Origin of the sequence: Micromonospora sp. HUAS YX12 (assembly GCF_040215685.1) — a bacterium.
Lineage (GTDB): Bacteria > Actinomycetota > Actinomycetes > Mycobacteriales > Micromonosporaceae > Micromonospora > Micromonospora tulbaghiae.
Genome location: NZ_CP157974.1, coordinates 4757811 through 4982260, shown reverse-complemented (window position 1 = coordinate 4982260; position 224450 = coordinate 4757811). Strand labels below are relative to the sequence as shown.

Annotated in this window: 228 protein-coding genes, 1 tRNA gene, 1 pseudogene and 2 riboswitches (2 of these 232 cut by a window edge); of the genes and pseudogenes, 106 read left to right on the top strand and 124 right to left on the bottom strand. The window is 73.8% G+C overall.

What is annotated here, in order from left to right; genetic code table 11:
* The 3 genes from ABIH81_RS23805 to ABIH81_RS23795 form a co-directional block, all read left to right on the top strand.
* Positions 1-598 carry the 3' portion of an MBL fold metallo-hydrolase gene (locus ABIH81_RS23805; RefSeq protein ID WP_349877103.1) on the top strand. It extends 260 nt beyond the left edge of the window, so only the last 598 of its 858 coding nucleotides appear in the window; its start codon lies beyond the left edge, outside the window; the stop codon is at positions 596-598.
* 779 nt (positions 599-1377) lie between these two features.
* A complete protein-coding gene (locus ABIH81_RS23800) occupies positions 1378-1851 on the top strand; it encodes a haloacid dehalogenase-like hydrolase (protein WP_349877102.1) in 474 nt (157 codons plus the stop codon).
* Positions 1852-1927: 76 nt separating this feature from the next.
* A complete protein-coding gene (locus ABIH81_RS23795) occupies positions 1928-2656 on the top strand; it encodes a transposase family protein (RefSeq protein WP_349877101.1) in 729 nt (242 codons plus the stop codon).
* A gap of 55 nt (positions 2657-2711) precedes the next feature.
* On the opposite strand, the gene ABIH81_RS23790 is transcribed toward ABIH81_RS23795, so the two are convergent.
* On the bottom strand, positions 2712-3281 hold the full coding sequence (locus tag ABIH81_RS23790) for a recombinase family protein (protein WP_349877100.1): 570 nt from the start codon (positions 3279-3281) through the stop codon (positions 2712-2714).
* 79 nt (positions 3282-3360) lie between these two features.
* Here ABIH81_RS23790 and ABIH81_RS23785 point away from each other — a divergent pair, with 79 nt between their 5' ends.
* Positions 3361-3912, top strand: a complete 552-nt coding sequence (locus ABIH81_RS23785; protein WP_349877099.1) for a sigma-70 family RNA polymerase sigma factor — start codon at positions 3361-3363, stop codon at positions 3910-3912.
* A gap of 1 nt (position 3913) precedes the next feature.
* Entirely contained in the window at positions 3914-4948 is a 1035-nt protein-coding gene (locus ABIH81_RS23780; protein WP_349877098.1) for a CU044_5270 family protein, read from the top strand.
* A gap of 75 nt (positions 4949-5023) precedes the next feature.
* Here the strand turns inward: ABIH81_RS23780 and ABIH81_RS23775 are convergent, their stop codons facing one another.
* Together ABIH81_RS23775 and ABIH81_RS23770 are read right to left on the bottom strand one after the other, a co-directional pair.
* Positions 5024-5284 carry a peptidase inhibitor family I36 protein gene (locus tag ABIH81_RS23775; protein ID WP_349877097.1) on the bottom strand — a complete coding sequence of 87 codons (261 nt, stop codon included), beginning with the start codon at positions 5282-5284 and terminating at the stop codon, positions 5024-5026.
* A gap of 93 nt (positions 5285-5377) precedes the next feature.
* Complete coding sequence (locus ABIH81_RS23770) at positions 5378-5983, bottom strand: TetR/AcrR family transcriptional regulator (protein ID WP_349877096.1); 606 nt, start codon at positions 5981-5983, stop codon at positions 5378-5380.
* A 107-nt stretch (positions 5984-6090) separates the two neighbouring features.
* On the opposite strand from ABIH81_RS23770, the gene ABIH81_RS23765 reads away from it, so the two are divergent.
* Entirely contained in the window at positions 6091-7305 is a 1215-nt protein-coding gene (locus ABIH81_RS23765; RefSeq protein ID WP_349877095.1) for a macrolide family glycosyltransferase, read from the top strand.
* A gap of 43 nt (positions 7306-7348) precedes the next feature.
* Here the strand turns inward: ABIH81_RS23765 and ABIH81_RS23760 are convergent, their stop codons facing one another.
* From ABIH81_RS23760 to ABIH81_RS23745, 4 genes are all read right to left on the bottom strand, one after another.
* A complete protein-coding gene (locus ABIH81_RS23760; protein ID WP_349877094.1) occupies positions 7349-7885 on the bottom strand; it encodes a DUF1062 domain-containing protein in 537 nt (178 codons plus the stop codon).
* A gap of 356 nt (positions 7886-8241) precedes the next feature.
* On the bottom strand, positions 8242-8550 hold the full coding sequence (locus ABIH81_RS23755; RefSeq protein ID WP_349877093.1) for a hypothetical protein: 309 nt from the start codon (positions 8548-8550) through the stop codon (positions 8242-8244).
* A gap of 149 nt (positions 8551-8699) precedes the next feature.
* Positions 8700-9518 (bottom strand): TIGR04222 domain-containing membrane protein, encoded by an 819-nt coding sequence (locus tag ABIH81_RS23750; protein WP_349877092.1) that lies wholly within the window; start codon positions 9516-9518, stop codon positions 8700-8702.
* Between the two features lie 13 nt (positions 9519-9531).
* Complete coding sequence (locus ABIH81_RS23745; RefSeq protein WP_349877091.1) at positions 9532-11073, bottom strand: glycosyltransferase family 39 protein; 1542 nt, start codon at positions 11071-11073, stop codon at positions 9532-9534.
* 108 nt (positions 11074-11181) lie between these two features.
* Here ABIH81_RS23745 and ABIH81_RS23740 point away from each other — a divergent pair, with 108 nt between their 5' ends.
* From ABIH81_RS23740 to ABIH81_RS23715, 6 genes are all read left to right on the top strand, one after another.
* Positions 11182-11670 carry a GNAT family N-acetyltransferase gene (locus ABIH81_RS23740; RefSeq protein ID WP_349877090.1) on the top strand — a complete coding sequence of 163 codons (489 nt, stop codon included), beginning with the start codon at positions 11182-11184 and terminating at the stop codon, positions 11668-11670.
* Positions 11671-11764: 94 nt separating this feature from the next.
* Positions 11765-12292, top strand: a complete 528-nt coding sequence (locus ABIH81_RS23735) for a DUF2087 domain-containing protein (protein ID WP_349877089.1) — start codon at positions 11765-11767, stop codon at positions 12290-12292.
* Complete coding sequence (locus ABIH81_RS23730; RefSeq protein ID WP_349877088.1) at positions 12289-12798, top strand: GNAT family N-acetyltransferase; 510 nt, start codon at positions 12289-12291, stop codon at positions 12796-12798. The genes ABIH81_RS23735 and ABIH81_RS23730 overlap by 4 nt, the downstream gene beginning before the upstream one ends.
* 73 nt (positions 12799-12871) lie before the next feature.
* Positions 12872-13306, top strand: coding sequence for an Hsp20/alpha crystallin family protein (locus ABIH81_RS23725; RefSeq protein ID WP_013286325.1), 435 nt, complete (start codon positions 12872-12874; stop codon positions 13304-13306).
* 115 nt (positions 13307-13421) lie between these two features.
* Positions 13422-14411: a tyrosine-type recombinase/integrase gene (locus ABIH81_RS23720; RefSeq protein WP_349877087.1), complete on the top strand. Its 990-nt coding sequence runs from the start codon at positions 13422-13424 to the stop codon at positions 14409-14411.
* A 30-nt stretch (positions 14412-14441) separates the two neighbouring features.
* Entirely contained in the window at positions 14442-15287 is an 846-nt protein-coding gene (locus tag ABIH81_RS23715; RefSeq protein ID WP_349877086.1) for an LLM class flavin-dependent oxidoreductase, read from the top strand.
* A 4-nt stretch (positions 15288-15291) separates the two neighbouring features.
* On the opposite strand, the gene ABIH81_RS23710 is transcribed toward ABIH81_RS23715, so the two are convergent.
* Positions 15292-15663 (bottom strand): VOC family protein, encoded by a 372-nt coding sequence (locus ABIH81_RS23710; RefSeq protein ID WP_349877085.1) that lies wholly within the window; start codon positions 15661-15663, stop codon positions 15292-15294.
* A gap of 99 nt (positions 15664-15762) precedes the next feature.
* On the opposite strand from ABIH81_RS23710, the gene ABIH81_RS23705 reads away from it, so the two are divergent.
* Positions 15763-16221 (top strand): hypothetical protein, encoded by a 459-nt coding sequence (locus ABIH81_RS23705; protein WP_349881185.1) that lies wholly within the window; start codon positions 15763-15765, stop codon positions 16219-16221.
* Positions 16222-16224: 3 nt separating this feature from the next.
* On the opposite strand, the gene ABIH81_RS23700 is transcribed toward ABIH81_RS23705, so the two are convergent.
* From ABIH81_RS23700 to ABIH81_RS23690, 3 genes are all read right to left on the bottom strand, one after another.
* The gene (locus ABIH81_RS23700) at positions 16225-16899 is read right to left on the bottom strand and encodes a thymidine kinase (protein ID WP_349881184.1); all 675 of its coding nucleotides are present in this window, start codon (positions 16897-16899) and stop codon (positions 16225-16227) included.
* Between the two features lie 107 nt (positions 16900-17006).
* Positions 17007-18398: an MFS transporter gene (locus ABIH81_RS23695; protein ID WP_349877084.1), complete on the bottom strand. Its 1392-nt coding sequence runs from the start codon at positions 18396-18398 to the stop codon at positions 17007-17009.
* A 20-nt stretch (positions 18399-18418) separates the two neighbouring features.
* Positions 18419-19186, bottom strand: coding sequence for a glycerophosphodiester phosphodiesterase (locus tag ABIH81_RS23690; RefSeq protein WP_349877083.1), 768 nt, complete (start codon positions 19184-19186; stop codon positions 18419-18421).
* A gap of 88 nt (positions 19187-19274) precedes the next feature.
* Here ABIH81_RS23690 and ABIH81_RS23685 point away from each other — a divergent pair, with 88 nt between their 5' ends.
* Together ABIH81_RS23685 and ABIH81_RS23680 are read left to right on the top strand one after the other, a co-directional pair.
* A complete protein-coding gene (locus tag ABIH81_RS23685) occupies positions 19275-19724 on the top strand; it encodes a helix-turn-helix domain-containing protein (RefSeq protein ID WP_349877082.1) in 450 nt (149 codons plus the stop codon).
* Positions 19717-20085 carry a DUF4180 domain-containing protein gene (locus ABIH81_RS23680; protein WP_349877081.1) on the top strand — a complete coding sequence of 123 codons (369 nt, stop codon included), beginning with the start codon at positions 19717-19719 and terminating at the stop codon, positions 20083-20085. The genes ABIH81_RS23685 and ABIH81_RS23680 overlap by 8 nt, the downstream gene beginning before the upstream one ends.
* A 181-nt stretch (positions 20086-20266) precedes the next feature.
* On the opposite strand, the gene ABIH81_RS23675 is transcribed toward ABIH81_RS23680, so the two are convergent.
* Both ABIH81_RS23675 and ABIH81_RS23670 read right to left on the bottom strand, forming a co-directional pair.
* Positions 20267-20899, bottom strand: coding sequence for an NAD(P)H-dependent oxidoreductase (locus ABIH81_RS23675; RefSeq protein WP_349877080.1), 633 nt, complete (start codon positions 20897-20899; stop codon positions 20267-20269).
* A 62-nt stretch (positions 20900-20961) separates the two neighbouring features.
* Positions 20962-21729 (bottom strand): lysophospholipid acyltransferase family protein, encoded by a 768-nt coding sequence (locus ABIH81_RS23670; protein ID WP_349877079.1) that lies wholly within the window; start codon positions 21727-21729, stop codon positions 20962-20964.
* Between the two features lie 175 nt (positions 21730-21904).
* Here ABIH81_RS23670 and ABIH81_RS23665 point away from each other — a divergent pair, with 175 nt between their 5' ends.
* On the top strand, positions 21905-23317 hold the full coding sequence (locus ABIH81_RS23665; protein ID WP_349877078.1) for a cytochrome ubiquinol oxidase subunit I: 1413 nt from the start codon (positions 21905-21907) through the stop codon (positions 23315-23317).
* A 17-nt stretch (positions 23318-23334) separates the two neighbouring features.
* A complete protein-coding gene (cydB, locus tag ABIH81_RS23660; RefSeq protein ID WP_349877077.1) occupies positions 23335-24333 on the top strand; it encodes a cytochrome d ubiquinol oxidase subunit II in 999 nt (332 codons plus the stop codon).
* Positions 24334-24402: 69 nt separating this feature from the next.
* Here the strand turns inward: cydB and ABIH81_RS23655 are convergent, their stop codons facing one another.
* From ABIH81_RS23655 to ABIH81_RS23645, 3 genes are all read right to left on the bottom strand, one after another.
* Complete coding sequence (locus ABIH81_RS23655) at positions 24403-25092, bottom strand: hypothetical protein (protein WP_349877076.1); 690 nt, start codon at positions 25090-25092, stop codon at positions 24403-24405.
* Positions 25093-25157: 65 nt separating this feature from the next.
* Positions 25158-25622 (bottom strand): peroxiredoxin, encoded by a 465-nt coding sequence (locus ABIH81_RS23650; RefSeq protein ID WP_349877075.1) that lies wholly within the window; start codon positions 25620-25622, stop codon positions 25158-25160.
* Positions 25623-25678: 56 nt separating this feature from the next.
* Positions 25679-26512 carry a patatin-like phospholipase family protein gene (locus tag ABIH81_RS23645; protein WP_349877074.1) on the bottom strand — a complete coding sequence of 278 codons (834 nt, stop codon included), beginning with the start codon at positions 26510-26512 and terminating at the stop codon, positions 25679-25681.
* A gap of 75 nt (positions 26513-26587) precedes the next feature.
* Between ABIH81_RS23645 and ABIH81_RS23640 the strand changes: the two genes are divergently transcribed.
* Positions 26588-27316 (top strand): SDR family oxidoreductase, encoded by a 729-nt coding sequence (locus tag ABIH81_RS23640; protein WP_349877073.1) that lies wholly within the window; start codon positions 26588-26590, stop codon positions 27314-27316.
* A gap of 50 nt (positions 27317-27366) precedes the next feature.
* Here the strand turns inward: ABIH81_RS23640 and ABIH81_RS23635 are convergent, their stop codons facing one another.
* Together ABIH81_RS23635 and ABIH81_RS23630 are read right to left on the bottom strand one after the other, a co-directional pair.
* Positions 27367-27492, bottom strand: a complete 126-nt coding sequence (locus tag ABIH81_RS23635; RefSeq protein ID WP_256451507.1) for a hypothetical protein — start codon at positions 27490-27492, stop codon at positions 27367-27369.
* Positions 27489-28904, bottom strand: coding sequence for an OFA family MFS transporter (locus tag ABIH81_RS23630; RefSeq protein WP_349877072.1), 1416 nt, complete (start codon positions 28902-28904; stop codon positions 27489-27491). The genes ABIH81_RS23635 and ABIH81_RS23630 overlap by 4 nt, the downstream gene beginning before the upstream one ends.
* Positions 28905-29083: 179 nt before the next feature.
* On the opposite strand from ABIH81_RS23630, the gene pdxY reads away from it, so the two are divergent.
* The 5 genes from pdxY (at position 29084) to ABIH81_RS23605 (ending at position 33785) form a co-directional block, all read left to right on the top strand.
* Entirely contained in the window at positions 29084-29935 is an 852-nt protein-coding gene (gene pdxY, locus ABIH81_RS23625; protein ID WP_349877071.1) for a pyridoxal kinase PdxY, read from the top strand.
* A gap of 109 nt (positions 29936-30044) precedes the next feature.
* A complete protein-coding gene (locus ABIH81_RS23620) occupies positions 30045-30509 on the top strand; it encodes a helix-turn-helix transcriptional regulator (RefSeq protein WP_349877070.1) in 465 nt (154 codons plus the stop codon).
* A 5-nt stretch (positions 30510-30514) separates the two neighbouring features.
* The gene (locus ABIH81_RS23615; RefSeq protein WP_091043719.1) at positions 30515-30925 is read left to right on the top strand and encodes a VOC family protein; all 411 of its coding nucleotides are present in this window, start codon (positions 30515-30517) and stop codon (positions 30923-30925) included.
* Between the two features lie 8 nt (positions 30926-30933).
* Positions 30934-31383, top strand: a complete 450-nt coding sequence (locus ABIH81_RS23610) for a pyridoxamine 5'-phosphate oxidase family protein (protein WP_349877069.1) — start codon at positions 30934-30936, stop codon at positions 31381-31383.
* A gap of 26 nt (positions 31384-31409) precedes the next feature.
* Positions 31410-33785, top strand: a complete 2376-nt coding sequence (locus tag ABIH81_RS23605; protein WP_349877068.1) for an excinuclease ABC subunit UvrA — start codon at positions 31410-31412, stop codon at positions 33783-33785.
* A 39-nt stretch (positions 33786-33824) separates the two neighbouring features.
* Here the strand turns inward: ABIH81_RS23605 and ABIH81_RS23600 are convergent, their stop codons facing one another.
* The 3 genes from ABIH81_RS23600 to ABIH81_RS23590 form a co-directional block, all read right to left on the bottom strand.
* Positions 33825-34532, bottom strand: coding sequence for a response regulator transcription factor (locus ABIH81_RS23600; RefSeq protein WP_349877067.1), 708 nt, complete (start codon positions 34530-34532; stop codon positions 33825-33827).
* A 98-nt stretch (positions 34533-34630) separates the two neighbouring features.
* A complete protein-coding gene (locus ABIH81_RS23595) occupies positions 34631-35878 on the bottom strand; it encodes a histidine kinase (RefSeq protein WP_349877066.1) in 1248 nt (415 codons plus the stop codon).
* Positions 35879-35885: 7 nt separating this feature from the next.
* The gene (locus ABIH81_RS23590) at positions 35886-36455 is read right to left on the bottom strand and encodes a hypothetical protein (RefSeq protein WP_349877065.1); all 570 of its coding nucleotides are present in this window, start codon (positions 36453-36455) and stop codon (positions 35886-35888) included.
* A 287-nt stretch (positions 36456-36742) separates the two neighbouring features.
* Here ABIH81_RS23590 and lanKC point away from each other — a divergent pair, with 287 nt between their 5' ends.
* From lanKC to ABIH81_RS23560, 6 genes are all read left to right on the top strand, one after another.
* Positions 36743-39376, top strand: coding sequence for a class III lanthionine synthetase LanKC (gene lanKC, locus ABIH81_RS23585; RefSeq protein WP_349877064.1), 2634 nt, complete (start codon positions 36743-36745; stop codon positions 39374-39376).
* 355 nt (positions 39377-39731) lie between these two features.
* A complete protein-coding gene (locus ABIH81_RS23580) occupies positions 39732-40997 on the top strand; it encodes an MFS transporter (RefSeq protein WP_349877063.1) in 1266 nt (421 codons plus the stop codon).
* A 154-nt stretch (positions 40998-41151) separates the two neighbouring features.
* Positions 41152-41892 (top strand): hypothetical protein, encoded by a 741-nt coding sequence (locus ABIH81_RS23575; protein WP_349877062.1) that lies wholly within the window; start codon positions 41152-41154, stop codon positions 41890-41892.
* A 480-nt stretch (positions 41893-42372) separates the two neighbouring features.
* Positions 42373-43371 (top strand): tyrosine-type recombinase/integrase, encoded by a 999-nt coding sequence (locus ABIH81_RS23570; protein WP_349877061.1) that lies wholly within the window; start codon positions 42373-42375, stop codon positions 43369-43371.
* 40 nt (positions 43372-43411) lie between these two features.
* Positions 43412-44431 carry a hypothetical protein gene (locus ABIH81_RS23565; RefSeq protein ID WP_349877060.1) on the top strand — a complete coding sequence of 340 codons (1020 nt, stop codon included), beginning with the start codon at positions 43412-43414 and terminating at the stop codon, positions 44429-44431.
* Between the two features lie 93 nt (positions 44432-44524).
* Positions 44525-45391 (top strand): tetrahydrofolate dehydrogenase/cyclohydrolase catalytic domain-containing protein, encoded by an 867-nt coding sequence (locus tag ABIH81_RS23560; protein ID WP_349877059.1) that lies wholly within the window; start codon positions 44525-44527, stop codon positions 45389-45391.
* A 3-nt stretch (positions 45392-45394) separates the two neighbouring features.
* Here the strand turns inward: ABIH81_RS23560 and ABIH81_RS23555 are convergent, their stop codons facing one another.
* On the bottom strand, positions 45395-46174 hold the full coding sequence (locus ABIH81_RS23555; protein ID WP_349877058.1) for an endonuclease/exonuclease/phosphatase family protein: 780 nt from the start codon (positions 46172-46174) through the stop codon (positions 45395-45397).
* Positions 46175-46402: 228 nt separating this feature from the next.
* On the opposite strand from ABIH81_RS23555, the gene ABIH81_RS23550 reads away from it, so the two are divergent.
* Positions 46403-47122, top strand: coding sequence for a TSUP family transporter (locus ABIH81_RS23550; RefSeq protein WP_349881183.1), 720 nt, complete (start codon positions 46403-46405; stop codon positions 47120-47122).
* Positions 47107-47910, top strand: a complete 804-nt coding sequence (locus ABIH81_RS23545) for a GNAT family N-acetyltransferase (RefSeq protein ID WP_349877057.1) — start codon at positions 47107-47109, stop codon at positions 47908-47910. Before ABIH81_RS23550 ends, ABIH81_RS23545 begins: the two co-directional genes overlap by 16 nt.
* Here the strand turns inward: ABIH81_RS23545 and def are convergent.
* Complete coding sequence (gene def / locus ABIH81_RS23540; protein ID WP_349877056.1) at positions 47890-48399, bottom strand: peptide deformylase; 510 nt, start codon at positions 48397-48399, stop codon at positions 47890-47892. The two genes, ABIH81_RS23545 and def, sit on opposite strands and share 21 nt — an antisense overlap.
* Before the next feature lie 99 nt (positions 48400-48498).
* Here def and pip point away from each other — a divergent pair, with 99 nt between their 5' ends.
* Complete coding sequence (pip, locus tag ABIH81_RS23535) at positions 48499-49449, top strand: prolyl aminopeptidase (RefSeq protein WP_349877055.1); 951 nt, start codon at positions 48499-48501, stop codon at positions 49447-49449.
* A 61-nt stretch (positions 49450-49510) separates the two neighbouring features.
* On the opposite strand, the gene ABIH81_RS23530 is transcribed toward pip, so the two are convergent.
* Entirely contained in the window at positions 49511-50704 is a 1194-nt protein-coding gene (locus ABIH81_RS23530; RefSeq protein ID WP_349877054.1) for a chorismate-binding protein, read from the bottom strand.
* Positions 50705-50827: 123 nt separating this feature from the next.
* Here ABIH81_RS23530 and ABIH81_RS23525 point away from each other — a divergent pair, with 123 nt between their 5' ends.
* Positions 50828-51028 (top strand): DUF5999 family protein, encoded by a 201-nt coding sequence (locus tag ABIH81_RS23525; RefSeq protein ID WP_013286363.1) that lies wholly within the window; start codon positions 50828-50830, stop codon positions 51026-51028.
* Between the two features lie 94 nt (positions 51029-51122).
* Here the strand turns inward: ABIH81_RS23525 and gcvP are convergent, their stop codons facing one another.
* Positions 51123-53945, bottom strand: a complete 2823-nt coding sequence (gene gcvP / locus ABIH81_RS23520; protein WP_349877053.1) for an aminomethyl-transferring glycine dehydrogenase — start codon at positions 53943-53945, stop codon at positions 51123-51125.
* A gap of 73 nt (positions 53946-54018) precedes the next feature.
* Positions 54019-54109: riboswitch (glycine riboswitch) on the bottom strand.
* A gap of 57 nt (positions 54110-54166) precedes the next feature.
* Entirely contained in the window at positions 54167-55009 is an 843-nt protein-coding gene (locus ABIH81_RS23515) for an NAD-dependent protein deacetylase (protein ID WP_349877052.1), read from the bottom strand.
* Between the two features lie 177 nt (positions 55010-55186).
* On the opposite strand from ABIH81_RS23515, the gene ABIH81_RS23510 reads away from it, so the two are divergent.
* Positions 55187-55843, top strand: coding sequence for an NAD(P)H-binding protein (locus ABIH81_RS23510; RefSeq protein WP_349877051.1), 657 nt, complete (start codon positions 55187-55189; stop codon positions 55841-55843).
* 48 nt (positions 55844-55891) lie between these two features.
* Here ABIH81_RS23510 and ABIH81_RS23505 read toward each other — a convergent pair whose 3' ends face one another.
* The 15 genes from ABIH81_RS23505 to ABIH81_RS23435 form a co-directional block, all read right to left on the bottom strand.
* Complete coding sequence (locus tag ABIH81_RS23505) at positions 55892-56572, bottom strand: DivIVA domain-containing protein (RefSeq protein WP_349877050.1); 681 nt, start codon at positions 56570-56572, stop codon at positions 55892-55894.
* 55 nt (positions 56573-56627) lie between these two features.
* Positions 56628-57794, bottom strand: a complete 1167-nt coding sequence (locus ABIH81_RS23500; protein ID WP_349877049.1) for a globin domain-containing protein — start codon at positions 57792-57794, stop codon at positions 56628-56630.
* Between the two features lie 2 nt (positions 57795-57796).
* Entirely contained in the window at positions 57797-58186 is a 390-nt protein-coding gene (locus ABIH81_RS23495) for a group 1 truncated hemoglobin (RefSeq protein ID WP_349877048.1), read from the bottom strand.
* A 436-nt stretch (positions 58187-58622) separates the two neighbouring features.
* Positions 58623-59210 (bottom strand): MerR family transcriptional regulator, encoded by a 588-nt coding sequence (locus ABIH81_RS23490; RefSeq protein ID WP_349877047.1) that lies wholly within the window; start codon positions 59208-59210, stop codon positions 58623-58625.
* Between the two features lie 167 nt (positions 59211-59377).
* On the bottom strand, positions 59378-59842 hold the full coding sequence (locus ABIH81_RS23485; RefSeq protein WP_174527870.1) for a bifunctional nuclease family protein: 465 nt from the start codon (positions 59840-59842) through the stop codon (positions 59378-59380).
* Between the two features lie 208 nt (positions 59843-60050).
* Entirely contained in the window at positions 60051-60752 is a 702-nt protein-coding gene (locus ABIH81_RS23480; protein WP_349877046.1) for a MerR family transcriptional regulator, read from the bottom strand.
* A gap of 50 nt (positions 60753-60802) precedes the next feature.
* Positions 60803-61255 carry an FHA domain-containing protein gene (locus ABIH81_RS23475; RefSeq protein WP_007071101.1) on the bottom strand — a complete coding sequence of 151 codons (453 nt, stop codon included), beginning with the start codon at positions 61253-61255 and terminating at the stop codon, positions 60803-60805.
* A gap of 216 nt (positions 61256-61471) precedes the next feature.
* Positions 61472-61852, bottom strand: a complete 381-nt coding sequence (gene gcvH, locus ABIH81_RS23470) for a glycine cleavage system protein GcvH (RefSeq protein WP_013286373.1) — start codon at positions 61850-61852, stop codon at positions 61472-61474.
* Between the two features lie 54 nt (positions 61853-61906).
* Complete coding sequence (locus ABIH81_RS23465; RefSeq protein ID WP_349877045.1) at positions 61907-62845, bottom strand: DUF881 domain-containing protein; 939 nt, start codon at positions 62843-62845, stop codon at positions 61907-61909.
* A 10-nt stretch (positions 62846-62855) separates the two neighbouring features.
* Positions 62856-63188: a small basic family protein gene (locus tag ABIH81_RS23460; protein ID WP_091426880.1), complete on the bottom strand. Its 333-nt coding sequence runs from the start codon at positions 63186-63188 to the stop codon at positions 62856-62858.
* Positions 63185-64144, bottom strand: a complete 960-nt coding sequence (locus tag ABIH81_RS23455) for a DUF881 domain-containing protein (protein ID WP_349877044.1) — start codon at positions 64142-64144, stop codon at positions 63185-63187. The genes ABIH81_RS23460 and ABIH81_RS23455 overlap by 4 nt, the downstream gene beginning before the upstream one ends.
* Positions 64141-64728, bottom strand: a complete 588-nt coding sequence (locus ABIH81_RS23450) for a CDP-alcohol phosphatidyltransferase family protein (RefSeq protein ID WP_349877043.1) — start codon at positions 64726-64728, stop codon at positions 64141-64143. The genes ABIH81_RS23455 and ABIH81_RS23450 overlap by 4 nt, the downstream gene beginning before the upstream one ends.
* A gap of 361 nt (positions 64729-65089) precedes the next feature.
* Positions 65090-65560 carry a MarR family transcriptional regulator gene (locus ABIH81_RS23445; protein WP_349877042.1) on the bottom strand — a complete coding sequence of 157 codons (471 nt, stop codon included), beginning with the start codon at positions 65558-65560 and terminating at the stop codon, positions 65090-65092.
* A 48-nt stretch (positions 65561-65608) separates the two neighbouring features.
* Positions 65609-66796, bottom strand: coding sequence for a GAF domain-containing SpoIIE family protein phosphatase (locus ABIH81_RS23440; protein WP_349877041.1), 1188 nt, complete (start codon positions 66794-66796; stop codon positions 65609-65611).
* Positions 66797-66894: 98 nt separating this feature from the next.
* Positions 66895-67641, bottom strand: a complete 747-nt coding sequence (locus ABIH81_RS23435; RefSeq protein WP_349877040.1) for an SAM-dependent methyltransferase — start codon at positions 67639-67641, stop codon at positions 66895-66897.
* Positions 67642-67769: 128 nt separating this feature from the next.
* On the opposite strand from ABIH81_RS23435, the gene ABIH81_RS23430 reads away from it, so the two are divergent.
* The 3 genes from ABIH81_RS23430 (at position 67770) to ABIH81_RS23420 (ending at position 69451) form a co-directional block, all read left to right on the top strand.
* Positions 67770-68615 (top strand): universal stress protein, encoded by an 846-nt coding sequence (locus ABIH81_RS23430; RefSeq protein ID WP_349877039.1) that lies wholly within the window; start codon positions 67770-67772, stop codon positions 68613-68615.
* 156 nt (positions 68616-68771) lie between these two features.
* Positions 68772-68981, top strand: a complete 210-nt coding sequence (locus tag ABIH81_RS23425; protein ID WP_120569853.1) for a phosphatidylethanolamine-binding protein — start codon at positions 68772-68774, stop codon at positions 68979-68981.
* Positions 68978-69451 carry a hypothetical protein gene (locus ABIH81_RS23420; protein WP_349877038.1) on the top strand — a complete coding sequence of 158 codons (474 nt, stop codon included), beginning with the start codon at positions 68978-68980 and terminating at the stop codon, positions 69449-69451. The genes ABIH81_RS23425 and ABIH81_RS23420 overlap by 4 nt, the downstream gene beginning before the upstream one ends.
* Here ABIH81_RS23420 and ABIH81_RS23415 read toward each other — a convergent pair.
* Positions 69448-69654 (bottom strand): hypothetical protein, encoded by a 207-nt coding sequence (locus ABIH81_RS23415; RefSeq protein WP_349877037.1) that lies wholly within the window; start codon positions 69652-69654, stop codon positions 69448-69450. The genes ABIH81_RS23420 and ABIH81_RS23415 overlap by 4 nt on opposite strands.
* 127 nt (positions 69655-69781) lie before the next feature.
* On the opposite strand from ABIH81_RS23415, the gene ABIH81_RS23410 reads away from it, so the two are divergent.
* Positions 69782-70438 (top strand): hypothetical protein, encoded by a 657-nt coding sequence (locus tag ABIH81_RS23410; protein WP_349877036.1) that lies wholly within the window; start codon positions 69782-69784, stop codon positions 70436-70438.
* Between the two features lie 9 nt (positions 70439-70447).
* On the opposite strand, the gene ABIH81_RS23405 is transcribed toward ABIH81_RS23410, so the two are convergent.
* The 10 genes from ABIH81_RS23405 to ABIH81_RS23360 form a co-directional block, all read right to left on the bottom strand.
* The gene (locus ABIH81_RS23405; protein ID WP_349881280.1) at positions 70448-70630 is read right to left on the bottom strand and encodes a hypothetical protein; all 183 of its coding nucleotides are present in this window, start codon (positions 70628-70630) and stop codon (positions 70448-70450) included.
* 67 nt (positions 70631-70697) lie between these two features.
* The gene (locus tag ABIH81_RS23400; RefSeq protein ID WP_349877035.1) at positions 70698-71975 is read right to left on the bottom strand and encodes a hemolysin family protein; all 1278 of its coding nucleotides are present in this window, start codon (positions 71973-71975) and stop codon (positions 70698-70700) included.
* Entirely contained in the window at positions 71975-72172 is a 198-nt protein-coding gene (locus tag ABIH81_RS23395; RefSeq protein ID WP_013286387.1) for a hypothetical protein, read from the bottom strand. The genes ABIH81_RS23400 and ABIH81_RS23395 overlap by 1 nt, the downstream gene beginning before the upstream one ends.
* Positions 72173-72217: 45 nt before the next feature.
* Positions 72218-73981, bottom strand: a complete 1764-nt coding sequence (gene selB / locus ABIH81_RS23390) for a selenocysteine-specific translation elongation factor (RefSeq protein WP_349877034.1) — start codon at positions 73979-73981, stop codon at positions 72218-72220.
* A 5-nt stretch (positions 73982-73986) separates the two neighbouring features.
* On the bottom strand, positions 73987-75279 hold the full coding sequence (gene selA / locus ABIH81_RS23385; RefSeq protein WP_349877033.1) for an L-seryl-tRNA(Sec) selenium transferase: 1293 nt from the start codon (positions 75277-75279) through the stop codon (positions 73987-73989).
* Positions 75280-75301: 22 nt separating this feature from the next.
* Positions 75302-75397 (bottom strand) — tRNA-Sec (locus tag ABIH81_RS23380).
* 44 nt (positions 75398-75441) lie between these two features.
* The gene (gene nrfD / locus ABIH81_RS23375; protein ID WP_349877032.1) at positions 75442-76644 is read right to left on the bottom strand and encodes an NrfD/PsrC family molybdoenzyme membrane anchor subunit; all 1203 of its coding nucleotides are present in this window, start codon (positions 76642-76644) and stop codon (positions 75442-75444) included.
* A complete protein-coding gene (locus ABIH81_RS23370; RefSeq protein WP_349877031.1) occupies positions 76641-77684 on the bottom strand; it encodes a 4Fe-4S dicluster domain-containing protein in 1044 nt (347 codons plus the stop codon). The genes nrfD and ABIH81_RS23370 overlap by 4 nt, the downstream gene beginning before the upstream one ends.
* A complete protein-coding gene (gene fdh / locus ABIH81_RS23365; protein WP_349877030.1) occupies positions 77677-81000 on the bottom strand; it encodes a formate dehydrogenase in 3324 nt (1107 codons plus the stop codon). Before fdh ends, ABIH81_RS23370 begins: the two co-directional genes overlap by 8 nt.
* Positions 81001-81299: 299 nt before the next feature.
* A complete protein-coding gene (locus ABIH81_RS23360; protein ID WP_349877029.1) occupies positions 81300-81887 on the bottom strand; it encodes a hypothetical protein in 588 nt (195 codons plus the stop codon).
* Between the two features lie 730 nt (positions 81888-82617).
* Here ABIH81_RS23360 and ABIH81_RS23355 point away from each other — a divergent pair.
* On the top strand, positions 82618-82944 hold the full coding sequence (locus ABIH81_RS23355; RefSeq protein ID WP_349877028.1) for a hypothetical protein: 327 nt from the start codon (positions 82618-82620) through the stop codon (positions 82942-82944).
* A complete protein-coding gene (locus ABIH81_RS23350; protein WP_013286395.1) occupies positions 82941-83591 on the top strand; it encodes a nucleotidyl transferase AbiEii/AbiGii toxin family protein in 651 nt (216 codons plus the stop codon). The genes ABIH81_RS23355 and ABIH81_RS23350 overlap by 4 nt, the downstream gene beginning before the upstream one ends.
* 85 nt (positions 83592-83676) lie before the next feature.
* Here the strand turns inward: ABIH81_RS23350 and ABIH81_RS23345 are convergent, their stop codons facing one another.
* Complete coding sequence (locus ABIH81_RS23345; protein WP_349877027.1) at positions 83677-84579, bottom strand: SDR family oxidoreductase; 903 nt, start codon at positions 84577-84579, stop codon at positions 83677-83679.
* Between the two features lie 151 nt (positions 84580-84730).
* On the opposite strand from ABIH81_RS23345, the gene ABIH81_RS23340 reads away from it, so the two are divergent.
* Positions 84731-86521 carry a 5'-nucleotidase C-terminal domain-containing protein gene (locus ABIH81_RS23340; protein WP_349877026.1) on the top strand — a complete coding sequence of 597 codons (1791 nt, stop codon included), beginning with the start codon at positions 84731-84733 and terminating at the stop codon, positions 86519-86521.
* A 39-nt stretch (positions 86522-86560) separates the two neighbouring features.
* On the opposite strand, the gene ABIH81_RS23335 is transcribed toward ABIH81_RS23340, so the two are convergent.
* Positions 86561-86746, bottom strand: a complete 186-nt coding sequence (locus tag ABIH81_RS23335) for a hypothetical protein (protein ID WP_128137017.1) — start codon at positions 86744-86746, stop codon at positions 86561-86563.
* A 95-nt stretch (positions 86747-86841) separates the two neighbouring features.
* Between ABIH81_RS23335 and ABIH81_RS23330 the strand changes: the two genes are divergently transcribed.
* A complete protein-coding gene (locus tag ABIH81_RS23330) occupies positions 86842-87876 on the top strand; it encodes an NAD(P)-dependent alcohol dehydrogenase (RefSeq protein ID WP_349877025.1) in 1035 nt (344 codons plus the stop codon).
* Here the strand turns inward: ABIH81_RS23330 and ABIH81_RS23325 are convergent.
* A complete protein-coding gene (locus ABIH81_RS23325; RefSeq protein ID WP_349881182.1) occupies positions 87863-88990 on the bottom strand; it encodes a geranylgeranyl reductase family protein in 1128 nt (375 codons plus the stop codon). The two genes, ABIH81_RS23330 and ABIH81_RS23325, sit on opposite strands and share 14 nt — an antisense overlap.
* Before the next feature lie 145 nt (positions 88991-89135).
* Here ABIH81_RS23325 and ABIH81_RS23320 point away from each other — a divergent pair, with 145 nt between their 5' ends.
* Together ABIH81_RS23320 and ABIH81_RS23315 are read left to right on the top strand one after the other, a co-directional pair.
* Positions 89136-89372 carry a hypothetical protein gene (locus ABIH81_RS23320; protein ID WP_349877024.1) on the top strand — a complete coding sequence of 79 codons (237 nt, stop codon included), beginning with the start codon at positions 89136-89138 and terminating at the stop codon, positions 89370-89372.
* 70 nt (positions 89373-89442) lie between these two features.
* Positions 89443-90897 carry an MFS transporter gene (locus ABIH81_RS23315; protein ID WP_349877023.1) on the top strand — a complete coding sequence of 485 codons (1455 nt, stop codon included), beginning with the start codon at positions 89443-89445 and terminating at the stop codon, positions 90895-90897.
* Here the strand turns inward: ABIH81_RS23315 and ABIH81_RS23310 are convergent.
* Complete coding sequence (locus tag ABIH81_RS23310; RefSeq protein ID WP_349877022.1) at positions 90870-91427, bottom strand: helix-turn-helix domain-containing protein; 558 nt, start codon at positions 91425-91427, stop codon at positions 90870-90872. The genes ABIH81_RS23315 and ABIH81_RS23310 overlap by 28 nt on opposite strands.
* Before the next feature lie 71 nt (positions 91428-91498).
* Between ABIH81_RS23310 and ABIH81_RS23305 the strand changes: the two genes are divergently transcribed.
* Complete coding sequence (locus tag ABIH81_RS23305; RefSeq protein WP_349877021.1) at positions 91499-91840, top strand: hypothetical protein; 342 nt, start codon at positions 91499-91501, stop codon at positions 91838-91840.
* Complete coding sequence (locus ABIH81_RS23300) at positions 91837-92754, top strand: alpha/beta fold hydrolase (protein WP_349877020.1); 918 nt, start codon at positions 91837-91839, stop codon at positions 92752-92754. Before ABIH81_RS23305 ends, ABIH81_RS23300 begins: the two co-directional genes overlap by 4 nt.
* Before the next feature lie 51 nt (positions 92755-92805).
* Here ABIH81_RS23300 and ABIH81_RS23295 read toward each other — a convergent pair whose 3' ends face one another.
* The 5 genes from ABIH81_RS23295 to ABIH81_RS23275 form a co-directional block, all read right to left on the bottom strand.
* The gene (locus ABIH81_RS23295; protein ID WP_349877019.1) at positions 92806-93357 is read right to left on the bottom strand and encodes a hypothetical protein; all 552 of its coding nucleotides are present in this window, start codon (positions 93355-93357) and stop codon (positions 92806-92808) included.
* A 395-nt stretch (positions 93358-93752) separates the two neighbouring features.
* On the bottom strand, positions 93753-94481 hold the full coding sequence (locus ABIH81_RS23290; RefSeq protein WP_349877018.1) for a hypothetical protein: 729 nt from the start codon (positions 94479-94481) through the stop codon (positions 93753-93755).
* 210 nt (positions 94482-94691) lie between these two features.
* A complete protein-coding gene (locus tag ABIH81_RS23285) occupies positions 94692-95780 on the bottom strand; it encodes a DUF3626 domain-containing protein (protein ID WP_349877017.1) in 1089 nt (362 codons plus the stop codon).
* A gap of 107 nt (positions 95781-95887) precedes the next feature.
* Positions 95888-96517, bottom strand: coding sequence for an MBL fold metallo-hydrolase (locus ABIH81_RS23280; RefSeq protein ID WP_349877016.1), 630 nt, complete (start codon positions 96515-96517; stop codon positions 95888-95890).
* Complete coding sequence (locus ABIH81_RS23275) at positions 96514-97602, bottom strand: S-(hydroxymethyl)mycothiol dehydrogenase (RefSeq protein WP_349877015.1); 1089 nt, start codon at positions 97600-97602, stop codon at positions 96514-96516. The genes ABIH81_RS23280 and ABIH81_RS23275 overlap by 4 nt, the downstream gene beginning before the upstream one ends.
* 138 nt (positions 97603-97740) lie before the next feature.
* On the opposite strand from ABIH81_RS23275, the gene ABIH81_RS23270 reads away from it, so the two are divergent.
* Positions 97741-98154, top strand: a complete 414-nt coding sequence (locus tag ABIH81_RS23270) for a hypothetical protein (RefSeq protein ID WP_349877014.1) — start codon at positions 97741-97743, stop codon at positions 98152-98154.
* Between the two features lie 38 nt (positions 98155-98192).
* Here ABIH81_RS23270 and ABIH81_RS23265 read toward each other — a convergent pair whose 3' ends face one another.
* From ABIH81_RS23265 to ABIH81_RS23250, 4 genes are all read right to left on the bottom strand, one after another.
* A complete protein-coding gene (locus tag ABIH81_RS23265; protein ID WP_349877013.1) occupies positions 98193-99476 on the bottom strand; it encodes an MFS transporter in 1284 nt (427 codons plus the stop codon).
* A complete protein-coding gene (locus ABIH81_RS23260; protein ID WP_349877012.1) occupies positions 99473-100123 on the bottom strand; it encodes a GntR family transcriptional regulator in 651 nt (216 codons plus the stop codon). The genes ABIH81_RS23265 and ABIH81_RS23260 overlap by 4 nt, the downstream gene beginning before the upstream one ends.
* Before the next feature lie 152 nt (positions 100124-100275).
* A complete protein-coding gene (locus tag ABIH81_RS23255) occupies positions 100276-101187 on the bottom strand; it encodes an SDR family NAD(P)-dependent oxidoreductase (RefSeq protein ID WP_349877011.1) in 912 nt (303 codons plus the stop codon).
* Positions 101180-102685, bottom strand: a complete 1506-nt coding sequence (locus tag ABIH81_RS23250) for an NAD(P)/FAD-dependent oxidoreductase (RefSeq protein ID WP_349877010.1) — start codon at positions 102683-102685, stop codon at positions 101180-101182. The genes ABIH81_RS23255 and ABIH81_RS23250 overlap by 8 nt, the downstream gene beginning before the upstream one ends.
* Before the next feature lie 114 nt (positions 102686-102799).
* Here ABIH81_RS23250 and ABIH81_RS23245 point away from each other — a divergent pair, with 114 nt between their 5' ends.
* Complete coding sequence (locus ABIH81_RS23245; protein WP_349877009.1) at positions 102800-103480, top strand: TetR/AcrR family transcriptional regulator; 681 nt, start codon at positions 102800-102802, stop codon at positions 103478-103480.
* On the opposite strand, the gene ABIH81_RS23240 is transcribed toward ABIH81_RS23245, so the two are convergent.
* Both ABIH81_RS23240 and ABIH81_RS23235 read right to left on the bottom strand, forming a co-directional pair.
* Positions 103455-103688, bottom strand: coding sequence for a hypothetical protein (locus ABIH81_RS23240; protein WP_349877008.1), 234 nt, complete (start codon positions 103686-103688; stop codon positions 103455-103457). The two genes, ABIH81_RS23245 and ABIH81_RS23240, sit on opposite strands and share 26 nt — an antisense overlap.
* A gap of 211 nt (positions 103689-103899) precedes the next feature.
* On the bottom strand, positions 103900-104376 hold the full coding sequence (locus ABIH81_RS23235) for a hypothetical protein (RefSeq protein WP_349877007.1): 477 nt from the start codon (positions 104374-104376) through the stop codon (positions 103900-103902).
* Between the two features lie 44 nt (positions 104377-104420).
* On the opposite strand from ABIH81_RS23235, the gene ABIH81_RS23230 reads away from it, so the two are divergent.
* On the top strand, positions 104421-105431 hold the full coding sequence (locus ABIH81_RS23230) for a transcriptional regulator (protein ID WP_349877006.1): 1011 nt from the start codon (positions 104421-104423) through the stop codon (positions 105429-105431).
* 51 nt (positions 105432-105482) lie between these two features.
* On the opposite strand, the gene ABIH81_RS23225 is transcribed toward ABIH81_RS23230, so the two are convergent.
* Positions 105483-106961, bottom strand: coding sequence for a PLP-dependent aminotransferase family protein (locus ABIH81_RS23225; RefSeq protein ID WP_349877005.1), 1479 nt, complete (start codon positions 106959-106961; stop codon positions 105483-105485).
* Between the two features lie 29 nt (positions 106962-106990).
* Here ABIH81_RS23225 and ABIH81_RS23220 point away from each other — a divergent pair, with 29 nt between their 5' ends.
* Together ABIH81_RS23220 and ABIH81_RS23215 are read left to right on the top strand one after the other, a co-directional pair.
* The gene (locus ABIH81_RS23220) at positions 106991-107599 is read left to right on the top strand and encodes a LysE family translocator (protein ID WP_349877004.1); all 609 of its coding nucleotides are present in this window, start codon (positions 106991-106993) and stop codon (positions 107597-107599) included.
* 30 nt (positions 107600-107629) lie between these two features.
* The gene (locus ABIH81_RS23215) at positions 107630-108337 is read left to right on the top strand and encodes a phenylalanine--tRNA ligase beta subunit-related protein (RefSeq protein WP_349877003.1); all 708 of its coding nucleotides are present in this window, start codon (positions 107630-107632) and stop codon (positions 108335-108337) included.
* Positions 108338-108408: 71 nt separating this feature from the next.
* Here ABIH81_RS23215 and ABIH81_RS23210 read toward each other — a convergent pair whose 3' ends face one another.
* The gene (locus tag ABIH81_RS23210) at positions 108409-108798 is read right to left on the bottom strand and encodes a hypothetical protein (protein ID WP_349877002.1); all 390 of its coding nucleotides are present in this window, start codon (positions 108796-108798) and stop codon (positions 108409-108411) included.
* Between the two features lie 93 nt (positions 108799-108891).
* Here ABIH81_RS23210 and ABIH81_RS23205 point away from each other — a divergent pair, with 93 nt between their 5' ends.
* Positions 108892-109698, top strand: a complete 807-nt coding sequence (locus ABIH81_RS23205) for an SDR family oxidoreductase (protein WP_349877001.1) — start codon at positions 108892-108894, stop codon at positions 109696-109698.
* Positions 109699-109758: 60 nt separating this feature from the next.
* Positions 109759-110328: a GNAT family protein gene (locus ABIH81_RS23200; RefSeq protein ID WP_349877000.1), complete on the top strand. Its 570-nt coding sequence runs from the start codon at positions 109759-109761 to the stop codon at positions 110326-110328.
* 18 nt (positions 110329-110346) lie between these two features.
* Here ABIH81_RS23200 and ABIH81_RS23195 read toward each other — a convergent pair whose 3' ends face one another.
* From ABIH81_RS23195 to ABIH81_RS23175, 5 genes are all read right to left on the bottom strand, one after another.
* On the bottom strand, positions 110347-111426 hold the full coding sequence (locus ABIH81_RS23195; protein ID WP_349876999.1) for a dipeptide ABC transporter ATP-binding protein: 1080 nt from the start codon (positions 111424-111426) through the stop codon (positions 110347-110349).
* Positions 111423-112487: an ABC transporter ATP-binding protein gene (locus ABIH81_RS23190; protein WP_349876998.1), complete on the bottom strand. Its 1065-nt coding sequence runs from the start codon at positions 112485-112487 to the stop codon at positions 111423-111425. Before ABIH81_RS23190 ends, ABIH81_RS23195 begins: the two co-directional genes overlap by 4 nt.
* Positions 112488-112502: 15 nt before the next feature.
* Positions 112503-113492, bottom strand: coding sequence for an ABC transporter permease (locus tag ABIH81_RS23185; RefSeq protein ID WP_349876997.1), 990 nt, complete (start codon positions 113490-113492; stop codon positions 112503-112505).
* Between the two features lie 63 nt (positions 113493-113555).
* Positions 113556-115301 (bottom strand): ABC transporter substrate-binding protein, encoded by a 1746-nt coding sequence (locus ABIH81_RS23180; protein WP_349876996.1) that lies wholly within the window; start codon positions 115299-115301, stop codon positions 113556-113558.
* A gap of 57 nt (positions 115302-115358) precedes the next feature.
* The gene (locus ABIH81_RS23175) at positions 115359-116366 is read right to left on the bottom strand and encodes an ABC transporter permease (protein ID WP_349876995.1); all 1008 of its coding nucleotides are present in this window, start codon (positions 116364-116366) and stop codon (positions 115359-115361) included.
* A gap of 407 nt (positions 116367-116773) precedes the next feature.
* On the opposite strand from ABIH81_RS23175, the gene ABIH81_RS23170 reads away from it, so the two are divergent.
* The 4 genes from ABIH81_RS23170 (at position 116774) to ABIH81_RS23155 (ending at position 119317) form a co-directional block, all read left to right on the top strand.
* Positions 116774-117175 (top strand): SSI family serine proteinase inhibitor, encoded by a 402-nt coding sequence (locus ABIH81_RS23170; RefSeq protein WP_349876994.1) that lies wholly within the window; start codon positions 116774-116776, stop codon positions 117173-117175.
* A 166-nt stretch (positions 117176-117341) separates the two neighbouring features.
* A complete protein-coding gene (locus tag ABIH81_RS23165) occupies positions 117342-118199 on the top strand; it encodes a pentapeptide repeat-containing protein (RefSeq protein WP_349881181.1) in 858 nt (285 codons plus the stop codon).
* 439 nt (positions 118200-118638) lie between these two features.
* Positions 118639-118893, top strand: a complete 255-nt coding sequence (locus tag ABIH81_RS23160; RefSeq protein ID WP_349876993.1) for a preprotein translocase YidC — start codon at positions 118639-118641, stop codon at positions 118891-118893.
* Positions 118894-119056: 163 nt separating this feature from the next.
* Entirely contained in the window at positions 119057-119317 is a 261-nt protein-coding gene (locus tag ABIH81_RS23155; RefSeq protein ID WP_091418334.1) for a hypothetical protein, read from the top strand.
* Here ABIH81_RS23155 and rnhA read toward each other — a convergent pair.
* The gene (gene rnhA / locus ABIH81_RS23150) at positions 119236-119799 is read right to left on the bottom strand and encodes a ribonuclease HI (RefSeq protein WP_349876992.1); all 564 of its coding nucleotides are present in this window, start codon (positions 119797-119799) and stop codon (positions 119236-119238) included. The two genes, ABIH81_RS23155 and rnhA, sit on opposite strands and share 82 nt — an antisense overlap.
* A gap of 70 nt (positions 119800-119869) precedes the next feature.
* Between rnhA and ABIH81_RS23145 the strand changes: the two genes are divergently transcribed.
* A complete protein-coding gene (locus tag ABIH81_RS23145) occupies positions 119870-120658 on the top strand; it encodes a tyrosine-protein phosphatase (RefSeq protein WP_349876991.1) in 789 nt (262 codons plus the stop codon).
* A 75-nt stretch (positions 120659-120733) separates the two neighbouring features.
* Here the strand turns inward: ABIH81_RS23145 and ABIH81_RS23140 are convergent, their stop codons facing one another.
* The 5 genes from ABIH81_RS23140 to ABIH81_RS23120 all read right to left on the bottom strand — a co-directional run bounded on the left by ABIH81_RS23140 (position 120734) and on the right by ABIH81_RS23120 (position 125440).
* Positions 120734-121918, bottom strand: a complete 1185-nt coding sequence (locus ABIH81_RS23140; protein ID WP_349876990.1) for a lycopene cyclase family protein — start codon at positions 121916-121918, stop codon at positions 120734-120736.
* Positions 121919-121966: 48 nt separating this feature from the next.
* Entirely contained in the window at positions 121967-123214 is a 1248-nt protein-coding gene (locus ABIH81_RS23135; RefSeq protein WP_349876989.1) for an MFS transporter, read from the bottom strand.
* Between the two features lie 43 nt (positions 123215-123257).
* On the bottom strand, positions 123258-124400 hold the full coding sequence (locus tag ABIH81_RS23130; RefSeq protein ID WP_349881180.1) for a DUF6596 domain-containing protein: 1143 nt from the start codon (positions 124398-124400) through the stop codon (positions 123258-123260).
* 8 nt (positions 124401-124408) lie between these two features.
* Positions 124409-124816: a YciI family protein gene (locus ABIH81_RS23125; protein ID WP_349876988.1), complete on the bottom strand. Its 408-nt coding sequence runs from the start codon at positions 124814-124816 to the stop codon at positions 124409-124411.
* A 207-nt stretch (positions 124817-125023) separates the two neighbouring features.
* The gene (locus tag ABIH81_RS23120; protein ID WP_349876987.1) at positions 125024-125440 is read right to left on the bottom strand and encodes a DUF6069 family protein; all 417 of its coding nucleotides are present in this window, start codon (positions 125438-125440) and stop codon (positions 125024-125026) included.
* 169 nt (positions 125441-125609) lie between these two features.
* Here ABIH81_RS23120 and ABIH81_RS23115 point away from each other — a divergent pair, with 169 nt between their 5' ends.
* The 4 genes from ABIH81_RS23115 (at position 125610) to ABIH81_RS23100 (ending at position 128836) form a co-directional block, all read left to right on the top strand.
* Positions 125610-126713, top strand: a complete 1104-nt coding sequence (locus ABIH81_RS23115) for a histidine kinase (RefSeq protein WP_349876986.1) — start codon at positions 125610-125612, stop codon at positions 126711-126713.
* Positions 126710-127378, top strand: coding sequence for a response regulator transcription factor (locus tag ABIH81_RS23110; RefSeq protein WP_349876985.1), 669 nt, complete (start codon positions 126710-126712; stop codon positions 127376-127378). Before ABIH81_RS23115 ends, ABIH81_RS23110 begins: the two co-directional genes overlap by 4 nt.
* A gap of 260 nt (positions 127379-127638) precedes the next feature.
* Entirely contained in the window at positions 127639-128121 is a 483-nt protein-coding gene (locus ABIH81_RS23105) for a hypothetical protein (protein ID WP_073829387.1), read from the top strand.
* A 73-nt stretch (positions 128122-128194) separates the two neighbouring features.
* Positions 128195-128836: a class F sortase gene (locus ABIH81_RS23100; protein ID WP_349876984.1), complete on the top strand. Its 642-nt coding sequence runs from the start codon at positions 128195-128197 to the stop codon at positions 128834-128836.
* 3 nt (positions 128837-128839) lie between these two features.
* On the opposite strand, the gene ABIH81_RS23095 is transcribed toward ABIH81_RS23100, so the two are convergent.
* Positions 128840-129841 carry an aminoglycoside phosphotransferase family protein gene (locus tag ABIH81_RS23095; RefSeq protein ID WP_349876983.1) on the bottom strand — a complete coding sequence of 334 codons (1002 nt, stop codon included), beginning with the start codon at positions 129839-129841 and terminating at the stop codon, positions 128840-128842.
* A 110-nt stretch (positions 129842-129951) separates the two neighbouring features.
* Between ABIH81_RS23095 and ABIH81_RS23090 the strand changes: the two genes are divergently transcribed.
* Complete coding sequence (locus ABIH81_RS23090; protein WP_349876982.1) at positions 129952-130350, top strand: YchJ family metal-binding protein; 399 nt, start codon at positions 129952-129954, stop codon at positions 130348-130350.
* A gap of 89 nt (positions 130351-130439) precedes the next feature.
* On the opposite strand, the gene ABIH81_RS23085 is transcribed toward ABIH81_RS23090, so the two are convergent.
* From ABIH81_RS23085 to ABIH81_RS23045, 9 genes and pseudogenes are all read right to left on the bottom strand, one after another.
* Complete coding sequence (locus ABIH81_RS23085; RefSeq protein ID WP_349876981.1) at positions 130440-130829, bottom strand: DUF2267 domain-containing protein; 390 nt, start codon at positions 130827-130829, stop codon at positions 130440-130442.
* Positions 130830-130890: 61 nt separating this feature from the next.
* Entirely contained in the window at positions 130891-132753 is a 1863-nt protein-coding gene (locus ABIH81_RS23080) for a transketolase (RefSeq protein WP_349876980.1), read from the bottom strand.
* Between the two features lie 79 nt (positions 132754-132832).
* Positions 132833-134056 carry an MFS transporter gene (locus tag ABIH81_RS23075; protein ID WP_349876979.1) on the bottom strand — a complete coding sequence of 408 codons (1224 nt, stop codon included), beginning with the start codon at positions 134054-134056 and terminating at the stop codon, positions 132833-132835.
* A 501-nt stretch (positions 134057-134557) separates the two neighbouring features.
* Positions 134558-135280: pseudogene (locus tag ABIH81_RS23070) on the bottom strand (hypothetical protein); the annotation flags it as partial.
* A 74-nt stretch (positions 135281-135354) separates the two neighbouring features.
* The gene (locus ABIH81_RS23065; RefSeq protein WP_349876978.1) at positions 135355-136557 is read right to left on the bottom strand and encodes a hypothetical protein; all 1203 of its coding nucleotides are present in this window, start codon (positions 136555-136557) and stop codon (positions 135355-135357) included.
* A 54-nt stretch (positions 136558-136611) separates the two neighbouring features.
* Positions 136612-138261 carry a serine/threonine-protein kinase gene (locus ABIH81_RS23060; RefSeq protein ID WP_349876977.1) on the bottom strand — a complete coding sequence of 550 codons (1650 nt, stop codon included), beginning with the start codon at positions 138259-138261 and terminating at the stop codon, positions 136612-136614.
* A 203-nt stretch (positions 138262-138464) separates the two neighbouring features.
* Complete coding sequence (locus tag ABIH81_RS23055) at positions 138465-140252, bottom strand: hypothetical protein (protein WP_349876976.1); 1788 nt, start codon at positions 140250-140252, stop codon at positions 138465-138467.
* 41 nt (positions 140253-140293) lie between these two features.
* Positions 140294-140734: a DUF4395 domain-containing protein gene (locus tag ABIH81_RS23050; RefSeq protein ID WP_349876975.1), complete on the bottom strand. Its 441-nt coding sequence runs from the start codon at positions 140732-140734 to the stop codon at positions 140294-140296.
* Positions 140735-140848: 114 nt separating this feature from the next.
* Complete coding sequence (locus ABIH81_RS23045) at positions 140849-141295, bottom strand: thioredoxin family protein (protein ID WP_349876974.1); 447 nt, start codon at positions 141293-141295, stop codon at positions 140849-140851.
* Between the two features lie 223 nt (positions 141296-141518).
* Between ABIH81_RS23045 and ABIH81_RS23040 the strand changes: the two genes are divergently transcribed.
* From ABIH81_RS23040 to ABIH81_RS23015, 6 genes are all read left to right on the top strand, one after another.
* Positions 141519-142652 (top strand): N-acetylmuramoyl-L-alanine amidase, encoded by a 1134-nt coding sequence (locus ABIH81_RS23040; RefSeq protein WP_349876973.1) that lies wholly within the window; start codon positions 141519-141521, stop codon positions 142650-142652.
* A gap of 258 nt (positions 142653-142910) precedes the next feature.
* Entirely contained in the window at positions 142911-146096 is a 3186-nt protein-coding gene (locus tag ABIH81_RS23035) for a penicillin acylase family protein (protein ID WP_349876972.1), read from the top strand.
* A 97-nt stretch (positions 146097-146193) separates the two neighbouring features.
* Positions 146194-147381 carry a DNA polymerase IV gene (gene dinB, locus ABIH81_RS23030; protein ID WP_349876971.1) on the top strand — a complete coding sequence of 396 codons (1188 nt, stop codon included), beginning with the start codon at positions 146194-146196 and terminating at the stop codon, positions 147379-147381.
* Positions 147382-147486: 105 nt separating this feature from the next.
* The gene (locus tag ABIH81_RS23025) at positions 147487-148419 is read left to right on the top strand and encodes a hypothetical protein (RefSeq protein WP_349876970.1); all 933 of its coding nucleotides are present in this window, start codon (positions 147487-147489) and stop codon (positions 148417-148419) included.
* Positions 148420-148524: 105 nt separating this feature from the next.
* Positions 148525-149742 carry a histidine kinase gene (locus ABIH81_RS23020; RefSeq protein ID WP_349876969.1) on the top strand — a complete coding sequence of 406 codons (1218 nt, stop codon included), beginning with the start codon at positions 148525-148527 and terminating at the stop codon, positions 149740-149742.
* Positions 149739-150365, top strand: a complete 627-nt coding sequence (locus tag ABIH81_RS23015) for a response regulator transcription factor (RefSeq protein ID WP_349876968.1) — start codon at positions 149739-149741, stop codon at positions 150363-150365. Before ABIH81_RS23020 ends, ABIH81_RS23015 begins: the two co-directional genes overlap by 4 nt.
* A 5-nt stretch (positions 150366-150370) precedes the next feature.
* Here the strand turns inward: ABIH81_RS23015 and ABIH81_RS23010 are convergent, their stop codons facing one another.
* From ABIH81_RS23010 to ABIH81_RS22995, 4 genes are all read right to left on the bottom strand, one after another.
* A complete protein-coding gene (locus tag ABIH81_RS23010) occupies positions 150371-151084 on the bottom strand; it encodes an RraA family protein (RefSeq protein ID WP_349876967.1) in 714 nt (237 codons plus the stop codon).
* Positions 151085-151186: 102 nt separating this feature from the next.
* On the bottom strand, positions 151187-151726 hold the full coding sequence (locus ABIH81_RS23005) for a hypothetical protein (RefSeq protein WP_349876966.1): 540 nt from the start codon (positions 151724-151726) through the stop codon (positions 151187-151189).
* Between the two features lie 75 nt (positions 151727-151801).
* Positions 151802-152479 carry an FUSC family protein gene (locus ABIH81_RS23000; protein ID WP_349876965.1) on the bottom strand — a complete coding sequence of 226 codons (678 nt, stop codon included), beginning with the start codon at positions 152477-152479 and terminating at the stop codon, positions 151802-151804.
* A 64-nt stretch (positions 152480-152543) separates the two neighbouring features.
* Positions 152544-153296, bottom strand: a complete 753-nt coding sequence (locus ABIH81_RS22995) for a dienelactone hydrolase family protein (protein ID WP_349876964.1) — start codon at positions 153294-153296, stop codon at positions 152544-152546.
* Positions 153297-153431: 135 nt separating this feature from the next.
* Between ABIH81_RS22995 and ABIH81_RS22990 the strand changes: the two genes are divergently transcribed.
* A complete protein-coding gene (locus ABIH81_RS22990; RefSeq protein WP_349876963.1) occupies positions 153432-153830 on the top strand; it encodes a DUF2267 domain-containing protein in 399 nt (132 codons plus the stop codon).
* Between the two features lie 10 nt (positions 153831-153840).
* Positions 153841-154101, top strand: a complete 261-nt coding sequence (locus ABIH81_RS22985; RefSeq protein WP_349876962.1) for a hypothetical protein — start codon at positions 153841-153843, stop codon at positions 154099-154101.
* 4 nt (positions 154102-154105) lie between these two features.
* On the opposite strand, the gene ABIH81_RS22980 is transcribed toward ABIH81_RS22985, so the two are convergent.
* Positions 154106-155035 carry a diacylglycerol kinase family protein gene (locus ABIH81_RS22980; RefSeq protein WP_349876961.1) on the bottom strand — a complete coding sequence of 310 codons (930 nt, stop codon included), beginning with the start codon at positions 155033-155035 and terminating at the stop codon, positions 154106-154108.
* Positions 155036-155219: 184 nt separating this feature from the next.
* On the opposite strand from ABIH81_RS22980, the gene ABIH81_RS22975 reads away from it, so the two are divergent.
* From ABIH81_RS22975 to ABIH81_RS22965, 3 genes are all read left to right on the top strand, one after another.
* Complete coding sequence (locus ABIH81_RS22975; protein ID WP_349876960.1) at positions 155220-155771, top strand: hypothetical protein; 552 nt, start codon at positions 155220-155222, stop codon at positions 155769-155771.
* 10 nt (positions 155772-155781) lie between these two features.
* The gene (locus ABIH81_RS22970; protein WP_349876959.1) at positions 155782-156327 is read left to right on the top strand and encodes a hypothetical protein; all 546 of its coding nucleotides are present in this window, start codon (positions 155782-155784) and stop codon (positions 156325-156327) included.
* Positions 156328-156504: 177 nt separating this feature from the next.
* The gene (locus ABIH81_RS22965; protein WP_349876958.1) at positions 156505-159246 is read left to right on the top strand and encodes an AAA family ATPase; all 2742 of its coding nucleotides are present in this window, start codon (positions 156505-156507) and stop codon (positions 159244-159246) included.
* Positions 159247-159250: 4 nt separating this feature from the next.
* On the opposite strand, the gene ABIH81_RS22960 is transcribed toward ABIH81_RS22965, so the two are convergent.
* Positions 159251-159829 carry a TetR family transcriptional regulator C-terminal domain-containing protein gene (locus tag ABIH81_RS22960; RefSeq protein ID WP_349876957.1) on the bottom strand — a complete coding sequence of 193 codons (579 nt, stop codon included), beginning with the start codon at positions 159827-159829 and terminating at the stop codon, positions 159251-159253.
* A gap of 73 nt (positions 159830-159902) precedes the next feature.
* Between ABIH81_RS22960 and ABIH81_RS22955 the strand changes: the two genes are divergently transcribed.
* Positions 159903-160448 carry a hypothetical protein gene (locus tag ABIH81_RS22955; RefSeq protein ID WP_349876956.1) on the top strand — a complete coding sequence of 182 codons (546 nt, stop codon included), beginning with the start codon at positions 159903-159905 and terminating at the stop codon, positions 160446-160448.
* Between the two features lie 8 nt (positions 160449-160456).
* Here ABIH81_RS22955 and ABIH81_RS22950 read toward each other — a convergent pair whose 3' ends face one another.
* The 3 genes from ABIH81_RS22950 to ABIH81_RS22940 form a co-directional block, all read right to left on the bottom strand.
* Positions 160457-161284: an NAD-dependent deacylase gene (locus ABIH81_RS22950; RefSeq protein WP_349876955.1), complete on the bottom strand. Its 828-nt coding sequence runs from the start codon at positions 161282-161284 to the stop codon at positions 160457-160459.
* Entirely contained in the window at positions 161281-161568 is a 288-nt protein-coding gene (locus tag ABIH81_RS22945; protein ID WP_013286479.1) for a DUF1905 domain-containing protein, read from the bottom strand. Before ABIH81_RS22945 ends, ABIH81_RS22950 begins: the two co-directional genes overlap by 4 nt.
* A 90-nt stretch (positions 161569-161658) precedes the next feature.
* Positions 161659-162081: an acyl-CoA thioesterase gene (locus ABIH81_RS22940; RefSeq protein ID WP_047892492.1), complete on the bottom strand. Its 423-nt coding sequence runs from the start codon at positions 162079-162081 to the stop codon at positions 161659-161661.
* Positions 162082-162152: 71 nt separating this feature from the next.
* Here ABIH81_RS22940 and ABIH81_RS22935 point away from each other — a divergent pair, with 71 nt between their 5' ends.
* Complete coding sequence (locus tag ABIH81_RS22935; protein ID WP_349876954.1) at positions 162153-162896, top strand: N-acetyltransferase; 744 nt, start codon at positions 162153-162155, stop codon at positions 162894-162896.
* Between the two features lie 4 nt (positions 162897-162900).
* Here ABIH81_RS22935 and ABIH81_RS22930 read toward each other — a convergent pair whose 3' ends face one another.
* Positions 162901-163206, bottom strand: coding sequence for a DUF1330 domain-containing protein (locus ABIH81_RS22930; protein WP_349876953.1), 306 nt, complete (start codon positions 163204-163206; stop codon positions 162901-162903).
* A gap of 165 nt (positions 163207-163371) precedes the next feature.
* On the opposite strand from ABIH81_RS22930, the gene ABIH81_RS22925 reads away from it, so the two are divergent.
* The 3 genes from ABIH81_RS22925 (at position 163372) to ABIH81_RS22915 (ending at position 165169) form a co-directional block, all read left to right on the top strand.
* The gene (locus ABIH81_RS22925) at positions 163372-164334 is read left to right on the top strand and encodes a hypothetical protein (RefSeq protein ID WP_349876951.1); all 963 of its coding nucleotides are present in this window, start codon (positions 163372-163374) and stop codon (positions 164332-164334) included.
* Between the two features lie 39 nt (positions 164335-164373).
* Positions 164374-164706 carry a putative quinol monooxygenase gene (locus ABIH81_RS22920; protein WP_349876949.1) on the top strand — a complete coding sequence of 111 codons (333 nt, stop codon included), beginning with the start codon at positions 164374-164376 and terminating at the stop codon, positions 164704-164706.
* A 103-nt stretch (positions 164707-164809) separates the two neighbouring features.
* Positions 164810-165169 carry a hypothetical protein gene (locus tag ABIH81_RS22915; protein ID WP_349876947.1) on the top strand — a complete coding sequence of 120 codons (360 nt, stop codon included), beginning with the start codon at positions 164810-164812 and terminating at the stop codon, positions 165167-165169.
* A gap of 43 nt (positions 165170-165212) precedes the next feature.
* Here ABIH81_RS22915 and ABIH81_RS22910 read toward each other — a convergent pair whose 3' ends face one another.
* Entirely contained in the window at positions 165213-166055 is an 843-nt protein-coding gene (locus ABIH81_RS22910) for a S1 family peptidase (protein ID WP_349876946.1), read from the bottom strand.
* 384 nt (positions 166056-166439) lie between these two features.
* Here ABIH81_RS22910 and ABIH81_RS22905 point away from each other — a divergent pair, with 384 nt between their 5' ends.
* Together ABIH81_RS22905 and ABIH81_RS22900 are read left to right on the top strand one after the other, a co-directional pair.
* On the top strand, positions 166440-167885 hold the full coding sequence (locus ABIH81_RS22905; protein WP_349876944.1) for an endo-1,4-beta-xylanase: 1446 nt from the start codon (positions 166440-166442) through the stop codon (positions 167883-167885).
* 115 nt (positions 167886-168000) lie between these two features.
* Positions 168001-168933, top strand: coding sequence for a superoxide dismutase (locus ABIH81_RS22900; protein WP_349876943.1), 933 nt, complete (start codon positions 168001-168003; stop codon positions 168931-168933).
* A 42-nt stretch (positions 168934-168975) separates the two neighbouring features.
* Here the strand turns inward: ABIH81_RS22900 and ABIH81_RS22895 are convergent, their stop codons facing one another.
* Together ABIH81_RS22895 and ABIH81_RS22890 are read right to left on the bottom strand one after the other, a co-directional pair.
* Complete coding sequence (locus ABIH81_RS22895) at positions 168976-170550, bottom strand: Na+/H+ antiporter (protein WP_349876941.1); 1575 nt, start codon at positions 170548-170550, stop codon at positions 168976-168978.
* 76 nt (positions 170551-170626) lie between these two features.
* Positions 170627-171247, bottom strand: a complete 621-nt coding sequence (locus ABIH81_RS22890) for an L-threonylcarbamoyladenylate synthase (protein WP_349876940.1) — start codon at positions 171245-171247, stop codon at positions 170627-170629.
* A gap of 96 nt (positions 171248-171343) precedes the next feature.
* On the opposite strand from ABIH81_RS22890, the gene ABIH81_RS22885 reads away from it, so the two are divergent.
* Together ABIH81_RS22885 and ABIH81_RS22880 are read left to right on the top strand one after the other, a co-directional pair.
* Entirely contained in the window at positions 171344-171676 is a 333-nt protein-coding gene (locus ABIH81_RS22885) for a hypothetical protein (RefSeq protein WP_349876939.1), read from the top strand.
* Between the two features lie 261 nt (positions 171677-171937).
* Positions 171938-174925, top strand: a complete 2988-nt coding sequence (locus tag ABIH81_RS22880; RefSeq protein WP_349876937.1) for a glycosyl hydrolase — start codon at positions 171938-171940, stop codon at positions 174923-174925.
* A 54-nt stretch (positions 174926-174979) separates the two neighbouring features.
* On the opposite strand, the gene ABIH81_RS22875 is transcribed toward ABIH81_RS22880, so the two are convergent.
* Genes ABIH81_RS22875 through ABIH81_RS22860 form a run of 4 tightly spaced genes read right to left on the bottom strand, consistent with a single transcriptional unit; the run spans position 174980 to position 179974 of the window.
* Positions 174980-175360, bottom strand: coding sequence for a VOC family protein (locus ABIH81_RS22875; RefSeq protein WP_349876936.1), 381 nt, complete (start codon positions 175358-175360; stop codon positions 174980-174982).
* Positions 175361-175393: 33 nt separating this feature from the next.
* The gene (locus ABIH81_RS22870; protein ID WP_349876935.1) at positions 175394-178186 is read right to left on the bottom strand and encodes an FAD-binding and (Fe-S)-binding domain-containing protein; all 2793 of its coding nucleotides are present in this window, start codon (positions 178184-178186) and stop codon (positions 175394-175396) included.
* 46 nt (positions 178187-178232) lie between these two features.
* A complete protein-coding gene (locus tag ABIH81_RS22865; RefSeq protein ID WP_349876933.1) occupies positions 178233-179003 on the bottom strand; it encodes a nucleotidyltransferase domain-containing protein in 771 nt (256 codons plus the stop codon).
* Between the two features lie 29 nt (positions 179004-179032).
* The gene (locus ABIH81_RS22860) at positions 179033-179974 is read right to left on the bottom strand and encodes a diacylglycerol kinase family protein (RefSeq protein ID WP_349876932.1); all 942 of its coding nucleotides are present in this window, start codon (positions 179972-179974) and stop codon (positions 179033-179035) included.
* Positions 179975-180127: 153 nt separating this feature from the next.
* Here ABIH81_RS22860 and ABIH81_RS22855 point away from each other — a divergent pair, with 153 nt between their 5' ends.
* The 4 genes from ABIH81_RS22855 to ABIH81_RS22840 all read left to right on the top strand — a co-directional run bounded on the left by ABIH81_RS22855 (position 180128) and on the right by ABIH81_RS22840 (position 187058).
* Positions 180128-181324 (top strand): hypothetical protein, encoded by a 1197-nt coding sequence (locus ABIH81_RS22855; RefSeq protein ID WP_349876931.1) that lies wholly within the window; start codon positions 180128-180130, stop codon positions 181322-181324.
* A 139-nt stretch (positions 181325-181463) separates the two neighbouring features.
* Positions 181464-182123, top strand: a complete 660-nt coding sequence (locus tag ABIH81_RS22850; RefSeq protein ID WP_349876930.1) for a hypothetical protein — start codon at positions 181464-181466, stop codon at positions 182121-182123.
* Positions 182124-182269: 146 nt separating this feature from the next.
* On the top strand, positions 182270-184582 hold the full coding sequence (locus ABIH81_RS22845; protein ID WP_349876929.1) for a transglycosylase domain-containing protein: 2313 nt from the start codon (positions 182270-182272) through the stop codon (positions 184580-184582).
* 412 nt (positions 184583-184994) lie between these two features.
* Positions 184995-187058, top strand: a complete 2064-nt coding sequence (locus ABIH81_RS22840; protein ID WP_349876928.1) for a M4 family metallopeptidase — start codon at positions 184995-184997, stop codon at positions 187056-187058.
* A 106-nt stretch (positions 187059-187164) separates the two neighbouring features.
* Here the strand turns inward: ABIH81_RS22840 and ABIH81_RS22835 are convergent, their stop codons facing one another.
* Both ABIH81_RS22835 and ABIH81_RS22830 read right to left on the bottom strand, forming a co-directional pair.
* The gene (locus ABIH81_RS22835; RefSeq protein WP_349876927.1) at positions 187165-187614 is read right to left on the bottom strand and encodes a YbaB/EbfC family nucleoid-associated protein; all 450 of its coding nucleotides are present in this window, start codon (positions 187612-187614) and stop codon (positions 187165-187167) included.
* A gap of 183 nt (positions 187615-187797) precedes the next feature.
* Entirely contained in the window at positions 187798-188448 is a 651-nt protein-coding gene (locus tag ABIH81_RS22830) for a transglycosylase family protein (protein ID WP_349876926.1), read from the bottom strand.
* A riboswitch (cyclic di-AMP (ydaO/yuaA leader) is annotated at positions 188447-188592 on the bottom strand. It overlaps the preceding gene by 2 nt.
* A gap of 171 nt (positions 188593-188763) precedes the next feature.
* Here ABIH81_RS22830 and ABIH81_RS22825 point away from each other — a divergent pair.
* The 3 genes from ABIH81_RS22825 to ABIH81_RS22815 are packed head-to-tail and all read left to right on the top strand — an operon-like array spanning position 188764 to position 191582.
* A complete protein-coding gene (locus ABIH81_RS22825; protein ID WP_349876925.1) occupies positions 188764-190326 on the top strand; it encodes an LLM class flavin-dependent oxidoreductase in 1563 nt (520 codons plus the stop codon).
* A gap of 47 nt (positions 190327-190373) precedes the next feature.
* Entirely contained in the window at positions 190374-190850 is a 477-nt protein-coding gene (locus ABIH81_RS22820) for a helix-turn-helix domain-containing protein (RefSeq protein WP_349876924.1), read from the top strand.
* 33 nt (positions 190851-190883) lie between these two features.
* Positions 190884-191582, top strand: a complete 699-nt coding sequence (locus tag ABIH81_RS22815; RefSeq protein ID WP_349876923.1) for an SDR family oxidoreductase — start codon at positions 190884-190886, stop codon at positions 191580-191582.
* Between the two features lie 66 nt (positions 191583-191648).
* Here ABIH81_RS22815 and htpG read toward each other — a convergent pair whose 3' ends face one another.
* The gene (gene htpG / locus ABIH81_RS22810; RefSeq protein WP_349881179.1) at positions 191649-193481 is read right to left on the bottom strand and encodes a molecular chaperone HtpG; all 1833 of its coding nucleotides are present in this window, start codon (positions 193479-193481) and stop codon (positions 191649-191651) included.
* A gap of 194 nt (positions 193482-193675) precedes the next feature.
* On the opposite strand from htpG, the gene ABIH81_RS22805 reads away from it, so the two are divergent.
* Genes ABIH81_RS22805 through ABIH81_RS22785 form a run of 5 tightly spaced genes read left to right on the top strand, consistent with a single transcriptional unit; the run spans position 193676 to position 196954 of the window.
* Positions 193676-194404, top strand: a complete 729-nt coding sequence (locus ABIH81_RS22805; protein ID WP_349876922.1) for a GntR family transcriptional regulator — start codon at positions 193676-193678, stop codon at positions 194402-194404.
* Entirely contained in the window at positions 194401-195228 is an 828-nt protein-coding gene (locus ABIH81_RS22800) for a sterol desaturase family protein (RefSeq protein WP_349876921.1), read from the top strand. Before ABIH81_RS22805 ends, ABIH81_RS22800 begins: the two co-directional genes overlap by 4 nt.
* Positions 195225-195899, top strand: coding sequence for a lysoplasmalogenase (locus ABIH81_RS22795; protein WP_349876920.1), 675 nt, complete (start codon positions 195225-195227; stop codon positions 195897-195899). The genes ABIH81_RS22800 and ABIH81_RS22795 overlap by 4 nt, the downstream gene beginning before the upstream one ends.
* On the top strand, positions 195872-196363 hold the full coding sequence (smpB, locus tag ABIH81_RS22790; protein WP_349876919.1) for an SsrA-binding protein SmpB: 492 nt from the start codon (positions 195872-195874) through the stop codon (positions 196361-196363). Before ABIH81_RS22795 ends, smpB begins: the two co-directional genes overlap by 28 nt.
* 42 nt (positions 196364-196405) lie before the next feature.
* A complete protein-coding gene (locus ABIH81_RS22785) occupies positions 196406-196954 on the top strand; it encodes a DinB family protein (protein WP_349876918.1) in 549 nt (182 codons plus the stop codon).
* Positions 196955-196958: 4 nt separating this feature from the next.
* Here ABIH81_RS22785 and ABIH81_RS22780 read toward each other — a convergent pair whose 3' ends face one another.
* Positions 196959-199199: an excinuclease ABC subunit UvrA gene (locus ABIH81_RS22780; RefSeq protein ID WP_349876917.1), complete on the bottom strand. Its 2241-nt coding sequence runs from the start codon at positions 199197-199199 to the stop codon at positions 196959-196961.
* A 61-nt stretch (positions 199200-199260) separates the two neighbouring features.
* On the opposite strand from ABIH81_RS22780, the gene ABIH81_RS22775 reads away from it, so the two are divergent.
* The 5 genes from ABIH81_RS22775 to ABIH81_RS22755 all read left to right on the top strand — a co-directional run bounded on the left by ABIH81_RS22775 (position 199261) and on the right by ABIH81_RS22755 (position 204403).
* Positions 199261-200220, top strand: a complete 960-nt coding sequence (locus ABIH81_RS22775; RefSeq protein WP_349876916.1) for a YafY family protein — start codon at positions 199261-199263, stop codon at positions 200218-200220.
* Positions 200221-200267: 47 nt separating this feature from the next.
* Complete coding sequence (locus ABIH81_RS22770; protein WP_349876915.1) at positions 200268-200843, top strand: helix-turn-helix domain-containing protein; 576 nt, start codon at positions 200268-200270, stop codon at positions 200841-200843.
* Positions 200840-202120 (top strand): MFS transporter, encoded by a 1281-nt coding sequence (locus tag ABIH81_RS22765; RefSeq protein WP_349876914.1) that lies wholly within the window; start codon positions 200840-200842, stop codon positions 202118-202120. Before ABIH81_RS22770 ends, ABIH81_RS22765 begins: the two co-directional genes overlap by 4 nt.
* Positions 202121-202234: 114 nt before the next feature.
* Entirely contained in the window at positions 202235-203470 is a 1236-nt protein-coding gene (locus ABIH81_RS22760) for a family 16 glycosylhydrolase (RefSeq protein WP_349876913.1), read from the top strand.
* A 246-nt stretch (positions 203471-203716) separates the two neighbouring features.
* Positions 203717-204403, top strand: a complete 687-nt coding sequence (locus ABIH81_RS22755) for a GNAT family N-acetyltransferase (protein WP_349876912.1) — start codon at positions 203717-203719, stop codon at positions 204401-204403.
* A gap of 41 nt (positions 204404-204444) precedes the next feature.
* Here the strand turns inward: ABIH81_RS22755 and ABIH81_RS22750 are convergent, their stop codons facing one another.
* Positions 204445-210219, bottom strand: coding sequence for a TIR domain-containing protein (locus ABIH81_RS22750; protein WP_349876911.1), 5775 nt, complete (start codon positions 210217-210219; stop codon positions 204445-204447).
* A gap of 108 nt (positions 210220-210327) precedes the next feature.
* Between ABIH81_RS22750 and ABIH81_RS22745 the strand changes: the two genes are divergently transcribed.
* The 3 genes from ABIH81_RS22745 to ABIH81_RS22735 are packed head-to-tail and all read left to right on the top strand — an operon-like array spanning position 210328 to position 212850.
* Positions 210328-211560, top strand: a complete 1233-nt coding sequence (locus ABIH81_RS22745) for an SLC13 family permease (protein ID WP_349876910.1) — start codon at positions 210328-210330, stop codon at positions 211558-211560.
* Between the two features lie 10 nt (positions 211561-211570).
* Positions 211571-211894 carry a nuclear transport factor 2 family protein gene (locus ABIH81_RS22740; protein WP_349876909.1) on the top strand — a complete coding sequence of 108 codons (324 nt, stop codon included), beginning with the start codon at positions 211571-211573 and terminating at the stop codon, positions 211892-211894.
* A 56-nt stretch (positions 211895-211950) separates the two neighbouring features.
* Positions 211951-212850 (top strand): GNAT family N-acetyltransferase, encoded by a 900-nt coding sequence (locus ABIH81_RS22735; protein WP_349876908.1) that lies wholly within the window; start codon positions 211951-211953, stop codon positions 212848-212850.
* Here ABIH81_RS22735 and sigJ read toward each other — a convergent pair.
* Positions 212756-213739, bottom strand: a complete 984-nt coding sequence (gene sigJ, locus ABIH81_RS22730) for an RNA polymerase sigma factor SigJ (protein WP_349876907.1) — start codon at positions 213737-213739, stop codon at positions 212756-212758. The genes ABIH81_RS22735 and sigJ overlap by 95 nt on opposite strands.
* Positions 213740-213874: 135 nt before the next feature.
* On the opposite strand from sigJ, the gene ABIH81_RS22725 reads away from it, so the two are divergent.
* Entirely contained in the window at positions 213875-214651 is a 777-nt protein-coding gene (locus tag ABIH81_RS22725; RefSeq protein WP_349876906.1) for an SDR family oxidoreductase, read from the top strand.
* Between the two features lie 57 nt (positions 214652-214708).
* Here ABIH81_RS22725 and ABIH81_RS22720 read toward each other — a convergent pair whose 3' ends face one another.
* From ABIH81_RS22720 to ABIH81_RS22680, 9 genes are all read right to left on the bottom strand, one after another.
* Positions 214709-215050, bottom strand: coding sequence for a hypothetical protein (locus ABIH81_RS22720; RefSeq protein WP_349876904.1), 342 nt, complete (start codon positions 215048-215050; stop codon positions 214709-214711).
* The gene (locus ABIH81_RS22715) at positions 215050-215493 is read right to left on the bottom strand and encodes a hypothetical protein (protein WP_349876903.1); all 444 of its coding nucleotides are present in this window, start codon (positions 215491-215493) and stop codon (positions 215050-215052) included. The genes ABIH81_RS22720 and ABIH81_RS22715 overlap by 1 nt, the downstream gene beginning before the upstream one ends.
* Positions 215477-216520, bottom strand: a complete 1044-nt coding sequence (locus ABIH81_RS22710) for a hypothetical protein (protein WP_349876902.1) — start codon at positions 216518-216520, stop codon at positions 215477-215479. The genes ABIH81_RS22715 and ABIH81_RS22710 overlap by 17 nt, the downstream gene beginning before the upstream one ends.
* A gap of 260 nt (positions 216521-216780) precedes the next feature.
* Positions 216781-217683: an inositol monophosphatase family protein gene (locus tag ABIH81_RS22705; protein WP_349876901.1), complete on the bottom strand. Its 903-nt coding sequence runs from the start codon at positions 217681-217683 to the stop codon at positions 216781-216783.
* A gap of 15 nt (positions 217684-217698) precedes the next feature.
* A complete protein-coding gene (locus tag ABIH81_RS22700; RefSeq protein ID WP_302906365.1) occupies positions 217699-218352 on the bottom strand; it encodes a hypothetical protein in 654 nt (217 codons plus the stop codon).
* Positions 218349-219350, bottom strand: a complete 1002-nt coding sequence (locus ABIH81_RS22695) for a hypothetical protein (RefSeq protein ID WP_349876900.1) — start codon at positions 219348-219350, stop codon at positions 218349-218351. Before ABIH81_RS22695 ends, ABIH81_RS22700 begins: the two co-directional genes overlap by 4 nt.
* A 55-nt stretch (positions 219351-219405) precedes the next feature.
* On the bottom strand, positions 219406-220182 hold the full coding sequence (locus ABIH81_RS22690) for a class I SAM-dependent methyltransferase (protein ID WP_349876899.1): 777 nt from the start codon (positions 220180-220182) through the stop codon (positions 219406-219408).
* Between the two features lie 140 nt (positions 220183-220322).
* Complete coding sequence (locus ABIH81_RS22685; RefSeq protein WP_349876898.1) at positions 220323-221255, bottom strand: hypothetical protein; 933 nt, start codon at positions 221253-221255, stop codon at positions 220323-220325.
* The gene (locus ABIH81_RS22680) at positions 221252-222208 is read right to left on the bottom strand and encodes an LpqB family beta-propeller domain-containing protein (protein ID WP_349876897.1); all 957 of its coding nucleotides are present in this window, start codon (positions 222206-222208) and stop codon (positions 221252-221254) included. Before ABIH81_RS22680 ends, ABIH81_RS22685 begins: the two co-directional genes overlap by 4 nt.
* A 148-nt stretch (positions 222209-222356) precedes the next feature.
* On the opposite strand from ABIH81_RS22680, the gene ABIH81_RS22675 reads away from it, so the two are divergent.
* Together ABIH81_RS22675 and ABIH81_RS22670 are read left to right on the top strand one after the other, a co-directional pair.
* Positions 222357-222950: an HD domain-containing protein gene (locus ABIH81_RS22675; RefSeq protein WP_349876896.1), complete on the top strand. Its 594-nt coding sequence runs from the start codon at positions 222357-222359 to the stop codon at positions 222948-222950.
* Between the two features lie 93 nt (positions 222951-223043).
* Positions 223044-223685, top strand: a complete 642-nt coding sequence (locus tag ABIH81_RS22670) for a dihydrofolate reductase family protein (protein ID WP_349876895.1) — start codon at positions 223044-223046, stop codon at positions 223683-223685.
* Positions 223686-223697: 12 nt separating this feature from the next.
* Here the strand turns inward: ABIH81_RS22670 and ABIH81_RS22665 are convergent, their stop codons facing one another.
* Together ABIH81_RS22665 and ABIH81_RS22660 are read right to left on the bottom strand one after the other, a co-directional pair.
* On the bottom strand, positions 223698-224210 hold the full coding sequence (locus tag ABIH81_RS22665) for a hypothetical protein (RefSeq protein WP_121685243.1): 513 nt from the start codon (positions 224208-224210) through the stop codon (positions 223698-223700).
* Positions 224211-224221: 11 nt separating this feature from the next.
* Positions 224222-224450, bottom strand: partial view of an ABC transporter permease gene (locus tag ABIH81_RS22660; protein ID WP_349876894.1) — the end only. It continues 575 nt past the right edge of the window; only the last 229 of its 804 coding nucleotides appear in the window; the start codon falls outside the window, past its right edge — the gene reads right to left on this strand; it ends in the stop codon at positions 224222-224224.

The window sequence follows — 224450 nt, the reverse complement described above, 5'->3', positions numbered from 1 at the left end:
CCTCGGGGGACGACTGTTCGGCTCCGAGTCGACTCTCCACGTGGGGCGCGGAGCGGGTCTCGGCGAGGAGTCGATGACGCGGATCGCCGACGGCGGCGAGCACACGGTCGGCGCGTTCACCGTGCGCGTGCTCGCCGGCATGCACAGCCCGGACAACAGGTTTCCGGGCACGATCGAGGAGCCGCTGGTGCCGCCGGTCAGGGCGAGCAGTTACCGCGACGGCGGATGCTTCTCCTTCTTCATCACCCACCCCGGCGGCTCGCTGCTGATCCATCCGAGTGCCAACTTCGTACCGGGCCGGTTCGACGGACTCGACGTCGACGTCCTGTATCTCGCCGTAGGCGCCCTCGGGGTGCAGCCGCAGCGGTTCCAGAGCGACTACTGGCGGCACGTGGTGGAAGCGACCCGGCCGAGCCTCATCGTGCCGATCCACTGGGACGACTTCTTCGTGTCGCTGGACCGCAGGCTGCGCCCGCTGCCGGCCGTCTTCGACAGGTTCGCCGTGACGAAGGCGTACCTCGACCGCAAGAGCGCGGAGAGCGGCATCCCGGTGCGGTTCCAGGACGCCTTCGAGGTGATCAGGCCGTTCGCGCGTTAGGACGCGCTCTGCTCACACACCGCGCCTACCGACAACCGCGCAACGGCTTCCCGTCCCTGGGAGCGGATCACGAGTGGCACGCACGCCGGAACCGCCACCCAGGTGCCGCCGGTGAAGACCGACCATGCGGACGGCGACCCGGCGGCGGGGCACGCCTCGACCTGCACCGTGTTCACCGGTTCCGCGCCCGCGCCCCAGCCGATTCGGGCTCGGCCCTCCCATCCGGGTGACACCTGAACCTCGGCGGGCGCTCCGACCCGTACGAGGAGGCCCCACTTGGCGAAGAGCCGAGTCGGCCCCGGGTCATCAGATGACGCAGCGGGTTGCAGGACTTCCGACGACACCGCGACGGTGTCCGCCACCACGCGGTACGACTCGCCCGGATCCGCCACGGTGGCAACGGAGTCGTCGCACGACAGGCGCTGCCCGCCCTGGGGCAGCGGTGACAGCAGTGGGCCTTGCGAGCCGGTGCTCGTGGAAGCGGCGGCTCCAGGTCGTGCCGGGCCGTTTCCGGTCGTGCAGCCGGTCGCCGCCAGCAACAAGCAGGCGGCCACGGCGAGAGGTTCCCGTCTCCATCGGTCGGCCGGCACCCCTCGATCCTGCCAAACGTCGATACGGAAGCAACCCGAGCCCGCGAGTGAGTTATCGGAATACCGGTAGCGATAATCCGTTAATCCATCCGGCCAAATCGGACGAAACGGTGCTGCACCATAATGACAGTTATGTGCGCGTGGTGACGTGGAAGTGGGAGCCGACGCCTGACGGGTATTGTCGCGGCCATGATCCGCGGAGCGGTGTTCTTTGATGTCGATGGAACGCTGACGCCGACCAGCAGCGGCCAGCACCTCGCCGAGCTCGTCGGCAATGCCGAGGAGATCGCACAGATACAAGCCGGCTACGGGGCCGGCACCTTGAGCAGTGACGAGGCGTGCGTGCTCGAAGCTCGGGGGTGGGCAGGCAGGGCACCCGCTGGAGCACAGGCGTTTCTGGAGTCGTTGCCGCTGGTGGACGGCATAGTGGAGACGGTTTCGTGGTGCCGGGCTCACTCACTCGTGCCTGTACTGGCCACGCTGGCCTGGGACTTCGTCGGCACCTACCTGTGCAGCCGCTTCGGCTTCGACCGAACGTGCGGACCACGCCTGCAGATAGTCGATGGTCGCTACAGCGGTGAGGTAGCGGAACAGTTCGACGAGCAGGCCAAGCGGGATTTCGCCGTCAGGGTGGCCGCCGATTTACGACTTGGTGCGCGATAGCTGACTGACCCGCTTCGATCATGGAAACGGCCGTGCGGGACGATCATGATTGTGACGTCAAGGGGCCCGCACGGCCTTGTCCCATCGTATCTGTACCGGCATCCCTGGGCGCAGGCTGGGCAAGCTGATCGCTGAACTGGCCGACCCGTGGACAGGCCAGCAGGAATCCCGGCTGCGCGAACGTCGCGGCGGTGACCGGGTCCGCGCGCCCGGCGCCGGCCCGGGCCACGACCTGACCTTCACCGATCGGGTCATCACGACCCTGGTGGTGTTGCGTTTCCAACTTCCGCACGCCGCGTTGGCCCTGTTCTACAACGTCGACCGGGCCACCATCACCCGCGCCGTGGGTGAGATCCGGCCACTGCTGGCCGCGCGAGGCTTCGCCGTACCCGGCAAGCCGGAACTGCGGCTGCGCACCCTGGCAGATGTGTTCGCCTACGCCGCCGCCGAGGGTGTCGAACTGCGCATCGACGGCACCGAGGTTCAGGTCCGCCGGCCCAAGGCCAACCGGCCCGGCCGACGAGCGTTCGTGTCAGGCAAGAAGAAACAAAACACCATCAAACCCACCGTGATCAGCGACGGCGAAGGCCGGTTGCTGTGGTGCGGGGCCACCCGACCGGGGCGGATGCACGACGTCACCGCGCTGCGCACCGAGGGCATTGAGGACCTGCTGCGGCAGTATCCGAACGTGCGCGCCAAGGTCGACTCCGGCTACCAGGGCCTGGCCCGCGACATCCCCGACCAGGTCACCGCGCCGCCGAAGAAACCACCAAAAGACGCCACCGAAGCTCAACTCGCCGAATAGGGGTGTCAGTAAGAAACGTGTTACCAGCCGCAAACGCGGGTGATCTCAGTACTGCTCACGGGGTGGCGCCGGTGGGGAGTTGGTGGCGGGCTCGGCCGGCGGCGCGCAGCTCACGCAGGTCGGGGATGTGGTTGTAGAGAGTGCCGGGACTGACGCCGAGTAGCCGGGCGATGGCGGTGACGCTGGCGTCGGGGTTGGGCAGCATGTCTCGGGCGGCGCGGATGATCTCGGGTGTGATGACGCTGGGGCGCCCGCCGACCCGTCCGCGGGCGCGGGCGGCGGCCAGGCCCTCGCGGGTACCGGCGACGATCAGCTCGCGGATGAACTCGGCGAGGGCTGCGAAGACGTGGAAGACCAGTCTGCCGCCGGGCGTGGTGGTGTCGAGGTTCTCGTGCAGCGAGGTGAACCCGATGCCGCGGCGGCGCAGGTCCCCGACCGTGGCGATCAGGTCTTGCAAGGAGCGAGACAGCCGGTCCAGGGATGGCACGACGAGGGTGTCGCCGGGGTGCATGAAGTCCAGACAGGCGACGAGCTCGGGCCGGTCGGTGTCGCGGCCGGACTGCTTCTCGGGAGGACGCAGCCGCAGGGCGGGGGCCGGCCGGGTCGGTGGCAACGACCGAGGCATCTGACGCTCTTGGGCGATTCCTTCGTTGCTGGTTGTGATGTCGCGGCTGGTGCCGGACATAAGCACAGTAGGAGGTGCCATGGACGGCAGCGAAGACCGATTCACCGAGTTGTACGAGCGCCATCACGGTGACGTATGGCGATATGCCGCTCGGCGGGTCGTCGAGTCTGACGTCGGCGACGTGGTTGCCGAAGTCTTCCTCGTTGCGTGGCGCCGCCTGCGTGATGTTCCTGCGGAGTCCGCCCTGCCGTGGTTGTACGGGGTGGCTCGGCTGGTGTTGGCCAACGAGGCCAGGAGCCGTCGACGGTGGCGGGAGTTGACGCTGCGCGTTGCGGCGGAGCCGGATCAGTCGGTGGTGGCGGATCACGCGGACGAGGTGATCAGCCAGCGTGACGTCGCGGTGGCGTTTGATCAGGTCCCGGACGGCGACCGGGAAGTTCTTCGGCTGGTTGTCTGGGAGCGCCTGACCGCTGCCGAGGCGGCGGTCGTTCTCGGGTGCTCGCGGGCGACGTTCGCGATGCGGCTGATGCGCGCCAGGCGCCGGCTTCGGTCGCAGCTGGGTGTGGTCGGTGTCGAGGTGGCGGGGCGGACGTCGCAGACGGCGCCGTCGATGTCGAATTGGGGTGGATGAGGTGAAGGCCATCGATGAGGTGCGTCAACTGTTGGGCGGCCTGGATCCCGCACGGGACAGCCAGCCCGAGGACGAGGAGCGTCGCGCGCGGGACCTGGCGCGCATTCTTGCCTCCGACCGCGCCGACCGCCCGGCCAGACGGGCGGTGCCGCGACGTCGTCTCGTGCTGGCGGCCGGCGGAGTGGTCCTGGCGGTGGCTGCTGGTGGGGTAGCGCTGGAGACGGCTCGGGAGCCGCAGCCGGCGTACGCGGCCACTCCCGCGATCCTCATCTACGGCCCGCCGGCGAGCACGGAATCGGCCAGTATCCGGTTGCGGCGCCTGGCCGAGGTGGCGGCGCGGCAGCCGGATCCGGCGCGGCCACCCGGGACGGTGGAGCACCTGGAATCGGCGAATTGGTTCCTGAACTCCTCGATCACGGGCGGGCGGACGACGTCTGCTGTCGTGCCGGAGCAGTGGCGGTCCTGGCGGACCGACGACAACGCCGGTCGGATGATCAAGAAGGCGCTGCCACCGACGTTCCGCTCCGACGCCGACCGTAGGGAGTGGCAGCGGCGGGGTGGCCGGGTCGACTCGTCGCAGGAGGTGAACGATTACGTGGCTGGCCAATTCACCCCCCGCTGGCAGGGTGCGGTGCCGACGGACGTCAATGCGCTGCGCGAGTGGCTCACCGCAGGGGGGTCGCCGCCTGAGGCGCCGGTGCAGTACCTGGAGGACGTCGCCGAGCTCGCCGGTGTGCGGCTGCTGAACCCCGCGCAGCGCGCGACGACGCTCAGGCTGTTGGCTGACCTTCCGGGCATCACGGTGACCGGGACCGTCACCGACCGGGCTGGGCGCGCTGGGGAGGCGTTCTCGATCACGTCCGATGCCCACGGGCTGCCTGCCCAGTACACAGTGATCATCAATCCTCGGTCCGGTGCCCTGCTCGGGTACGAGGAGGTGCTGACCACGACCGCCGGCATGTTGCACGTGACAATCCCCGCGGTGATCACGTATCGCTCGTACCTGGTCGCTGAATACGCCGCGATGCCTCGCTGATACGAGGTCGGGTGGGTGGCGTCGTGGAGACGTCACCCACCCGACGGTCGAGGTGGTGCTGCTCAGGTCAGGGCATCAGCCGTGGATGTCCTCGGCCCTGTCGTTGTAGCTGCCGATGTTGGATGACGCAGTGCAATCGCCCATGTGGAAGTTGTTGCCGGCGCCGTCGCCGAGGGTGCCGCTGTCGCTGCCCGAGCACCCCCAGGGATCGCCACCCTGGTTGTTAACGAACGACGTCGTCTTGTCTTGGAACGCCCAGTTGTCCAGGTCGTGCCAGTACTCGTCGCTGAACTGGAGCTTCTTGCCCCCGAAGTTCTGGTGCTCGTAGATGCACAACCAGTTGTTGTCACACCCGTGCCAAGCGAGGGTGCCAATGGGGCCGGCGGCTCCCCGCGACGCGGCGGTCGCATCCGAGAGGGGGCCGATGCATCAGTCGCTCGCTGGGCGTGGAGTGCTCGTTGACGGGGTGACGGCGGCGACGACCAGGTCGACGATGCCGTCGGCGTACTCGCCGGTCAGTGGGCCGTTGCGCAGCAGCCAGCGGTGGTAGAGCGGGCCGAACAGCAGCTCCACCACTTGGTCCAGCGCGGCGTCGGGGCGGACCTGGCCGGCCTCGCGGGCGGCCTCCAGGCGTACGCGGACCGCGTTCAGCTGGGGGCGGAGCAGCCGGTCGCGTGCCTGGCCGGCCAGATCCTCGTCGGCGAGGGTCTCGATGGTGATGGCGCGGGTGGTGGCGGACAGCCGTGGATCGGCGAACTCTGCGACGGTGGCCCGGAGAACCTGGCGCAGGTCGGCCCGCAGGTCGCCGGTGTCGGGCAGGGCGATGACCTCCGGCATGGCGTCGGCGAGCGCGTCCAGGATGACCGCGCCCTTGCCGCGCCACCAGCGGTAGATGGTCTGCTTGCCGACCCCGGCGCGGGCGGCGATCGCCTCGACGGTCAGGGCCTGGTAGCCGGTCTCGGTCAACAGTTCCAGCGCGGCGGCGAGGATCGCGCGGCGGGACCGCTCGTTGCGGCGGGTGGGCTGCGGTGTCACCCCGAGAGGCTACAACGAGACGAGACGTATCGTCTTGACGGGGCAGCGGGGCTGTGATCTTCTCAACGAGACGCAACGTCTCGTCTCAGTAAGGGTCAGGAGAGCACTTGCCGCACATCGCCATGGTCAGCATCCCGTTCCACGGCCACGTCAACCCGAGCTTGGAGATCATCCGTACGCTCGTGCAGCGCGGCCACCGGGTCACCTATGCCAACGATCCCGCCTTCGCGGAGGTCATCCAGCGCACCGGCGCGGAGCTGAAGCCGTACGCCTCGACGCTGCCCGGCGACGGCGGCGCCGGAATCGACGATCCGATCGACCAGCTCACGCTCTTCCTCGACGATGCCGTCGCCATGCTGCCGCAACTGCGGGCCGCCTACGCCGACGACCGGCCCGATCTGTTCCTCTACGACATCGCCGGCGCGCCGGCGCGGCTACTCGGGGAGCAGTGGGGGATTCCGGCCGTCCAACTCTCCTCCACGTTCGTCGCCTGGGACGGCTACGAGCAGGAGATGGCTCCCGTCGTGGAGGCGATGCGGGCCGATCCGCGCGGCGCCGCCTACCACCAGCGGTTCACGGCGTGGCTGACCGCGGAGGGTTCGTCGGTCACCGACAGCATGGCGTTCCAAGGGCGGCCGGTCCGCAGCCTCGTCCTGCCGCCGGAGGCGCTCCAGCCGAACGCCGACCGGGTGGACCGGTCGGTCTACAGCTTCGTCGGCCCGGTCCTGGGCGACCGCTCCGACCAGGGATCATGGGTACGACCGGAGCACGCCGAGAAGGTGCTGCTCGTCTCGCTCGGCTCCGCCTTCACCCGGCAGCCCGAGTTCTACCGCCGCTGCGTCGCCGCGTTCGGTGACCTGCCCGGCTGGCACACCGTCCTGCAGATCGGCGAGCACGTCGATCCCGCCGAACTCGGTCCCGTCCCGGACAGCGTCGAGGTCCACCGGTGGGTGCCGCAGCTGGCCGTACTGGAGCAGGCGGATGCCTTCGTCACCCACGCCGGCATGGGCGGCAGCAGCGAAGGTCTCCACTGCGGGACGCCGATGATCGCCGTACCGCAGGCGGCCGACCAGTTCGCGAACGCCGAGCAGCTGGCCGCCCTCGGCGTCGCCCGGGTCGTCGACTCGGCCACCGTCACCGCCGCGGAGCTCCGCGAGACGTTGCTCGCCCTCACCTCGGACCCCGCCGTGGTGGCCCGCAGCGCCGAGCTGAAGCGGCAGGCCCGCGCCGCCGGTGGCGCCGGCCGGGCCGCCGACCTGATCGAGGCCGAGCTCACCGCGGCGCGCGGCGCTGCCGGGCGGCGCGCCGCGAGCGGCGGGTGAAGCGTGGTCGCGGCGGCCGGGTACCGCCGCGACCACGCCCCGGTCAGTCCTCCGCCAGTACGGTGAAGGTGAAGGCGGAGCTGGTCGGACGCTTCAGCGGGATGTCGCACTTGACCCGGCGCAGCACCTCGGGCCGGGTGAGGGCGAACCTGCGCGCGATGAGCCGGTCCGGGCGTACCGGCACCGGATCGTCGAAGGTGACGTCCACCTGGACCGGCCACCCGTCCAGCGGCACCGTGGGCGCGTCAAGCGTCCACGCGTCCGTCCAGTCCAGGGTGAAGCGGCAGCGCCGGGCGAACCACGGGTCGAGCAGCGTGGCCGCCACCAGGCCGGGATCGTTGAGGTGGTGGCCGTGCAGCCGGGCGGGATCGAGTGACTTGACTGTCGCTCGTTCGTGGACGGTGAGCTTGATGGTGCGGTTGCAGGACACGCAGCGGACCAGCAACCAGACGTCGAGCAGCTTGCCGTTGGCGTTGACGCGGAACCTGCCGTCGCCGGCGGTGGCCGACTCCGCCCCGCAGCTCCCGCAGCGCAGCGTCAGTAGGGGAAGGCGGGTCCGGCGGACGAGCCAGGACAGCACGATATGCGGTTGGGAAGACATGAGACCTGATCTCTGAAGACCTGACGCGAGGCCGATTAGGCGCGGCCTCGGACGCTGTGGCCGGGCGCGCGAGGGCAGCCCGGCGAGCCGGCGCAGGCACCGGCTACAGGCGTGGGGAACGTGTCAGGTTCTAGAGAGCAGGAGGGGTCACGCGGAATCGTCCTTCGTCGCTGCGACAGGGGTGCAGGGAACGTACGGCAAGGCCGAAACCACTCTCAACCCGTTTTCCGGCGTCAGAAGTGGAGGCGGCGGCCGCCGCCGGCCCGCACTGACCCGTCCGATCGAGCATGGGGCCGCCCCCGGTACTCCCGGGGGCGGTTCCTTCGTGCGTACGGTCAGCGTTCGGTGCGGTCGTTGATCTCGGTACCGGACTCGCCGGGCATGGCGCCGATCGCCTCCTCGGCGGCCCGGCCGCCGGTGCTCTCGTCGCCCTGCGTCAGCGAGCTACGGGGCAGCCCGGCCAGGTGAGCCGGATCCTCGATCGGCTGGGGCGGCCACTGGTCCTGCGTACCGTCGCTCACCCCGGCGCGGCGCAACGCCTCGACCAGTTGGTCCGGCGGCAGACGGTCGACCTCCTGTATGCCGGCCCCGCGCGCAATCGCCTGCAGTGTCTTCAGGTCTTCGCTCACGAATGTCTCGGCCATGCCCGAGCCTTCCCGGCGCCCAAGACAAGGAAACCGGCGGCCTGCCCACCCAGCCGTCGATCATGAAGTTGTACCGGGCAAAACGGACGCCAGACACCGTCAAGTTCATGATCGACGCGGGCCGGGCCGGGTGGGTCTGGGGGGTTCGGTCAGTGGCGGGCGGGTTTGCGGTCGGGGCGGGGGCGGTCGCGTTCCGGGTCGACGCCCACCTGCACGGCGAAGGCCGGGTCCACGGCGAGCAGCGGCCGGGGGCCGAACAGCGCCATCCCGGTCAGCAGCGTGCCGGTGTCGCGGCCCTGCCAGACCGGGCGGCGCTCCGGGTCCAGGGCGGCGTGCTCGCGGCGCAGCCGCCGCAGCAGCCGGCGGGCGGCGGCGCCGGTCTCCGGCACCTCGGTCAGCCACCAGGCGCCCAGCGCGGTGGCCAGGCAGCACAGCAGCAGCCCGGCGACCGAGGCCGGACTGCCGGCGGAACGCCCCTCGACCGCGCTGTCCACGAGCCGGGTCAGCCCGACCGCGGCGACCGCGAACAGCGGCACCGTGCCCAGCGCGATCCGCCGCCGCTGCGCGCGGGTGAGCAGCCAGCCGTCGCGGACCAGCCGCCCGACCGTACGGCGCAGCGCCCGGCCCACGGCCGGGTCGGCGAGCACCGCCGCCCAGGTCTGCGGGCGGCGCAGCGCGGTGTGCAGGGCGCGCACCAGCGCGGGCGAGCCGGGCGGGGGCGGCCCCTGCGCGTGCAGGGTGGCGAGTTCGCCGACGTCGATCCCGCCCGCGCGGCGCAGCGCGGCCACCCCGACCTGGCAGGCCAGCAGCGCCCGGTCGGTCAGGTACGCCAGCTCGACCCGGTCGGGTGTGGCACCCCGGGTACGGCGGCCGGTCAGTTCGCGTACCGCCAGGGCGATCACGACGGCCACGGCGACCGCGCCGAGGTAGTCGAGGAGGAAGATCGGCCCGCTGACTCCCCAGAGCATGGCGGCAAGTATCTCAGGAGCCGTGGCGTACCTCGGTGTCCCAGATCTGTGACCACGGACGCCGCAGGCCCCGCGCGACGAGGATCGGCTCGCCGTTCTCGTCGTTGTCGACGTCGACCCGCTGGTCGACCCGGCCCGCCTCGGTGACCTCGGTGAACCAGGCGCGCAGCGGCTCCGGCCGGGACCAGCCGACGACGATCACCACGTCGGCGTCGTCGGGCGGCCGGCCGAACGTGGCCATGCTGTTGTGCCCGGAGTACGCGCGGGGCAGTCCCCGGGCCGGCCCGTAGCGGGCCAGCGCGCCGGCCTCGCCGTAGTTGCCGGTCAGCACCACCGCCCGGTCGCGCTCGGCCGGGGGCAGCGCGCGGTGCACGGCGGCCACCGAGTCGGCGAACTCGGGCCAGCCGATGGTCTCGCCCGCGTCGTAGTTGACCGCGACCACGAACCCGGGCAGCCGGTCGGCCGGCAGCGTGGGTAGCAGCAGCACCGCGCTGCTCGCGGCCATCAGCACGGCGGCGGTGACCAGCAGCGCCTGCCGGACCCGGGCCGCACCCCGCCGCGCCCACTCGACGGCCGGCACCACCCCGGCGGCGGTGAGCACCAGCAGCAGCGGCGCGTCGTAGTAGCCCTTGCCGCCGGCCACCACCACGATCGCGACCACCACCAGCCACGCCCAGGCCAGCGACCGGTACGCCGCCCAGGACGGCCGGCGCAGCAGCGCGACCAGCCCGGCGATCCACACCGGAACCGCGAACGGGCTGGTGATCAGGAACTGGAGCACCACCGCGTCGGCCCGGCCGCTGTAGGAGCTGTCGCCGCCGGCGATCGACGCGGCGACGTCGAACTGCGGGAAGCCGTGCGCGGCCTGCCACGCCGCGTACGGCACGGCGAGCAGCACGGCGACGCCCGCTCCGGCGAGCACCCACCGGTCCCGCAGCAGCCGGCGCGGCCCGGCGATCAGCAGACCGGCGACCAGGCCCACGCCGAGCAGGGCGGGCAGCGGCTTGTTGAGCAGGCCGGCGCCGAGCGCGAGCCCGGCGCCGAGCGCCCACCGGGTGTCGCCGGTGCGCAGCATCCGTACCACGCAGAGCGCGGCGGCCAGCCACACCAGCAGGTCGACGCTCGTGGTGCTGAGCAGGTGGCCGCCGGCCAGGACGATGCCCGAGGCGGCGGCGAGCACCGCCGCGGCCGTCTGGGCGACGCGGCCGGCGCCGAACTGCCGGGCGATCGCGGCGACCAGGACCACCGCCGCGCCGCCGATCAACGCCGACGGGGTACGCAGCACCACCCTGTTGCCCGGCGCGATCGTGTCGGCCAGCCGCGCCAGGGCCGGCACGAGCGGCCCCTGGTCGACGTAGCCCCAGTCGAGGTGCCGTCCGCACAGCAGGAAGTACAGCTCGTCGCGGTGGTAGCCGTAGCGGCCGGCGAGCGACAGCAGCACGGCGGTGAGGACCGCGCCGACCGCCAGGGGCGCGACGGTACGCGGACCGGCGGGCGGCGGGCCGGCGGGCGCGGCGGCCTCGCTCCGATCGATGTCGGCGACTGATTCGGCCACCTGCCCATGATGGCCCCGCCCGGTGGTTCGCCGATGCCCCGCCGCCCTCGGCCGGGTGGACGGAAACCGGTGGCCGGACGGCCGGGGCGGCGGCTAGCGTGCGCGCCGATGCTCATTCGTGACTACACCGGCGCCGACTGGGACCAGGTCTGGCCGATCCTCGCCGACGTCGTCACCGCCGCCGACACGTTCGCGTACGACCCGGACTGGCCGCCGGAGACGGCGCGCGAGGTGTGGGTGGAGCGTCCGCCGGGGCGTACCTCGGTCGCGGTGGACCACGACGGCGCGGTGCGCGGCACCGCGAAGATGGGCCCGAACCGGCCCGGGCCGGGATCGCACGTGGCGACGGCGAGTTTCATGGTCGCGGCGGACGCCCGCGGCCGGGGTGTGGGCCGGGCGCTGTGCGAGGAGGCGCTGGACTGGGCCCGCCGGCAGGGTTTCGCCGCGATGCAGTTCAACGCCGTGGTGGAGGCCAACACGGCGGCCGTGGCGCTGTACCGGCGGCTCGGCTTCACCGTGATCGGCACCGTGCCGGAGTCGTTCGCCCACCCGACGCTGGGACGGGTGGGGCTGCACGTCATGCACCGGCGGCTGTGAGCGCGGGCCGGAACCGCCGGGGGCCGGGGCTCGGGGCAGCGGCGGCACGAAAACGCCTCGCCGGATCCGGCGGGTTGGTGACAGGCTGCCCGCCATGACCGCTCATGCCCTCGCCGGGGCGCTCGCCGACGAGCGCCGCCGGACCGTGTTCGCCGCGATCGTGCTCGGCGCCCGCGACGTGCCGGCCGTGGTGGCCCGCACCGGCCTGCCCGCCCGCGACGCCGCCGTGGCCGTCCACCGTCTCACCGACGCCGGGGTGCTCGCCGACGACGGGGGCGGGCTGCGGGTCGACGCCGAGCGGCTGCGCGAGTTCGCCCGGGCGGGGGCGGCGGCACCGGCGGTCCCGGCCGCGAACCCGCGCGAGACGATCCTGCGCACGTTCCTGCGCGACGGCGCGCTGACCCGGCTGCCCGCGCAGCGGGGGCGCCGCCGCGTGCTGCTGGAGCACATCACCGAACGCACCTTCGAGCCCGGGCGGCGCTATCCGGAGCGGGAGGTGGACGACGCGCTGCGCCGGTGGTGCGAGGGCGGCGAGGCCGACCACGTGACGCTGCGCCGCTACCTGATCGACGACATGCTGCTGACCCGCGAGCAGGGCGTCTATTGGCGGACCGGGCCGTGACCGGCTGGAGCACGCACGTCGCGCGCCCGGACGGGCCGGACGCGATGGTCCTGTTGCGCGAGTACATGGCGGAGATGGTGCGCCGCTGGTACGGCCGCCCGGAGCGGCCGGGCGAGGTGGACGCCGCGCTGGCCGAGCACCCGAGCGACGACCTGGCCCCGCCGGCCGGTCTGCTGGTGCTGGCCCGCCGTGACGGGTCGCTCGCCGGCTGCGCCGGCCTGAGGTGGCAGCCGGGCTGGGCCGAGCTGACCCGGGTGTACGTGCGCCCGGAGCACCGGGGCGCCGGAGGCGGGGCGGCGCTGATCGCGGCGATCGAGGCGTACGCGGCCGGCGGCGGGGCGACGCGGATCCGGCTGGACACCCGCTCCGACCTGGTCGAGGCGCGTGCCCTGTACGCCCGGCACGGCTACCGGGAGATCCCCGCCTTCACCAGCGGCCCGTACGCGCAGCACTGGTTCGAGAAGGCGCTCGCGACCCGAGTTGACGACGACGCTGAGGCGCGCTAAAACAGAACAGGAACTTGAGTCACCCGGACTCAACTTGAGACCTTGGGCCAGGAGAACCGAGGAGGCAAGAGCCATGTTGATGCGTACCGACCCGTTCCGCGAGATCGACCGGATCGCCGAGCAGTTCTTCGGCACCACCGCCCGGCCCGCCGTGATGCACCTGGACGCGTACCGCGACGGTGACCACTTCTACGCGGCGTTCGACCTGCCCGGCGTGGACCCGGACAGCATCGACTGCACGGTCGAGCGCAACGTGCTGACCGTCCGCGCCGAGCGCCGCCGTCCCACCGGCGAGAACGTCGAGCTGGTCGCCGCCGAGCGTCCGATGGGCACGTTCACCCGGCAGCTGTTCCTGGGCGACACGCTCGACACCGACCGGCTGGAGGCCGGCTACGACAACGGGGTGCTGACGCTGCGCATCCCGATCGCCGAGCGCGCCAAGCCGCGCCGGATCACGGTGAGCACGCCCGCCGAGAGCAACGGCCACCGCCAGCTCACCACCGCCTGAGCACGTCACGCCGACGCGCGGGGGAGGCCGGGGCACCGGCCGACCCCGCTTCGTCGTACCGTCGGGTCAGCGCGCCTCGTCGCCAAACCCCCCGTCGGCTGAGAACCTTTCTCACATGCTTCGCCCCGAGGTGCTGCCCCGCGCCCGCCCCGCCGCCCTGCCCGCCGGCCCGGCCGACGTCACCGAGGCGTGGCTGCGCAACCGGCGGCTGTCCGAGCACACCCGCGACGCGTACCGCCGCGACGTCACCGGCTGGCTGACCTGGTGCGCCGAGCACGCCGTCGACCCGCTGCGGGCCACCTTCCTCGACGTCAACACCTACGGCCGCGAACTGGAGTCCACGCCCCGCGGCCGGGCCGGCCGCCCGCTCACCCCGGCAACCGTCGCGCGGCGGCTGTCCGCGCTGTCGAGCTGGTACGACTTCCTCGTCAAGCTGGGCGCCGTGCCCGCCAACCCGGTGTCGGCGGCGGACCGGCCGCGCGTCGACCGGGACCACTCCGCCACCGTCGGCCTGACCCCCGACGAGGTCGACGCGCTGATCGCCGCCGCCGAGGCCGACACCGGCCCGGCCGCCGCCCGCAACCGGGCCGCCGTCGCGCTGCTGGCCGACCTGGGGCTGCGGGTCGGGGAACTGGTCGCGCTGGACGTGTCCGACCTGGGCACGGAGCGCGGTCACCGCAGCGTCCGCTTCGTCGGCAAGGGCGGCAAGGTACGCCGGCGCGCGCTCACCCCGGGCACCGCGTACGCGGTCGACGCCTGCCTGGCCGCACGGGCCACCGCGCAGGGTGTCACGGTGCCGGAGCTGACCGGGCCGCTGCTGGTCACCGCCACCGGCGGCCGGATGGACCGGCACGCCGTGTTCCGGCTGGTGCGCCGCCTCGCGCAGCAGGCCGGGATCGCCGCGTGGGCGAAGTTGTCGCCGCACTCGCTGCGCCACGCGTTCGCCACCACCGCGCGCTCCGAGGGGGTGCCGCTGGAGGACGTGCAGGACGCGATGGGGCACGCCGATCCGCGTACCACCCGCCGCTACGACCGGGACCGGCACAACCTGGACCGCGATCCGGCGTACGCGATCTGGGCGGCCCGGGCCCGCCGCCGCGGCTGAACCGTCGCACCCGCACCGTAGGGTGCCGGCGTGCGACACGGACTGGAGATCGCCTGCGGAGGCGGCACGCTGACGGTGGCCGAACTCGTGGCGCTCGGCGAGCTGGCCGAGCGGGCCGGCTGGGACGGGGTGTTCCTGGAGGACTACCTCGTCCACCACGCCGGGGTCGACCCACCCACCTGGGATCCGTGGCTGGTGCTGGCGGCGATCGCCGGGCGCACCGAGCGGGTGCGGCTGGGCACTGCGGTGACCGCGCTGCCCCGGCGCCGACCGGCCAAGCTGGCGCGGGAGGTGCTCACCCTCGACCACCTCTCCGGGGGCCGAGCCGGCGTCGCGGTCGGAGTCGGCGACCCCGGCGACCGGGGCCTGGCCGCGTTCGGCGAGCCCACCGACCTCAAGACCCGCGCCGCGATGCTCGACGAGGGCCTCGACCTGCTGGTGGGGCTGCTCGGCGGCGAGCCGATCACGCACCACGGGGTCCACTACCGGGCCGAGGGCGTGGCGCTGCGTCCCCCGCCCGTGCAGTCGCCCCGGGTGCCGTTCTGGGTGGGTGGCAGCACCCAGGCGAAGGCGGTGCTGCGGCGGGCCGAACGGGCGGACGGGATCGTGCCCTACAAGCTGACCGACACCGACGGCTGGTCGGACTTCACGCCCGATGAGGTGGCCGGCCTGGTCGCGGCGTTGCCGGCCCGCCGCGCGGACGGGCAACCGTTCGACGTGGCCGTCGGCGGCCGGCGGCGACGCCCCGACGAGCGCGCCGAGCGGGCCTACCTGGCACGACTGGCGGCGGCGGGCGCCACCTGGTGGCTGGAGTACGTCCCTGCCGCTGATCCGGCCGCGATGCGGGCCGCGGTGCTCCGCGGCCCGCTGCGCTGATCGGTCAGCCCTGCGGGCGGGGGCAGAGGCAGAACGGCTGCCCGATCGGGTCGAGCAGCACGGTCCACCGCTCGCCGCCGGGCTGGAACTCGGGCCGGGTCGCGCCGGCCGCCACCAGCTCCTTCTCCGCCACCGCCACGTCGTCGACGTAGAGGTCCAGGTGGTAGCGCTTGTCGCCGCTCTCGTCCGGCCAGGCCGGCGGCGTGTACCCGGGCACCAGGCCGAACCCGATCGCCGGGCCGTCCTTCACGATCATGGCGTACTCGGCCTCGCTGTGGGTTATCTCCCACCCCAGCGCCTTGGCGTAGAAGGCGGCGTGCGCGGCCGGGTCGGAGCTGTCGAGACTGATCATGGCGATGTCGGCGTGAGCTGTCATGCGAACAGTCTGCCGCCGATGCCCGCCGTTTGCTGTCCGGTACGAGCGCGCGTCGCAACCGGCTGCGCGTCACCGTCCGGTTGCCTACCGTCGACAATGATGGGCAGGCAGCGGGAGTGGCACCACACGGCCCGGCGTCGCCGGCCGCTACGCGCGGGCGTGCTGATCGCCGGTCTCGGCGTGGGCACCTGCCTGATCGGGGTGGCGGGGCTGGCGGCGTGGAACGCGCAGGTGGTGCTCCAGGCCGACGGGCCGGTGCGGGAGACCGCCGACGGGTTCTTCCGCGACGTCGCGGCCGGTGACACCGACGCGGCGTACGAGCGGCTGTGCGCCGAGGCCCGCGGCAAGTGGAGCCGCACCGGTTTCGGGAGCTGGGTGCGGACCCCGCCGCAGGTGAGCGGCTACGAGATCGTCGACGTGTCGGTGGCGACCCGGTCCGGCAAGCCGACGGGGACGGTGATCGTGCGGATCAACCGCGACGGCGGCGGCAGCGAGGAACGTGAGTTGCCGGTGGTGCCGGAGGACGGGTCGTGGCGGGTGTGCGGGGATCCCTTCTGAGGCTCAGGCACGCGGGCCGAGGTCCCCCGAGCGGTAGTGGCGCCGGCACAGCACCTGGTAGCGCACGTCGGCGGTGTCCACGGTGTCGCCGATGACGACCTGCGCGCCCTCGCGGACCACCCGGCCGTCCACCACGCGGGCGTTGAGCAGCCCTTCCCGGCCGCACCAGCACAGCACCTCGACCTGGATACGGGCCACCTCGTCGGCCAGCTCGAACAGCCGCTGCGCGGCCGGGAACAGGCAGGAGCGGAAGTCGGTGGCCAGGCCGAAGGCGTAGACGTCGACGTCGAACCGGTCGACCAGCTCGGCCATCTGCTCGATGTGTTCGAGGTTGTAGAACGAGGCCTCGTCGCAGATCAGGTAGTCCACGCGTACCCCCTCGGCCCACGCGTCGCGGACCAGGACGCGCAGGTCGAGGTCGTCGGTGACCTCGACGGCCTCGTGGGCCAGGCCGATCCGGGTGGTGACCTGCGGGCCCAGCGAGCGGTCGATGCGGGTGGTGACCAGGCCGCGGCGGCCCTGCCGGGCGTGGTTGTGGTTCATCTGCAACGCCATGGTGGACTTGCCGCAGTCCATCGGCCCCCAGAAGAACTTGAGCGCGGCGGCGTGCAGCGGCCGGCCGTCGACGCCGCGGGCGGCGGCGCAGCCGGTGGCTCGGTCGTCGCCGGGCCCCGGCAGGGGGCGGGCCAGGCAGGTCGGGGCGGCGTCGTCGGTCACGTCGGGGCAGCCTAGTCCATCGACGCCGCCTGATCTGGTCCGCGATGATCCACAGGTCGGGGCGCGGGTCACAGCACCCGGGGCGGGGTGTTGCCGGCGGCGATGATGGCCCGGCGCATCGGCACGGCGGCCAGCAGCGCGAAACCGACCACGAAGAAGATCAGCAGCGACACCAGGCCCACCCGGTACGACGAGGTGAGCTGGAAGACCAGGCCGAACGCCAGCGGGCCGAGCCAGCTGGTGCCCTTGTCGCTGATCTCGTAGAAGCCGTAGTACTCGCCCTCCTTGCCGGCCGGGATGAGCTGGCTGAACAGCGACCGGCTCAGCGCCTGGCTGCCGCCGAGCACCAGGCCGATGCAGCCGCCGAGGATCATGAACGGCACGGGCGCCTCGGCCGGCAGCCGGAACGCGGCGATGATCACACCGGTCCAGAGCACCAGCGACAGCAGCACGGTCTTCCAGGCGCCGATGCGCTTCGCGAGCGCGCCGAGAGCGAGCGCGCCGCCGAAGGCGAGGAACTGCACCAGCAGGATGGTCACGATCAGCGTGCTCTGGTCCAGCCGCAGTTCCTCGGTGCCGTACTGGCTGGCCAGGGTGATGACGGTCTGGATGCCGTCGTTGAAGACCAGGAACGCGAGCAGGAAGAACAGCGTCAGCGGGTACGTCTTGAGTTCCCGCAGGGTGCGCCCGAGCTGCCGGAAGCCGTCGGTGAGCACGTTGCCGCCGGCTTGCAGGGCCGCGGCGGTGGGGTGTTCGCGCAGCCAGCGCAGCGGGACCAGGGTGAACGCGGCCCACCACACGCCGGCCGACACGATCGACCAGCGGGCCAGGTCCAGCGTGCGCTGGGCGTTGCCCTCCTCGCTGAGCATGGTGACCGCGACCAGGTTCAGCGCGAGCAGCAGCCCGCCGCCGAGGTAGCCGATGGCCCAGCCGCGGCTGGAGATCCCGTCGCGCTCGTCCGGGCCGCCGAGCTGCGGCAGGAACGAGTTGTAGACGACCACGGCGGCGCCGAAGGAGATGTTCGCGATCAGGAACAGCGCGCCGCCGAGCAGGTAGCGCTCGCCGGTGACGAACGCGAACGCGATGGTCGCGGCGGCGCCGGTGAACGCGGCGGCGGCGAGCAGCCGCTTCTTGTGCGCCGACCGGTCGGCGATCGCGCCGACCACCGGCAGCACGAACACGGTGAGGAAGACCGACAGCGAGATCAGGTACGGGTAGAACGAGCCGGCGGCGACCTTGATGCCCAGCGGGTACACCGCGCCGTCGCAACTGTCCGCGCCCAGTTCGCAGCCGGCGGCGAGTTCGGTGACCGTGGTCAGGAACGGCCCGAGGAAGACCGTGATGACTGTGGTCTGGAACGCGGAGTTCGCCCAGTCGTAGAAGTACCAGCCGGTGCGCTCGCGGCGGGTGCTGCCCGGTCCGGCGGGGTCGGCGACGGCGGGGGTGACCGTATCGGCCATCGGGGGTCGTCCTCGGGGGCTCAGGCGGCCCAGTGGCCGCGACTGCTATAGACGTCACGGAGCACGCTGACGTGATCGGTCATGATGCCATCCACACCAAGGTCAAGTAAGTGGTGCATCTGGGCGGGTTCGTCGATCGTCCAGACGTGCACCTGCAACCCGATCCGGTGGCAGTACGCGAGGAACCGCCGGTCGACCACCGGCACCCGGCCGAAGGAGACCGGCACCTGCGCGGCCACCACGGACGGGGGCAGCCGCAGGGGCCGCCCGTGCAGCGAGGCCAGCCGCAGCCGGGCCACGCCGCGCATGCCGAGGCTGGTGGCGGCCTTCGGCCCGGCCAGCGTCTGCAGCCGGGCCAGCCGGGCGTCGCTGAACGAGGCGAGCAGCACCCGCCCGCCCGCGCCGGCCCGGGTCACCACGGCGACGGTGGGCTCCGCGGCGCCGTCGGACTTCACGTCGATGTTGAACCGCACCTGCGGCCAGGCGGAGAGCACCTCGTCCAGTCGGGGCACCAGGGCGGCCCCGCCGACGCGTACCGAGGACAGGTCGGCCCAGCGCAGGTCCGCGATGCGGCCCGGCTCGCCGGTGACCCGGCGAAGCGTCGGGTCGTGGAAGACCACGGGTACGCCGTCGGCGGTGGCGTGCACGTCGGTCTCCACGTACCGGTAGCCGAGGGCGACGGCACGGGCGAACGCGGCGGCGGTGTTCTCGTCGCCGTCGGCCGCGCCGCCGCGGTGGGCGAACGCCAGCGGCGCGGGCGCGTCGAGGTAGCCGTGACGGGGCTGCACGCGGGCAGTATGCCGGGCTCGGGTGGCGCGCACATGGCCGGGCGGTGAAATTACCTATCGTTCCCTAACGCCGCTAGGATAGGGTGCGATGAGTAACGACATGTACTCGGTGGAGCAGGTCGCTGACCTGCTCGGCCTGCACGTGCGCACCGTGCGCGGCTACATCCGCTCCGGCCGGCTGCGGGCCACGCGGATCGGCAAGCAGTACCGGATCGCCCGCGCGGACCTGGACGCGCTGACCGGCCGGCCCGCCTCGCCCTCGGCGCCGGGCGCGGAGGTGTCGAGCATCGTGCGCCTCGACGGCGTCGACCGGGCCGCCGCCGACCGGCTCGGCACGCTGGTGCTGGCCGGTGTGAACACCCACCACGACCCGGACCGTCCGCTGCGCGTGCAGACGGTCCACGACGAGGAGCGGCACCGCATGACCATCGTGATCCTGGGCGACCTCACCGCCACCGCCGACCTGCTGCGCCTGCTCGACGGGGTGCTCGACGGCGGCAACGGCCTGCTCGGCGGCGGGGAGCACGGCCGTGGCTGACCTGATGCAGGAGCGCGCCGGCGTGCCGGTGCTGGTCTGCGACCCGGACGGCCCGCCGATCGCCACCGAGCGCGACGCGCTGGACCTGATCGGCGCGGCGTTCCTCGGCGCGACCGTGGTGGCGGTGCCGGCGCAGCGGCTCGACCCCGGCTTCTTCACGCTCGGCACCCGCTTCGCCGGTGAGGTGATGCAGAAGTTCGTCAACTACCGGCTGCGCCTGGCGATCGTCGGCGACATCTCCGCACACCTATCGCGCAGCGGCGCGCTGCGGGCGCTGGTGGCCGAGTCCAACCGGCACGACCAGGTGTGGTTCGTGCCGGACCTGGCCACGCTCGACGCCCGGCTGCGCACCACCACCTGACCCCACCCACCCCGCCCGGCCCCGCCCGGCCTCGCCTCGCCTCGCCGATCTTGCGCTTGCGGCCCTCGTCGGGGGCGGTTGGCCGGGTTTGCCCAGGCACCAACTGCAAGGTCGACGGCGGCGCGCAGCGGGCCGGCGCGGCCGGGGTCGGGCAGGGTGCGCCGGGTCAGCCGGACCGGCCCTACCCGACGCCCGCGTCACGGGTTCCGGGCGGCGGGTAGGGCCGCTCCGCGAGCAGCCGGGCCAGGTGGGCGCTGTTGAGCGCCAGCGCGGCGGTGGTGCGGCCGGTCGTGTCGGGTTTGGGGCGGGCGTCGACGTAGTCGGTCTTGTGCAGCGCCTCCCCGACCCAGTAGGTGGCCCCGGCCGCCGGGCAGGTGAACCCCACCTCGTTGAGGGCCTGCTGCACCTCGCCGATGGTGTGGTGCGCGCCGTCCTCGTTGCCGACCACGGCCACCCCGGCGACCTTGCCGTAGGTGCGCAGGCGGCCCTGGTCGTCGGTCTCCGACAGCTCGGCGTCCAGCCGTTCGAGGACCATCTTGGTCACCGACGAGGGCTGACCGAGCCAGATCGGGGTGGCGATGATCAGGATCTGGGCGGCGAGCAGCTTGGCGCGGATGGCGGGCCAGCCGTCGCCGTCGCCCTCGTCGACGGAGACCCCGAAGCGCACGTCGTGGTCGACCACCCGGACGATCTCGCCGTCGACGCCCTGCTCGGCCAGCGCGTCGAGCACCTCCTGACCGAGCACCTGTGCACTGGACGTCGCCGGGGAGCGCTTCAGGGTGCAGTTGAGAACGAGTGCTCGGACAGCGGTCATGGCCAGGTCCTCTCCGCGTACGGGGTGCGCGGCTTGATACCCGCCACCGCGGCCGGAATGCGTCAGCAGGCGCGGCGGCGGTGCGCGCGACTGTCGTCCACCGGGCGGCCGGGGTCGACGTGCCGGGGCCGATCGGGCTCGTCGGGGCGCAGCGCCACGAGATCCTCGGTGATCGCGTCGATGATCCGGTCGGTGGCCTGCCGGGCCGCGCCGGGGGAGCCCGACCGCAGGTCGTCCAGCGGCACCGGGGCGCCGAAGTGCACCCGGATGGCGGGCCGGCGGACGACCGCCCGGGCCACCGCGCCCAGCATCCCCTTGGGCGCCCGGTAGGGCAGCACCTCGTGCGAGCCCCACTGGGCGACCGGTACGACGGCGGCGCCGCTGGCGAAGGCGAGCCGGGCCGCGCCGGTCTTGCCACGCTCGGGCCACATGCCCGGGTCGAGCCCGATGCGTCCCTCCGGGTAGACCAGCACCGCCGACCCGCCGGCCACCGCCTGGGCGGCGACGTCCAGGGAGCGGTGCACCGCGGCGGTGCCCCGATCGACGCGGATGTGCCCGGCGCGGCGCATCAGCGCCCCGATCACCGGCGCGCGGAACAGCCCGCCGGTGGCCATGATCCGGGGTGCGACGCGCCGGACCCGGCAGGCGGCGGTGAGCACCACCGGGTCGAACGGGCTGATGTGGTTGGCGGCCAGGACCAGCGGGCCGTGGCGCAGCGCGTCGGGCACGTCGCCGGTGACCTCCAGCCGGCCGACCAGCCCGACGACGGCGCGGGCGAGCGTCTGCGCGCCCCGCCACAGCAGCGGCGCGCGCCAGGGGGTGCTGTTCATCAGTGCTGGATGGTCGCACGCGCGGGCACGGCCGTGGTGCCGGAGGGTGTCCTCCGGCAAGGGTGATCAGGGTCATTGGTCCCGGGGCGTGTCGGGCCCTGCGGCCCTGCTGCTTTCGCTACGACGACGAGTAGTATCTACTACGTCTCGTAGTATGCGCAGCTGGGGGTATCAGGTGGACGCGTTGGACGTCGCCCGCTGGCAGTTCGGTGTCACCACCGTCTACCACTTCTTGTTCGTGCCGTTGACCATCGGCCTGTCCGTGCTGGTGGCCATCCTCCAGACCATGTGGCACCGCACCGGCAACGAGCGGTACCTCAAACTCACAAAGTTCTACGGCAAGCTCTTCCTGATCAACTTCGCGATGGGTGTGGTCACCGGCATCGTGCAGGAGTTCCAGTTCGGCATGAACTGGAGCGACTACTCCCGCTTCGTCGGCGACATCTTCGGCGCCCCGCTGGCCATCGAGGCCCTGGTGGCGTTCTTCCTCGAATCCACCTTCATCGGCCTGTGGATCTTCGGCTGGGACCGGCTGCCCAAGCGCCTGCACCTGGCCGCGATCTGGGCCGCCGCGATCGGCACCAACCTGTCGGCGTACTTCATTCTCGCCGCGAACTCGTTCATGCAGAACCCGGTCGGCTTCCGGATCAACCCGGAGAGCGGCCGCGCCGAGCTGACCGACTTCGTCGCCGTGCTCACCAACAAGGTCGCCCTGGTCACCTTCCCGCACACCCTGGCCGGCGCGTTCCTGGTCGCCGGTTCGCTGATGGTCACCGTCGGCCTGTGGCACGTGATGCGCAACCGCGACAGCGCCGACACCGGCGCGTACCGCTTCGCCACCAAGCTCGGCTCCTGGGTCGTCCTGTTCTCCTCGGCGCTGGTCGTCCTCACCGGCGACATCCAGGGCAAGATCATGACCGAGGTGCAGCCGATGAAGATGGCCGCCGCCGAGGGCCTCTACACCACCGAGAGCCCCGCCTCGTTCTCCGTGCTCACCGTCGGCAGCCTCGACGGCAGCCGCGAGCTGTTCGCCATCAAGATCCCGTACCTGCTGTCGTTCCTCGGCACCGGCGACCCCAACGGCACCGTGCAGGGCATCAACGACCTCCAGGCCCAGTACGCCAGCCAGTACGGCCCCGGCAACTACGCCCCGATCATCCCGGTCACCTACTGGAGCTTCCGCTTCATGATCGCCTTCGGGCTGGCCGCCGCCGCGATCGCGCTGCTGGTGCTCTGGAGCCAGCGCAAGGGCCGCACCCCCACCAGCAAGTGGCTGCTGCGCGCCGGCCTGGTCATGCCCGTGCTGCCGCTGCTGGCCAACTCCTTCGGCTGGATCTTCACCGAGATGGGCCGCCAGCCGTGGATCGTCTTCGGCGAGATGCTCACCCGTGACGGCGTGTCCCGCAGCGTCTCCCTGACCGAGGTGCTCACCTCCTTCACCGCGTTCACGCTCATCTACGCCGCCCTCGCGGTGGTCGAGTTCAAACTGCTGGTCCGCTACGCCCGCGCCGGCGTACCGGACGTCACCCCGCAGACCGACGACGACGACACCGACGACGCCGAGCGCCCGCTGGCGTTCGCCTACTGACACCCCGGAGCCCAACCGTGGAACTGACGACCGTCTGGTTTCTCCTCGTGGCCGTGCTCTTCACCGGCTACTTCATCCTCGAAGGCTTCGACTTCGGCGTCGGGATGCTGCTGCCGGTGCTCGGCCGCGACGACCGGCAGCGCCGCGTCCTGATCAACACCATCGGCCCGGTCTGGGACGGCAACGAGGTGTGGCTGATCACCGCCGGCGGCGCCATGTTCGCCGCCTTCCCCGAGTGGTACGCCACCCTGTTCTCCGGCTTCTACCTGCCGCTGCTGCTCATCCTGCTGGCCCTGATCGCCCGCGGCGTCGCCTTCGAGTACCGCCACAAGCGGCCCGAGGCGTCCTGGAAGCGCCGCTGGGACCAGGCCATCTTCTGGGGCTCGGCGATCCCGGCCGTGCTGTGGGGGGTGGCGTTCGCCAACATCTTCCGCGGCGTGCCGCTGGACGCCGACCACGAGTACGTCGGCGGCCTGCTGGACCTGCTCAACCCGTACGCGCTGCTCGGCGGCGTGACCACGCTGGGGCTGTTCCTCACCCACGGCGCGGTGTTCCTGGCGCTCAAGACCACCGGCGACATCCGCGAGCGCGCCGGCGCCCTCGCGGTGAAGCTCGGCGTCGGCACCGCAGTGGCCGCCGTGGCGTTCCTGAGCTGGTCGCTGACCATCCGCTCCAGCGCCGCCGCCGTCGTGCTCGCCGTCGGCGCCGCCCTCGCGCTGCTCGGCGGCCTGGCCGCGGCCAAGGTACGCCGTGAGGGCTGGGCGTTCACCGGTACGGCGGTGGCGATCGCGCTGGCCGTGGCGACGCTGTTCGCCGCGCTGTTCCCGAACGTGATGCCGTCCACCCTCGACGCGGCCGGCACGCTCACCGCCACCAACGCCGCGTCCACCCCGTACACCTTGAAGATCATGACCTGGGTGGCCGTGGTGTTCACGCCGATCGTGCTGGCGTACCAGGGTTGGACGTACTGGGTGTTCCGCCGCCGGATCGGGGTACAGAACATTCCGCAACACTGATCGACCTGTGGGCGCAGGGGCGCGGGGCCGGTGCGAGGGGGTCGCACCGGCCCCGCGGGGCGTTACGGGTCAGCGCGCCTCGCGCAGTTCCGCCAGCCGCGCCTCGATCTCGGCCAGCTCGGCGCGCAGCTTCTCCGCCTGCTGCTCGGCCTCGGCCCGCTCGGCGGCCAGGATCTGCTCCACCGCCTCCTGCACGCCGGGCACGTCGACGAGCGCCACCATCCGCAGCGCCTCGGCGGGCTTCACCACGTACGGCCGGGCCAGTGCCTTCGTGCCCTGCTGCGCGGCCACCGTCCACTCGCCCTCGGCGTAGGCCAGGGTCACGGTCAGCCCCGGCGGGGTCTTCGGCTTGGCGGCCTTCACGGCCCGCTTCGCCGGCTTCGGCTCCGCCTGCGGCTGCTCGGTCTTCGGCTCCTCCCGGCGCGGCGCCGGCACCCGCGGTGTGTCCAGCACGAACTCCGGCTCCGGCGGGGCGGCCGGCGGCTGCTCCGGTTCCGGCTTCGCCTCGGCGGCCGGACGCCGGCCGGCGCCCTTGGGGGCGATCGCCACGTCGGCGGGGGAGAAGGGCAGCTCGTCGCGGCCGAAACGCACCACCACGAACTCCTCCGACGCCGCCGGGTCGGTCAGCTCCACCACCTGCCCGAGCTGCCCGGCCATCTGCCCGGCCGCCTCGGTGAACACCACCCGGGGCTTGCGGCCCGCCGCAAGAGCCTCCCGGATTCCCTGAATCTCGTCAGTGGACAAACCCTGACCCGCCATCACGCCCTCTTCCGTACACCTGTTTGACGCAGCCTTGATACCAGCCGGCTGCGACACCGCGATGATCAGCCCCCGAGGGCACGCAGCGCCGCGTCGGCGTGCTCGTTCATGCTCAGCTCGCTGTGCACCACTGCGAGCACCCGCCGGTCGGCGCCGATCACGAACGTCATCCGCCGGGTGCTCAGCGCGCCCAGCGGCAGCCGACGCCGCACCCCGAACGCCCGCGCCACCTCGCCGTCGACGTCGGACAGCAGCGGATAGCCGAACCCGTGCCGGCGGGAGAACTCCGCCTGCCGCTGCACCGGATCCCGGCTGATCCCCACTCGCTGTGCGCCCACCGCCGCGAACTCCGCCGCCAGGTCCCGGAAGTGGCAGCTCTCCGCCGTGCAGCCCCGCGTCATCGCCGCCGGATAGAAGAACAGCACCACCGGACCGGCGGCCAGGAACTCCGACAGGCGCCGTGGCGTGCCCGTCTCGTCCGGCAGCGTGAAATCCTCGACCAGGTCACCGACACCCACCGCGTCACTCATGACGCGAGGATATGTAGACATCGGTGCCGGGCGGGGGCCAGCCGTCGCGGGCGGGCTCACCGCCACACCTCCGCGACCTCGCCGGCCACCGCGTCGGCCTGCGCGAACCCGGCCCGCGCCGATGCCGCCCGCCGGGCCGGGTCCAGCACGTTGCGGCCGATCGCCGTCCGCGCCGCCCGGTCCGGCGACACCACCGCCACCCGCGCCCCCGCCTCCCGCAACGCCGCCACCTGCGCCGACAGGCGCGGCATCGGCCCGACCGCCGCACGCGTCGGCGCCAGCACCACCACCCGATCGCAGCCGGCCGCCAGATCCGCGTTGACCGGCGAGCGGACCCCGCCGTCGACGTAGCGCCGGCCGGCGACGGTCACCGGCGGCCACACCCCCGGCACCGCGCAACTGGCGCCGACCGCGTCCACCAGCGGCACCCCGCTGTCCGCGCCGAACACCACGAACCCGCCGGAGACCGCGTCCACGGCGGTGACCAGCAGCCGCGCCGCCGGCCAGTCCGGCGACGGCAACCGGGCCGCGATCACCGCCCGCCGCGACTGCTCGGACGGGGTACGCGCCGACAACGCCATCGCGCCGATGCGCGCCCGGGCCCGCGCCGCGTCCCGGCCCCGCCCTCCGGCCCACGCCCAGCGCAACAGCACCCCCGTCCCGAGCCGGGCCGGCACCTCGTCGCGGGGTGGCCGCAGCTGCGCCTCGTACAACTCCACCAGCGGGGTACCCGAGCGCACCTGCGCCCCGACCACCGACCCGGCCGAGGTGCCCACCACCAGGTCCGCCTCGTCCAACCGCAGGCCGTGTCCGGCCAGCCCGGCCAGCAGACCCAGCTCCCAGGCCACCCCGGTCACCCCGCCGCCACCCAGCACCAACGCGCGCCCCATGTGACAGTCCTCTCCACCCCGGATGGTCCCGCCCACGGTAACGTCGCCCCCACCGCAAGGCAGGGGAGAAGGGCATTGACCTCCGTCACCATCATCACCGGGGGAGGACGCGGCATCGGCGCGGCCACCGCCCGCCGGCTCGCCACCGACGGCCACGACCTGGTCATCGGCTACCGCGCCGACCACACCGCCGCCGAGACGGTCGCCGCCGACGTGCGCGCGGCCGGCCGCCGCGCGGTCACCGTCGCCGCCGACACCACCGACCCCGACCAGGTACGCCGCATCTTCGACGCCGCCGACCGGCTCGGCCCGCTCACCGGCCTGGTCAACAACGCCGGTGTCACCAGCCCGATCGGCCCGTTCACCGACCTGCGCGTCGACGACCTGCGCGAGGTCGTCGACGTCAACCTCGTCGGGTACGTGCTGTGCGCCCAGCAGGCGGCCCGGCGGCTCAGCCGCGGCGGCGCCATCGTCAACGTCTCCTCCGTGGCCGCGACGCTCGGCTCACCCGGCGAGTACATCCACTACGCCGCCGTCAAGGCCGCCACCGACACCCTCACCGTCGGGCTCGCCAAGGAACTCGCGCCGCACGGCATCCGCGTCAACGCCGTCGCCCCCGGCATCATCCGCACCACCATCCACGCCCGCTCCGGCGTGCCCGACCGCCCCGACACCGCCGCCGGCCGGATCCCGATGGGCCGCGCCGGGGAGCCCGAGGAGGTCGCCGGCGCGATCGCGCACCTGCTCGGCCCGGACGCCTCGTACACCACGGGCGCGGTCCTGCGCGTCGGCGGCGGCCTCTGACACGGCGGCGGCCCGGGGGTTCCCGCCCACGGGCCGCCGCGTCGCGTCTCCTACTGGGTGAACAGCTTCGCCGCCGTGATCAGCGTCTGCACCACGCCGTAGCCCAGCAGCGCCGACACCACCAGCCACGACACCACCAGGCGGACCTGCTGCCCGCCACCGCTGCGCTCGTTCACGATCCGCTCCTCTCCGTCGGCCCCTGTCCCTGCTCCGTCTCGTCCCGCCCGGACGCGGGCTCGTGGTGACGCTGCGGCACCGGCCGTACCAGCAGGTTCGCCACCAGCCCCACCGCCAGCACACCGACCATCGTGAAGAGCGCCGGCCGGTACGCCGCCGCGGTCAACGTGCCCGGCTCGCCCTGCGCGTCGAGGAACCCGTTGACGATCAGCGGCCCGGCCACCCCCGCAGCCGACCACGCGGTCAGCAGCCGACCGTGGATCGCGCCCACCTCGAACGTGCCGAAGAGGTCCCGCAGGTACGCCGGAACGGTCGCGAACCCGCCACCGTAGAACGACAGGATCACGGACGCCAGCAGCACGAACAACGCCGTCGAGGTCTGCCCCACCAGCGCCAGCAGCAGGTACAGCACCATGCCCACACCCAGGTACACCACGTAGATCGGTTTACGGCCGATCACGTCCGACGTGGACGACCACACGAACCGGCCGGCCATGTTGAACAGCGACAACAGCCCCACGAACCCGCCGGCCGCCGCCACCGACACCGCCGACGTGCCGCCCTCGCGGAAGAAGTCCTGGATCATCGGGCTGGCCTGCTCCAGGATCCCGATACCCGCCGTCACGTTGCAGAACAACACCACCCACAGCAGCCAGAACGACCGCGTCTTGACCGCGTTGGCCGCCGACACGTTCGCGGTCGTCACCAGCGGCTTCTTCGCCACCCGCGCCGGGTCGAACCCGGCCGGCCGCCAGTCCGGAGCCGGCACCCGCACGTTGAACACCCCGAACATCATGATCACGAAGTAGCCGACGCCGAGCGTCACGAACAACCACACCAGCGCCGACCCCGACGCCGTGGAACCGCTGTTCGCCGGGTCGTAGCCCGGGTCGTAGAACGACAGCAACTGCCGGGACAGGGGGGAGGCCACCATCGCCCCACCACCGAACCCCATGATCGCCAGCCCGGTCGCCAGGCCCGGCCGGTCCGGGAACCACTTGATCAACGTGGAGACGGGGGAGATGTACCCGATTCCCAGGCCGATCCCGCCCAGCACCCCGTACCCCAGATACAACAGCCACAGCTGCCCGGTCGCGATACCCAGGGCCCCGACCAGGAATCCCGCCGCCCAGAAACACGCCGAGACGAACATCGCCTTACGCGGCCCGTTCGCCTCCACCCACGTACCGGCCACCGCTGCCGACAACCCCAGCATCACGATCGCGATGCTGAAGATCACTCCGAGCGCCGTCTGACCGGTGTCGAAATGCGCGATCAGGGAGTTCTTGTACACGCTCGTGGCGTAGACCTGCCCGATGCACAGGTGGATCGCCAGCGCCGCCGGAGGAATCAGCCAACGGCTGTACCCCGGCGGCGCGACGGTGTGCCGACGATCGAGTGCGGAAAGCATCAGTGCTTCCTCCGTCCAGATGGCGAGAACACCCGGGTTCATGCCCCCACCGCACGCTGCGCCCAAACCCGCCCCGCGCCCGGCGGTCGAAAGCCTGAGCCGAACGGTCACCGCCGCGGCCACCCGTCATCACGCCACCACCTCCCGTCACACCCGGCCCGGGATGCGACGATGAGCAGGTGAAGATCCTGTCCATCCAGTCGTCGGTCGCCTACGGCCACGTCGGCAACTCCGCCGCCGTGTTCCCATTGCAACGCCTCCGACACGAGGTCTGGCCGGTCCTGACCGTGCACTTCTCCAACCACACCGGCTACGGCGCCTGGCGCGGCCCGCTGCTCGCCCCCACCGACGTCGCCGACGTCATCGCCGGGATCGAGGACCGCGGCGTGCTCGGCACCGCCGACGCCGTCCTCTCCGGCTACCAGGGCGACCCCGCCGTCGGTGCGGTCATCCTCGACGCCGTCGCCCGCGTCAAGGCCGCCAACCCGGCCGCCCTCTACTGCTGCGACCCGGTCATGGGCGACGTCGGCCGCGGCATGTTCGTCCGCCCCGGCATCCCGGAATACCTGCGCGACACCGTCGTCCCCCGCGCCGACATCGTCACCCCCAACCAGTTCGAGCTGGAGTTCCTCGCCGGCCGCACCACCGACACCCTCGACGACCTGCTCGCCGCCGTCGACGCCGTCCGCGCCACCGGCCCCCGGCACGTCCTGGTCACCAGCGTCCTGCACGGCGACGTGCCCGCCGGCCACCTGGAAGTCGTCGCCGTCTCCGACGACGGCGCCTGGGCCGTCACCACCCCGCTGCTGCCGATCGCCCCCAACGGCGGCGGCGACGTCACCGCCGCCCTCTACCTCGCCCACCTCGCCACCACCGGCTCACCGCGGACCGCGCTGGAACGCACCACCAACTCGATCTACGCGGTACTCGAGGCGACCCTCGAAGCCGGCACCCGCGAACTGCAACTCGTCGCCGCCCAGGACGCCATCGCCGACCCGCCTGCCCGCTTCACCGCCCGCCGGCTGCGCTGACCGAGGGGTGCGGGTGCACCTGCCGCCACGACGACCACAGGTGCACCCGGCGGCGACTCGCCGCTCGAACAGGTGGACGACCCCGCCGTCCACCAGGCAGGATGCGGACGTGCCACCGCACCCGGCCACCGACGACCCTGCGTTCGCCCAACGCCTGCGCGACCTGACCCGGCTGCGCCGCGTCCGCGACCGCATCGACCGCGAATACGCCAGACCCCTCGACGTCGAAGCCCTCGCCCGCGGCGAGCACATGTCCGCCGGCCACCTCAGCCGGCAGTTCCGCCAGACCTACGGCGAATCCCCGTACGCGTACCTCATGACGCGCCGCATCGAACGCGCCATGGCCCTGCTGCGCCGCGGCGACCTCAGCGTCACCGATGTCTGCTTCGCCGTCGGCTGCCAGTCCCTGGGCACCTTCAGCACCCGCTTCACCGAGCTCGTCGGCGAACCACCCAGCGCCTACCGCGCCCGCCACGCCCCCGACACCGCCGAACCACCGCCGTGCCTGACCAAACAGGCGACCCGGCCGATCAGGAATCGAGAAGCCCGCACCGGCCGGTCACCACTAGCGTGACCACCATGACGATCACCATTCACTACGCGTTCCTGCCCCACACCGACGCCGACGCCGCCCTCGCCTTCTACCGCGACACCCTCGGCTTCGAACTGCGCAACGACGTCGGCTACCAGGACATGCGCTGGCTCACCGTCGGCCCACCGAACCAGCCCGAGACCGGCATCGTCCTGCACCCGCCGGCCGCCGACCCCGGCATCACCGACGACGAACGCCGCACCATCCTCGAACTCATCGCCAAGGGCAGCTACGGCGCGCTCACCCTCGCCACCGACGACCTCGACGGCCTGTTCGACCGCCTCCAGGCCGGCGGCGCCGACGTCGTCCAGGAACCCACCGAACAGCCCTACGGCGTCCGCGACTGCGCCTTCCGCGACCCCACCGGCAACCTCATCCGCATCAACGAGCGGCGCTGACCCCGCCCATGACCGCCGCACCCCGCACCCGCGCCCGCCGCCGCCACGACACCACCCACCGCCTCGACCACGACGTCGACTGCTGGGTCGCCACCGCCGGCCCCGACGGCACCCCGTACCTCGTGCCCCTGTCCTTCGACTGGGACGGCCGGACGCTGCTCGTCGCCACCCCGGCCGACAGCCCCACCGGCCGCAACCTCGCCGCCGGCCGCGCCCGTGTCGGCCTCGGCCCCACCCGCGACGTCACCATGATCGACGGCGACGTCGAAACCGTCGCCATCGACGCCCTGCCCACCGAACGAGGGGACCGCTTCGCCACCCGAACCGGCTTCGACCCCCGTACCCTGACCACGCCCTACCGCTGGTACCGCATCACGCCACGCCGCATCCAGGCGTGGCGCGAAGCCGACGAGCTGCCCGGCCGCACCCTGATGCGCGACGGCCGCTGGCTCGACTGACACCCGCAACACCGGACGGAGACACCATGAGCAAGGCCACCACCGGCCTGCACCACGCCGACAGCCACGACATCATCCGCGTCCACGGCGCCCGCGAGAACAACCTGCGCAACGTCGACGTCGAGATACCCAAACGCCGCCTCACCGTCTTCACCGGCGTCTCCGGCTCCGGCAAGAGCTCACTGGTCTTCGGCACCATCGCCGCCGAGTCCCAGCGCCTCATCAACGAGACCTACAGCGCCTTCGTCCAGGGCTTCATGCCCACCCTGTCCCGCCCCGAGGTCGACATCCTCGAAGGCCTCACCACCGCCATCATCGTCGACCAGGAACGCATGGGCGCCGACCCCCGCTCCACCGTCGGCACCGCCACCGACGTCAACGCCATGCTGCGCATCCTGTTCAGCCGCCTCGGCGACCCCCACATCGGCCCGCCCAACGCCTACTCCTTCAACGTCCCCTCCGTACGCGCCGCCGGCGCCATCACCGTCGACCGCGGCCCCGGCAAGACCCAGACCAAGAAGGGCACCTTCAACCGCCTCGGCGGCATGTGCCCCCGCTGCGAGGGCCGCGGCGCTGTCACCGACTTCGACCTCACCGTCCTCTACGACGAGAAGCTCTCCCTCAACGAGGGCGCCATCACCATCCCCGGCTACACCATGGACGGCTGGTACGGCCGCATCTTCCGCTCCAGCGGCCTGTTCGACCCCGACAAGCCCATCCGCGACTACACCAGACGTGAACTGGACGACCTGCTCCACAAGGAGCCCACCAAGGTCAAGGTCGACGGCATCAACGTCACCTACACCGGCCTCATCCCGGCCATCAGCAAGTCGATGCTCGCCAAGGACGTCGACGCCATGCAGCCCCACATCCGCGCCTTCGTCGAACGCGCCGTCACGTTCACCACCTGCCCCGACTGCGACGGCACCCGGCTCGCCCCGGAAGCCCGCTCCTCGAAGATCGACGGCATCAACATCGCCGACGCCTGCGCCATGCAGATCAGCGACCTCGCCACCTGGGTACGCGACCTGCGCGAACCCTCCGTCGGCCCGCTGCTCAAGGCACTGGGGGACACCCTCGACTCGTTCGTCGAGATCGGCCTCGGCTACCTCAGCCTCGACCGCCCCGCCGGCACCCTCTCCGGCGGCGAGGCGCAGCGCACCAAGATGATCCGCCACCTCGGCTCGTCCCTCACCGACGTCACCTACGTCTTCGACGAGCCCACCATCGGACTGCACCCGCACGACATCGCCCGCATGAACAACCTCCTGCTGCAACTGCGCGACAAGGGCAACACCGTCCTGGTCGTCGAACACAAACCCGAGACCATCGCCATCGCCGACCACGTCGTCGACCTCGGCCCCGGCGCCGGCACCGCCGGCGGCACCATCTGCTACGAAGGCACCGTCGCCGGCCTGCGCGCCAGCGACACCACCACCGGCCGCCACCTCGACGACCGCGCCACCCTCAAGGACAAGCCGCGTACGCCCACCGGCGCCCTGCCGATCCGCGGCGCCCGCACCCACAACCTGCGCGACGTCGACGTCGACATCCCCCTCGGCGTCCTGGTCGTCGTCACCGGCGTCGCCGGCTCCGGCAAGAGCAGCCTCATCCACGGCTCCCTGGCCAAACGCGAAGACGTCGTCAGCGTCGACCAGACCGCCATCCGCGGCTCCCGCCGCAGCAACCCGGCCACCTACACCGGCCTGCTCGACCCCATCCGCAAGGCCTTCGCCAAGGCCAACGGCGTCAAACCCGCCCTGTTCAGCGCCAACTCCGAAGGCGCCTGCCCGACCTGCAACGGCGCCGGCGTCATCTACACCGACCTCGGCATGATGGCCGGCGTCGCCAGCACCTGCGAGGACTGCGAGGGCAAGCGGTTCCAGCCCGCCGTCCTCGACTACCACCTCGGCGGCCGCGACATCAGCGAGGTCCTCGCCATGTCCGTCGACGAGGCCGAGACGTTCTTCAGCGAAGGCGAGGCCCGCACCCCGGCCGCCCACACCATCCTCGACCGGCTCGCCGACGTCGGCCTCGGCTACCTCACGCTCGGTCAGCCCCTCACCACGCTGTCCGGAGGGGAGCGGCAGCGGCTCAAGCTCGCCACCCGGATGGGGGACAAGGGCGGCGTGTACGTCCTGGACGAACCGACCACCGGCCTGCACCTGGCCGACGTCGCCCAACTGCTCGGCCTGCTCGACCGGCTCGTCGACGCCGGGAAGTCCGTCATCGTGATCGAGCACCACCAGGCCGTCATGGCGCACGCCGACTGGATCATCGACCTCGGCCCGGGCGCCGGGCACGACGGCGGACGGATCGTCTTCGAGGGCACCCCGGCCGATCTCGTGGCCGCCCGGTCCACGCTCACCGGCGAGCACCTGGCCGACTACGTCGGCGCCTGACCGCCGTACCCGCTGAGGTTCCCGGCCGCGCCGCGGGCCTCAGCGGGACAGGCCGGCCATCCGGGCCGGCGGCGCCGTGCTGGGTTCCACCAGGCCGCACTGGTACGCGGCCACCACCGCGTGCGTCCGGTCACGCGTCCCCAGCTTCGTCAGGACCCGGCTGACGTGGGTCTTGACCGTCGCGTCGCCGAGCACGAGGTGCTCGGCGATCTCCCGGTTCGACATCCCGTACGCCATGAGCACCAGCACCTCGCGTTCCCTCGGGGTGAGCCCGCGCATCTGCACCGGCGTGGGCAGTCCCGGGTCCGGCCGGGCGGCGAGGTCGTCGAGCAGCCGCCGGGCCACGGCGGGATCCAGCCACGCCTCTCCGGCGGCCACCGCGCGGATGGCCGACACCAGTTCCTCCGGCGCGGCGTCCTTGAGCACGAAACCGGAGGCGCCCGCCCGCAGCGCGGCGTGCACCGCCTCGTCCACGTGGTAGGTGGTCAGCATGATGATCCGTACCGGCCGGTCGGCGTCGTCGATGAGCTTCTCCTCGGCCATCGACCGGGTGGCGGCCAGGCCGTCGGTGCCGGGCATCCGCACGTCCATCAGCACCACGTCCGGGCGTAGGCGGCGACCGAGTTCCACGGCCTGCGCCCCGTCGTCGGCCTCGGCGACGACCTCGATGTCGGGTTCGTTCGTCAGCAGCATCGCGAGTCCCGCCCGCACGAGCGGCTGGTCGTCGGCGAGCAGCACCCGGATCATGAAGGCTCCCGTCGTCGGCGGCCGTGACCGCGGCCCCACCACATGATCATCGGTGTCGGCGTCGTCGGCTAGCCGGATGTCGCACAGCGGACACGCGTTCACCCGACAGCGGGCACCCCGCCGTCGCCCGGCGCCGCCACGAGGTCGCCGCGCTGCGCGACCGGCAGCGTCGCGCTCACCCGGAACCCGCCCTCGGGACGCGGCCCGGCGACCAGGCGACCGCCGACGCGTTCCAGCCGTTCGGCGAGGCTGGCCAGCCCGTTGCCGGTCGACAGCCCCGCCGCCGCGCCGCCCGGATCGCGGCCCGTGCCGTCGTCGTCGACGCGCAGCAACAGCACCCGCTCCTGCCACGCGAAGTGAACCGTCGCGCAGGCGCGCCGACCGACGTGCTTGAGCGTGTTCGTCAGGCTCTCCTGCACCGTCCGGTACGCCGCCAGCTCGATACTCGGATCCAGCGGCCGAGGGCTGCCGGACACGGAGATGGTCACCGTGAGGCCCGCGCACCGCATCGACGTCAGCAGCACCTCGATGTCGTCCAGCCGCGGCTGCGGGCCCGGCTCACCGTCGGCCGCCGGACCCGACTCGGCCCGCATGACCGCCAGCAGCCGGCGCAGCTCCGCCATCGCCTGCTGCCCGGCCTGCTGGATGTGCAGCAGCGCCTCCCGGGTCCGCTCCGGGTCGGAGGCGCTGATCCGCGCGGCACCGGCGGCCTGCAGCACCATCACGGTCACCGAGTGGGACACCACGTCGTGCAGCTCGGCGGCGATCCGGCGACGCTCCAGCGCCACCGCCTCGGCCCGCGCCAGGCGCCGTTCCCGTTCCAGCTGGGCCACACGCCGCCGGTGCCGCCGCACCACCGACCCGGCCGCCCACGCGGCGGCGTAGATGAGCGCGAACATCAGCGCGGTGACCGCGAACTCCCCGGCCCGCGCGCCCGGGTTCGGTTCCACCCGGAACGAGTCGAGCGCGCTGAGCAGGCTGCGTGCGCACGCCGCCGCGTACGCCGCCGCCGACACCACGAGCGGCCGCAGCGCCGCCACCGTGTACAGGGCCACGATCAGGCCCACCCACGGCCGGTAGTCGTGCACCAGGAACCACATCGCCACGCCGTGGGCGCACTCGAACACGAAGACGGCGACCGGCGCGCGGGCCCGCCACCACAGGGCGCCGATCGACAGCACCGCGGCGAGCACCTGCAGCCACTGCCGGGCCGGGCCGACCGGCTCGCTCTGGATCACCACGGACGACGCCGTGAACAGGTCGAGCAGGCACAACACCGGCAGCAGCAGAAGATCGTGACGCCACCACCTCACCGCCCGCGCCACCGCACCGGTCACCGAGGTCACCGGCGGGCTAGGAGTCTTCGGCGGGGCAGCCGATCCCGAACAACCGGCAGGTCCAGGACAGCGGAGAGCCGTCGTCGTCACCGCCGCCGTCACCGCCGGGCGGCGACGTGGCCGCGCTCACCCGGTGCGTGGTCACCGGCACCGCCGGCCGGCCCGGCTCACCCGGCCGGCCCGCACCGACCAGCACAGCCGACGCCACGACGCCGGCCCCGCCGTCCGCGGCCACCCGCCACCGCGGATCCGCGTCGTCGGCGAGCAGCGCCAGCACCCGGCGCACCGCCGACGCGTCGGTGCCGTACCCACCGGGAACCGTCTCGTCGGCGAGGGACACCATCAGCAGGTCCGCCGGGTCACGGTGCAGCACCGACACCTCGGCGACCGTGAGCGGCCGCACGTCCGCGCCGGTCACCCCGACCAGGCGCACCGCGTCACCGGACCGCGGCCGGCCGGCACCCACCGTCCTCAGCAGACACCGCCGGCCGTCCAGCGCGACCCCACGCGCGACGGTCACCCACCCGGCCGGCCGCTGCGTCTGCAGGAACAACACCGTCGGCGGCGACTGGACCTCGGTCTTCATCAAGCACCTCCAGAGAACAGGGAAAGGCGGGCGAACAGCCCGCGTACGCGACGAATTCTGGCCGACACCGGCCCGCCGGACGTCCCCGTACCGGGTGACATCCGGTGTCACCTTCCAGACGGACCCCCGGCGCCCGGCACCAGGCCGGGGACGACCCCGAACCTCGCCCCACGGCCGGACGCCAGGACCGGCCGGCTACGACCACGATGGAACCAGTCCGGACGACGGCGACGACACACCGAACGCCCCGGACACCCTTCCCATCCGTCACGGCCGCGAGGTTTGCCATGCCCACGCCCGGTGCGTTCCTGATCGCCGACCCGGTCCACGTCGACTCACCGGCGCACGTCGCCGACACGGCGAGCCGGTTCCCGCTGGCCGGCCAGACCCCGCCCGACGGCTGGCGCGTCGCCGAGCACGGCGGCTGGGTCATGTGGCACCCGACCCAGGCGCAGCTGCCGCAGCAGGGCTGGAAGGTGCACGTGTCAGTGGGCCTCGACGACGCCGCCGACGTGCTCGACCTGGTACGCGACCACTGCGTACGCCACCACGTCGCCTTCAAGTTCCAGCGCAGCCGCCGGCTCGCCCTGGTCAACAACGAGAAGTACGCCCACCGGGCCGGCAGCGGCAAACTCGCCGCCCTGTACCCGGCCGACGACACCACCCTGCGCCGCATCCTCGACGACCTCGGCACCCGGCTCGCCGGCTACCGCGGCCCGTACGTCCTCAGCGACCTGCGCTGGCACGACGGCCCGCTCTACCTGCGCTACGGCGGATTCGCCGAACTCTGGTGCGTCGACGGCGACGAACCCGTGCCCGCCGTCGTACGCCCCGACGGAGTCCTCGTCCCCGACCGGCGCGAACCCGTCTTCACCGTGCCCGACTGGGCCCCCGTACCCGACTTCGTCGCCGAACACATCGCGGCAGTAGCCGCCGAAACCCACGACGACCCGCCCTACCGCATCGACGAGGCCCTGCACCACTCCAACGCCGGCGGCGTCTACCGCGCGACCGACCTGCGCGACGGCCGCACCGTCGTCCTGCGCGAAGCACGGCCGCTGGCCGGGCTCGACGGAGCCGGAACAGACGCGCTCACCCGCCTGCGCCGCGAGGAGGACATGCTGCGGCGACTCGCCGGCCTCGACTGCGTACCACGACTGCTCGACCGCCTCACCTGGTGGGAACACGAATTCCTGGTCGAGGAGTACGTCGAGGGGGACACCCTGCAACACCACCTCGCCATGCGGCACCCCCTGATCCACCCCGACCCCACCGACCAGGAACTGGCCGACTACACCGCGTGGGCGCTCGACGTCATCGACCGGGTCGAGACGGCACTGTCCCAGGTACACGCCAGGGGAGTGGTCTTCGGCGACCTGCACACCGCCAACGTCATGATCCGCCCCGACGGCCGGATCGTGCTCGTCGACTTCGAACAGGCATACCTGGCCGACGAGGACTTCACCCCGTCCCTGGGCGACCCCGGCTTCGCCACCCCGCGGATCCGCCGCGGCCCGGCCGTCGACAGGTACGCCCTGGCCTGCCTCCGGCTCGCCGTCTTCGTACCGATCACCCAGCTCACCGCGCTCACCGACGAGAAGTTCCACGACCTGACGACCGCCGCCCGGCGGTTCCCACTACCGGCCGGCTACCTCGACCGCATCCGGGACGACCTGCACACCGCACGCGCCACACCCACCACCGACAGCGCCGCCACCACGGCACCCGGCCGCAGCCGCGTCACCCGCTTCCCCTGGCCCACCGGCCGCACCGCCGACCACACCCCGCTGCTCGAATCACTCGCCACCGGAATCCGCGCCACCGCCACACCGCACCGCACCGACCGGCTCTTCCCCGGCGACCCCGGGCAGTTCCCGCACGGCGGCGCCACCCTGGCACACGGCGCCGCCGGCATCATCTGGGCACTGGTCAGCACCGGCGCCGACTACCCCGAACGCGACGAACACCTCGACTGGCTCGTCCGCGCCGCACGGCGCCTACCCGCCACACACCTCGGCCTCTACGACGGCCTGGCCGGCATCGCCGCCCTCCTGGACCGCACAGGACGCCACGACGACGCCGCAGAACTGCTCGACCGATGTCGCACCGGCCTCCACCACCGGTACGGCCCCGGCCTGCACAGCGGCCTCGCCGGCATCGGACTCGCCCTGCTCCGCACCGGCAGACCCGTCCCCGACGACGCCCTGCGCATCGGCGACCGCCTCGCCCGCACCCTCACCGGCGACACGAAGCAGCCCGTACCCGAACCCGCACGCCCCGGCCTGCTCCGCGGCTGGTCCGGCCCGGCCGTCTTCCTCACCCGCCTCCACGAAGCCACCGGCGACCCGGCCTGGCTGCGCGCCGCCCGCACCGCCGTACGCCGCGACCTCGAACACACCGTCCGCGACGACAAAGGCAACCTGCACGTACGCGACGGCGCACGACGACTGTTCTACCTCGACGAAGGCAGCGCCGGCATCGCCGTCGCCGCACACACGCTGCTCCGCCACGGCGAACGCCCCTGGCTGCGCGACGTCGTCACCACCGTCCGCCGGACCGTCGACGTCGAGTTCGTCCTGCTGCCCGGCCTCTTCCACGGCCGCGCCGGACTGCTCGCCACCACCGCCCTGCTCGCCCACGACCGACCGGCCCCGTACCGTCCCGTCGGCCTCCTCCGCGACGGCGCGGCCCGCCACCAACCGGCGCACCTGACCCGGCTCGCCTGGCACGCGTACGCCCTCGACGGCCGGCTCGCCTTCCCCGGCGACACCCTGCTGCGAATCTCGACCGACCTGGCCGCCGGCGGCGCCGGAATCCTGTCCGCGATGCACGCCGCGCTGCACCGCACCGGAGTCACACTGCCCTTCCTCGACGCGCCCACCCACGTCGCGTCCACCGACCACCTCCTCGCCGCGAGCTGAACCAGCCGGCACCCACAAACCCCGTCGGAACCCACCGACGGCCCTCCGGGCGACACCGGAGGCCCGACCACCACACCCACGAAGGAGGTGAACCCCCATGACGAAGCTCCTCAACCTGCAGGCCATGGCCACGCAGAACGGCACCCGCCACGCGGTCCCGCCGCAGTCCAGCAGCATCAGCATCGCCTGCTGCAACGGCTGAGACGGCAGTGGCGACAGGGCCACCGGCCCCAGCCACACCTGATCCGCCTGGCGACCCGGGCGGGCGGCCCCCCGCCCGCCCGGGTCCGTCGTCAACCCGCCCCACAGCCGGTGAAGCCGACCTCCCGCCCGCCACCTCGCCAACGGAGCCCTCATGCCGCCCACCGGCCTGCGACACAACCACGACTTCCTCCTGATCACCGTCGCCCGGACCGCCTCCAAACTCGGCACCCAGGTCACCGCCGTCGCCACGCCGCTACTCGTCCTGATGATGACCGGCTCCGCCACCGACGCCGGCCTCGTCGCCTTCGCCGAGGGCATGGCCCTCGTCCTCGTACTCCTGCCCGCCGGCCTGCTCGCCGACCGGCGCGACCGGCGCATCCTCATGCTGTGCTGCGACGGCGGCGCGCTGCTCGCCGTCACCGGCGTCACCGTGTTCGCCCTCGTCGGAGACGCGCCCGTACTGCTGATCGCCGTCCTCGCCGCCGCCACCGCCGGTCTCGGCGCCGCCCTGCAACCCGCCGCCGCGGCAGCCACCCGCGCCGTCGTCCCGGCCCGCGACCTGCGTACGGCCACCGTGTTCAACGAGACCCGCAACGGCGTCGTACACCTGGCCGGCCCGCCGCTCGGCGGCTTCCTGTTCGGCCTCGCCCCGGCGCTGCCGTTCCTCGTCGACGCGATCTCGTACGCCGTCTCCCTCGTCGCCGTGGCCCTGCTGCGCGGCCCGCTCGGCCGGTCCCTGACCAAGCCGGGGGAGTCCCTGCCCCGGCAGGCGGTCGCCGGCGTCCGGTTCCTGTGGCGGCACCCCTCACTGCGGTTCACGCTGCTCAGCGGCGCCGTCCTGAACTTCGCGTTCGCCGGCGTGCTGCTGGCGATCATCGTCGTGCCGGTCCGCAACGGCGCCTCCGGGCTGTCCGCCGGAACCGTCATGGCGTGCGTCGGGCTCGGGGCCGTCGCCGGGTCACTCGTCGCGTCCTGGCTGACCGCCCGGGTACCCACCCGCTGGCTGATCCTCGCGGTCATCTGGGCCTGCGGGGTGCTGACCGCCGCCATGGCCACCACCGACAACGGACTGGTCCTGGGCGCGCTGGCCGGCGCCTGCGTCCTGGTCGTACCAGCGGCCAACATCAGCATGCTGACCCTGCAGACGCTACTGACCCCCGGCGACCTCCAGGGCAGGGCGAACGCCGCCACCAGCTTCATCGCGCTGATCGTGGCGCCGTTCGGCCCGGCGCTGTCCGGTCTGCTGATCGACCGGGTACCGGCCCCGATGGTGTTCGGCAGTTTCGCAGCCGTCATGCTGGCGCTCGCCGTCGTCGCCGCCCTCGCGCCCGCTGTGCGCGCCATGCCCGATCTGCGGTCCGCCGAGGACGTCCAGGAGGCGGGCGAGGCCGAGCACCGCGACCCGCAGCCGGCCTGAGCTGACCGTCGCGCCGGCCGGCGCAGGGGAGAGGTATCGATCGACGCTCCCACTCCTCATGACCGCGGGACATTCGGATGATCACGAGAGCGCATCGTCCGTGCCACCATGTAGAGCCCTTCCCGTGACAGGCCACAAGGGATGAGGTGCCGGCATGGAGCTGCGCAGGAACCGACAGACGCTGTGGAGCGGCCTCACGATCTTCATGGTCGGCGTGGCTCCGCTGCTCTACCTCACGCCCTCGTCGACCGTGAGGTGGGCTCTCGTCGGCCTCTGGCTGCTGGCGGCAGGCGTGTTCGTCGCCTACCAGTTCAGGCCGTTCCGGTTCCGCATCGGAGCCGACGGGCTGGACCTGCGGGTCGCCGGGCTCGACCGCCTGGTGGCGTGGGCCGAGATCGAGGCAGTCGTCCTCGACCAGCCGCCATCGTCGGGCGGCCGGAAGCAGAGAGCCGCATCCGTGTTGCTGGTGCCGGCCACCGCTTCGGCGATCGATCGTCGGCTCACCGGCCGCAGCCCGGTCGACGGCCGGCCGGCCCTGGTGCTCCTCGACCTGGACCAGGTGCGACAGCCGCCGGGTGAGGTGGCAGCCGCCCTGGCCCACTTCGGCGGAAGCCGCTTCACCGACGCCCGGCAGCAAGTTCCGCAACGGTCGGGCGCCCGGCCGGACCTGGACGCACTGAGCTGGTTGTCCGACCTGACCCCGCGAGTCCAGAAGGCGCTCGACTCGGGCGACGCGTCGCAGCGGCAGGCGCTCAAGGCAGAGGTCGACGCGGCGCTCGCACGACTGTCCGAGGAGCCGGCCGCCAGTGGCCAGCCACGGTTGGACAAGGTTATGAAGGCGATGTCGGACGCCCTCGGCGCGGAGGACGACGGCGCGAAGCCTGAGATTCGATAATGTACATTATGTCAAGTGACCAGGAAGCGGGCCTCCCCGGGCGCACCCATAGCGGCTGACCGCCGGAGCGCGCGACGGGCGTCCAGCCCTTGCGCGGCACTGTTCCTGCCCGGGCGCCGGGACGTCATTCGGCCACAGCACGCGGTCGGGCTCGCCCGAGATCAGCGCTGAGGCCGCGAGGCCGCCCACCACCGGCGCGCGCCTTGACGCCCGCCGTCCGCACGCGGCGCCTCCGCAGCCCGGAGCAAGGTGATCCACCGCCCGACCACCCCGGCCACCCCCCTCGCCACGACCCAGACCCCGTCGATCATGAAGTTGACGGCAGCCGGTGTCCACTTTGTCGCCGTCAACTTCATGATCGACGGACCGGGGCGACCAGGGGCCGTGCCCGGCGGACAGTTTGGGCGGCCGGGATCTTCACCACTCTCCCCCCTGGGTGGGCATCTGGCGGGAACGTGAGAATCATGCATAATATCCCTTATGCATGACAAACCGGACGAAACGGTGGGTGCTCTGATCGGGGAGTTCCTGACCGCCCGGGCCACCCGTAAGCCCTCCCCCCACACCCTGGCCGCGTACCGGAGGGATCTGACCACTGTCGCCGAGCTGGTGGCGGCGGACGGTGACACCACTCCCCTCCCCCTGGACCGGCTGGCGGTCGGCGTCCTGTCCCCCCGGGTGATGCGCGCGGCGTTCGCGCGGTTCGCCGCTCCCCGCGCCGCCGCGTCGGTCCATCGTGCCTGGTCGACCTGGAACAGCTTCTTCACGTTCCTGGTCGCCGAGGGTGTCGTACCGGGCAATCCGATGCCGGCGGTGGGGCGGCCCCGCACGCCTCTCCCCCGGCCCAAGCCGCTGCGGGGCGAGGACACCCCGGAGGAGCTGCTGGCGGCGGTGGCCCGGGCGGAGGGCCGGCAGCGTGATCCGTGGCCGGAGCGGGACCTGGCGGTGCTGGCGCTGGCGTTGTGCGCGGGGTTGCGGCTGTCGGAGCTGCTGGCGCTGCGGGTGTCGTCGGTGGCCGGGCGTGACGGCGAGCGGCGGGTGGATGTGGCGGGTAAGGGTGGGCGGCCGCGTACGGTGCCGATCGAGGACGCCGTGGATCGGGTGCTGGCCGGCTATCTGGACAGCCGGCGGCACCGGTTCGGGTCGCGCAGTGTGCGGCCGGACGCCCCGTTGCTGGTGGATCGTCAGGGTGAGGCGTTGCGACGGGGTGGGCTGCAGTACCTGGTGGAGTCGTGTTACCGGCGGGCGGGCATCGGTGACCGGGTGCCGCGGGGTGCGCGGTTGCACGCGTTGCGTCACACGTTCGCGACGCGGTTGGCGGAGGACGGGGCGAGCGCGGCGGAGATCATGCGGTTGCTGGGTCATGCGTCGTTGGCGTCGTCGCAGACGTACATCGAGGTGACGGCGGGTCAGCAGCGGGCGGCGGTGGCGGCGAACCGTACCAACCGGGCGTTGTCGGGGTTGGCGCCGCCGCGGTGACGGGCGCGCGGCGGTCCGGCCTGCTGGCAGGATCGGCGGGATGCGGGTGGGTGCGGCGCGGGCGGTGGCGGTCGGGTGGGTGCGGGAGCGGGTGCGCGTCGATCGGTCGATCGAGGGGGCGTTGTTCAGCGGGTCGACTGTGGGGTTGCCGGACGACGCGGTGCTGCCGGTGTGGTCGGACGTGGACGTGTTGCTGGTGCGCCGGGAGCCCGGCGCGAAGGTGGGCAAGTTCGTGCATCGGGGGGTGCTGCTGGAGGTCAGCGCTGTCACGTGGGAGGAGTTGGGTGGCCCGGAGGACGTGCTGGGGTCGTGGGTGTTCGCGCCGATGTTCCGTACCGATGGGGTGATCGCGGATCGGTCGGGCCGGCTGGCCGCGGTGCGGGAGCGGGTGGCGGCGGGGTTCGCGGATCCGGTGTGGGTGCGGGCGCGGTGTGCGGGTGTGCGGCGGCGGATCGAGGGCGGGTTGCGGGCGGTGGGTGGGTCGGCGCCGGTGGCGGAGCAGGTGCTGGCGTGGGTGTTTCCGACGTCGTTGCTGGCGGTGTGGCCGGCGGTGGCGGGGTTGGCGGATCCGACGGTGCGGCGGCGGTACGTGCGGGCGGAGCGGGTGTTGTCGCGGTTCGGGTTCGCGGATCGGTATGCGGGGTTGCTGGACACGCTCGACGGTGGCGGGGTGGGGGTGGACGTGGCGCGGGTGCGGGAGCATCTGGCCGGGTTGGCGGTGGTGTTCGACGAGGTGGCGCGGTTGCCGCGGGAGGGGTTCGCGTTCGGGGCGGATCTGGGTGCGGCGGGGCGTCCGGTGGTGTTCGACGGTGCGGCTGAGTTGATCGAGGCGGGCCGGCATCGGGAGGCGATGTTCTGGGTGCTGGTGACGTACGCGCGGTGTCATGTGGTGTTGGGTGCGGTGGCGCCGGAGCGGGAGCGGGCGTTCGGGGCGGTGCTGGCTGATCTGGGGGTGGCGTCGGCGGCGGATCGGCGGCGGCGGGCGGACGGTTTGCTGGCGGCGTTGCCGGGGTGGCAGGCGGTGGTGGATGCGGTGGCGGCGGAGGCTGTGGCAGGCTGAGGGGGAACGCGACTGGCGGCACGGGGATGGGTGAACCATCGGGGAGCTCGTCGTGGGGGTCGACCGCCTGGGCCTCCGCGGGCGAGGTGTCGTATGTCTTCTGCGCGGTTGTTGCCGGGTGCCCCGGTGGCGGAGCGGGTGTTGTCGGAGGTCGCCGCGTCGGTGGCGGAGCTGCGTGCGGCGGGGGTGATGCCGGCGCTGGCGACGGTGCTGGTGGGTGACGACGACGCGAGCGCGGGTTATATCCGGATCAAGCAACGTCAGGCGGCGGAGCTGGGTTTCGTGTCGCCGCACGTGCATCTGGCGGCGTCGGCGTCGCAGGCGGATCTGCACGCGGTGCTGGCGGATTTCAACGCGGACAAGTCGGTGCACGGGGTGCTGGTGCAGTATCCGATTCCGGGTCACCTGGATTACGACCGGGCGTTGGCGGTGCTGGATCCGGACAAGGACATCGACGGGATGCATCCGGTGAACATGGGCCGGCTGGCGTTGGGGTTGCCGGGTCCGTTGCCGTGTACGCCGGCGGGGATCGAGGCGTTGCTGGCGTTCCACGGTGTGCCGGTGGCGGGCCGGGAGGTGGTGATCCTGGGCCGGGGTGCGACGTTGGGCCGGCCGTTGGCGATGTTGCTGGCGCAGAAGCGGCCGACGGCGAACGCGGCGGTGACAGTGGTACACACGGGGGTGGCGGACTGGCCTCGGTACACGCGGCGGGCGGAGATCCTGATCGCGGCGGCGGGGGTGCCGGGGATCGTGCGGCCGGAGCATGTGCGTCCGGGTGCGGTGGTGGTCGGTGGTGGGGTGCGGTACGAGGGTCGGCGGTTGCTGCCGGACGTGGACGAGTCGTGTGCCGAGGTGGCGGGTGCGATCACGCCGCGTGTGGGCGGGGTGGGTCCGACGACCGTGGCGATGTTGTTCCGCAACGCGGTGGAGGCGGCGCGGCGGCAGAGCGGTCTGGGCTGAGCGTCAGCCGAGGTCGACGACGAGGGGCCGGTGGTCGGAGATGGTGGCCAGCGGGGTGTGTACGGCGGTGACGGGTGGGAGCCGGTCGAGGCCGTGCCGGTCGGCGAGGATGTGGTCGAGTTGGACGCGGGGTTGCCCGGCGGGGTAGGTGGGGCGGCGGGCCAGGGGCTGCCAGCGGGTGAGGGCGGCGGCGGGGCCGGCGGGGAGGTTGAGGTCGCCGAGCAGGATCCTGGGTGCGGGCAGGGTGCGCAGGGCGCGGACGACGCGGCGTAGTTGCCAGACGTTCCAGCCGGGGACGAAGGACAGGTGGGTGGCGGCGACGGTGAGGGGGCCGTGGGGGGTGTCGAGGACGGCGGCGAGCACGACGCGGGGTTCGTCGCGGAGCAGGACGAGTCCGCCGCCGGGGCCGGGCGCGTAGATGGGTGAGCGGACGGGGGCGGCGCGCAGGCGGGTGACCTGCCAGGAGCGCACGGGGTGGCGGCTGATCAGGCCGATGCCGTAGAGGGGTTCGCCGTGGCCGTCGTCGTCGTGGGTGAGGGGGCGGAACTGTTCGCCGGGGGTGCCGACGACGGCGGCGGCGAAGCGGTGGTGGTCGGCGTGCAGGGCGCGGGCGGCGACTGCGGTGAGGTCGAGTTTGCCGCTGCGGGTCTGGTCGCGGTCGACTTCCTGGAGGGCGAGGACGTCGGCGTCGAGGTCGGTGACGGCGGCGGTGAGCCGGTCGGGGTCGACGAGCCCGTCGGTGAGGGATCGGCCGTGCAGCAGGTTGAAGGTGGCCAGGCGCACCTGGACACCGTACGTCGTCGTGGGAGTCTTGCCGGGTGCTGAAACTGTTGTGCTGTTCGATGCTGGTGTTCGTGGCGGTGGGGTCGGCCGGGGTGTGGTTGCGGCGTCGCCGGGGGCGGTGAGGCTGGCCACAGGTGGCGTCGTCGCTGGTGGCGGCGTGGGCAGAATGCGGCGGTGGATGCCCTGTCGTTGACGACGTTGCTGACTGCTGCCCTTCTGGCCGGGTGGGTGGACGCGGTGGTGGGTGGCGGCGGTCTGTTGTTGTTGCCGGCGTTGCTGGTGGCGGCGCCGGGTGTGCCGGTGGCGACGGCGTTGGGCACGAACAAGCTGGCGGCGATCTTCGGTACGTCGACGGCGGCGGTGACGTACGCGCGGCGGACGAAGCTGGACTGGGCGGTGGCGGGTCCGGCGGCCGGGTTGGCGGTGCTGACGGCGGGGTTGGGTGCGGCGTTGGCGGGTGCGGTGCCGGGTAGCGCGTACCGGCCGGTGGTGCTGGTGGTGCTGGTGGCGGTGGCGGTCTTCGTGCTGGCGCGGCCGTCGTTGGGTGTGGTTTCGTCGCCGCACCGGCGGACTCCGGCGCGGGTGGTGGTGGCGGTGGCGGTGGCCGGTCTGGGCATCGCCCTGTACGACGGGTTGATCGGGCCGGGTACTGGCACGTTCCTGGTGTTGGCGTTCACGGCGATTCTGGGTTCGGATTTCGTGCACGCCTCGGCGATGGCGAAGGTCGTGAACGCGGGCACGAATCTGGGTGCGCTGGTGGTGTTCGGGTTGACCGGGCACGTGTGGTGGGCGTTGGGTGCGGCGATGGCGGTGTGCAACGTGGTGGGGGCGGCGGTGGGCGCGCGGATGGCGTTGCGCCGGGGTGCCGGGTTCGTGCGGGTGGTGCTGCTGGTGGTGGTGCTGGCGCTGGTGGCCCGGTTGGGTTACGACCAGTGGATGGCGGGCTGATCGCGGTGGCGGTGCGGGCGGAGCACGACCGGGCGGTGCTGGCGGGTCTGCTGGGCCGGGATCCGGTGTTGCACGCGTACCAGTTGGGTGATCTGGACGATTTCTTCTGGCCGTACACGTCGTGGTTCCGGCGTGGCGACCAGGTGGTGTTGCTGTACCACGGGGTGGAGTTGCCGACGTTGCTGGCGTTCGCGGCGCCGGATCGGGTGGCGGAGCTGGCCGGGTTGCTGGCGGAGGCGGCGCCGGTGTTGCCGGCGCGGATGTGGGCGCACCTGTCCCCCGGTCTGGAGGTGACGCTGGGCCGCTGGTTCGTGGTGTCGGAGGCGGCGGCGCATCACCGGATGGCGTTGACGGATCCGGGCCGGCTGGCGGCGGTGCCGGCGGTGGGTGAGCCGTTGGGGCCGGCGGACGCGGCGGAGCTGGCCGGGTTGTACGCGGTGGCGTATCCGGGGAACTGGTTCGACGCGCGGATGCTTCAGACGGGCCAGTACGTGGGTGTGCGGGAGTGTGGCCGGCTGGTGGCGGTGGCGGGGGTGCACGTGTTCTCGCCGCGGTGGCGGGTGGCGGCGCTGGGGAACGTGACGACGCATCCGGACGTGCGGGGTCGTGGTCTGGGTGCGGGTGTGGTGGCGGCGTTGTGCGCCCGGCTGCGCGCGTCGGTGGATCATGTGACGTTGAACGTGCGGGCGGACAACGCCGCGGCGGTGCGGTTGTACGAGCGGCTGGGGTTCTCCCGGGTGGCCGGGTTCACCGAGTGCGCGTTGACGTCAGCGGCCGCGGCTGGGTGAGTCGAACCGGCCGGCGCGGATCTCGCGCAGGGCCCGGCGGCGGGTGTCGCCGCGCAGGGTGTCGACGTAGAGGCGTCCGCGCAGGTGGTCGGTCTCGTGTTGCAGGGCGCGGGCGAGGAATCCGCTGCCGGTGACGGTGAGTGGTTCGCCGTGCTGGTCGTAGCCGTGGGCGGTGGCGTGCAGGGCGCGGGGGGTCGGGAAGTACAGGCCGGGGATGGACAGGCAGCCCTCGTCGTCGTCCTGGAGTTCGTCGGACAGCTCCAGGGTGGGGTTGACCATGTGGCCGCGGTGGCCGTCGGCGTCGTAGACGAACACCTGCGCGTTGACGCCGATCTGGGGTGCGGCGACGCCGGCGCGGCCGGGGGCGCCGAGCAGCGTGTCCATCAGGTCGGTGACGAGGGCGCGCAGTTCGGCGTCGAAGCTGGTGACGGGTTCGCTGGGGGTGCGCAGGACGGGGTCGCCGATGATCCGGATCGGGCGCATAGTCATGCCCGGAAGGCTATCCGTTGCTTACCGCTCGTGGGTGGGCACCCGCCGGGGCGGTGGCGATCGTAGGGTGTGCGGACACCGTCGCAGGGAGGCCACCGCATGTATCCGCCGATCGAGCCGTACGCGCAGGGCATGCTGGACGCCGGGGACGGGCAGCGCGTGTACTGGGAGACGTGCGGCAACCCGGACGGCCGGCCGGCGCTGGTGGTGCACGGCGGGCCGGGTTCGGGCGCGGACGCGTCCTGGCGGCGGCTGTTCGACCCGGCCGCGTACCGGATCGTGTTGTTCGACCAGCGTGGCTGTGGGCGCAGCACTCCCCCGGCGTCGGATCCGGCGACCGACCTGTCGGTGAACACCACCGGGCATCTGCTGGCCGACATGGAGGCGCTGCGCGCGCATCTGGGGATCGACAGGTGGCTGCTGTGCGGCGCGTCGTGGGGGTCGTCGCTGGCCCTGGCGTACGCGCAGCGGCACCCGCAGCGGGTGAGCGCGCTGGTGCTGTTCAGCGTGGTCGCCAACACCAGCCGCGAGATCGAGTGGGTGACCCGGGACATGGGCCGGGTGTTCCCGCAGGAGTGGGCGCGGTTCCGCGACGGGGTGCCCGAGGCCGACCGCGACGGTGACCTGTCGGCCGCGTACGCCCGGCTGGTCGACGATCCGGACCCGGCGGTGCGGGATCAGGCGGCGCGGGACTGGTGCGACTGGGAGGACGTGCACGTGTCCCTCGCGGGCGGGTACGCGCCGGATCCGCGGTTCGCCGACCCGGAGTTCCGGTACGGGTTCACCCGGCTGGTGACGCACTACTTCGCGAACCGGGGTTTCCTGCCCGACGGGCAGCTGCTGCGCGACGCGGGCCGCCTCGCGGGCATTGCGGGGGTGCTGGTGCAGGGCCGGCTGGACGTCAGCGGCCCGCCGGACATCGCGTGGCTGCTGACCCGGGACTGGCCCGACGCGCGGCTGGAGATCGTGGAGGCCGGCGGTCACGGCGGCGGGCACGGCATCGGCGAGCGGGTGGTCGCCGCCCTGGACTCCTTCGCCGCCGCCACCTGAACCGCCGCGCGAGGCTGAGCCGCCGGAGGCCGGGCCGGGGGCCGGGCCGCCCGACAGCCCGTCAGCGGGCGAGCAGGGCGCGGATCGGGGCGGCCTTGGCGGCGGCCTCGGCGACCTCGGCGGCCGGGTCGCTGTCCCAGGTGATGCCTCCCCCGGCCCACAGGTGCAGCAGGTCGCCGTCGGCGGCGGCGGTGCGGATGGTCAGGCCCAGGTCGAGGCGGTCGGGTCCGACCCAGCCGAGCGCGCCCATGCTCGCGCCGCGTCCGACCGGCTCCAGCGCGGCGATGCGGGCCAGGGCGGCGTGCTTGGGCGCGCCGGTGACCGACCCGCCGGGGCACACCGCGCGAAGCAGGTCGGCCAGGCCCAGCCCGTCGGCGGGCGCCGCGGACACGGTGGACTCCGCCTGCCACAGGTCACACCAGCGGCGTACGGCGAACAGCTCGTCGACGCGCACCGACCCGGTGCGGGCGATCCGGGCCAGGTCGTTGCGTTCCAGGTCGACGATCATGACGTGTTCGGCGCGTTCCTTCGCCGAGGCGAGCAGGTCGCGGCGTCCGGCGGGGGTGGCCGGGCGGGTGCCCTTGATCGGGCGGGTGACCAGCCGGCCGTGTTCGACCGCGATGAGGGTCTCCGGGGAGGCGCAGCCGAGCGCCCAGCCGGGGCCGTGCAGGGTGCCGCCGTAGCGGGCGCCGGGCAGCGCGGCGAGGCGGGCCAGCGCGGGCAGCGGGTCGCCGGTGTACGGGGCGGCGGCGTGGCCGACGACATTGACCTGGTAGACGTCGCCGCGGGCGATGGCGTCGCGGACCGCGCCGACGGCGGCGGCGTGCGCGGCCGGGGTCCAGCTGTCGCGCCACGGTCCGAGCCGCCACGGGGCGGGGGCCGGGGGCCGGGGTGCGGCCGGGCGGTCGGTGTGGTGGTAGACGACCACGACCAGGTCGGGCAGCGCCGGCGCGGGACTGGGCGCGCCGGGCGACACGCCGAGGGCGTACGCGCCGGCGGCGGCGGACAGGTACAGGGCGGCGCCGCACACGGCGGCGGCGGGGTCGTGGCGGCCGGGGCGGGCCAGGTCGTCGCGGGTGATGCCGTGCGCGGCGAGGAAGCGTTGTGCCAGGTCGGCGGGGTCGCCGCCGTCGCCGGTCGACCAGTGCAGGCGGGCGGCCTCGGTGAGCCGGCGGCGGCATCCGGGCGGGGCGCCTGGTGCATCGACCTCCACCTGTGGGAGCGCTTCCACGACGTCTGGGCGGTTCCGGGTCATCCGTTCAGCCCATTCTGAGTGAACAAGACGCATCCTTGCTCGATACCGCGCAGTTTCACTTGGTACTGTGCGTCACTGGTCATGTGAACCATGACACAGTGCCCCCACAGTCCGGAGAACCCGATGTGTCAGCACCAGCCCACCTGCCCCTCCGCCGACGCGACCGACCGCGAGGCCGCCCGCGTCCTCGCCTGCTTCCCTGAGCAGGGCTGGAGCCTGCTCTGCAACGGCGTCATCGTCTTCGAGGACACCGGTGAGCTGCTCCCCGACGGGCGCACCATCGCCCCGCACCGGGGTCCGGCCCGCCACGCCCTCGTCGCCTGAGCGATCACGCAGCGTCAGTGAGCGTACGCGCCGGTCATGACCGGCCGGCGCACCGGCCGGGGCGGCGAGAGCCCACCGCCCCGGCGTCAGCCGCTCAGTCCTCGAACGCCTCCGGCGCGGGGCACGAGCAGACCAGGTTCCGGTCGCCGTACGCGCCGTCGATGCGACGCACCGGAGGCCAGTACCGGCCCGCCCGGTCCACACCCGCCGGGTAGGCGCCCACCGACCGCGGGTACGGGTGCGGCCACTCGTCGGCGGACACCATCGCCGCGGTGTGCGGCGCGTTCGACAGCGGATTGTCCCCCGCCGGCCACTCCCCCGAGCCGACCTTGTCGATCTCCGCCCGGATCGCGATCATCGCGTCGCAGAAGCGGTCCAGCTCGGCCAGGTCCTCGCTCTCGGTCGGCTCCACCATCAGCGTCCCGGCCACCGGGAACGACATCGTCGGCGCGTGGAAGCCGTAGTCGATCAGCCGCTTCGCCACGTCGTCGACGCTCACACCGGTGGCCTTGGTCAGCGGCCGCAGGTCCAGGATGCACTCGTGCGCGACCAGGCCCTTGTTGCCGGCGTACAGCACCGGGAAGTGCGAACGCAGCCGCGCCGCCACGTAGTTCGCGGCCAGGACCGCCACGCCGGTGGCGCGGGCCAGCCCGTCGGCGCCCATCATCCGCAGGTACGCCCACGGGATCGGCAGGATCCCCGCCGACCCGTGGTTCGCCGCCGAGATCGCCGGCCGGCCGCCGGTGCGCGCGCCGAGCGGGTCACCGGGCAGGAACGGCGCCAGGTGCGAACGCACCGCCACCGGGCCCACGCCCGGGCCGCCGCCGCCGTGCGGGATGCAGAACGTCTTGTGCAGGTTCAGGTGCGACACGTCCGCCCCGAACCGGCCCGGCTTGGCGAACCCGACCAGCGCGTTGAGGTTCGCGCCGTCGACGTACACCTGACCGCCGGCGTCGTGGACCTTCGCGCACAGCTGCGCGATGCCGGTCTCGTACACGCCGTGCGTCGACGGGTACGTCACCATGATCGCGGCGAGCGCGTCCCGGTGCTTGTCGATCTTCGCGTCGAGGTCGACCAGGTCGACGTTGCCGTCGGCGTCGCAGCCGACCACCACGACCCGCATGCCGGCCATGACCGCGGACGCGGCGTTGGTGCCGTGCGCCGACGACGGGATCAGGCACACGTCGCGGTGGCCCTCGCCGCGCTCACGGTGGTAGCCGCGGATCGCCAGCAGCCCGGCCAGCTCACCCTGGGATCCGGCGTTGGGCTGCACGCTGACCGCGTCGTAGCCGGTGACCTCGGCCAGCCAGCCCTGAAGCTGCGCGATCAGCTCCCGGTACCCGGCGGTCTGCTCGTCCGGCGCGAACGGGTGCAGGTGCGCGAACTCCGGCCAGGTGATCGGTTCCATCTCGGTGGTGGCGTTGAGCTTCATCGTGCACGACCCCAGCGGGATCATGCCCCGGTCCAGCGCGTAGTCGAAGTCGGCCAGCCGGCGCAGGTAACGCAGCATCGCCGTCTCGGAGTGGTGGCTGTGGAACACCGGGTGGGTGAGGAAGTCCGACGTGCGGGCCAGCCCGTCCGGCAGGCCCGCGCCGGCGTCGCCGTCGAACCCGTCGACGCCGAACGCCGCCCACACGGCCTGAAGGTGCGCGGGCGTGGTGGTCTCGTCGCAGGACACACCGACCCGGTCGGCGTCGACCAGCCGCAGGTTCACGTTGCGCGCCGCCGCGGCGGCCACCACCTGCGCGGCCCGGCCCGGCACGATCGCGGTGACGGTGTCGAAGAACGCGACGTCCGCGACCCGCACGCCCCCGGCGCGCAGCCCGGCCGCGAGCCGCGCCGCCGCCTCGTGGGTACGCCGGGCGATGGCGCGCAGCCCGTCCGGCCCGTGGTAGACGGCGTACATGCCGGCCATCACCGCGAGGAGCACCTGGGCGGTGCAGATGTTGCTGGTCGCCTTCTCCCGGCGGATGTGCTGCTCGCGGGTCTGCAACGCCAGCCGGTACGCCGGGTTGCCGTCGGCGTCGCGGGACACCCCGACCAGCCGGCCCGGCAGCATCCGCTCCAGGCCCGGACGCACCGCCAGGTAACCGGCGTGCGGCCCGCCGAAGCCCATCGGTACGCCGAAGCGCTGGGTGGTGCCGGCGGCGATGTCGGCGCCGATGTCGCCCGGCGGGCGCAGCAGCGTCAACGCCAGCAGATCCGCCGCCACGGTCACCAGCGCGCCTACCCCGTGTGCCGCCTCGACCAGGGCGCGGTGGTCGCGTACCGCGCCGGACGCGCCCGGGTACTGAAGGTGCAGGCCGAAGAACTCCGCCGGCAGTTCGTCACGGTCGACGTCGACCACGCGCACCTCGATGCCGAGCGGCTCGGCGCGGCCGGCGATCACCGCGACGGTCTGCGGCAGCGCGTCGGCGTCCACCACGTACACCGGGCTCTTGCTCCTCGACGCGCGGCGGGCGAGCGTCATCGCCTCGGCCGCGGCGGTGCCCTCGTCGAGCATCGAGGCGTTCGCGGTGGCCAGCCCGGTCAGGTCGGTGACCATGGTCTGGAAGTTCAGCAGCGCCTCCAGCCGGCCCTGGCTGATCTCCGGCTGGTACGGCGTGTACGCGGTGTACCAGGCCGGGTTCTCCAGCACGTTGCGGCGGATCACCGCCGGGGTGTGCGTGCCGTGGTAGCCCAGGCCGATCATGGACACGGCGACGGTGTTGCGGGCGGCCAGGGCCCGCAGCTCGGCGACGGCCTCCCGCTCGCTGGCCGGGGCGGGCAGGTCCAGGGTGCCGTGCCAGCGGATCACCTCGGGGATCGCGGCGTCCATCAGCTCGCCGACGGAGCTGTAACCGACGGTGTCCAGCATCCGGCGTTCGTCGTCGCGGCCGGGGCCGATGTGCCGGTCGGCGAACTGCTCTGCGGTCATGCGCTGCGCTCCTTGGTGGGGCGAGGTCGACGGGTCGGCCTCCCCCTGAGTCGCGCTGACGCGCTCCACAGCGCCTGCCCACGTGGTCCTTTTGCCTGAGAGGTTCCGGGGAGAATCTGCCCCTTCGGCGCCGTCGGGTCGACGGTCTCTCCCACGTGGGTGGTACCGGCACCTCCCACGCTACCAGCGGGCGTGTTTCCGGCTCATGTCCCGGGGGTTGATCACACCGGCGCCGGAGCCGCCGCCAGCCGGTCGGCCAGCGCACACAGCGTGGCGCCCAGCGGGGCGTCCAGGCGCAGCGCCGCGTACCCGTCGCCGCGGGTGGCGCCCTGGTTGACGATCGCCACCGGGATGCCGTGGCGGGCCGCGCGCAGCACGAACCGCCGCCCCGACATCACCGTCAGCGACGACCCGAGCACCAGCAGCGCCCGGGCCCGCTCGACGAGCGCGAAACAGTCCGCGACCCGGGGCGCCGGGACCGTCTCGCCGAAGAACACCACGTCCGGTTTCAGCATGCCGGTGCCGCAGACCCCGCAGCCGACGGTGCGGAACCCGGTCACCGCCTCGTCGGGCAGGTCCACGTCGCCGTCGGGGTTGACGCGCGCCACCCGGGCGTCGAAGCCCGGGTTCGCCTCCGACAGGCGCCGGTGCAGCTCGTCACGGCCGGTGGCGTTGCCGCAGTCCAGGCAGGTCACCTCGTCGAGGCGGCCGTGCAACTCGATCACACCCGTGGCGCCGGCGGCGGTGTGCAGCCCGTCGACGTTCTGAGTGATGATCCCGCCGAGCAGCCCGGCGTCCTGCAGCCGGGCCACCGCCCGGTGCCCGTCGTTGGGCGCCGCCCGGGCGATGGTCTGCCAGCCCAGGTGGCTGCGCGCCCAGTACCGCCGCCGCGCCAGCGGATCCCGGGTGAACTCCTGGTACGTCATCGGGGTGTGCCGGCGCGCCGCGCCGCTGGGCCCCCGGTAGTCCGGAATGCCCGACTCGGTGGACAGGCCCGCGCCGCTGAGCACCACCACGTCCCCGGCCGCCACCAGCCGCGCCAGTTCCTCGAACGCCTCACTCACCCGTCCATCGTCCCTCGCCGGCCCCGCACCTCCCACCCCGCCGCCCGCTCCCCGCCGGCTCTCCCGCCGTCGATCATGAGGTTGGCGGTGTCCGGACCGGCGTGTCGGGCCGCCAACCTCATGATCGACGAGGCCGGTCGCCCGGCGGGGGCCGGTGTGGCGGGCTAGGTTGAGCGCATGCGCGTCGTCATCGCCGGAGGGCACGGAAAGATCGCCAAACTGCTGGAGCGGGAACTGGCCGGACGCGGAGACACCGCGCTCGGACTGATCCGCAACCCCGACCACGCCGCCGCCCTGCGCGCCGCCGGCGCCGAACCCGTCGTGTGCGACCTGGAACACACCGACGTCGACACCCTCGCCGCCCACCTCGCCGGCGCCGACGCGGTCGTGTTCGCCGCCGGCGCCGGACCCGGCAGCGGCGCCGCCCGCAAGGACACCGTCGACCGGGGCGCCGCCGTGCTCCTCGCCGACGCCGCCGTCCAGGCCGGGGTACGCCGCTACCTGCTGGTCTCCTCCATGGGCGTGGACGCCGCGCCGGCCGACGGCACCGACGACGTGTGGGCGGCGTACCTGCGGGCCAAGAAGGCCGCCGAGGACGACGTCACCGCACGGGACCTCGACGTGACGGTGCTGCGGCCCGGCCGGCTCACCGACGACGAACCCGCAGGCCGGATCACCCTGGCCCGGCACGTCGAACCCGGAGCGATCAGCCGCGCCGACGTGGCCCGGGTACTGGTCGCCCTGCTGTACGCCCCGGCCACCGCCGGGCACACCCTGGAACTCGTCGGCGGAGACACCCCCATCGCCGACGCGATCACGGCCGTCGCCGCCTGACCCGGCGGGCACGTCCCGGCCCGCGGTGAACGCGGGCCGGGACGCCGGTCAACGCTGGTGGCGGGACAACGCCGGCTGCGGCGAGCCCCCGCCGCCCTGCGGCAACTCCCGGGCGATCCGCTCCATCGTGCGCGACAACTGCTCACTGCCGTCGTCGAGGTGCCGGGCCGCCGCCTGCATGTGCGAGATCATCATCTCGCCGAAGATCCGCAACGCCTCCCGCGTCGCCACCGAGTCGTCGAACCCGCTCCCGGCGGCGCTGCGGTACTCCGTCACCGCCCGCTCGGCCTCCCGCTTCGCCTCCTCCGCCGCCGCCCGCATGTAACTCTCGTACTGCGTACGGGCGTACTCGGCGACCCGGCGGGCGTAGTCGTGGGCCTGCGCGATGATCTGCTCGGCCTCCCGCTGCGCCGCCGACAACAGGTTGACCTCCTTCGCCGCCGGCGCCACCGCCGCCTCGGTACTCGGGATCACCCCGTGCCGGTGCAGCTCCAGATGGTCGTTGAGCCGCTCGTTCTCCGCCCGCAGGTTCGCCACCTGCGCCGCCAGCAGATCCAGCTCGTCGGCCACCTGCAACCGGAACCGGTCCACATCGGACTGGTCGTAGCCGCGCCGGGTGAACGCCGCCGACCCGAACTCCCACCGCCGGACCCGGTCCGAGGTCAACCGCACCTGCACCTGACCGGACACCTGCTGCGCGTCGTAACTGCTGATCGGACCCGCGCTCACCGGCTCACCTTCGTTCGCGACTGCGGGGCTCGCAACACCGGCTCACTCCTCGCGCTCACCGGCTCACCTCCGATTCGTCAGAGCCCGTCATCGTCCGCCACGCCGGGCCGTACCAGTGCTTGCCGTAACCCTCGTGATGCACCTGACCCGGCTGGTACCCGGCGCCGGTCAACGCCGCCACCGAATGACCCACCATCTCGTCGGACCCGCACACGTACACGTGCCGCGACCGCCAGTCCCCGTCGGCCAGCACCCGGTCGGCGATGCCCACCGACTCGCCCGGCCGGGCCGGATCCGCACCGGCCACGTACGACACCCGCAGCCACGGATGCGTCGCCGCCAACTTGTCGATCGCCTCGCTGTCGTAGAACTCCGTACGCGAACGGGCACCCACGTACAGGTCCACCCGCCGTCCCGAACCCGCCGCCGCGACCTGCTCCACGAGCGCCTTCACCGGCGCCCAGCCGGTCCCACCGGCCAGCAGCAGCAGATCCGACGACCCGGCCTGCCGCAACGTCAACCGGTCGCCCACCGGCGACGCCAGATGGATCTGATCACCGGCCGCGCACCCGTACACCAGACGCGACGACACCACACCACCCGGCGCGGCCCGCACGTGCAACTCCACCGTGCCGTCCGGACGCGGCGCGTTCGCCGGCGAGTAGTACCGCCACGACCGCACCGCCGGATGCGACACCCCGACCGACTGGCCGGGCGTGAACGGCAACAGGTACTGCGGGCGTACCGTCAGCACCGCCACGTCGAACGTGCGCTGCTCGTGCGTCAGCACCTCCGCCACCCACCACGGCGGCGACTGCGACTCGGCGGCCTGCGCGCCCTCGGTCATCACCTGCGCGACGAGCCCGTACGCCGCGGCCCAGTCGGCGGCCAGCTCCTCGGTCCACGCCTCACCGCAGAAGTGCCGCAACGTCGCCAGCAGCGCCTCACCCACCGCCGGGTAGTGCTCGGCGCGCACCGCGAACTTCCGGTGATCCGCGCCGAGATCCCGCAGGAACCCGACCAGCCGGTCCACCTGGTCCACATGGGACACCACATGCCCCAGCGCGGTCACCAGACGGTCCCGCTGCCCGGCCATGTTCGTGGGGAACATCTGCCGGGTCTCCGGATGCGCCAGGAACAGCGTCGAATAGAAGTAGAGCGGCACCTGGTCGCCGTGCGCGGCGACCAGGGACCAGCTCTGCTTGAGCCGTGCGACGTCCACGCTCAGGCGTCCCCCGCCGACACGACCTGCTCCCGCACCTGCCCGAGCACGACCTGCACGTCGGCGATCACGTCCGCCGGCACACCCAGCTCGACGAGCGTCGCCGTCAGATGCTCACCGACCCTCGCGTAGTGCTCACCGGTGATGTTCAACGGCTGGTGCGCCTCGGTCAGCCCGCGGCCCGCGTACTCGTCGGGACCGCCGAGCACCACCGCCAGCATCAGCGCCAGGTGCCGCCGCTGCTCCACCATGTCCACGCCGGCGAAGTAGCCGGCCAGATCCGGGTCGGCCAGCACCTTGTCGTAGAACAGCTCCACCGCGGCCTTCACCGCGGCCGCGCCGCCGATGCGCTCGTAGTGGGAGATCGGGGTGGTCTCGCTCGTCACCGTCATGCTCGGTCCTTCCACCAGGGGTCCGCGGGCAGCGCCGCGGCAGGGGCTCGCCGTCCGGCGCGGCGTCACACAGCGTTCCGCCGTGACATCGACACGCCGACGACCGGAACGGACCATAGCGCGCCCGCCATGACACCTCACGCCGACCCTGTCCGGATCCCGAGAACTGTCAAACACGGACGGTCAACAACCCGCCCGGAGCCGGTGGACGCACCGCAGCCGCTCGCACACATCCCGTCAACACGCCCGACGTACCGTCCTTTACGGACATCGCGTGCACACATGCCGTGACCTGCGCCGACTCTCACCCGGACCGGTCCACACCGTCCACTCGCCTCAGCCACCGGGCGGAGACCACACCCCGTCACCAAAACACGAATCGCGCCGTACCCCTTTTCGGGCGCGGCGCGATCCCGTCAACGAGACGCGACGCAGGTCACCCGGCCCGGCGCCGGGCCCGGCGCGCAGCCAGCTCGTCACCCACCGACTCCGCCTCCGGCTCCACCGCCGGCACGGCCGGCCCCTGCCCACCCACCGGCTCCGCCGGCAGATGCGACAACGAACCCTGGATCTCCTTGAACGCACCACCGATCGCGATGCCGAACACCCCCTGGCCGCCCTGCAACAGGTCGACCACCTCCTCCGGCGACCGGCACTCGTACACGGTCGTCCCGTCGGAGATCAACGTGATGCCCGCCAGATCGTCCACCCCACGCGAGCGCAACGCCTCGATCGCCTTACGGATGTTCTGCAACGACACCCCGGCGTCCAGCAGCCGCTTCACGACCTTCAACACCACCAGGTCGCGGAACGAGTACAACCGCGACGTCCCCGAACCCGACGCGTCGCGCACACTCGGCACCACCAGCGCCGTCCGCGCCCAGTAGTCCAACTGCCGGTAACTGATCCCCACCGCCGAACACGCGGTCACACCCCGGTAACCGACCTCGCCGTCACCGGCCGGATCGGCCCCCACACCCGCCTGCTGATGCCCACCCGGACCAGGATCCCGCGGCTCGTGCATCCGGACCAACCTCCCCGCGCCCGTGGCGGTGCCGCGCCGACTCCCCGTACGCGCACCCCTCGACACGGCAACCCTAACGCCGCCCCCCGGACTTCACCCGCAGGAGACACCGCGACACGCCGCGCCGGCCACCGCCGCGCCGGCCCCGGCCACCCGGCCGGCACACCTCAACCCGCGAAGTCCTCCGGACGCACCTGATCCAGGAACTCCCGGAACTTCTCCACCTCGTCCTCCTGCTCGTCCGGGATCACGATCCCCGCCTCGCTGAGGACCTGCTCCGCACAACGAATCGGAGCACCCACCCGCAACGCCAACGCGATGGAGTCACTCGGCCGCGCCGACACCCGCACACCGTCACCGAGCAGCAGATCCGCGTAGAACACGTTCTCCTTCAACTCGGTGATCTCCACCGCCCGCAACGGCGCCTGCAACGCCGTCAGCACATCCCGCAGAAGGTCGTGCGTCAACGGCCGGGCCGGCTTGACCCCCTGCTGCTCGTAAGCGATCGCCGTCGCCTCGACCGCGCCGATCCAGATCGGCAGATAGCGGTCCCCCTCGACCTCCCGCAGCAGGACGATCGGCTGGTTGCTGGGCAACTCCACCCGAACTCCGACCACGCTCAGCTCGCGCACCGCCGCCTCCGTGTCGTCGTCACCTTGCACCGCGCCCTTCCCTGCACGGTACACGGACCAGGACACGGGAGTCCCACGCGCTACGTGCACCACGCCTCGCCGGACGGGCATACCCCGGCAAGCCTACGACACGCTCCACCGACCAGATCTTTCCGCGCCCGCCCACGACGAAGGGCCGGGCGCCACAGCACCCGGCCCCTCCACGACCTCACCGGCCCAACGTCGACCGCAGCCCCACCCGCACCAACGCCGCGTGCAACCGCTGCGACAACGCCACCAGCTCCCGCGCCGTCTCCGCCGCCCGAGCCCGCGCCGCCGGATCGCTCTGCCGCGCCAACGGCGCCACCAACTGCGCGAACAACCCGACCTCACGATCCGCCGCCGACCGGTACGCCCGCAGATGCCGAGGCTCCAGCCCGTACGCCGCCAGACCCGCCACCGCACTCGCGATGATCAACGCGTCCGCGTCGTACCACCCCGGCGGATCCGACACCAGCACACCCAGCCGCTGCAACTCCGCGAGCGTCGACTCGTCCACACCACTACGAGCGATCAGACCCGCCCGGTCCAGCCGCACCTCCGACGACTCGACCGACTCCGCCGGCTCCCGGCCCGGAACCTCACCACCCGGACCCACAGCCACCAGATTCGGCCGCCCCCGCCCCGGCGACGGACCAGACCCGTCCCACTGGGCCAACTGCTCCCGGATCACCCGCAACGGCAGGTACTGATCCCGCTGCGCGGTCAACACGAACCGCAACCGCGCCACATCGTCCCAGCCGTACTTCCGATAACCCGCCGGCGTCCGCTGCGGCTCCACCAGGCCCTCGGCCTCCAGGAACCGCAACTTCGAGATCGTGACGTCCGGAAACTCCGGCCGCAACTGCGCCAGCACCTCACCGATACTCATCAGCGCAGGCGCCCGCGCCGCCCCGGACGGCGTCGAAGCCGCAGGCTCGTTCACCCCCGGCCGGCCTCCTCCTCCGGGCGCGGACCGGCGATGAACACCACCCGGAACTTGCCGATCTGCACCTCGTCACCGTTGCTCAGCGTCGCCGCCTCGACCCGCTCACGATTCACATACGTGCCGTTCAGGCTGCCCACATCCCGCACCGTGAACGTCCCACCGTCACGGTGGAACTCCGCGTGCCGACGCGACACCGTCACGTCGTCCAGGAAGATGTCACTGTCCGGGTGCCGCCCACTCGTCGTCACATCGTGGTCCAACAGGAACCGGGCACCCGCATTCGGACCCCGGCGAACCACCAGCAACGCCATACCCGGCGGCAACGAGCCGGACATGCGGCTCGGCACCACATCGGTGTCCGGCCCCTCCAGCACTTCGTCGAGCGAACCGAGATTGAGCGTCGAAGTGACGTCGAGCGGGGGGAACTCGTCGTCTGGGCGCGTCATGGGACCACCTCACGGATCTGTTCGGTCGGCGTCAGGGAATGGCGGGTCTGGCCGCCGGGCAACACCACACCCGGCGGCTGGCTCCCCGTGCCCGGGAAGGCGCATTCCGCAACGCTCAAACTATTGGTTCTCGGTCGACTGGGCGAGCCTAGCCAGCGCCGAAATGCAGGGCAACCGGACGCGCGGAACCTCGCCGCCGCCCGGAACAGCACGAACTCAGCTCTCGGTGAGCTCGCGGTACGCATCGGCGGTCAGCAGACCCTCGACCGCCGCCGGATCGTCCGGAGTGATCTCCACCAACCACCCCGCACCGTACGGATCCGTGTTGATCACCTCAGGGGTGTCGGCCAACGCCTCGTTGCGCGCCGCCACCGTACCGCTCAACGGCGCGTAGATCTCCGACACGCTCTTCGTCGACTCGATCTCGCCCAGCGACTCACCCGCCGCCACCACCGCACCGGGCTCCGGCAGCTGCACGAACACGATGTCACCCAGGGCGTCCTGCGCGAAGTGCGTGATACCGACGCGGACGACACCACCGTCACCACCGACCACCCACTCGTGCTCGGCGGTGTACCGCAGATCCTCAGGAATCACCAACTGCGTCCTTCGTCATCGGTGCACCGGAGAAACCGGCGCGGCCGCGACCGGTCACGAGACCGGCCGGGCGTGGTCCAGCTTGATCGGCGCGTGCAGCTGCGAAACCTCCACAACCTCACGATCCTCGGAGGTCACGTTACCGCCGCCGTCCCGCACCGATGCGACCACCCCGCCGGGAATGTTCAACGCCGTACGCATCGTCGCCGGATCACCGATCACCATGATCGTGAACGGACCCGTCAACCGCCGCCCGTCCACCACCAGCGCACCGTCGGGCCCGTCCACGAAATACGTCGACGCGATGATCCGCGCCGCCGTACCGTCCGCGCCCTGGATCTGCATCGCCTCCGCGCCCGCACCCCGAAGCTCCTGCACCGCGTCCAGGATCCGCGTCGACGACACCGCCTTCGCCGGCCCCGAGAACCCCACCTCAAGACCCGGACCCACCGCCGGCAACGTCCCGGCCAGGATGCCCAGCTCGTCCGCCCGCCGCGTCGCCTCCTCCAGCGCCGCCTGCCGGCCCTGCTCACCCGACCGCAGCTGCCGCTGGCTCTCCTCCAGCAACTCGATCTCCTGGCGCAGCCGCCGCTCCCGCGAATCCAGATCCGACGAGATCCGCACCAGATCCTCCTCCCGCGTCGCCGCGAGCGTCGGATCCGTCGACGTCGTCTTGAACTGCACCACCAGCGTGAAACCCAGCAACGCCAGCAGAACCGCGATCATCGCGCCCGCCGACGAGAACCGCCGCGCCGCCGACGGCGTCCCGGCACCGGTCGCCGCACCCGGCTCCGGCTCGGACTCCGGCACCGCCTCCCGCTCCGCGGGCTCCGCCGACTCGTCCGGCACCGGCTCCACCGGCGCCAACGGGCTCAACTCGTCCGGATCGGGCGCGTCCGGGCGCGGATCCGGCTCACCCGCCGGACCCGACGGCCGCGCCGGCTCCCCCGGCCGCGGCCACCCGGTACCCGTCTCCCTGTGTTCCTCGCTCATCGCCACAAACCTACGCCCGGAACAGGTGCCGGCGGATCGCCGCCACGTTTCCGAAGATGCGCACCCCGAGCACGACCACCACACCGGTGGACAACTGACCGCCCACGCCCAGCTGGTCACCCAGGTACACGATCAGAGCCGCCACCAGCACGTTCGAGATGAACGACACCACGAACTGCTTGTCGTCGAAGATCCGGTCCAGCTTCGCCCGCACCCCACCGAACACCGCGTCCAACGCGGCCACCACCGCGATCGGCAGATACGGCTGCAACGCCGCCGGCACCGTGGGGTCCAGATACACCCCGAGCACCACACCGGCGAGCAACGCCAGCACCGCGATCATCGGCCACCTCCCGAGGGGCTGGAAGAACCACCCGGGCCGGACGACCCGGGACTCGACGACGAACCGGCGCCACCCGAACCCGACGGGCGCGCACTCGGACTCACCGAAGGCTCGGCGTAGCGTAGCCGCGGCTGCGGCGCCGCCGGCAAGGTGAGGTCGTCGACCCGCTTCACCCCGAACGACAAACCCGTCGTCCGCGCCACCTCACGCATCAACGCCGCCGCCCGGCTCTCGTCGAACCGGTCCCGCATCGACCTCGGCCCGATCGCCTGCACCTCGTACGGACCCGTCACCGGCCGGTAGTCGACCAGGATCGCCTCACCCGCCGACCGGATCGTCGACGTCGCCGTCAACCGCTGGCCGTTCACCGCCACCGCCTCGGCACCCGCCGCCCACAACGCGTTCGCGACCTTCTGCAGATCCGAATACAGCACCCGGGACGGGCCCGCGTCGCCGCCGGTCACCCCGTCCTGGTCCGCCGCCGCGTCGGCCAGCCGCACCACCACGCCGTCCCCACGCACCCGGGCCAGGCCGGTCCCCGCCTCCAGCGTGCGCAACCGGGACGCCTGCGAACCGCTCAACGCCGCGTCCCGCTGCCGGCTGACCTCCTCACGCAACTGCTCGGCGCGCTCGGTCAACCGGTCGGTCTCCGCCTCCCGCCCCTTGATCTCGGCGACCAGACCCGCCCGCGCCGTCGCGCGGCTCGGCTCCTCCGCCATCGTCTCCCGGTACGCCACCGCGAACAGGAAACCGATCAGCGCCAGCACCACCAGGCTCACCGGCCGGCCCAGCACCTGCCGCACCCGCGACATCGACCCAGTCGCCCGGCGCGCCGCCGCGTCCCCGTACCCCGGATCCAGCGGATTGCGGAACAGCTCGGTCAGGAAGTCCGGCGCGTACACCCGGTTCGACGGGTCGCGCTCCTTCTGCCCGTCCCCCGGCGGCGACGTGGTCATGATGCCGCCGCCTCCGCGCGCCGCGCCCGCATGGCCCGCACGAGGCGGCCGGCCTGCACCACGTACATCGCGCCGGCGACCCAGTAGAGGACCAGGCCCCACCAGGCCAGCCCCCAGCCGATCGCGCCGGCGGCGGTCCCGGCGTCCGGCACCGCGTCGGCGAGCAGCAGGATCGGGAACGCCGCCAGCAGCAGGAACGTCGCGGTCTTGCCCACGTAGTGCACCGGCGGCGGGCCGTAGCCGTAGCGGCGCAGCACCCCGAGGGACACCAGCAGCAGCAGTTCCCGGGCCAGCAGCGCGCCGGTGAACTGCCAGGGCACCACCTCGCGGGCGGTGAACGCGAGCAGCGTGGCGAGGATGTAGAGGCGGTCGGCCAGCGGGTCGAGCAACTCCCCGAGCCGGCTCACCTGACCCAGGCGGCGGGCGATCCAGCCGTCCACCCAGTCGCTGGTGCCGCCGACGGCGAGCACCGCGATGGCGGCGACGTCGGCCCGGACCACGAGGAACAGGTAGAGGAAGATCGGCACACCGACGAGCCGGACGAAGCTGATCAGGTTGGGCAGCGTGAGGACGCGGTCTCCCACGACCGTGGCGGTCCCGGAATCCGGTTGCTCCGCTGGAGCCGGCCGACGCGACACCGAACCCTCCCTTCGCAGCACGGTCCAGCAGCCGGACGAGCGGCCGCTGGAGGGACGTGCGCGTTGCCGGCCGGTCAGACGCCGGCGCCCTCTGTGATCCCGGGCTGGGACCTCCCCCGACGCGGCCCGCCTCGTCGCGATCACGGGCCGCCCAGTTGCGCTGCCACTATATCGGGCTCGCCGTTCTCCCCCGGGTGCCCGCTGCGTCGTTGCTTAGTGGTGTCACGGTGGCGACCGTCACAACCGCTAGGGCGTCCTAGGACACTAGTCGAACGGTCCAGGGCCGGGCGGACGCCGGGGCGCGGGATCAGGCGGTACGGGCGGTCGAGTCCGACCCGGCCTGCGGCGCGGTCGCCGTAGCGGCCTGGCTGAACGCGACCAGCGCCAGCAGCAGCTCGTGCTGCACCCGGTTGGGCATCCGGTCGAGCACGGCCTGCACCGCCCGGTGCCGTCTCTCCTGGAGGTCGCGCAGCAGCGTCTCCGCCGCCGCGGTCGGGATCAGCCGCACCTCCCGCCGGTCGCGCGGGTCGGCCACCCGGCGCAGCAGGCCGACCGCCTCCAGGCGGTCGCAGAGCCGGCTCGCCGACGACGGGACGACGTCCAGCAGCTCGGCCAGCCGGTTCACGTTGGTGTCCGGATGCGACACGATCAGCGACAGCACCCGCAGCTGGGTGGGCGAGACGCTGACCGTGTGCCGGGATGTGGCGGAGTCGAGCACACCGATGAGCGCCTCCGCAGCCGATTCGATGGCCGCGGCAAGATTCGGAGGTCGCTCCACTCGCTGTCCCCTGCGATCGTCCCGCTCGTGTTCGCTCCGCCGCCCCGGTCACTGCCCCGTCACGTCGTCGGACCGGCTGGAGCCGCGCCAGTCCAGGCAGACGACGACCGCGTCGTCACGGAGATCCGCGTCGGCATGGTACGCATGCAGTTCGCGCATCACCGTACCAACTGCCTCGGTCGCCGGCTGCAGCCGAGTCGACCGCATCGCGCGCGCCATCGCCCGGACGCCGTACGGCTCCTGCTCGTCGGGCTCCGCCGCGTACACCCCGTCGCTGACGACGAAGAGGCGGTCGCCCGGCTCCAAAGTGAACTCCTGCACGTCGTAGCGCGTCTCGGCGAACATGCCCAGCGGCAGTTGCTGCTCCAGCGCGATCGGCGTGACGCGGCCCCCGCGCAGCCGCAGCAGTTGCGGTGAGCCGGCGTCCACCGCCCGCATCACACCCCGGCGGCTGTCCAGCTCCAGCAGCAGCGTGGCCACGTGCCGGCTGCCCCGGTGCTGGTAGTAGATGGTGTCCGAGGCCAGCTCCGCCTGCTCGACCAGGCTGCCGCCGGAACGCCTGGCGTTGCGCATGGCGTTGACCGTCATCGCCGTGAGCATCGACGCGGCCAGCCCGCTGCCGGTGCCGTTGAGCACGGTGAGGGTGAGCCGGTCCCCGTCCACCGACCAGTCGAAGTGGTCGCCGCCCACCGTGTACGCCGGTTCGAGCTGACCGGCGAGCAGCGCGTCACCGAGCCGTACGCTGCGCCCCGGCAGCAGGTCCCACTGCATCTCGGCGGCCATGCTCAGCCGCTCCCGCCGCCGGGCGCGCCGGTAACGGTCGGTCTCCCGGTCGGCCGCCCGGATCGCGACGGCCAGTTCCCCGGCGGCGTCGCGGGCGGCCTCCACAGTGGCCGCGTCCGGGTCGCCGGGCAGCTCCACCATCAGCACACCGAGCCGCTCCCCCCACACCGACAGGGGCAGGTAGGCGCGGCAGCGGCCGTCCTCGACGGTGTCCAGCACCGGCTCCTGGCTGCTGAAACAGCGCTGCGCGACGCTGTGGGCCAGCAGCGGGCCGCCGTCGGGCACGGCCGGGTCGAGCACCGGCCAGAGTCCGCTGGAGCGGTAGTCGGCGACGAACACCTCCGCCCGCGCGGCCCCGAGCGTCTGGCGCAGCACCGCGTCCGCGGTCTCCGCCAGCTGGTCGGGTGGCGCCGTGCGCAGGGCACGCGACACCGATCCGGACGCCTCCGGCATGCTCATCCTCCGATGACGACTATTGCTACAGGGCAAACATCATACGGAGGCCGCCCGACGGCGAACGCCCCGCCTCGGCCGGGCGTGACGGGACCGGCTCAGCCGGCCGGGCGGAACGCCAGCGCGCCGTGGAACGCGTCCGGCACCGGCTCGGGCTCACCGGCCGGCCGCCACCGCGCCACCGGCACGATGCCGTCCTCGGTCGGCTGCCAGCGGCCCAGCAGCGGCGCGAACCGCTCGGGCGCCCGCATCCGGAACGCCGGGCCCATCATGGCCAGCGCCTCGGGGTGCCCGGCCAGCTCCTCGGTGTCGAAGTCGATCGCCAGCCGGCTGCCCGGCGCCACCGCCCGGTACAGTTCGTCGAGCGTACGGGCGAGCGTGTCGTCGTCCAGGAACGCCGCCAGCCCCAGGAAGACCACACCCACCGGCCGCCTCCCCCAGCCCGGCACGAACCGGTGCAACTGCGCCCGGTCGACGGTCCCGATGTCGGTGGCGTCGCCGTAGCCGTACCCGGCCCGGTCGCTGCCGGCGAGCAGGCTCCGGCCCAGCCGGACCGTCTCCGGGTCCACGTCGGTGTAGAGCACGGTCGCCTCCGGCGCGACCTCGTGCACGTTGCCGCGGGTGGGCACGCCCGCGCCGAAGACCAGGAAGCCGTCGATCCCGTCGGCGGCCATGGCCCGCACGGTGCGGCCGAGGAAGCCGCGCAGCGACCGGAAGATCGCCGCGCAGGGCCCGTACGCCGCCTCGAACGCGGCGGCCGCGGTGACGTCCACCGGGCGGTGGTGCCGGCCGCCGAGCCAGTAGTCGATCATGCGGGCGGTGCTCGGTCCGTCCGGCTGATCCATCGACGGGGCTCCCTCCCCTGGGCGCTGCACGCCAGCGTACCCACCGGGCGACCCCGGCGGTATCGCCCCGGGCCGCCCACCCGGGCCGCGATACTGGCCGCGGGAGCGCCGGCCACGAGGAGGTACGGGTGAACTCGGCGAACGGGGCCGCGGTGGTGGTCGGGGTGGACGGCTCGGAACCCGCGACACGGGCGGTGCGCCTGGCGGCCCGGGAGGCGCGGCGGCGCAACCGCCCGCTGCGAGTGGTGCACGGTTTCATCTGGCCGCTGCTGCGCGTACCGGTCTCCGCGCCGGCCGGGTCACCACCCGGCGCCGGGCTGCGCAACCAGGCCGAGCAACTGGTCGCCGACGCGGTCGCGGTGGCCGAGGCGGAGTCGCCCGGGCTGCGCGTCACCGGCGAGATCATCGACGGGGAGGCGGCCGCGGTGCTGCTCGGCGAGTCCCCCAGCGCCGCCCTGATCGTGCTCGGCGACCGGGGCCTGGGCGGATTCGCCGCGCTCGTGGTCGGGTCGGTCGCGGTGCAGGTCGCCTCGTACGCCGACTGCCCGGTGCTGATCGCACGCGGCACCGCCCGCGCGGACGGCCCGGTCGTGGTCGGCGTGGACGGCTCCACGCTGTCGCGCGCCGCCGTCGAGTTCGCCGCCGAGACCGCGTCCGCGCGGGGCGCCCCGCTGCACGTGGTGCACGCCCGTCCGGCCCCGCGCGGGCGGGACGACGGGGCCGGGGAGGACGAGCGGGTGCTCACCGAGGCGCTGGCCGGGATCGGCGAACGGTGGCCGGACCTGCCGGTGCACGCCGAGGCGGTACGCGCCAAACCGGTCGCGGCGCTGGCCACGGCGTCGGCCGGGGCCCAGCTCGTCGTGGTGGGCCGGCAGGGCCGGGGCGAGCTGGGCGGGCTGCTGCTCGGCTCGGTGAGCCAGGGGATCCTGCACCGCTCCGCCTGCCCGGTCGCTGTGGTCCGCACCCCGGACTGAGCGGCGCCCCGCACCCCGGACTGAGCGGCGCCCCGCACCCCGGACTGAGCGGCGCCCCGCACCCCCGGCCGGGCGGGGATGCGCCCGCAACGGTTGGTCCGGGCCCGGGCGGGTAGACGCCTACGGTCAGCCGACAGCGATCCGGAGGAGGCAGAGATGCCAGGACCACGGCCGGGCAGCAACGCGTACGACAAGCAGCGGGCACGCCTTCGCGACCTCGTCGAGCAGTCCGGGCGGGCGGCCGACAAGGAGGCGAACCAGGTCGCCAACCGGATCCTCCAGGACGACCGGGGGCAACGCGGTGTGGTCCGGGGCGAACGGACCTACGGCCCCAAGGGCAACCGGGAACCGGGTGACCCGAAGTGAGAGCGGCAGCAGTTGCCGACGGCGCCATCGCGGGCGCCGTCGGCAGCGCCGTCCTCAACGCGGTCTCGTACCTCGACATGGCGTTGCGGGCCCGTCCGGCCAGCAGCACCCCGGAATCGGTCGCCGGACGGCTGGCCGACGTCACGCACGTCGACCTGGGCCCCGGCGACGAGGCGGAGAACCGCCGCTCCGGTCTGGGGCCGTTCCTGGGGTACGCCACGGGCATCGCCGCGGGGGCCGCGTTCGGCGTCCTCGCCGCGCGCCGGCGGATTCCGCTGCCCCTGGCCACGGTGCTGCTCGGCGGCGGCGTGATGGCCACCTCCGACGGCTCGATGACGCTGCTCGGTGTGACCGACCCCCGTACCTGGCGGCGCAGCGACTGGGTCTCCGACCTGATCCCGCACCTGGCGTACGGGCTGTCGGCCGCAGCCACCTGGCGGCGACTGCGGCCGACGTCGGCTCGCGGTTAGCTGTCGCTCTCGTCGTCGGCCACCGGCTCACCGGCCGGGCCGTACGGCGACACCTGCCCCTTGGGGACGGGCCGTCCCGCGTCGGCGTTCGACGTGCCCCCGCCTCGCGTACGGCCGCCAGCCTGGGTGGCCGTCTTGCGGCTGTCCTGGCTGGTGGCGCCGAGATCGTTCCGGCGCAGTTCCTCCTGCTGCGGCTTGACCACGGGTCTCTCCCTCCCGGTGGAGCGCACGGCCGTCGACCGCGCACCCGACCCGCGTACCCGTCGCCGCCCAGCGCATTCCGGATCGGCCCGGGGGTCTGGGCCGGGCCGGGGCGGGTAAACCGGACGGATGCCAGACGATCGCAACGTCGCGCGCGCCCTGCTGGACCGGCAGTCCCGCACGTACGCGGAGGAGGCCGGCATCGCCCTCGCGGACCGGCCCGGTCCGCTCTACCAGTTGCTGGTGCTCACCACGCTGCTGAGCACCCGGATCCGGGCCTCGGTGGCGGTGGCCGCCGCCCGGGAGCTGTTCGCCGCCGGCTACCGCACCCCGCAGGCGATGGAGGCGGCGAGCTGGCAGGACCGGGTCGACGCACTGGGCCGGGGCCACTACCGGCGCTACGACGAGCGGACCGCCACCATGCTCGGCACCGGCGCCCGGCTCTGCCTGGACCGCTGGCACGGCGACCTGCGCCGGCTGCACAAGGAGGCCGGCGCCGACCGGGCAGTGCTGCGCCGCCTGCTCACCGAGTTCCCCGGCATCGGCCCCACGGGTGCGGACATCTTCCTGCGCGAGGCGCAGTCGGTGTGGCCGGACGTGCGCCCGTACGCCGACCGGCGCACCCTCGCCGGGGCGCGACGCCTGGGCCTGCCGGCGAGCCCCGGTGACCTGGTCGGGCTGGTCGGCGAGGCCGACTTCGGCCGGCTGGCGTCGGCGCTGGTGCGGGTGGCCCTCGGCGAGGAGTCGGCGGGCGAGGTGAGCCGCAGCGCCGCGACCGCGCACTGAGCCGGGCGGCTACTTGGCCGGGCCGGGCCTGGTCAGGTGCCAGGCCAGCAGCGAGGCGAGCAGCGCCAGCAGCACCACGCCGCCGGAGACGCCGCCCTCCTCGCCGCTGCCGCGGCTTCCGGTGAAACCGAAGTAGATCACGGCCAGTCCGGCCAGCACGGTGACGAACGTACGCAGTCCTCGGTCCTTCACGCCCGCACCGTACGACCGGCGGCGCGGGCCGGAACGCCGGATCGGGCGGTTGTCCCCCGTCCGGGTGTCAGTCCGGTGTGCGGCCGACGGCGGGGCCGCGCAGCCGGACCCGTCGGATCGCCCGTCCCGCCACCTCGACCACCTCGACGGTGAGGCCGGGCAGCCGCACCCGCTCCCCCGGCCCCCCGGGCAGCCGGCCCAGGCCGGCCAGCACCAGCCCGGCCACGGTGGTGTACTCGCGCGACAGCGGGAACGTCACGCGTACGCCCACGTCGGGCAGGTCGTGCAGCGGGAAGTCACCGGGCAGCAGCAGTGCGCCGTCCGGCTCCCGGACGGCGCGGCGCACGTCCCGGTCGGTCTCGTCGTACAGCTCGCCGACGACCTCCTCGAGCAGGTCCTCCATGGTGACCAGGCCGTCCACACCGCCGTACTCGTCGACCACCAGGGCGAGCTGCTCGTGCCGCTGGCGCAGCTGCCGCATCGCGTCGGCCACCGGCAGCGTCCCGGGCAGCAGCACCGGCGGGCGGGCCCGGTCGCCGACCGGCGTCGTCCCGGCGTCCACCAGGTCGCGGATGTGCACGGTGCCGCGTACGTCGTCGAGCCCGCCGGGTCCGATCACCGGCGCCCGGGACCGGCCGGTGGCCGCGAGCCGGCGCATCGCCTCGGCCGCCGGCAGGTCGGCGGGCAACGTGGTCACGTCGCGGCGCGCGACGAGGACCTCCCGCAGCGTACGGCCGGCGATGTCGAACGCCCCGGCGAGGATCTCCCGCTGCTGGGCGGACAGGCCCCGCTGGCTGACCAGCATCTCCCGCAACTCCTCCTCGGTCACCTCCTGCCGGCTGGCGCGCGGGTCGCCGCCGGCGAGCCGGACCAGCAGGTCGGTGGAGCGGCCGAGCAGCCACACCGCCGGCCGGGACAGCCGGGCCAGCAGGTCCAGCGGTGCGGCGCTGATCAGCGCCCACCGTTCCGCCGTCTGCATGGCCAGGCGCTTGGGCGCCAGCTCCCCCACCACGAGCGTGAGGAACGTCAGCAGCAGCGTCACCAGGAACACCGCCACCGGGCGGGCGGCCCCGCCGAGGAAGCCGAGCGGGCCGACCAGCGGCTCGGCGAGCGTCACCGCGGCGGCGGCCGAGGCGAGGAACCCGGCCAGAGTGATGCCGAGCTGGATGGTGGCCAGGTAGCGGTTCGGTTCGCGGGTGAGGCGGCTCAGCCGCGCCCCGGCCCGCCCGGAACGCGCCAGCCGCCGCAGCTGCCCCTCCCGCAGGCTCACCAGCGCCATCTCGCTGCCGGACAGCGCGGCGTTGACCAGGATCAGCACCAGCACCAGCGCGAGCTGCACTCCCATCAGTCGGTCTCCAGGTCGTCCAGCGAGATCGCGTGGGTCATCAGCCAGCGGGCCAGCGCGGCCATCCCGAACAGCCACAGCGGCGCCGACTCGGTGGGGCCGTTCGTGGCGAAGATGGCGAAGCGCAGGTCCGGGGCCCGGTACGCCTCGATCCGCCACTTGTGGTTCTTGTCCCGCCAGACCGCGGAAGGGTCCATGGCGTCACGGTAGGTGACCGGGACGGGCGGGCGACGCCGGTTGGCTCAGCCCGGCGGGCGGACCACCTCGCGGGCGTCGTCGGGCAGCCGCCGGGTGACGCCGCGCCGGTCCAGCAGTTCCAGCAGCGGCACCGCCACCCGGCGGGTGGTGCCGAGCGCCTGCCGGGCGGCGCTGAGCGTGAACGGCTGTGGCAGCGCGGCGAGCACGCGCACCGCGTCGTCCGGGGCGCCGGGCAGCAGCACCACGTTCTCGGCCAGCTTCAGCAACGCGCCCGCCCGGACCGCGGCGCCGATCTCGCGGGGACCGAGCCCGAGGTCGGCCAGGCGGTGCGCCTCGGGGGCCTGGAACGGGCGGTCGCCGTACTCGGCCCGGACCCGGTCCACCGCCCGGGCCACCGGGTCCGGCAGTGTCCCCTGCCCGGCGGCGGTGACCAGGCCGTCGCGCAGCCGCAGCGGCGGGCGCAGCAGCGCCGTGACCAGGGCGCGGTCGGGCAGGTCGAGCCGGTGCCGCAGCACGTCGACGGGTACGCCCGCGGCGAGCGGATGCTCGGCGGCGTACCGGGTCACCTCCTCGGTGAGGCGGCGGCCCAGGTCCCGCCAGTGCTCCGGGTCGGCCAGCCACTGCCCGGCCACCGGCGTCGCGGCCGGCGGCACGCCCATCCGGGTCAGGTCACCGGCCCGGACGAGCCGTCGCCGGCGCAGCTCCCCGGCCAGGTCCGGCCGCCCGTCCAGGCCGGCCAGCACCGCCGCGCGGGCGGCCGCCGCGCCCCGGCGGCGCAGCGGCGGCGGGTCCACGTCCAGCACCGTCACGCCCCCCGCGACGTGGTGCCGGCCGGGGTCGCGCAGCAGCGCCCGGTCCCCGATCAGCAGCGGCAGCGGGCGGGCCAGGCGCAGCCGTACCGTGTCCGGGCCCAGCGGCCGGACCCGGGCGGGCACCGCCGCCGAGCCCACGTGCAGGGTGAGCGTGGCCGGCAGGCCGGCGGCCGGATCACCGGACAGCCGCACGTCGAGCAGATCGGTACGCCCGAACCGGCCGGGCGTGAGCAGCGCGTCGCCGCGCCCCACCCGGTCCCGGGGCAGCCCGCGCAGGTTGACCGCGACCCGGGCCACCGCCTCGACCCCGGCGCGCGAGACGCCGAGCGAGTGCAGTCCGCGTACCCGCACCGCCTCGCCGGTGGCGGCCAGCTCCAGCTCGTCGCCGGCACGCAGCCGGCCACCGCCGAGCGTGCCGGTGACCACTGTGCCGCTGCCGCGTACGGTGAACGCCCGGTCCACCCAGAGCCGCACCGGCGCGTCCCGGGCCGGTGCGGGCAGCCGGGCGGTCAGGCGGTCCAGGGCGGCGCGCAGCTCGGGCAGCCCGGCGCCGGTGACCGCGGAGACCGGCACCGCCTCCACCTCACCGAGCGACGTCGCGGCGATCTCCGCGCGGGCCCGCGCCGCCGCCGGCCCGGGATCGGCCAGGTCCGCGCGGGTGACCGCCAGCAGCCCGTACGACACACCCAGCGCGTCCAGCGCGGCCAGGTGCTCGGCGGACTGTGGCATCCAGCCCTCGTCGGCGGCCACGACGATCAGCGCCGCCGGGACCGGGCCGACGCCGGCGAGCATGTTCGGCACGAACCGCTCGTGCCCCGGTACGTCGACGAAGGCGAGGGTGCCGCCCGACGGCAGTGTGGTCCAGGCGAACCCGAGGTCGATGGTCATGCCGCGGCGGCGTTCCTCCGCCCACCGGTCCGGTTCCATCCCGGTCAGCGCCCGCACCAGCGTGGACTTGCCGTGGTCGACGTGCCCGGCGGTCGCCACCACCCACATGCCGGTCAGTCCCCCACGCTCAGCACGGCCGCGCGGATCCGGTCGTCGGCGCCCGCCGGCACGGCGCGCAGGTCCAGCAGGAGCCGGCCGTGCAGCACCCGGCCGAGGATCGCCGGGTCGCCGGTGCGCAGCGGCTCGGCGTACCGCTCGGGCAGGCTCAGCGCCCACGAGTCCAGTTCCACGCCGGGCGCCCCGCCGCCGCCGACGACCGCGACGCCGGGCACCACCTCGGACTTGCAGCCGTCCTCACCGAGCCGGTCACGCAGCCGCTCCAGCCGCTCCCGCAGCCGGGCCGGTTCGGCGTACAGCGCGTCCCGGGTGGGCGTGGTCGGCGCGTACAGGGTGGCGGCGAGCGCGGCGAGGGTGAGCTTGTCGACCCGCAGCGCCCGCGCCAGGGGGTGCCGGCGCAGCCGCCGCACCAGGTCGGCGTCGCCGAGCAGCAGACCGGCCTGCGGGCCGCCGAGCAGCTTGTCGCCGCTGGCGGTGACCAGGTGCGCGCCCGCGCGCAGCGTGGTGGCCGCGTCGGGCTCGGCCGGCAGCAGCGGATCAGGTGCGAGCAGGCCCGACCCGATGTCGGCCACCACCGGTACGCCGAGCGTGGCCAGCTCGGCCACCGGCACCGCCGAGGTGAAGCCGGTGACCACGAAGTTCGACGGGTGCACCTTCAGCACGAACCCGGTCTGCTCGCCGATCGCGGCTTCGTAGTCGGCGACTGTGGTGCGGTTGGTGGTGCCCACCTCGCGCAGCCGCGCGCCGGTGCTGGCCAGCAGGTCGGGCAGGCGGAACCCGTCGCCGATCTCGACCAGCTCACCGCGGCTCACCACGATCTCCCGGCCGGCGGCCAGCGCGGTGGCGGCGAGCACCAGCGCGGCGGCGCCGTTGTTCACCACGTGCACCGCCCCGGCGTCGGGCACCGCCGCGGCGAGCGCGTCGAGCGCCTCCCGGCCGCGCCGGGCCCGCCGCCCGGTCCGCAGGTCCAGCTCCACGTCGGTGTGCCCGGCAGCGGCCACGAGCGCGTCCACGGCGGACGGGGCGAGCGGGGCGCGGCCCAGGTTGGTGTGCAGCACGACGCCCGTGGCGTTGAGCACCGCGCGTGGCGTACGGCCGGGCAGGTCGGCCAGCGTCGCGTCGCGTACCCCCTCGGGGGTCAGCTCGCCGCGGCGGGCGCGGTCCTGCGCGCGGACGATCGCGGCCTTGACCCGGTCGCGGCCGAGCGTGCCGGCGGCGGCGGCCAGCGCGGGATCGGCGAGCAGCGCGTCGGTGCGCGGCACCCGCCGTCGCGGGTCGACCTCACGCATCGGCGCACTCCCGGGAACGGTTTGGCGGAGACGGACGGGAATCGAACCCGCCTGGCCCGGATCCCGGACCACACCGGTTTTGAAGACCGGGAGGGGCACCAGCCGCCTGAACGCCTCCACGCAGCAGTCAACCACAGCGGACGGAAGGCCGCCCGGGAGGTGTCAGTCCTGGTCGGCCCGCCGGTCGGCGCGTTCGCGCTGCGGCACCACCGTGTAGCGCGGATCGCGCGCCGACGCGACCCCGCCGTGGAAGATGCCGAACCGGGTGCACACCGAGGCGGCGATCAGCGCGCCGCCGGAGAGCGCGGACAGCACCCGGCTGCGCCGGCCGAGCAGCGCACCCGCCACACCGGCGGCGGTCAGCGCCCGGCCCGCGCGCAGCAGCTTCCCAGGCGTGCCCTGCGTGTAGGGCTCGCTGAGCAGGCCGAGCCGGTTCTCCACCCGGTGCGAACCCCACAGCTCCATCGCCGCGCCCGCGACCGCGAGGCGCCGCGCCGGGCCGGCCTGCGCGCAGGGCGCGGCCACCAGCCCGACGCCCGCGCCGCTGGCCAGCGCGCTGCCCGCGAAGATGGCCGGCAGTTCCGGGTACGCCTCGTGCCACGACGGCACCGCCGTGTCCGCCAGCAGCACCCCGGTGTACGTGGCGAGCGCCGGCGCGGTGACGGCGGCGACCACACCGGCGGCGTGCCCGGCCGGCGGCAGCAGCCGGCGGCCGAGCCCCAGCACGCCGCGCTCGGGCAGCAGCGGGGCGGCCTCGGCGACCGCCGCGACCCCGGCGGCCGGGCCGAACACGCTGAGGATCCAGGTGCCCACCGACATCGGCGAGGTCACCTTCGCCACCCGCAGCATGTGGTGGAAGCGGGACGGCCGGCCCAGGTCGTTGACCAGGAAGAACGTGCTGGCGCCGACGCCCGCGAGCGCGGCGACCCGGCCGGCGCGGCGCAGCGCGGGACGGCCGGTGAGCTGCCCGCCCGCGGCGAGCAGCGAGGAGCCGGCGGCGAGACCGCCGGTGAACAGGTATGCGGCGATGTCCCACCGCCACACCGGCGGCTTGAGGATGGGCCGGCCGTAGTAGGAGCTGAACTCGGCCGGCGGGACGTTCAGCTGCTCCCCGCCGCCCTTGCCGCCCCTGCCGCGCCGCCGGCGGGGTGCCGCGTCGCGGGGCGGGTGCGGGGCCAGGCCGGCGTCGCGGGAGCCCGCGTCGGTGCGGCCCACCCCGGGGCCGGCCGCGGTGGCCCGGCTGCCGCTCTCCCGCCCGGCGACGCCGGCGTTGTCGCGTTCGGCGGCGCTGCCGTCGTCGCGTTCGGCGGACAGGCGCTCGCGGAAGCGGCGGAACAGGTCACCGACCGGGCGGTCCGGGCTCACGACGATCCTCCGACGAACGCGGCGACGGCAGCCGCCGCCATGGCCAGCGCGGCCAGCCCGGCCCGCTTCCACATCTTCGGCAGGTCCCGGGTGGTGACCACCGGGTCCGGCGGCAGCCCGTACACCTCCGGCTCGTCGAGCAGCAGGAAGAACGCGCCGTCACCGCCGACACCGTCGGTCGGGTCGTGGCCGTACAGGCGTGCCTCCGGCACCCCGCGCTCGTGCAGCGCGGTCACCCGCCGGGCGGCCCGCTCCCGCAGCTCGTCGAGCGGGCCGTACTGGATGGACTCGGTCGGGCACGCCTGCGCGCAGGCGGGCGTCATGCCCGCGCCCATCCGGTCGTAGCACAGCGTGCACTTCCACGCCCGGCCGTCGTCCTTGCGCTGGTCGATCACCCCGTACGGGCAGGCGGAGATGCAGTAGCCGCAGCCGTTGCAGATGTCCTCCTGCACCACCACGGTGCCGAACTCGGTGCGGAACAGCGAACCGGTCGGGCACACGTCCAGGCAGGCCGCGTGCGTGCAGTGCTTGCACACGTCGGACATCATCAGCCAGCGGAAGTCGGTGCGTGACTCCGCGCCGGTGTCCCGCCCGGGCGGCTGGGCGCCGGGCATGCCGAGGAACTCCGGCCCGGCGGCCATCCGCGCCGCCGCCTCCGGCTGCCCCGGCGGCAGGCCGGGGTTCGTACCGGTGTCGGAGGCCGTGACCGCACCGGCCGCCGCGGACTCGGGGCTGGTCGCCGGGCCGGTCGGGTCACCGGTGAACGGCGGCGTACGGTGCCCGGCCGGGCGGGGCTGCTCGATGAACGCGACGTGCCGCCACGAGTTCGCGGTGAGCGCGCCGGTGTTGTCGTACGACATGCCGAGCAGGTCGAAACCCGAGTCGGGAACGCCGTTCCACTCCTTGCAGGCGACCTCGCACGCCTTGCAGCCGATGCACACGCTGGTGTCGGTGAAGAAGCCCATCCGGGGCGGCGCGTCGACCCAGCCCGCGTCCGGGGCCGGGTCGAGCGGGCCGTACAGGCTGTTGGCGTCAGGCATCGCGATCCCCGTCCTGGTGCGCGGCGGCCGACTGCTCGTCGGTGCTGTCGGCGGCGTCGTCCCCGCCGGCCGCGTCGGTGGTCACCAACGGCACCTTGCGGTCCGGTGTCATCCCGGCCCGCCGCTGGTAGTCGCCGACCAGGTCGAGCAGCGGCGGACCGGTGGGCCGCCGCCCGGGCCGGATGTCGCAGGTGCCGACCTTGCTCTCCTGGATGAGGACGTTCGGGTCCAGCGTGATGCCGAACAGGTCGTTCGCCGAGTCGCCGGTCACGAGGCCCTCCGTGCCGAAGTGGTACGGCAGCCACACCTGGTGGATGATCCGGCCGTCCACCCGCAGCGGGGTGAGCCGGTCGGTGACCAGCACCCGCGCCTCGATCACCGCGCGGCCGCTGATCAGGTGCGCCCAGCCCAGGTGCGCCAGCCCGACCTCGCCGGCCAGCTCCGGGGACACCTCGACGAACATCTCCGGTTGCAGCTCGGCCAGCCTCGGCACGGTACGGCTCATCCCACCGGCCGTGTGGTGCTCGGTGAGGCGGCTGACCGTGAACACGTACGGGAAGACCTGGCTGTGCGGCTCCGGCGGACTCGGGTTCATCCGGTTGATCGGATGCTCGTAGATCTTGCGGGTCGGGTTGGCCTGCTGACCGTAGAGCGGGTTGCGCATCGGCGACTCGGCCGGCTCGTAGTGCGTCGGCAGCGGACCGTCGAGGACTCCGCTCGGCGCGTACAGCCACGCCTTGCCGTCGCCCTGCATGACGAACGCGTCGTCACCGGCGAGCGCCGCCGGGCCCGACGCGCCCTCCGGCGGCCGGTACGACGGCGGCTTCGTCTTCTCGAAGTCCGGCACGTCGTACCCGGTCCACTCGCCGGCGTCCGGATCCCACCAGACGTACTTCTTCCGCTCGCTCCACGGTCGGCCCTCGGGGTCGGCGGAGGCGCGGTTGTAGAGCGTGCGCCGGTTCGCCGGCCACGCCCAGCCCCACTCGGCCGCCACCCAGTCCTGCTCGTGGCGGGACCGGCGGCGGGCCGCCTGGTTCACGCCGTCGGCGTACACGCCGGAGTAGATCCAGCAGCCGATCGCGGTGGAGCCGTCGTCCCGGGCCTCGCCGAACGCGTTCAGCAGGCGGCCGGTCGCCACCTCGTACCCGTTGATCTCCTTGAGCACCGCCTCGGCGCTCGGCTCGGCGTGCGGACCGTGCGTCGGATAGTCCCAGGTCAGGTCCAGCAGCGCCCGGTCCCGGCGCTCGGTGGAGGCGGCCAGCTTCTCCCGCAGCACCCGGCCAAGGTGGTAGAAGAACCACAGCTCGGAGCGGGCGTCGCCCGGCGGGTCGACGGCCTTCTCCCGCCACTGCAGCAGCCGCTGCGTCTGGGTGAAGGTGCCCTCCTTCTCCACGTGCGAGGCCGCCGGCAGGAAGAACACCTCGGTGCGGCACTCCTCCGGCACGATCTCGCCGGTGGCGACCTCCGGGCTGTTCTTCCAGAACGTGGCGCTCTCGATCATGAACAGGTCGCGGACCACGAGCCAGTCCAGGTTGGCCATGCCGAGACGCTGAGCGCGGCCGTGCGCCGAGCCGACCGCCGGGTTCTGGCCGAGCAGAAAGTAGCCCTTCACCTTCCCGTCGATCATGTTCAGCACCTGCTGGTACGTGCCGTGGTCGCCGGTCATCCGGGGCATGTACCCGTAGCAGAAGTCGTTCTCCGGCGTCGCCGCGTCACCCCAGTACGCCTTGAGCAGGCTCGCCGCGAAGGCACGCGAGTCGCCCCAGAAGCCCTTCTGGCCCGGGTGCCGGATGCTGTCCACCCACTCGTCGAACGTCGGGTGGTCGGCGTGGTGCGGCATCGGCAGGTAGCCGGGCAGCAGGTTGAACAGCGTCGGGATGTCGGTCGAGCCCTGGATGCTGGCGTGCCCGCGCAGCGCCAGGATGCCGCCACCCGGGCGGCCCATGTTGCCCAGCAGCGTCTGGATGATCGAGCCCGTGCGGATGTACTGCACGCCGACGCTGTGCTGCGTCCAGCCGACCGAGTAGACGAGCGCGCCGGTGCGCTCCCGGCCCGAGTTCTCCGTCCAGGCGCGCGCCAGTTCGAGGAACTTCTCCTCCGGGATGCCGCACACGCGGGCCACCATCTCCGGGGTGTAGCGGGAGAAGTGCCGCTTCAGGATCTGGTAGACGCAGCGCGGGTGCTGCAACGTCTCGTCCCGGGGCGCCTGCACCGGCACCGGCTCGCCGTGCGACTCGTGCTCCAGCCCGGAGGCCGAGTCGCGTTCCTTGCCGGTGCCCCGGATCTTGGCGTTGTCCTCCTGGCCCTCGTACTGCCAGCTCGCGAGGTCGTACGAGCCGGTGTCCGGGTTGTAGCCGGAGAACAGGCCGTCCAGGTCCTCGGTGTCGGCGAACCGCTCGCTGACGATGTTGGCCGCGTTGGTGTACGCCAGCACGTACTCCCGGAAGTCCAGCTCGTTCTCCAGGATGTAGCGCACCACGCCGCCGAGCAGCGCGATGTCCGTGCCCGCCCGGATCGGCAGGTACGTGTCGGCGAGCGCGCTGGTACGCGTGAACCGCGGGTCGACGTGGAAGACCTTCGCGCCGCGCTGCTTCGCCTCCATCACCCACTGGAAGCCCACCGGGTGGGCCTCGGCCATGTTCGAGCCCTGGATGACGATGACGTCAGCGTTGGCGAGATCCTGCTGGAAGTCCGTGGCGCCGCCGCGACCGAAGCTGGTCCCCAGACCGGGGACGGTGGAGGAGTGTCAAATACGGGCCTGGTTCTCGATCTGGAGTGCCCCCATCGCGGTGAACAGCTTCTTGATGAGGTAGTTCTCCTCGTTGTCCAGCGTCGCGCCGCCGAGGCTGGAGATGCCCAGCGTCCGGTTCAGCGGGCGGCCCTCGTCGTCGACGTCCTCCCAGGTCTCCGCGCGGGCGGCGAGGATCCGGTCGGCGATCATGTCGAGCGCGACGTCGAGGTCCAGGTCTTCCCACTCGGTCGCGTACGGCCGGCGGTAGCGGACCTTGGTCTGGCGCAGCGGGCTGGTCACCAGGCTCTTGCTGGCCGAGCCCTTCGGGCAGAGCCGGCCGCGCGAGATCGGGCTGTCCGGGTCGCCCTCGATCTGGGTGACCTTGCCGTCGGAGTGGAAGACGCGTTGCCCGCAGCCGACCGCGCAGTAGGGGCAGACCGAGCGGGCCATGCCGTCGGCGGTCTCGGTGCGGGGGGCCAGCTCGGCGGAGCGCGCCGACTGGGCGGCGGCGCCGCGACCGAGCGGGTCCGTGCCGGTGAGTTGCCGGTAGACCGGCCACCCCTGGATGAACGTCTTGAAACCCATCCGGGCACCCCCTCTCCGTCGAGAACGGCTCACCTCTGCCTGCAACCCTAGGCCAGCGGTCCGGGGCGTGCGACTCGAGCCCACAGACAGAGCCGCCCCGGCCGGATGGCCGGGGCGGCTCTGGGCGTCGGTGTGCATGTCGCCTCTCGGCGAGTGGCGCGACGCGGCTCCAGCCGAACGGTATTCCGCGAAGGCAATTTAGGTGAGGCCCGGGGACACTGGACACACCGACGCTCTGCACAACGGTACCGGGGTCGCGGTTCTTCCGCTCGTTGGTCGTGACCCCGGTCACCGCCGGGTCAGCTGTTCCAGTGCTGGGCGACGAGGTCGGCGGCCTGCTGTTCCCACTGGGCGTAGTGGTCGGGGTAGGCGGAGACCTGGACGGTCTGGGCGGCCTTGGTCAGGGGCATGTCGCGCCAGCCGTCGACCTGCTTGAGGCCCTTGAGGAATGCGGTGGTGGAGTATTCGGGGTCGGTGATCTGCTCGACCGTGCCCCAGCCCGAGGAGGGGCGCTGCTGGAACAGGCCCTGGGAGTCGTGGTCGTTGCGGTCACCGAGGTGGCCGAGGTTCTCCAGCTTCGACTCCTGCAGGGCGGTGGCGATCGCCACGACCGCGGCGCGTTCGTCCATGCCGGCCTTCTTGGTGGCGGCGATGATCGCCTTCACGTTGGCGGTCTGCTCGTCGTTGAGGTCGATGTGGGACTGGGTGCCCTGCACGCCGTGCGGGATGAGCGCGGCGGTGTCGGGCTTGCCGGCGGCCTGGGTGGTGACGGCGGCGTCCCGCACCGGGGTGGTGCTGGTGTCGTGGTTGAGGGGGCCGGCGGCGAGGCCACCGGCGACGGTCAGACCGGCGATACCGAGGATGCTCTTACGCAGAATGCTGTTCATGGGGGGCTCCGTTCGGGGGTCGACGCACCCGGGGGTGGGTGCGTGGGCACCGTCAGGCGCTCAAGGAAGTCTCGGGGGATCCGGCTCGCTGCCCGTGGTTGCGGGGGGCCGGAGGCATGTGCAACGACCGCCGGCCCGGGATCATTCCGGGGACCTGTCACCCGCCCGGCGGGGGCGCCGGTGGATGCTGCTGCGGTCGTGCACCAGGTATAACGCCCCGCCGCCGTCCCCCATTCCGCCACCCGGCTGTCCCCGACCACCGGAAACCCGACACCCCACGCATCCCCGCACACCGCCCCGCCCCAGGCCCACCCGACCGGTCCCCGGAAGCGTCGATCATGAGGTTGACCGCCCGTGGTGTCCGGTTTGTCGCCGCCAACCTCATGATCGACCGGGAAACCGGGGCCGCTGAGGGTGGACGCCGAGCGGACCTCACCCGGTCCCGGCGCACCCACCACGGGAGATCTTGGAAGGAAACGGCCCTCGTCGGGGCCCTTTCCTTCCAAGATCTCAGGCGGAGTGCCGCGCAAGGCGAGCAAGTAGCGAGGATGCGACGGTCGATCATGAAGTTGACGGCGACAAACCGGACATCACACGCCGTCAACTTCATGATCGACGCGGCGAGGGCGGCGAGGGCGGGAAGGGTCGGAAGGGCGGTGCTGCCGCGGCGGGGGCGGGAGGGGCGGGAAGGGAGGCGGGAAATGCGCGGGGTTGGGGTTACCCTGATGCCATGCCGGTCAGCGCGCACGCGTACCTCGCCCGTCCCGGGCGACCCGCCGTGGTGGCGCGCACCCTGGACGAGCTCACCGGTCCCACCACCGGCATCGTCGAGCTGCCGGTACGCCTGATGTGGAGCAGCGAACGCGCGTTCGACCTGGGCGACCCGGACGAGTTGCTCTGGATGTACGAGAACGTGCTCCGCGAGACGACCCGTGCGGAGGACCTGCGCGAGCTGATCCACGCGGGCACGTTGCGCCGGCTCTGGCCGCTGCTCAACCTGCCCCGGGGCGTACGCCTGGCCTGGGAGGGCCGGCACCGGAGCCTGCGCCCGGCGTGACCCACCCGCACGACTTCTACCGGCAGGTGGCCCGGGTGGCGCTGGCCGCGGCCGGCCCGCACCGCTTCGTGCTCGGCGGCGGGGTGGCGTGGGCCGTACACGGCCTGGTCACCCGCCCCACCGAGGACGTCGACCTGTTCGCCGACGTGGAGGGCGCCGCCGCGGCGGCGGCCGACGGGGTACGGGCGGCGCTGGAACGGGCCGGTTACCGGGTGGCCGAGGTGGACCCGGGTGGGCTGGGTGAGGTGTTCGACGGCTTCGACCGGGATCTGCGGGACTTCGTGGTGAGCCGGGACGGCCGGCAGATCCGGCTCAGCCTGGCCCGCCTGGACCGGCACCGCAGCCCAGTGGTGATGGACCTCGGCCCGGTCATGGACGTCCGCGACCTGATCGCCAACAAGACCGCCGCGCTGGTCAACCGGCGGGAGGTACGCGACTACATCGACGTGTCCGCCGCGCTGGACCGGTACACGGTCGCGGAGCTGCTGGAACTGGCCCGGCAGGTCGACCCGGCACTCGACGACGAGGACGTGCGCGCCGCCGGCCGCTACCTCGACGGGCTGGCCGACCGCCGGTTCACCCGCTACGGCCTGGACGCGCCGCGGATCGCCGAGGTACGCCGCCGGATGGCCGTCTGGCCCCGCTGACCAGCGGAACCAGACGACCAACGAAACGCCGCGCCGGACGGACAGACGGCCGAACCGGGACCAGGGAAGCAGCCGGACCGGACGCTCACTTCGTCGGGCGGCCACCCGTGACGCCGAGGATCTCGCCGGTGACGTAGCTGGACTCCTGCGAGGCGAAGTAGACGTACGCGGGCGCCACCTCGGCCGGCTGACCGGGACGGCCCAGCGGCGTGTCGGTGCCGAACTGCTTCACCTTCTCCTCCGGCATGGTGGCCGGGATCAGCGGCGTCCAGATCGGGCCGGGCGCGACCGCGTTGACCCGGATGCCGCGCTCGGCCAGGTTATGCGCAAGCGCCTTCGTGAAGTTGGCGATGGCCGCCTTGGTGGTGGCGTAGTCGAGCAGCTGCGGCGACGGGTCGAACGCCTGGATCGACGAGGTGTTGATGATCGTCGAGCCCTCCTTCATGTGTGGCACCGCGAACTTGCAGAGCCAGAACATGGCGTACACGTTGGTCTTGAAGACCCGGTCGAACTGCTCGGTGGTGATGTCGAGCAGGCCGTTGTCCTGCGACATCTGGAACGCCGCGTTGTTGACCAGGATGTCGACGCCGCCGAGTTCGCGTACCGCCTGGTCGACGAGCGCACGGCAGTTGGCCTCCTCGCGCAGGTCGCACTGCACCGCGACGCCGGTGCGCCCGGCCTGCTCGATCAGCCTGACCGTCTCCCGCGCGTCCTTCTCCTCCTCGTCGCCGAGGTAGGTGACGAGCACGTCGGCGCCCTCGCGGGCGAAGGCGATCGCCACGGCGCGGCCGATGCCGGAGTCGCCGCCGGTGATGATCGCCCGCTTGCCGGTGAGCCGGTCGCTGCCCCGGTACGACTCCTCGCCGTGATCCGGCTTCGGCCCCATCTCCTGTTCGCTGCCGGGCGGCGTCTGCTGCTGCGCCGGCTGTCCCTCGCTCTGTCCGTACTGCTCGGCCGGGTGCTGCTGGGTGAACTGGTCCTCGCTCATGGATCCGCCCCTACCCCGGTGACGGACGCGAAAACAGCAGCCTGTGATTGGAAGGGAAACAATTCGGGCCGGTGTGGCGCAGGCGACATGTGGTGGTTATGGTGCGCAACGGCGCCCACGAGGCGCACACCCCCATGTGGAAAGGCACCTCATGACCTCCTCCTCCGGCGCCTCCCGGCGCCAGGTGCTGGCCGTCGCGGCCGCCGCCGCGACCGGTCCCCTGCTGGCCGGCGCGCCCGCCGAGGCGAAGCCGAAGCAGCCGAAGACCTGGGACCTGACGATCCTCGGCACGTCGGACACCCACGGCAACGTCTACAACTGGGACTACTACAAAGACGCCGAGTTCGACGACAGCAGGCACAACGACGTCGGCGTCGCGAAGCTCGCCACGCTGGTCAACCAGATCCGTGCCGAGCGCAAGGGTAGGGCCACGCTGGTCCTGGACGCCGGCGACACGATCCAGGGCACGCCGCTGGCCACCTACTACGCGAAGCAGGAGCCGATCACCAGCACCGGTGAGACGCACCCGATGGCCCGGGCCATGAACGTGCTCAAGTACGACGCCGTGACGCTCGGCAACCACGAGTTCAACTACGGCCTGCCGCTGCTGGCGACCTGGATCGAGCAGCTCGGCTTCCCGGCGCTGGCGGCGAACGCGCTCAACGCCAGGACCGGCAAGCCGGCGTTCCTCCCGTACGTGATCAAGGAGGTCCGGCTCGGCGGGCACGGCGCGCCGAAGCTGCGCGTGGGCATCCTCGGCCTGACCAACCCCGGCGTGGCCATCTGGGACAAGGGCAACGTCGAGGGCCGCCTGGTCTTCGCCGACATGGTGGCCACCGCCGCGAAGTGGGTGCCGGAGATGCGCCGCCGCGGCGCCGACCTGGTCGTCATCTCCGCCCACGGCGGGGACAGCGGCACCTCCAGCTACGGCCCGGAGCTGCCGAACGAGAACCCGACCGCGCTGATCGCCGAGCAGGTGCCCGGCATCGACGCGATCCTGTTCGGCCACGCGCACAACGAGGTGCCGGAGAAGTTCGTCACCAACCTCACCACCGGCAAGGCGGTGCTCACCTCGGAGCCGTCGAAGTGGGGCCAGCGGCTGACCCGGATGGACTTCACGCTGACCCGCGAGAAGGGCTGCTGGAAGGTCGTCGGCTCCTCGGCCACCACGCTGAACACCAACACCGTGGTCGAGGACCCGGCGGTGCTCGCGGCCGTGCGCGGCCAGCACGCCAAGACCGTCGAGTACGTCAACCGGGTCGTCGCGCAGTCGAGCGTGGAGCTGTCCGCCGCCGAGTCGCGGTACAAGGACACCCCCATCCTGGACTTCATCAACCACGTCCAGACCGAGGTGGTCACCGAGGCGCTCGCCGGCGGCGAGTACGCGGGCCTGCCGGTGCTGTCCATCGCCGCGCCGTTCAGCCGTACCGCGGTGTTCCCGCAGGGCGACGTGCGGATCCGCGACGTGGCGGGCCTCTACGTGTACGACAACACGCTGGAGGCGGTCGTGCTGACCGGCGCCGAGGTGAGGGCGTACCTGGAGTACTCGGCGAAGTACTTCAAGACCTTCCCGGCCGGCACCACCGTGGACGTGGAGAACATCAGCGACCCGGCGGTGCCGGACTACAACTACGACGTGTTCTCCGGCGTCGACTACGACATCGACATCGCCAGGCCGGTCGGCCAGCGGATCACCCGCCTGGTGCTGGCCGGCACCGGCACCCCGGTCGCGGCGGACGCCCGGTTCGTGGTGGCGGTGAACAACTACCGGCGCAGCGGCGGCGGCAACTTCCCCGGCATCGTGAAGACCCAGGTCTACAACGCCCAGCAGGAGATCCGCCAGCTGCTCATCGACTGGGCGCAGGCCAAGGGCGTCATCGACCCGGCCGACTTCTTCGTGCCCAACTGGAAGCTGGTACGCGAGGGCGTGCCGGTCTTCTGACCGTGACGCGACGGGGTCCGGGCCGGTGTCCGGGCCCCGTCAGCCACCGGCGCGCAGGTGCCACTCCGACTCCCCGCCCACCGGGTCCGGCCGGTCCGGCGGGAACTCGGTCTCGGCGGACTCGATCCGCTCCTCCGGGCGTACCCGGGCCGGCAGTTCGCCGAAGCGGACGTGCCGCAGGAACGCGTACTCCTCGTCGGTGAACGACTCGGCCGGCTCGCTCATGACCGCATTGTGCGCTCACCCGTCCCGTCTCCGCATCAACCGCTACGGCACGGGTATGCCGCCGCGAATACCGTCGGCGACCAGGTGGAGGAGACATGCGCGCAGTACGGATGACCGCACCCGGTGTGCTGGATCACACGGAGGTGCCCACGCCGCAGGCCGGCCCCGGTGAGGTGCTGCTGCGCGTCGGCGCGGTCGGCGCCTGCCACTCCGACCTGCACATCCTCGACGCCCCGGCGGGCGTGTTCCCGATCCCGATGACGCTCGGGCACGAGATCGCCGGCACCGTCGACACGGTCGGCGCCGGCGTGGACGGCTGGGCGCCCGGCGACCGGGCCGCGGTCTACGGCATCATCGGCTGCGGCCGGTGCCGGGCCTGCCTGCGGGGTGAGGAGAACCGCTGCCGGGTCATCCCGGTCGGCGGCATCGGGCTCAGCCGCGACGGCGGGCTGGCCGAGTACGTCGTGGTGCCCGCGTCCCGGCTGCTGCCGGTCGGCGACATGGACCTGACCCAGGCGGCACCGCTCACCGACGCGGGGCTGACGCCGTACCACGCGGTGGACCTGGCGCGGCCCCGGCTGCGGCCCGGCACCTCCTGCGTGGTGATCGGCATCGGCGGGCTGGGGCACATGGGGTTGCAGATCCTGCTCGCCACCACCGCGGTACGGATCATCGCGGTGGACACGAACACCGCCGCGCTGGACCTGGCCGGCCGCCTGGGCGCCCACCACCTGGTGCAGGCCGGTCCGGAGGCGGTGGAGAAGATCCGCGAGCTGGTCGGGCCGGCGCCGGACGGCGCGGACGTGGTGCTCGACTTCGTCGGCGCGCAGCCCACGCTGGACACCGCCCGGCAGGTGGTCGCCAGCGGCGGTCAGATCCTGCTGGTGGGCCTGGCCGGCGGCACGCTGCCGGTGCGGCCGGTAGCCGACGAGCCGCCCCCGGTGCCGTTGGAGACCGGGGTGGTGGTGCCGTTCTGGGGTACCCGGGCCGAGCTGCGCGAGGTGATCGCGCTGGCCGGCGACGGCCGGCTGCACGCCGACGTGCACACGTTCCCCCTGGCGGAGGCGCCGCAGGCGTACGAGGCGCTGCGCCGGGGCGAGGTGCGGGGGCGGGCGGTCATCGTCCCCTGAGCGGGGGCAGCCGGTCGAGCAGAGCCAGGCCGGCCCGTACCGGCCGCCGGTCGAGAGCCTCGGCGAAGCTCGCCCGGCCCTGGCAGAACCGGACGAACATCCGCCAGCCGGGCGGGCTCGCCAGCATCGCGTGGAACACGTCGGGCCGCCGCTCGAACACCTCCAGCAGCCGGTGCCCGGCGCGCATCTCCGGCGTCAGCCGCCGGTCGACCTCCCGGGCGTACGCGTCGAGGTCCCCGGCGGCCACCGCCTCCCCGGCCAGCCGGCCCGAGCGCAGCGCGTAGCTGATCCCCTCCCGGCTCCACGGCTCCAGCAGCCCGGCGGCGTCCCCGGCGACCAGCACCCGGCCGTGCCGCAGCGGGGAGTCCCCGGTGCGGCAGCGGGTCAGGTGACCGGAGTCGTGCTCCGGCGTCACCCCGGACAGGCCGAGCCGGTCGGTGAAGTCGCGCAGGTAGGCGCGGGTCCGCTCGCCGTCGCCCCGGGCGGCGATGACACCGACGGTCAAACGGTCGCCCTTCGGGAAGACCCACGCGTACGAGCCGGGCAGCGGCCCCCAGTCGAGCAGCACCCGGCCGCGCCAGCGGTCCCGCTCGGCGGCGTCCACCGGCAGTTCCAGCTCCAGCCCCAGGTCGACCTGGCGGAAGCGCACCCCGGCGTGCCGCGCCGTCACGCCGGACGAGCCGTCCGCGCCGATCACGGCCCGGGCGCGTACCGTCTCACCGCCGGCCAGGCGCAGGCGTACCTCGTCGGGGTCCTGCTCGATCGCGCGGACCGCGACGCCCTCGCGGACCTGCGCCCCGGCGGCGACGGCGGCGGCGCGCAGCCGGTCGTCGAACTCCTCCCGGCGGATCATGGTGACCAGCGGCGCCGGGTGCCGGCGGGTGAACGCGCGTCGCCCGTCCCGGGTGAACGTGACCCGGTCGACCCGGTCGTGGGCGGGCACCTCGACGCGGTCGTCGATCTCGGCCAGCGACGTGCCGATCAGGCCGCCGCCGCATGTCTTGTACCGGGGGTGGGTGGCCCGTTCGACAACGAGCGTGCGGACGCCGGCCCGGGCCGCGGCGTGCGCGGCGGAGAGTCCGGCGGGCCCGCCGCCGACCACGACGAGATCCATGATCACGGGTTGCAGCCTAGGGCACCGCAGTTGCCGCACCGCCCGGTACGACAGCCGTTCGGGTAAGCATCATCGCCGCCCGTCCGGGTAACCGCCGATCGCCGGCCGTCCGCGGGTCGGGCGGTCCACGCCGAGGAGGGAAGCGATGCGTCAGGTCCAGCTGTCTGCGGTCGAGGAACGGGTCTACCAGGCGGTGTCCGCGCTGGAGGTGCAGGGACACGTCCCCTACCCGGACCTGATCGCCCAGGAGACCGGGATGACCGAGGAGGATCTGCGCGAGCCGCTGCACTCGCTCACCGAGCGAGGGCTGCTGCACCGCGAGGACTCCCCGATGTCCGGTCTGGACTTCGGACCCCGGTGGTGCGCGCGCCAGATGGCGTGATCGGGTCGTTTGCCCCACCGGGTACCGGGTAGCGATCGGAGTCGGTGATCGACGGTCAGTGGGGGGCACGATGAGCGAGGGCCGGTCGTCGACGCCGGTGCAGGACACCGGGTACGACGGCCGGCACCGCTGGCGCGCGCTGAGCGTCGGCCTGATCGCGGCGTTCATGACGCTGCTGGACGTCAGCATCGTCAACGTCGCGGTGCCGTCGATCGACCGGGCGTTGCAGGCCACGCCGAGCGACCTGCAGTGGGTGCTGTCCGGGTACGCGCTGACGTTCGGCCTGGTGCTGGTGCCGGCCGGGCGGTTCGGCGACGCGCGCGGGCGGCGTACCGCGTTCGTGGTCGGGGTGGGCCTGTTCACGCTCACCAGCGCGCTGGCCGGGCTGGCCCGTTCGCCGGAGTGGCTGGTCGTCGCCCGGCTCGTCCAGGGTGCCGCCGCCGGTGTGGTGAACCCCCAGGTCAGCGGCATGATCCAGGAGTTGTTCCGGGGCGCGGACCGGGGCCGGGCGTTCGGGCTGCTGGGCGCGACGATCGGCATCTCCACCGCCGTGGGTCCGCTGCTCGGCGGGCTGCTGATCCAGCTCGGTGGCGCCGAGCACGGCTGGCGGTGGGTGTTCTTCGTGAACATCCCGGTCGGGATCGTGGCGATGGTGCTCGGCTGGCGGCTGATGCCGGCCCGGCCGACCAACCCCGCCGGGCGGGGCCGGCTCGACCCGCTCGGTGTGCTGCTGCTCGGCGCCGGGGTGACGGTGATCCTGCTGCCGCTGGTGCAGCGGGAGCAGTGGCGGGGCCCGGGCAAGTGGCTGCTGATCCCCGCCGGGCTGCTGCTGCTCGCCGGGTTCGCGCTCTGGGAGCACCGGTACGCCCGGCGCGCCCAGCCCCTGTTCGACCTGCGGCTGTTCGCGGTGCGCTCGTACACGCTGGGCGCGCTGATCGGCCTGATCTACTTCGCCGGGTTCACCGCGATCTTCTTCATCTTCACGCTCTACCTTCAGATGGGGCTCGGGTACAGCGCGCTCGTGGCCGGTCTGGCGATCACGCCGTTCGCGCTCGGCTCGGCGCTCGCCTCCGCGCTCGGCGGCCGGGTGGTCATCCGGTACGGCCGTCCGCTCGTCGCGGTCGGGCTGCTGGCCGTGGTGGCCGGGCTGATCGCGACCGACCTGGTGCTGGCCGGCGGGCCGCACGACGACGTGCCGCTGCGGACCGCGCTGCCGTTGCTCGTCGCCGGGCTGGGCAGCGGCCTGGTGATCGCGCCGAACCAGACGCTCACGCTGTCCGAGGTGCCGGTGCCGATGGCCGGCAGCGGCGCCGGGATGCTCCAGACCGGGCAGCGCATCGGGTCGGCGGCCGGCATCGCCGCGGTGGGCGCGCTGTTCTTCTCGACGCTCGCCGACGACCACGGCGACTGGAGTACGGCGTTCCGCCACTCACTGCTGCTCGCCGCCGGGATCATCGTGCTGGCGCTCGGCGCCGCCGTGGCGGACGTCGTGCTCGGTCACCGGCGGTCCGCGGGCCGCTCCTGATCGGCGGCGGGCAGCAGGACGGTGGTGAGCAGCCGCCGGGTGCGGCCGGGCCCGGGGCCGAGCGCCGCGTACTCGGCGAACAGGTCGCGGAACCGGGTGACGAACTCGGCGGTCTCGGCGTCGGTGGCGTGGAACGCGTTCTGCCGGTAGCCGGCGACGTCGCGGGCCAGGTCGGTGCCGCCGCGGTCGAGGTAGCCGTCGAAGTCGGCGAGCAGGCCGGCGACGAAGGTGAGGAACGCCTGGCGGTGTCGCTGCGGGCTCATGGCCCGGGCCTCGTCCGGGTCCACCGACGCGGCGGCCTCGTTGAGCCGGTAGCTGCGCTCGACGGCGCCGCGGGCCCGCCGCTCCCCCACCGTGTGCAGTACGCCGTGGTCGGCGAGCGTGGCGACCTGCCGGTAGAGCGTGGCCGGTGGCACGTCGCTCAGCTCGGTGCGCAGGTCGGTGGTGGTGAGCGTGCGACCGCCCAGGAACGCCTGGACGACGCGCAGCCGGACCGGATGCAGCAGCAGCTCCACGGTGTCGAGTGCCACAGCGGCTCTCCTTTTTGTTATCGCCTCCGGTAATGTTCTCAGCGACGATAGCAGAAGCGAGGAGTTCGCAGATGGCCACCATCGACCTCACCCCCGACTGCATCGACGTCCGGCTCACCACCGCCGAGAAGGTCTGGGCCCTGCGCGGCGACCTGGCGTTCCCCCGCTCCGCCGTCAGCGGCGCCGTCGTCGTACCGGACGGTGCGCGCGCCACCCGCGGCATCCGGGCGCCCGGACTCGGTGTGCCCGGCACGCGCAACGTCGGCACCTGGCGCGGCACGGCCGGCAAGGAGTTCGTCAGTGTCCGCGGCGGCCAGCCGGCCGTCCGCATCACCCTCGCCGGCCAGGCGTACGACTCCCTGCTCATCGGCGCCGACGACGCCGTCGCCCTGGCCGCGGCGGTGCTGCGGTGACCGTCGGCCGCGCGCTCGCCGTCGACACCGGCGGGCAGCGGCTGTCCGGCACGCTCACACTGCCCGACGGCGCCGGTCCACATCCGGCGGCGCTGCTGCTGCCCGGTTCCGGGCCGATCAACCGCGACGGCGACCACCGCCGCCTGCCCCTGGGCATCCAGCGGCACCTGGCCGCCGCGCTGGCCGGCGCCGGGATCGCGGTCGCCCGGTACGACCGGCGGGGCGTCGGCGAGAGCAGCGGCGAGTTCCTGCGTACCGGCTTCCACGACAACGTCGACGACGCGGCCGCCGTGCTCGCGGCGCTGCGCGACGACCCGGCCGTGGACGCCCGGCGGCTGTTCCTGGTCGGGCACAGCGAGGGCGCGCTCACCGCTGTCGCGCTCGCCGCGCGCGGCCTCCCGGTGGCCGGCCTGGTCCTGCTCTCCGCGCCCGGGCGCACCGGCGCCGAGGTGCTGCGCGGGCAGGCCGGGCGGCTGCTGCCCACCCTGCCCGCGCCGGTACGCCTGGTGCTCCGGCTCACCCGCACCGACCTGGTGGCGAAGGTGGCCCGCAACCACGAGAAGATCCTCGCCACCGGCAAGGACGTGGCGTGGATCGGCGGGCAGCGCCTGAACGCCCGATGGTTCCGGGAGTTCCTGCGCTACGACCCCCGGCCGGACCTGGCCCGCATCGACGCCCCCGTCCTCGCGCTCACCGGCGACAAGGACCTCCAGACCGATCCGGCGGACCTGCCCGTCATCGCCGCACACGTGGGCGGGCCGGTGCAGACCGGGGTGCTGCCGGACGTCACCCACGTGCTGCGCCGCCAGCCGGGGCCGCCGTCGCTGCGGGCGTACCGGGACGAGGCGAAGCAGCCGCTGGACCCGTCGGTGGTGGAGCCGGTGCTGTCGTGGCTCGCCGCGCGCAGCGGATGAGGACACGCGAAAGGCCGGCACCCGATCGGGTGCCGGCCTTTCGCGTCGCTCTTACTTGTTCCAGTGCTGGGCGACGATCTCGGCGGCCTGCTGCTCCCACTGCGCGTACGCGTCGGGGTAGGCGCTGACCTGCACGGTCTGCGCGGCCTCGGTCAGCGGCATGTCCTGCCAGCCGTCGACCTGCTTGAGGCCCTTGAGGAACGCCAGCGTCGAGTACTCGGGATCGGTGATCTGCTCCGGCGTACCCCAGCCGCTGGACGGCCGCTGCTGGAACAGGCCCAGCGAGTCGTGGTCGTTGCGGTCACCCAGGTGACCCAGGTTCTCCAGCTTCGACTCCTGCAGCGCGGTGGCGATCGAGATGACCGCGGCGCGCTCGGGCAGGCCCGCCTTCTTGGTGGCCGCGATGATGGCCTTGGCGTTGGCGAGCTGCTCGTCGTTCAGGTCCACGTGCGACTGCGCGCCCTGCGGGCTCACGCCCTGGACCGCGACGGCGGCCGGCTTGGCGGTGTCCGCCGCGTGGGCGGCGACCGGGCCGGCGAACACGCCACCGGTGAAGGCCAGACCGGCGATACCGAGGATGCTCTTGCGCAGGATCGTGTTCATGATGGGCTCCGTTCGGGGGTCGACGCACCCGGGGGTGGATGCGTGGGCACCGTCAGGCGCTCGAAGTTCTCGGGGGATCCGGCAGCGCGAGGGCGTGCCGGGTGCATCTGCAACGACCGGCGGGCCGGGGTCATTCCCCCGGGGGGCCGCTCGGCGGCGTCACTCCGGTCGCGCACCGGGTTACAACGCCGGCCGCCCGCCCCCGATTCCGCCCGCGCAGTGCCGCCCACCACCGCCGAACCGGACATCGCGCCCACCGTCTCCACCACCCCGTCGATCATGGAGTTGCGGCGCCCGGGATGTCCGGTTGCACGAGGTCTGCGAGGTGCCACAACTCCAAGATCGACGAGAACGGCCGGCCCCCCGGGGGGCCGGCCGATTCTACGGGTGTCGGGTCACCAGACCTGCTGGACGATGTCCGCCGCCTGCTCCTCCCACTGCGCGTACGCGTACGGGTAGGCGGACACCTGGACCTTCTGCGCGGCGGTGGTCAGCGGCAGATCCTGCCAGCCGCCGACGTTCTTCAGCGCGTTGAAGAACGCCTTGCTGGAGTACTCCGGGTCGGTGATCTGCTCGGACGTGCCCCAACCGGACGACGGGCGCTGCTGGAACAGGCCCTCCGAGTCGTGGTCGTTGTACGCGCCGAGGTGACCCAGGTTGTACAGCTTCGACTCCTGCAGCGAGGTCGCGACGCCGATCACGGCGCCCCGCTCCCCCACGCCCGTCTCCTTGGCCGCCTCGACGATGGCCTTGGCGTTGTCGAGCTGCGCGTCGTCGAGCGGGATGCGCGACTGCGCGCCCTCGACGCCGTGCGGCACGAGCTTCTCCTTGGCCGGCCGGTCGGCCCTGGTCGGCACCTTGTCCAGGCCGGTGGTCTGGCCGGGCTTCACCGACTCGGTGGAGGTCTTCTTGCCGGTGGCCAGGTCGATGGCGGCCTTGGCGCCGGCGTGCGGCCCGCTGGTGACCGGCGCGGCCACGGCGACGGGACCACCGACGGCCAGGCCGCCCAGTACGGCCACCCCCGCCACGCTCAGCGCGGCACGGCGGTTACGGGAGACGGCGGCGGTCTTCGCGACGGCGGTCTTCGCGATGGCGGGGAGCCATCGAGTGAAGTGCTGCTTCACGATGGTTGCCCTTTCGATCGTTACGACGCGCTCCGGGGTGAGCGCCCCTCGAGGACTACCGCCGGGTAGGTGTTTGGGTTCCGGCGGTACGGGGGACACAACGAGCCCGTAGTGTCGGTCATTCCGGAAATGCCGGTCAGGGCCGAGGCTGCGGTCCAGGTCACCCGCGATTCCGGGCAGCAGGTTTGTGCCTACGGCAGACCGGGACGATCAGGCCGGAACGCCGAACCGGACCAGCACGTGCCAGAGCTGCTTGAGGTGCTGGAGCGTCAGCGCGGCCGGTCCCCGGTCGGCCCAGCGCTGCGGCTCGCGTACCACCGAGGCGGCGGCGCGGCCGACGAGCGCCGCGTGCAGCGGCTCCCCCGGGCCGGCGAACTCGGCGGCCACCCGTGCGGCCAGCGGCGGGATGTCGGGGCCGCGGAACTCGGCGTCCACGCCGTCGACGGGCAGCACGAAGCCGGGGTGGAAGCGCAGCGCGAGGCCGTGCCGCCCGGCGATCCCGGCGAGGTGCCGCCCCACGTCGGTGCCCCGGAAAGACGGGTCGACCACCAGCGCCTCGACGTCGCGGGCCAGGCTGATCTCGCCGTGCACCTGCGCCTCGACGTAGTCGTCGAGCGCCCGTCCCACCCGCCCGGTCTGCCGCTCCCGGCGGCCCAGCAGCGTGCCGGTGTCCATGCCGGCCACGCCCAGGGCGACGCCGGTCCCGGCGGTAGCGGTCAGCAGTGCCGCGAACACCGGCTCGAAGACGTCCACGGTGCCGGCGTCGGTGGGCTGAAGGTGGCTGTCGCCGAAGGTGAACGTGGCCCGGGCCAGCACCTCCGGGCGCAGCCGCAGGTGGCAGGAGCCGAACCGGGGGGACGCGCCGTCGGCGTGGTCGAGCAGGTTCAGGCCGCCGTACTTCGGGCGCTCCGCGGGCAGCACGCCGGGACGCTGGTACGCGCCGCCGAACATCGCCTGCTCCCAGACGTCCCGGTCGCCGCCCGGGTACGCGGTCAGGCCGCCGTTGGAGATGCCGGTCTCGAACTGGCTGCGATAGACGCCCTCCTCGTCCAGCGCCTCGACCACGGTGCGGCCGTCGGGCAGCACCCGGTCGGGATGGAAGTTGAGCGTCAGGCGCCCGTACCCGATGACCGCGGCGACGACCTCCTCATACCGGTACGCGGCGCCGGAGGCGGCGAGGTGGCGGGCGATGACGGCGAGCGCGGCGGGGCGGTCGCGCAGCGCGACGTCGCGGACGTGGCGCAGCGCGGCTGACTGGGCGGCGGTGAGGGTGGCGACCGGCACGGACGCGAGTATCACCGGACCCGACGTCGCGCGGCCACGCGGTTTCCGAGCCGGGACCGGCGCGGGAAAGCGCGACCGGGCCCGGACCGGATCACTCCGGCCGGGCCCGCTCGGGCGTGTCCTCAGTGGCCCCGGGCGATCCACTCGTCCAGGTGCGGCGCCTCGGCCCCGATCGTGGTGTCGTCGCCGTGCCCGGTGTGCACCACCGTCTCCGGCGGCAGCGTGAGCAGCCGGGTACGGATCGACTCCACGATGGTGCCGAAGTCGCTGTACGACCGCCCGGTCGCGCCCGGTCCACCGGCGAACAGGGTGTCGCCGGTGAAGACCGCGCCCAGGTCGGGGGCGTACAGGCTGCACGCGCCGGGGCTGTGGCCGGGCGTGTGCAGCACCCGCAGCGTGGTCCCGCCGACGGTGAACGTCTGCCCGTCGGTGAGCTCGCCGTCCGGTGCCGTGTCCGGGTGCACCATGTCCCACAGCACCCGGTCGGCCGGGTGCAGCAGCACCGGCGCGCCGGCGGCCCGGGCCAGCTCGGGCGCGACCCGGACGTGGTCGTCGTGGGCGTGGGTGGCGATGATCGCCAGCACCCGCCGGTCACCGATCACCTCGCGGATGGCCGCCACGTCGTGCGGCGCGTCGAGGACGACGCACTCGGCGTCGTCGCCGATCACCCAGACGTTGTTGTCCACGTCGAACGTCTGGCCGTCGAGCGAGAACGTGCCGGAGGTGACGGTGTGGTCGACGCGGGCGGTCACGGGAAGACCACCACCGAGCGCAGCACGTCGCCGTGGTGCATCCGGCCGAACGCCTCCTCGACCTGGTCGAGGGCGATCTCCTCGGTGACGAACGCGTCCAGGTCCAGCCGGCCCTGGAGGTACAGCTCGGTCAGCGCCGGGAAGTCGCGGCTGGGCAGGCAGTCGCCGTACCAGCTGGACTTGAGCGAGCCGCCACGGCCGAAGACGTCCAGCAGCGGCAGGTCGACTGTCATCTCCGGGGTCGGCACACCGACCAGCACGACGGTGCCGGCCAGGTCGCGCGCGTAGAACGCCTGCTTCCACGTCTCCGGGCGGCCGACCGCGTCGATCACCACGTCGGCGCCGAAGCCGCCGGTGGCCGCGCGGATGGCCTCCACCGCGTCGTCCTCGGAGGCGTTGACGGTGTGGGTGGCGCCGAACCTGCGCGCCCAGTCGAGCTTGCGGGAGTCGGTGTCCACCGCGATGATCGTGGTCGCGCCGGCCAGGGCCGCGCCGGCCACCGCCGCGTCGCCGACGCCGCCGCAGCCGATCACCGCGACCGAGTCGCCCCGGGTCACGTTGCCGGTGTTCACGGCCGCGCCGAGACCGGCCATCACGCCGCAGCCGAGCAGGCCGACCGCCGCCGGCCGGGCCGACGGGTCGACCTTCGTGCACTGTCCGGCGTGCACGAGCGTCTTCTCGGCGAACGCGCCGATACCCAGCGCCGGGGTCAGCTCGGTGCCGTCGGTGAGCGTCATCTTCTGCGTCGCGTTGTGGGTGGCGAAGCAGTACCACGGGCGGCCGCGCCGGCAGGCCCGGCACTGCCCGCAGACCGCGCGCCAGTTGAGCACCACGAAGTCGCCGGGCGCCACGTCGGTGACCCCGTCGCCCACCTGCTCCACGATGCCGGCGGCCTCGTGGCCGAGCAGGAACGGGTAGTCGTCGTTGATGCCGCCCTCGCGGTAGTGCAGGTCGGTGTGGCAGACGCCGCACGACTGGATGCGGACCACCGCCTCGCCCGGCCCCGGGTCCGGCACCACGATGGTGGTGACCTCCACGGGCGCGCCCTTGCGCCGCGACACGACTCCCCGGACTTCCTGGCTCACGGTGCCTCCCTCGTTGTGTGCGTCTGCACCAGAACCTACCGCTGATCATGACCCGCGAACCAACAAAGCGCGGCGGATTGGGCTGGTCATGACCGGGTACCCGGTGTGCCGGTTCTACCAGGCGGGACGGGAGTGATCATGAGGCTGTCGCATGCGCCGCTGCGGGTCGCCATCGGCGCGTACATCCTGAACTCGGGGCTGGGCAAGCGGACCCTGGAGGGCGAGGCCGCCGCGGGCGTGCACGGCATGGCCGCCGGGGCGATGCCGCAGCTGCGGCAGATCCCGCCGGACCGGTTCGCCATGCTGCTGTCCCGGGGCGAGATCGCGCTCGGCGCGGCGCTGCTCGCCCCGTTCGTGCCGTCGCTGCTGGCCGGCGCCGCGCTCACCGCGTTCGGCGCCGGGCTGGTGCAGCTCTACCTGAAGACGCCGGGCATGCGCGAGGGCACCAGCCTGCGGCCGAGCCAGGCGGGCATCGGCCTGGCCAAGGACGTGTGGCTGGTCGGCGCGGGGCTGACCCTGGTGCTCGACTCGCTGGTCCGGCACCGGCGCTGAGCCGCCCGCGCCGAAGCCGCGCCGGGCCGCCCGCGTACTCAGGCGGGTGCCGCGACCGTCGCGGCGGCCCGCTCGTCGGCGAGCCGGCGGCGGGCGGCGTTGCGGTAACGCAGCACCTGCGCCGCGCCGAGCGCCCAGAGCAGGAACTGCACGGCGAACGCCCAGCGGAACGCGGACAGCGGCGGCGCGTCGTGCCCGGCCGGGGTGGCCAGGTCGAGCACCAGGCCGACGGCCAGGATCAGCACGATCGAGGCGGCGAAACCGCCGACGTTGACGATGCCGGTGGCGCTGCCGATGCGGTGCACCGGGTTGAACGAACGGGCGTAGTCGAACCCGATCATCGAGCCGGGACCGTTCACGGCGAGCACCACCACGAGCGCCACCAGCAGCGCGTGCGGCGCCCGGCCGGGCCAGGCGAGCACCACCGCCCACATACCGGCGGTGGCGGCGGTGATCGCGAAGACCAGCACCGAGCGGTGGAACGGGTAGCGGGCGCACAAATGCGCGAGCACCGGCCCGCACACGAGCGTCACCATCGTCATCACGGTGAGCAGCCCGGCCGCCGCGGTGGGCGAGAAGCCCTGTCCCTGCACCAGGAACGGGTAGCCCCACAGCAGCGCGAACACCGAGCCGGAGAACTGGGTGACGAAGTGCGTCCACAGGCCCAGCCGGGTGCCCGGCTGGGCCCAGGCCTCGACGAGCCGGCGGCGCACGGTGGCCAGGTCGGGGGCGAGCGCGGTGGCGTGCTCGGCGTGCGGGGTGTCGCGTACCGCGACGAGGACCAGCAGCACCACTGTCGCGCCGAGCGCCGCGGCGGTCAGGAACGCCGGCGTCCAGCCCGCGCGGTGCAGCAGCAGCACCAGGGGTACGGCGCCGAGCACCGCGCCGAGCTGGCCGACGGTGCCGGTGAGCTGCACCAGCAGCGGATTGCGCCGGCCGGGGAACCAGAACGCGACGATGCGCAGCACGCTGATGAACGTCATCGCGTCACCGAGGCCGACGAGCACCCGGGCGGCGACCGCGAGCGGCACGTCCCCGGCGACGGCGAACATGAGCTGCCCGGCCACCATCAGCGCGCCACCGGCCAGCAGCAGCCGGCGTGAGCCGTAGCGGTCCAGCAGCACCCCGACCGGAACCTGCATGACGGCGTAGACGGCGAGCTGGGCGACGGAGAACGTGGCGAGCGCGGCGGCGTTGATGTGGAAGCGGTCCGCCGCGTCGACCCCTGTGACGCCGAGCGAGCTGCGGTGGAACACGGCGGTCAGGTACGCGGTCAGCGCCACCGCGTACACCAGGGCGGCGGGCCGGCGAGACGCGCTCACCGCAGCGTTCCGAGCATCCGCGCGGCGGTGTCGATGTGCGCGGCGACCGCGTCGTGCCACGCCTGCGGGTCGTCGCCGTCGAGCGCGGCGAGCTGGCCGGCGTGCTCGGTGAGGGCGACCTCGGCCCAGCCGGGCGAGAGCCGGAAGCTCGCCTCGCCCATGCGCAGCTGCCGGTCGCGCAGCCGGTGGTACAGCTCGGCGAGGATCTCGTTGCCGGCCGCCTCGACCACGGCGGCGTGGAACGAGCGGTCGGCGGCCATCAGCGCGGTGAGGTCACCGGCGGCGTGCGCGCGGCGCATCTCGTCCAGCCACCGGGCCAGGTCGGCGCGCAGCTCGGCGCGGCGCGGCCAGACCCGGTCGGCGGCGTGCAGCTCGACCAGGCGGCGGGCCTCGATGACGTCGGCGATCTCCCGGGCCGACACCGGCCGGATCAGCGCGCCGCGCTTCGGGTAGAGCCTGACCAGCCCTTCGGTCTCCAGCCGCAGCAGCGCCTCCCGGACGGGGGTCCGGGACACGCCCGTCGCCTCGGCGATCTCGCCCTCACTGACGAGCTGGCCGCCCGGGTAGACCTGTTCCAGGATGGCCTGCTTGAGGTGCCGGTACGCCCGCTCGGCGGCGGACGGCGCGATCCGGCTGGGATGCGTCATGTATCTAAGCTTGCTCCCCGGGCCGCCCTGACGGTCCGGCGCGGGCCGGGACAGTGGCGAAGGCCACGGTCAGGCCCACGGCTCCCGCAGCAGCGCCTCCACCTCGGCGGTCCGCTCGATCCGCGGCAGGAGGAGCGTGGGCAGGTCGAGCGTCACGCCCGGCGTCCGGGTTCCGTCGCGGCCTCCTCGCCGGTCCGCGCGGCCGGAACCGGCACGCCGGCCCCGGCGGGCCGGGCCGGGCGCCGGCGCATGCCCAGGGCCAGCACCCGGCCGTAACCGGCGGGGGCGGCGCGGGCGAGCAGGTCGGGCAGTTTCGCCGACCAGCCGATCAGCACCCGGCCGCGGCGGCGCTGCGCGCCGCGCAGGATCACCTCGGCGGCGGTCGCCGGGTCGATGGTGAGCAGCTTCTCGAACTGCTTGCGCCCGGCCTCGTACTCGTCCCGGGCCACGCCGCTGCCCACGCGGGCGCTGGCGGCGATCCGGGTGCGGATGCCGCCCGGGTGCACCGAGGTGACGCCGACGCCGTCGTCGACGAGTTCGTGCCGCAGCGCCTCGGTGAAGCCGCGTACGGCGAACTTGCTCGCCGAGTACGCGGCCTGCCCGGCGGGCGCGATCAGGCCGAACAGGCTGGACACGTTGACCAGGTGGGCGCCGGGCTCGGCCTTGAGCGCGGGCAGCAGCGCGTGGGTCAGGCGGACCACCGCCCGGAAGTTGATCTCGATGACCCAGAGGAACTCCTCCAGGGTGACCTGGTCGAACCGCCCGCCCAGGGCCACCCCGGCGTTGTTGATCAGCAGCCGGATCCGGGGGTGCGCGCGGTGGATCTCGGCGGCGACCCGGTCGGTGGCGTCGGCGTCGGCCAGGTCGACCAGGTGGGTCTCCACCTGCCGGTCCGGGTGCGCGGCCCGGATCGCGGCGACGGTGGCGGCCAGGCCGTCGGCGTCCCGGTCGAGCAGCACCAGGTCGGCGCCGCGCCGGGCCAGCCCGTGGGCCAGCGCCGCGCCGATGCCGCTCGCCGCGCCGGTGAGCACCGCCGTGCCGCCGGGGAAGACGAGGTCACGCATCGGTTCCTCCGGCGCTGGTCGTGGCGGCCGGTGCGGTGGCGGGCGCGCCGGCGCGGGTGAAACGTACGCCGTCGGTGAGCGGGCCGTGCCGCATCAGGCGTACGTCGCGGGGATAGTTCTGGTGCAGCCGCCACGGCGCCTGCGGACCCTGCTTGGGCAGCTGGTCGACGGCGCGCAGCACGTAGCCGGACTGCAGGTCGATGATCGGCACCAGGTCGTCGGTGTCCGGGGCGAGCGGGGTGACGATCTGCCGGCCGGTGTCGTCGAGGTGGCGCAGCAGCCGGCACACGTACGTGGCGACGAGGTCGGCCTTGAGCGTCCAGGAGGCGTTGGTGTAGCCGATGGTCATGGCGAAGTTCGGCACGCCGGAGAGCATCATGCCCTTGTAGGCCACTGTCGAGGCGAGGTCGACCTCGGCGCCGTCGACGTTCAGGGTCATGCCGCCGAGCGCGAGCAGGTTGAGGCCGGTGGCGGTGACCACCACGTCGGCGGGCAGTTCCTCGCCGGAGGCGAGCCGGATGCCGTGCTCGGTGAACGTGTCGATGGTGTCGGTGACCACCGACGCGCGGCCGGCGCTCAGCGCGGCGAACAGGTCCCCGTCCGGCACCACGCAGAGCCGCTGGTCCCACGGGTTGTAGCGGGGCGAGAAGTGCCGGTCGACGTCGTACCCGGACGGGAGCCGGCCCTTCGCGGCCCGGCGCAGGAACCGCCTCACCACGCCGGGGGCGCGGCGGCTGAGCTGGAAGTTGGCCACACCGAGCGTGACGTTCTTCCACCGGGCCACCGCGTACGCGGTCTTCGGGGGCAGCCAGCGCCGCGCGGCGTCGGCGAACGGGTCGCGCGAGGGCAGCGCGATGACGTACGTGGGTGAGCGCTGGAGCATGGTGACGTGGGCGGCCCGCTCGGCCATGGCCGGGACCAGGGTGACCGCTGTGGCGCCGCTGCCGATCACCACGACCCGTTTACCGGTGTAGTCCAGGTCGCCGGGCCAGTGCTGCGGGTGCACGAGCGTGCCGGCGTACCGCTCGACGCCGGGGAACCTCGGCGTGTAGCCCTCGTCGTAGCGGTAGTAGCCGGAGTTGGTGAACAGGAACCCGCAGGTGAGGGTGACGTCCTCGCCGGTGTCGTCGCGGTGGGCGTGCACGGTCCAGCGTGCGGTGGCGCTGTCCCACTCGGCGCGTACCGCCCGGTGGTGGAAGCGGATGTGCCGCTCCACGTCGTACTCCCGGGCGGTCTGGCGCACGTACGCCCGGATGGAGTCACCGTCGGCGATCGCCTTCGGGTCGGTCCACGGCTTGAACGAGTAGCCGAGGGTGTACATGTCGGAGTCGGAGCGGATGCCCGGGTAGCGGAACAGGTCCCAGGTGCCGCCGATGGCGCCCCGGGCCTCCAGCACCGCGTAGGTCTTGCCGGGGCATTCGCGTCCGAGGTGGACGGCGGCGCCGATGCCGGACAGGCCGGCCCCGACGATGAGGACGTCGACGTGGTCTGCGGCCATCGCTTCTCCCGTTCGCACCGGCGGTGACCGGACACTATCCATGGCCGTCGACCGCAGTCAACACCGTGTCGAGTCGAATCGACATGGTGTCGAGCGGGTGTAGCATCAGCCGACATGACGACCGCCCGTACACCGACCGGCGCCGCGCCGACGCGCGGACGGCGGGCCGGCCGGTCCACCGGCGACGAGCGGGAGACCGCGATCCTGGCCACGGCCGAGCGGTTGCTGGCCCAGCGCCCCTTCGCCGACATCTCCATCGACGACCTGGCGCGCGGCGCGGGGATCTCCCGGCCCACGTTCTACTTCTACTTCCCGTCCAAGAACGCGGTGCTGCTCACGCTGCTCGACCGCGTGACCGAGGAGGCGGACGCCGCCGCCGGGGGCGTGTTCGAGCGGCTCGCCGAGGATCCGCGCGCCCACTGGCGGGAGCTGATCGCCCGGTTCCACGCCACGTTCGGCGGGCACCGCGACGTGGTGCTGGCCTGCGCCCAGGTGCGCGGCACCAACGCCGAGGTGCGGCGGCTCTGGGCCGAGGTGCTGGAACGCTGGGTCCGCGCGGTGCAGGCCGCGATCGAGACCGAACGCGCCCGCGGCGCGGCCCCGGACGGGCTGCCCGCCCGGGACCTCGCCATCGCGCTGAACTCGATGAACGAGCGCGTCTGGTACGCCACGTTCGCCGGGGACGGCCCGGCGGTGGCCGAGCGGGACGTGGTCGACGTGCTGCTCGACGTGTGGCTGACCGCGATCTACCGGACCACCGCGCCGCCGGTCACCCCGTCCGCCGGAACTCCATGACCCAGTTGGTCTCCCAGGTGCGCTCGCCGTCGGTGGAGAACGCCTGCTCCCACCGGCAGGAGTCCGCGGTGATCCCCGACCAGAGGAACCGGCAGCGCACCGGCCGCCCCTCGTCGGTGTCGTCGGCGTAGAACTCACCGACGCCATCGGTGAACCGGGCGGCAGCTCCAGCACGCCCCGCGCGCTGTGCATCCAGTAGATCGACCACAGCCCGGTCGCCGGGTTCAGGACGCGCACCGAGGAGCCGGAGAAACCCCGGCTCGGGCAGCGCATCTCGTCGAAGCTGCCCGCGCCGTCGAAGAAGGAGCGGGCCTCGCTGACGCCGGCGAACTCGTCCCAGTCGTCGCCGCCGACGTGGCGCTGCCGCAGGCGCCGGTTCGTCACGTCCCAGGTGCCGACGAGGAAGTCGAAGTCGCCCATCAGCGACCCACCGGCCCCTCGGCCCGGGCGTCGGCCAGGTAGCCGGCCAGGTCCGGCTCGTCCGGCGCGAGCACGTGCCGGATCCAGGCGGCGCGCTCGTGTTCCAGCACGCCCAGCTCCCAGACGCACCCGACGCCGGGGCGGGTCAGGCCGACGAAGTGCGCCGGGTCGTCGTCCGGGCAGTCCAGCGCGGGCTGCCCGGCGATCGCGATGCGGCACTCGACCACGTTGTCGAAGAACCAGCTGTACGCCAGCAGGTACGCCCCGGTGTCCGCGCCCCGGTGCAGCACCACCCAGCTCGCCGGCGGGGTCGCGCCGTCGGAGCCGGGCAGCAGCGCCGGCAGGTACGCGTACGCGGCGTCGACCACCCGCGGTTCGAGCCGGCGGTCCGGCTGGTCGATGTGGTAGCGCTTGACGTGCCGGCCGCCGACCTCGACGGTCCCCGGCACGGTCAGCTCCTTGTCGTGAAAAGCCATGCGGGCACGCTAGGACCGCTCCCCTGACAGCTACTGTCAGTGGAATGCGGGCCAGTCGACTCCTGTCCATCCTGCTGCTCCTCCAGGCGCACGGCCGGCTCACCGCCGCCGACCTGGCCGCCCGCCTCCAGGTGTCGGCGCGCACCGTCTACCGGGACGTGGAGGCGTTGCACGCCGCCGGCATCCCGCTGTACGGCGAGGCCGGACACGACGGCGGCTACCGGCTCGTGGAGGGCTGGCGGACCCGGCTGACCGGGCTGACCGCCGAGGAGGCCGACCGGCTGCTCTTCGCCGGGCTCCCCGGACCGGCGACCGAGCTGGGCTACCAGTCGGTCGTCGCCGCCGTGCAACTCAAGCTGCGGGCCGCGCTGCCCGCGCCGCTGGCCGACCGGGCGGCCCGGCTGGAGCAGCGGTTCCACCTGGACACCCCGGGCTGGTACTCCGACGGCGACCCGTCGCCGCACCTGGCCGAGGCCGCCGAGGCGGTGTGGCGGCAGCACCGGGTCCGGGTGCGCTACCGGGGCTGGCGGGGCGAGACGACCCGGGTGCTCGAACCGTACGGGCTGGTGCTCAAGGGCGGGCGCTGGTATCTGGTCGCCGCCCGGCCGGACCGCGCCGACCCGGCCACCTACCGGGTCAACCAGATCCTCGGCCTGACCACGCTGGACGAGCCGTTCGATCGGCCGGAGTTCGACCTGCCGGCCTGGTGGCGCGCGCACGTGGTGGAGTTCCGGGCCGGCCTGCACCGCGACGAGGCGCGCATCCGGCTGTCGCCGCGCGGGTTCGCCCGGCTGCGCGAGGTCGGCAGCGACGTGGTGGTGGCCGCCGCCGAGGCGAGCGCCGGCCCGCCCGACAGCGCCGGCTGGGTGCACGCGGTCATCCCGATCGAGTCGCTCACCCACGCCCACGGCGACCTGCTCCGGCTCGGCGCCGAGGTGGAGGTCCTCTCCCCCGCCCCGCTGCGCGCCCGCCTGTCCGAAACCGCCACCGCCCTGGCCGCCCTCTACCACCCCCCACCCCCGTCCTCCCCGCACTCCCCACCCCTCCCCGGTTGATCAAGGAGTTTGTGTCCTTCTTGGAGATCCACTCGGACACGAACTCCTTGATCACCGGGGCGGGGATCGGTGTGACCCGGCCACCATCGAGAGGGCTCGGTCGATCTCGGAGGGTGGGGTGGCCGCGTAGCCGAGGACCAGGCCGGGTGGCTGCGGGCGCTGGCCGTGCCAGGACAGCGGGTGGACCTTGACGCCGCGGCGCAGCGCCGCCGCCGCCAGCGCCCGGTCGTCGACGTCGCCGGGCAGCGTGACCATCAGGTGCAGCCCGGCCGCGGCGCCGTGCACCACCGCCCCCGGCAGGTACGCACCGACCGCCCGGATCATCGCGTCGCGTCGGCGTACGTGCCGGTGGCGCAGCAGCCGCAGGTGCCGTTCCAGCGCGCCGGACTCCATCAGCTCGGCGAGCACGAGCTGCGGTAACGCCGCGTTGCCGAGGTCGGCCGCCCGCTTCGCGGCCACCACGTCGGCGTGCAGCGCGGGCGGCACCAGCATCCACCCGATCCGCAGCGCGGGCGCGAGCAGTTTGGAGATGCTGCCGACGTAGCAGACCCGATCCGGCGCCATGGCACGCAGCGCCGGCACCGGCGGACGGTCGTAGCGGTGCTCGGCGTCGTAGTCGTCCTCCACCACCAGGCCGCCGTCGCGTGCCCACCGCAGCAGCCGCCGGCGCCGGTCGCCGTCGAGCACCACCCCGGTCGGGAACTGGTGCGCCGGGGTGAGCAACACGGCCGGAGCGCCGGAACGCTCCAGCTCGTCGACGCACAGTCCCCGGTCGTCCACCGGGACCGGCGGTGTCGCCAGCCCGGAGTAGACCAGGTGCTGCCGTACGCCGAGGGAACCGGGATCCTCCACCGCGACCGTGTGCGTACCCCGGTCGTGCAGCACCCGCGCGAGCAGGCCGAGCGCCTGGGACACCCCGGCCACGATCACCACCTCGGCCGGGTCCGCGCGGACGCCCCGGTTGCGGGCCAGCCAGTTCGCGACCGCCAGTCGCAGCGCGGGCGTGCCGGCCGGGTCGCCGTAGCCGAGCGCGGCGGGCGTCATCCGGTGCAGCACGGCCCGCTCGGCCCGCAGCCAGGCCGTGCGGGGAAAGGCCGCCAGATCGGGTACGCCGGGAGTCAGGTCCACCTGCGCGGGTACGGCGCGCAGCTCGTCGAACGCGTCGACGCCGGGCCGGGTGGCGAACACCTCCGGTGCTCTCCTCGGCTCGGGTGGCCGGGTGACCACGGCGGCCGGCGTGGCGACCACGACCGTCCCGGCCCGGCCGCGTCCGGCCACCTGCCCGTCCTCGGCCAGCCGCTGGTACGCCTCGGTCACCACGCCACGGGAGACGCCCAGCTCGGCGGCGAGCACCCGGCTCGCCGGCAGGCGGGTGCCCACCGGCGCCCGGCCGTCGGCGATAGCGGACCGCAGCCGGGCGGCCAGCCAGTCCGCGCGGCCACCGGGCGGCGCCTGGCCGACGTCGAGCTGAAGGAAATCCGCACCGGCCGTTTTGGACTCCTCTGGAACGACGGCTTTGGCCCTGTCCATCGGACCATTATGGTCACAGGCTGGACCGCATGACAGTCGCCTTCCTGCTGACCTCACTCGTTGTCGCGATCACTCCGGGCACCGGGGTGATGCACACGCTCGCCACGACGGTGACCGCCGGACGCCGGGCCGGCCTGGCCGCTGCCGCCGGGGGCACGCTCAGCCTCGTCCCGCACGTGATCGCCGCGGTGACCGGCCTGGCCGCCCTGCTGCGCGCCGGCACCCCGGCGTTCCGCGTGGTGACCTGGCTGGGTGTGGCGTACCTGCTCTGGATGGCCTGGTCGGCGCTGCGCGACCGGGGCACGTTCGCCCTCGACCGTGACCGGCCCCCGCGTACGGCGGCGGCCGTGTTCCGGGACGGGGTGCTGCTGAACCTGCTGAACCCGAAGGTGACTGTGTTCTTCGTGGCGTTCCTGCCCCAGTTCGTACCGCCGGACGCGCCCGCCGCCACGGTGCGCATGCTCGCCTGCGGCCTGGTGTTCATGGCCGTCACGCTGCTGGTGTTCGCCGGGTACGCGCTCCTGGCCGGGGCGTTGCGCCGCCGGGTGCTGTCCCGGCCCCGGCTGACCGGGCTGCTGCGGCACGCCTTCGCCGGCAGCTTCCTCGTCCTGGGCCTCGGCCTCGCGTTCACCGCCTGACCGCCCTCACCGCTCAGAAGGAGTCCTCCCGTGCGTTTCCGTCACTCCCCCGAGATCTGGTCGGCCTTTCCCGAACTGACCTGCGGCGTCCTGCACGCCACCGGGGTCACGCCCGACGCCGACGTGACGCCACGGCTGGCCGGGTATCTCGGCGCCGCCCGGTACCGGCTCGCCGCCGGGCCGGAGGGTGGCTTCCCGGAGATCCGGGCGTGGCGTCGCGCGTTCACCCGGATGGGCTGCCCGCCGACCCGCTACCGCTGCGCGGCCGAGTCGCTGCTGCGCCGGTTGCGGCGGGACGGGGAGCTGCCCCGGCTGCATCCGCTCGTGGATCTCGGCAACGCGCTCTCCATCCGGTACGCGGTGCCGGTGGCAGTGCTCGACCTGGCCCGGATCGACGGCGACCTGACCGTGCGCCCGGCCGGCGGCACGGAGTCCTACCTGGGCCTCGGCGGGGAGAACGAGCACCCCGCGCCCGGCGAGGTGATCTTCGCCGACCAGGGCGGACAGGCGCACGCCCGGCGCTGGTGCCACCGGCAGAGCGGCGCGTCGGCGGTACGGGCCGGCACCACCGAGGTGCTGGTGGTGGTCGAGGCGATGCACGAGGGGGCGGCGCCGACCGTACGCCGGATGCTGGACGAGCTGGCGGCGGCGCTGGCCGAACAGTGGCGCGTGCCGGCGCGGACAGCGCTGCTCACCGCGGAGGCGCCGGAGTTCGCCGTGCCGGTCCGGACGGGCTGACCACGGGCGTGCCGCCTCGCGATCCGGTGACGTCGCCGGTGCGCGGGTCGCGGCCTGCGCCGGTTTCGGCGTCAGGCGTCGGGGTCGGTCCGGTCGCGCGCCATCAGCTCGTCGAACTCGGCCGGGGTGATCTCGCCCGTCCGCAGCCGGCGGGCGTTGGCGGCGAACCGGGCGATCGCCGCGCCGCGTGCGTCCGGCTCGGTGAGCAGGCCGGCGTCGGCGGTCAACGCGCTCGCGGCGCCCGCCACGTCATGCGGATCGGCCAGGTCGACCGGCTCGCCGTGCAGCTCCCGCAGGGCGTCGGCGAGTCGCGCGTCGGCGGCGTGGCCGGTGCCCCACCAGCGCCGGGCCAGGTCGGCGGTGCGGCCGAGCGAATCCTCCCCCACCCGTTCGGCGCGTATCTCGGCACGCATCATGCGCAGGAAGCGGATTGTCACGGCATCGGAGTCATCGGCGATCACGCCCGTACCCTAGCGAGCGGGTACGACGAAACCGCCGGGCGAGCCGGGGTCGTCCGGCCGGTTGAGGTCGCCGCCCGCGGGTAGTGCGCGGACATGCCCGAACGTTACGAGAACTACGACCGCGTCGCAATCGTCACCGGCGCGGACTCCGGCATCGGCAAGGCGTGCGCGGTGGCGCTCGCCGAGTCCGGTTACGACATCGGCATCACTTGGTACGGCGACGCGGCGGGTGCCAAACGCACCGCCACCGAGGTGCGCGCCACCGGCCGCCGCTGCGAGACCGCCGAGCTGGACCTGACCCGGCTCCCCGAAGCGGCGGCGGTGGTCGACGAACTGGCCGACCGGCTCGGCGGCCTGGGCGTGCTCGTCAACAACGCCGGCACCGGCCTGTCCGAACCCTTCGTGGACGTGAGCTGGGAGAAGTGGCGGGAGGTGCTGGCGGTGGACCTGGACGGGCCGTTCCTGTGCTCGCAGCGGGCCGCCCGGCGGATGCGCGCGGCCGGGCGGGGCGGCCGGATCATCAGCATCACCAGCGTGCACGAGCACGCGCCCCGGGTCGGCTCGTCGGCGTACTGCGCGGCCAAGGGCGGCCTCGGCCTGCTCACGAAGGTGATGGCGCAGGAACTGGCGGCCGACGGGATCACCGTCAACGCGGTGGCCCCGGGTGAGATCGCCACCCCGATGACCGGGCAGGAGGACGTCGACCCGTTCACCCAGGACCGTCCCGGTGTGCCGGTGGGGCGTCCCGGTGACGCCCGCGAGGTGGCGGCAGTGGTGGCGATGCTCGCCTCACCGGCTGCGGCGTACGTGACGGGGGCGTCGTGGGCGGTGGACGGGGGGATGCTGCTGATGGGGCCGCAAGCGTCTGCGCTGCCTTCTGATTCGTGGCGTTCCGTCTAGGCGGTCAGCCGCCCGGCGCGGGGGCAGCGGGCGGCCCGGCCCGTCACTACGGTGCGGAGGATGCACAGTTCCCATCCGCTGGTGGCCGGCGTCGTCCACGAGGCGCCCGGCTCGACCGTACGACTGCGCCCGGTGTCCGAGGACGATCTGGCGATGCTACGCCGTTTCGCTGTCGAACCCGGGCTGATCGGGCTCGACTGGGCCGGCTTCCGGGACGCCGCCGCGCCGGCCCGCCGCTTCGCCGAGGACGGCTACCTCGGCGAGCAGGTGGGCGGCCTGATCGTCCAGGTCGATCCCCCCGACGTCGCGGCCGGATTCCTCAGCTATCGCCAGGGCCAGTACGGCGGGCGGGCACCGTACTGGGAGATCGGCATCGTGCTGCTGCCCGAGTGGCGCGGCCGGGGTCTCGGGTGGCGGGCCCAGGCGCTGCTCTGCGACTACGTGTTCAGCCACACCCCGGCGCAGCGCATCCAGGCCGGCACCCATGCCGAGAACGGTGCCGAGCAGCGATCGTTGGAGAAGGCCGGCTTCCAACTGGAGGGGGTGTTGCGGGCCTGTGAGTTCCGGGCCGGCGCCTGGCGGGACGGGTGGCTCTACAGCCGGCTGCGCGACGACCCGTCACCGCTGTGACCGCTCGGCGTCCCCTGGTCAAGGTGCGGGCTCGGCTCCGATGACCGCATCGAGTGGTGTTCGCTTTTCCGGGTAGTGGCAGGCGGTGAGCTGCCCGCCGCCGTCCCGCGTGGTCAGCGCCGGTTCCTCGGTGGCGCAGTGGTCGGTGGCTTTCCAGCAGCGGGTACGGAAGCGGCAGCCCGACGGCGGGTTGAGCGGGGTGGGCACGTCGCCGGCGAGACGGATGCGTCCGGCGGGGCCGAGGGCGGTGACGTCGGGGATCGCGGAGAGCAGGGCCCTCGTGTAGGGGTGCTGGGGGCGGGTGTAGATGGTGTCGCGGTCGCCGATCTCGACGATCTTGCCGAGGTACATGACGGCGACGCGGTGGCAGAAGTGCCGCACGACGGCGAGGTCGTGGGCGATGAACACGAACGCCAGGTCGAGGTCGCGTTGCAGGTCGCGTAGCAGGTTGATGACCTGCGCCTGGATCGACACGTCCAGCGCCGAGACGGGCTCGTCGGCGACGATGAGTTTGGGTTTCAGCGCCAGGGCGCGGGCGATGCCGATGCGCTGACGCTGCCCGCCTGAGAACTCGTGCGGATACCTGTTGTAGTGCTCCGGATTCAGGCCGACCAGCTCCAGCAGCTCCTGCACCCGGCGTTTGATGCCGCCGGGCGGGGTGATGCGGTTGACCTGCAACGGCATCGCCACGATCCGCCCGACCGTGTGGCGCGGGTTCAACGAGGCGTACGGGTCCTGGAAGATGATCTGCAGGTCCTGCCGCAACGCGCGCAGCTCACGACGCCCACCGTGGGTGATGTCCCGCCCCGCGAAGGTGATCGACCCGGAAGTGGGCTCCAGCAGACGCACCAGCATCCGACCCGTCGTGGTCTTCCCACACCCCGACTCCCCCACCAGCCCGAGCGTCTCGCCGGGCCGCACGTCGAAGTCCAGCCCGTCGACCGCCCGCACCGCACCCCGGGCACGCAGCCCCTGCCGCACGGGGAAGTGCTTCGTCAGCCCCCGCACCGACAGCAACGGCTCGCTGTCCGACGCCGCCAGGACGGCCGCACCCCGCCGGCCGTCGACAGCGCCCGTCGTGTCCTGGTCAGCACTCATCGGGCCACCCCCACCTGCGCGACCTCGTCGCGGTAGATCCGCTCCCGGTCCGCCGCCGGCAGATGGCAGGCAACCAGGTGACCCGCCGCCCCGGCCGGAACCAGCTCGGGCACCTCGGTGCGGGACCGGTCGCCGTTCACGTCGGCCCACCGGCACCGCGGATGAAACGCGCACCCCGACGGAAGGTTGATCAACGACGGCGGGTTGCCGGGAATCGGCACCAGGTCCGCGTCCGCGTCACCGTGCAACGACGGCACACTCGACAACAACCCCCACGTGTACGGATGCCGCGGCGCCCGCAACACCCGCTCCACACTCCCGTGCTCCACCGCCCGGCCCGCATACATCACCAGCACGTCATCAGCCACCTGCGACACCACACCCAGATCGTGGGTGATCAACACGATCGCCGACCGGAACTCGGCCTGCAGATCGGCCAGAAGGTCCAGGATCTGCGCCTGCACCGTCACATCCAACGCCGTCGTCGGCTCATCCGCGATCAACAGATCCGGATCGTTCACCAACGCCATCGCGATCATCGCCCGCTGCCGCATCCCACCCGAGAACTCGTGCGGATATTGGTCGAACCGCTTCGCCGGCTGCGGGATACCGACCCGGCCCAGCATGTCCACCGCCCGCGACCGCGCCTCCCGCTTCCCCGCCCTCGGATGATGCACCCGATACGCCTCAGCGATCTGCCTGCCCACCGAGTAGTACGGATGCAACGCCGACAACGGATCCTGAAACACCATCGCCATGTCCCGGCCCCGCAGCCGCCGCACCCCCTCCTCACCCAACCCGACAAGCTGACGCCCACCCACCCAGATCTCCCCCGAGATCGCCGTCCGCTTCGCGTTGTGCAAGCCGAGGATCGCCAACGACGTCACGCTCTTACCGGAACCGGACTCCCCCACGATCCCCAACGTGCGACCCCGCTCCACCGTGAACGACACCCCGTCCACGGCCCGCACCACACCGTCCTCGGTGTCGAACCGCACCCGCAGATCCCTGACCCGCAGGTACGGGCCATCGCCGCGACGCGGCGCCGGAAGCTCCACCATGTCCGATCCCTCCCCTCAGCTCAGCCGGACCCGTGGGTCGATCACCGCGTACAGCACGTCGACGACGATGTTGGCGACCACGATGAACACCGCTGCCAGCAGCACCGTCGCCATCACCACCGGCAGGTTGAGGAACTGCACCGCCTCCACTGTCGCCTTGCCGAGACCCTGGAGGCCGAAGATGGTCTCGGTGATGAACGTGCCGCCGAGGCTGGTGCCGATGTCCAGCCCGGCGATCGTGACGATCGGCGTGATCGCCGCTCGCAGCGCGTGCCGGGTGTGCACCTTCCGGGCGGGCAGCCCCTTCGCCCGGGCGGTACGGACGAAGTCCTCCGACAGCGTCTCCAGCATCTGCGCCCGGGACAGCCGGGCGTACAGCGCCGAGTTGAGGAAACCCAGCGTCATCCAGGGCAGCAGCAGCCCGGCCGCCCAGCGCAGCGGGCTCTCGGTCAGCGGGGTGTAGCTGGGGAACGGCAGCAGCCCCGTGGAGTAGACGAGCAGGTAGAGCAGGATCAGCCCGAAGAAGTACACCTGCATCGACGCCCCGGCCAGCGTGACGCCGATGGCGGCGCGGTCGAACGCCGTACCCCGGCGTAACGCCGACACCATGCCGAGCGAGACGCCGAGGCCGAGCCAGAGCACGGCGCCGCCGAGAACGATGCTGAACGTCACCGGGGCGCGCTGGGCGACGATCTCGGTGACCGGCTGGTTGTTGCGGAACGAGTAGCCCAGGCACGGCGCCGGGCAGTCCTGCCGGAAGTCACCCTCGCCGTAGGTGCGGCCGGCGAAGACGCCGCGCACGAAGTCGGCGTACTGCCGGGGCAGCGGCTGGTCGATGCCGAGCCGGCGCTCGACCTGGGCGATGTCCTCGGCCGTGCAGTTCTTGCCGCACATCACCTTCGCCGGGCTGCTCGGCACCGCGAAGAAGAGACCGAACGTGACCAGGCTGATGACGACCAGGGTCAGGGCGGCGACGAGCAGCCGCCGTACGACGAAACGGAGCACGGGAGCACCTCCCCCGAGGTCGGCGCGGGGACGGCCGCCGTGGCCGCCGCCCCCGTGCGGCTGTCACTTCTTCACGTAGATGCCGTTGAGCGAGATGATCCCGAACGCGTCGCTGAGGAAGGCGTTGCCGACCTTCGAGCCGTGCAGCTCGTAGGTGGCGTCGTAGTAGCAGGGCACGACCGGGGCGTACTTGTCCATGATCAGGCGGTCGAGCGCCATCCAGCCGGCGTCCTGCTCCGCGGCCGGCAGGTCGCGGACCCGGTCGATCTCCGCGCTGACGGACGGTTCGTTGAGGTACGACAGGTTCTGGTTGCCCTCGGCCACGATCTCCCGTCCGTCGTAGACCGGCGGGATGACGGTCGAACCGGTGGGCCAGTCCGAGCCCCAGCCGGTGAGGTAGAGGTCGTACGGGTTGTCCTTGCGGCCCACCTCGTCGTAGTAGCTGCTGTTGTCGATCGGCTTCATCACGATGTCGAAGCCCATGTCGGTGAGGTTCTTGCGCAGCGCCTCGGCCTGCTGGGTACGCAGTTCCAGGTTGGAGTGGGCGAGCACCAGCTTCGGCCGCTTGGCGGCGAGCAGCTCGGCGGTCTTGGCCTTGTCGCCGGTGACCGGGGCGTTGAACAGGTCGTACTTGACGAAACCGGCGGTGGTGGGCGACATGAGCGTGGTGGCCGGTGAGCCGGCGGCCTGTCCGCCGAGCACCTTGAGCAGGGCGTCCTTGTCGACCGCGTAGTTCAGCGCCCGCCGTACGCTCAGGTCGGTGACCCGCTGGGTGTTGATGCTCAGCACCCAGTTGTACTGCGTCGGGCCGCGAACCACCCGGTCGGAGACGCCTGCGCCGGTGGTGCGGGGCAGCACCGACGGCGGCACGTCCGACCAGCTCAGCGCCGCCTGGTCGGCCGGCCCGTCGGCGACCAGGCGCTCGGCGATCTGGGCCTGCTCCAGGCCGAACGTCATCCGGATCGCATCCGGGTACGCGTTGCGGATCGGGTCGGTCGCCGGATCCCAGTTCGGGTTGCGTTCCAGCTCCAGCGACACGTCGCGCTGGTAGGACTTCACCCGGTACGGCCCGGACGAGAACGGCCGCAGGTCGTAGTTGGCGCGGGTGTCCTTCGCGGCGGGCACGGGAGCACTGGTGGGCAGCGCCGCCGCGTACGGCAGGTCGCAGTGCGGCTGCGGGAAGGTGAACCGGATGGTCCGGTCGTCGGGCGTGGCGACGCCGTCGGGCACCGGCTTGCCACCGTCGTACGGTCCCTTGTAGGTGGCGTTGTACGCCCCACCCGGGTAGAGCCACTGCTGGATGTAGTGCGGGCCCTCGTTGAGGTTGGCCGCGAACGACCGGGCGATGCCGTGGGCGACGTCCTTGCTGGACACGGGCGTGCCGTCCTCGTACTTCACGCCGTCGCGCAGGGTGAACTCCCAGACCTTGCAGTCGCCGTTGACGTCCTTGCCGGGGTCGGTGGCCAGGTCGCCGACGAGCAGCAGCTTGCCGCTGCCGTCCTCCTTGTAGCCGTTGAGCGCGCGGTAGAGCAGCCCGCCGGCGACCTGCTGCACGTTGACGTAGTTGCGGGCCGGGTCGAGGTGCTCGAAGTCGGCCGGCTGCATGACGGTGAGGGTGCCGCCGCGGGTCGCCCCGTCGACGTCCTTCGCCGGGCCCTGGTTGTCGGCGGCCTCGTACGAGATCGAGCCGCTCTGGGTCTTGGTCTTCTGGTCGTCGTCGCCACCGCCGTCGGTGGTGGGGCTGCAACCGGCGGCGGCCAGCGCCGCCGCGGCGAGGACACCTGTCAGTGTCCGGGTTCGTGCGCGCACGGTGTGCTCCTTCCTGCCCGGCGGCCCCCGCCGGCCGGGCACTGATGGCCGTGGGGACTACCGGGTGGAGCGGGGGTCCAGCGAGTCGCGCAGCGCGTCGCCGAGCAGGTTGAACGCCAGGACCAGCAGGAAGACCGTCAACCCGGGGAACAGGGTGTACCAGGGGTCGCTCGCGACGTAGCCGATGCTGTTGAAGATCATGCGGCCCAGGTCGGGCGTGGGTTCGGTGACGCCGATGTTGACGAACGCCAGCGCCGCCTCGATGGCGATGAACTGCGGCACCATCAGCGAGACGGTGACCAGGATCGGCGCCCAGATGTTCGGCAGCAGCTGCCGCAGCAGGATGTGCGCGGTGCCGGCGCCGGCGGCCCGGGCCGCGTCGACGAACTCCCGTTCCCGCAGCGAGATCACCTGCCCGCGGACCAGGCGCGCGGTGTACGTCCAGCTGAACAGGCCGAAGGTGGCGACGATCAGGGCCACGCGGAAGGCCGGCGACGGCGCCTCCCGGTCGGAGTAGAAGCGGTCCTGGAGGATCGGGATGACCGCGAGCGCGAAGATGAGGAACGGGAACGCCAGCGTGAGGTCGATCAGCCAGTTGACGACGCCGTCCAGCCAGCCTCTGGCCCACCCGGCCAGCACTCCGACCGCGACACCGATTCCGGACGCCAGCAGCGCCGAGGTGAACGCGATGAACAGGGACGTCCGCAGGCCGTAGACCAGTTGCATCAGGATGTCCCTGCCACTGCCGGGTTCGAGTCCCAGCCAATGGTCGGCGCTGATTCCGCCGGCATACCCGATCGGCATTCCGAAATCGTTGAGACGGTCCACGAACTTGTCGGTCGGGTCGATTCCGGTGAGCCGTCCCAGCAGTGGCGCACCGAGCGCGACCAGGGCGGCGACGGCGAGCGTGACGGCGCTGGCCCGGGCCGTACGGTCGCGTTTGAGCCGCAGCCAGGCGAGCTGGCCGGGTGACCGGCCGACGAATTCGCCGGGCCGGCCGGCGGGGCCGGGAACGGCCTCGACGTCGGGGCCGGGAGTGGCCGGCGGGTGCGACAGTTCGCTCATGAGCAGTCCTCCCGATGGGGACGAAAACGCCCTGCCATCCGACGGTAATGCGCTTCCGGACACTGGAAAGAATCGTTCCGGTAACGGCCGTTCCGGTTGTCGTGCATTGACAACGATCCGGCGTACGGAATGCATCGGCGCAATAACGGCGCGATTCGGTTGTCAGCCTTTCAGGTGGCCGTGCCGCAAATTCGGAATGCGTTGCCGCGAGGCGCTCAGGCGGTTGTCAGCCGTTCGGGCACTCCCGTACGCCGATGTCACACCGGACGGGCGACCGGGGCGGCCGGTGTAACACTTCGTGACTCTTCGCGTTCACACCGTCCACCTAGGGTTCTCGGCGGTCCGGTTCGCACGACGTGCCGGGCCGTCCACCGGCCCTCATCCGGGCCCCGACGGAAGGACCACCCATGCCCTTCGCCCGACGTACCGCCGCTCTGGCACTGGCCGCCGCGCTCGGCGGCCTCGCCGTGCCGGCCGCCCCCGCGGAGGCCGCGCCGCGCCCCGGCCCGCAGACCCCCTCGGTGCTGCTGCTCACCGTCGACGACGGCGCCGGCGTGCGTGCCACGGTGCTGACCTGCGGGCCCACCGGCGGCCTGCACCCCGACCCGATCACCGCCTGCCGGCTCGTCGCCCGCGTCGACGGCGACCTGGACGCGCTCGACGTGGACGGCGCGCCGTGCACCTCCCAGTACGCCCCGGTCGTCGCGCGTGCCGTGGGCTTCTGGCAGGACCGCCCGGTCTCCTACACCCGGACGTTCGGCAACCCCTGCCTGATGCAGCGCACCACCGCCGCCCTCTTCACCTTCTGACGCCCGCCCATCCCCGCCTGTTCTCGTTGATCATGAGGTTGGCGGCGGTTCCGGTCCGATTTGTCGCCGTCAACCTCATGATCGACGGGGCGGGTGGGGAGGGGTGGGGTGGGGTGGGTGGGGTGCGGAGAATGGGTGTGGGGTGTTGGGAGGGGGAACTGTGGCACTGGGCTCGGACGCGGTGGGTGGCGGGCGGGAGTTGCGGGCGGACTGTTCGCGCTGCGCCGGGGTCTGCTGCGTCGCGCCGGCGTTCACCGCGTCCGCCGACTTCGCCATCGACAAGCCCGCCGGGCGGCCCTGCCCGAACCTGGGCGCCGACTTCCGCTGCGGCATCCACACCGAGCTGCGGCAACGCGGCTTCCCCGGATGCACCGTGTTCGACTGCTTCGGCGCCGGTCAGCACCTCACCCAGAACACGTTCGCCGGCCGGGACTGGCGCGCCGACCCGGCCACCGCGCAACGGATGTTCGACAGCTTCGCGGTGCTGCGGCCGCTGCACGAGCTGCTCTGGTACCTGACCGAGGCGGTACGTCTGACCCCGCCCTGCCCGCTGCGCGACGAGCTGACCGTCGCGCTCGACGAGACCGCCCGGCTCACCGACGGCACCCCTGACGAACTGCGCGCCCTCGACGTCGACGCGCACCGGGACCGCGCCAACCGCCTGCTGTCCCGCGCCGGCGAACAGGCACGAGCCGGGCGGGCCGGCCCGGACCGCCGGGGCGCGATGCTGATCGGGGTGGACCTGCGCCGTACCCCGCTGACCGGGGCGAACCTGCGCGGTGCCTGCCTGATCGGTGCCGACCTGCGGGGCGTACGCCTCGGCGCCGCCGACCTGACCGGCGCGGACCTGCGCGGGGCCGACCTGCGCGGCGCGGACCTGGGCGAGTGCCTGTTCACGCACCAGTCGCAGCTCGACGCCGCACGCGGCGACCACCGAACGGTGCTGCCGCCGGGGCTACGCCGCCCGGCCCACTGGTCCCTGACGCTGACCCCGGCACACCCCCGCCCGCGCCGCCGCCGCTGACCCCGTCGACGCTCCCCGGCCCGCCCGCACCCGCCACCGCTGCCCGCCACCGCCTCCGGCCGTCGGCCCGCCCCTCGGCGCCCGCCCCGAACCCGCACCGGCCGGCCGGCGCAGGCGCAGGCGCAGACACAGCGTCGATCAAGGACTTTGTGTCCCCGTCAGCCCCGCCTCGAGCCGCAAACTCCTTGATCACCGCAGCCAGGGGGACGGGTTCCCCCGAGGAACTCCTCCTCGACCGGCCCACCGGAGGGACCTCGGCGGTGATCAAGGGGTTTGGGTCAGGTTCGGGGCCGGATCGGGACACGAACTCCTTGATCAACCGCGAGACGGGGCCGGGGCCGGGGCCGGGGCGGGCCGGCGGATACGGGAAGGCGCGGGTTTGGTGGGGGTGGGGTCGGGTAGGCGGCCGGACGGCTGTCGACCGACGGGAGGGCCACCGGTGGGGTATCGGGCACGCGACGGTGAGGAGCCGGTCGACCCGGCGCACGCCGAGGACGAGGCCGGGCAGGTTCCGCTGGTGCAGACCGCCGCGGACACCGACGTGCCGGCGCCCGCTCCCAGAGCGCCGAAGCCGGACGAGGTGACCGAGGACGACGGATCCGGCATGGCGGGCGGGGCGTCCGGCAGCAGCTCGGGCGGCTCCTCGATGCCGACCCACCCGGACGCGGCCCGCCGACCGGACGCCGCCCGCTGAAACGGGCGCGAGCCACGGAACGGACACCGGCCACCGAACCGGGGCAGGCGACCGACCGGGCACCGGCCACCCAACCGATGCAGGCCCCTGAACGAACACAGGCCACCGAACCGACGCAGGCCGACGAACGTTTGCCGTCACCCGCTGCGGGCAGGAGTGCGACATGACCAGTGAACAGTCCTTCGGCCGGGCGGCCGGCGACGAACCCGACGGCGCGACCGCGTACGAGGCGTCCCTGCGCCCGCCGGGCGAGTCCCTGCACACCACCGACGACACCGGCGACGACTTCGCCGACCTGCCCGCCGAGGACCGGCGGTCGGCACGGGAGGTCAGCCGCGCCGGTTACGACGTGGCGGCCGTCTCCGGCACCGGCGACCCGTCCGAGGAGCCGGAGGAGATCGAGGAGGGCCGGCCGCTGCGCTGAGCCGTACGCGGGGTGGCGGCGGCGCCGCTCCGCGCCTCGGTCATGCCCCGGTTCGCCAGCGCGTCGGCGCGCTCGTTCTCCGGGTGCCCGTTGTGGCCCTTCACCCACAGCCACGTCACGTCGTGCCGGGCGCACGCCGCCTCCAGCGCCTGCCACAGGTCGGCGTTCTTCACCGGCTGCTTCGCGGCGGTCAGCCAGCCGTTGCGCTTCCACGCGTTCAGCCAGCCGGTGATGCCGTTGCGCACGTACGTGCTGTCGGTGTGCAGCCGTACCGTGACCGGGCGGGTCAGGCTCTCCAGCGCCCGGATCGCGGCGGTCAGCTCCATCCGGTTGTTCGTGGTCGGGGTGGCCTCGCCGCCGCACAGCTCCCGCTCGTGCCCGCCCCAGCGCAGCACCGCGCCCCAGCCGCCGGGCCCGGGATTGCCGCTGCACGCGCCGTCGGTCCAGATCTCCACGACCCGGCCGGTCTCCGCCTCCACCATGCCCGGCAACCTACCGGGTACGCGGGCGCGCGGGACCACCCGACCCGCCGCGCGCGGCTAGCGTGCGGGCATGACCACTCCCCCGGACTTCGCGACGCTCTGCAACTTCCGTGATCTCGGTGGCTGGCGGACCGGTGACGGCCGCACCGTCGCCCGGGGCCGGCTCTACCGCTCCGACTCACTGGCCAAGCTCGCCGGTGCGGATCTGGAACGGTTCGCGGCGCTGGGCGTGCGCACCGTGATCGACCTGCGGTACCCGTGGGAGATCGCCGACCGCGGCCGGGCCCCGGAGAGCCCCGGCGTCACCTGGCACAACCTGAGCATCGAGCACCGCCCGTACGTGCAGGCCGACATCGATCCCGGCGTGGACCCGTGGCGCTACCTGGCCGACCGGTACGCCGAGGTGGCCGAGGACGGCGTGGCCGAGCTGCGCCGGGCCCTCGAGGTGATCGCGGACGGCGAGCACCCGCTGGTGTTCCACTGCGCCTCCGGCAAGGACCGCACCGGGCTGCTCGCCGCGCTGGTGCTGTCCCTGCTCGGCGTGGACGACGACCAGATCGCGGCGGACTTCGCACTCACCGAGCACGCCACCGAACGGCTGGTGGCCGAGTGGCGTGAGCGCAACGGCGGCGCGACGCCGGGCTGGCCGGCGTACGGGCGGGCGCCGGCCGAGATCATCCGGCTGGTGCTGGCCGACCTGCGAGCCGCACACGGTTCCGTGCACGGCTACGTGACCGGCCGGCTCGGCGTCGGCGCGCACACGATCGACGCGCTGCGCGCCCGGCTGCTCACCGGCGGCACGAACCCGCTGCCCACCCAGGGCACCACCGGCAGTACGCCGACGACGGCCACCCACTGAGCGCCGGTGACGGCCGAGCGGCGGCGACCGGATAAGGCAACTACGGACGCTCGTGCGGGACCGCGTCGCCGAAGGCTAGCGACGCAGCCGGGCGCGCAGCCGGCCGGCCGCGTCGCCGAGCACCGCGCCGGTCATCGGCAGCAGCGGGCTGGACCGCATCACCGCCAGGTCCTCGGCCGGGCTGGTCACGCCGTCGAGGAACCGCAGCACCCGCTCCGGCGGGTTGCGGTCGAACAGCCGCTCGAAGAACTCCACCCCGCCGACGTGTCCCCGGTCCAGCGCGCGCAGCGCCACCGCGTCCATCCACAGGTGCCGGCCCGGGTACGCGGGCGCGGGCACCGGCGGGCGGCCCGCGGCGAGCGCCCGGGCCACCTGGTCGGCCTGGCGCAGCATCGCGGAGAACGTGAAGCCGGTGGACGGGCGGGTCGCCCCGCCCGCGGTGCCCAGCCGCACCACCCGTGGGCTCGGGCGGGACTCGAACGGGCCGTCGGTCATCGGGATCACGCCGTCCTCGACCTCCCGCACCCGCAGCGCGGTCAGGTCCAGGCCGAGCAGGTCCGCGTAGCCGCGCAGCGCCGCGTCGTACCCGGCGTCGTCGAGCAGCTCCGGCCCGAACTCGGTGTACTCGACGAGCGCGAACCGGTCGTCGACCGGCAGCACGTACCCGAAGGACACCCCGCGCTGCGGCTGCGGCGTGCGGAAGTCCATCAGCACCGCCCGCTGCGGGTCGAACGTGGGCCGGTCGGCGGCCAGCCACCAGCCCCGGAAGTGCTGCAACCAGCTGGTCCGCCCCGGCCGCGACGGCCGCCGGGGCCGCGAGTCGAGCACCCACCCGGCCCGCACCAGCTCACGCCCGTCCGGGTCGCACACGGTCACCCGCTCACCGTCGTCGCGCAGCTCCCCCGCCGGGGCGCTGACCCGGACCGCGTCCAGCCGCCGCTCGGCCTCGGCAGCCCGGTCGTAGACCGGGGCGGAGCGCAGCATGGCGTACCGCAGGGGGTGCAGCGGCAGGACGCGGCGGCCGGCGGGCGTGACCACGTCGACCTGCGACCAGCTCGCGCTCAGCAGCGGGTCCAGGTCGTCGCCGGGCCGGCCCCAGAACGCCCAGGTACGGTCCTGGCCGCGCTTGTGCACCGGGTCCACCACCGCGACCCGCAGCCCGGTCACGTCGTGCCGGTCCAGCGCGGCCAGGACCAGGGACGCGGCACCGCCGCCACCGACCAGCGCGAGGTCGACGTCGACCGGGAAGGATGCGTGCATCCGGCCACGCTGCCACACCGGCGGACGCCGCCACAGGCCGACCCGCGCTCAGGCCACCGGCGCGGGCTTCTGCGGGGCCGGCTCGGCGTAGGCGGCGGCCACCGTCGCCCGGTCGAAGACCCGCCACGTCGCGGCGATCACCGCGACCGCCACCACGAAACCCACCCAGTACGGCGCGGTGATGCCGAACCGGGCCGCCACCACGCCGCCGAGCAGCGCGCCGACGCAGTTGCCGCCCGCCGCGACGAACAACGTGGTGCTGCCGACCCGGCCCATCAACGCGTGCGGGGTGAGCCGCTGCCGCAGCGAGTTCGCCACGATGTTCCACAGCGCGCTGTGCGCCCCGAACGCGAACAGCGCGAGCCCGACCACGACCGCGCTGCGGGAGGCGGCGAGCGCCAGGTGCAGTCCCGCCTCGACCAGCAGCCCCGTCCGCACCGTCCAGGTGGGCGTGATCGCGGCGATCAGCCGGTCCCCCACCAGCGAGCCGAGCACGCCGCCCACGGCCATGCAGGTGAACAACGCGCCGTAGCCGACCGAGCCCAGCCCCAGCCGCTCGGTGGCGAGCAGCACCAGCACCGCCACCGCCGCGGTCAGCGTGACGTTCAGCAGGCCGATCAGCACCGTCATGGTGCGCAGCAGCCGCTGCCCCCACAGCCAGCGGAACCCCTCCGCGACCTCCGCCCGCACCGAACGCCGCTCCTGAAGCGCCGCCCCGCCCCGGTACGTCCCGGCGAGCAGCCCGACCAGCACGGCGCTGAGCGCGTACGTGCCGGCGTTGAGCGCGAACGGCAGCGACGCCGCCAGCACGAACAGGAACCCGCCGAGCGGGCCGGCGATCATGTTCTGCATCACCTGCGTGCCGCCGCCCAGCCAGCCGTTGGCGCGTTCCAGCAGCGAGCGCGGCACCACCGCCGGCAGCACCGCCTGCGCGGCGGTACGGAACACCACCTCGCCGGTGTTCACCACGAACAGCACCGCGTAGAGCAGCGCGATCCCGGCCCGATCGGCGAGCATCGCCACCGCCAGGGCGGCCAGCGCGCCGACGCGTACCCAGTCGATGAGCACCATCAGCCGCCGCCGGTCCACCCGGTCCGCGAGCACGCCACCGGGTAGCGCGAACAGCAGCCACGGCAGCCACGACACCGCCGCCCCGGCCGACACCACCAGCGGATCGTCGGTGATCGACGCCACGTACAGCGGCGCGGCCACCGTCGCCGTCCCGCTGCCCAGCGCGGACAGCGTGCTCGCCGTCCACAGTCGGGCGAAGCGCCCGCCGAGCCGTTCCCCCGTCACGGCGAGGCAACCTACCAGCGGAGACGTGCGCCGCCGACCGGTTTTACCGGCGGCGGGTGTTGAGGCGGGCCGCCTGCCGGTTCAGGTGGTCGCGTTCGGCCAGGCTGGACGCCCGGCGGGCCGCCTCCGCGTACAGCCGCGCCGCCGTGTCCGGGTCGCCGTCGCGTTCGTGCAGGTACGCCGCCACCGCCGTGTACCGGGGCAACGTGTCGTCGAGCGCCGCGAGCGCCGCCAGCCCGGCGCGCGCGCCGTCCGCCTCGCCGACGGCGACCGCCCGGTTGAGCCGGGCGATCGGGCTGCCGGTCAGCCGGACGAGTTCGTCGTACCACTCGACGATCTGCACCCAGTCGGTCTCCGCCGCGGTACGCGCGTCCGCGTGCAGGGCCGCGACGGCGGCCTGGGCCTGGAACTCGCCGAGCCGGTCGCGGGAGAGGGCGGTCTGGAGGATGCCCACGCCCTCGGCGATCAGCGTGGTGTCCCACCGGCTGCGGTCCTGCTGGGCGAGCGGCACCAGGCTGCCGTCGGGCGCGGTCCGGCCGGCCCGGCGGGCGTGGTGCAGCAGCATGAGCGCGAGCAGCCCGGCCACCTCGGGGTGGTCGATCGCGGCGGCGAGCTGCCGGGTGAGCCGGATCGCCTCGGCGGCCAGGTCCACGTCGCCGGAGTAGCCCTCGTTGAACACCAGGTACAGCACCCGCAGCACGGTGGCCACGTCGCCGGGCTGGTCGAAGCGCACGCCGGACACGGTCCGCTTGGCCCGGCTGATCCGCTGCGCCATGGTGGCCTCCGGCACCAGGTACGCCTGCGCGATCTGCCGGGTGGTGAGCCCGCCGACGGCGCGCAGCGTCAACGCGACGGCCGACGACGGGCTCAGCGACGGATGCGCGCAGAGGAAGTAGAGCCGCAGCGTGTCGTCCACCGCCGGCACCGGGCCGGGCGGCGGCTCCTCGTCCACGACGTCCTCGCGCCGGCGCCGGGCGGCGTCGGCGCGGGCCGCGTCCAGGAACCGCCGCCAGGCCACCGTGACCAGCCAGCCCAACGGATCGCGGGGCGGCTCGGCCGGCCAGGCACGCAGCGCCTCGACGAGCGCGTCCTGCACGGCGTCCTCGGCCGCCGCGAAGTCGGCTCCGCGGCGGACGAGGACACCGAGCACGCCCGGGATGAGGCTGCGGAGCGCGACCTCGTCCATCGGACGGCTCACTCGGTGATGGTGGGCGGCCCGGTCAGGAACGGGCGCAGCTCCAGCCACTCGTGGATCGGCTTGCCGTCCTGCCCCGGCGCGGCCGACAGCTCGGCGGCCAGTTCGAGCGCCCGCTCGTAGCTGTCCACGTCGATCACCATCCAGCCGGCGATGAGGTCCTTCGTCTCGGCGAACGGGCCGTCGGTGACCGGCGGGCGTCCCTCGCCGTCGTAGCGGACGAACGTGCCCTCCGGGGCGAGCGCCTGGCCGTCGACGTACTCGCCGCTCTCCTGCAGCCGCGCCGCGAACTCCTGCATGTAGCGCACGTGCGCGGAGATCTCCTCCGGCGTCCACTTGTCGATCATCGGCATGTCGGTGACCGGGGTCGGACCGCCGCGGTAGTGCTTCAGGAGCAGGTACTTCATCGGTGTCTCCTCGTGGAGGGTGCGACCCATTCTGGCCGCGTTCACTCCGGGGACGAAGCCGGCCCTCCGTTCTCGACATCGGCGGCGGAGGAATTTCCGGTGCCGGGTGTCACGTCGCGTAGAGCGTCCTAGGAGGCTAGTTCTGAGGGTCCGGGCCGCCCACCCCCGTCGCGGCGGCCCGGACCCGTCACCCGGCAGTCCGGGCCGTCACCGGACGGCGGTCCGGCGCAGGCCGGTGATCAGCACCGCGCCCGCGACCAGGTGCAACGCCACGAGCGTCAGCGTCGCCGCCCGGCCGACTCCCCCGCCCAGCGGCCCGAGCACCGACACCAGCAGCACCAGCACCGCGACGGCGGTCCAGGCGGTCCGGGCCCGGCCGGTGAGCCGCTCCAGCAGGGCCAGCAGTGCCCAGCCGGCCAGCCCGGCGAGCAGCGTGCTCACCACCACGGCCACCGGCGTCACCCGCTGCTCGGCGGAGCCGGTACGCGCGGTCAGCTCCACCCCGGCCACTGGTACCGCGACCAGCCAGCCCAGCAGCGTGGCAGCGGCGGCCGTGAGCACCGTCAGCAGGCGGTCCCGGCGGCGGTTCGGGCGGGCGGCGACGGTCGGCATCGTGTTCTCCATCGGTGGCTCCTCCACATCGGGACGACTGCCGGGAACGCTAGGCCGGGCAGGCCGTCGCCCGGATCGGGCCGCGGAGCGGTTCCCGGCTCCGTCGCCGGAACGACCACCGGGCCGGATCTCCGCCTGCCGACCGATGAGAAGCGGCGGACCGGCGGCCTAGCATCCGGACATGAGGTGCGCGTCCCGGTCCCGGATCCTGCTGCTGCTCGACGGCGGCATCGCCACCGCGAGCCTCGCCGTCTGCCTGCTCGCGCTGCTGGCCTCCGACGCCGGCCCGGCCACGTCCGGCGCGACCGCCGTCGCGGTCGGCCTGGCCGCGGCGCAGGCGAGCTGTCTGCTGTGGATCCGGCGCCACCCCGGGTACGCCGTCGGCGTCGCCGCGCTCGCGGGCGCCGGCCTGGAGGCGCTCTGCCCGCAGCTCGGCTGGCTCGGCCTGGTCGCGGTGCCGATGGCGTACGTGGCCCGGCTGCGCCCGCCCCGGTACTCGCTCGTCGTGCTCGGTCTGCTGCTCGCGCCCACGCCGTGGAAGCTGGTCACCGGCGGCTGGCGGGATCTGCTGCTGGCGGTGACCGCGCTGGGCCTGAGCTGGACGCTCGGCGAGTTGCAGCGGGGCCAGGCGCAGCGGCGCTGCGAGCGGGAACGGCAGGTACGCGCGGCCGAACGGGAACGGATCTCCCGCGAGCTGCACGACGTGGTGGCGCACCACGTCGCCGTCATCGCCGTACAGGCAGCCGCAGCCGAGGACGTGTTCGACGAGCAGCCCGCGCAGGCGCGGGCCGCGCTCGCCGCGATCGACGCCGCGGCCCGGTCGGCGCTCACCGAACTGCGGGCCATGCTGCACGCGCTCGCCGCCAATGACGGGTCCGGCCCGGACGGGCCGCAGCCGGGACTGGCGCAGCTCGACGCACTCGCCGACGCGGTACGGGCGGTCGGCCTGCCGGTGACGCTGCGCCGGGACGGCGACGGCGAGGCGCTACCGGGCGGGGTGCAACTGTCGGCGTACCGGATCGTGCAGGAGTCGCTGACCAACGCGCTGCGCCACGGGCACGCCACCCACGCCGACGTGGACGTGCGCTACCGGGACGGGGTGCTGCGGCTGGAGGTGGTCAACGACGGCCCGGCACCCGCCCGCCGGCCCGGTACGAGCACCGGGCGCGGCATCGTCGGCATGCGGGAGCGGGCCCGGCTGCTCGGCGGCACGCTCGACGCCGGCCCGCTGCCGGCCGGCGGCTTCCGGGTCCACGCACGACTGCCGGTCGGGGCGGCGCGGTGACCGTGCGGGTGGTGGTCGCCGACGACCAGGAACTGATCCGCGCCGGGCTGCGCACGATCCTCGACGCGCGACCCGACCTCACCGTGGTCGGGGAGGCGGCCGACGGCGTCGAGGCGGTGGCGGTGGCGACCCGCACGAGGCCGGACGTCGTGCTGATGGACGTCCGGATGCCCCGGCGCGACGGCATCGCCGCCACCCGCGACCTGGTGGCCGCCGGCAACCCGGCCCGGGTGGTCATGCTGACCACATTCGACCTGGACGAGCACGTCTACGCCGCGCTGCGCGCCGGGGCGAGCGCGTTCCTGCTCAAGGACACCCGTCCGGCCGACCTCGCCGAGGCGGTACGCGTGGTGGCCCGGGGCGAGGCCCTGCTCGCGCCGACCGTGACCCGGCGGCTGCTGGACCGGTACGCCGACCGGCTGCCCGCGCCCGCGCCCACCGGCGACGTGCTCGCCGCGCTGACCGCCCGGGAGCGGGAGGTGCTGACGCTCACCGCGCGGGCACTGTCCAATGCGGAGATCGCCGCCCGGCTGCACCTGAGCACCGCCACCGTGAAGACCCACGTCTCGGCGATCCTCACCAAACTGGGCCTGCGCGACCGGATCCAGGCGGTGGTGCTCGCGTACGACACCGGCCTGGTCCGGCCGGAGCCGCCGGTCCGGTAAGGGTGGACCGGCCCGGCAGGGACGAACCGGACAACGGGCCCAGACGAGCCGAACCGGAACGGGCTGCCGTCCGGCCTGGCCCGGCATGTCCGCCGTCTCGTGGCGGCAGGGAGCACACCGGACGGCAACGAAGATTTCTCAATTACCCCCAGTGACCGCCCCAACCCTCCTAGTGTTGGCCACACCGGTGCTCGTCACGGAGTTGGCCACCCGAACGACGTCCCACGCCTACAGCGGACGAAAAGTGAGGGAAGACGCGGATGAAGGCACAGTCATTTCTCGGATCGGCGGCGTTCGGCGTGGGCCTCGGCGCACTGCTGCTCCCGGCCGCCGCACTGGCGGACACCAGAGTCTCACCCGCCACCACCCCGGTCGGCGGCACCGTCGTGCTGACCACCACGTGCAACCCGAACGCCGGTGACGCGATCTTCCGGGTCACCGGCCCGGACCGGGACCAGAACGTCCGGTCCACCACGGCCGCCGCAGGCGGTGGCCTGAGCGCCGAACTGTTCACCGCCGGGTTCACGCTCGGCACGTACACGGTGGCCACCACCTGCGGCGACGGCAGCGACGGCGGCAGCGCCACGTTCACCGTCACCCCGATCGGCGGCGCGCAGGCCGGTGGCGGCGGGCGGGACGGCGACACCGGGGTGCTGATCGCCGGTGGCGTGCTGGCCGCCGGGGCGCTCGCCGGTGGCGCGTACGCGGTCATCCGCCGCCGCCGCGCGGGCGCCGTCGCCTGACCGGTTCGCCGAGCGGTCCGCCCGCGCCGGAGCATCCGGCGCGGGCGCCGCGTCCCTGTCGGACGGAGGTGGGATGCTGTCGGAGTCGCAGCGCCGGTCGCGCCTGCACGCCGCCGTCGTGGTCACCGCCGTCACCGTGGCCGCCGCCACCGGCGCCGGGCTGGTCTCGGCCGGGCTCGGCACCACGTCGGCGTCACCACCGCAGCCCGGCGCGTCCGCCGCGCCGCCCACCGAACGCCCCGGTACGGCCGGCCCGGCGCTGCCCCGCGCCACACCGGTGCGGGTCACCATCCCGCGCATCGGCATCGACGCCGAGATCGTCCCGGTCGCCACCGACTCGGACGGCGCGCTGGAGGTGCCGCCGCTGGAGCGCCCGGAGCTCACCGGCTGGTACCACCCCGGTCCAGCGCCCGGCCAGGCCGGCAACGCGGTGCTGGTCGGGCACGTCGACTCGCAACACGGCCCGGCGGTCTTCTTCGACCTCGGACGGCTGCGCCCCGGCGACACGATCCGGGTGCTGCGGGCCGACGGCCGGACCGCCACGTTCACGGTGGACGGCGTCGGGGCGTACCCGAAGGAGCGCTTCCCCACCGCGCGGGTCTACGGCGGCGACGCGGCGGCGCGGCTACGGCTGATCACGTGCGGCGGGCGGTTCGACCCGCGTACCGGCAGCTACCCGGACAACATCGTCGTCTTCGCCACCGCGACCCGGTGACGCTCACCCGGCCAGGTCGGCCAGTTCCGCGTCGAGCAGGCCCGCCAGCAACTCCACCCGGCCCGGGTCGTTGTCGGCGGTGATGTTCCGGCTGGGCATCTCGACGGTCATCAGCAGGTAGAGATACAGCCGGTAGAGGCCGAGCCGCCGCCGCGCCCCGGCGTCGAGCGGGAACGGCGCCGCCGCCCGGTAGGCGCGCACCAGCGGGTCGTCCGGCTCGTCCTCGGCGCGGCGGAACAGCAGCGGCGACACGAGGTCCATCAGCGGGTCGCCCCACAGGTACCGCTCGCCGTCGACCAGGCCGGTGAGCCGAGGGGCGCCGTCCGGCCCGGCGACGGCGAGCACGTTCCCGGCCCAGCCGTCGAAGTGCAGCAGCGCCGGGCGGTCGACCGCGTCGAGCACCGCCGCGTGCCGGCCCACCAGCTCCCGGATCCGGGACGCGGGCACGGGTAGCGGCACCGCCCAGTCCGCGGCGTCGGCGAGCATGTCGTCCACCATGGCCGTGTAGGCGTCCCGCCAGGTGCCGGCACAGGCCCGGTCGCCGTCGTAGCCGTACCGCTCGCCGGTGACGGTGTGCAACGCGGCGAGCGTGCGGCCGAACTCCGCGCGCAGCGGCCCGACGTCCGCGCCGGCCTGGCTCAGATCCCAGAGGGTACGACCTGGTAGCCGTGCCATGAGCAGCCAGTCACCGAGGTCGGGGTGGCGGCCGTGGTGCAACAGCATTGGCGTCGGCACCTCTGGCGCGCGGGCCGCCACCAGGCGCAGGTAGTGCGCCTCCGCGCCGATCATGTCGCGCTCGTAGCGCAGCAGCGGCACGTGCGGCGGCGGGCCGACCTTGAGCACCACGTCGCGGCCGTCGGTAAGGCGTACCCACCAGACGGCGGCGAAGCCGCCACCGCTCAGCGGGCCGCAGCCGGCCACCTCGGCGCCGGGTCCGAGCGAGACGGTCAGGTAGCGGCGGACCTGCGCGGGGTCGAGGGCACGCTGAGTCGGACTCACGCTCATGGTCCCGGGAGCGTAGTGGGTTGGGATGTAAGGAAGGGCCCCCTGTTAACGCCTCCGGTAGAGGAAGGGCCCCTTGTTAACACCGCCCCGGCGCTTGGGAGAATCACGGAATGGCGAGACGGGGCGAACGGACGACGGCCTGCCCGTGCGGCACCGGCCGGCCGTACGCCGATTGCTGCGCCCCGGTCCACCGGGGCGAGGCGACGGCGGCGACGGCGGAGGCGCTGATGCGGTCCCGGTTCAGCGCGTTCGCCCTCGGCGACGCCGCCTACCTGCGGCACAGCTGGCACTCCGCCACCCGCCCGGAGCGGCTCGAGCTGGACGCGGGCACCCGCTGGACCCGGCTGGAGATCGTGGAGACCGGGCAGGGCGGCCTGTTCGACAGCGCCGGGACGGTCCGGTTCCGGGCGCACTACCGCGAGGGCGGCCGGGCGGGCGTGCTGGCCGAGCACAGCCGCTTCGCCCGCGAGGACGGCCGCTGGGTCTACCTCGACGCGCTGCCGCAGTGACGCCTGCCCCACCGCCGAGGCGCGGCGGGTGTTAATAAGGGGCCCTTCCTCTACCGGAGGCGTTAAGAGGGTGCCCTTCCTTTCCGGCCCTAAGCGGGGCGCGGGGTGGGCTGGGCCAGTTCGGCGATCTCGCGCGGCAGCTGGGACAGCGCCTGGTTGAACTGGGCCGGCCCGACCACCCGGTGCAGCGCCTGCAGCACCGCCCGGGCGCCGCGCTCGGCGTCGGACGGTGTCGCGCCGGAGCGCTCGGCGATCCGCCGCAGAAACTCGTCGTACCCGAAGACCTCAGGGTCTTCGACCCGGGCGCGCGCCAGCAGCGGACGAAGCTCGTGCGCGACGTGCACGGACAGGTCGTCGGCCTCGCCGCCGCTGATCCGTTCGGCGAGCGTGCGCAGCGTCGCCTGGGTCAGCGCGCGGGCCGTCTCCACGGGCACGCCGGCGCGGGCGGACACCCGCGCGTAGAACTCCGGTTCGGCCATCGTCGGTCCTTCCGTCGCAACGGCAGCGTGGCTACCCGCCGCCGGCCGCGGCAAACACGGCTCAGGCCAGGGCCCGCGCCGCCGAGACGATCGCGCCCACGCCGATGCCGGCCCGGTCGAACTGCTGGGCGGGGGTGCCGGAGCCGGGCAGCCCGCGTACCGCCAGGTGGTTGACCCGGGCCGGTTCGCCCAGATCGGCGAGGGCCTCCAGCACGGCCGAGCCCAGGCCGCCCTCCGGGTAGTGGTCCTCGACCACCACCAGCCGCCCGCCGGTCTCCACGACGGCCTCGGCCAGGCGCTGCCGGTCCACCGGCTTGATCGAGTACAGGTCGATCACCCGGGCGTCGATGCCCTCGCGGGTCAGCTCGTCGGCGGCGGCGAGGCAGAGGTGCACCGTCACGCCGGTGCCCAGCAGCGCCACGTCCCCGCCGTCGCGCACCATCCGGCTGCCGCCGATCGGGAACGGCTCGGCGTCGTCGTAGAGCACCGGGTACGCGCCGCGCGTCGTCCGCAGGTAGCACACGCCCGGCTGGTCGGGCATCTGGGCCACCAGGGCCGCGCAGGAGACCGCGTCGGCCGGGCACAGCACCGTGGAGCCGGGCACCGCGCGCAGCGCGGCGATGTCCTCCAGCCCCATCTGGGACGGGCCGTCCGGGCCGATCTCCACCCCGGCGTGCGAGCCGACGAGCGCGATGTCGGCCCGGGACACGCCCGCCATCCGGATGAAGTCGTACGCCCGGGACCAGAACGCGGCGAACGTCGCCGCGAACGGCCGGTAGCCGCGCACCGCCAGGCCCACCGCGGCGGCGGCGAGCTGCTGCTCCGCGATGAACATCTGGAAGAACCGATCCGGGTACGCGGTGGCGAAGCGCTCCGCCCGGGTGGAGTCGCTGACCTCGCCGTCGAGCGCGACCACGTCGGGCCGGGCGGCGCCGAGGGCGCGCAGCGCGTCACCGTACGCGTCCCGGGTGGCGACCTTCGCGCCGCGCTCGTACCGGGTCAGCTCCGGCTGTCCGTGCTCGGCCGGGGCGGTGCGCGGCGCGGCGGGGGGTTTCGGTCCGGCGACCCGGATGCGCCGGGGGCCGCCGAGCGCCCGCACGGCGCGCTCGGCCAGCTCCGGGTCGAGCTGCTTGCCGTGCCAGGCCGGGTCGTTCTCCACCTCGGGTACGCCCTTGCCCTTGACCGTGCGGGCCAGCACCACAGTCGGCCCGGAGGCGTCACGTGCCTGCCCGTACGCCTCGTCGATCGCGCCCAGGTCGTGGCCGTCGACCACGATCGCCCGGCAGCCGAACGCCTCGACGCGCCGGCGGTAGGTGTCCAGGTCCCACTCCAGCTCGGTGGGGCCGCGCTGGCCGAACCGGTTGACGTCCACGATCGTGGTGAGGTTGCGCAGCCCGTAGTGGCCGGCCTTGTCCAGCGCCTCCCACACCGATCCCTCGGCGGTCTCGCTGTCGCCGCAGAGCACCCAGACGTGCGCGGGCGACCGGTCGAGGTACTGGGCGGCCAGCGCCACCCCGACGCCGATCGGCAGGCCCTGCCCGAGCGAGCCGGTGGCCACGTCCACCCAGGGAAGGACCGGTGTGGGGTGGCCCTGAAGGCGCGACCCGGACCGCCGGTACGTCTCCAGCAGCTCCTGCTCGCTGATCGCGCCGGTGGCCCGGAACACCGCGTACAGCAGCGGGGAGGCGTGCCCCTTGGAGAAGATCAGGTGGTCGTTGCCGGGGTTGCCCGGGTAGGACCAGTCGTAGCGCAGGTGCCGGGCGACGAGCACGGCGAGCAGGTCGGCGGCGGAGAGGCTGGACGTGGGGTGCCCGGAGCCGGCCATCGTGCTGCACCGGATCGCGTCCACCCGTAGCTGGGCGGCCAGCTCCGCCAGCCCGGTCAGCTCCTCGTCGCGCAGCGTGCGCTCTGCTTCCAACGTCACCGCGATCGTCTCCCGGGTCGCCGATCTTCCGGACCAACGCTAGGCCAGAAAAGCTACCATTGGTCCCTTTTCTGGCGATTCATGCCCGACCGGTGAGCAGCCAGAGCGCCACCAGCAGGTACGGCAGCACCGCGACCGCGAAGGCCGCCGGGTTGCCCACCGCGCCGGCGAGCAGCCCGTACCCGCCGTAGAAGGCGACGATGGTCAGGTCGGTGGCCATCCCGGCCAGCGACGTGACGGTGGCCCGGGCCGACCCGGCGATCCGGGCCTGGAGCCGCACGTCGGCGAGCACGGTGGCCAGCTGGAACGCGGCGAACGCCGCCGCCAGCAGCAGGAACCCCGCGGGGTGCCGCAGCAGCGCCCCGGCCGCCGTGGCCCCCGCCGCGAACACCAGCAGACCGGCGTACCCCCGGTGGGACAGCCGCTCGCCCAGCGGCGCGAGCAGCCCGCCCGCAGTCATCCCCGCCCACACCAGCAGGAGCAGCAGCGGTACGCCCACCTCGGCCGTGCCGGTGTCGGCGGCCAGCAGCCCGGTGTACTCGTCGAGCCCACCCCAGATCGCGGTGACGGCCGCGACCAGCAGCACGGCGGCACGGACACGGCGGTCGGCCCGCACCTCGCCGAGCCCCAGGCGCAGGCTGTCCAGCCAGCCGGGCTCGTCGTCACCCGGCCCCTCCCCCGGCTGGTCACCTGCCCTCGGCCCATCGGGGGCGGCGGCTGGTGGGCGGTGCTCCGGGAAGCGGGCGGCGACGGCCGCCGCCAGCAGGCACGTCGCCACGCTCGCCGCGCCGACCGCGAGGTAGCCGCCGAGCGCGAACACCGGCCCGGCGAGCACCCCCGACCCGACCGCGCCGAGCACCTCGGCGGTGCGGGTCCGGCCGATCAGCCGGGCGTACCGGTCGGCCGCGCCGAGGCGTTCCAGCTCGGTGAAGACGAGCGCCTCCAGCGCCCCGGACCGCAGCGCCCCACCGGCGCCCCAGAGCAGGAACCCCACGGCGAACGCCGGATAGGACGGCAGCAGCACCCAGAGCGCGAACCCGCCGGCGGCCAGCAGCGGCGCCAGGCAGAGCAGCAGCCGACGCGACACCGCGTCGGCCCACACGCCGGAGGGCACCTCCAGCACGATGCCGGCGACCGCCCAGAGCACGAACAGCGAGGAGATCTGCCCGACCGACAACCCGGTGCCGGCGAACAGCAGCACGTAGAGCGGGTAGAGCAGGACGAGGTCGGTGAGGAACGCGTACCCGTAGAGCGTCGCCGCCAGACGGCGGGTCGCGGGCACGCGGGCAGGAGCGACGAGCATGGAACCTTCCCACGGGACGTGACGGACACCGGCCGGAATGCACGGCGTCCGCGGCGGCCCGCGGCCTCGTCGCTCAGGAAGGCATCAACATCGCCAGGTCATGCCGGAATCCTATCCCCCGCGCGGCGACCGGGTGGTCCCCCGGCGGGCACGCAACCGGGGCGGGACCGTGCGGTCCCGCCCCGGTTCGTCGCCGCTGTCGGGTCAGCGGCGGAACTTCTCCACGTCGGCCTGCGGAATGACCATGGTGGCCTCGCTGTCCGCGGCCTGCTCGGCCGTCGGCTGGCGCGGCGTGGCCGGCTGGGTGCGCTCGGAGTCGGCGACCGCCGGGATGTGCTGCGTGGCCTCCGCGCCCGCCTGCGACGGCACCGGCTCGGTGGCGTCCGCGCCGGCGGCGGCCGGCTGGGTACCCGGGTACGCCGGGACCGGCTGCGTACGGTCCGCCTCGGCGTCGCGGCTCACCGGCTGGGTCAGCTCGGACTCGGCGTACGGGCCGGTGGCGGCCAGGCGGGCCTCGACGTCACGCCGGCCGGCCTGGTACGCCCGGGCGTGCGTGGCGATGGTGCGCGACTCCTCCTCGGCCCGGGTCAGCCAGTTCTCCCAGCGGCTCTGCATCGGCCGGACCAGCCCGCCGCCGACGCCGACGACCAGGATGCCGCCGACGGTGGCGAGCACCGCGATCAGCACCGGGGTGGTGACGGTGGTGGCGACGCCGATCTGGTTGAGCGCGGCGATGACACCGAGGCCCAGGATGAACACCGAGGCGAGGTTGGCCAGCACCCGGCCGTACGAGAGGCCGCCGAGCGCGCTGGAGATGATGTCCTTCACCGCGCGGGCGATGGCCGCGGCGACCACCACGATGACGATGGCGACGAACGCCCGCGGCAGCCAGGCGATCACACCGGCGATCAGGTCGGAGATGGGGTTCGGACCCCAGATGCCGAACGCGAGCTGGAGCGTGACCAGCAGCACCCCGTAGTAGGCCAGCTTCGCGACGATGTCGCTGGCGTCGTACTTCGAACGGGCCAGCGCGGTCTTGATCCCGCCGCGCTCGACGGCCCGGTCGAAGTGGACCCGCTCCAGCACCTTGTCCACGAGCTTCAGCACGGCCTTGGCGATCAGCCAGCCGACGACCAGGATCGCGACGAACGCGACCGCCTTGGGCAGGAACAGCATCACCGAACGGAACGCGTCGCCCACCGCGTCGCCGAAGTTGTCTCTCATCGAAGGGCCTCCACGTACGTGCTCCAGGTTTGTCCGGGTGAGGGCTACCCGGACGCGCGCGCGGGGAAACGCGGTCAGCCTCCAGGGCAGCGGTAGACGACGCGGGTGCTGGCCTGCGCCGTCGTCGGTTCGACGATGTTGACGGTGGCGATGCCGGTGGTCGTCCCGGCCCCGGTGAACGTCCACTTGAGGGTGAGGGCCGCCGTCTGCTGCCCGCTGCCGACCCGTTCCGTGAGCACGGCGCCGGGCGGCGCGTCGGAGCGGAACCACTGGTAGCGGATCGTCCCGCCGCGCCCGTTGGTGCGCACGGTGGCCACCACGTCGACGGTCACGTCGCAGGCGACACCGGCCGGCCGGGGCACCGCGACAGTGACCCCCTCGACCTCCAGCGGGCGCAGCCGCTGCCACAGGTAGAGGCCGACCGCCAGCAGCAGCACCACGGTGAGCAGCGTGGACAGCACCGAGACGACGCGACGCCAGACCGGACGTGGCCGGATCGGAGGCGCGGTGGGCCAGGGCGGTGCGGGCGGCGGCGTCGCCGGCACGCCCGGCCCGAAGCGCAACTCGCCGCCGGGGCCGGGCCCTGGTGCGCCGCTCGCCGCCCGCGCGTCGCCGGTCCGATCCGGGTACGCCCCGGCGCCCGTCGCCGCCATTCCGGTGGCCTGGCCTCGGGGCGGGACGCCGGTGGGCTGCCACGACGCGGTGGGCTGCCACGACGCGGTCGGTTCCGCGCCGGTCGGGCGCGGGTAGACGGTCGCCTGCCCGGTCGTGTCTCCCGGTGCGTGGCGCAGATGGACCGTCGCCTCATCCATCGGATTCGCCGGAGCCGGACGCAGACTCACAGTCGGTTCGCCGGCTGCACCGTCCGGGGTCGCGCGAAAGTGGACAGTCGCCTCCCCCGCGTCGTCTGACCGGCCCGGACTCAAGTGCACGGTCGGCTCCGCGCCGCGCGGTGCCGGCGTGGCCGAGGCGAGGTCTGCTGTGCGGTCGTCCCCGCCCGGGACACCGCTCAGGTGGACGGTGGGTTCACCGGCCGGCGGACGGTCGGCCACCGGTCCGGAGAGATGGACGGTGGGCTCCGACCCGTCCGTCGCCGCCGGGACGTCGACGGACGGCGGCACGGCCGGGTCCGACCGGTCGACGGCCGGCGGCATCGTCGAGTCGGCGTCGGCTCGGGGCCGGGCGAGGTGGACCGTGGGCTCGGCGGCGTCCGTGTCCCCGGTGACCGGCAGGGCGCGGGTGGGCAGCGCCTCGGTGGGCTCGTCGGGGCGGGTCACGCCGGCCGTCCCCGGGACGGGCTGCGGTGCGGGGCAGCGGGCACTGTCGTACTCCTAGCCGGGGGTGCAGTCGTGGTAGAGCGTCACGTACACCGGTGACGCGGAGGTGGTCGTGTTGCCGGCGGCGTCGGCGGCGGTGACCCGGACGGGGATGCGGGCGCTGCGCTTGGGCGTGGACAGCGGGCCGAGCGTGCCGGTGAACACGCCGCGCCCGGCGGCGGCCATCCGGATCGTGCCGGTGGCGCCGTCGAGGGTGTAGCCGAACGTCACGGTCAGCGCGGCCGGGCCGCTGCGGTCGTCGGTGACGGTGGCGGTGACGGTGCTGCTCTTGGCGCCGTAGGGGCAGCCCTTCGGGTCCAGCTCGCCCGGGTCGGCGCGGACGCCGTCCACGACCGGTGCTGTCACGTCCGGCGGCGGCGGGCTGGTGGTGCGCGACGCGCTGGGGGTGGGCGTGCCGGTACGGGCCGGCGTCCCGGCCGGGTCCGGGGTGGCCGACGGTGCGGGAGGTGGCGGCGCGGCGGACGCGGCCGACGGGCTGGGCGTCGGCGACGGGCTCGGCGACCCGGCGCCGGTCGGGTCCGGTGTGGGCGCGCCGGTGGTGGCGGGACCGGCGCTCGCCGGGCCGGCCGGACCGGCGGCGGGCGGACCGGCGGCGGGCGGGCCGTCGTGGGCGGCGTAGCGGTAACCGGCGCCCCCGGCCAGGACGGCGGCGACCAGGGCGCCGGCGGCGAGCGCGGTACGGGTGCGGCCACTGCGGAACCGTCCGCCCCGGCCGGTGGTGGTGGTGCCCAGCGCGGTGTGGGCCACCGCGGTGGCGCCCTCGGCCCGGTCCGGGAACGGCCACAGCGCGGCGAGCAGCGCCGCCCGCCGGGCCAGCTCACGCAGCCCTCGTTCCTCCCACCCGCTGTCGTAGCCGCTGCCGGCGACCCGTTCCAGCAGTTCCAGGAACACCTCGGCGGACGGCGGGCGGTCGTCGGGGCGTTTGGCCATGCCGTGGCGCAGCAGTTCGTGCACCGGCGGGGGCGCCGCCTCGGCAGGGATCGGCGCGCTGGCGTGCTGGTCGCGCAGGGAGAGCAGGTCCGGTCCCTGGTACGGGGGCCGGCCGGTGAGGCACTCGAAGAACGTCGCGGTGGCGGCGTAGACGTCGCACGCCGGGCTGGCCGGGGCGCCGGTCCACTGCTCGGGGGCCATGTAGCGGGGCGTGCCGGAAACCGTGGTGTCGGAACCCTGGCCGATCGGCATGGCGATGCCGAAGTCGGCGAGCTTGCTCAGCCCGGCACCGGTGACCAGCACGTTCTCCGGTTTGTAGTCGCGGTGCACGACACCGTGGGCGTGCGCGGCGGCCAGGCCGGCGAGCGAGCCCTTGAGGACGCAGAGCGCCGCCTCGGGCGTGGTCGGGCCGTGTGCGCGCAGCATCTGGCGCAGCGAGACGCCGTCGACCAGCTCCATCACGATGGCCGCGCCGTGCGGGCTCTCCACGTACTCGTAGAGGCGGCTGACGTGCGGGTCGTCGATCTCGCCGAGCAGCCGGGCCTCGGTGCGGAACGCGGTCCGGAACGCCGAGTCCTCGCCCAGGTCGCGGACCAGGTACTTGATCGCGACCGGGGTGCCGGTCGGGTCGTGGGTGGCGAGCACGACGCTGCCCGACGCGCCGGCGCCGAGCCGGCGGACCGGCGTGTATCCGGACAGTTCCCAGCCGCTCATGCGACAGACTCCACGGCGTCCCACGGGCGGATGTCGGACGCCGCCCCGCTCGTCATTCTCACCGTGGCGCAGCCGCCGGCCATCGCCGCAACGGCTGCTTCCGGACGCCGGTCGGCGCCCGGTCCCGCGGACGGCACGGCACCGCACGGCAGGTGGTCGGTATCGGACACACCGCCACGAGTACCAGACCCCGGCAACCGCCCTCAGAGGCGGCGGGGTGGGGGGATTCCTGCGGGTGGGGGGTTGCGGAGCAGCCAGAGGGGGTTGCTCGCGCCGACTATCTCGCCGTCGCGGTCGCGGACCTGGGTGCGCACGTACGTGCCGGCGCCGACGCGCACCGGCAGGTCGTGCCAGCCCGGCCGCAACCGCCGCCAGGCGACCTGCTCGACCCGGACCGCCGGTGTCGGGTCCGCGACACCGGCCCGGTCGACCTCGCCGGTGACCGTCTCCAGCGTGGCCCCGGCCGGCAGGTCGGTGGCGCGCAGCCGCACCGTGACGGTGTCCGCGGTGAGCACGGCGAGCGCGCCCATGGCGCTGCGGCCACCCAGTTCCAGGTCCAGCGCGCCCCGGTAGCCGGCCAGGTCGGCGAACCACGCCTGCCCGGCGCGCAGCGCCGCGACCAGGTCGTCGCGGCCGGTCGAGGCCGCCCACACCGAGGTGATGTTCCGGTCCCGGCCGGCCCGCCAGTCGGTGCCGTCGTGGTCGTCGGTGACCCCCACGGCGGTGAGCGGGATCGCGTTGCGGGCCGCCACGTCGTACGCCCAGAGGTGGTCCTCGACCGGCCGGCGTCCGATCTCGATCAGGTCGACGCCGAGCGCGTTGCGGCTCACCAGCAGGCGGGCCAGTGATTCCCGGCGCTCCACGTCCAGCGGGTGGTTCCAGCACACCACCCCGCCGTGCGCGTGCAGGAACCGCACCATCTCCTCGGTGGCGTCGACGTCGTTGTCCCGGTACGGCGGGGACGGGAAGCGCGGCAGCGTGCCGTCGCCGCCGAACCAGTTGAGGTGCCGCACCATGGACACCTCGTACGCGCGGTGGTGGGTGACGCCGGAGTACGCACCGTCGTAGCCGCGCAGCACCTCGGCGCGCAACTCCTCGCCCGCCTGACCGGCGCGGCGGGCGCGGTCGAAGACGAGCCGGTCCACCAGGTACGCGCCGCGTGCGCCGCCGGCCGCGGTCACGCCGAGGCGCAGCCCGCGCAGCGAGTTGTCCCCGGCGACCAGGCCGGGCCAGAGCCGCCGAACGTCGGCGAGCAGGTCGAACGTGTGCCGCCGCCACACGCCGGCCGGGGCGGGCAGCTCGACCGTGCCGTGACGGCCGTCCACTGTGTGCCGGACCGCGTCCACGCCGCCGAGGCGGTAGCGCAGCACGAGCTGCCCGGCGGGCCGGCCGGGCCCGGCCGGGTGGTGCGACAGCGCCACCTCCACGGTGAGCGTGGCGTCCCGGCCCGCCGCTTCGGGGCGTACGTCGAGGTGCAGCTTCGTGTCGGAGATGTTGGCGGTGTGCGTCCAGTTCCACGCCTTGCCCGCGTACCAGAGGGTGCCGGAACCGGCGGCGGTGAGGCGCAGCGCGCGGCCCGGGCCGTCGGGGGCGTCCGGCGCGTCCACGAAGTCGGCGGTCGAGGCGCGCAGGTGCCCCTCGGTGGCCGGCTGCCAGGTCCAGGCCAGGCCGCCCTCGCGTTCCTCCGGGCCGTCGAAGTGGACGACCCGGCGGTGGTCGTGGGCGGCGACCCGGAAGTCGTGGTCGGTCCACCAGAGCACGTCGACGCCGTTGCGGCGGGCCTGGTCGAGGTGGGCGGCGTAGCTGGCCACGCCCTCGCTGAACGAGGCGTGCAGGTGCATCGCCATGCTGACCGGCCGCCGGCCGCGCGGCGGTGGCGGCGGCCGGTCGTTCGTGGCGGCCAGCCCGACCGGCACGCCGATCCCGGCGACCGCCAGACCGCCCGCGGCGACGAGCACGCTGCGCCGGTCCAGCCGCCCGTGACCCGCCATGCCACTCCCCCATCCGCCGCCGTCAGCGTACGGGCGGACGGTCAGCGCGGGGGCACCGCCACCCGGGCGGCGAGCGGGCGCCCGGCCAGCCGCCGGATCGCCAGGTACGCCTCGCAGCCGAGGCAGAGCCCGAACGCGGCGTTGAGGAACGCTGCGGCCAGCGCCGCGCCGGTGGCGGCCAGGCCGAGCGCGGGCAGCCCGGCGAACCAGCCGGCCGCGCCGACGGCGCTGAACACCAGGCCGACGACCTGGGCGAAGCGCACCGGCGCGACCGGCTCCAGCTCCGCCGGCGGGTCCAGCCGGGGCGCCACCAGGGCGCGGAACAGCAGGCCGTACGGGCCGAGGCGCGGGTTGACGGCGGTGAGGGCGAACACCACAGCCTGGGCGAGCAGGAGCAGCCCGGAGCCGGTGACGAGGACGATCGCGAGGACGACTGTGGTGAGGACGGCGGCGAAGCGCGGTCCCCGGGGGTCGAGCAGCATGGGGTGGGTCCGTTCGTGCGGAGGCGGTCGGTCAGGCGGGACGCGCCGCCGCACAGAGGCTCGTGGCGAGCCGGCCGTGGTCCACCACCCGGCGGCGGGTCAGCCGTACGCCGGTCATCGCCCCGCCCCGGCCGTGAGCGCGGCGATCAGGTCGTCGCGGTCCGGCACGCCCGCGGCCCGGCGCACGACGCGGCCTGCCGCGTCCACCACCAGCACTGTCGGGGTACGCCACACGTCCAGTTCCCGGGCCGCGTCGAGGTGCTCGTCCACGCCCGCCTCCAGCACCACGACGCCGTCCAGGCGGGCGGCGACGTCGGCGAGCACCCGGCGGGCGGCCCGGCAGGGCGCGCAGACCGGGGCGGAGAACTGCACCAGCGTGACCTCGCCGGGGCGTACCCCGAGGGCGGTGAGGGTGGCCCGGTGCGGCGCGTCGGCGGCGGATGCGCGCTTCCGGACGGCGTGCAGCCGCCCGTCGTGGCGGCGGCGCCACCAGCCGAACGCGGTGGCGGCCGCGAGCACCGCGACGAGCACGAGGATCCCGGTCAGGCTGGGCGACTGCACCGCCCCAGGCTGCCACGGCAGGTCGCGGAAGACCATGGTCCGTCCCGGTCAGCGGACGTGAGATCGCCTACTCCGGCGGTAGGAGCGGCCGGCGCACCGGCCGGCGAACGTCGCTTTTGTCCTCTGGCGCGCCGTGCGAGCTTGGCAATATTCTCCACCACGCGCGCAGTCGTTGCAGTTCCTTTACATCGCCCGGCGCCGGTCGGGCCATCGAGGAGGCGAGATGCACTTCGACCACCCCGAGCTGGACCGCCGTACGCTGCTGCGGGCCGGCCTCGGCGCCGCTACGGTCGCGGTCGTCGGCAGCGAGCTCGCCCGGCCGGCCGCCGCGCAGGCCGCGCCGGGCGCGGACCTCGACTGGATCATCAGCTGCGACGAGTGGGCCGCCCGCCCGCCGGCCGACCCGCTGTCGGTGAGCGCGATCCCGACCAACAAGATCATCGTGCACCACATGGCGTTCCCGAACGTCACCGACTACTCGGAGGAGCACGCCAAGCAGCTCGCCCGCGACTGCCAGGACCTGCACATGGACGGCAACGGCTGGTCCGACACCGGGCAGCACTTCACGGTGAGCCGCGGCGGTCACGTTCTGGAGGGACGGCACGGCAGCCTGGACCGGCTGCGCGCCGGCGACCGGCAGATGATCGCCGCGCACTGCCCGGGCGAGAACGGGCGGGCCATCGGCATCGAGAACGAGGGCACCTACGTCACCGAGACGCCGCCGGAGGAGCTGCTCGACGGGTTGGTCCGGCTGTGCACCGCGATCTGCCGGCAGTACGGGCTGCACGCCCACGACATCTTCGGCCACTGGGACTTCCGCGCCACGCTCTGCCCGGGCGCGATGTTCTACCGGGAGTTCCCGGCGCTGCGCCGCGCGGTGTCCAAGAAGCTCGGCACGAAGCTGGGCGACGTGCCGGCCCGCCGCTGGCCGGACATCTGGCGGTTCGTCGGCGGCCCGGTGGTCCGCGTCGCGCAGCACCTGCTGACGTTCCGCGGCTACACCGTGCCGGTCACCGGCGTGTTCGACGCGGCCACCGTCGCGGCGGTGCAGGACTGGCAGGCGCGCAACGGCATCCCGGTCGACGTCGACGCCACGCTCACGGCGCCGACCTGGGAGACCCTGGCCCCGGAGCTGGACCAGAAGTCGTCCGGTGTCCCGGTGGTCGCCGCGCAGTTCATGCTCGCCTCCAAGGGCTACGCCGAGGTCACCGCGACCGGCGAGTACGACCACGCCACCCGCACGGCGGTGAAGGATCTCCAGCGCCTGCACGGGCTACCGCCCAACGGCAAGATCAGCACCACCACCTGGTGCGCGCTGGTGGGGGGTGTGGTGCGCCAGTCGTTCCACAAGCACTGACGGCGTACCGGCGGGGAGAGCGGTGGGGGTGGCAACGGCGCCACCCCCACCGCGTCGTTGCGGGACGGATCGCGGCGAAACGTCGGCATTGACGGCTGGTGAACGACGGCTATCCCGGACGGCTGTGGTGCGCCGATCATTGCCCGGAGATAGATATGAGTCATTCTCACCTCCGGGTAGGACGCCCGGGCGCGGAGGCCGAGACGCCGTCAGCCGGGCGTACCGAACGGCCCTACTCCGCGTCCCCGGAGGATCGCCATGCCACAACCCGCCGTCCGCGCCCGCCTCGCGGCGATCACCGCCGCCACCCTCATCGCGAGCGTCCTGACCGTCACCCCGCCGTCACCGGCGCTCGCCGCCACCACGTTCACCCCCGACGACTACTGCCTCGGACAGTGCGCCGACATCCTGCCCCCCGGGCAGAACGGCAACGCCACACTCGTCGCCATCCTGGCCCACCAGGCGCTCGGCACCCGCCCCGCGCACTCCAGCGACCAGCTCGACGAGTACGCCAACCTGGTCTACAACTACGCCGGGCTGACCGACGAGCAGATCGCCCACTTCTACAACGACGCCTCGTTCGGGGTTCCCGACGCGCAGGTCGAGAGCAGGATCTCGCCGCGCTCGGACGTCACCATCGTGCGGGACAAGGCCACCGGCGTCCCGCACGTCACCGGCACCACCCGCGCCGGCACCATGTTCGGCGCCGGGTACGCCGGAGCCCAGGACCGGCTCTGGGTGATGGACCTGCTGCGGCACGCCGGACGCGGCACGCTCACCTCGTTCGCCGGTGGCGCGCCGGGCAACCGGGAGCTGGAGCAGAGCATCTGGGCCAACTCGCCGTACTCCGAGGCCGACCTGCAGGCCCAGGTGGACGCGCTGCGCCTCAAGGGCACCCGGGGCCAGCAGCTCTACACCGACGTGGTCGACTACATCGCCGGCATCAACGCCTACATCGACAAGTCGATCGCCGACGACAACTACCCCGGCGAGTACGTGCTCACCGGCGCCGGCAAGCCGAAGCACTTCAGCATGACCGACCTGATCGCCACCGCCGGCGTCATCGGCGGGCTGTTCGGCGGGGGCGGCGGCAGCGAGATGCAGTCCGCGCTGGTCCGGGTGGCCGCCCGGGCCAAGTACGGGCCGGCCGAGGGCGACCGGGTCTGGACGGCGTTCCGCTCGCAGAACGACCCGGAGACCGTGCTGACGCTGCACGACGGGCAGAGCTTCCCGTACGGCGCGACGCCGCCCGGCGCCACCAGCGCGGTGCTGCCCGACGCCGGCACTGTGGTCGCCGAGCCGCTCGCGTACGACGCCACCGGCGGGGCCGCCGCCCGCACCGGCAGCAGCGCCGCCACCAAGAACCTGCTCGGCGGCCTGTCCAACCTGCGCGCGCACGGCATGTCCAACGCGGTGGTGGTCTCCGGCCGGCACACCACCAGCGGCAACCCGGTGGCCGTGTTCGGCCCGCAGACCGGCTACTTCGCCCCGCAGCTGCTCATGCTCCAGGAACTCCAGGGGCCGGGGATCAGCGCACGCGGCGCCGCGTTCGCCGGGCTGAACCTCTACGTGCTGCTCGGCCGCGGCCAGGACTACGCGTGGAGCGCCACCTCCGCCTCCCAGGACCTGACCGACACGTACGCGGTGCCGCTGTGCACCACCGACGGCAGCGCGCCGACGCTGCGCTCCAACCGCTACCTCTACCGCGGCCAGTGCGTGGCCATGGAGGTGCTGGAGAAGCGGAACTCCTGGTCGCCGACGCTCGCCGACTCCACCCCGGCCGGCGCGTACACGCTGCGCTCGCTGCGCACCAAGTACGGGCTGGTGGCCTACCGGGGGCTGGTGAACGGGCAGCCGACCGCGTTCACCAAGCTGCGCTCCACCTACCGCCACGAGGCCGACTCGGCGATCGGCTTCCAGGCGTACAACGACCCGGCGGCGATGGGCAGCGCGGCGGCGTTCCAGGCGTCCGCGGCCGGCGTCGGGTACGCGTTCAACTGGTTCTACGTCAACTCGACCGAGGCGGCGTACTTCAACTCCGGCTCGAACCCGGTCCGGCCGTCCGGGCTCGACCCGAACCTGCCGGCGAAGGCGGAGCCGGCGTACGAGTGGGCGGGCTGGAACCCGGACACCAACGACGCCACCTACGCCCCGGCGTCGGCCCACCCGCAGTCGGTCGACCAGGACTACTACGTCAGCTGGAACAACAAGCAGGCACGCGACTTCGGCGCGGCCGACGGCAACTTCAGCTACGGCGCGGTGCACCGGGGTCAACTGCTCGACGGCCCGGTGAAGGCGGCCATCGCCCAGCGCAAGGTCGGCCGCGCCGACATCGTCCGGATCACCGCCGAGGCGGCGGTGACCGACCTGCGCGGCCAGCAGGTGCTCGGTGAGCTGCTGCGGGTGCTCGACAGCACACCGGTCACCGACCCGGCGCTCGCCGCCGCGGTGAGCAAGCTGCGGGCCTGGCAGCAGGCCGGGTCGCGGCGGGTGGAGACGTCGCCCGGATCGAAGGTCTACCAGCACGCCGAGGCCATCCGGATCTTCGACGCCTGGTGGCCGCTGCTGGCCTCGGCGCAGTTCCGGCCCGGTCTCGGCCCCGACCTGTACTCCGCCCTCGTCGGCGCCCTCCAGGTGAACGAGGCGCCCTCGGGCGGCCAGAACGGTGCGCGCGACGGCACCGTGACCTGGGCGTCGCAGGGGCAGGCGCACAAGGGCTCGGCGTTCCAGTACGGCTGGTGGGGTTACGTCGACAAGGACCTGCGGGCCGTGCTCGGCGACCCGGTGGCCGGCGGGCTCGGGCGCACGTACTGCGGCAACGGCAACCTCGGCGCGTGCCGGCAGGCGCTGCTCGACACGCTCGGGCAGGCCACGGCGTCGCCGGCGACCACCGTCTACCCGGGCGACTCGTCCTGCGGGGCCGGCGACCAGTGGTGCGCCGACTCGATCGCCCAGTCCGGGCTCGGCGGCATCACCCACCCGCTGATCGCCTGGCAGAACCGGCCCACCTACCAGCAGGTCGTCTCGTTCCCGGCGCGCCGGGGCGACACCGTGACCAACCTGGCGCAGGGCCGCACCGCCACCGCGTCCAGCACCCAGTTCCTGACCAGCCACACGCCGGCCAAGGCGGTCGACGGCAGTCTCGGCAGCCGGTGGGCCAGCAGTTACAACGACAACCAGTGGCTGCGGGTGGACCTCGGCTCGGCCCGGACGATCAGCCGGGCGGTGCTGCGGTGGGAGGCCGCGTACGCCACCGGCTACCGGATCGAGGTCTCCGGTGACGGCAACTCCTGGCAGCCGGTGTTCAGCACCACCACCGGCAACGGCGGCGTCGACAACGTGACGTTCGCCCCGGTCAGCGCACGATACGTGCGGATGTACGGCGTCACGCGGGCCACCTCGTACGGCTTCTCGCTCTACGAGTTCGAGGTCTACGGACGGTGACCGCACGCGACCGGCCGGCGGGTGCTCCCGCCGGCCGGTCGCCTGCGTCCGGGCAGGTCAGCCGCGCTCGTTCGAACATCTGTGCGAAGATGGCGGGGTGTCGAGCGAGGCCACCATCCTGCACGCCGACCTGGACGCGTTCTACGCCTCGGTCGAGCAGCGCGACGACCCCCGGCTGCGCGGCCGGCCGGTGATCGTCGGTGGCGGCGTGGTGCTCGCGTGCAGCTACGAGGCCAAGGCCCGGGGCGTGCGCAGCGCGATGGGCGGCCGGCAGGCGCGGCGGCTCTGCCCGGAGGCGATGGTGGTGCCGCCCCGGGTGGCCGCGTACACGGCCGCCAGCCGGGCGGTGTTCGAGATCTTCCGGCACACCACCCCGCTCGTCGAAGGGCTCAGCATCGACGAGGCGTTCCTCGACGTGGGTGGGCTGCGGCGGCTCGCCGGAGCACCGGCCACCGTCGCGGCCACGCTGCGTGAGCGGGTACGCCGCGAGGTCGGCCTGCCGATCACCGTCGGCGTGGCCCGGACGAAGTTCCTGGCGAAGGTGGCCAGCGGGGTGGCCAAACCGGACGGGCTGCTGGTGGTGGAGCCGGAGCGGGAACTGGCGTTCCTGCATCCGCTGGCCGTCGAACGGCTGTGGGGCGTCGGTCCGGTCACCGCCGCCCGGCTGCGCGAGCGCGGCATCCGTACCGTCGGGCAGGTGGCCCGGCTGGACGAGCCGGCGCTGGTGTCGCTGCTCGGCGCGGGCGCCGGGCGGCACCTGCACGCCCTGGCCGGCAACCGTGACCCCCGGGCGGTGCAGGTGGGCCGCCGCCGTTCCTCGATGGGCGCGCAGCACGCGCTGGGACGCGGGCCGCACTCCCTCGCCGACCTGGACGCGGTGCTGGCCGGGCTGGTCGACCGGGTCACCGGGCGGATGCGCGCCGCCCGGCGCACCGGCCGCACGGTGACGCTGCGGCTGCGCTTCGCCGACTACGCCCGGGCCACCCGGTCGCACACGCTCGACGAGCCGACCGCGCAGACCGGGCCGCTGCGGGCCGCCGCCCGCGACCTGCTGCGGGCCGCGCTGCCGCAGATCGCGGAGCGTGGCGTCACGCTGCTCGGCGTCTCGGTGGGCAACCTGGGCAGCGGGCACACGCAGCTCACCCTGCCGTTCACCGCCGAGCCCGGCCCGGCGCTGGACGCCGCCGTCGACGCGGTGCGGGACCGCTTCGGCTCCCGGGCGCTGACCCGCGCCGTGCTGCTCGGCCGCGACCCGGGCGTCGAGATGCCCCGGCTGCCGGACTGACCGGCCGGCCTCCTCCCGGAGTAGGAGACGGGCTCCGACCCGCGGCCGCGGGTGCGGCCTGCGGGCGGGCGCGAGCGGCCCGGCCCGTCACGAGCATCTACAGGCATGACTACGCTGCGGAACCGGGCGGCCGGATGGCACCGCCCCCTCATGCTCCTCGTGTCCGCGATGGCGGCGCTCACCGTCGTCACCGCGGTCGGCGTCGTGGCCGACCCGCGCGTGCTCACCGGCGTGCCCGTCTGGCTCAAGCCGCTGAAGTTCGCGATCTCGTTCGTGCTCTACGGCGTCACGCTGGCCTGGATGCTGTCCCTGCTGCCGCGCCGCAGCCGGGCGGCCGAGCGGGCGGCCACCGTGATCGTGGCCATGTCCGTGGTGGAGATGGTCGTCATCGTGGGTCAGGTGCTCCGCGGCACCACCAGCCACTTCAACGGCACCACGACGCTGGACGCGGTGCTGTTCGACGTCATGGGCGTGGCGATCACCGTGCTGTTCGCGGCCCAGTTCGTACTGGCGGTCGTGCTGGCCCGCCGGTCCCTTCCGGACCGGGCCGGCGGATACGCGGTCCGGCTCGGTCTCGCCGTGTCCCTGCTCGGCATGCTCGTCGCGTTCCCGATGGTGGCGCAGCGCCCGGCCGGCGCGCCCGCCGGGATCAGCGGTGCGCACAGCGTCGGGGTGCCCGACGGCGGCCCGGGGCTGCCGCTGCTCGGCTGGAGCACCACCGGCGGCGACCTGCGCGTCGGGCACTTCGTCGGGATGCACGCGTTGCAGGCGCTGCCGCTGCTGGCGATCCTGCTCGACCGGTTCCTCGGCGCGCGACTGGACGAGCTGACCCGGGCCCGGCTGGTGCTCGTCGGCGGGACCGCGTACGCCGCGCTCACGCTGCTGCTGACCGCACAGGCGCTGCGTGGGCAGCCGCTACCGGCCCCGGACGCCCTCACGCTCACCGCGGCGGGGGTGCTGGTGGCGGCCACCGCGACGGCCACCACACTGGTGCTCACCCGCCGGACCCGGCGTACCGGGGTGGTGCTGGTCGGATGAGCGCCACGCTCCTCGGCCCGGCGGTCCACCTCGGACCGCCGGGCGGGTGGCGGCGGCCGGCGAACGCGGTGGCCTCCGGCCGCACCGGTTGCCTAGGCTGACGCGGTGAGCTGGGTCGGTCGGCTGTTCGACGCGCGTGACACGCTCGCGCGGATCCTGCTGCTGGATCTCAGCGGCGTCGGCTACCTGGTCTTCGGCCCGCAGGGGAGCCCGGCCGCCACCGGTACGCAGTGGGCGCTGGCGGTACCGGCGTTCCTGCTGGCGCTGCTGTGCCACCGCCGGCCGCTGGTGAACCTGCTGATCCAGTCGGCGCTGCTGGTCGCCGCGCTCGCCCTGGTCGACGACGTGATGATCAACCAGGTCGGTGCGAGCTGGGCGCTGCTGGAGCTGACCATGCGGGCCACCCGGCCGCGCCAGGTCTGGCTGGGTGCCGGGCTGCTCGCCGCCGTCGACCTGACCGACCTGATCGGGCTACCGGTCCGCGCGGCGTTCACCGGCCTGTTCGGACTGGCCGTCACCGTCGGCCTGCCGCTGCTGCTCGGGCTGGTCGTGCGGACCACCCGGGAACTGGGGCGGCAGGCCGAGGAGCGGGCCGAGGCCGAGCGGCGCCGGCGCGAGTCGGAGAGCCGGGCGGCGCGCGCCGACGAACGTGGCGCCATCGCCCGGGAGTTGCACGACGTGCTCGCGCACCACGTCGCGTCGATGGTGCTGCGGGTCGGGGTGGCCCGGCACGTCCTGCCGGACCTGGACCCCCGGGTCGGCGAGGTGTTCGACGACGTGCACGCCACCGGCACTGCCGCGCTGACCGACCTGCGGCGGCTGGTGGCGGTGCTGCGCGACCCGGACGGCGTACGCGGCGATGCCGCCCTGACCGCGATCGAACCGTCGGCGCTGCCGGCCGCGCTCGGCGCGGCGGTCGACCGGGCCCGGCAGGCGGGCGTCGTGGTGGAGGCGGACGTCGACCCCGCGGTCGGCACGCTCGACGCGGTACGCGGCCAGGCCGTGCTGCGACTGACCCAGGAGGCGTTGACGAACGTGGCGAAACACGCGGGCGCGGCGGCCCGGGCCCGGCTGACCGTCTCGGTCGAGGACGGCGCGGTGCACTGGGCGGTGACCGACGACGGACGGGGCGCCGCGCCGGCCGGGGTGCCCTCCGGCGGCGGCCACGGCATCGTCGGGATGCGGGAACGGGTCGAGGTGCTCGGCGGGCGGCTGGAGGCCGGGCCCACCGGGTCCGGCTGGCGGGTCCGGACCGTACTGCCCCCGGCCGGGCCCGCCCCTCACCCGCCCCGGCCCCGCACGGGCACGCCGGAGCCGGCGTGATCCGGGTGCTGCTGGTCGACGACCAGCACCTCATCCGGGCCGGCCTGCGGATGCTCTGCGACGCCCAGCCCGACCTCGAGGTCGTCGGCGAGGCCGGCAACGGCCGGGACGCGGTCGCCCTCGCCGCCCGGCTACGCCCCGACGTGGTGGTGATGGACCTGCGGATGCCCGGCGTCGACGGGATCACCGCGACCAGCCGGATCCTCGCCGACCGGCCGGCCACCCGGATCATGGTGCTCACCACGTTCGGCGACGACGACCACCTCTACCCGGCGCTCACCGCCGGCGCCTGCGGATTCCTGCTCAAGGACGCGCCCCCGGCCGACCTGCTCGACGGCATCCGCCGCGCCGCCGCCGGAGACAGCCCGTTCAGCCCGGACGTCCTGCGCCGGCTGGTCGAACGCGCGGTGCACGCCCGCGCCGGCGCGCCCCGGCGTACGGCCGACCTGACCGCCCGCGAGCGGGACGTGCTGGACCTGGTCGCCGACGGGCTGTCGAACACCGAGATCGCCGACCGGCTGCACATCGGTGTGACCACCGTGAAGACGCACATCACCAGCCTGATGACCAAGACCGGCAGCGCCAACCGGGTACGCCTGGCGCTGTGGGCGCGCGGCGGCTGACCGGGTCACTCCTCGATCGCGCCGCCCACCGCCCGCAGGTGCGCCCGGAACGTCAGCGCCGGGTCCGCCTCCCGGGCCGCCAGGTACGCGCCGAACCCGACCTGCGCGCGCAGCGACTCCCCGGCCCGGATCCGGCCGGCCTGCCGCCGCTCGGTGTCCCGGATGGACTCGGCCAGGTCGAACAGCTCCCCGGCCCGGTCGGCGGGTACGAACAGGACACCGTCGTCGTCGGCCAGCGCCAGATCCTGCGGGCCGACGGTGAACGGCCCGATCCGGGCGTGCTCCAGCGCACCGGCCGGGCGCGCGTCCAGCTCCAGCGGCCCGCTCGGGGTGGCGCCGAGGCTGAACACCGGCAGCCCGGCCCCGACCAGGTCCGCGGTGTCGCGGTGCGCGCCCCACACCACCAGCCCGGCCAGGCCGGCGGCCCGCGCCTCCAGCACCACCAGGTCACCGACGCACGCCCGGTCGGTGCGACCGGCGTCGTCGACGACGAGCACGTCCCCGTCGGCGGCCAGCTCGATCGCCTCCAGGAAGACGTCCACGCTGCCGGCGTGCCGGGCCGGGCGGACCCGGCCGGCCAGGCGCCGCCCGGGCAGCACCGGGACGACGGCGGCCGGGGCGCAGCGGACGGGTACGCCGGCGCGCAGGCAGGCGTCGGCGACGTGGGCGGTGGTCAGCGCGGCGAAGCGCGCGGCCGGCGCGTCCTGACGGATGTCCATGCGCCGACGCTAACCAGCCGGGCCGCCGCGGGCAGGTGCCAGTCGACGCCCGGTGGCCTGCGCGGGCGGCCGGGCCGGACGGAGGCGGGCGGCCGGGCCGGGTCAGGCGACGCGGGTCGGCGGGCGGAACATGTCCGGGCGCCGTCCCGGCGTGCCCCGCCCGGCGGGCCGGCGCGGGACCGGCCGGCTCATCCGGGCCCGGACCGGCGGGCGCGCCTCCGCCTCCCCCGCACCGGCGGCCCGGCGCACGGTGCCGTTGGCGTCCTCGGGCCGGCAGCCGGTGGCCCGCAGCAGCTCGCTCTGCCCGGTCCGCAGGTCGCTGATCATCGCCTCGCCGTAGGTGCGCACCCCCTGCGACCACGCGCGCCCGGCCAGCTCGGCGCCCTGCCGTACCAGCTCACGGGTGCGTTCCAGGTCCTCCCCGGACTTGCAGGCCCGCTTCAGCTCCCGCACCGCGTCGCCGAGGCGGGCCACCGCGTCGGGCAGCGCGGGCGGGATCGGCTCGTCGTACTGCAACGCGGTGGCGGAACGGCGGGCGATCGAGCGGGCGTACAGGACCAGCCGTTCGAGGTGCTGGGTCGCGTCGGCGTACCTGCGGAACCGGGCCCGGCGGTGCCAGCGGGCGGGCGCGATGGTGACCACCTCCTCGGCCCCGCTGAGCGCGTCGTTGAGCCGCCCGATGTCCGGTTCGAGCCCGCGCAGGTCCTCCAGGGCGCGCTAGGCCGCGTCGGCGTCGCGCCGGGTCAGCGCGTGGGCGACGGCGTCGAGCTGCTCGGTGAGCCGGGTGACCACCGGTTCCACCGCCCGGTCCAGCACGCGGATCGGGTTGATCGGCAGCAGCAGCGCCACCACGAACAGGCCGACCAGGCCGCCGACCAGCGCGTCGAAGATGCGGGGCAGCTCCAGGCCGGGCTGCACCGGCGCGAGCGTGGCGATCAGCACCGCCGTACCGCCGGCCTGGCCGACGAGCGCGCCGCCGCGCCCGGCCACCAGCAGCGCGGTGGCGATGGCGAGCGTGACCACCAGGCCGGTCTGCCAGGATCCGCTGCCGAGCAGCGCGCGCAGCAGGTCACCGACCACGATGCCGAGGCCGACGCCGATGAGCAGCTCGAACGTGCGGCGGGCGCGCTGGCCGATGGCGGTGGCGATGGTGCCGACCGCGGCGGCGGGGGCGAAGACGTGCGCGCCGGGCCCGAGCAGCTCCTGGGCGAGCAGCGCGGCGAGCGCCGCGGCCAGCCCGGCCTGCGCGGCGATCACCACGGTGATCTCCAGCTGGCGCAGCCGGTTCCGCCCGGCCGCGCCACCCTCGGCGCGGGCGCGGGAGAGCGCGCGACCGCCCCGCTCGACCGCCCGGTCCAGGGGCGAGCGGACGGTGTCGGCGCGACGGTCGGTCATGACGGCGGTTACCCGGCTCCGGGCCGGTGAATCGTCCCCCGGCCGTGCCCCGCGCCGTGCCGGGTCAGCGGCGGTACGTGCGGCCGAGCAGGTCGAACAGCGCCGTCCAGTGCCGCTGCGTGGCCTGCTCGTCGTACATCGGGGTGTCCGACTGGGTGTAGCCGTGGCGGGCCCCGGCGTACACCTCGGAGCGGTAGGTCACCCCGGCCGCGTCCAGCGTCTTCTCCAGCATGGCGATCTGCTCGGCGGTCATCGACGGGTCGGCGTCGGCGTGCCCGAAGTAGAGCTCGCCGGTCACCGCGCCGAGGGCCAGGTGCGGGCTGTCCGGGGCGTCGGTGACCACGCGCCCGGCGTGGAACGCGGCCACCGCGGCGATCCGGTCCGGGAGCGCCTCGATCGCGCGCAGCGCGTTCGTGCCGCCCATGCAGTAGCCGGTGATCGCCGCCGGGCCCGGCGCGACGTCCGGGCGGGCGGCGAGGAAGTCCAGGTAGGCGGCGGTGTCGCGGGCCACCGCGTCCGGCGTCAGCGCGGCCATCATCGGCCCGATGCTCTCGAACAGGGCGGCCCGGCCGCTGTCGTCGGTGAGCGCGCGGAGGTCGATCAGCGGGGCGCGCCCGGCGCGGTGGAACAGATTGGGGGCGAGCACCACGTACCCGCGGCCGGCGATCGTGGCGGCCATCTCCGCGACCCGGGGCCGCAGCCCGAACGCGTCCATGAACAGCAGGACGGCCGGGAAGGGCCCGCCGGACTCCGGCGTGGCCAGGTAGGCGTCGGCCGTTCCGTCGGGGGTGGGTACGTCCACGATCGTCGGCTGCACTGTCGGGGCCTCCTCGCTGCGGGTTCCGGGCCGCACGCTACCCCCGGTCCGGCGGGGCCGGCGCCTCGGGCTCGCGGCCCGTTTGCCGAGGCCGAGCGTGGGAATCCCGCAGTCCCGGCGGAGGAAGGCGGCGAGATGGACCAGGATCAGTTCATCGGCGCGGTGGCCCAGCGGTGCGGCGCGTCCGCGGAGCAGGCCACCGCGATCACCCGGGCGACGTTGACCACGCTGGCCGAGCGCATCGACGGCGGGGAGGCCCGCGACCTCGCCGACCGGCTGCCGGAGGCGCTGCGGGCGTACGCGTTCGGCCCGGCCGAGACCGCCGAGCCGTTCGGGCTCGACGTGTTCGTGGAGCGGGTGAGCGGACGCGCCGACGTCGACGTGGACGCCGCCAAGGACGGGATCACGGCGGTGTTCGACGTGCTGCGCGACGCGGTCGACCCGGCCGCCTACGCGCAGGCCGTCGGGCAACTGCCCGCCGAGTTCGGCGAGGTGGCCGACCAGACCGCCCCGTACGTGCGGCGCACGGCGTGACGGGGACGCGATGAGCGAGGACGCGCTGCGCCGCCCGCCCGAGGCCGACGCGCAGGAGCAGCGGCAGGACGAGACGCTCGTCGGACCGCCCGACACGGTCGACACGGCCGTCCCCGAGGCGGCCGAGGCGGACCTGGCCGAGCAGGGCGTGCTGCGCCCGCCGAGCGACCGGGCGGGCCTGGGCGAGTCGGTGCGCGACGACCTGACCGCCGCCGACGCGGTGGAGCAGAACACGGAGATCCCGCTGCCCGACGAGGAGCACTGGGCCTGACCGGTCAGTGATCCGGGCTGTCGGCCCGGGCCATCAGCCGCAACGCGTTCGGGTCCAGGCCGATGCGTACCGGCGTCTGCCCGTACGGCTCGCCGTCGACCTCGATGCGGGCCGGCCGGTCGGTGTCCACCCACAGCTGGCGTACCGCCAGGAACGGCTCGTCGCCGAGGGTGCGGCGGTGGCCGGCCGCCGCGTTGCGCGCCGTCTCGCGCAGCAGCCCGCGCCGGGTCGGCCCACCCACCGGGTACGCGACCAGCAGCCGGTCGTCGGCGGTGGCGTCGGCGGTGATGGGCCGGCCGGCGTGGAAGCCGCCGTTCGCCACGTACACCTGATGGGTGGTGAACGTGTGCTCGCGGCCCTCGGCGCGGACCGTCACGGCCAGCGGCCGGTGCCGGGCCAGCAGCCCCAGCCCGGTCATCGGGTACGCGAGCCGCCCGACGACCCGCTTCAGCCCCGGCGGCGCGGCCTGCATGATGTCGGCGGACAGCCCGATGCCGACGTGGTTGGTGAACCGGGTGTCGCCGATCAGGCCCAGGTCGACGTCGATGACCTTGCCGCCGGTGAGCACCGCGATCGCGGCGTCCAGGTCGAGCGGGACGCCGACGGTGCGGGCGAAGTTGTTCGTGGTGCCCAGCGGCAGCAGGCCCATCGCGATGTCCCGGTGGGCGAGCAGCCGCGCGGCGGCGCCGACGGTGCCGTCGCCGCCGCCGGTGACCAGCAGGTCCGGCCCGAGGTCGGCGGCCTCGGCGAGCACCCGGTCCAGCTCGCCCGGCCGGTTCACCGGGTACGCGCCGAGCAGCGCGAAACCGGCCGCGCGCAGGCGTGCGTGGACGGTGTCGTAGAGCCGCCGGCCGCGGCGGGAGTGGGCGTTGACCACGAGCGCCGCCCGCCGTCGTTCCCGGATCGCCGTCGACAGCTCCTGCTTGGTCCGCACGGTTGCGACCCTATCCGCCGCACCGGCGGCGGATCGGCGCACGGGTGGACGACACCGGTTGTCGTCGCGACGGTCGTGATAGTCCTCCTCCTCCGCCCGCCGGGGCGGATCCGTCCGTCCGGCGGGTCACCGCATAGGGAAACCCCCGATTACGGGCGGTGACGGCGCGCCTAGCGTCGGACCCATGGCATCTGACGTGCTCACACCGGCCCGGACCGCCCGTACCCGCCACGCCCGGCTGGCTCTGCCCCTGCTGCTGCTCGCCCTGCTCGCGCCGGCCGGGTGCGACGCGGCCGGCGGTGACCAGCTCGACTCCACCACCGGCGACGTCGCCGAGGACGCGGGCCCGGACGCCGGCGCGATGGGCGGCGGCCCGCCGCCGTGCCCGTTCACCGCCGCCCAGGTGTCCGAGATCGTCGGACAGACCATGCGCGCCGACGGCAACTGCCTGTTCGGCGACGGCAAGGGCGTGGCCAGCCTGACCGTCACCACCGCCTCGGCGACCGCCGGCATGATGACCTACGACTACCAGTACGACCAGGCCGGCAAGCAGTACGAGAAGGTCGTCGACCTGGACCGGGGCGAGCGCGGCTACCTCGCGGTCAAGGACGTCCACGGTGAGGCGGTGCTGATCGACGGCAAGGGCACGTACACGCTGACGATCAGCAGCTTCGGCGGCGGCACCGCCGGCAACGAGAAGATCCTGCGCCGCGCGCTCGACGCGATCCCGGGCTGAGGGGGCAGGCGTGCGAACCCGCCGACTGATCGCGCTCGCGCTGGCCGCGACCCTGCTCACCGCGTCCACCGGCTGCGGTGACGACGACGCGCCGACGACAGCCGGCGGTGCCCCGGCCGGTGCGGGCGCGCCGGCCCCGGAGCCGACCGGGGAGGCGCCGACCGAGCCGGGCGCGGAACCGGTGGACGACGCCGTCCCGGAGGCGTGCGCGCTGGTGTCGAAGGCCGAGGCGGAACGCCTCGCCGGCACGCCGCTGGACGAACCGGTGGTGGCCGGGCAGTCGTGCACCTACACCGGACCGGTGACCGGGCCGACCGCCCAGGTCGAGGTGTACGTGGGCGAGGGCGCCAAGAAGTACCTCGACATCGAACGGCAGCTCGGGCACGAGATGCGTGAGCTGGCCGGGACGGCCGACGAGGCGCTGCTCACCGCCGAGGGGTTCTTCCTGCGCAAGGGCGAACTGTGGGTCGCGGTCCGGCTGGTCCGGCTCAACGACCCGCAGGAGAACCGGGCGCCGCTGGAACGGCTCGCCCGTACCGCCGCCGGCCGGATGTGAGGCGGCCGGTGCGCGGCCGCCCCGGATCCCGCCGATCGTGGCGTCAGGGGGCCGAGCCGGAGCGCCGCCGTCTACCGCAACCAGGAGGTGATCCCGCCCGTCTCGATATGCGGACAGCTTCCGGGCTGGGCCGCGCCGACGCTGGGTTCGCGGGCGCGGCTGTGCCACCATCCCGCCATGGACGCCGCACTGGTCGGCCGCGACGCGGTCGTCGAGCGGGTGTGGCGTGCCCTGACCTCCGGTACGCCGGTGCTGCTCGACGGTCCCAGCGGCATCGGCAAGACCGCGCTCTGGCGGGCCGTGGTCGCCCACGCCGGGCGGACCGGCTGGCGGGTGCTGTCCGCCGCGCCCACCGAGGCCGAGACCGCCCTGCCGTACGCGGCACTCGCCGACGTGCTCCGCCCGCTGGCCGACGCGCTGCCAGGGCTGCCCGCGCCGCAACGGGTCGCGGCCGACATGGTGCTGCTGACCGGTGAGCACGACGGCGCGGTGGACGAGCGGGCGGTGGGCGCGGCCACCCGTACGCTGCTCGACGCGGCGGTCACCGATGCGCCCCGGGTCCTGCTCGCGGTCGACGATCCGCAGTGGCTGGACCCGCCGAGCGCCCGGGCGCTGCGGTTCGCGCTGCGCCGGCTGACCCGGTGGCCCGCCGTCCTGGCCACCCACCGCACCGGGGACAGCCCGCCGGTCCCGGTGCCGCTCGGCCTGGACGACGACCCGACCGGGCGGCATCCGGTGCTGCGCGCCGACGTACCCCCGCTCACCCCGCCCGACCTGCACCGCGTCCTGGCGGCCCGGCTCGGCGGCACGCTCAGCCGTCCGCTCACCGACCGGCTGGCCCGCGACGCCGACGGCAACCCGCTGCTGGCGATCGAACTGGCCCGGGCGGTGCTGCGGCTGCCCCGCCCGCCCGCGCACGACGAGGATCTGCCGGTACCGCCGTCGCTGCGCCTGCTGCTCGCGCAGACGCTGCGGGCGCTGCCCGGACCGAGCCGGGACGCGGTGCGGCTGGCCGCGCTGCTGACCGTACCGACCCTGCGGGATCTGGCGGCGGCGGGCGTGCCGGCCGGGGCGCTGGACGCGGCCGAGGACGCCGGGCTGGTCGTGGTCACCCCGAGCCGGATCGACTTCGCGCACCCCCGGTACGCGGCGGCGGTGCGCGAGAGCATCCCGCCCGGGGCCCGGCGGCGGCTGCACGCGCTGCTCGCCGGCGCGGTCGCCGACCCGGACGAGCGGGCCCGGCACCTGTCCCGGTGCACTGCGGCGCCGGACGCCGCCGTCGCCGCCGACCTGGCCGCCGCCGCGGCCCGGCAGCGGATGCGCGGCGCGTCCGCGCTCGCCGCCGACTGGTACGCCCGGGCGGCCGAGCTGACCCCGCCGTCCGCCACCGCCGACCGCGACCGGCGTCGCCTCGACGCGGTGCAGTGCCGCATCGACAGCGGCGACTACGCGGCGGCCGGGCGGGCCGCCGAGGCGGCGGCCGGCGAGCTGACCGGCGCCGAGCGGGGCGAGGCGCTGCTGTTGCGCGCGCTCGTCGCGTGGTGCGCCGACGACCTGGTCACCGCCGTCCGGGTCGCCGAGCAGGCGCTCGCCGCCGCCGGGCCGGACGGCGACCTGGCCGGGCGGATCCACACGCACCTGACCATGTTCCACGACCAGCCGGAGCCCGCCCGCCGGCACGCGCGGGCCGCGATCGCCCGGCTGTCCGACCGGGACGAGCACCGGCCGCTGCTCACCGCCGCGCTGCTGCTGCTGTTCTTCCACGAGGTACGCGCCGGCGGCCCGGCGCCCACCGACCTGCTGGACCGGGCACTGTCGCTGGAGGCGGGCGAGCCGTCCTTCCTGGCCGGTTCGGTGCCGGCGATCTGGTGGAAGTCGGTCGACGACCACGACCGGGCGCGGTCCCGGCTGCACGTGATGCTGGACCTGGCGGTGGCGCGCGGCGACGACCCGCTGCGGCACGAGGTGCTGACCCACCTCGGCGAGACGGAACTGCTGGCGGGGCGCTTCGCCGAGGCCGGTACGCACATCGCTGCCGCCCGTGACCTGGGTGAGCAGCTGGGCACCGGGCTGGTGGGCGAGAGCTGGCTGGCCGGTGTGCTCGACGCGCACCGGGGACGGCTGGCGCAGGCGGGCGCCGCCGCCGCCGGGCTGCGCCGCGACGACGACCTCGGTGACGCGTGGAGCCGGCGACTGCACCACCAGCTCACCGGGCTGGTGGCGCTGGCCTCCGGGGAGTGGGCCACCGCCGCGGCGGCGTACGGCGCGCTCGCCGCCGACCTGGACGGGTCCGGCATCGCCGAACCGCTGGGGCAGCGCTTCGAGCCGGACTGGATCGAGGCGTGCGTGGGCGCCGGTGACCTGGACACCGCGCACGCCGCGCTGGACCGGCTGGCCCGGCGCCACAGCAGGCTGCCGCGCCCGTGGACGACGCTCGGCCTGGCCCGCAGCCGGGTGCTGCTGGCCGGGGCGACCGGGGCGGATCCGGGCGAGGCGCTGGACGCGCTGACGCAGGCCCGGGCCGCGGTGCCGGAGGCGGTGCTGCCGCTGGACCGGGCCCGCTGCCTGCTCACCGCCGGCCGCGCGTACCGGCGGGTGCGGCGTCGGCGGGAGGCCCGGGCGGCGCTCGACGCGGCGGTGGCCGAGTTCGACGCGCTCGGCGCGTCCGCGTTCGCCGACCGGGCGCGGGCGGAGCTGGGCCGCGTCGGCGCCCGCACCCCGGCCCCGACGACGCTCACCGCCACCGAGGAGCGGGTCGCCCGGCTCGCCGCCCGGGGCCAGACCAACCGGCTCATCGCCGACGCGCTCTACATCAGCCCGAAGACGGTGGAGGCCAACCTGGCCCGGGTCTACCGCAAGCTGGGCATCGCCAGCCGCGCCGAGCTGGGCGCGGCGATGGGCCGGCCGCCGGGCGACTGAGCGGTCAGGACGCTGCCAACGCGTCCAGGTGCGCCCCGAGCAGCTCCCGGGCGCGCGCGGGCGGCATCCGCTCGGGGTACAGCAGCGCGTGCAGCGCGAGCCCGTCGAGCAGGGCGTGCAGCCGGGCGACCGCCTCGGTGCCGGCAGCCGGTTCCCCGGTGAGCAGCGCGACCGCGAACTCGACGACGCGGCGGATGCCGTCGTCCGCGTCGGCCATCCGGGCCCGCGCGGCCGGATCGGTCTGGGCGCGCGCGGCCAGCAGCAGCCACACCTCGGCCTCGCGGACGCGCTGGCGGTCCAGCGGCAGCAGTTGTTCCAGGATCCGCTGGGCGACCTCGCGCGGGCTGCCGGTGCGGTCGCCGGTGGTGATCCGCTCGGCCGCCTCGGCCTGCACGTGCTCCATGGCGAACACCAGCAGCTCGGTCTGGGTGGCGAAGTAGTGCCGCAGCGCGCTCGGTGACCACCCAGCCTCGGCCGCGATGCTGCGTACGGTGGCGGCGCCGACGCCGTCGCGGTAGACGACCCGCCACATCGCCTGCGCCAGTTCGGCACGGCGCGCGTCGTGGTCGACGATCTTGGGCACGGGCCCCTCCGGGAGCTGGTTGACGACCGCTGCTACGGTTGTTGTCGCACAGCGTACTAAAAAAGGAGACCGCATGCTCGTGGCAGTGATCGTCGGATGCGAGGTGGCGTTCTGGGTGGTGCTGCTCGCCGGACTGATCGCCCGGTACCCGCTGCGGCGGCCCCGCCTCGGCGCCGCCCTGCTGATCGCCGTGCCGGTCGTCGACCTCGTGCTGCTGGCCGCCACGATGATCGACCTGCGCCGGGGTGCGACCGCCACGTTCGCCCACGGCCTCGCCGCCGCGTACCTCGGGTTCTCGGTGGCGTTCGGGCACAGCATGGTGCGCTGGGCCGACCAGCGGTTCGCACACCGGTTCGCCGGCGGCCCTCCCCCTCGCCGGGCCCCCAGGTACGGAATGGCGCGGGCCCGGCACGAGTGGCGCGAGTGGGGCAAGGGCATGATCGGCTGGGCGGTCGCCTGCGCCGTGCTGCTCGCCGGCATCGCCGTGGTCGGCGACGGCGATCGCACCGCCGAGCTGTGGGCGTGGACCGGCCGGCTCACCCTGGTGATGGCGGGCTGGCTGGTGTTCTGGCCGGTCGCGTACACCGTCTTCCCGAAGCGGGCGCCGCGCGACGCATGAGGGGCAGCTCAGCCGGCGTCGGCGTCCGGCCAGGCGGCGCGGACCAGCATCGGCAGCACCTCGCCGGCCGGGCCGCGCAGGTTCACGGCGCAGATCGCGTCCAGCGGCGTCGGCACCGGGTTCACCTGCACCACCGGCGCGCCGAGACGGGCCGCCACGAGCGGGATCTCGGCGGCCGGGTGCACGAGCGCCGAGGTGCCGACCGTCAGCAGCAGGTCGCAGCCGGACGCGGCCTCGACCGCCGCGCTGAGCGCCGTCTCCGGCAGCGCCTCGCCGAACCAGACCACGCCGGGCCGTACCGGCGCGCCACAGCCGGCGCACGCGGGCGGCGTCAGCGGCCCGTCCGGCGGTCCCGGCGTTTCGTCGGGCGCCGCCGCGTCGCCGGGCGCCACACCGGCGCCCGGGGCCGCCGCGTCCTCGCGGATCGGCGCGGGGCGGGCGCAGGCCGAGCAGCGCGGCGCGAACAGGCTGCCGTGCAGGCGTACCGGGGCGGGCACACCTCCACGCTCGTGCAGGTCGTCGACGTTCTGCGTGATCACCACTGTCTCCGGGCGCCGGGCCTGGATCGCCGCCACCGCCCGGTGCCCCGGATTCGGTAGCGCCCGGCGCACCCCGTGCCGGCGTGCCTCGTACCAGCCCCAGACCAGCGCCGGGTCGGCCCGGAACGCCGCAGGCGTCGCCAGCTCCTGCGGGTCGTACCGCTGCCAGAGCCCGGTCTGGGCGTCCCGGAACGTCGGCACGCCGCTCTCGGCCGACATGCCCGCCCCGGTGAACACCACCGGCCGTCGCGCGGCGGCGAGCAGCCGGCCCGCCTCGGCCAGCTCCGGCCCGGTCACACGTCCACCGTCAGCCGCACGTCGACCCGGTCACCCAGCTCGATCCCCTCCGCCCGGCGCGCCGCGACGCGCAGCGGCACCACGTACCGGCCGTCCTTGGGCCACAGCGACGTCCGCCAGCCGGTGCCACCGATGCGGACCGTCACCGGGATCATGCCCCAGCCGTAGGTGACCGACGCCGAGGCGGCCTCGATCGCCGCGCTCTGCTCGTCGGGCACTGTGACGAAGTGGTACGGCGCCGGGCCGCGCCAGAACCACACCTCGCCGCTGAACGCCAGCTCCATCCGGTCAGGATAGGGGCCGGCACCGACAGGCCGGAGCAGCCGCAACGCGGCCACCGTCACCCCCAGGCGGACGCCGGGGCCGGCCGGGGGCTACAGGCTCATCGGCACGGGGTCGGTGGCCAGCGCCCGGAACCGCTCGCGCGGGTCGGCCACGAGCCGCCGCCCGGTGAGGTCGAGCAGCCCGCCGACGCCGGTCACCGAGGCGACAGGGGTGCCGTCGGCACGGGTGAACTCCTGGCCGATCCGGAACGTCTTGCCCTCGCCCCAGTGGAACTCGCAGGTCACGTCGACCTCGTCGCCGCCGCGCAGCTCCCGCAGGTAGCGCACCGTCACCTCCAGCGCGACCGGCCCGACGCCGCCGGCGAGCAGCCGGTCCTGGCCGATGCCGGACGCGCGCAGGCACTCCCAGCGGGCGTGCTCGGCGTACTGGAGGTAGACCGCCTGGTTGAGGTGCCCCTGCGTGTCGAGTTCGTAGCCGCGCACGGTGACGCGTACCCGGAACGGATCTGCCATGCCGGCAGCCTAGCCACCGGCGCCGACAAAACGGCGTGCGGTCCGGGCCGCGCGGCCGTAGCCTGCCCGGCGTGACCCTGGAGATCGTGACACTGGCGCAGCGGCCCGACCTGGCGCCGCTGCTGGACACCGACTTCGACGGTGCCTGGCCGCCGTTCATGCTCTGGGATCCGATGGGCGCGCTCTACTACGCCGTCGCGGACGAGTTGTACCCCGAGTTCGTCCTCGCCGCCGTCGACCCGGCCGAGCCGGGCCGGGCCGTGGCCCGGGGGTACGCGGTGCCGCTGCGCTGGACCGAGGACGAGCTGCCCGACGGCGGCTGGGACCGGGTGATCCAGCGGGCCACGCTCGGCCGGCTCACCGGGTCCGCACCCAACCTGGTGTCCGCGCTGGAGATCTGCGTGCGCCCGGACCGGCGCGGCGGCGGGGTGTCCGGGCTGATGCTCGCGGCCATGCGCGCGGCGGTGGCCCGCGCCGGCTTCGACACGCTGGTGGCACCGGTGCGCCCGAACGGCAAGGCCGCCGTCCCGGACGTGCCGATGACCGAGTACGTGGCCCGGCGCGGCCCGGACGGGCTGCCGGCCGACCCGTGGCTGCGGGTGCACGTCCGCGCGGGCGGGGTCGTCGAGCGGATCGCGCCCCGCTCGATGACGGTGACCGGCACGCTCGCCGACTGGCGGCGCTGGACCGGGCTGCCGTTCGACACCTCCGGGCCGGTGCACGTGCCGGGCGCGCTGGCGCCGGTGCTCGTCGACGTCGACCACGACCACGCCGCGTACGTCGAGCCCAACGTGTGGGTGCGCCACCGGCTCTGACAGGTCAGGCCGGCCAGGCGTGACCGATCCCGTCGAGCAGCAGGACCACGCCCTCGGTGGCCGCCTCCCGGTCCCGGGAGATCTCCCGGTACTCCGGGGAGTTGGACCAGCGCTCGAAGTCCTCGCGGCTGCCGAACGACAGCAGCACCGCCTTCTGGTGCGGCCAGTCGCCCTCCACCACGCGGGGGGCGGTGTCGGCGGCGAGCAGCTTCCCGCCGTAGCGGGCCAGCACCGGCGGGAAGGCGGCGGCATACCTGTCGTAGCGCGCCCGGTCGTGGATGGTGAGCTGTGCGAGGGCGTAGACGGTCACCGGCTCAGGCTACCGAGCGCGGTGTCGTCCGTCAGGTCGGCCGCACCGCCGCCGCGGCCCGGCCGACTGTCCGCTGTGCTCTAGCGATTATGCCTCTGACCTGCGGATACTGATAGCAGGCTCGTGCGCGCCCCGCGCCGGGTGGGGGGAAAGAGGTGGGGCACGATGATCGGACAGGAGACCCAGCCGGAGGCCATACCCGAGCCTCGGACCACGCCGGAGGACCGGCCCGTCCGGCCCGCCGCGCCGGTTCCCAGCGCGGTGTGGCAGGTCCGCGTACGGACCAAACTCGACGACCTGTACCAGCAGCTCGCGGTGCTGTCGCAGCGCGACCCCGAGCGGGCCGAGGCGCTGCGCGCACAGCTGTCCGGGGTGGAGGGGGTGCTCGGACGCAGCGGCGTGGTCGAGTGGTTGCGCGGCGGCAACCTGGAGTACGCGTGGCAGACGATCCACTCGGTGGAGCGGGCCATGGTGGCGCTGCGCAGCCCGGACGAGCTGACCGGGCTGCTGCCGGCGTACCGCAGCGCGGCGGCCCAGGTGCTGCCGGCCGACGACAAGGTGCTCACCGACCTCGATCCGGCGGCCGGCACCACGTCCGACGCGCTGCTGCGCGCCCGGGTGCAGGCGTTACTGCTGCGCTACCACTCCGCGTCCGACGAGTTCCACGAGTCGGCCCGCCGGCTGCGCAACCGGATGCTGGGGCTGTCGGTGTTCGCACTGGTGGCGGAGATCCTGGTGGTGCTGGTGCAGTGGCGCAGCCACGACGTACGGCTGCTGGAGGCGCCGACCGACGCCGGTGGCGTGCCGGCCTGGCGGCTGCTGTTCTTCGTGCTGATCGCCGGGGCGCTCGGGGCGTTCCTCAGCGCGCTGCCCTCGATGATCACCTCACGGTCCGGCGGGCTGCCCTACAAGCTGCCGTTCCAGCAGGGGCTGCTGAAGCTCGCGATCGGCCCGCTGGTCGCGGTGGTCGGCATCATGCTGGTCATCGGCGGCCTGGTGGAGACCAGTGTGAGCAGCACCGCCGCGCTGCTCGGCCTGGCGATCGTGTTCGGCGCCGGGCAGCAGGCGGTCACCGCGTTCGCCGACCGGCGGGCGGCCGAACTACTCGGCCCGGCCGCCGAGAGCTGATGCCGCGCGGCGGCCATCCGGCCTGGGTAGCCTGATCCCATGATCTTCATTACCGCGAAGTTCCGGGTCCGTCCGGAGGACGCCGACCGCTGGCCGCAGATCGCCGCCGACTTCACCGCCGCCACCCGGGCCGAGCCCGGCTGCCTGTGGTTCGACTGGTCCCGCAGCCTGGACGACCCGACCGAGTACGTACTGGTCGAGGCGTTCCGCGACGACGAGGCGGGCGCGGCGCACGTGCAGTCGGAGCACTTCCGGACCGCCCAGCGCACGCTGCCGCCGCACCTGGCCGAGACGCCCAGGATCGTCAGCGTGACGGTGCCGCAGCAGGACTGGTCGCGCCTGGGCGAGATGGCGGTGCCCGGCGACGCCTGAGCTGAAAATTTCCCACGGCTTGCCGCCCAGGCATTGAAGCTTGTTTTCACCTCCGGTTACCCTCGGCGGAGAGATCCACCATCCACCGTGGAGGAGCTGAAGGATGCGCAAACTGATGGCGGCACTCGGCGCCGGGGCGATGACGGCCGCGGGCCTGCTCGCGGCCGCGACACCGGCCCAGGCCGCGGCCTGCACCCTGGTGCAGTCGGAGATCTACAACGGTGCGAACCTGATCGCCTGGTCACGCGGCCTGGACGGCTGCTCGGGTGACGTCTACTGGGAGATCCAGTCCGATGACGGCGGCACGTGGCAGGTGACCGACAGCGGCACCACGCACTACGACGACCAGGTCGTCAGCTACTACGGTGACGTGGACCTGCCGTGTCACCTGCGGGTGTACGCGGCGTTCGGGGAGCAGAAGCGGCTGACCCAGCCGGTGCGCAACAACAACTGCGCGGGCTGAGCACCGGCCGGGGCGCGCGCGACGCGCCCCGGCCGGCCCGCGGTCAGGGGATGGTCAGGCCGTACGCGGCGAGGATCTCCAGGATCGGCTGGTAGTAGCTGGTGCCGCCGCTCGTGCAGTTGCCGCTGCCACCGGAGAGGACGCCGATGACGGTGCCGGTCGCGGCCACGTAGAGCGGGCCGCCGCTGTCGCCCGGCTCGGCGCAGATGTTCGTGCGGATGAGCCCGGTGACGCTGCCCTCGGCATAGTTGACAGTCGCGTTCAGCCCGGTGACGGTGCCGCACCGCACGCCCGTGGTGGCGCCGCTGCGGCAGACCGCCTGCCCGACGTACGCGCTGCCGGCGGCGGTGACGGTGACCTGCCCGGGGTAGGTGTGGACCGCGCTCGGATGGGCGACGGTGCCGGTGTAGCGGACCACGCCGTAGTCGTTGCCGGGGAAACTGCTGCCGGTCCGGCTGCCCAGCACCGTGGTGCGGGCGCTGTCGGCGTACCAGGTGGCGGCGAGGCGGGTGCAGTGCCCGGCGGTGACGAAGTACCAGGTGGGGCCGCTGCGCACGTTCGCGCCCAGTGAGCAGCGCCCGCCGCCGCCGTAGATCGCCTGGCCGCCGGCGATGAGCGTGCGCAGCCGCCCGGGTTCGTGGCGCAGCACCGCGCCGGCCCGGTCGGCGGTCCGGCGCAACGCGGCCAGCTCCCGCCCGCGTACCGTGTCGTCGGCGGTGACCGTGAGCCGGCCGGTGGCCGGGTCGTGCCCCCAGGCGGTGCCGGGCGTGCGGAGATCGGCGAGCGCGGCGGGTACGGGCGGCGGTGCGGCGCCGGCCCGGGCGACCGCCGGGGTGCCGGCGAGCAGGGCGGCGAGGACGAGTACGACGAGCGCGGGTCGGCGCATCCTCCAGGACCTCCTCCATCGTCTACGGTCGATTCGCCCAAGCATCGGCCCGCGGGCGCGATCGACTCAAGCGGCAGAACCGGCGGTCCCCGAAACTTCCGGAGCCGCAGCGGGCGGCACGGGCGTGCCCACAGGCGGTGCCCGCCCGGGGATCCCGCCCGTCCACCCGGCGCCGCGTGCCCCGATGTCGGCGCATCGAGGTGATTAAGTTTTCGGAACGCTTCCGGTAAGCTCCGGGCAGAGATTCGCTTCGATCCACTCACGATGTGCCGGGGAGTCACTCCCTGACCTGGCGCGGCCACCGGGCGGCCGCGCGGAGCCGACGTCGTGGCGGGCGGTGGACGAGGCGAGCCGATCCCATTGACAGGCTAGAGAGGCGTTCAGATGGACAAGGTGCTCGCCCGCGGCAGCGGGAGCGCGGCAGCCCGGTCACGCCCGCGGACCGCTGTGATCGCGATGGTGGCGGGGGCCGCGGTGGTCGCCGCGACGATAGCGGTGGCGACCAGTGCCAGCGCCGGCACGACACTCGGCGCGTCGGCGGCGGAGCAGGGCCGGTACTTCGGCACGGCGGTGGCGGTCAACAAGCTGTCCGACAGCACGTACGTCGGCATCCTCAACCGCGAGTTCAACTCGGTCACCGCCGAGAACGAGATGAAGTGGGACGCCACCGAGCCGTCCCAGAACCAGTTCAACTTCACCAGCGGCGACCGGCTCGTCGCGCACGCCCAGGCAAACGGCATGCGGGTACGCGGCCACGCGCTGGCCTGGCACTCGCAGCAGCCCGGCTGGGCGCAGAACATGTCCGGCAGCGCGCTGCGCCAGGCGATGCTCAACCACGTCACCCGGGTCGCCACCCACTACCGCGGCAAGATCGACTCCTGGGACGTGGTGAACGAGGCGTTCGACGACGGCAACAGCGGCGCCCGCCGCAACTCCAACCTGGAGCGCACCGGCAGCGACTGGATCGAGGCCGCGTTCCGGGCCGCCCGCGCCGCCGATCCGGGCGCCAAGCTCTGCTACAACGACTACAACACCGACAACTGGTCCTGGGCCAAGACGCAGGCCGTCTACAACATGGTGCGGGACTTCAAGGCCCGGGGCGTGCCGATCGACTGCGTCGGTTTCCAGTCGCACTTCAACAGCGGGTCGCCGTACCCGAGCAACTACCGCACCACGCTCCAGAACTTCGCCGCGCTCGGCGTCGACGTGCAGATCACCGAGCTGGACATCGAGGGCTCGGGCAGCAGCCAGGCCACCACGTACGGCAACGTGACCCGGGACTGCCTGGCCGTGCCGCGCTGCAACGGCATCACGGTCTGGGGTATCCGGGACACCGACTCCTGGCGGGCCAGCGGCACCCCGCTGCTGTTCGACGGCAGCGGCAACAAGAAGCAGGCGTACACCGCCGTGCTGAACGCGCTCAACGAGGGCGGCACCCCGCCGCCGACCACCGCGCCGCCGACCAGCACCCCGCCGACCTCGACGCCGCCGACCAGCACCCCGCCGACCAGCGCGCCGCCGACGACTCCCCCGCCGACCGGCGCCTGCACCGCGACGTTCACCGTCAACCAGTGGCCGGGCGGCTTCGTCACCAACGTCCGCATCACCGCGGGAGCCGGCGGGCTCAACGGGTGGGCCGTGTCGCTCACCGTGCCCTCCGGCTCGGCGGTCACGAACACCTGGAGCGCCCAGGCCAGTGGCACCACCGGTGCGGTGACCTTCCGGAACGTGGACTACAACCGCCAGGTCGGTGCCGGTGGCACCACCGAGTTCGGATTCCAGGGCACCGGTACCGCGCCCTCCGGCACGCCGGCCTGCGCGGCCGGCTGACCGTCGGCGCGACCCGGCACGGGACCACCGTGCCGGGTCGCGTCCCCGGCGGGCACCGGCCGGCGACCGTACAGTGGGGTAGGTCCTGTTCCACCGTTTCGCCGGAAGGACCACAGTGAACCGACGCATCAGGACCGCCCTCGGCGTCGCCCTGACCGCCACCCTCGTCACCACCGCCGCCCCGGCACCCGCCACCGCCCACGACCGCCGCCCGAGCGTCATCGCGCTACCGGACGGCTTCCAGCCGGAGGGCGTCGCCGCCGCCGGCCGGTACGCCTGGTTCGGGTCGCGGGCCACCGGCGAGATCTACCGCGCCGACCTGATCACCGGAGCGGGCAAGCAGGTCAGCCCCGCCACCGGCACCCCGTCGCTCGGCCTGAAGGTCGACCCGCGGGGCCGGCTCTTCGTCGCCGGCGGCACCGCCGGTGACGCCCGGGTGATCGACACGCGCACCGGCGCCGTGCTCGCCCGCTACCGGTTCGCCGACGCGCCGACGTTCGTCAACGACGTGGCGCTCACCCGCGACGCCGCCTGGTTCACCGACTCGAACCGGCCGGTGCTCTACCGCCTGCCGCTGGGACGCGGCGGCAAGCTGCCGCCCGCCGACGGCTTCACCACGCTGCCGCTGACCGGCGACTTCCAGCAGACCGGCACCGGCGTCAACCTCAACGGCATCGTGCCCACCCCGGACGGGCGGGCGCTGATCGTCGTGCAGTCGAACACCGGCACGCTGTTCCGGGTGGACCCGGCCACCGGCGTCACCGCCGCCGTCGACGTGCCGGGCACCACGTTCGTCAACGGCGACGGCCTGCTGCTGCTCGGCCGCACGCTGTACGTGGTGCAGAACCGGCTCAACCAGATCGCCGTGGTCGAACTGAACCGCGCCGGCACCACGGGCGCGCTGCGCCGCGTCGTCACCGACCCGGACTTCGACGTGCCGACCACCGTCGCCAGCGCCCTCGGGCGGCTCTACCTGCCGAACGCCCGGTTCACCACCCCGCCGACGCCGACCACGCCGTACACGGCTGTCGCGGTCGACGCCCGCTGATCCGCTCCGGCCGCCACCCCGCCCGGGTGGCGGCCGGCCGGCTCACTCCTCCGCCTCCGGGCCGAGCAGCCGGATCTCCTCGATGTCGATGGCCGCCTGGAGCTGCCGCAGCACCGTGTCGTCGATCTGCCCGCTGTTGCGCAGCCGGGTGATCTCCTGCCGCTTGTGGTCGAGTACCCGCAACCGCAGCCGCCGGGCCATCTCCCTCTCCCCCTCCGCGTCCTCACCGCCAGGGTCGCGGACGTCGGCCAGATGATCCTCGTAGTCGGCACGCAGCCGGTCCACGGTGTCCTGCGTGGCGCCCACGTCGCCGGCGGCCCGGGGCAGCGCCTCCAGGGCGGCCTCGGTGGCCCGGATCCGGGCCCAGCGCACCTCGTCGTCGCGTTCCCGGTCGCCCACCAGGCCCGCCCAGCTGACGACAGCGGGCAGCGTGGTGCCCTGCACCAGCATGATCAGCACGATCACCACGACGGTGACGAAAATGATCAGGTCGCGTTCGCGCACCGCGCTCCCGTCGTGCATGGTGACCGGCACAGCGAGCGCGGCGGCGAGCGAGACCGCGCCGCGGAAACCGGCCCAGCCCACGGCGGTACGCATCCGGCCGTCGAAGTGCCGCGACCGGCTCGACTCGCGCCGGTCCACGCGTTGCAGCGCCGACACCGACAGGTGCACCCAGACCAGCCGGGTCACCACCACGACCACCGCGACGAGCGCCGCGATGCCGAGCGACGCCGCCGGCGAGTGGCTGGTGATGTTGCGCAGCGAACGCGGCACCTGCGTACCGAGCAGCACGAAGAGACCGCCGTTGATCATGAAGGTGGACAGGTCCCAGAACGCGAGCGCGGTGACCCGGGAACGGGCCCGGATCACCCGGGGTGCGGCGTAGGACAGCAGCAACCCGGACACGACCACCGCGAGCACGCCGCTGGCGTGCACCGCGTCGGCGAGCAGGAACGCGACGAACGGGGTGAGGATGCTCAGCCCGCCCTCGCGCATCGGGTCGTCGACGTGCTTGCGGATCAGCACCACGACCGCGCCGACGAGCAGGCCCGCGGCCACCCCGCCGAGCGACTTGCCGACGAACTCACCGGTGAGCGTCAGCGGATCCGGCACCGTCCCGCCCGCGACCACGCCGGCCGCCACGGCGAACAGCACGAGCGCCGTACCGTCGTTGACCAGGCTCTCCGCGCGCAGCGTGGTGAGGATGCCGCGCGGCATCCGCTTGGCCAGCCCGGCCACGGCGGCGGCGTCGGTCGGGGCCAGGACCGCGCCGAGCACCCAGGCGGCGGCCGGCTGCACACCGAGGGCCTGCGCGGTGTACGCGACGGCGACCATCGTGATGATCACCAGCACGACGGCGAGCCCGACGATCACCGTGAGGTTGGCCCGGATCTCGCGGAGGCTGATGACCAGGCTCTCCCGGTAGAGGATCGCCGGGAGGAACAGCACCAGCACGACCTCGGGGTCGAGGACCAGGTTGTCGAACGGCGGCAGCAGGCCGATCAGCGCGCCCATCGCGATCAGCAGGACCGGCGGCGCGACGCTGTAGCGACCGCCGATCGTGGTGCCGACGAGCACGGTGGCGCCCAGCACCGTGATCAGCAGGAGTGCTTCCACGCCGTACCCCCGTCACCGTCCGCCGGGAATCACGGTGCCCTACGGCGGCGGCCCGGCGCGGCGGAACGGGTGATCGTTACTCGAAGCGGGCCGGGTCGCCGGCGCCGCGGCGCAGGATCTCCGGTTCCGGACCGGACAGGTCGACCACTGTGGTCGGCTCGAGCCCGCAGTCCCCGGCGTCGACCACGGCGTCGACGAGGTGGTCGAGCCGTTCCTTGATCTCCCAGCCCTGGGTCATCGGCTCGTCCTCGCCGGGCAGCAGCAGCGTGCTGGTCAGCAGCGGCTCGCCGAGTTCGGCGAGCAGCGCCTGGGTCACCGTGTGCCGGGGTACGCGTGCCCCGACCACCCGCCGCCGCGGGTCCTGCAACCGGCGGGGCACCTCGGCGGTGGCCGGGAGCAGGAAGGTGTAGCTGCCCGGGATGACGGACTTCACCTGCCGGAAGACCGAGTTGCTGAGCTTGACGAACTGGCCGAGCTGGGCGAAGTCGGCGCACATCAGCGTGAACGGGTGCCGCTCGTCGAGCCGCCGGATCTCCCGGATCCGCTCCACGCCGTCGCGGTTGCCGATCCGGCAGCCGAGCGCGTAGCAGGAGTCGGTCGGGTAGGCGATCACCCCGTCGGCGCGCAGCAGGTCCACCACCTGCCGGATCACGCGGGGCTGGGGGTTGTCCGGATGCAGGTCGTAGTACCTCGCCACGCCGGCCAGCCTATGTCCACGCCCCGGCGGGCGCTGGTTTGGCCGGGGCGGTTTCCGGAAACAGGTGGGGGCCGTTCACGACAGGGGGACCGAATCATGTCCGAAGCCAGCACAGACCGCGTCGCCGACCGCCCCGCGGAGGTGACCGATCCGCTGCTGTGGGACCTGGCCGCCGCGGTGGCCGACGCGCACCAGCCGGACGCCGAGCGCGTCTGCGCCAGCCCGAGCTGCGCCGGGGCCGCGTGGCCGTGCGCGGCCTGGAACAACGCGCAGGCGGGGCTGAGCGCCGCCCGCGCGCCGCGGCAGTCCGCCACGTCGCCGCAGTCCGCCTCGACGCGGCCTGTCACCGGGCAGCCGGGTGCCGCCGGTGAGCCGGGCACGGTCGCGGCGCGGACCGGCGCGCGGAGCCTCGCCGCCACCGCCGCCTGACTCAGCGTAGGCGCAGGCGTTCTCGCGCCGCCCCCGGCCGTCTCGGCCGGGGGCGGCGCTGTCGCGTGCCGTCGAGGCTGGTCAGCGCGCTCCACGGGAGGACTGGAGGGTCCGCCGCGAGCGTGGGAGAGCGCTCTCTTTGGTAACAAGACATTGACGGATCCGTAACCCGAACCTTACTGTCCCTTCTCAAGAGAGCGCTCTCACGCCTGCTGGACCACCACTCCGTACCCCCGCCTTCTTCTCGTGAAGGGGACCTCCATGACCCACCTGCGGGACTTCTCCCCCGACCCCGTACCCCCGGCCGCGCCCGTCCCGTCCCCGGCCCGGCGGCGCGGTCTGCGGGCGACCGCCCTCGTCGCCGCGTCCGTGCTGGCCGCCGGCCTGCTGGGCGTCGTGGTCGGCGGTGGCGGCACGGCCACCGCCGGCGCCGTCGGCGCGGGCAGCTTCACCGAGACGCGGCCGCCCGGCGCCCTGCTGCCCAAGGGCTGCGGCGCGATCAGCACCAACCCGCGCATCTTCACCACCGCCGACGCGCCCGCCGGCGCCATCCCCACGAACGACTGGTGGTCGTCGCTGATCTGGAAGCGCAACAACTGCGCCGGCAGCGAGAACCTGCACGCCCACCCGCTGGCGTTCAAGGCCGAGAACAACGGGCTCGGCCTGTCGTACACCACCACGGCGGCGATCAGCGGGACCGCGACCGGCGTCGGCGAGTTCCACTACCCGTACGGCGAGGACGTCCGCGTCGGGATGCCCGGACTCTCCGCGCCGGTGGTCAAGGCCGCCGGCTGGAGCGACTGGACGGTCACCGCCGACTGGAGCGACGGCACCCGCACCATGCGCGCCACCATCGGCCACGGGCTGCCGTTCAGCTACTACACGGTCAGCGGCGGCACCGCACAGCTCACCGCCACCGCGACGCCCACCGTGTGGCGCAACTCCGGCGCCACCATCGGCTTCACGGTCAACGGCCACGACTACGTCGCGTACGCCCCGACGGGTGCGACCTGGACCGTCAACGGCGCCGGCATCAGCTCGACGCTGGCCGGCAAGGGGTACTTCTCGGTCGCGGTGCTGCCCGGCGGCGGCGACCGGGCGGCCCTGGCCGACACCTACGGCCGGTACGCCCACGCCCACGTCACCGGCACCCGGATGAGCTACACGTACGACCCGTCGGCGGGAACGGTGCGCACCACGTACGCGTTCACCACCACGCCCCGTGAGGGCAGCGAGACGAAGACGGTGGTGGCGCTCTACCCGCACCAGTGGCGCAGCCTCACCGGCGCCACCCCGATCTCCCCGACGTACGTCTCGGCGCGCGGCGCCATGCGGGTTCTCACCGGCGTGCCGTCGTTCACCACCACCATGCGCTTCACCGGCGTGCTGCCCGAGGTGCCCGCCGTCGGCGACTCCAGCGGCGCGGACCTGTCCACCGTCACCGGCTACCTCAACGCCGAGCAGGGCAACCCGGAGGGCGTCAGCGGCCCGGACACCTACTGGGCCGGCAAGGGACTCGGCCGGGCCGCCCGGATCGCCGAGATCGCCGACCAGCTCGGGCAGACCTCGGTCCGCGACGCGGCGCTGACCGCGATGAAGAACCGGCTGACCAACTGGCTCACCGCCGGCTCCGGCGAGACCGGCCAGCTGTTCTACTACGACCGCAACTGGGGCACGCTGATCGGCTACCCGGCGTCGTACGGCTCCGACGAGGACCTCAACGACCACCACTTCCACTACGGCTACTTCATCGCCGCCGCCGCCACGGTCGCCAAGTTCGACCCCGGCTGGGCCGACGACAGCCGCTACGGCGGCATGGTCGACCTGCTCATCCGCGACGCCAACAACTACGACCGCGCCGACAGCCGCTTCCCCTACCTGCGGGACTTCGACATCTACGCCGGGCACGACTGGGCCTCCGGGCTGGCGCCGTTCTTCGCCGGCAACAACCAGGAGTCCTCGTCGGAGGGGATGAACTTCGCCAACGCGCTGATCCAGTGGGGTCAGGCCACCGGCGACACCGCCGTCCGCGACGCCGGTGTCTACCTGTGGACCACGCAGTCCGCGGCCATCTCCGAGTACTGGTTCGACGTGTACGACCAGAACTTCCCGCCCGCGTTCGGGCACAAGACGGTCGGCATGGTGTGGGGCGACGGCGGATCGTACTCGACCTGGTTCTCCGCCGCGCCGGAGATGATCCAGGGCATCAACATGCTGCCGATCACCGGTGGTCACCTCTACCTGGGCGACTTCCCGGAGTACGTCAAGGCGAACTACGCCGAGCTGGTCACCAACAAGGGCGGCCCGCCGACGGTGTGGCAGGACATCATCTGGGAGTTCCTGGCCCTCGGCGACGGCGAGCAGGCGCTGCGCAATTTCCGGGCGAACAGCGGATTCACCAGCGAGGAGGGCGAGAGCAAGGCGCACACGTTCCACTGGATCCGCAACCTGGCCGCGCTCGGCACGGTGGACACCACCGTCACCGCGAACCACCCGCTGGCGAAGGTGTTCGTCAAGAACGGCGCCCGCACCTACGTGGCGTCGAACATCACCGCCCAGCCGCTCACGGTCACGTTCTCCAACGGCACGACGCTCGCCGTGCCGGCCGGGAAGACGGCCACCTCCGGGGCGTACACGTGGAGCGGCGGCAACGCCACCGGCGGCGGAACCGTGCCGACCGGTCCCCCGCCGACCACGACGCCCACCCCGGCCCCGACCACCGCCAGTCCCACGCCGACCACCGCGAGCCCCAGTCCGAGTACGAGCAGCCCGTCGACGCTGAAGCCGGTCCGGTACCTGCGCTCCGGCGGCGGGCTGGACGGGACCGCCGGCACCGCCGGCACGGTGAACGTGGCGGCGGCGAACGGCAACTCCGACGGCACGCCGGTCAACCCGCAGGTGTTCACCGCCACCGGGCTCACCGGCACGTACACCGGCGGGGCGACCGCGTTCGACCTGGCCGTCGACGCGGGCACCGCGGTCGGCAACGGCGTCCAGATCCGGGTCTCCTACGACCTGACCGGCAACGGCAGCGTCGAGCGGGTGGAGACCTACCGGTACTTCGCCACCGATCCGATCCCGGGCGCGGAGCGCTACCGGCAGACCCAGGGTCTGCTCTCGTCCACCGGCACGCTGGGCAACCTGTCCGGCGGCACGGTACGCGTCGAGGTGTGGAACGCCATCGGCGGCGCGCCCACGATCCTCGGCGTCGGCAACAGCTCGACCGTCACGCTGCCGTACGGCTCCTGACCCGCGGTTCCGGCGCCCCGGCCCCAGTGGCCGGGGCGCCGGTTCGCGACCGGGTCACGGCCAGCGGGTGGCGGTGGCCTCGAACAGCTCGCCGTCGCTCGCCACCGGGATGACGCACAGCAGGTGGCCGCCCGGCGCGCGCAGCACGTGGCAGTCGCCCCAGCGGGAGACGGGCGTGGCGCCCAGCCCGCGCAGCCGCTCGACCTCGGCCGTCACGTCGTCGGTCTCGATGTCGAGGTGGTATCGGGGCGCGTCGCCGACCGACTGCACGGCGCTGACCAGTCCGGGCACCACGTCGGCCAGGCCGGTGAACTCCGGTTCGGCCGGATCGGTGCGCAGGTCCGCGCCGAGCGCGGCGGACCAGAACGCGGCCGCCTCCCCCGCCTCGCCCTGCGGCGCGTCGATGATGAGGGCGTACAACCGCGATCGATGCATCGCCCGAGCCTAGCCACGACGGCCGGCTGCGGATCAGCCGGTCACCTCGGCCAGCAGCTCCAGCAGGTGGCGGTACGGCTGCCCGGTGGCCCGCGCCAGCCCGATCTCGCAGGTGCGGTTCACCGAGGCGTACCCGTCGAAGGGGCGTGCCGCGACGGCGGCGGCCTCGGCCCGGGTGGCCGACGCGGTCAGCTCCGGATGCAGCAGCCCCCGGTCCCCGGCGAAGCCGCAGCACTGCCAGCCCTCCGGCACCACCACCTCGTCGGCGACCGCGCGGGCCACGGTGAGCAGCGCGTCGTCCAGGCCCAGCCGGGTGGACGAGCAGGTCGGGTGCAGCGCGAGCGAGCCGATCCGGCGGCGCACGGTCAGCCGGGGCAACAGCGTGCCGGCGGTGTACGCGACCGCGTCGACGACCCGCAGGTCCCCGGCGCCGTCGAGCAGCCGCTCGAAGCCCTCGGTGCAGGACGCGGCGTCGCTGACCACCGGCAGCGCGCCGTCGCGGCTCGCCGCGCGCAGCACCGGCGGCACGCGGTCGCGCACCGCCCGGTAGCCGTCGGTGAGCCCCTTCGAGGACCACGGGGTGCCGCAGCACAGGTCGCCGACGCCGTCCGGCACGAGCAGGCGTACGCCGGCCCGCTCGGCGAGCGTGAGCAGCGCGGCGGCCACGCCGGTCCCGCCCTGCGCCGGGGCGAACAGCGTGCCCAGGCAGGAGGGGACGAACACCGCGTCCGGGTCGTCGGCCGGGTGGGGGCGGCGCGGGGCGCCGCCGCGCGGCAGGTCGCGCTGCCACTGCGGTACCCGGTCCGCGCCGAGCACCGCGCGGGCGGCCCGGGTGGCCGCCTCGGGCAGCGCGGGCGGCAACGTGCCGGCCAGGTCGAGTCCCCGGGCCATGCCCCGGGTGGTGGCGCCCCAGCGGCGGGCCGCGCCGCGCCAGGCTGTCCCCGCCGCCCGGCCGTGCTCCTGGGCCCGCAGCCGCTTGACCAGGTCACCGGTGTTGATCAGCACCGGGCAGGCGGTGGCGCACATGCCGTCGACCGCGCAGGTCTGCACCGCGTCGTAGTCGTAGTCGTCCGTCAGCTCCCGGACCAGCGCGGTGTCGCCGGCGGCCTGCGCGGCGGCGATCTCCCGGCGCAGCACGATGCGCTGCCGGGGCGTGGTGGTGAGGTCGCGGCTGGGGCAGACCGGCTCGCAGTAGCCGCACTCGACGCAGCGGTCCACCTCCTCCTCCACGGCCGGCACCGTCTTGAGGTGCCGCATGTGGATCTCCGGGTCGTCGCTGAGCAGCACACCCGGGTTGAGCACGCCGTCCGGGTCGCAGAGCGTCTTCAGCTCGCGCATCACCTCGTACAGCTCGTCGCCGAACTGGCGGCGCACGTACGGGGCCATCACCCGGCCGGTGCCGTGCTCGGCCTTGAGCGTGCCGCCGTGGCCGAGCACGAGGTCGACCATCTCCTCGGTGAAGTCGGCGTAGCGCGCCGGGGCCTCGCCGCCGTCGAAGCGCTCGTTGAGCATGAAGTGAAGGTTGCCGTCCTTGGCGTGGCCGAAGATGACGCTGTCGGCGTACCGGTGGCGGTCGAACAGGTCGGCGAGCGCGGCGCAGGTGCCGGCCAGCGCCTCCACCGGCACTGCGATGTCCTCCAGCAGCGCCGTGGTCCCGGACGGGCGGGCGCCGGCCACGGCCGCGTACAGGCCCTTGCGGATGTGCCACAGCGCGGCGCGGGCGGCGGGCTCGCCGCTGAGCCGGGCCGATGCGCTCAGCGGCAGGCCGGACAGCACCGGCCCGGCGCCTGCGACCCGGTCGGCGAGCGCCTCCGGGTCGGACTCCTGCCACTCCGCGAGCAGCGCGGCGTGCCCGCGCACGGCCAGGCCGCGCAGCGCGGCGTCCGCCTTCGGGTCGCGCTGGGCCACCCGCAGGGCGGCGGCGTCGAGCAACTCGATCGCCGCCGGCCCGGCGGCCACCAGCGCCGGCATGGCGGCCATCGCCTCGCCCAGGGAGCCGAAGACCAGCAGGCCGGTCGCGGCGTGCCGGTGCACGGGTACGGTGCGGAACGTCGCCGAGGCGACGAACGCGAGCGTGCCCTCGCTGCCCACCACGAGCCGGGTGAGCAGGCCGGCCGGGTCGTCGTGGTCGAGGAACGCGTTCACGCCGTAACCCATGGTGTTCTTCATGGCGTACTGGGCGCGGATCCGGCGCACCGAGTCGGGGTTGCCGCGTACCCGGTCGCGCAGCCGCAGCAGCCCGGCGTGCAGCTCCGGCTCGGCGGCGCGCAGCCGGGCGTCGGCGTCCGGGGCCCCGGTGTCCAGCACGGTGCCGCTGGGCAGCGCGAGGACCAGCGACTCCAGCGTCCGGTACGTGTTGAACTCGGTCCCGCAGGTCATGCCGCTGGAGTTGTTGGCGACCACGCCGCCGACCGTGCACGCGGACTCGCTGGCCGGGTCGGGGCCGAGCTTGCGGCCGTACGGTGCGAGCCGCGCGTTCACCTGCCGCAGCACCACCCCCGGCTGCACCCGTACCCGCCGCCCGTCGTCGAGCACGCTCAGGTCGCGGAAGTGCCGCCGCACGTCGACGAGCAGCCGGTCGGTGACCGCCTGGCCGCTGAGGCTGGTGCCGCCGGAGCGGAACGTCAGCGCGGTGCCGGTGCGGCGGCCGTACGCCAGCAGCGCGGCGACCTGACCGGCGTCCCGCGGCGTGATCACCGCGCCGGGATGCAGCAGGTAGTGCGAGGCGTCGTGGGCCATCCGCAGCCGGTCCGCGGCCCGGGTCGCCACGCCGCCGGGCACCACCGACTCCAGCCCGGCCCGCGCGGACTCGCTCAGCTTCGTCATGATCACCGCACCTCCCCCGGCCCACAGTAGTCACGCACGGCGCGGCTCAGTCCGCGGTGATCCGGTCCAGCACCCGCCGCTGGAACGCGCGGGCGGCCGGACCGGACGGCGGCGTACCGCCCCGGCGGGCGTCGATCGAGGCCCGGATCAGCGCGGCGTCCGGGTCGTCGGCGGCGACCCGCAACCCGGCGTCGGCCTTGCCCAGCCAGACGCCGTCGCGGCAGCGCACCAGCGCCCGGCAGGCGCCGAGCACCGCGTCCTCCGCGCCGGGGGCCGGTTCGTCGCCGGGCGGCGTGGGCAGCGCCAGCCACCAGCGCAGCGCGTCGGCCAGCAGCGCCCGCAGCGCCTCCGGCGACGGGTCGGCGAACACGCCGGCGGCGGGCGGGCCGAGCAGCGTAAGGCCGGACTGGCGCAGGATGCTGCGGTCCAGCGCGTACCAGAACCGTCCGTCGGCGGCCGGCCGGTCGCCCGGGTCACAGGTGGCGCGGAACGGCATCGTGGCGCCGCTGTTCAGTTCGACCTCGAAGCCCGGCTCGGGAGTGCCGGAGGCGGCCACGTCGCGGCGGTAGACCACGAGTTCCAGGCCGCGCGCCGGGCAGGGCAGCGACTCGTGCCGCAGCCGGTCCACGAGCAGACGCTTGTCCGCCTCCGCCAGCGGCCCGGCGACCAGCAGCGCCACGTCCACGTCGCTGCGCCCCGGCTGGTACGCGCCCAGCCCGACCGAGCCGGCCGCGTACGCCCCGATCAGGTCGTCGCCGAGCACGTCCCGGGCGCGGCGGACCAGTTCGGCCAGGTAGTCGCGGATGTCGTCGCGCATTCCGGCATCCTGCCCCGGCCCGTCCGCGGTCAGTCCGCCGGGTCGGGACAGCACACGGTCAGCGCGCCCGGAACCACAGTGACCTTGAGCCGTTTCGCCTTGCCCCGGGCGCCGCCGTCCAGCTCGTACGTCTTCGGCGCGTCGAACCGCACCCGGATCTTGCGACCGCGGGTGATCCGTACGAACGGCGACTCCTCGGAGCGCCCGGCGGCCATCCGGCCCAGCGTGCGCGCCCAGTCCACCGCGCCGCTGGCGGTGGACACGCCGACCTCCAGCGCCCCGTCGTCCGGGCGGGCGTCGTCGAAGGCCGGGATGCCGCCGGTGATGGTGCCGACGTTGCCGAACAGCACGCAGCTCGCCTCGTCGTCGAACCAGTCGGCGCCGTCGACCCGGATCCGGGTCCGTACGCACTCGCCGCGCACGTGCCGCAGCCCGGTCCAGACGTACGCGATCCGGCCGAACCGGCCCTTGAGCTGCCGGTCGGCGTCACGGATCAGGTCGCCGTCGAAGCCGGCGCCCGCCATCACCGCGAAGTGCTCCCCGTTGATCCGGCCCAGGTCCAGCTCGCGGCGGCGGCCGTGCAGCGCGATCCGTACCGCCTCCGGCAGGTCGACCGGGATGCCCAGGTTCACCGCGAACAGGTTGGCCGTGCCGGCGGGCAGGATGCCCATCGGCACGCCGCTGCCGGCCAGCGCGTCCGCGCACCGCTGCACCATGCCGTCGCCGCCCCACACCAGCACCAGCTCGGCGCCGGAGTCCAGTGCCGCGCGAACCCGCTTGGGCGCCTTGCGGCTCTTCGGCACCTCGTACCAGAGCAGCCGCCCGACCCCGGCGCCCACGAGCCGGGAGCGCAGCTCGTCGAGCCCGCCCCCGAACGTCTTCTTCCGGTGGGCGACCACAGCCACCACACCGGCCGGGGGCGCGGCGGGAGCGGGGGCGGTGTCCGGGCGTTCGGCAGTACGCGTGTCCATGGCCCGGCTGGTACCCGGACGCCACGGATCCCACGCCTGCGCCCGGCGCGACGCGCCCGATTCGGATCAGCGGCGTACTGTGCCCGGGCCGCCACGTTGGGTACAGTGCGGGCGTCGATCCGTGCCGCCGGGCGCGGATCCGAAGGGTGCGAGATGGCGGTACGGACCGGGTGGACGGCGCGCTGCACGCTGCGCCTCGGCCTGCTGCTCGGTGCCGTGGCCGTCGTCTGGGGCGCCCACGAGGTCGCATCCGGCTCGGCCGCCCACGCCGCCGACCGGGAGCCGTCCGGTCCGCTGACCGCCACCGTCGGGGTGCTCACCGACACGCTCGGGACGGTGCTCGGCCTGCCCACGTCCGGGACCGACGACGGCGGCGCGGCTCCCGCCGGGTCCGGCGGCGCCGCGGCGGAGCCGGCGACGCCCGCCGCGCCCGCGCCTGCTCCCGACTCCGCCGCGCCCGCGGCGCCGCCGGGCGCCACCTCCCCGGCACCGGCCCCGGTCGAACCGACAGCGCCGGGCAAGGCCGAACCGGCCGCGCCGGACAAGGCCGAACCGACAGCGCCGGAGGCGGTCCCGGCCGCACCCGCCAAGGTGGCGCCGGGCCGCCCGCACACCCCGACGCCGGTCACCGGCCGGGTGGTCGAGACGGTGGTGGCGCCGGTCCGGGACCACGTGCTCACGCCCGTCACCGACGGCCTGCGCCCGGTCACCGACCCGGTGAAGGCAGGCGTGCTCGACCCGGTGGCGGACCTGCTGTCCCCGGTCGTGGAGCCGTTGCGCCCGATCCTCGGCCCGGTCTGGCGGGGCCTGGAACCGGTGCTCGACCCGCTGGACCCGGTACTCGACCCGCTCAGCCCGGTGACCGATCTGCTCGACCCGCCGACCGCGCCGGAACCCGGCCCGCCGCCGGCACCGGGCGAACCCGTGCCCGGGCCGGCGGACCCGGGCGCCCCGGCCGACCCGGCCCGTCCGGCCGATCCGGCCGCGACGCCGGCACCGTCTGCCGGGCATGCGCACGACGCCCCGCCCCGCTCCGCCGGGCCGGTCCTCGCCGCCCCGGCGGCGCGCAGCCTCACCGTCGTCGGCACGCGGTGGGCCGACCCCGCACGCAGCCGGGCGCCGGCGGCGGTCGGTCCGGCGGCGCACGTCACGACCACGCCCGCCCTGCCGCTGCCGCTGCCGCTGCCGCTCGACGGCGTGACCCACGGCGGCGGCCCCGCGCACAGCGAGCCGGCCGACGCGGACGCGAACCGCTGGCGGCTGCCGGCGCTGACCCACCGGTACGCGCGGCCGGCGGCCGAGCCGCTGCCGCCGTCCCGGACGTCGCGCCCCGGCACCAGACCTGCCTGAGCGCACTCCACAGGCACCACCTCCGATCCGGAGCACGGGCGTGTCCCGCCCGACTGCCGCATGCCGCGGCGGCGCCGGTCGACTGTCGTCCGGCGCCCGCAACCGACCCGATCACGCCTGGAAAAACAGGAGTTCGTTCATGAGCACAGCCCTGCCCGTCGTCCGCGCCCGATGGTGCGACATCGGCCGGATCGCCGATCTCGTCGCCGAGGCCCTCGCGCCCACCGCGCTGGCCGCCTGGCTCGTCCCCGACACGTCCCGCCGCCTGCCGGTCCTCGCCGCCGTGACGCGGATCTGGACCGAACACGCGTTGCTGTTCGGCGACGCGTTCCTGCTGCCCGACGGCAGCGCCGCCACCGTGTGGTTCCACCGCTACCGCCCGATCCCCGTCCCCCACCGGTACGCCGACCGTCTCGCCGGCGCCGCCGGGCCGGACGAGGACCGGTTCCGCCGCCTCGGTGCGGAGCTGGCGGCACGCCGCCCGGCCGAGCCGCACAACCATCTGGCGCTGCTGGCCGCGCCCCGGGGCGGCGCGGCGCAGGCGCTGTCCGCGGCGCAGCGCCGGATGGACACGTTGAGCCTGCCCACGTACGCGCACCCGTGCGCGGGTGAGCAGGAGGAGCTGCTGCGGCGGCTCGGCTACGCCGAACGGGAGACGTTCGCCGCCCCGGACGGCACGCCGGTGCGGTCGTTGTGGCGGCCGGCGCCGTTCCACGCGGGCGGCAACGACAGGTGGCGGACCCGCCGGGCCGGCCGCCGGGAACGCGGCGACCGGGCCGCCGGGTCGGCGGCGCGGTGACCGGGTGAGCCCCGGGCCGGGGCGGCAGCCGTCCGCCCCGGCCCGGACCCGCGCCACACCGTGCGGGTTCTTCGGCCGGTGCCGTCGGCGCAGCTCGGTTAGCCTGCGAGCCGGGCACGACTCAGCCGAGCAGTCGGAGGTAACGCGTGCGGAACAGCGGATCCACCCCGGAACCGGGCGGCGCGGCCCAGGTGCGCCCCAGGCGCAAGCGGCGGCGTCTGCTGGTCGTCCTGGCGGTCTGCACGCTGCTGGCCGGCTGCGGGCTGGTCGCCGGCGGCTACTACTTCGACAGTGTGCCGACGCCCAGCGACCTGAAGCTGCCCGAGTCCACCACCGTCTACTACGCCGACGGGCGCACGCCGATGGCGAAGCTGGGCGCGCAGAACCGCACGATCGTGCCGTACGACCAGATGAACGACTCGGCGAAGCAGGCGATCGTGGCGGCCGAGGACCGTACGTTCTGGACCAACCAGGGCATCGACTTCAAGGGTGTGCTGCGGGCGGCCTGGGCCAACGTGAGCGGCGGGCAGCGGCAGGGCGCGTCCACCCTCACCCAGCAGTACGCGCGCATCGCCGCGGATCTGCGCGGGGTCACCTACTCCCGCAAGCTGCGCGAGGCGGTGATCGCGTGGAAGCTCGACGACGCGTACTCCAAGGAGGAGATCCTCGGTTTCTACCTGAACACCGTGCCGTTCGGGCGGGGCGCGTACGGCATCGAGGCGGCCGCGCAGACGTACTTCGGCAAGACGGTACGCCGGGACGCGCCGGCCGCGCGGCAGCTCACGCCGGCCGAGGCGATGGTGCTCTGCGCGATGGTGAAGCAGCCGGAGGCGGACCCGGCCGACCCGGAGGGCTCGCCCGGCTACGACCCGCGCCGCAACGCGCTGGCCCGGCAGAACTCGATCGACAGGTGGAACTACATCCGCGACGGCATGGTCAAGCTCGGCCACCTGACGCCGCAGCAGGCGGCGGATCTCGCGTACCCGGACACGGTCCGGCCGATCGACAAGGACGCGGGCCGGTCCGACCTGGACCGGCCGACCGGCCTGGTGGTCAACCACGTGCTCGCCGAGCTGCGCGAGACCGAGCCGTTCCGCGGCAAGCCCGACGAGGTGATCCGCGACGGCGGCTACCGGATCGTCACCACCATCGACAAGCGCGTGCAGGACGCGGCCGAGGCGGCGGCGGACATCCGCCGCGACACCGCGCCGCAGGCGGTACGCGGCCAGCCACCCAACTGGCAGGCCGCGCTGGTGGCGGTGGAACCGGGCACCGGCCGGGTGCTCGGCTACTACGGCGGCGACAAGGGCTCGGGCGCGGACTACGCCGGCTGGTACTACGACGAGAACGGCGAGACCCGCGGCTTCGGCCAGCATCCGCCGGGGTCGTCGTTCAAGGTGTACGACCTGGCCGCCGCCGTCCGCGACGGGATCTCGGTGAAGCAGCGGTTCGACTCGCCGGACACCAAGGAGTTCCCCGCCTCGGGGCGCACCAAGGGGAGCGCGGCCGGGCCGATCCGCAACGCCGAACGCGCGCCCTGCCAGCCGGACTGCGCGCTCTGGGAGGCCACCGTCGCCTCGCTGAACGTGACCTACTTCGAGCTGACCGAGAAGCTGGGCACCGACAAGGTGATCGAGATGGCCCGGCAGGCGGGCGTGGAGTCGATGTGGGAGACGGTCCGGGGAAATCCCCGGCCGCAGCGCGTCGACCTGCGCAGCGACCCGGCCGACGAGGTGGCGAAGCGGTTCTCCACCGAGGTCGGGATCGGGCAGTACGGCATCACCGTGCAGGACCACGCGAACGGCATGGCGACGTTCGCGGCCGGCGGCAAGCGTGCCGACGCGCACTTCGTCCGGTCGGTGACCAAGGACGACGAGGAGGTGTGGACCGAGCAGTTGCGTACGACGGACCTGGGACTGGACCGGGAGGCGATCGACCAGCTCGACTGGACGCTGCGCCGGGTGCGGGCCGCCGAGCTGGGCAACGGCTGGGACTCCGCCGGCAAGACCGGCACATGGCAGGCCGGGCAGAGCACCACGCAGAACGTGCACACCTGGATGGTCGGCTGGACCGGCGCGCTCGCCTCGGCCGTGTGGCTGGGCACCACCGACGGCAAGCCGCTGCGGACCAGGGGCGGCAGCTACGAGGTGTACGGCTCGACCGGCGCCGCGCCGATCTGGCGGCAGTTCATGACCCGGGCCACCGCGGCGATGAAGCTCGACCCGGGCAAGTACCGCTTCGGCGAGCCGGAGTTCCCCGGCGAGACCCCGGAGCCGACCCGGTCGGCGCCGCCGCCGACGACCGCCGCGCCGACACCGTCGGAGTCGCCGAGTCCGAGCCCTTCCTCGTCGTCCCGCAGCCCGGACCCCACCGGCCGGCCGACTTCCCGGCCGACGCTGACGCCGTCGCTGCCACCGCTGCCCACCGTGTCGCCGACACGTACCCGCGGCCCGCGCTGACCCGGCCGGGCGGCGGCTCGACCGCCGCCCGGCCGCGTGCACGGCGGCCTCGCGTCTATGCGCGCCATTCGCACACAGCGGCAACGTCCGCAATTTGCACGGCCGTTCATCCACCGCCGACGATGTTCGCCCTGATCAGCGCCTATTGAAGATCATGGTTGCCTGGACCGACGCGCGCGGCGACACGCCCGACTGCCAGTCGTTGCCCAGGTCACCCATTGCTCCGGGCTCGGGCGGCGTGTGATCGTGCACCAGCGAGCCGCCGACCCCCGGCGACTCGCGACGGTCGATCTGTCGACCCGGAGCCACGCCGGCAGCTCCGGTGACCGGCCGTCACCCTGCCTCGCACCACCGCGCCGCCCGTCCCCACCGGGCTCCGTGCGGCGCGCCTGTAGAACAGGAGCAAACCCCCGTGAAACTCTCACCTCGCCTCGCCGCGCTCACCGGCGCGGCCGCGGCCGGCCTGCTCGCCGCAGGAACCGCCGCCGCCGTGCAGGCCGCGCCACCCGGACCCGCCGCCCCGAACCCGGCGCAGGCCCGCGCGACCGCCGCCGACTCGGCCCGCGCCCTGGTCGCGAACCGCCCCGCCTACCTGCAGGCCGGCTCCGACGACGCGTTCGTCCAGAAGCCGGTCATCTCCTCCGAGGGCACCCAGTACGTGCCCTACGAGCGCACCTACAAGGGCCTCCCGGTGGTCGGCGGCGACTTCGTGCTCGCCACGGACTCGGCCGGCAACCTGAAGTACGCCTCGGTCGCCCAGCAGCGGCCCATCGGCGCCCTCGCCACCACGCCCGCGCTGACCCGGGCCGCCGCCGCGAAGACGGCGCGCGCCCAGCTCAAGACCGTGAACGAGGTCGAGAGCACCACGCTCGTGGTCTACACGCTCGGCGCCGCACCGGCGCTGGCCTGGGAGACCACGGTACGCGGCACCGGCGCGGACGGCCCGAGCCGGCTCACCGTCGACGTCGACGCCCGCACCGGCGCGGTCCTGCGCAAGCAGGAGCACGTGGTGCGCGGCACCGGCACCGGCGCGTGGAACGGGCCCGGCCCGCTCACGCTCAACACCACCCAGTCGGGCTCCACGTACACCATGAAGGACCCGACCGTCACCAACCTGAGCTGCCAGGACGCGGCCAACAACACCACGTTCAGCGGCTCCGACGACGTCTGGGGCAACGGCACCGCCACCAACAAGGAGACCGGCTGCGTGGACGCGTTGTTCTCCGCGCAGACCGAGCACAAGATGCTCTCCCAGTGGCTGGGCCGCAACGGCGCCAACGGCAACGGCGGCTACTGGCCGATCCGGGTGGGCCTCAACGACCAGAACGCCTACTACGACGGCACCCAGGTGCAGATCGGCAAGAACACCGCCGGCCAGTGGATCGGCTCGCTGGACGTGGTGGCGCACGAGATCGGCCACGGCATCGACGACAACACCCCCGGCGGCATCTCCGGCGGCGGCACGCAGGAGTTCGTGGCGGACACGTTCGGCGCGGCCACCGAGTGGTTCGCCAACGAGCCGTCCAGCTACGACGCGCCGGACTTCCTGGTCGGCGAGAAGATCAACCTGGTCGGCTCCGGCCCGATCCGCAACATGTACAACCCGTCGGCGCTCGGCGACCCGAACTGCTACTCCAGCAGCATCCCGTCGACCGAGGTGCACGCCGCGGCCGGCCCCGGCAACCACTGGTTCTACCTGCTGGCCAACGGCAGCAGCCCGACCAACGGTCAGCCGTCCAGCTCGACCTGCAACGGCAGCAGCGTGACCGGCCTGGGCATCCAGAAGGCCATGAAGATCATGTACAACGCGATGCTGCTGAAGACCTCCTCCTCGTCGTACCTGAAGTACCGCACCTGGACACTCCAGGCGGCGAAGAACCTCTACCCGAGCAGCTGCGCCGAGTTCAACACGGTCAAAGCGGCCTGGGACGCCGTGAGCGTGCCGGCCCAGTCCGGTGACCCGACCTGCGCCGGCGGCACCCCGACGCCCACCCCGAGCACCACGACCACCCCGCCGCCGGGCGGCTGCTCCGGCAACAAGCTCGCCAACCCGGGCTTCGAGTCGGGCAACGTGAGCTGGACCGCCTCGTCCGGCGTGATCACCACCGACAGCGGCCAGGCCGCACACGGCGGCTCGTACAAGGCGTGGCTGGACGGGTACGGCTCGTCGCACACCGACACGCTCAGCCAGTCGGTGACGATCCCGGCCGGATGCCGGGCGACGTTGAGCTTCTGGCTGCACATCGACAGCGCGGAGTCGACCACCAGCACCGCGTACGACAAGCTCACCGTCAAGGCGGGCGGCACCACGCTGGCCACCTACTCCAACCTGAACAAGGCCACCGGCTACGTGCAGCGGTCCTTCGACGTCTCGTCGCTGGCCGGCACCACGGCGACCGTCTCGTTCAGCGGCGTGGAGGACAGCTCGTTGCAGACGTCCTTCGTCGTCGACGACACCGCGGTCACCCTGAGCTGACCGTGCGCGGCCGGTCGTCCTCCTCCCGGCGGCCGGCCGCCTCGTCCTGTCAGGCCGGCCCCGTCGTTTCGGGGCTGAGCGTCGCAGCGTCACGCCGGCCGCCGGGTCAGGCCGGGCGCCCGGCCCGGGACGGGGTGCCGCGGTCGCGGTGGATCCGCGCGGCCGCCTCGTGCATCGCGCGGCCGAACAGCTCGGCCTGGTCGCCCATGCTGCCGAGCCGGGCGGCGAGCGCGTCGGCGTCGGCCCGCGCCGATGCGCTGACCTGGGCGTCCAGCTCGGACAGCGCCGCGTTGGCGGCGGCGACGAGGTGTCCGCAGAGGACGTCGAAGGGCTCGCCGGCCAGCTCCGGGTCGATCGCCACGGAATCCAGCCGGCCACCCTGGACGGCGACCGCGCGGACCCGCCCGCCGGCGGCCGTGCCCTCGGCCCGGAGCAGGTCGCCCGGCTCGCCGTCGGCGTGCGCCGAGGCCCGGGAGCGCATCGCGGTGAGCGCCTGCTGCGTGCGGGTCAGCAGCTCGTCGAGGCTCGCGGCCGCCGAGAACGGGTCGTTGGTCATATCCGCGCTTTCTTCACGTCTTAGCCGAGCACCGTGACCCTAGCAACCGGCTCCGACGAATCCCGGTCACCGGCTCTCGCGGGCCGCGCCCCGGCGCCGGGAGCAGGCCGGACACCGGCGATACGGCGTGTCGCGCGCGAACGCCCGGCCGGACGGACCGGCCGGGCGTTCTCCGGACCGCTGTCAGCGCAGGCGCAGCCGCTGACCGGGGAAGATCAGGCCCGGGTCGTCGCCGACCACTGCGCGGTTGCGCTCGTGCAGGACACGCCAGCCGCCGTCGACACGCTGCGCCACGGCGATCTCCGACAGCGTGTCCCCGCGCCGGACCACGTACGTCCCGGCGCCGGGCGCGGGCCGCGGTTCGGCCTTCGTCGCGGGCCGCTCCGGCACGGCCCTGCGCGTGGTGGCCCGCTTCGGGGCCGTCTTCTTCGGAGCCGACTTCTTCGGGGCGGCCTTCTCGGACCTGGCCGACCCGGCGCTCGCCGAGCCGCCCTTCCTGCCGCAGACCGGCCACGCGCCGACGCCCTGCCCGCGCAGTACCTTCTCCGCGACGGCGATCTGCTCGGACCGGCTGGCCAGGTCGGCGCGGGCGGCGTACCTCTGCCCGCCGTAGCCGTTCCAGGTGGCGCGGGAGAACTGGAGCCCGCCGTAGTAGCCGTTACCGGTGTTGATCTTCCAGTTGCCGCCTGATTCGCAGCGCGCGACCGCGTCCCAGTTGACGCCCGCGCTGGCCGGAGCGGCCGGACCGAACAGGGCCGCGGCGCCGACGGCGGCGCCGGCCACCACCGCTGCGAGAGCGGTACGGCGGCTTCGGGCTGAGTATTCAGTTGCCATGTGGATTCCTCCACGCCGACGAGGTGAGCTGTCGGGTTCGGGCCGAGGAGCCCGGCCGCCGGTGGCGGCTTCACCCCGAGGTGACGGTGCACCGTGGAACGTGTGGTTCCCCCGCTCCCGCGCGAGGTTCGGTTACCGGTGCCGGCGGCGGGATTTGGCGTTTCCGGCCCGCGGTGTCCGCGTCTGCGAACGAAACCGACGCTAGGGACGTTTTGCGACGATCGTCCACTTCTTGTGACGCTCTTCACCCGGCCGGGCTACCGGCGGCGGCGCTACGGTGGCAGGGCCAGGCAAGATCACGGGAGGGCGGGACGGATGACCGATCACGGACACGAGCTGACCTTCGGCGGCTTCCTCACGCCCGCCGCCGGGCAGCCCGACCAGGTGGTGGCGCTCGCCCGGCTCTGCGAGCAGGTCGGGCTGGACCTGGTCACGTTCCAGGACCACCCGTACCAGCCGGGCTTCCTGGACACCTGGACGCTGATGTCCTACGTGGGCGCCGCCACCGAGCGCATCCGCCTGGCCGGCAACGTGCTCAACCTGCCGCTGCGCCAGCCGGTGGTGCTGGCCCGCAGCATCGCCAGCCTGGACCTGCTCACCGGCGGCCGGGTCGAGCTGGGACTCGGCGCGGGCGCGTTCTGGGACGCGATCGAGGCGGCCGGCGGGCGACGCCTGTCCCCCGGCGCCGCCGTCGAGGCCCTGGACGAGGCGATCCGGGTGATCCGCGAGGTCTGGGACACCGACCGGCGCGGCATGATCCGGGTCGACGGCGAGCACTACCGCGTGGTGGGCGCCAAGCGCGGTCCGGCGCCGGCGCACCCGGTGGGCATCTGGGTCGGCGCGTACAAGCCGCGCATGCTGCGCCTGGTGGGCCGCGCCGCGGACGGCTGGCTGCCGTCCCTGTCGTACCTGCCGAAGGGCCCCGGCGAGCTGCCCGCCCTGAACGCGCTCGTGGACGAGGGCGCTCGGGCTGCAGGGCGCGACCCGGCCGCGATCCGCCGCATGCTCAACGTGACCGGCACGTTCGCCCGCTCGTCGGCCGGCTTCCTGGCCGGGCCGCCGGAGCAGTGGGTGGAGGAACTGGCCGGGCTCACGCTGGAGCACGGCATCACCACGTTCATCCTCGGCAGCGACGAGCCGCGCGCGATCCAGATCTTCGGTCAGGAGGTCGCGCCCGCCGTACGCGAGATGGTCGCCGCCGAACGCGCCGCGCCCGTCGGCGGCGCCCGCGCGGCCGACGACGAGCAGACCGCCGCCGGCGGCCCGAGCACGCTCGGCGTCACCCCCACCCCCGACCCGGGGGTACGCCTGAGCGCGCGCCGCCCCTGGGACGAGTCCACCCGCCCGAGCGCCCCGCCGCCACCGGCCGGACAGGTCTACCCGGCCCGGGGACAGGCCGCCGGGCAGCACCTGGTGGACGTGCACGACCACCTGCGCCAGGAGCTGGCCCAGGTGCGCGACCTGCTGGAGCAGGTCAAGCGGGGCTCGGTCACGCCGGGCCGGGCGCGGGCCGCGCTCAACGAGATGACCATGCGGCAGAACAACTGGACGCTCGGTGCGTACTGCGCGGCCTACTGCACGATGGTCACCCAGCACCACGGGCTGGAGGACGCCTCGATCTTCCCGCACCTGCGCCGCTCCGAAGCCGGGCTGGCGGCCGTGCTGGACCGCCTCGAGGAGGAGCACGTGGTGATCCACGGGGTGGTGGAGAGCGTCGACCGGGCGCTCGTGGAGCTGGTCCGCCGGCCCGGCGACTTCACCGGACTCCAGGAGGCGGTGGACCTGCTCACCGACACGCTGCTGTCGCACCTGTCGTACGAGGAGCACCAGATCGTCGAGCCGCTGGCCCGGCACGGCTTCTTCCCCGGCCAGCTGTGAGGTAGCTGACTTTTGTTTCCCTAAGTCAGGGCGGTACCGTCGACGCCATGACGGACCTCCTTGCGCAGCGTGACTCCTGGTCCACCGCCAACTGCTCGATCGCCCGGGCGCTCGAGGTGGTCGGCAACCGCACCACGCTGCTCCTGCTGCGGGAGGCGTCGTTCGGCACCCGCCGCTTCGACGACTTCGCCCGGCGGGTCGGCGTCAGCGAGCCGGTGGCCGCCGCACGCCTCAAGCAGCTCGTCGCCGACGGGCTGCTCGACCGGCGTCCCTACCGCGAGCCCGGGCAGCGCACCCGCGACGAGTACGTGCTCACGGCCAAGGGAAACGACCTGATCCCGGTGCTGGTCGCGCTGCGGCAGTGGGGCGACACGTACGCCGCCGACGAGGCCGGCCCGGCGGTCCGCGTGGCCCACGACGAGTGCGGCGCGGCCGTGCACGCCCGGCTGCGCTGCGACGCCGGGCACGACGTACCGCCCGGCGAGCTGGCCGTCCTGCCCGGTCCGGGCCTGCTGTCCGCCTGACCTCCCTTCCCCACCACACCTCGGAGCGAGACCATGAAGATCGCTGGAAGCACCGCCCTGGTCACCGGCGCCAACCGCGGCTTCGGCCGGCACCTGGCCGCCGAACTCGTCGCGCGCGGCGCCACCGTCTGGGCCGGCGCCCGCAACCCGGACACCGTGGACCTGCCCGGCGTCACCCCGGTACGCCTGGACATCACCGACCCCGCGTCGGTGGCCGCCGCCGCTCAGCGGGCCGGGGACGTGACGCTGCTGGTCAACAACGCCGGCGTGAGCACCGGCACCGACCTGCTCGACGGCGACCTCGCGCAGATCCGGCTGGAGCTGGAGACGCACTACCTCGGCACGCTCTCGGTGGTACGGGCGTTCGCGCCCCGGATCGCGGCCAACGGCGGCGGCACGATCCTGAACGTGCTGTCGGCGCTGTCCTGGTTCACGTTTCCCGGCGTCGGCGCGTACGGCGCGGCGAAGGCCGCCGAGTGGTCGATGACGAACGCCCTGCGCGTGGAGCTGGCCGGCCGGGGCGTCCGCGTCGCGGGCCTGCACGTGGGCTACATGGACACCGAGATGGCCGCCGCCGTCCCCGGCCCGAAGGCCCACCCGGCCGACGTCGCCCGGCTCGCCGCGGACGGGATCGAGTCCGACAGCTACGAGATCCTCGCCGACGACGTCGCCCGCCGGGTCCAGGCCGGGCTGTCCGGCGGAGTAGCCGCGCTCTACCCCGCGCTCCCCTGAGCGTCCGCCGGCAAGGAAGGGCCCCTTCTTATCGCGTAGGCGATAAGAAGGGGCCCTTCCTTGCACCTACAGGCCGCGGGCGAGGCGGTCGGCGAGGATCCGGGTGAACCGGGCCGGGTCGGCCAGCTCGCCGCCCTCGGCCAGCAACGCCATGCCGTACAGCAGCTCGGCGGTCTCGGTCAGCGCGGCCGTGTCGCCGCCCTCCCCGTGCGCCTTGCGCAGCCCGGTGACCAGCGGGTGGGCCGGGTTCAGCTCCAGGATCCGCTTGACCCGCGGCACCTCCTGGCCCATGGCCCGGTACATCTTCTCCAGCGTCGGCGTCATGTCGTGCGCGTCGCCCACCACGCAGGCCGGTGAGGTGGTCAGCCGGGTGGACAGGCGCACCTCCTTGACGCTGTCGGCGAGCGCGCCGCCGAGGAACGTGAGCAGGTCGGCGTACTCCTGGCGCTCCGCCTCGGCCTTCTCCTTCTCCTCCTCGGTCTCCAGGTCCACCTGTCCCTTGGCGACCGAGCGCAGCGTCTTGCCGTCGTACGCGCCGACGCGCTCGACCCACACCTCGTCCACCGGGTCGGTGAGGATCAGCACCTCGTAGCCCTTGGCGCGGAACGCCTCCAGGTGCGGCGAGTTCTCGATGGTGGCCCGGTTCTCGCCGGTGGCGTAGTAGATCTCGGTCTGGCCGTCGCGCATGCGCTCCACGTACTCGCGCAGCGTGGTGGGCTCGGCCGGATCGTGGGTGCTGGCGGCCCGGACCAGCTCCAGCAGTGTCTCGGTGTTGTCCGGGTCCTCCAGCAGACCCTCCTTCACCACCGCGCCGAACTCGGTCCAGAACGTGCGGTACGACTCGGCGGACATGTCCTTGAGCGTGGCGAGCACCTTCTTGACCAGCCGGCGGCGGACCGCGCGGATCTGCCGGTCCTGCTGGAGGATCTCCCGGGAGATGTTCAGCGACAGGTCGTGCGCGTCCACCACGCCCTTGACGAAGCGCAGGTAGTTGGGCATCAGCGCGTCGCAGTCGTCCATGATGAACACGCGCTTGACGTAGAGCTGCACACCGCGGCGGCCCTGCGGGGAGAACAGGTCCAGCGGGGCGTGTGAGGGCAGGAACAGCAGCGCCTCGTACTCGAAGGTGCCCTCGCCGCGCATGTGGACGGTCTCGAGCGGGTCGGCCCAGTCGTGTGCGACGTGCCGGTAGAACTCCTTGTACTCGGCCTCGTCGACCTCGTCCCGCGAGCGCGCCCAGAGCGCCTTCATCGAGTTGAGCGTCTGCTCCTCGCGGGTGGTGGCGCCGTCCTCACCGGGCTTGTCGACGGTCATCCGGATCGGCCACGAGATGAAGTCGGAGTAGCGCTTGACGATCTCGCGGATCGTCCACTCGGCGGTGTAGTCGTGCAGGTTGTCCTCGGTGTCGACCGGCTTGAGGTGCAGCGTGACCGAGGTGCCCTGGGGCGCGTCCTCGACCTCCTCGATCGAGTACGTGCCCTCGCCCGCGGACTCCCAGCGGGTGCCGCCGGACTGCCCGGCGCGGCGGGTCAGCAGCGTCACCTTGTCGGCGACCATGAACGTGGCGTAGAAACCGACGCCGAACTGGCCGATCAGCTCCTGCGAGGCGGCGGCGTCGGACGACTCCCGCAGCTTGCGCAGCAGTTCGGCGGTGCCGGACTTGGCGATCGTGCCGATCAGGCCGACCACCTCGTCGCGGGTCATGCCGATGCCGTTGTCCCGCACGGTGAGCGTACGGGCGTCCTTGTCGACCTCGATCTCGACGTGCAGGTCGGAGGTGTCGGCCGGCAGTTCCTTGTCGACGAGCGACTCCAGCCGCAGCTTGTCCAGCGCGTCGGACGCGTTCGAGATCAGTTCGCGCAGGAAGACGTCCTTGTTCGAGTAGATCGAGTGCACCATCAGCTGCAACAGCTGACGGGCCTCGGCCTGGAACTCCAACGTCTCGACCCGGTCGCTCACACCGACTCCCTTCCCTCTGGCGGGCCTACGGCGGAAAGGATACGAGGGGTGACCACTGCGGCACGCACCGGCCGCCCGAATTCACTGGTACAACCAGTTGACGGGTTGATGTGTTCGGGGCCACACTGCTGCGCATGACCTTCGATCCCGCGCCTCGCGTCTCGGTCTCCGACCACGTCTTCGGCCGGCTCCGTGACGCGATCGTGTCCGGTCGCTACGCGCCGGGCGAGACGCTGCCCGGCGAGCGGGAGCTGGCCGGGGCGTTCGCCGTCAACCGGCACGCGGTCCGGGAGGCGCTGCGCCGCCTGCAACAGCTCGGCCTGGTCCGGGTCAGCCAGGGCGGCGCGACCCGGGTGCTGGACTGGCGGGTCCACGCCGGGCTGGACCTGGCGCTGTCCCTGGCCCGCTCCGGTGACGTACTCCCGGTCGAGACGCTGGTGCGCGACATGCTGGAGATGCGGGCCTGCGTCGGGATCGACGCGGCCCGGCTCTGCGCCGAACGCGCGGACGCCGAGGTCGTCTCCGCTTTGGTCCGGGCCGCCGAGGAGTACGGCGACCTGGCCCCCGACCTGGACCTGATGAACGAGGCGAACATCGCCATCTGGCGGCTGATCGTGCGCGGCAGCGGCAACACCGCCTACCAGCTCGCGTTCAACAGCCTGGTGGCCGGCACGTTCGCGGTCGGCGACGTCCCCCCTGATGCCCGCGCGGCCGAACTGCTCGACGTGGCCGGCCACCGCCGGCTCGCCGCGTCGATCGCCTCCGGTCAGGGCGCGGCGGCCGCCCGGCACGCCCTGGCGCTGCTGACCGCGCCCGTCACCACCCCCACCACCCCCACCACCGGAAGGGAAGCGCGCGCATGATCCCCGCCGTGCTGTACGCCGTACCGGCGTTCCTGCTCCTGATCGTCATCGAGGCGGTCTCCTACCGCTTCCTGCCCGACGACGACGAACGCGGCTACGAGCTGCGGGACACCACCACCAGCCTGTCGATGGGGCTGGGCAGCCAGATCATCGGCTTCCCGTGGAAGCTGCTCACCGTCGGCCTGTTCGCGGCGCTGTGGACGGTCGCCCCGGTGCACCTGTCCCCCGGCGACTGGTGGACCTGGGTGATCCTGTTCTTCGCCGACGACCTGGCCTACTACTGGTTCCACCGCTCGCACCACGAGGTACGCGTGCTCTGGGCCAGCCACGTCGTGCACCACAGCAGCGTCTACTACAACTTCTCGACCGCGTTGCGGCAGAGCTGGACGCCGATGACCTCGCTGCCGTTCTGGCTGGCGCTGGCCCTGCTCGGCATCCCGCCGTGGATGATCTTCCTCCAGCAGTCGGTCAGCCTGCTCTACCAGTTCTTCCTGCACACCGAGCGGATCAAGGTGCTGCCCCGGCCGATCGAGTGGATCTTCAACACGCCGTCGCACCACCGGGTGCACCACGGCTCGAACACCGAGTACCTGGACCGCAACTACGGCGGCATCCTGATCATCTGGGACCGGCTGTTCGGCACGTTCGAGCCGGAGCGGGCCACCGCGCGATACGGGCTCACCAAGAACATCGGCACCTACAACCCGCTGCGCGTGGCCACCCACGAGTTCGCCGCGATCTGGTCCGACGTACGCGGGGCCAGCTCCTGGCGGCACCGCCTCGGCTACCTGTTCGGCCGTCCCGGCTGGCAGCCGGCCCGATGAGGCGCTCCCGGCTGCTGCTGGTGTTCGGGCTGGTCGCCGCCGTCGAACTCGCCGGGGTCGCGCTGGACTCGACGCTGCTCCAGTGGCTGGCCAAGCCGCTGCTCGCGCCGGTGCTGCTGGCGTACCTCTGGGCGCACCGGCGCCGGGTGGACGCGGTGGCGGTCGGCCTGGTCGCCGCCACCGCGGGCGACATCGCCCTGCTCCTGCCGGGAGACACCGCGTTCCTGGCCGGCATGGGCTTCTTCCTGGTCACCCAGCTCGCGTTCGTCACCGCGTTCGCGCGGCACCGGCGCGCGCCGGCCGTGGCCTGGGCGGGCTATCTGCTCGCCTGGGCCGGCGCGAACGCGCTGCTGTGGGGCATGCTCGGGCCGCTGCGGCTGCCGGTGCTCGGCTACAGCCTGGCGCTGTGCCTGATGGCCGCCGCCGCGACCGGGGTGTCCGCGCGGGTCGCCGCGGGCGGGGCGTTCTTCCTCGTCTCCGACCTGCTCATCGGCGTGGGCGCGGCCGGTGTGGAGCTGCCCGGGAGGGGCCTGCTGGTGATGGTCACCTACTGTGCCGCGCTGCTGCTGATCACCACCGGCTGGGTGGCCGCGTCACGCCCGGCACCCGGCCCGCAGCCGCCGCCGGCGGGTACCCTGCTCACGTGGCCAGGGAGAACGGGCGCAAGCTGATCGCCTCGAACAAGAAGGCGCGGCACGACTACGACATCCTCAAGACGTACGAGGCGGGCATCGTGCTGGCCGGCACGGAGGTGAAGTCGCTGCGCGAGGGGCGGGTGTCGCTGGTCGACGCGTTCGCCCAGGAGCGCGACGCCGAGATCATGCTGTACGGCCTGCACATCGCCGAGTACGGCTTCGGCACCTGGACCAACCACGCGCCCCGGCGCACCCGCAAGCTGCTGCTGCACCGCGTGGAGATCGCCCGGATCGTGGAGAAGCTCCGCGACGGCGGCGTCACGCTGGTGCCGCTGTCGATGTACTTCGCCGACGGCTGGGCCAAGGTGGAGCTGGGCCTGGCCCGGGGCCGCCGGTCGTACGACAAGCGTCAGGCGCTCGCCGAGCGGGACGCCAAGCGGGAGATCGCCCGGGAGATGGGCCGCCGCCTCAAGGGCCGGACGGCGGCGCGGCGGGGCTGAGCGCACCGTTCTCTGTCCCAGGCCGGTGGCACGCTGGCCCACATGAGCGACCCGACCTGGAACCCGCTGCTCCGCGAGCAGCTCACCTGGCACTGGACCTACCAGTTGCGCGACCGCCTCGCCGGGCTCACCGACGCCGAATACCTCTGGGAGCCGGTCCCCGGCTGCTGGAGCCTGCGCCCGCGCGGCGACGGCGGCACTCCGGCGATCGACTTCGCGATGCCGCAACCGGACCCGCCGCCGTTCACCACCATCGCCTGGCGGCTCGCCCACGTCGTCGTCGGCGTGCTGGCCATGCGCAACGCGTCGCACTTCGGCCGCGCGCCCACCGACTACGGCTCGTTCCCCTACTCCCCGACCGCGGCCGGCGCGCTGGCCCAGCTCGACGAGGAGTACGCGGCCTGGACCGCCGGGGTCGAGGCGCTCGGCGAGGCCGGGCTGGCCCGGCCCTGCGGTCCGGCCGAGGGACCGTTCGCGGACGTTCCGATGGCCACGCTGGTGCTGCACATCAACCGGGAGGTGATCCACCACCTGGCCGAGGTGTGCCTGCTGCGCGACCTGTACCGGCACAACCTGCCCGGGGCAGGCTGAGGCGTCACGCTTGCGGATCGTCGCGCAGCGCCCGCGCGGTGGCGGTGCCGGCGATCCCGGCGACCGGGCCCTGGTAGAGGATCCGCCCGCCGTGCCGCCCCGGGCCGGGGCCGAGGTCGACGAGCCAGTCGGCCCGCCGGACGACGTCGAGGTGATGCTCGATGACGACCACCGTGTGCCCGCGCTCGACGAGCCCGTCGAGCACGTCCAGCAGCGTGTCGATGTCGCGCAGGTGCAGCCCGGTCGTCGGCTCGTCGAGCACGTAGAGCGTCGGGCCGGCGGCCTCACGCAGCTCTTTTGCGATCTTGACCCGCTGGCACTCGCCGCCGGAGAGCGTCGACAGCGGCTGGCCGAGCCGGAGATACCCGAGTCCCACCTCGGCGAGGTGGCCCAGCGCGGCGACGACCGCCGGCTCGTCGAGCCGGTCGACGGCCTCGGCGACGGTGAGGTCGTCGACATCCGCGATCGACAGTCCGTCGACCCGGCGACCCAGCACCTCCGCGGTGAACCGACGGCCCCGGCAGGTGGCGCAGACCGTCTCCTGTCCGTCCAGGAAGGCCAGGTCGGTGTAGACGATCCCGAGCCCTCCGCAGTCGGGGCAGCCGCCGGCGGAGTTGGGGCTGAAGAGGCCGGCCGGCAGGCCGGTGCGCCGGGCGAACAGCCGCCGGATCGCCGTCGCCACGCCGGTGTACGTGACCGGGGTGGACCGCCGGCTGGCGCCGACCGGTCGCTGGTCGACCACGACGCCGTCGTGCTGGGCGAGCAGCTCGGCGGCGAGGCTGGACTTGCCGGACCCGGCGACGCCGGTGAGAACGGTCAGCACGCCGGCCGGGATGTCCACGGTGACGTTCCGCAGGTTGTTGCGGGTGGCGCCGGCGACCCTGTGGTGGCTCCGGGGAGTGCGCGGTGAGACGACCACCCGGCGGCGCCGGGTCAGCGCGGCGGCGGTGGGCGTGGCGGCCCGGCGCAGCCCGGCGAACGTGCCCTGGAACACCAGCTCGCCGCCCCGCTCGCCGCCGGCCGGCCCGATCTCGACGATCCGGTCGGCGACCGCCATCACGGCTGGGTCGTGCTCGACGACGAGCACCGTGTTGCCCTTGTCCCGCAGTTGCTCCAGCAGCGTCGTCATCGCGGCCACGTCGACCGGGTGCAGTCCGACGGTCGGTTCGTCGAACACGTACAGCATCTCGATCAGGCTGCTACCCAGGTGTTTGACCGTCTTCACCCGCTGGGACTCGCCACCGGACAGCGTGGTGGTGGCGCGGCCGAGGCACAGGTAGCCGAGCCCGATGGTGACCATCGCGTCCAGCCGCGCCCGCAGCGCGGCCACGACCGGCGCCACCGCCGGCTCGGTCACCCCGGTCACCCACTCGGCCAGCTCGGCGATCTCCATCCGGGCCAGCTCACCGATGGTGCGCCCGCCCACGGTGACGCGCCGGCTCTCCGGCTTGAGCCGGTCGCCACAGCAGTCCGGGCACCCGTCGGATCGGGTGAACCGGGCGATCACCTCCCGTTTGCGGTCGGAGAGCTGGTCCGGGGTGTGCAGGTAGATCCGCTCGAATCGGTCGACAACGCCCTCGTAGTCCTTGGGCAGCCCGCCGCCGAGCCGGGCGGCTCGCTCGCCCCCGTACAGCAGCGCGTCCCGTTGCGGCGCGGTCCACTCCCGCAGCGGGGTGTCGGCGTCGAACTCGCCGATGTCGGCGTACCTGTCGTACCAGTACCCGCCGTCACCGAAGCCGGGCAGCAGGATGGCACCCTCCTTGAGCGAGCGATCCAGGTCGAGGAAGCGTTCGACGGCGCTGACCACGACCTCGCCGAGGCCGTGGCACGCCGGGCACATGCCTGCCGGGTCGTTGAAGGAGAAGTGGTTCGACTCCCCCACGTACGGCGTGCCGACGCGCGAGAACAGCAGCCGCAGGTAGGTCCACGCGTCGGTGGCGGTGCCGACTGTGGACCGGGCGTTGCCGCCCAGCCGGCGCTGGTCGATCACCACCACCGGGGAGAGGCCGTCGATCCAGTCGACCTCGGGCCGGCTCCACCGGGGCAGCCGGTTGCGGGTGAACGGCGGGAACGTCTCGTTGAGCTGGTGGCCGGCCTCGGCGGCGACGGTGTCGAACACCAGCGACGACTTGCCCGAGCCGGACACGCCGACGAACACGGTGATCCGGCCGCGCGGGACGTCGAGGTCGAGGGACTTGAGGTTGTGGGTCCGGGCGCCCCGAATCCGGATGGTGCGCTGTGCCATGACGGCACCGTACGGACAGATGTGGCCGGAAACTGACCTCGATTACCGCGAGAATCGGCGCATGGCCGACGTCACGCAACGTATGCTCGCTCTCCTGTCGACGCTCCAGACCGGCCGGGCGTTCACCGGGGCCGAGTTGGCCGCCCGGCTACACGTCAGCCCGCGCACACTACGTCGCGACGTCGAACGGCTGCGCGGATACGGCTACCCGGTGCACACGCAGCCCGGTCCCGGCGGTCACTACCGGCTCGCGGCCGGCCGTGCGATGCCGCCGTTACTGCTGGAGGACGACGAGGCGGTGGCCACGCTCGCCGGCCTGGCCGCGCTCGCGTCCACCGGCACCGCGGGCGAGGGCAGTCTCGACGACGCCGCGACCCGCGCGTTCGGCAAGGTCGACCAGTTCCTGCCGAAGCGGCTGCGATCCCGCGCGGCGGCCCTGCGCGCCGGCCTGGAGACCGGCGGGTATCCGGCGCCGAGCACCAGCGCCGAAACAGTCGGTGCGCTCGCCGACGCGATCCGGTGTCACGAGGTGGTGACGTTCCAGTACACCGGCGGGACCGGCGCGACGAGCCGGCGCCGGGCCGAGCCGTACCGCCAGGTCCACCAGCACCTGCGCTGGTACCTGCTCGCGCGGGACACCGATCGCGACGACTGGCGCGTGTTCCGCACGGACCGGATCGTCGACCTTCAGCTCACAGGTCAGGTCTTCACCCCCCGTCCCCTGCCTGCGGAGACCGCGCTGGACTACCTGCGCCAGAGCATGCGGCGGCAGCGACAGCAGGTAATACTGACCGTCGAGGCCCCGGCGGACGCCGTCGCCGACGCGCTGCGCCACCAGGACGCCGAGCTGACACCCCTGGCGCCCGGCCGCACCCGGGTGGTGCTGCTGCTCGACTCGTGGCAGTGGCTGCTGCTGCACCTCGCCTTCCTCGACGCCGACTTCACCCTCGAGCAGCCCGCGGACCTCCGGGCGGCCTGCCGGGAATTCGGCGCTCGTCTGCTGCGCGCGGGGCCCGCTTGAATACAAGGGTTCTTGTACATCACTTCTTGTGCGTCTAGTCTGTCGGCATGACGGACGAGACCGGCAACCGGCGCGTCAGCGATCCGCGAGCCATGCGGGCACTGGCCCACCCCACCCGGCTGCGGCTGCTCGGCGAGCTGCGCCTGCGCGGTCCGCAGACGGTCGGCATGCTGAGCGAGCGGACCGGCGAGGCGGTGGGCTCGGTCAGCTACCACGTCGGCAAGCTGGCCGAGCACGGCTTCGTGGCCGAGGCCCCCGACCTGGCCCGGGACCGCCGTGAGCGGTGGTGGCGGGCCGCGCACGCCACCACCGACTGGGATCCGCTCGAACTGCTCGACGACCCGGAGCGCCGGCTCGCCGGCAACCTGCTGCGCCAGGCCGCCATGCAGCGCTACGTGGACCGCTACCAGGCGTACCTGGACTCCGAGGCGAGCCTCGACCCGGCCTGGGTCCGCGGCACCACCAGCAGCGACATCGTGCTGCGCCTGACGCCGGAGGAACTGGTCGAGCTGCGCGAGGAGCTGTCCGCGCTGGGCCGGCGCTGGCAGGAGCGCGGCGCACCCGGCCGGCCCGGCGCGGAGATGGTCACGCTGATCTGGCAGGCGTACCGGGGGCCGCAGTGAACCGCGACCGCCGGCCCCTGGCCGGACTGCTGATCGGGCATGCCGTCTCGCTGACCGGCAACGTGCTCACGCTCATCGCGCTGCCGCTCTACGTGCTGGCCGAGACCGGCTCACCGGCGGCCACCGGGCTGGCCGGCGCGTTCGCCACCGCGCCGGTGGTGCTCGGCGGCGCGTTCGGCGGCGTGCTCGTCGACCGGATCGGCTACCGGCGGTCCAGCGTGCTCGCCGACGTGGTCTCCGGCGTGACCATCGCCGCCGTACCCCTGTTGCACGCCACCGTCGGCCTGCCGTTCCCGGCGCTGCTGGCCCTGGTCTTCGTCAGCGGGCTTCTGGACACACCCGGGCAGACCGCGCGCACGGCGTTGCTGCCGGAGGCCGCGGAGGCGGCCGGGGTGCCGATCGAGCGGGCGGTCGGCTGGGCGGAGGCGACCTCGCGCGGCGCCCGGATGATCGGCGCACCGGTGGCCGGTCTGCTGGTCGGCGTGTTCGGCGCGCTGCCGGTGCTCGCGGTGGACGCGGTGACGTTCGCGGTGTCGGCGCTCGTGGTGGCGCTGCTGGTGCCGCGCGGCCTGAGCCCGGCCGGCGAGGAGAGCGAGCCGGAGGCCGGGGGCTACTGGCGGCAGTTCGCCGCCGGGCTGCGCTTCCTGGTCCGCGAGCCGCTGCTGCGCGCCATGGTCCTGCTGGTGCTGGTGACCAACCTGTTCGACGCAGCCAAGAGCCAGGTGCTGCTGCCGGTGGTCGCCGATCGGGAACTCGGCGGCCCGGCGGCGTTCGGCCTGCTGGTGGGCGTCATGGGCGGTGGGGCGCTGGTCGGCTCGCTGGTGTTCAGCGCGATCGGGCACCGGCTGCCCCGCCGGGCCACGTTCGTCACCGCGTACGCGCTGTGCGGTGCGCCACCACTGTGGGCGCTCGCCGCCGCGCCGCCGCTGCCGGTGGTGGTCGCCGTGGTCGCGGCGGCCGGGCTGGCCGCGGGCGCGCTCAACCCGCTGATGGGCGCCGTCGAGCTGGAGCGGGTGCCGCCGGCCATGCGGGCCCGGGTGTACGGCGTGATCGGCGCGGGTGCGTGGGCGGCCATGCCGGCCGGCGCGGTCGGCGCCGGACTGGCCGCGGACCGGTTCGGCCCCACGTCCACGCTCGTCGTGATGGGCGCCTGCTACCTGCTGGTGGTGCTGACGCCGCTGCTGGGCGGCCCGTGGCGGGACATGCGCCGGCCCACCGTGGTGCGGCAGCGCGCGCCGGAGCCCACTTCGGAGCGCCAGCGGGAAACGCTCTCTTGACATCGACCGACTTCGTTCATACCTTCATCGAAGTCTATCTGTATGGTTTGTTAACCGTTGGGCGGGGCCGGCCGCCGTGACGGGAACGGCCACCACCCCCGCAGGAGGCGCCCCGTGCGCAGAATCCGTACCCTCGCCGCGCTGGCGGCGACGGCGGTCGGCCTCACCGCCGCCCTCGCCCTCGTCCCGCACTCCCCCGCGATCGCCGCCCCCGGCGCGGTCACCTGGTCCGACGACTTCAACGGGCCGGCCGGCGCCGCCCCCGACGCCGGCAAGTGGCGCTACGACATCGGTGGCGGCGGCTGGGGCAACAACGAGTTGCAGTACTACACCAACAGCACGCGCAACGCCGCGCTCGACGGCAACGGCAACCTGGTCATCACCGCCCGCAAGGAGAACCCGTCCGGCTACTCCTGCTGGTACGGAAGCTGCCAGTACACCTCGGCCCGGCTGCTCACCAACGGCACGTTCGCCCAGGCGTACGGGCGGTTCGAGGCGCGCATCAAGGTGCCGCGCGGCCAGGGGCTGTGGCCGGCGTTCTGGATGCTCGGCAACGACATCGGCACGAACCCGTGGCCCGGCAGCGGCGAGATCGACATCATGGAGAACGTCGGCTATGCGCCGTCCACGGTCTGGGGCACGCTGCACGGCCCCGGCTACTCCGGTGGCAGCGGCGTCGGCGCGTCCACCTCGCTACCAGGCGGCCAGGCGCTCGCCGACGCCTTCCACACGTTCGCCGTGGACTGGGCGCCGGACTCGATCACCTGGTACCTCGACGGCGTGGCGTACTCGCGCAAGACGCCCGCCGACATCGGCGGCAACCGCTGGGTCTTCGACCATCCGTTCTTCATGATCATGAACGTCGCGGTGGGCGGCAACTGGCCCGGCTCGCCGGACGGCGGCACCACGTTCCCGCAGACCATGACCATCGACTACGTCCGGGTCCAGGCCTGGGACAACGGCGGCGGGGGCACCGGCGGCCAGATCGCCGGGTACGGCGACAAGTGCGTCGACGTGGCCAGCGCCGGCACCGCAAACGGCACCCCGGTGCAGCTCTGGACCTGCAACGGCACCGCCGCCCAGCGCTGGACCTGGAACGCCGACGGCTCGGTACGCGCGCTCGGCAAGTGCCTCGACGTGGCCGCCGGATCGACCGCGAGCGGCGCCAAGGTGCAGCTCTACGACTGCAACGGCACCGGCGCGCAGAAGTGGGTGTTCAGCGCGGCCGGGGACATCGTGAACCCGCAGGCCAACAAGTGCCTGGACGCCACCGGTCCCAGCTCGGCCGACGGCACCCGGCTGCAGATCTGGGACTGCACCGGCGCCGCCAACCAGAAATGGCGCCGCTGACCGGGGTCCAGGGCAGGGGCGGGCGTCACTCACCGCCCGCCCCTGCCACCCCTCCCCCGCGATCGTGCACTTTCGGCCCGAGCGGTGACGCGAATGTCCCGTCCGCCCGGGCACGAACTGCAAGATCACGAGGGCTGCCGCCGGGCGGATCGCGAACGACGTTGCGTCGCTCTGGGTGGTCCGGGATACCGTGAGGTCCGTTTCGCTGCCGCGAGACCAGACCATCGACCTCCTGGAAGCGCGATCATGGATGAAGCGACCGGCGCGCCGACCCCGATGAGCGGGTTCACGCCGGAACCCATCCCCACCGCACGGCTGATCCTGCTGCCCCTGGCCGTCGAGCACGCCCGGGAGATGGCGGCCGTCCTCGCCGACCCGGCGCTGCACACGTTCATCGGCGGCGAGCCCGCCGCCCCGGCGGCGCTGCGGGCCCGCTACGAGCGCCTGGTCGCCGGCTCGCCCGACCCGGCCGAGTCGTGGTGCAACTGGGTCATCCAGCTCCGGGACGACGGCCGGCTGGCCGGCTTCGTCCAGGCCACCGTCACCGAGCCGCACCAGACGGTGGCGGACACCGCCACGGCGGGTGCTCGCGTGGTCGGCCACCGGCACCTCGACGAGGCGACACCGGCCGCCGCGGGACCGGTCGCGGAGATCGCCTGGGTGGTGGGGACGCCCTGGCACGGGCGCGGGTTCGCCACCGAGGCCGCCCGTGGGATGGCCGGCTGGCTGGGGCGGCGCGGTGTGCGTACCCTCATGGCCCACATCCATCCCGACCACCGCGCGTCGGCAGCGGTGGCCGCGGCCTGCGGCCTGGCCCCCACCGACGTGTGGCAGGACGGCGAGGTCCGCTGGACCGGACCTGCCGCCCCGCCTCCCCGCCTCGCCCGTCTGCCCCGAGTTGACCAAGGAGTTCGTGCCGGAGACGACGTCTGATCCGGACACGAACTCCTTGATCACCAGGAGAGGAGTGGCGGTCAGAAGGGGGCGTCCACGGAGAGGCGGCGGACCTGGGTGAGGTAGGGGTCCAGCTCGCCCACCTCGAAGCGGCACGTGCCGATGACGTGCCAGAACTGGCCGCCCGGGTCGCCGTCCAGCTTGTACCGGCCGTCCGGGCTGACCGCCGCCCACCCGTCCGGCAGACCGATGAGCGTGGTGCGCAACTGGGCGTGTTCCGGGTCGGCCACGTCCCACAGCCGCACCGTGCCGTCGTCACCGGCGCTGGCGAGCAGGCTGCTGTCCGGGCTGAAGTGCACCGACCATACGCGCCGGGTGTGCGCGGCCAGGGTGCCGTGCAGCCGGCCGGTGACCGGATCCCACAGCCGGATCACCAGGTCGTCCCCGGCGGTGGCGAGCAGGTTGCCGTCCGGGCTGAACGCGCAGGACCAGAGCCGGCCGTCGTGTCCGGTGAGCACCAGGCGCCGCTCGCCGGTGACCGCGTCCCAGACCACCGCCGTGCCGTCGTTGCCGGCGCTGGCCAGCAGCGTGCCCTCGCTGTTGAAGCCGACCGAGTAGACCCGGTCGGTGTGGTGTTCGAGCGTGAGCCGGCAGGTGGCGGTGGCCGCGTCCCAGAGCCGTACCGTCTGGTCGTCGCAGCCGGTGGCGATGGTCTCGCCGTCGGGGCTGAACGCGACGGTGCGCACGCGCCCCCGGTGCGGGGTGAGCGTGGCGAAGTGCCGGCCGGTACGGCGATACCACAGGCGTACCGTGTCGTCGTCGTTCGCGGTGGCCAGGGCGTCGCCGTCGGGGCTGAACGCGACCGCCCAGACGTGGTCGGTGTCCACGTTGAGTTCGCGCTCGTCGGCGCCGGTGTCGGTGTTCCACAGGTGCACGCCGCCGTCGCCGCTGGGGGTGGCCACCAGCGGCTCCTCGGGGCAGAACACCACCGACAGCAGCCGGTCGGCCGGGCTGGCGAGCTGCCGCAGCAGGCGGCCGGTACGCGGCTCCCAGAGCCGGATCACGCCGTCGTTGCCGCAGGCGGCCAGCACCTCACCGTCGTCCCGGAAGGACAGCGCGGTGACGCGGCGGCCGTGCCCGCGCAGCGTGTGCTGGAGCTGCCCGGTGCGGACGTCCCACAGCCGGGTGGTGCCGTCGTTGCTGCTGGTCGCCACCTGGTTCTGGTCCGGCCGCCAGACCACCGGCCAGACCGAGCCGCGGTGCCGGGTCAGTTCGTGCCGCACCTGCCCGTCGTCGGTGTCCCAGAGCTGGATCGCGCCGTCGCTGGCGGCGGTGGCGAGCAGGCTGCCGTCGCCGTTGAACCGGACGCTGTAGATCGCGCCCCGCTGCCGCCCGAGCACCCGTACCGGCCGGCCCGTCTCGGTCTCCCACAGCCGCAGCGCGCCGTGCGTGTCGCCGGTGGCCATCAGTGTGCCGTCGGGGTGGATGTCGAGGGCGTACACGTCGGCCTCGTGGCCGCGCGGCGCGCGCAGCAGCTCGCCGTCGGTGGCCCGGCGGATCCAGATCCGGCCGTGCTGACCGACGGCGACCAGCAGCCGGCCGTCCGGGGAGTGCACGACCCGGTAGACCACCTCCGGCTCGCGTACCTCGAACGCCGGCTTGCCGGTGGGGATGTCCCAGCCGCGGACCGTGCCGGCGCTGTCGGCCACCACCACCCGCCGCCCGTCCGGGCTGAACGAGGTGCCCCAGATCGGCGCGGAGTGGCCGGGCCACTCGTGGCGCAGCCGGGCGCCGCGGGTGTCGTACAGCCGCACCACGCCCGCCGCGTCGCCGACCACCAGGCGGCCCCGGCGCCCGTCGGTGAGCAGCGGCCACACCCAGCCGGAGAAGACGTCCTCGATGACGTGCCGCACGTCGCCGTGGTCGGCGTCCCACAGCCGTACGGTGAGGTCGGCCGAGCCGGTGACGAGCTGGTGGGAGGCGGCGTCGTAGCGGACCGCGTACACCCGGGACCGGTGTCCCGCGAGCGTGCGCACCGGCAGCCCGGTGGCGGTGTCGCAGAGCAGCACACCACCGTCGTCGCTGCCGACGGCCAGCACCGCGCCGTCCGGGCTGTACGCCACCGGCACCGGCAGCCGGCCCACCTCGAAGCCGTAGCCGACGCCCACCGCCGGCGGGGCCAGGCCCGGCGCGACCGGACGGCCCGGCGCGACGACGGCGCCGCGCAGCTCCGGGGCGCGCAGCAGCGCCGGGTCCGCGCTGACGTCGATCAGCGCGGTGCGGTGCCAGCTGCTGCCGGCGACGCGCGCGCCCCGCAGGTCGGTACGGAACAGGCGCGCCCCGGCCAGCTCCGCGTCGCGCAGGTCCGCCCCGGCGAGGCGGGCCTGGTCCAGGCGGGCGCCGCGCAGCCGGGCGTGTTCCAGGCGCGCCTCGGTCAGGTTGGTGGCGACCAGCCGGGCGTCGGTCAGGTCGGCGCCGGTCAGGTCGGCTCCGGCGAGTTCGCGGTGCGACAGGTCCTCGCCGCGCAGCACCGCGCCGCGCAGGTCGGCCCGGTCGGGCAGGCGCAGCCGCGCGGACAGCCGCAGCGCGTTGGCGCGCAGCGTCTCGCCCGCCGACTCGTCGCCGAGCACCCGGGCGGTCCACGCGGTGCAGCGGGCCGGGTCGGCGAGGTCGCCGAGGAACTCCACGGCGAGCGCGGACAGCGACCGCACCGCCAGCGCGGCCGGCTCCTCGCCCCGGTTGATCTGCTCGGCCACCCCCTCGGCGACCAGCCACTCCATCACGGAGGTGTGGATGAACCCGAACAGCCCGTCGTCGGTGCGGACGAGCAGGCTGCCCGCGCCGACCGCGTGCGCCGCCTGCGGGCCGGACAGCCGCGAGTCGGCCCGCCCGGCGAGCTGGCCGGTCGACTCCGCCAGCTCGGCCAGCCGAAGGTACGCCTCGCCGCTCTCCCAGAGCTGGAACGCCAGCCGGCTCACCGCCTGCCACAGCTCGGGGCGGCGCAGGCTCACCGGCGCGCCCGGGATGCCCTGGGTACGGCGTTCCTCGAAGTCCAGCCAGGACTCCAGGATCTCCCGGTACAGCGCGGCGGCGCTGAACGTGCCGCCCGCCCCGGCCACGGCGGCGAGCCGCCCCTCGTCCAGGTTGGCGATGAAGCCGAGCATGCGCGGGTTGCGGGAGAGCCCGAGCAGGTCCTTGACGCCGGCGAGCAGGTCCATCCGCTCGCGGGCGGCCCGCTCGTCGCCGCCGTACCGGTTGCGCAGGAACGCCTCGATCTGCCCGGGGGTGAAGTCCTCCACGGCGAGGACGCGCCGGTGCGGCAGCAGGCCGACCCGCTCGCCGAGCGCGGTCAGCACCTGCGAGTTGGTCTTGAAGTGCTGGGTCCGGCTGCTCACCACGATCTTCGCGTTGCCCTCGGCGGCCTGCAGCAGCGTCTCCAGGTGGTCGGCGGCCCGGTCGTAGGTCACCCGGGCCACCAGCTCGTCGAACCCGTCGAACAGCAGCACGATGCGCCCCTGGCGCAGCATGTAGCGGAACGCCTTGAGGTCGATCACCTGCTCGCCGTGGTTGGCCAGGTGCGCGGCGACCAGGCCGTCCACGGAGTGCGCCTTGTCCAGCGCGCGCAGCTCGACCAGGATCGGGATCAGGTCCGGCGCGGCGGTGGGCAGCCGCCGGGCCACCTCCCGCAACGCGAACGTCTTGCCCCGGCCGAAGTCGCCGAGCACCAGCACGAACCGGCCGTCCGGCGCGGAGACGGTCTCCAGCAGCTCGTCCACCACGTCGTCGCGGACGCGCTGGTCGGCGCCGACGAGGTGGCGGTAGCGCTGCGGCACGTACTGCCCGGGCGGGTAGAGCCGGTCGGCCTGGAGCCGGGCGGTCTGCGCGGCGACGTACTCGCGCAGGTCGAGCAGGCCCTGGAACTCGGTCAGGTGCAGCACGCGTACGCCGCGGCGCTGCGCCTCCTCGGCCAGCCCGCGCGGCACCCGGTCGCCGTCGTAGACCAGCTCGGAGGCGATGTCCGGGTCGGTGGCGTGCACCCGGCGGGCGAACCGGTCCACGTCGGCCGGCGCGGGCGTGCCCACGTGCGCGCCGACGCGCTGCTGGCGGACCACCCCGTCGGAGCGGTAGCTGATGTACAGGTGCGGCGGGTCGGTGTCGACGCGGCGTACCACCACCCGGTCGTAGCGGGCCTCGCAGACCTCGGCGAGCCGGTCCAGCAGCCGCTGCACCGGGGCGACCGGCGCGGCGGCCGCCGCCACGCCCTGGGTGGCCCCCTCGACGGCGACCGGGCGGCGCGGGTCGGGCACCTGGGCCGGGCCGGACGCGCCGAAGGTGGCCTCGGCGTGCGGCCAGGACACGGCGGTCGCCGCGCCGCCGTCGAGCCGGTCGTCGCGGCCGAGCACCCAGCGGGTCATCCCGTCCACACCGAGCCGCAGCACCTGCGCCCGGCCGTCGCGGGGCGCGGCGGCCAGCGGCACCACCGGGTCCACCCGGGCCGACGGCGCGGCGTCGGACAGCAGCAGGTTGAGCATCGGGCCGACCAGCCGGTTGACCGAGCCCCGGTCGCGCAGCGACACCGGGTCCGGCGGCACCTCGTCGGCGTACGGGCTGCGCGCCCCCGGCGCGTGCGCCATCGCGCCCAGCCGCAGCCAGCCGGACTGCTGGTAGTGGCGCAGCCGCTGGGCGAACCAGCTGGACTGCGCCTCGCCGAGGAAGCCGTACCGGTCCTCCTCGCGGTGGGTGATGGCGATGGTGGAGTTCAGCCCCGCCACCACCACCCGCAGGTCGGGCACCGGGAACAGCGTCCAGGGCTGCTCGCTGTCGAAGATCCGGTCGTCGAGTCCCTGGTAGAGGTCGTCGAACAGGCGCGCGTAGTGCCGCCACTTCGGCCAGTACGGCGGCTGCGGGTCGACGTCGTCGGCCTCGCAGGTGGCGAAGTACGCGCGGCACGCGGCCATCGTCACGTCCCGCGGGCCGGGCACCACGACCAGCCGGTGCGGCTCCAGCCCGAGCAGCACCCGCAGGCCGGTGAGGAAGCTCAGCGCGTCGGAGAACTCGCGCGGGCTGCCCGACTCGGTGAGGTTGCCGGCGACGACGAGCAGGTCCGGCCGGGGCACGCCGTCGTTCATCAGCAGCGTGAGGTCGCCCATCAGGTGTTCCTGGACCTCGCCCGGGGTGACCGGCGCACCGGGTGTGATCACGCCCCGGCCGAAGCGCGGCCCGGCGACCTGGAGCACGGTGACGGTGTCCCGGGCGGTCGGTGGCGCCGCCGCGGCCGGCGGGAACGGCGGCGGGTTGATCGGGGTACGCCGGGCGCGGCGGGGCGCGGGCGCTCCGGCGGCGGGCGCGGCGAGCACCCCGTGCGGGTCGGCCGGGTGGTGCGGGAACGCCGGCTGCCGCATCGGCTTGGCCCGGCCGTCGAGCGCCTCCCGGATGCGGTCGAGCACCCGGTTGCGGGCCTGCACCGGGTCGTCCACGCCGACCAGGTCCACGTAGGTGATGGTGGCGAGCAGGCCGTCGATCGGGCAGTCCTCGACGCGTACCGTGACGAGCTTGTTGCCCGTGCCGTCCGGGTCGGCGCGCAGCGCGGCCTGCCACTCCAGCTTGCCGTACGTGGAGTGCAGGTAGCGCTCCGACAGCACCGCCACCACCACTTCGGCCTCACGGACGCCGCGGTCCATGAAGTCGATGAAGTTGGTGCCTGCCACGAAGTCCCACGCCTGCAACAGCGTGCGATAGCCGGCCGCCTCGAACTCCCACGCCAGCCACGTCGCCCAGCGTTCGTCCGCGGGCGAGTAGCTGATGAAGAAATCGATGGGGCGGTCGGACCGGGTGGGGTGCGCGCCTACAACCACATGGTCATTATGGCCACCCACGGTCAACAGATCGACACCCTCGGCAGCTCGGATCGCGGCCGCGTCGGGCTCCTCCGCCCTCGTCGGCATGTGCGAGGATCATCCCTCGTGGAGACCCCCGGCGATCCGCCGAACGCCGTGCCCGACCGTTCCCGCTGGGGCCGCCTGCACGTGCTGGACTGGATCGCGATCGGGCTGGCCGTGCTCGGGGTGGTGTGCGTGCTCACCGGGCTGCTGCCCCGCGCCGACGCCGAGGCCACGATGCGGCGGATCGTCCCGATCCTGATCTTCCTCGGCACGGTGGTGGTGCTGGCCGAGCTGACCGCTGTGGCCGGGGTGTTCGACGCGCTGGCGACCCGGGTGGCGGTGACCGCGCGGGGCAGTTTCCGGGCCCTGTTCTGGCTCTGCGTCGGCTTCGCCTCGGTGACCACGATCGCGCTCAACCTGGACACCACGGCGGTGCTGCTCACGCCGGTGATGATCGCGCTGGCCCGGGCGCTGAACGTGCCGCCGACGCCGCTGGCGATGACCACCGTGTGGCTGGCGAACACGGCGAGCCTGCTGCTGCCGGTGTCCAACCTGACGAACATCCTGGCCGCCGACCGGGTCGATCTGGACCCGGTGCCCTGGGCGGCCCGGATGTGGTGGCCGCAGCTGGTCGCCGTCGCGGTGACCGCGCTGCTGCTGTGGTGGTGGTACTGGCGTCCGGCGCGCGCCGGGGCCGACCCGTTCGACCCGCCGCCGCCGTACGTGCCGCCGGACCGGGTGCTCTACCGCACGGCGCTCGCCGCCTGCCTGCTGTTCGTCGCCGGGATCCTCGCCGGGGTGGAGATCGGCATCGCCTCCGGGTTGGCCGCGGCGATCCTGGTCGCGGGCTTCGCGGTGCGTGCCCGGCACCGGCTGCGGCTCGCGCTGGTGCCGTGGCGGCTACTCGTGTTCGTGACCGGGCTGTTCCTGGTGGTGCAGACCATCGGCCGGTACGGCCTGGACACCGTGATGGGCACGCTCATCGGCACCGACCCGGGCGCGGAGGGCGCACTGCGGGCGGGCGCGGTCGGCGCACTGTTCAGCAACGTGGTCAACAACCTGCCCGCGTACCTGGCCGGCGAGGCGGTGATCGCGGCCGACCGGCACACCCAGCTGCTGGCGCTGCTGATCGGCACGAACGTCGGACCGCTGGCCACGCCGTGGGCGTCGCTGGCCACACTCATCTGGTACGAACGCTGCCGGGCCGCCGGGGTCGCCGTGCCGCTGGGCCGGTTCGTGGCCACCAGCGCCGTGCTCGCCGTGCTCGCCACCACCGCCACTGTTGCGGCGCTTCTTGTCGGTCCCGGCGCCTAGCATCACGACCATGAGCAACGCGCCCGAGATCGTCCGCCGCTACTTCGCGCTCGCCGGCCAGGCCGACAAGGAGCCCTACCTCGCGCTGTTCGCCGACGACGCGGTGGTCGAGGACGAGGGACGCACCCACCGCGGGATCGAGGAGATCCGCGCCTGGCGCAGCGGCACGCCGCTGGTGACCTACGAGATCACCGACGTCGAGCAGACCCCGGCCGGGACGGTGGTGACCGCGACGATCAGCGGCGACTTCCCCGGCAGCCCGTTCGCCGGGCTGCGGTTCCGGTTCGAGGAGTACGACGACACCCACATCCGCCGGCTGCGCATCGCCCCCTGAGCCGGGGCGCGAAAACCGCTACGGCCGAGTCCCGGCCGCTGGCTACCGTGGCCCGCATGACCGCCGTGCCCACGCTGCACTTCTGCACCGACCCGGGCGAGTTCCTCGCCGCCGCCGAGGCGTACCTGGCCGCCGATCCGGTGGTCAACACGGTGGTCGCCACCGTCGCGGAGCGGATGGCGGCCCGCCGTGCCGAGGGTGTCGCGCTGCCCGAGGACGACTGGTGGCTCGTGGTCCGGGACGCCTCCGGGGCGGTGGTGGGCGCCGCGATGCGTACCGCGCCGTTCCCGCCGCGACCGCCGTTCCTGCTGCCCATGCCGCGGGAGGCCGCCGTGGCGCTGGCCCGGGCGTGGCACCGGCGCGGCGAACGGGTCCGCGCGGTGAACGGCGCGCTGCCCGCCGCGCGCGCCTGCGCCGACGAGATGGCCCGCCTCGACGGCGGCCGGACCGAGGTCGCCCAGCACACCCGGCTGCACCTGCTCGGCCACCTCACGCCGCCCGCACCGGTGCCCGGCGCGCTACGGACGGCCACCGCGGACGACGTCGACCTGGTCGCCGCGTGGTTCGGCGCGTTCATGGCCGACGCCGACGAGCAGGCGGGCCGCCCGCGCGGCACGAGCGCCCACGAGACGCCCGACCACGCCGAACTGCTGCGCCGGATCCGGGACGGCCGGGTCTGGTTCTGGACCGACGAGTCGGGCGCCCCGGTCCACCTGACCGCCGCCAACCCGACGTCGTTCGGCGTGGCCCGCGTCGGACCGGTCTACACGCCACCCGAGCAGCGCGGACGCGGCTGGGCCGGCAACGCGGTCGCCGAGGTGGGCCGGCTGCTCGCCGCCGAGGGCGCACGGGTGTGCCTGTTCACCGACCAGGCCAACCCGGTGTCGAACCGGCTCTACGCCCGGCTCGGTTTCCGCCCGGTGGTCGACATGGCCAATCTGACTCTGGCCGACTGAGACGGTCCGCGACTCCGGGTCGGCCGGCGAGGCCGAGCGCAGCCAGCCGGTGCGGGTCGGCGATCACGTCCACGGCGGCGATCCGGCCACCGGTGACGGTGAACGCCATCACCGACAGCGGGCGGTCGCCGGCGCTCACCAGCACCCCGGCGGCGCCGTTGACGAGCACCGGCCGGGCGTGCGGGAACAGCTTGCCGAACGTGGTGGCCTGCGCCGCCACCGTCGTCGCGCCGGTCAGCACGACCGTGTGCCGGGCGCGGGCACTCCCGGCGTCGGAGCGCAGCACCACGTCCGGGTGCAGCACCGCGATCAGCGCGTCGAGGTCGCCGTCGCGGGCGGCGGCGAGGAAGGCGTCCACCACCGCCCGCTGGCGGGTCAGGTCGGGATCGGGCGTGGGCGCCTGTCCGCGTACCCGGCGGCGGGCCCGGCTGGCGACCTGCCGGGCCGCCGCCGGTGAGCGGTCGACGAGCGGGCCGATCTCGTCGAACGGCACGCCGAACATGTCGTGCAGCACGAACGCGAGCCGCTCGGCCGGGGTCAGCGTGTCCAGCACCACGAGCAGCGCCAGCCCCACCGAGTCGGCGAGCACCGCGGCCTGCGCCGGATCGTCGGCGCCGGTGTCCACCACCGGGTCGGGCAGGCGTACGTCCAGCGGATCCTCCCGGCGGGCGGCGCGGGACCGCAGCGTGTTGAGGCTGACCCGGGCGACCACTGTGGTCAGCCAGGCGTCGAGGTTGTCCACTGTGGCGGCGTCGGTGCGGGACAACCGCAGCCAGGTCTCCTGCACCGCGTCCTCGGCGTCGGTGAGCGACCCGAGCAGCCGGTACGCCACCGCGCGCAGCCGCGGCCGCTCCCGCTCGAACCGCTCCGCCAGCCCGGTGTCCGTCACCTGAGCCTCCCCTCCCGCGCACCGTCTCGACCCGCGCCGGGTCGCCGATGTGACCAGACGTGACGGCTGTCACACCTGTCACGTCGGCGGGCCGGCGCGGGTCGACGTGGCAGCACCGGCAACGGGAGGACGACGATGAACGCACCCATTCTGGTCACCGGCGGCACCGGCACGATCGGCCGGCACGTCGTACCGCTGCTGCGCGCCGCCGGGCACCCGGTGCGCGTGCTCAGCCGGCGCGGCGGACGGTCCGGCGACGGCGTCACCCACGTGACCGCCGACCTGCTCAGCGGCGTGGACCTCGACCATGCCGTCCGCGGGGTGTCCACGGTGCTGCACCTGGCCGGCGGCGCGAAGGGCGACGACCGCGCCACCGCCCACCTGGTCCGGGCCGCGCGCCGGGCCGCTGTGACGCACCTGGTGCACATCTCGGTGACCGGCGCCGACCGGGTGCCGCTGGCCTGGACGCGGTCCAAGCTCGACGCCGAGCGCGCGGTGGCGGACTCCGGCATCCCGTGGACGGTGCTGCGGGCCGCGCAGGTGCACGACCTGGTGCTGACCATGCTGGCGGCGATGACGAGGCTGCCGCTGGTGCCGGTGCCGGGCGGGCTGCGGTTGCAGCCGGTCGACGCGGCCGAGGCGGCGGCCCGGCTGGCCGAGCTGACGCTGGGCGCGCCCGCCGGGCTGGTGCCGGACCTGGCGGGGCCGGACACGTACGGCATCGGCGACCTGCTGACCGTATACCTGACGGCCACCGGAAAGCGCCGGGCACGCCTGCCGGTACGCATTCCCGGGCGGGCCGGCCGGGCGTACCGGGAAGGCGCGAACCTGGCCCGGCCGGGCGCCGCGAGGGGCGTGCGGACCTGGGCCGGCTTCCTGGCCGACCGGGCGCCGTCGCGGCCGGGCGCCTGATCCGCCGGGCTGACGCTCAGCGAAGGGTCAGCCAGGCCGCCCCGGTGACGGCGAGGATCACCGCGCCAGCCCGGCCAGACTCCAGCCGCCGCGGTCGATGCGCCGGCGCACTGCCTGCCGGTCCGGGCGGAAGTCGTCGAACGGGCTCGACCGGAACCAGTAGCGGGCGTACAGCACCATCACCGCTCCGAACACCAGGGCGAAGCCTCCGGTCAGCGCCGCGCTGCCGAGCACCCAACCGTCGGCGAGCACGCCTCGGATGCCCGCGCGCCCGGCGAGGACGGTGCGGACGACCTGCACGATCCCGTTGACGACACCGAGGGCGACACCGACGCGTCCGGCGACGAGCCAGATGCCGGCCTCGCGCCGAACGCCTGCCGCGTTCTCCGTGCGCGCCATCACAGGCCCCGTGGCTCGATGGGGAAGCGGCCGAGGCGCAGGCGGCTTCGATCCTGCCGCACCTCGCTCCACCGCTCGTCGTGGCTCAGCAGCGGCAGCAGCTCACGCAGCATGTTCACGGTGGCGACCATCAGCTTCTCGTCGCGGTAGATCTGGCTCAGCAGCGGCTTGACGATCCTTCGGCGAAAGGTCGCGGCGAACCACGCGACGATCACCGCGGCACCTGCCGCGACGCCCGCTCCGGTCCACCAGTCAGCCGCCGACACGGCCGTCACCAGGCCGACGAGGACCAGTACGGCCAGGACGACCACGCGCAGCGCCTCGTACCAGCGCAGCCGCTCTCGCGCCGCGTCCACCCGGGTCAGCAGGTGCTCCGCCCCGCGCAGCAGCCGCTCGAACTCCGGGCCGGAGAGGTCGCCGGCCTGCTCAGAACCCCAGCCCACAGAACTCTCCCACGGTCGTCCGGAGGCTTCGCTGCACCGCGGCGAACTTCATGTCGTCGAACATCGCCTGTTTCTCGCCGACTCCCGGGATGAAGCGGTAGTCCTGCCGGCGGCCGGCGACCGGCAGCACGGCCAGCCGAGGGCGATTGCGGTGCCCGAAGGCACGGATGAGAGTGACCAACTGTCGCTGGAAGGGGGATGCGGGCTCACCGTCGGCGCCCGGCAGGTAGTACTCCTCGACCTGGCTCAGCTGGTCGGTCCAGTAGAGGTCGGCTTTGGTGACCGCCAGGATGAACCAGAGGTCCTTGGCGGCCGGATTGTCCACCCAGCAGGGCAGCAGGTTCTGGCAGAACCGGGAGAAGTGTTCGAGCTCGACGTTCCGGTTCTGGGCCCAGAGCTGCTCGGACGGCGACGGGATCGCCGCCTCGACCTCCCGGGCGATCTCCTCGGCCCGGTCCCGCCGCTCCTCCTCGGTGGGCGTCCCATCGAGGGACGCCTGCCACTGCTCCCAGAGCCGGGCCTCGACCTGCCGGCGAAGCTCGTCCTCACGCCGTTGCCGCCGCTCCTCGAGGACGTTGACCTCGCGGGGATCCCACGGCTCGTCGTACCCGGCGGCGGCGACGTAGATGACGCCTGTCGGGTGGTTCGGCGGCTTCAGCATGGCGTCCCACTTGTCCACCTCGCCGGAGGAGTAGTCGCCGCCCGCGGTCTGCCCCGGACTCACCACGAGCGTCACATGGGCCTGACGCCGGCCGGCCCCGAGCACCAGGCGGTGCGGCACATGGTCCTCGTCCCGTCGCCGGATGTAGCCGTTGTCGCCGAGCAACGCCTGGTACAGCGCGCTCTTGCCCACCCCGCGCTGGCCCGCCACCAGGACCGGGATGATGTCGCTCGTGGGTCGTCGCGTGGTCTCGGCGATCGACACCCGTCCGCCACCCGGGTGACCGGCCCCGGAGTTGTCGACAGCGGACACGACCCGCGACCACCGGTCCCGCACTTCCGTCCAGTAGTCGTCCGGCTCACCCATGACGCGGCCCGATCGGCCGGTCGACTTCCGTCTGATGTGGACCACTCAGCCAGAACACGCGAGGAGCCTAGCCACGGCGGCGTGGCGTCGAATCCTATGAACAGGCGGCAGCATCCGGCACGTACGGTCAGGCGCCCGTGACCGGGTGGAACTGCTCGAACATGACCTCGTAGCCGTCCGGGTCGAGCCCGTAGGTCACGGACCCGGAGCCCGATCTTGGGCGGTCTGGCGGCCATCGGCCCGAGGCCGGCGGATCCGGCTCACCAGCCGACCGAGCCGAGGCCGACCGGGGTGAGGCGGCGCACCTGCGGCTCGATCCACTGTGCCGCGGTGACCAGTTTGACCAGCCGGTCGATGGTCTCCGGCGGCCCCGCCACGAAGCTGCGCCGGTCGGCCGGGCAGCCGTACCGGTCGTCGAACGTGCCGCCGTCGAGCGCGCGTACCGCCATGCCGGCCTCCGCGGCGAGCAGCATCCCGGCCGGCAGGTCGACCGCCTCGGGGCGGTAGCCGACGATGCCGTCGATGTCGCCGCGGGCCAGCATCACCCAGGACAGCAGCGGCGCCCACAGTTGCAGCACCCGGCGGGCGCTGGTGTCCAGCACCACCTTCAGCGCCCGGGCGGTGCTGTCGTCCCGGCGTACCTCGTGCCCCTGGGTCCAGGCCAGCACCGGCGCGGACGGCACCGGGCGGTGCGCGGCGCGCAGCGGCCGCGCGGCCGGGCCGGACGCGTGCACGAACGCGCCCCGGCCGCGCACCGCCGACCAGGTACGGCCCGCGACCGGGTCGTGCACCACGCCGATCACCGGCGAGCCGCGGTCGCACAGGGCGATACCGACCACGTACGCGGGCAGCCCGATCGCCACGTTGTTGGTGCCGTCGAGCGGGTCCACGAGCCACGCCCAGGTGGTGTCCGGGGCATACTCGCCGCCCTCCTCGGCGATCACGCCGTGCTCCGGCCAGCGGGCCCGGATCCGGTCGACGATCAGCCGCTCGGCGGCCAGGTCGAGGTCGGTGACCAGGTCACCGGTGTCGTTCTTGGCCCGCGCGTGCACCTCCCCCCGGGTGCCCCGGCGCAGCAGGCGGCCCGCCGCCTGGGCGGCCTCCACCGCGAACCGGTGCGCGTCGCGCAGGTCGGGCCCGCCTCTGTTCGGCTCCACGTCCATGGCTCCTCCAGCCAGTCAGCCCCGTGCCACCAGTCGCGCGATCTCCCGCGCCATCCGCGCGGTCTCCGCCGCGTCGCAGCGGTCCCGGCGTACCCGGTGGCTGCGCCCGTCCACCGCGCCGAGGCTCAGGTCGCACGCGCCGGGAGTGGTCCGGCCGAGCGCCACTGTCACCGCCGGCTCACCGGCGTCGACCTCCGAGGTGTGGAAACCGCCGGCGCGCAGCGCGTACGAGTCGCCTGCGGAGTGCGTCTCCACCGCCGCGGTCATCGCGGTGACCAGCCGGTCGGTGGCGGCCATCTCGTCCACCTCGCCGAGGCTGTGCACCTCGTAGATCCGCCAGGCCGGGTCGGCCGGCGCGTCGTCCACCTCGATCAGCTCGTTGCGTACGGTGCCGTGCAGCACGTGGCTGAGCAGATCCCAGCTGTGCGAGTGCATGGTGGAGGTGGTCGGGCGCACCGGCGGCGGGTCGGCCGGCCAGGCGTGCACGCAGATGCCGTCCGGGCCGTCGCGCTCCACGGGCAGGCAGGTGAAGCCGAGCGGGTGCCGGACCGCGCGCAGCGGCCGCCGCCCGTCGGCCACGTCGCCGAGCACGTCCAGCACCCAGCCGCGCAGCATCTCCGGCCGGGTGCCCCGGTCGATCTCCCGTTCGAGGTCGGCGTAACTGGTCATGAGTAGGGGTTCCTCGCCTGGACGGCCTTGCCGATGATGTCGGCGACCACGCGGTCGCCGAAGGACCGGGGCAGCGTCAGGCCGAGGGCGGTGAACAACCGCCGTACCTGCTCGACCGACGGCTCGTCGTCGAGCTTGACCTGGGCCGCCGCCTCGATCGGCACGCGCCGGCTCTGCCGGCGGCTGTAGTCCAGCTCGATGTTGAAACGGTTGTAGTAGACCTCGCCGCGGTCGATGCGCAGCGCGGGCGTCTGCGGGTTCTCCTGGGTGATGACGACGCACGAGGAGGAGAGGTCGTAGCGGAACGTGGTCATCTGCGCGGAGAGCCGGACGTCAATGGTGAGAAGGCCGGAACGTTGCAGGTGCCAGCAGGCGGCCAGCACTGTCGCGTACGACTCCTTGCGGGTGCGGTCGACGGTCCACGGCTCGCCCGGCGCGTCCGGGTCGAGGCTGCGCCGGAACCGCGCGTACCGCTCGCAGACCTCCTCGTCGGTCGGGTCGATGATCTCGATCGCGACGGTGAGCGTGGCGTTGCGCCGCCGGGCGTGTTCCAGGCAGTCGGGCAGCGTGACCGCGCGCAGGAACGTGCCGGTGCCGCCCTTGAAGCTCCACTGGTCGGTGTGCCGCCGGGCCTCGGCGAGCGCCTGCCCGACCTCGCTGCCGTGCAGCACGCGCACCATCGAGACGCTGTCGATGGCCTCGCGGGCCCGGTTCAGCGCGCCCTCCGGCCCGGTGATCTCCTGCATCTGCGGCACCAGGTCGGTCAGCCGGTCACGGGTGTCCGAGATGACCTGGCGGACCTCCCGCTCGGTGGTGCGCCGGCGCAGCCGGTCCCGCAGCATCGCCTGCGCGAGCAGGCCCAGGACCAGCAGGATCGCGCTGTTGACGACCTCCTGGTCGACCGCGTTGGTGAGACCGAGCACGGACACCGTGAGCGCCAGGACGAGGCCGATGAACGCGTCGAGATTGGTCACGACCCAGGCGAGCAGGCGCGTCATGACATCCCCCGGTCGACGACGGAACCTCCATGATAGCCCGCTGTCAATGTCGCCATCACGCCCTGTTTCCGGATGGTGGCGGTGCGCCCTGCCGGCGGGCGGCGCAGATCAGCGAACCGCCGAGCCCCGGCGCGGCGCGGGCCAGCCGGCGCGAGGCCACCCACCGGCCGCCCGGCAGCCGCCAGCCGACCTCGTTGGAGCGCAGCGCCACCGGTGTGAACCCGGCCCGGCGCAGCGTCCGGCGCAGCAGCGAGGCGGTGAACGGCCGGATGTGCAGCCACAGGTACGGGTGCAGCGGGTCGACCTGCCGCGGCGCCCGGCCGGCGAGGAACGCCAGCCGGTCCTGCACCGGCGCCAGGTTCGGGGTGGTGAGCACCAGCAGGCCGTCCACGGCCAGCACCCGGTGACACTCCCGCAGCAGCGCCAGCGGGTCGTACACGTGCTCGATCAGCTCCCCGGCGAGCAGCCCGGCGAAACTGCCCGCCCGGAACGGCAGCCCGCGGGTCGCGTCCAGACGGACCGGCAGCCCTCGCCCGCCGTCCGCCGCGCGGGCCGTGCGCAACGCCGTCTCGGCCATGTCCGCGAGCACCACCGGGCCGGGCAGCGCGGCCGGGTCGAGCATGCCGCGCGGCCCGCAGCCCAGCTCCAGCACGGGCCCGCGTCCGGTCACCCCCTCGGCCATCAGCCGGGCCGCGACCGCGCGGCGCACCCGGTGGTACGGATCGTCGACGTACCCGTCGACCTCGGCGCCGTCGTGGTAGCGGCGGTGGTTGGCGTGCCTGCCGTGCGCCTGCGCGCGGTGCGACGACATCCCGGTCGGCGGCTCGGCCATCACCCCTCCACAGCGGACGCCGGCCCCTTCGGCGGCGTCCGCTCCAAGCCTCGCACCGCTTCCGCCTTCCGGGGTGCACATCCGCCCGGGGTACGCCGACGCGGCGGCCGGTCGTCCGGCCGCCGCGCCGATCGGGTACGTCAGACGGCCGGCGCCCAGTCGAGCCGCATGCTGTCGTCGTACTCGTCGCCGGGGATCCACCACGGCTCGCCGAAGCCGCTGGTGAAGACGATGATGTTGCCGCCGTCGGCGTCCGGGTTGCTGTCCGGGACGGACAGCGCGGCGCAGTAGCGGCCGTCCGGGGAGAACACCGGCGAGATGATGAACCGCGGTTCGTCGGTGAGCATCTTCAGCCCGGTGCCGCCGATCCGCACCGACGCCAGCGACAGGTTGTGGCGTTCCTGGTCCAGGTACCACCGGTTGGTGCTGAACACGATCCGCTGGGAGTCGGGTGTGAAGACCCCGTGGTGCGCGAACTCGCCCGGTACGCGCTGATAGACCAGTCGCGCCTTTCCGGTGGCCAGCTCCAGCACGCGCAACTGCCCACCGTCGGACCGGCTGAACCACTCCGTCACGATCATCGAGCCGTCCCGAGACCAGTTCGGACGCGCCATGAGGTGCCCCTCGACGAGGACCCGGCGGGCGCCGGTGTCCACGTTCACGGCTACCAGGCGGGAGTCGCCGATCACCAAGGCCACCTCGGTGCTGTCCGGCGACCAGGTCGGCCACTCGTAGTGGACGCCGAACGGGTCGGTGATCACTGTGCGGCTCTCCCCGGTGGCCCGGTCGTACAGGTCGAGAGTGGGGTCGAAGGCGGGACCGGGCTTCTGGCCGATCACGGCCAGGTAACGCCCGTCCGGCGAGGCGGCCGCGTCGGCGCCCGGGGGCAGCAGCACCTGCGGGGTGGTGCGCCCCGGGTTGATCTGCAGCACGCCGGCGCTGCCGGTGACGATCCACGGCCCGTTGACGCCCGCGGCGGCCGAGGCGGCCGGCCCGCCGGCCAGCCCGGTCGCGGTGGCGGCGCCGGTGAGCGCGGCGGCGCGCAACAGCGTACGACGGTTCATCGTGGTCATGCCGGCACCTCCGTGGAGATCGCCGCGGCCCAGTCCAGCCGGGTGCTGTCGTCGTACTCGTCGCCGGGGATCCACCACTGCTCGCCGAAGCCGCTGGTGGACACGATGATGTTGCCGCCGTCGGGGTACTCGTTCTCCGGCGGGATCGACAGCGCGGCGCAGTAGCGGCCGTCCGGGGAGAACACCGGCGACAGGTAGAACCGGGGTTCGTCGGTGAGCTTCTTCAGCCCGGTCCCGTTGATCCGTACCGAGGCGAGCGACTGGTTGAGCGACTCCAGGTCGGGATACCAGCGGTCGGTGCAGAACACCACACGCCCGGAGTCGGGCATGAAGACCGGCGAGTCGAACCTCTCGCCCGCCACCGGCGTGTAGACCGGCCGTGCCCTGCCGGTCGCCAGGTCGAGCACGCGCAGTTGCGGACCTTCGGAACGGCTGCGCCACCAGAGGACGATCATGGAGCCGTCCCGGGACCAGTCCGGGTCGGCCATGTGGTGCCCCTCGATCAGCACGCGGGTGGCGCCGGTCGCGACGTCGACGGCGATCAGCCGGTCGTTGTTCTCGCCGGTGACCAGCGCGATCTCCCGCCCGTCCGGGGACCAGGTCGGCGCGCCGTAGTGGACGCCGAACGGGTCGGCGAGCAGGGTACGCTTCTGGCCGGTGGTCCGGTCGTACACCGCCACGAACGGCGCCAGCGTGCCGTCGCCCGAGCGGGCCGGGTTGACCCAGGCCACGTACCGGCCGTCCGGCGAGGTCTTGGCGTGGTCCCCGTTCGGCAGCAGCTCCCGCGACGTGGTGCGGCCCGGGTCGACCTGGAGCACGCCCCAGCCGACGCTGACCAGCCACGGCCCGTTGACCGACTCGGCGGCGGCCGCGCCGTGGGACGTGGCGGCCAGCCCGGTGGCGGCGGCCAGCCCGGTCAGCGCGGCGGTACGCAGCAGGGCACGACGATTCATTGCTGCCATTCGACAACCCCCGTGAGAGACGTGGCCCTCACCCTCGCGAGTGGATCGATCGACGGGAATCGGACGAGCGGCCGCTTCACGTTCGGCTGCTCGTCCATCACCGCTGGTGAGACCGGCGAGGACCGGTACGCTCGCCCCGATGACCTCCGACGCGCTGCGCCGTGCCCTCACCGAACCGGGCGACCCGCCGCTGCTCCCGCTGCCCGGCGTCGCGGTCGAGCTGCTGGACGCTCTGGCCGCCCCGCCGCGCCTGGGCGCGCACCTGCGGCTGGTGCACGACGTCGCCTGGCACCTGACCGCCGCGTTCGCCGACCGGTTCGCCGCGGTGCCGTTCGACAGGCAGGCGGTGCTGTTCGGGGCCGCCGTGCACGACCTCGGCAAGGTCGAGCATCCCGGCGAGCTGACCGGCCCCGGATCGGCGCACGAGGAGGCGGGCTACCAGTTGCTGCTGCGCTTCGGCGTACCCGAGGAGCGGGCCCGCTTCGCGGTCACCCACGCCGCCTGGCACTCCCCCGGCGTGCAGCTGGAGGACCTGCTGGTCAGCCTCGCCGACAAGGTGTGGAAGGGCCGCCGCGTCACCGACCTGGAGGAGCTCGTGGTCGACCGACTGGCCGCCATCACCGGCCAGGAGCGCTGGCAGACGTTCCTGGACCTCGACGACGTGCTCGCCGAGCTGGCGGCCGGCGCGGACCGGCGGCTGGCGTTCCAGGCCGAGCATCCGGTGCACGGCTGACGGCACGCCCGATCCGCCGCCGGCACGACGATGAGTCCGGCGCCCGCCGGTGGTCCTCCCTGAGTCGGTGTTCTCCGATCTCGGGGAGGAAGCATGAGCACCAGTGAAGCGCGAGGCCGGGTGCGGGCGTTCGTCACCGTCTCGCTGGACGGCTACGTCACCGGCCCGGACGACCACGCGGGCCAGGGGCTCGGTGTCGGCGGCGAGCGGCTGCACCACTGGGTGATGGGCGGCCCGTGGACGTACGACTCGCCACGCGAGCCCGGCGCCGGCATGACCGACGAGGACCGCGCGTACTTCGACGAGCTGCTGGCGGGCACCGGCGCCGCGCTGTGCGGCCGCGGCATGTACGACAGCGCGGGCGCCTGGGGCGGCCGGAACCCGTTCCAGGGGACCCTTGTCGTGCTCACCCACCGCACCGCCGACCAGCCCGATCCGAGCACCGGTTTCCTCATGGTCGACGGGTTCGACGAGGCGCTGGCGGCGGCCCGGCGCGCGGCCGGTGACGGCGCAGTCGCCATCGGCGGGGGCGCCGACGTGATCCGGCAGGCGCTCGCGGCCGGGGTCGTCGACGAGCTGGGCATCAGCACCGCACCGGTCGTCCTCGGCCGGGGCAAGCGGCTGTTCGAGGGTTTCGACCGGGACATCGACCTGGAGATCCGCGCCGTGCACCACTCACGCTACGCCGTCCACGTCCGGTACGGCGTCGGCCGCCGTTCGAGAGGCACCGCCTGACGTCAGCGGCGTTCAGCCGGTGACGGCCTCCCACGCCTGCTCGGTGGCGTCCCGCGTCCGCTCGGCGGACCGGCCGTCGCGGGCGGTGACGGTCACGACGAGCGTGTCCGCCCGGCGCCAGCAGGTGATCGACCCGTCGGCGCCACTGTGGCAGGTGGTCTCGGCGCCGGGCGCGGCCGTGCCGCCGCCGAGGCGCGACTGCAACGCCCGCCCCACAGCGGTGATGCCGACCGGATTGCCGTAGTAGGCCTCGAGGGTCAGCGGCGGCGGGATCGCCTCGCCGTACCCGTTGATCACCACGGCGAGCCCGGGTGGGCCGTCAACCAGCGGCGGGAGTTTGTCGCGCCCGGTGTCCTGACGGGGCAGGCCGGCCAGCTCGGCCGGAGCGGTGAGCCGGTCGAGCTCCAGCGGGCCGGACCGGGCCGGATCCGGCTCGTCCCGCCCACAGCCGGCCGAACCGATCGAGACGGCGACGGCCAGGGCACTGGCAGCCAGTCGGGCAGCGCGACGGGGATGTCCGGTCACGAGATCCTCCCTCACCGTGGGGCGACTGTGTAGCGTCGGTATCTCCAGGTCGCAAGCGGCGCGAACATGAGCAGGATGCCGATAATCCATCCTATCGACATCCAAACCGGATGCTCGGCGGCGAATCCGTTCGGCCGTGCCGTGCCGGCCCCACCGGCCGCCTCTCGGACGGCCTGCGTCACCGCGCTCACCGGGTTCCAAGTCGCTATCCCCCGAAGCCCGGAGGGCAGTTGGTCGATC

Excerpts from the sequence above, each read along its gene's own strand:
- ABIH81_RS23800 (WP_349877102.1), top strand. The coding sequence starts at position 1,378 with ATGATCCGCGGAGCGGTGTTCTTTGATGTCGATGGAACGCTGACGCCG.
- ABIH81_RS23790 (WP_349877100.1), bottom strand. The coding sequence starts at position 3,281 with ATGCCTCGGTCGTTGCCACCGACCCGGCCGGCCCCCGCCCTGCGGCTG.
- ABIH81_RS23785 (WP_349877099.1), top strand. The coding sequence starts at position 3,361 with ATGGACGGCAGCGAAGACCGATTCACCGAGTTGTACGAGCGCCATCAC.
- ABIH81_RS23755 (WP_349877093.1), bottom strand. The coding sequence starts at position 8,550 with ATGGCCGAGACATTCGTGAGCGAAGACCTGAAGACACTGCAGGCGATT.
- ABIH81_RS23750 (WP_349877092.1), bottom strand. The coding sequence starts at position 9,518 with ATGCTCTGGGGAGTCAGCGGGCCGATCTTCCTCCTCGACTACCTCGGC.
- ABIH81_RS23740 (WP_349877090.1), top strand. The coding sequence starts at position 11,182 with ATGCTCATTCGTGACTACACCGGCGCCGACTGGGACCAGGTCTGGCCG.
- ABIH81_RS23735 (WP_349877089.1), top strand. The coding sequence starts at position 11,765 with ATGACCGCTCATGCCCTCGCCGGGGCGCTCGCCGACGAGCGCCGCCGG.
- ABIH81_RS23725 (WP_013286325.1), top strand. The coding sequence starts at position 12,872 with ATGTTGATGCGTACCGACCCGTTCCGCGAGATCGACCGGATCGCCGAG.
- ABIH81_RS23720 (WP_349877087.1), top strand. The coding sequence starts at position 13,422 with ATGCTTCGCCCCGAGGTGCTGCCCCGCGCCCGCCCCGCCGCCCTGCCC.
- ABIH81_RS23710 (WP_349877085.1), bottom strand. The coding sequence starts at position 15,663 with ATGACAGCTCACGCCGACATCGCCATGATCAGTCTCGACAGCTCCGAC.
- ABIH81_RS23705 (WP_349881185.1), top strand. The coding sequence starts at position 15,763 with ATGGGCAGGCAGCGGGAGTGGCACCACACGGCCCGGCGTCGCCGGCCG.
- ABIH81_RS23695 (WP_349877084.1), bottom strand. The coding sequence starts at position 18,398 with ATGGCCGATACGGTCACCCCCGCCGTCGCCGACCCCGCCGGACCGGGC.
- ABIH81_RS23685 (WP_349877082.1), top strand. The coding sequence starts at position 19,275 with ATGAGTAACGACATGTACTCGGTGGAGCAGGTCGCTGACCTGCTCGGC.
- ABIH81_RS23675 (WP_349877080.1), bottom strand. The coding sequence starts at position 20,899 with ATGACCGCTGTCCGAGCACTCGTTCTCAACTGCACCCTGAAGCGCTCC.
- ABIH81_RS23670 (WP_349877079.1), bottom strand. The coding sequence starts at position 21,729 with ATGAACAGCACCCCCTGGCGCGCGCCGCTGCTGTGGCGGGGCGCGCAG.
- ABIH81_RS23655 (WP_349877076.1), bottom strand. The coding sequence starts at position 25,092 with ATGGCGGGTCAGGGTTTGTCCACTGACGAGATTCAGGGAATCCGGGAG.
- ABIH81_RS23650 (WP_349877075.1), bottom strand. The coding sequence starts at position 25,622 with ATGAGTGACGCGGTGGGTGTCGGTGACCTGGTCGAGGATTTCACGCTG.
- ABIH81_RS23645 (WP_349877074.1), bottom strand. The coding sequence starts at position 26,512 with ATGGGGCGCGCGTTGGTGCTGGGTGGCGGCGGGGTGACCGGGGTGGCC.
- ABIH81_RS23630 (WP_349877072.1), bottom strand. The coding sequence starts at position 28,904 with ATGCTTTCCGCACTCGATCGTCGGCACACCGTCGCGCCGCCGGGGTAC.
- ABIH81_RS23615 (WP_091043719.1), top strand. The coding sequence starts at position 30,515 with ATGACGATCACCATTCACTACGCGTTCCTGCCCCACACCGACGCCGAC.
- ABIH81_RS23610 (WP_349877069.1), top strand. The coding sequence starts at position 30,934 with ATGACCGCCGCACCCCGCACCCGCGCCCGCCGCCGCCACGACACCACC.
- ABIH81_RS23605 (WP_349877068.1), top strand. The coding sequence starts at position 31,410 with ATGAGCAAGGCCACCACCGGCCTGCACCACGCCGACAGCCACGACATC.
- ABIH81_RS23600 (WP_349877067.1), bottom strand. The coding sequence starts at position 34,532 with ATGATCCGGGTGCTGCTCGCCGACGACCAGCCGCTCGTGCGGGCGGGA.
- ABIH81_RS23590 (WP_349877065.1), bottom strand. The coding sequence starts at position 36,455 with ATGAAGACCGAGGTCCAGTCGCCGCCGACGGTGTTGTTCCTGCAGACG.
- lanKC (WP_349877064.1), top strand. The coding sequence starts at position 36,743 with ATGCCCACGCCCGGTGCGTTCCTGATCGCCGACCCGGTCCACGTCGAC.
- ABIH81_RS23580 (WP_349877063.1), top strand. The coding sequence starts at position 39,732 with ATGCCGCCCACCGGCCTGCGACACAACCACGACTTCCTCCTGATCACC.
- ABIH81_RS23575 (WP_349877062.1), top strand. The coding sequence starts at position 41,152 with ATGGAGCTGCGCAGGAACCGACAGACGCTGTGGAGCGGCCTCACGATC.
- ABIH81_RS23570 (WP_349877061.1), top strand. The coding sequence starts at position 42,373 with ATGCATGACAAACCGGACGAAACGGTGGGTGCTCTGATCGGGGAGTTC.
- ABIH81_RS23565 (WP_349877060.1), top strand. The coding sequence starts at position 43,412 with ATGCGGGTGGGTGCGGCGCGGGCGGTGGCGGTCGGGTGGGTGCGGGAG.
- ABIH81_RS23560 (WP_349877059.1), top strand. The coding sequence starts at position 44,525 with ATGTCTTCTGCGCGGTTGTTGCCGGGTGCCCCGGTGGCGGAGCGGGTG.
- def (WP_349877056.1), bottom strand. The coding sequence starts at position 48,399 with ATGACTATGCGCCCGATCCGGATCATCGGCGACCCCGTCCTGCGCACC.
- pip (WP_349877055.1), top strand. The coding sequence starts at position 48,499 with ATGTATCCGCCGATCGAGCCGTACGCGCAGGGCATGCTGGACGCCGGG.
- ABIH81_RS23530 (WP_349877054.1), bottom strand. The coding sequence starts at position 50,704 with ATGACCCGGAACCGCCCAGACGTCGTGGAAGCGCTCCCACAGGTGGAG.
- ABIH81_RS23525 (WP_013286363.1), top strand. The coding sequence starts at position 50,828 with ATGTGTCAGCACCAGCCCACCTGCCCCTCCGCCGACGCGACCGACCGC.
- gcvP (WP_349877053.1), bottom strand. The coding sequence starts at position 53,945 with ATGACCGCAGAGCAGTTCGCCGACCGGCACATCGGCCCCGGCCGCGAC.
- ABIH81_RS23510 (WP_349877051.1), top strand. The coding sequence starts at position 55,187 with ATGCGCGTCGTCATCGCCGGAGGGCACGGAAAGATCGCCAAACTGCTG.
- ABIH81_RS23495 (WP_349877048.1), bottom strand. The coding sequence starts at position 58,186 with ATGACGGTGACGAGCGAGACCACCCCGATCTCCCACTACGAGCGCATC.
- ABIH81_RS23490 (WP_349877047.1), bottom strand. The coding sequence starts at position 59,210 with ATGCACGAGCCGCGGGATCCTGGTCCGGGTGGGCATCAGCAGGCGGGT.
- ABIH81_RS23480 (WP_349877046.1), bottom strand. The coding sequence starts at position 60,752 with ATGAGTATCGGTGAGGTGCTGGCGCAGTTGCGGCCGGAGTTTCCGGAC.
- ABIH81_RS23475 (WP_007071101.1), bottom strand. The coding sequence starts at position 61,255 with ATGACGCGCCCAGACGACGAGTTCCCCCCGCTCGACGTCACTTCGACG.
- ABIH81_RS23465 (WP_349877045.1), bottom strand. The coding sequence starts at position 62,845 with ATGAGCGAGGAACACAGGGAGACGGGTACCGGGTGGCCGCGGCCGGGG.
- ABIH81_RS23460 (WP_091426880.1), bottom strand. The coding sequence starts at position 63,188 with ATGATCGCGGTGCTGGCGTTGCTCGCCGGTGTGGTGCTCGGGGTGTAT.
- ABIH81_RS23455 (WP_349877044.1), bottom strand. The coding sequence starts at position 64,144 with ATGACCACGTCGCCGCCGGGGGACGGGCAGAAGGAGCGCGACCCGTCG.
- ABIH81_RS23440 (WP_349877041.1), bottom strand. The coding sequence starts at position 66,796 with ATGCCGGAGGCGTCCGGATCGGTGTCGCGTGCCCTGCGCACGGCGCCA.
- ABIH81_RS23435 (WP_349877040.1), bottom strand. The coding sequence starts at position 67,641 with ATGGATCAGCCGGACGGACCGAGCACCGCCCGCATGATCGACTACTGG.
- ABIH81_RS23425 (WP_120569853.1), top strand. The coding sequence starts at position 68,772 with ATGCCAGGACCACGGCCGGGCAGCAACGCGTACGACAAGCAGCGGGCA.
- ABIH81_RS23410 (WP_349877036.1), top strand. The coding sequence starts at position 69,782 with ATGCCAGACGATCGCAACGTCGCGCGCGCCCTGCTGGACCGGCAGTCC.
- ABIH81_RS23400 (WP_349877035.1), bottom strand. The coding sequence starts at position 71,975 with ATGGGAGTGCAGCTCGCGCTGGTGCTGGTGCTGATCCTGGTCAACGCC.
- ABIH81_RS23395 (WP_013286387.1), bottom strand. The coding sequence starts at position 72,172 with ATGGACCCTTCCGCGGTCTGGCGGGACAAGAACCACAAGTGGCGGATC.
- selB (WP_349877034.1), bottom strand. The coding sequence starts at position 73,981 with ATGTGGGTGGTGGCGACCGCCGGGCACGTCGACCACGGCAAGTCCACG.
- selA (WP_349877033.1), bottom strand. The coding sequence starts at position 75,279 with ATGCGTGAGGTCGACCCGCGACGGCGGGTGCCGCGCACCGACGCGCTG.
- ABIH81_RS23370 (WP_349877031.1), bottom strand. The coding sequence starts at position 77,684 with ATGCCTGACGCCAACAGCCTGTACGGCCCGCTCGACCCGGCCCCGGAC.
- ABIH81_RS23360 (WP_349877029.1), bottom strand. The coding sequence starts at position 81,887 with ATGAACAGCATTCTGCGTAAGAGCATCCTCGGTATCGCCGGTCTGACC.
- ABIH81_RS23355 (WP_349877028.1), top strand. The coding sequence starts at position 82,618 with ATGCCGGTCAGCGCGCACGCGTACCTCGCCCGTCCCGGGCGACCCGCC.
- ABIH81_RS23345 (WP_349877027.1), bottom strand. The coding sequence starts at position 84,579 with ATGAGCGAGGACCAGTTCACCCAGCAGCACCCGGCCGAGCAGTACGGA.
- ABIH81_RS23340 (WP_349877026.1), top strand. The coding sequence starts at position 84,731 with ATGACCTCCTCCTCCGGCGCCTCCCGGCGCCAGGTGCTGGCCGTCGCG.
- ABIH81_RS23335 (WP_128137017.1), bottom strand. The coding sequence starts at position 86,746 with ATGAGCGAGCCGGCCGAGTCGTTCACCGACGAGGAGTACGCGTTCCTG.
- ABIH81_RS23330 (WP_349877025.1), top strand. The coding sequence starts at position 86,842 with ATGCGCGCAGTACGGATGACCGCACCCGGTGTGCTGGATCACACGGAG.
- ABIH81_RS23325 (WP_349881182.1), bottom strand. The coding sequence starts at position 88,990 with ATGGATCTCGTCGTGGTCGGCGGCGGGCCCGCCGGACTCTCCGCCGCG.
- ABIH81_RS23320 (WP_349877024.1), top strand. The coding sequence starts at position 89,136 with ATGCGTCAGGTCCAGCTGTCTGCGGTCGAGGAACGGGTCTACCAGGCG.
- ABIH81_RS23315 (WP_349877023.1), top strand. The coding sequence starts at position 89,443 with ATGAGCGAGGGCCGGTCGTCGACGCCGGTGCAGGACACCGGGTACGAC.
- ABIH81_RS23305 (WP_349877021.1), top strand. The coding sequence starts at position 91,499 with ATGGCCACCATCGACCTCACCCCCGACTGCATCGACGTCCGGCTCACC.
- ABIH81_RS23295 (WP_349877019.1), bottom strand. The coding sequence starts at position 93,357 with ATGAACACGATCCTGCGCAAGAGCATCCTCGGTATCGCCGGTCTGGCC.
- ABIH81_RS23270 (WP_349877014.1), top strand. The coding sequence starts at position 97,741 with ATGAGGCTGTCGCATGCGCCGCTGCGGGTCGCCATCGGCGCGTACATC.
- ABIH81_RS23260 (WP_349877012.1), bottom strand. The coding sequence starts at position 100,123 with ATGACGCATCCCAGCCGGATCGCGCCGTCCGCCGCCGAGCGGGCGTAC.
- ABIH81_RS23255 (WP_349877011.1), bottom strand. The coding sequence starts at position 101,187 with ATGCGTGACCTCGTCTTCCCCGGCGGCACGGCGGTGCTCACCGGCGCG.
- ABIH81_RS23250 (WP_349877010.1), bottom strand. The coding sequence starts at position 102,685 with ATGGCCGCAGACCACGTCGACGTCCTCATCGTCGGGGCCGGCCTGTCC.
- ABIH81_RS23245 (WP_349877009.1), top strand. The coding sequence starts at position 102,800 with ATGACGACCGCCCGTACACCGACCGGCGCCGCGCCGACGCGCGGACGG.
- ABIH81_RS23235 (WP_349877007.1), bottom strand. The coding sequence starts at position 104,376 with ATGGCTTTTCACGACAAGGAGCTGACCGTGCCGGGGACCGTCGAGGTC.
- ABIH81_RS23230 (WP_349877006.1), top strand. The coding sequence starts at position 104,421 with ATGCGGGCCAGTCGACTCCTGTCCATCCTGCTGCTCCTCCAGGCGCAC.
- ABIH81_RS23225 (WP_349877005.1), bottom strand. The coding sequence starts at position 106,961 with ATGGACAGGGCCAAAGCCGTCGTTCCAGAGGAGTCCAAAACGGCCGGT.
- ABIH81_RS23220 (WP_349877004.1), top strand. The coding sequence starts at position 106,991 with ATGACAGTCGCCTTCCTGCTGACCTCACTCGTTGTCGCGATCACTCCG.
- ABIH81_RS23205 (WP_349877001.1), top strand. The coding sequence starts at position 108,892 with ATGCCCGAACGTTACGAGAACTACGACCGCGTCGCAATCGTCACCGGC.
- ABIH81_RS23200 (WP_349877000.1), top strand. The coding sequence starts at position 109,759 with ATGCACAGTTCCCATCCGCTGGTGGCCGGCGTCGTCCACGAGGCGCCC.
- ABIH81_RS23195 (WP_349876999.1), bottom strand. The coding sequence starts at position 111,426 with ATGAGTGCTGACCAGGACACGACGGGCGCTGTCGACGGCCGGCGGGGT.
- ABIH81_RS23190 (WP_349876998.1), bottom strand. The coding sequence starts at position 112,487 with ATGGTGGAGCTTCCGGCGCCGCGTCGCGGCGATGGCCCGTACCTGCGG.
- ABIH81_RS23175 (WP_349876995.1), bottom strand. The coding sequence starts at position 116,366 with ATGAGCGAACTGTCGCACCCGCCGGCCACTCCCGGCCCCGACGTCGAG.
- ABIH81_RS23170 (WP_349876994.1), top strand. The coding sequence starts at position 116,774 with ATGCCCTTCGCCCGACGTACCGCCGCTCTGGCACTGGCCGCCGCGCTC.
- ABIH81_RS23155 (WP_091418334.1), top strand. The coding sequence starts at position 119,057 with ATGACCAGTGAACAGTCCTTCGGCCGGGCGGCCGGCGACGAACCCGAC.
- rnhA (WP_349876992.1), bottom strand. The coding sequence starts at position 119,799 with ATGGTGGAGGCGGAGACCGGCCGGGTCGTGGAGATCTGGACCGACGGC.
- ABIH81_RS23145 (WP_349876991.1), top strand. The coding sequence starts at position 119,870 with ATGACCACTCCCCCGGACTTCGCGACGCTCTGCAACTTCCGTGATCTC.
- ABIH81_RS23140 (WP_349876990.1), bottom strand. The coding sequence starts at position 121,918 with ATGCACGCATCCTTCCCGGTCGACGTCGACCTCGCGCTGGTCGGTGGC.
- ABIH81_RS23130 (WP_349881180.1), bottom strand. The coding sequence starts at position 124,400 with ATGGACGAGGTCGCGCTCCGCAGCCTCATCCCGGGCGTGCTCGGTGTC.
- ABIH81_RS23125 (WP_349876988.1), bottom strand. The coding sequence starts at position 124,816 with ATGAAGTACCTGCTCCTGAAGCACTACCGCGGCGGTCCGACCCCGGTC.
- ABIH81_RS23120 (WP_349876987.1), bottom strand. The coding sequence starts at position 125,440 with ATGGAGAACACGATGCCGACCGTCGCCGCCCGCCCGAACCGCCGCCGG.
- ABIH81_RS23115 (WP_349876986.1), top strand. The coding sequence starts at position 125,610 with ATGAGGTGCGCGTCCCGGTCCCGGATCCTGCTGCTGCTCGACGGCGGC.
- ABIH81_RS23105 (WP_073829387.1), top strand. The coding sequence starts at position 127,639 with ATGAAGGCACAGTCATTTCTCGGATCGGCGGCGTTCGGCGTGGGCCTC.
- ABIH81_RS23100 (WP_349876984.1), top strand. The coding sequence starts at position 128,195 with ATGCTGTCGGAGTCGCAGCGCCGGTCGCGCCTGCACGCCGCCGTCGTG.
- ABIH81_RS23095 (WP_349876983.1), bottom strand. The coding sequence starts at position 129,841 with ATGAGCGTGAGTCCGACTCAGCGTGCCCTCGACCCCGCGCAGGTCCGC.
- ABIH81_RS23090 (WP_349876982.1), top strand. The coding sequence starts at position 129,952 with ATGGCGAGACGGGGCGAACGGACGACGGCCTGCCCGTGCGGCACCGGC.
- ABIH81_RS23085 (WP_349876981.1), bottom strand. The coding sequence starts at position 130,829 with ATGGCCGAACCGGAGTTCTACGCGCGGGTGTCCGCCCGCGCCGGCGTG.
- ABIH81_RS23075 (WP_349876979.1), bottom strand. The coding sequence starts at position 134,056 with ATGCTCGTCGCTCCTGCCCGCGTGCCCGCGACCCGCCGTCTGGCGGCG.
- ABIH81_RS23060 (WP_349876977.1), bottom strand. The coding sequence starts at position 138,261 with ATGAGCGGCTGGGAACTGTCCGGATACACGCCGGTCCGCCGGCTCGGC.
- ABIH81_RS23055 (WP_349876976.1), bottom strand. The coding sequence starts at position 140,252 with ATGGCGGGTCACGGGCGGCTGGACCGGCGCAGCGTGCTCGTCGCCGCG.
- ABIH81_RS23050 (WP_349876975.1), bottom strand. The coding sequence starts at position 140,734 with ATGCTGCTCGACCCCCGGGGACCGCGCTTCGCCGCCGTCCTCACCACA.
- ABIH81_RS23040 (WP_349876973.1), top strand. The coding sequence starts at position 141,519 with ATGCACTTCGACCACCCCGAGCTGGACCGCCGTACGCTGCTGCGGGCC.
- ABIH81_RS23035 (WP_349876972.1), top strand. The coding sequence starts at position 142,911 with ATGCCACAACCCGCCGTCCGCGCCCGCCTCGCGGCGATCACCGCCGCC.
- ABIH81_RS23025 (WP_349876970.1), top strand. The coding sequence starts at position 147,487 with ATGACTACGCTGCGGAACCGGGCGGCCGGATGGCACCGCCCCCTCATG.
- ABIH81_RS23010 (WP_349876967.1), bottom strand. The coding sequence starts at position 151,084 with ATGGACATCCGTCAGGACGCGCCGGCCGCGCGCTTCGCCGCGCTGACC.
- ABIH81_RS23000 (WP_349876965.1), bottom strand. The coding sequence starts at position 152,479 with ATGACCGACCGTCGCGCCGACACCGTCCGCTCGCCCCTGGACCGGGCG.
- ABIH81_RS22990 (WP_349876963.1), top strand. The coding sequence starts at position 153,432 with ATGGACCAGGATCAGTTCATCGGCGCGGTGGCCCAGCGGTGCGGCGCG.
- ABIH81_RS22985 (WP_349876962.1), top strand. The coding sequence starts at position 153,841 with ATGAGCGAGGACGCGCTGCGCCGCCCGCCCGAGGCCGACGCGCAGGAG.
- ABIH81_RS22975 (WP_349876960.1), top strand. The coding sequence starts at position 155,220 with ATGGCATCTGACGTGCTCACACCGGCCCGGACCGCCCGTACCCGCCAC.
- ABIH81_RS22965 (WP_349876958.1), top strand. The coding sequence starts at position 156,505 with ATGGACGCCGCACTGGTCGGCCGCGACGCGGTCGTCGAGCGGGTGTGG.
- ABIH81_RS22955 (WP_349876956.1), top strand. The coding sequence starts at position 159,903 with ATGCTCGTGGCAGTGATCGTCGGATGCGAGGTGGCGTTCTGGGTGGTG.
- ABIH81_RS22945 (WP_013286479.1), bottom strand. The coding sequence starts at position 161,568 with ATGGAGCTGGCGTTCAGCGGCGAGGTGTGGTTCTGGCGCGGCCCGGCG.
- ABIH81_RS22940 (WP_047892492.1), bottom strand. The coding sequence starts at position 162,081 with ATGGCAGATCCGTTCCGGGTACGCGTCACCGTGCGCGGCTACGAACTC.
- ABIH81_RS22925 (WP_349876951.1), top strand. The coding sequence starts at position 163,372 with ATGATCGGACAGGAGACCCAGCCGGAGGCCATACCCGAGCCTCGGACC.
- ABIH81_RS22920 (WP_349876949.1), top strand. The coding sequence starts at position 164,374 with ATGATCTTCATTACCGCGAAGTTCCGGGTCCGTCCGGAGGACGCCGAC.
- ABIH81_RS22915 (WP_349876947.1), top strand. The coding sequence starts at position 164,810 with ATGCGCAAACTGATGGCGGCACTCGGCGCCGGGGCGATGACGGCCGCG.
- ABIH81_RS22910 (WP_349876946.1), bottom strand. The coding sequence starts at position 166,055 with ATGCGCCGACCCGCGCTCGTCGTACTCGTCCTCGCCGCCCTGCTCGCC.
- ABIH81_RS22905 (WP_349876944.1), top strand. The coding sequence starts at position 166,440 with ATGGACAAGGTGCTCGCCCGCGGCAGCGGGAGCGCGGCAGCCCGGTCA.
- ABIH81_RS22885 (WP_349876939.1), top strand. The coding sequence starts at position 171,344 with ATGTCCGAAGCCAGCACAGACCGCGTCGCCGACCGCCCCGCGGAGGTG.
- ABIH81_RS22880 (WP_349876937.1), top strand. The coding sequence starts at position 171,938 with ATGACCCACCTGCGGGACTTCTCCCCCGACCCCGTACCCCCGGCCGCG.
- ABIH81_RS22875 (WP_349876936.1), bottom strand. The coding sequence starts at position 175,360 with ATGCATCGATCGCGGTTGTACGCCCTCATCATCGACGCGCCGCAGGGC.
- ABIH81_RS22870 (WP_349876935.1), bottom strand. The coding sequence starts at position 178,186 with ATGACGAAGCTGAGCGAGTCCGCGCGGGCCGGGCTGGAGTCGGTGGTG.
- ABIH81_RS22865 (WP_349876933.1), bottom strand. The coding sequence starts at position 179,003 with ATGCGCGACGACATCCGCGACTACCTGGCCGAACTGGTCCGCCGCGCC.
- ABIH81_RS22860 (WP_349876932.1), bottom strand. The coding sequence starts at position 179,974 with ATGGACACGCGTACTGCCGAACGCCCGGACACCGCCCCCGCTCCCGCC.
- ABIH81_RS22855 (WP_349876931.1), top strand. The coding sequence starts at position 180,128 with ATGGCGGTACGGACCGGGTGGACGGCGCGCTGCACGCTGCGCCTCGGC.
- ABIH81_RS22850 (WP_349876930.1), top strand. The coding sequence starts at position 181,464 with ATGAGCACAGCCCTGCCCGTCGTCCGCGCCCGATGGTGCGACATCGGC.
- ABIH81_RS22835 (WP_349876927.1), bottom strand. The coding sequence starts at position 187,614 with ATGACCAACGACCCGTTCTCGGCGGCCGCGAGCCTCGACGAGCTGCTG.
- ABIH81_RS22830 (WP_349876926.1), bottom strand. The coding sequence starts at position 188,448 with ATGGCAACTGAATACTCAGCCCGAAGCCGCCGTACCGCTCTCGCAGCG.
- ABIH81_RS22825 (WP_349876925.1), top strand. The coding sequence starts at position 188,764 with ATGACCGATCACGGACACGAGCTGACCTTCGGCGGCTTCCTCACGCCC.
- ABIH81_RS22820 (WP_349876924.1), top strand. The coding sequence starts at position 190,374 with ATGACGGACCTCCTTGCGCAGCGTGACTCCTGGTCCACCGCCAACTGC.
- ABIH81_RS22815 (WP_349876923.1), top strand. The coding sequence starts at position 190,884 with ATGAAGATCGCTGGAAGCACCGCCCTGGTCACCGGCGCCAACCGCGGC.
- htpG (WP_349881179.1), bottom strand. The coding sequence starts at position 193,481 with ATGGTGCACTCGATCTACTCGAACAAGGACGTCTTCCTGCGCGAACTG.
- ABIH81_RS22805 (WP_349876922.1), top strand. The coding sequence starts at position 193,676 with ATGACCTTCGATCCCGCGCCTCGCGTCTCGGTCTCCGACCACGTCTTC.
- ABIH81_RS22800 (WP_349876921.1), top strand. The coding sequence starts at position 194,401 with ATGATCCCCGCCGTGCTGTACGCCGTACCGGCGTTCCTGCTCCTGATC.
- ABIH81_RS22795 (WP_349876920.1), top strand. The coding sequence starts at position 195,225 with ATGAGGCGCTCCCGGCTGCTGCTGGTGTTCGGGCTGGTCGCCGCCGTC.
- ABIH81_RS22785 (WP_349876918.1), top strand. The coding sequence starts at position 196,406 with ATGAGCGACCCGACCTGGAACCCGCTGCTCCGCGAGCAGCTCACCTGG.
- ABIH81_RS22780 (WP_349876917.1), bottom strand. The coding sequence starts at position 199,199 with ATGGCACAGCGCACCATCCGGATTCGGGGCGCCCGGACCCACAACCTC.
- ABIH81_RS22775 (WP_349876916.1), top strand. The coding sequence starts at position 199,261 with ATGGCCGACGTCACGCAACGTATGCTCGCTCTCCTGTCGACGCTCCAG.
- ABIH81_RS22770 (WP_349876915.1), top strand. The coding sequence starts at position 200,268 with ATGACGGACGAGACCGGCAACCGGCGCGTCAGCGATCCGCGAGCCATG.
- ABIH81_RS22755 (WP_349876912.1), top strand. The coding sequence starts at position 203,717 with ATGGATGAAGCGACCGGCGCGCCGACCCCGATGAGCGGGTTCACGCCG.
- ABIH81_RS22740 (WP_349876909.1), top strand. The coding sequence starts at position 211,571 with ATGAGCAACGCGCCCGAGATCGTCCGCCGCTACTTCGCGCTCGCCGGC.
- ABIH81_RS22735 (WP_349876908.1), top strand. The coding sequence starts at position 211,951 with ATGACCGCCGTGCCCACGCTGCACTTCTGCACCGACCCGGGCGAGTTC.
- ABIH81_RS22725 (WP_349876906.1), top strand. The coding sequence starts at position 213,875 with ATGAACGCACCCATTCTGGTCACCGGCGGCACCGGCACGATCGGCCGG.
- ABIH81_RS22720 (WP_349876904.1), bottom strand. The coding sequence starts at position 215,050 with ATGGCGCGCACGGAGAACGCGGCAGGCGTTCGGCGCGAGGCCGGCATC.
- ABIH81_RS22710 (WP_349876902.1), bottom strand. The coding sequence starts at position 216,520 with ATGGGTGAGCCGGACGACTACTGGACGGAAGTGCGGGACCGGTGGTCG.
- ABIH81_RS22705 (WP_349876901.1), bottom strand. The coding sequence starts at position 217,683 with ATGGACGTGGAGCCGAACAGAGGCGGGCCCGACCTGCGCGACGCGCAC.
- ABIH81_RS22700 (WP_302906365.1), bottom strand. The coding sequence starts at position 218,352 with ATGACCAGTTACGCCGACCTCGAACGGGAGATCGACCGGGGCACCCGG.
- ABIH81_RS22695 (WP_349876900.1), bottom strand. The coding sequence starts at position 219,350 with ATGACGCGCCTGCTCGCCTGGGTCGTGACCAATCTCGACGCGTTCATC.
- ABIH81_RS22690 (WP_349876899.1), bottom strand. The coding sequence starts at position 220,182 with ATGGCCGAGCCGCCGACCGGGATGTCGTCGCACCGCGCGCAGGCGCAC.
- ABIH81_RS22685 (WP_349876898.1), bottom strand. The coding sequence starts at position 221,255 with ATGACCACGATGAACCGTCGTACGCTGTTGCGCGCCGCCGCGCTCACC.
- ABIH81_RS22680 (WP_349876897.1), bottom strand. The coding sequence starts at position 222,208 with ATGAATCGTCGTGCCCTGCTGCGTACCGCCGCGCTGACCGGGCTGGCC.
- ABIH81_RS22675 (WP_349876896.1), top strand. The coding sequence starts at position 222,357 with ATGACCTCCGACGCGCTGCGCCGTGCCCTCACCGAACCGGGCGACCCG.
- ABIH81_RS22670 (WP_349876895.1), top strand. The coding sequence starts at position 223,044 with ATGAGCACCAGTGAAGCGCGAGGCCGGGTGCGGGCGTTCGTCACCGTC.